This is a genomic window from Occallatibacter sp., assembly GCF_035317045.1.
In the GTDB taxonomy this organism is placed as follows: Bacteria; Acidobacteriota; Terriglobia; order Terriglobales; family Acidobacteriaceae; genus Telmatobacter.
This window is the reverse complement of record NZ_DATHHT010000029.1, coordinates 1-199,333: the sequence shown is the minus strand read 5'-3', so window position 1 is coordinate 199,333 and position 199,333 is coordinate 1. Positions and strand designations below refer to the sequence as shown.

General features: G+C 58.7%; 150 protein-coding genes. 82 read left to right on the top strand and 68 right to left on the bottom strand.

Going from position 1 to position 199,333, the window contains the following annotated elements; translation table 11 throughout:
• A partial coding sequence (locus tag VK574_RS15080; RefSeq protein WP_472800677.1) for a hypothetical protein occupies positions 1-679 on the top strand: 679 nt, incomplete at its 5' end.
• 80 nt (positions 680-759) lie between these two features.
• Here the strand turns inward: VK574_RS15080 and fahA are convergent.
• The 5 genes from fahA to hppD are packed head-to-tail and all read right to left on the bottom strand — an operon-like array spanning position 760 to position 6,140.
• Entirely contained in the window at positions 760-2,040 is a 1,281-nt protein-coding gene (fahA, locus tag VK574_RS15075; RefSeq protein ID WP_472800676.1) for a fumarylacetoacetase, read from the bottom strand.
• Positions 2,031-2,885: a hypothetical protein gene (locus tag VK574_RS15070; protein ID WP_472800675.1), complete on the bottom strand. Its 855-nt coding sequence runs from the start codon at positions 2,883-2,885 to the stop codon at positions 2,031-2,033. The genes fahA and VK574_RS15070 overlap by 10 nt, the downstream gene beginning before the upstream one ends.
• Positions 2,882-4,201 (bottom strand): homogentisate 1,2-dioxygenase, encoded by a 1,320-nt coding sequence (gene hmgA, locus VK574_RS15065; protein WP_472800674.1) that lies wholly within the window; start codon positions 4,199-4,201, stop codon positions 2,882-2,884. The genes VK574_RS15070 and hmgA overlap by 4 nt, the downstream gene beginning before the upstream one ends.
• Positions 4,202-4,227: 26 nt before the next feature.
• A complete protein-coding gene (locus tag VK574_RS15060) occupies positions 4,228-4,980 on the bottom strand; it encodes a phenylalanine 4-monooxygenase (RefSeq protein ID WP_472800673.1) in 753 nt (250 codons plus the stop codon).
• A 14-nt stretch (positions 4,981-4,994) separates the two neighbouring features.
• A complete protein-coding gene (hppD, locus tag VK574_RS15055; RefSeq protein WP_472800672.1) occupies positions 4,995-6,140 on the bottom strand; it encodes a 4-hydroxyphenylpyruvate dioxygenase in 1,146 nt (381 codons plus the stop codon).
• A 170-nt stretch (positions 6,141-6,310) separates the two neighbouring features.
• On the opposite strand from hppD, the gene VK574_RS15050 reads away from it, so the two are divergent.
• The 7 genes from VK574_RS15050 (at position 6,311) to VK574_RS15020 (ending at position 13,750) form a co-directional block, all read left to right on the top strand.
• Complete coding sequence (locus VK574_RS15050; protein WP_472800671.1) at positions 6,311-6,811, top strand: Lrp/AsnC family transcriptional regulator; 501 nt, start codon at positions 6,311-6,313, stop codon at positions 6,809-6,811.
• 9 nt (positions 6,812-6,820) lie between these two features.
• The gene (gene thpR / locus VK574_RS15045; protein WP_472800670.1) at positions 6,821-7,372 is read left to right on the top strand and encodes an RNA 2',3'-cyclic phosphodiesterase; all 552 of its coding nucleotides are present in this window, start codon (positions 6,821-6,823) and stop codon (positions 7,370-7,372) included.
• A 96-nt stretch (positions 7,373-7,468) separates the two neighbouring features.
• A complete protein-coding gene (locus VK574_RS15040; RefSeq protein ID WP_472800669.1) occupies positions 7,469-8,899 on the top strand; it encodes an APC family permease in 1,431 nt (476 codons plus the stop codon).
• A gap of 85 nt (positions 8,900-8,984) precedes the next feature.
• Positions 8,985-10,718 carry an acyl-CoA carboxylase subunit beta gene (locus VK574_RS15035; RefSeq protein ID WP_472800668.1) on the top strand — a complete coding sequence of 578 codons (1,734 nt, stop codon included), beginning with the start codon at positions 8,985-8,987 and terminating at the stop codon, positions 10,716-10,718.
• Between the two features lie 100 nt (positions 10,719-10,818).
• Entirely contained in the window at positions 10,819-12,009 is a 1,191-nt protein-coding gene (locus VK574_RS15030) for an acyl-CoA dehydrogenase (protein ID WP_472800667.1), read from the top strand.
• Positions 12,010-12,061: 52 nt separating this feature from the next.
• On the top strand, positions 12,062-12,934 hold the full coding sequence (locus VK574_RS15025) for a beta/alpha barrel domain-containing protein (protein WP_472800666.1): 873 nt from the start codon (positions 12,062-12,064) through the stop codon (positions 12,932-12,934).
• Positions 12,935-12,964: 30 nt separating this feature from the next.
• Positions 12,965-13,750 (top strand): enoyl-CoA hydratase/isomerase family protein, encoded by a 786-nt coding sequence (locus tag VK574_RS15020; RefSeq protein ID WP_472800665.1) that lies wholly within the window; start codon positions 12,965-12,967, stop codon positions 13,748-13,750.
• A gap of 4 nt (positions 13,751-13,754) precedes the next feature.
• On the opposite strand, the gene VK574_RS15015 is transcribed toward VK574_RS15020, so the two are convergent.
• Positions 13,755-14,387: a CoA transferase subunit B gene (locus tag VK574_RS15015; protein ID WP_472800664.1), complete on the bottom strand. Its 633-nt coding sequence runs from the start codon at positions 14,385-14,387 to the stop codon at positions 13,755-13,757.
• A gap of 4 nt (positions 14,388-14,391) precedes the next feature.
• The gene (locus VK574_RS15010; protein ID WP_472800663.1) at positions 14,392-15,090 is read right to left on the bottom strand and encodes a CoA transferase subunit A; all 699 of its coding nucleotides are present in this window, start codon (positions 15,088-15,090) and stop codon (positions 14,392-14,394) included.
• A 332-nt stretch (positions 15,091-15,422) separates the two neighbouring features.
• Here VK574_RS15010 and VK574_RS15005 point away from each other — a divergent pair, with 332 nt between their 5' ends.
• Positions 15,423-16,649: a zinc dependent phospholipase C family protein gene (locus tag VK574_RS15005; protein WP_472800662.1), complete on the top strand. Its 1,227-nt coding sequence runs from the start codon at positions 15,423-15,425 to the stop codon at positions 16,647-16,649.
• Between the two features lie 27 nt (positions 16,650-16,676).
• On the top strand, positions 16,677-18,671 hold the full coding sequence (locus tag VK574_RS15000; protein ID WP_472800661.1) for an ABC-F family ATP-binding cassette domain-containing protein: 1,995 nt from the start codon (positions 16,677-16,679) through the stop codon (positions 18,669-18,671).
• A 95-nt stretch (positions 18,672-18,766) separates the two neighbouring features.
• On the opposite strand, the gene VK574_RS14995 is transcribed toward VK574_RS15000, so the two are convergent.
• On the bottom strand, positions 18,767-19,324 hold the full coding sequence (locus VK574_RS14995) for a DinB family protein (RefSeq protein ID WP_472800660.1): 558 nt from the start codon (positions 19,322-19,324) through the stop codon (positions 18,767-18,769).
• A 292-nt stretch (positions 19,325-19,616) separates the two neighbouring features.
• On the opposite strand from VK574_RS14995, the gene VK574_RS14990 reads away from it, so the two are divergent.
• The 3 genes from VK574_RS14990 to VK574_RS14980 all read left to right on the top strand — a co-directional run bounded on the left by VK574_RS14990 (position 19,617) and on the right by VK574_RS14980 (position 24,399).
• Entirely contained in the window at positions 19,617-19,994 is a 378-nt protein-coding gene (locus VK574_RS14990; protein WP_472800659.1) for a hypothetical protein, read from the top strand.
• 323 nt (positions 19,995-20,317) lie between these two features.
• Positions 20,318-21,280, top strand: coding sequence for a hypothetical protein (locus VK574_RS14985; RefSeq protein ID WP_472800658.1), 963 nt, complete (start codon positions 20,318-20,320; stop codon positions 21,278-21,280).
• A 281-nt stretch (positions 21,281-21,561) separates the two neighbouring features.
• Entirely contained in the window at positions 21,562-24,399 is a 2,838-nt protein-coding gene (locus VK574_RS14980; protein ID WP_472800657.1) for a phosphoenolpyruvate carboxylase, read from the top strand.
• Positions 24,400-24,579: 180 nt separating this feature from the next.
• Here the strand turns inward: VK574_RS14980 and VK574_RS14975 are convergent, their stop codons facing one another.
• On the bottom strand, positions 24,580-25,860 hold the full coding sequence (locus VK574_RS14975) for an SEL1-like repeat protein (protein WP_472800656.1): 1,281 nt from the start codon (positions 25,858-25,860) through the stop codon (positions 24,580-24,582).
• Positions 25,861-26,171: 311 nt separating this feature from the next.
• On the opposite strand from VK574_RS14975, the gene VK574_RS14970 reads away from it, so the two are divergent.
• Positions 26,172-26,561, top strand: coding sequence for a hypothetical protein (locus VK574_RS14970; protein WP_472800655.1), 390 nt, complete (start codon positions 26,172-26,174; stop codon positions 26,559-26,561).
• 116 nt (positions 26,562-26,677) lie between these two features.
• On the opposite strand, the gene VK574_RS14965 is transcribed toward VK574_RS14970, so the two are convergent.
• Positions 26,678-28,330: a S10 family peptidase gene (locus VK574_RS14965; RefSeq protein ID WP_472800654.1), complete on the bottom strand. Its 1,653-nt coding sequence runs from the start codon at positions 28,328-28,330 to the stop codon at positions 26,678-26,680.
• A gap of 251 nt (positions 28,331-28,581) precedes the next feature.
• Positions 28,582-28,749 (bottom strand): hypothetical protein, encoded by a 168-nt coding sequence (locus tag VK574_RS14960; RefSeq protein WP_472800653.1) that lies wholly within the window; start codon positions 28,747-28,749, stop codon positions 28,582-28,584.
• A 376-nt stretch (positions 28,750-29,125) separates the two neighbouring features.
• Between VK574_RS14960 and VK574_RS14955 the strand changes: the two genes are divergently transcribed.
• Positions 29,126-29,647, top strand: a complete 522-nt coding sequence (locus VK574_RS14955) for a GNAT family N-acetyltransferase (RefSeq protein ID WP_472800652.1) — start codon at positions 29,126-29,128, stop codon at positions 29,645-29,647.
• A 92-nt stretch (positions 29,648-29,739) separates the two neighbouring features.
• On the opposite strand, the gene VK574_RS14950 is transcribed toward VK574_RS14955, so the two are convergent.
• Positions 29,740-29,940, bottom strand: coding sequence for a cold-shock protein (locus VK574_RS14950; RefSeq protein WP_026444771.1), 201 nt, complete (start codon positions 29,938-29,940; stop codon positions 29,740-29,742).
• 255 nt (positions 29,941-30,195) lie between these two features.
• Here VK574_RS14950 and VK574_RS14945 point away from each other — a divergent pair, with 255 nt between their 5' ends.
• From VK574_RS14945 to glgP (VK574_RS14930), 4 genes are all read left to right on the top strand, one after another.
• Complete coding sequence (locus tag VK574_RS14945; RefSeq protein ID WP_472800651.1) at positions 30,196-31,566, top strand: pyridoxal phosphate-dependent decarboxylase family protein; 1,371 nt, start codon at positions 30,196-30,198, stop codon at positions 31,564-31,566.
• Between the two features lie 2 nt (positions 31,567-31,568).
• Positions 31,569-32,534 (top strand): aldose epimerase, encoded by a 966-nt coding sequence (locus VK574_RS14940; RefSeq protein ID WP_472800650.1) that lies wholly within the window; start codon positions 31,569-31,571, stop codon positions 32,532-32,534.
• Positions 32,535-32,540: 6 nt separating this feature from the next.
• Complete coding sequence (gene galK, locus VK574_RS14935; protein ID WP_472800649.1) at positions 32,541-33,710, top strand: galactokinase; 1,170 nt, start codon at positions 32,541-32,543, stop codon at positions 33,708-33,710.
• 255 nt (positions 33,711-33,965) lie between these two features.
• Complete coding sequence (gene glgP / locus VK574_RS14930; protein ID WP_472800648.1) at positions 33,966-35,741, top strand: alpha-glucan family phosphorylase; 1,776 nt, start codon at positions 33,966-33,968, stop codon at positions 35,739-35,741.
• A 100-nt stretch (positions 35,742-35,841) separates the two neighbouring features.
• On the opposite strand, the gene VK574_RS14925 is transcribed toward glgP (VK574_RS14930), so the two are convergent.
• The 5 genes from VK574_RS14925 to VK574_RS14905 all read right to left on the bottom strand — a co-directional run bounded on the left by VK574_RS14925 (position 35,842) and on the right by VK574_RS14905 (position 47,550).
• Complete coding sequence (locus VK574_RS14925) at positions 35,842-36,243, bottom strand: hypothetical protein (RefSeq protein WP_472800647.1); 402 nt, start codon at positions 36,241-36,243, stop codon at positions 35,842-35,844.
• 306 nt (positions 36,244-36,549) lie between these two features.
• A complete protein-coding gene (gene glgP / locus VK574_RS14920; RefSeq protein ID WP_472800646.1) occupies positions 36,550-39,210 on the bottom strand; it encodes an alpha-glucan family phosphorylase in 2,661 nt (886 codons plus the stop codon).
• Between the two features lie 383 nt (positions 39,211-39,593).
• Positions 39,594-43,106 carry an efflux RND transporter permease subunit gene (locus tag VK574_RS14915; RefSeq protein WP_472800645.1) on the bottom strand — a complete coding sequence of 1,171 codons (3,513 nt, stop codon included), beginning with the start codon at positions 43,104-43,106 and terminating at the stop codon, positions 39,594-39,596.
• A gap of 11 nt (positions 43,107-43,117) precedes the next feature.
• Positions 43,118-46,237, bottom strand: a complete 3,120-nt coding sequence (locus VK574_RS14910; protein ID WP_472800644.1) for a multidrug efflux RND transporter permease subunit — start codon at positions 46,235-46,237, stop codon at positions 43,118-43,120.
• On the bottom strand, positions 46,234-47,550 hold the full coding sequence (locus VK574_RS14905; protein ID WP_472800643.1) for an efflux RND transporter periplasmic adaptor subunit: 1,317 nt from the start codon (positions 47,548-47,550) through the stop codon (positions 46,234-46,236). Before VK574_RS14905 ends, VK574_RS14910 begins: the two co-directional genes overlap by 4 nt.
• 669 nt (positions 47,551-48,219) lie before the next feature.
• Here VK574_RS14905 and VK574_RS14900 point away from each other — a divergent pair.
• Genes VK574_RS14900 through VK574_RS14890 form a run of 3 tightly spaced genes read left to right on the top strand, consistent with a single transcriptional unit; the run spans position 48,220 to position 54,323 of the window.
• Positions 48,220-51,513, top strand: coding sequence for an efflux RND transporter permease subunit (locus tag VK574_RS14900; RefSeq protein WP_472800681.1), 3,294 nt, complete (start codon positions 48,220-48,222; stop codon positions 51,511-51,513).
• Between the two features lie 36 nt (positions 51,514-51,549).
• The gene (locus VK574_RS14895; protein WP_472800642.1) at positions 51,550-52,788 is read left to right on the top strand and encodes an efflux RND transporter periplasmic adaptor subunit; all 1,239 of its coding nucleotides are present in this window, start codon (positions 51,550-51,552) and stop codon (positions 52,786-52,788) included.
• A gap of 29 nt (positions 52,789-52,817) precedes the next feature.
• Positions 52,818-54,323, top strand: coding sequence for an efflux transporter outer membrane subunit (locus tag VK574_RS14890; RefSeq protein WP_472800641.1), 1,506 nt, complete (start codon positions 52,818-52,820; stop codon positions 54,321-54,323).
• A 21-nt stretch (positions 54,324-54,344) separates the two neighbouring features.
• On the opposite strand, the gene VK574_RS14885 is transcribed toward VK574_RS14890, so the two are convergent.
• Together VK574_RS14885 and VK574_RS14880 are read right to left on the bottom strand one after the other, a co-directional pair.
• Positions 54,345-55,724 (bottom strand): site-2 protease family protein, encoded by a 1,380-nt coding sequence (locus VK574_RS14885; protein WP_472800640.1) that lies wholly within the window; start codon positions 55,722-55,724, stop codon positions 54,345-54,347.
• 343 nt (positions 55,725-56,067) lie between these two features.
• A complete protein-coding gene (locus VK574_RS14880) occupies positions 56,068-58,242 on the bottom strand; it encodes a PKD domain-containing protein (protein ID WP_472800639.1) in 2,175 nt (724 codons plus the stop codon).
• A 225-nt stretch (positions 58,243-58,467) separates the two neighbouring features.
• On the opposite strand from VK574_RS14880, the gene VK574_RS14875 reads away from it, so the two are divergent.
• Positions 58,468-60,717, top strand: a complete 2,250-nt coding sequence (locus tag VK574_RS14875; protein ID WP_472800638.1) for a glycosyl hydrolase 115 family protein — start codon at positions 58,468-58,470, stop codon at positions 60,715-60,717.
• 830 nt (positions 60,718-61,547) lie between these two features.
• On the opposite strand, the gene VK574_RS14870 is transcribed toward VK574_RS14875, so the two are convergent.
• From VK574_RS14870 to VK574_RS14845, 6 genes are all read right to left on the bottom strand, one after another.
• Entirely contained in the window at positions 61,548-62,153 is a 606-nt protein-coding gene (locus tag VK574_RS14870; RefSeq protein ID WP_472800637.1) for a DUF1700 domain-containing protein, read from the bottom strand.
• Complete coding sequence (locus tag VK574_RS14865; protein WP_472800636.1) at positions 62,150-62,578, bottom strand: PadR family transcriptional regulator; 429 nt, start codon at positions 62,576-62,578, stop codon at positions 62,150-62,152. Before VK574_RS14865 ends, VK574_RS14870 begins: the two co-directional genes overlap by 4 nt.
• 588 nt (positions 62,579-63,166) lie before the next feature.
• Positions 63,167-63,739 carry a hypothetical protein gene (locus VK574_RS14860; protein ID WP_472800635.1) on the bottom strand — a complete coding sequence of 191 codons (573 nt, stop codon included), beginning with the start codon at positions 63,737-63,739 and terminating at the stop codon, positions 63,167-63,169.
• A 263-nt stretch (positions 63,740-64,002) separates the two neighbouring features.
• Entirely contained in the window at positions 64,003-64,731 is a 729-nt protein-coding gene (gene cysE / locus VK574_RS14855; RefSeq protein WP_472800634.1) for a serine O-acetyltransferase, read from the bottom strand.
• 24 nt (positions 64,732-64,755) lie between these two features.
• Positions 64,756-65,730 (bottom strand): cysteine synthase A, encoded by a 975-nt coding sequence (gene cysK / locus VK574_RS14850; RefSeq protein ID WP_472800633.1) that lies wholly within the window; start codon positions 65,728-65,730, stop codon positions 64,756-64,758.
• A gap of 207 nt (positions 65,731-65,937) precedes the next feature.
• The gene (locus VK574_RS14845) at positions 65,938-67,272 is read right to left on the bottom strand and encodes a M48 family metallopeptidase (RefSeq protein ID WP_472800632.1); all 1,335 of its coding nucleotides are present in this window, start codon (positions 67,270-67,272) and stop codon (positions 65,938-65,940) included.
• Between the two features lie 298 nt (positions 67,273-67,570).
• Between VK574_RS14845 and thrS the strand changes: the two genes are divergently transcribed.
• On the top strand, positions 67,571-69,604 hold the full coding sequence (gene thrS / locus VK574_RS14840; protein WP_472800631.1) for a threonine--tRNA ligase: 2,034 nt from the start codon (positions 67,571-67,573) through the stop codon (positions 69,602-69,604).
• A 164-nt stretch (positions 69,605-69,768) separates the two neighbouring features.
• On the opposite strand, the gene VK574_RS14835 is transcribed toward thrS, so the two are convergent.
• From VK574_RS14835 to VK574_RS14810, 6 genes are all read right to left on the bottom strand, one after another.
• Positions 69,769-71,328 (bottom strand): amidase, encoded by a 1,560-nt coding sequence (locus VK574_RS14835; RefSeq protein ID WP_472800630.1) that lies wholly within the window; start codon positions 71,326-71,328, stop codon positions 69,769-69,771.
• A gap of 114 nt (positions 71,329-71,442) precedes the next feature.
• The gene (gene tdh, locus VK574_RS14830) at positions 71,443-72,477 is read right to left on the bottom strand and encodes an L-threonine 3-dehydrogenase (protein ID WP_472800629.1); all 1,035 of its coding nucleotides are present in this window, start codon (positions 72,475-72,477) and stop codon (positions 71,443-71,445) included.
• A 115-nt stretch (positions 72,478-72,592) separates the two neighbouring features.
• Entirely contained in the window at positions 72,593-73,582 is a 990-nt protein-coding gene (locus VK574_RS14825; RefSeq protein WP_472800628.1) for a tetratricopeptide repeat protein, read from the bottom strand.
• A 136-nt stretch (positions 73,583-73,718) separates the two neighbouring features.
• Positions 73,719-75,140 carry a dihydrolipoyl dehydrogenase gene (gene lpdA / locus VK574_RS14820; RefSeq protein ID WP_472800680.1) on the bottom strand — a complete coding sequence of 474 codons (1,422 nt, stop codon included), beginning with the start codon at positions 75,138-75,140 and terminating at the stop codon, positions 73,719-73,721.
• A 96-nt stretch (positions 75,141-75,236) separates the two neighbouring features.
• Positions 75,237-76,163 carry a tRNA (adenosine(37)-N6)-dimethylallyltransferase MiaA gene (gene miaA, locus VK574_RS14815; RefSeq protein ID WP_472800627.1) on the bottom strand — a complete coding sequence of 309 codons (927 nt, stop codon included), beginning with the start codon at positions 76,161-76,163 and terminating at the stop codon, positions 75,237-75,239.
• A 117-nt stretch (positions 76,164-76,280) separates the two neighbouring features.
• Positions 76,281-76,502 carry a hypothetical protein gene (locus VK574_RS14810; protein WP_472800626.1) on the bottom strand — a complete coding sequence of 74 codons (222 nt, stop codon included), beginning with the start codon at positions 76,500-76,502 and terminating at the stop codon, positions 76,281-76,283.
• A 193-nt stretch (positions 76,503-76,695) separates the two neighbouring features.
• Here VK574_RS14810 and purD point away from each other — a divergent pair, with 193 nt between their 5' ends.
• Complete coding sequence (gene purD / locus VK574_RS14805; protein WP_472800625.1) at positions 76,696-77,976, top strand: phosphoribosylamine--glycine ligase; 1,281 nt, start codon at positions 76,696-76,698, stop codon at positions 77,974-77,976.
• A gap of 51 nt (positions 77,977-78,027) precedes the next feature.
• Here purD and VK574_RS14800 read toward each other — a convergent pair whose 3' ends face one another.
• The gene (locus tag VK574_RS14800) at positions 78,028-78,339 is read right to left on the bottom strand and encodes a zinc-ribbon domain containing protein (RefSeq protein ID WP_472800624.1); all 312 of its coding nucleotides are present in this window, start codon (positions 78,337-78,339) and stop codon (positions 78,028-78,030) included.
• A 313-nt stretch (positions 78,340-78,652) separates the two neighbouring features.
• Positions 78,653-78,850 carry a 30S ribosomal protein S21 gene (gene rpsU / locus VK574_RS14795; protein ID WP_109489384.1) on the bottom strand — a complete coding sequence of 66 codons (198 nt, stop codon included), beginning with the start codon at positions 78,848-78,850 and terminating at the stop codon, positions 78,653-78,655.
• Positions 78,851-79,076: 226 nt separating this feature from the next.
• On the opposite strand from rpsU, the gene VK574_RS14790 reads away from it, so the two are divergent.
• From VK574_RS14790 to VK574_RS14770, 5 genes are all read left to right on the top strand, one after another.
• On the top strand, positions 79,077-79,595 hold the full coding sequence (locus VK574_RS14790; RefSeq protein ID WP_472800623.1) for a gamma carbonic anhydrase family protein: 519 nt from the start codon (positions 79,077-79,079) through the stop codon (positions 79,593-79,595).
• 63 nt (positions 79,596-79,658) lie between these two features.
• Positions 79,659-80,471 (top strand): phosphatase PAP2 family protein, encoded by an 813-nt coding sequence (locus VK574_RS14785; RefSeq protein WP_472800622.1) that lies wholly within the window; start codon positions 79,659-79,661, stop codon positions 80,469-80,471.
• Between the two features lie 93 nt (positions 80,472-80,564).
• Positions 80,565-81,323 carry a carboxypeptidase-like regulatory domain-containing protein gene (locus VK574_RS14780; protein ID WP_472800621.1) on the top strand — a complete coding sequence of 253 codons (759 nt, stop codon included), beginning with the start codon at positions 80,565-80,567 and terminating at the stop codon, positions 81,321-81,323.
• Between the two features lie 118 nt (positions 81,324-81,441).
• Positions 81,442-81,780, top strand: a complete 339-nt coding sequence (locus VK574_RS14775; protein ID WP_472800620.1) for a PadR family transcriptional regulator — start codon at positions 81,442-81,444, stop codon at positions 81,778-81,780.
• Positions 81,781-81,789: 9 nt separating this feature from the next.
• Positions 81,790-84,384 (top strand): ADOP family duplicated permease, encoded by a 2,595-nt coding sequence (locus tag VK574_RS14770; protein WP_472800619.1) that lies wholly within the window; start codon positions 81,790-81,792, stop codon positions 84,382-84,384.
• Positions 84,385-84,474: 90 nt separating this feature from the next.
• Here the strand turns inward: VK574_RS14770 and VK574_RS14765 are convergent, their stop codons facing one another.
• Entirely contained in the window at positions 84,475-85,500 is a 1,026-nt protein-coding gene (locus VK574_RS14765; RefSeq protein ID WP_472800618.1) for an aldo/keto reductase, read from the bottom strand.
• Positions 85,501-85,724: 224 nt separating this feature from the next.
• On the opposite strand from VK574_RS14765, the gene VK574_RS14760 reads away from it, so the two are divergent.
• The 4 genes from VK574_RS14760 to VK574_RS14745 all read left to right on the top strand — a co-directional run bounded on the left by VK574_RS14760 (position 85,725) and on the right by VK574_RS14745 (position 90,612).
• Positions 85,725-86,471 (top strand): hypothetical protein, encoded by a 747-nt coding sequence (locus VK574_RS14760; protein ID WP_472800617.1) that lies wholly within the window; start codon positions 85,725-85,727, stop codon positions 86,469-86,471.
• A 68-nt stretch (positions 86,472-86,539) separates the two neighbouring features.
• Entirely contained in the window at positions 86,540-87,832 is a 1,293-nt protein-coding gene (hisS, locus tag VK574_RS14755; RefSeq protein WP_472800616.1) for a histidine--tRNA ligase, read from the top strand.
• A gap of 187 nt (positions 87,833-88,019) precedes the next feature.
• Complete coding sequence (gene aspS, locus VK574_RS14750) at positions 88,020-89,858, top strand: aspartate--tRNA ligase (RefSeq protein WP_472800679.1); 1,839 nt, start codon at positions 88,020-88,022, stop codon at positions 89,856-89,858.
• A 118-nt stretch (positions 89,859-89,976) separates the two neighbouring features.
• Positions 89,977-90,612 (top strand): class I SAM-dependent methyltransferase, encoded by a 636-nt coding sequence (locus VK574_RS14745; protein ID WP_472800615.1) that lies wholly within the window; start codon positions 89,977-89,979, stop codon positions 90,610-90,612.
• Positions 90,613-90,624: 12 nt separating this feature from the next.
• Here VK574_RS14745 and VK574_RS14740 read toward each other — a convergent pair whose 3' ends face one another.
• Positions 90,625-93,120 carry a DUF3536 domain-containing protein gene (locus VK574_RS14740; RefSeq protein ID WP_472800614.1) on the bottom strand — a complete coding sequence of 832 codons (2,496 nt, stop codon included), beginning with the start codon at positions 93,118-93,120 and terminating at the stop codon, positions 90,625-90,627.
• A 111-nt stretch (positions 93,121-93,231) separates the two neighbouring features.
• Positions 93,232-93,942 carry a DNA-3-methyladenine glycosylase family protein gene (locus VK574_RS14735; RefSeq protein ID WP_472800613.1) on the bottom strand — a complete coding sequence of 237 codons (711 nt, stop codon included), beginning with the start codon at positions 93,940-93,942 and terminating at the stop codon, positions 93,232-93,234.
• A gap of 126 nt (positions 93,943-94,068) precedes the next feature.
• Here VK574_RS14735 and VK574_RS14730 point away from each other — a divergent pair, with 126 nt between their 5' ends.
• The 9 genes from VK574_RS14730 (at position 94,069) to VK574_RS14690 (ending at position 104,239) form a co-directional block, all read left to right on the top strand.
• Entirely contained in the window at positions 94,069-95,514 is a 1,446-nt protein-coding gene (locus tag VK574_RS14730) for an aldehyde dehydrogenase family protein (RefSeq protein ID WP_472800612.1), read from the top strand.
• 85 nt (positions 95,515-95,599) lie between these two features.
• Entirely contained in the window at positions 95,600-96,169 is a 570-nt protein-coding gene (locus VK574_RS14725) for a methyltransferase family protein (protein ID WP_472800611.1), read from the top strand.
• Between the two features lie 741 nt (positions 96,170-96,910).
• Positions 96,911-97,642, top strand: coding sequence for a hypothetical protein (locus tag VK574_RS14720; RefSeq protein WP_472800610.1), 732 nt, complete (start codon positions 96,911-96,913; stop codon positions 97,640-97,642).
• On the top strand, positions 97,639-98,490 hold the full coding sequence (locus tag VK574_RS14715; protein WP_472800609.1) for an MlaE family ABC transporter permease: 852 nt from the start codon (positions 97,639-97,641) through the stop codon (positions 98,488-98,490). The genes VK574_RS14720 and VK574_RS14715 overlap by 4 nt, the downstream gene beginning before the upstream one ends.
• 27 nt (positions 98,491-98,517) lie before the next feature.
• Positions 98,518-99,306 (top strand): ABC transporter ATP-binding protein, encoded by a 789-nt coding sequence (locus tag VK574_RS14710; protein ID WP_472800608.1) that lies wholly within the window; start codon positions 98,518-98,520, stop codon positions 99,304-99,306.
• 8 nt (positions 99,307-99,314) lie between these two features.
• On the top strand, positions 99,315-100,505 hold the full coding sequence (locus VK574_RS14705) for an MlaD family protein (protein WP_472800607.1): 1,191 nt from the start codon (positions 99,315-99,317) through the stop codon (positions 100,503-100,505).
• Between the two features lie 65 nt (positions 100,506-100,570).
• Positions 100,571-100,759: a hypothetical protein gene (locus VK574_RS14700; RefSeq protein ID WP_472800606.1), complete on the top strand. Its 189-nt coding sequence runs from the start codon at positions 100,571-100,573 to the stop codon at positions 100,757-100,759.
• Positions 100,760-101,065: 306 nt separating this feature from the next.
• Entirely contained in the window at positions 101,066-103,243 is a 2,178-nt protein-coding gene (locus VK574_RS14695) for an Abi-alpha family protein (protein ID WP_472800605.1), read from the top strand.
• 210 nt (positions 103,244-103,453) lie between these two features.
• Positions 103,454-104,239 (top strand): L-fucose dehydrogenase, encoded by a 786-nt coding sequence (locus VK574_RS14690; protein ID WP_472800604.1) that lies wholly within the window; start codon positions 103,454-103,456, stop codon positions 104,237-104,239.
• Positions 104,240-104,298: 59 nt separating this feature from the next.
• On the opposite strand, the gene VK574_RS14685 is transcribed toward VK574_RS14690, so the two are convergent.
• Complete coding sequence (locus tag VK574_RS14685; RefSeq protein WP_472800603.1) at positions 104,299-104,613, bottom strand: hypothetical protein; 315 nt, start codon at positions 104,611-104,613, stop codon at positions 104,299-104,301.
• Between the two features lie 280 nt (positions 104,614-104,893).
• On the opposite strand from VK574_RS14685, the gene VK574_RS14680 reads away from it, so the two are divergent.
• From VK574_RS14680 to VK574_RS14655, 6 genes are all read left to right on the top strand, one after another.
• Positions 104,894-105,256 carry a PadR family transcriptional regulator gene (locus VK574_RS14680; protein ID WP_472800602.1) on the top strand — a complete coding sequence of 121 codons (363 nt, stop codon included), beginning with the start codon at positions 104,894-104,896 and terminating at the stop codon, positions 105,254-105,256.
• Entirely contained in the window at positions 105,253-107,940 is a 2,688-nt protein-coding gene (locus tag VK574_RS14675; RefSeq protein ID WP_472800601.1) for an ADOP family duplicated permease, read from the top strand. Before VK574_RS14680 ends, VK574_RS14675 begins: the two co-directional genes overlap by 4 nt.
• A gap of 154 nt (positions 107,941-108,094) precedes the next feature.
• Complete coding sequence (locus VK574_RS14670) at positions 108,095-108,331, top strand: hypothetical protein (protein WP_472800600.1); 237 nt, start codon at positions 108,095-108,097, stop codon at positions 108,329-108,331.
• Between the two features lie 158 nt (positions 108,332-108,489).
• Positions 108,490-110,418, top strand: a complete 1,929-nt coding sequence (gene asnB / locus VK574_RS14665) for an asparagine synthase (glutamine-hydrolyzing) (RefSeq protein WP_472800599.1) — start codon at positions 108,490-108,492, stop codon at positions 110,416-110,418.
• 39 nt (positions 110,419-110,457) lie between these two features.
• Positions 110,458-111,264 carry a 3-keto-disaccharide hydrolase gene (locus VK574_RS14660; RefSeq protein WP_472800598.1) on the top strand — a complete coding sequence of 269 codons (807 nt, stop codon included), beginning with the start codon at positions 110,458-110,460 and terminating at the stop codon, positions 111,262-111,264.
• A 335-nt stretch (positions 111,265-111,599) separates the two neighbouring features.
• Positions 111,600-111,773 (top strand): hypothetical protein, encoded by a 174-nt coding sequence (locus VK574_RS14655; RefSeq protein WP_472800597.1) that lies wholly within the window; start codon positions 111,600-111,602, stop codon positions 111,771-111,773.
• 48 nt (positions 111,774-111,821) lie between these two features.
• Here VK574_RS14655 and VK574_RS14650 read toward each other — a convergent pair whose 3' ends face one another.
• On the bottom strand, positions 111,822-112,406 hold the full coding sequence (locus VK574_RS14650; RefSeq protein WP_472800596.1) for a hypothetical protein: 585 nt from the start codon (positions 112,404-112,406) through the stop codon (positions 111,822-111,824).
• Between the two features lie 194 nt (positions 112,407-112,600).
• Between VK574_RS14650 and VK574_RS14645 the strand changes: the two genes are divergently transcribed.
• A complete protein-coding gene (locus tag VK574_RS14645; protein ID WP_472800595.1) occupies positions 112,601-113,518 on the top strand; it encodes an alpha/beta fold hydrolase in 918 nt (305 codons plus the stop codon).
• A gap of 208 nt (positions 113,519-113,726) precedes the next feature.
• Positions 113,727-114,179: a hypothetical protein gene (locus tag VK574_RS14640; protein ID WP_472800594.1), complete on the top strand. Its 453-nt coding sequence runs from the start codon at positions 113,727-113,729 to the stop codon at positions 114,177-114,179.
• Positions 114,180-114,370: 191 nt separating this feature from the next.
• On the opposite strand, the gene bglX is transcribed toward VK574_RS14640, so the two are convergent.
• Positions 114,371-116,683 carry a beta-glucosidase BglX gene (gene bglX, locus VK574_RS14635; protein ID WP_472800593.1) on the bottom strand — a complete coding sequence of 771 codons (2,313 nt, stop codon included), beginning with the start codon at positions 116,681-116,683 and terminating at the stop codon, positions 114,371-114,373.
• Between the two features lie 643 nt (positions 116,684-117,326).
• Between bglX and VK574_RS14630 the strand changes: the two genes are divergently transcribed.
• Entirely contained in the window at positions 117,327-118,631 is a 1,305-nt protein-coding gene (locus VK574_RS14630; protein WP_472800592.1) for a hypothetical protein, read from the top strand.
• A 51-nt stretch (positions 118,632-118,682) separates the two neighbouring features.
• Here VK574_RS14630 and VK574_RS14625 read toward each other — a convergent pair whose 3' ends face one another.
• The 5 genes from VK574_RS14625 to VK574_RS14605 form a co-directional block, all read right to left on the bottom strand.
• Positions 118,683-118,913 carry a hypothetical protein gene (locus VK574_RS14625; RefSeq protein WP_472800591.1) on the bottom strand — a complete coding sequence of 77 codons (231 nt, stop codon included), beginning with the start codon at positions 118,911-118,913 and terminating at the stop codon, positions 118,683-118,685.
• 78 nt (positions 118,914-118,991) lie between these two features.
• Complete coding sequence (locus VK574_RS14620) at positions 118,992-120,854, bottom strand: glycoside hydrolase family 2 protein (RefSeq protein WP_472800590.1); 1,863 nt, start codon at positions 120,852-120,854, stop codon at positions 118,992-118,994.
• Positions 120,855-121,055: 201 nt separating this feature from the next.
• Complete coding sequence (locus tag VK574_RS14615) at positions 121,056-121,634, bottom strand: hypothetical protein (protein ID WP_472800589.1); 579 nt, start codon at positions 121,632-121,634, stop codon at positions 121,056-121,058.
• Between the two features lie 141 nt (positions 121,635-121,775).
• The gene (gene glyA / locus VK574_RS14610) at positions 121,776-123,086 is read right to left on the bottom strand and encodes a serine hydroxymethyltransferase (RefSeq protein ID WP_472800588.1); all 1,311 of its coding nucleotides are present in this window, start codon (positions 123,084-123,086) and stop codon (positions 121,776-121,778) included.
• 66 nt (positions 123,087-123,152) lie between these two features.
• Positions 123,153-123,365, bottom strand: a complete 213-nt coding sequence (locus VK574_RS14605) for a hypothetical protein (RefSeq protein WP_472800587.1) — start codon at positions 123,363-123,365, stop codon at positions 123,153-123,155.
• 167 nt (positions 123,366-123,532) lie between these two features.
• On the opposite strand from VK574_RS14605, the gene VK574_RS14600 reads away from it, so the two are divergent.
• From VK574_RS14600 to VK574_RS14590, 3 genes are read left to right on the top strand one after another with little or no spacing between them, the layout of a single operon-like run.
• Positions 123,533-123,871 carry a PadR family transcriptional regulator gene (locus VK574_RS14600; RefSeq protein WP_472800586.1) on the top strand — a complete coding sequence of 113 codons (339 nt, stop codon included), beginning with the start codon at positions 123,533-123,535 and terminating at the stop codon, positions 123,869-123,871.
• A gap of 9 nt (positions 123,872-123,880) precedes the next feature.
• The gene (locus VK574_RS14595; RefSeq protein WP_472800585.1) at positions 123,881-126,526 is read left to right on the top strand and encodes an ADOP family duplicated permease; all 2,646 of its coding nucleotides are present in this window, start codon (positions 123,881-123,883) and stop codon (positions 126,524-126,526) included.
• A 9-nt stretch (positions 126,527-126,535) separates the two neighbouring features.
• On the top strand, positions 126,536-129,238 hold the full coding sequence (locus tag VK574_RS14590; RefSeq protein WP_472800584.1) for an ADOP family duplicated permease: 2,703 nt from the start codon (positions 126,536-126,538) through the stop codon (positions 129,236-129,238).
• A gap of 36 nt (positions 129,239-129,274) precedes the next feature.
• Here the strand turns inward: VK574_RS14590 and VK574_RS14585 are convergent, their stop codons facing one another.
• Complete coding sequence (locus VK574_RS14585) at positions 129,275-130,078, bottom strand: DUF1223 domain-containing protein (RefSeq protein WP_472800583.1); 804 nt, start codon at positions 130,076-130,078, stop codon at positions 129,275-129,277.
• Between the two features lie 147 nt (positions 130,079-130,225).
• On the opposite strand from VK574_RS14585, the gene VK574_RS14580 reads away from it, so the two are divergent.
• Positions 130,226-131,110, top strand: coding sequence for a M23 family metallopeptidase (locus VK574_RS14580; RefSeq protein ID WP_472800582.1), 885 nt, complete (start codon positions 130,226-130,228; stop codon positions 131,108-131,110).
• A 138-nt stretch (positions 131,111-131,248) separates the two neighbouring features.
• On the opposite strand, the gene VK574_RS14575 is transcribed toward VK574_RS14580, so the two are convergent.
• Both VK574_RS14575 and VK574_RS14570 read right to left on the bottom strand, forming a co-directional pair.
• Entirely contained in the window at positions 131,249-132,532 is a 1,284-nt protein-coding gene (locus VK574_RS14575; RefSeq protein WP_472800581.1) for an alpha/beta hydrolase family protein, read from the bottom strand.
• 15 nt (positions 132,533-132,547) lie between these two features.
• Entirely contained in the window at positions 132,548-132,961 is a 414-nt protein-coding gene (locus tag VK574_RS14570) for a vitamin K epoxide reductase family protein (protein ID WP_472800580.1), read from the bottom strand.
• 135 nt (positions 132,962-133,096) lie between these two features.
• Between VK574_RS14570 and nadD the strand changes: the two genes are divergently transcribed.
• Entirely contained in the window at positions 133,097-133,831 is a 735-nt protein-coding gene (gene nadD / locus VK574_RS14565; RefSeq protein ID WP_472800579.1) for a nicotinate (nicotinamide) nucleotide adenylyltransferase, read from the top strand.
• A 79-nt stretch (positions 133,832-133,910) separates the two neighbouring features.
• On the top strand, positions 133,911-134,477 hold the full coding sequence (rsfS, locus tag VK574_RS14560; protein ID WP_472800578.1) for a ribosome silencing factor: 567 nt from the start codon (positions 133,911-133,913) through the stop codon (positions 134,475-134,477).
• A 103-nt stretch (positions 134,478-134,580) separates the two neighbouring features.
• Here the strand turns inward: rsfS and VK574_RS14555 are convergent, their stop codons facing one another.
• Both VK574_RS14555 and VK574_RS14550 read right to left on the bottom strand, forming a co-directional pair.
• Positions 134,581-137,913, bottom strand: coding sequence for an outer membrane beta-barrel protein (locus VK574_RS14555; RefSeq protein ID WP_472800577.1), 3,333 nt, complete (start codon positions 137,911-137,913; stop codon positions 134,581-134,583).
• A 657-nt stretch (positions 137,914-138,570) separates the two neighbouring features.
• Entirely contained in the window at positions 138,571-142,134 is a 3,564-nt protein-coding gene (locus tag VK574_RS14550; RefSeq protein WP_472800576.1) for a carboxypeptidase-like regulatory domain-containing protein, read from the bottom strand.
• Between the two features lie 418 nt (positions 142,135-142,552).
• Here VK574_RS14550 and VK574_RS14545 point away from each other — a divergent pair, with 418 nt between their 5' ends.
• The 3 genes from VK574_RS14545 to VK574_RS14535 all read left to right on the top strand — a co-directional run bounded on the left by VK574_RS14545 (position 142,553) and on the right by VK574_RS14535 (position 145,230).
• On the top strand, positions 142,553-143,002 hold the full coding sequence (locus tag VK574_RS14545; protein ID WP_472800575.1) for a 23S rRNA (pseudouridine(1915)-N(3))-methyltransferase RlmH: 450 nt from the start codon (positions 142,553-142,555) through the stop codon (positions 143,000-143,002).
• A gap of 96 nt (positions 143,003-143,098) precedes the next feature.
• The gene (cobO, locus tag VK574_RS14540; RefSeq protein ID WP_472800574.1) at positions 143,099-143,635 is read left to right on the top strand and encodes a cob(I)yrinic acid a,c-diamide adenosyltransferase; all 537 of its coding nucleotides are present in this window, start codon (positions 143,099-143,101) and stop codon (positions 143,633-143,635) included.
• A 92-nt stretch (positions 143,636-143,727) separates the two neighbouring features.
• Positions 143,728-145,230 carry a DUF4139 domain-containing protein gene (locus tag VK574_RS14535; RefSeq protein ID WP_472800573.1) on the top strand — a complete coding sequence of 501 codons (1,503 nt, stop codon included), beginning with the start codon at positions 143,728-143,730 and terminating at the stop codon, positions 145,228-145,230.
• 76 nt (positions 145,231-145,306) lie between these two features.
• On the opposite strand, the gene VK574_RS14530 is transcribed toward VK574_RS14535, so the two are convergent.
• Positions 145,307-146,089, bottom strand: coding sequence for a hypothetical protein (locus VK574_RS14530; protein WP_472800572.1), 783 nt, complete (start codon positions 146,087-146,089; stop codon positions 145,307-145,309).
• Between the two features lie 172 nt (positions 146,090-146,261).
• Here VK574_RS14530 and accD point away from each other — a divergent pair, with 172 nt between their 5' ends.
• Entirely contained in the window at positions 146,262-147,143 is an 882-nt protein-coding gene (accD, locus tag VK574_RS14525; RefSeq protein ID WP_472800571.1) for an acetyl-CoA carboxylase, carboxyltransferase subunit beta, read from the top strand.
• 100 nt (positions 147,144-147,243) lie between these two features.
• Here the strand turns inward: accD and VK574_RS14520 are convergent, their stop codons facing one another.
• Positions 147,244-150,804: a TonB-dependent receptor gene (locus VK574_RS14520; RefSeq protein WP_472800570.1), complete on the bottom strand. Its 3,561-nt coding sequence runs from the start codon at positions 150,802-150,804 to the stop codon at positions 147,244-147,246.
• A 602-nt stretch (positions 150,805-151,406) separates the two neighbouring features.
• Here VK574_RS14520 and VK574_RS14515 point away from each other — a divergent pair.
• From VK574_RS14515 to VK574_RS14505, 3 genes are all read left to right on the top strand, one after another.
• On the top strand, positions 151,407-153,989 hold the full coding sequence (locus tag VK574_RS14515) for an amylo-alpha-1,6-glucosidase (RefSeq protein ID WP_472800569.1): 2,583 nt from the start codon (positions 151,407-151,409) through the stop codon (positions 153,987-153,989).
• Positions 153,990-154,234: 245 nt separating this feature from the next.
• Positions 154,235-155,461 carry a hypothetical protein gene (locus VK574_RS14510; protein ID WP_472800568.1) on the top strand — a complete coding sequence of 409 codons (1,227 nt, stop codon included), beginning with the start codon at positions 154,235-154,237 and terminating at the stop codon, positions 155,459-155,461.
• 104 nt (positions 155,462-155,565) lie between these two features.
• Positions 155,566-155,844, top strand: coding sequence for a hypothetical protein (locus VK574_RS14505; RefSeq protein ID WP_472800567.1), 279 nt, complete (start codon positions 155,566-155,568; stop codon positions 155,842-155,844).
• Between the two features lie 33 nt (positions 155,845-155,877).
• Here VK574_RS14505 and pgi read toward each other — a convergent pair whose 3' ends face one another.
• Entirely contained in the window at positions 155,878-157,542 is a 1,665-nt protein-coding gene (pgi, locus tag VK574_RS14500; protein WP_472800566.1) for a glucose-6-phosphate isomerase, read from the bottom strand.
• Between the two features lie 308 nt (positions 157,543-157,850).
• Here pgi and VK574_RS14495 point away from each other — a divergent pair, with 308 nt between their 5' ends.
• Entirely contained in the window at positions 157,851-158,708 is an 858-nt protein-coding gene (locus VK574_RS14495; protein WP_472800565.1) for a sugar phosphate isomerase/epimerase family protein, read from the top strand.
• A 165-nt stretch (positions 158,709-158,873) separates the two neighbouring features.
• On the opposite strand, the gene VK574_RS14490 is transcribed toward VK574_RS14495, so the two are convergent.
• Positions 158,874-159,380: a choice-of-anchor D domain-containing protein gene (locus VK574_RS14490; RefSeq protein WP_472800564.1), complete on the bottom strand. Its 507-nt coding sequence runs from the start codon at positions 159,378-159,380 to the stop codon at positions 158,874-158,876.
• Between VK574_RS14490 and VK574_RS14485 the strand changes: the two genes are divergently transcribed.
• On the top strand, positions 159,295-159,690 hold the full coding sequence (locus VK574_RS14485) for a hypothetical protein (RefSeq protein ID WP_472800682.1): 396 nt from the start codon (positions 159,295-159,297) through the stop codon (positions 159,688-159,690). The genes VK574_RS14490 and VK574_RS14485 overlap by 86 nt on opposite strands.
• Before the next feature lie 575 nt (positions 159,691-160,265).
• Here VK574_RS14485 and dnaN read toward each other — a convergent pair.
• Both dnaN and VK574_RS14475 read right to left on the bottom strand, forming a co-directional pair.
• A complete protein-coding gene (gene dnaN, locus VK574_RS14480; protein ID WP_472800563.1) occupies positions 160,266-161,438 on the bottom strand; it encodes a DNA polymerase III subunit beta in 1,173 nt (390 codons plus the stop codon).
• 275 nt (positions 161,439-161,713) lie between these two features.
• The gene (locus VK574_RS14475; protein ID WP_472800678.1) at positions 161,714-163,684 is read right to left on the bottom strand and encodes a PP2C family protein-serine/threonine phosphatase; all 1,971 of its coding nucleotides are present in this window, start codon (positions 163,682-163,684) and stop codon (positions 161,714-161,716) included.
• A 592-nt stretch (positions 163,685-164,276) separates the two neighbouring features.
• Here VK574_RS14475 and VK574_RS14470 point away from each other — a divergent pair.
• From VK574_RS14470 to VK574_RS14450, 5 genes are all read left to right on the top strand, one after another.
• Positions 164,277-165,062: an alpha/beta fold hydrolase gene (locus VK574_RS14470; RefSeq protein WP_472800562.1), complete on the top strand. Its 786-nt coding sequence runs from the start codon at positions 164,277-164,279 to the stop codon at positions 165,060-165,062.
• Positions 165,063-165,158: 96 nt separating this feature from the next.
• The gene (locus tag VK574_RS14465) at positions 165,159-166,616 is read left to right on the top strand and encodes a bifunctional folylpolyglutamate synthase/dihydrofolate synthase (protein ID WP_472800561.1); all 1,458 of its coding nucleotides are present in this window, start codon (positions 165,159-165,161) and stop codon (positions 166,614-166,616) included.
• Positions 166,613-167,413, top strand: coding sequence for a lysophospholipid acyltransferase family protein (locus tag VK574_RS14460; protein ID WP_472800560.1), 801 nt, complete (start codon positions 166,613-166,615; stop codon positions 167,411-167,413). Before VK574_RS14465 ends, VK574_RS14460 begins: the two co-directional genes overlap by 4 nt.
• A gap of 78 nt (positions 167,414-167,491) precedes the next feature.
• Positions 167,492-169,819, top strand: coding sequence for a S41 family peptidase (locus VK574_RS14455; RefSeq protein WP_472800559.1), 2,328 nt, complete (start codon positions 167,492-167,494; stop codon positions 169,817-169,819).
• Positions 169,820-169,938: 119 nt separating this feature from the next.
• Positions 169,939-170,832 carry an SMP-30/gluconolactonase/LRE family protein gene (locus VK574_RS14450; protein WP_472800558.1) on the top strand — a complete coding sequence of 298 codons (894 nt, stop codon included), beginning with the start codon at positions 169,939-169,941 and terminating at the stop codon, positions 170,830-170,832.
• A gap of 65 nt (positions 170,833-170,897) precedes the next feature.
• Here VK574_RS14450 and VK574_RS14445 read toward each other — a convergent pair whose 3' ends face one another.
• Positions 170,898-172,016: an SGNH/GDSL hydrolase family protein gene (locus tag VK574_RS14445; protein WP_472800557.1), complete on the bottom strand. Its 1,119-nt coding sequence runs from the start codon at positions 172,014-172,016 to the stop codon at positions 170,898-170,900.
• A gap of 284 nt (positions 172,017-172,300) precedes the next feature.
• Between VK574_RS14445 and VK574_RS14440 the strand changes: the two genes are divergently transcribed.
• Positions 172,301-172,828, top strand: a complete 528-nt coding sequence (locus VK574_RS14440) for a hypothetical protein (protein ID WP_472800556.1) — start codon at positions 172,301-172,303, stop codon at positions 172,826-172,828.
• 45 nt (positions 172,829-172,873) lie between these two features.
• Here VK574_RS14440 and VK574_RS14435 read toward each other — a convergent pair whose 3' ends face one another.
• Entirely contained in the window at positions 172,874-174,073 is a 1,200-nt protein-coding gene (locus VK574_RS14435) for a hypothetical protein (protein WP_472800555.1), read from the bottom strand.
• A 190-nt stretch (positions 174,074-174,263) separates the two neighbouring features.
• Here VK574_RS14435 and VK574_RS14430 point away from each other — a divergent pair, with 190 nt between their 5' ends.
• Positions 174,264-174,614, top strand: a complete 351-nt coding sequence (locus VK574_RS14430) for a ComEA family DNA-binding protein (protein WP_472800554.1) — start codon at positions 174,264-174,266, stop codon at positions 174,612-174,614.
• 96 nt (positions 174,615-174,710) lie between these two features.
• Positions 174,711-176,585, top strand: coding sequence for a glycoside hydrolase family 35 protein (locus VK574_RS14425; RefSeq protein WP_472800553.1), 1,875 nt, complete (start codon positions 174,711-174,713; stop codon positions 176,583-176,585).
• Between the two features lie 14 nt (positions 176,586-176,599).
• Here VK574_RS14425 and VK574_RS14420 read toward each other — a convergent pair whose 3' ends face one another.
• From VK574_RS14420 to VK574_RS14410, 3 genes are all read right to left on the bottom strand, one after another.
• A complete protein-coding gene (locus VK574_RS14420; protein WP_472800552.1) occupies positions 176,600-177,094 on the bottom strand; it encodes a DUF4126 family protein in 495 nt (164 codons plus the stop codon).
• Positions 177,095-177,189: 95 nt separating this feature from the next.
• On the bottom strand, positions 177,190-178,965 hold the full coding sequence (locus VK574_RS14415) for a VWA domain-containing protein (RefSeq protein WP_472800551.1): 1,776 nt from the start codon (positions 178,963-178,965) through the stop codon (positions 177,190-177,192).
• A gap of 282 nt (positions 178,966-179,247) precedes the next feature.
• Entirely contained in the window at positions 179,248-181,155 is a 1,908-nt protein-coding gene (locus VK574_RS14410) for a VWA domain-containing protein (RefSeq protein ID WP_472800550.1), read from the bottom strand.
• A 280-nt stretch (positions 181,156-181,435) separates the two neighbouring features.
• Between VK574_RS14410 and VK574_RS14405 the strand changes: the two genes are divergently transcribed.
• From VK574_RS14405 to VK574_RS14390, 4 genes are all read left to right on the top strand, one after another.
• Complete coding sequence (locus tag VK574_RS14405; protein ID WP_472800549.1) at positions 181,436-182,191, top strand: gamma-glutamyl-gamma-aminobutyrate hydrolase family protein; 756 nt, start codon at positions 181,436-181,438, stop codon at positions 182,189-182,191.
• Positions 182,188-182,835: a 16S rRNA (guanine(527)-N(7))-methyltransferase RsmG gene (gene rsmG, locus VK574_RS14400; RefSeq protein WP_472800548.1), complete on the top strand. Its 648-nt coding sequence runs from the start codon at positions 182,188-182,190 to the stop codon at positions 182,833-182,835. The genes VK574_RS14405 and rsmG overlap by 4 nt, the downstream gene beginning before the upstream one ends.
• Positions 182,836-183,157: 322 nt before the next feature.
• Positions 183,158-184,003 carry a ParA family protein gene (locus VK574_RS14395; protein WP_472800547.1) on the top strand — a complete coding sequence of 282 codons (846 nt, stop codon included), beginning with the start codon at positions 183,158-183,160 and terminating at the stop codon, positions 184,001-184,003.
• 82 nt (positions 184,004-184,085) lie between these two features.
• Positions 184,086-185,009 (top strand): ParB/RepB/Spo0J family partition protein, encoded by a 924-nt coding sequence (locus tag VK574_RS14390; RefSeq protein WP_472800546.1) that lies wholly within the window; start codon positions 184,086-184,088, stop codon positions 185,007-185,009.
• 95 nt (positions 185,010-185,104) lie between these two features.
• On the opposite strand, the gene VK574_RS14385 is transcribed toward VK574_RS14390, so the two are convergent.
• The 4 genes from VK574_RS14385 to VK574_RS14370 form a co-directional block, all read right to left on the bottom strand.
• Entirely contained in the window at positions 185,105-186,442 is a 1,338-nt protein-coding gene (locus VK574_RS14385; RefSeq protein ID WP_472800545.1) for a serine/threonine protein kinase, read from the bottom strand.
• Between the two features lie 132 nt (positions 186,443-186,574).
• Positions 186,575-188,692 carry an EAL domain-containing protein gene (locus VK574_RS14380; protein ID WP_472800544.1) on the bottom strand — a complete coding sequence of 706 codons (2,118 nt, stop codon included), beginning with the start codon at positions 188,690-188,692 and terminating at the stop codon, positions 186,575-186,577.
• A 236-nt stretch (positions 188,693-188,928) separates the two neighbouring features.
• On the bottom strand, positions 188,929-189,798 hold the full coding sequence (locus tag VK574_RS14375; protein WP_472800543.1) for a sugar phosphate isomerase/epimerase family protein: 870 nt from the start codon (positions 189,796-189,798) through the stop codon (positions 188,929-188,931).
• Positions 189,795-191,114, bottom strand: a complete 1,320-nt coding sequence (locus VK574_RS14370; protein WP_472800542.1) for a Gfo/Idh/MocA family protein — start codon at positions 191,112-191,114, stop codon at positions 189,795-189,797. Before VK574_RS14370 ends, VK574_RS14375 begins: the two co-directional genes overlap by 4 nt.
• A 189-nt stretch (positions 191,115-191,303) precedes the next feature.
• Between VK574_RS14370 and VK574_RS14365 the strand changes: the two genes are divergently transcribed.
• Positions 191,304-192,017 carry an aspartate/glutamate racemase family protein gene (locus VK574_RS14365; RefSeq protein WP_472800541.1) on the top strand — a complete coding sequence of 238 codons (714 nt, stop codon included), beginning with the start codon at positions 191,304-191,306 and terminating at the stop codon, positions 192,015-192,017.
• A 78-nt stretch (positions 192,018-192,095) separates the two neighbouring features.
• Here the strand turns inward: VK574_RS14365 and VK574_RS14360 are convergent, their stop codons facing one another.
• Both VK574_RS14360 and VK574_RS14355 read right to left on the bottom strand, forming a co-directional pair.
• Positions 192,096-192,446, bottom strand: a complete 351-nt coding sequence (locus VK574_RS14360) for a ComEA family DNA-binding protein (protein WP_472800540.1) — start codon at positions 192,444-192,446, stop codon at positions 192,096-192,098.
• Between the two features lie 200 nt (positions 192,447-192,646).
• A complete protein-coding gene (locus tag VK574_RS14355; RefSeq protein ID WP_472800539.1) occupies positions 192,647-193,390 on the bottom strand; it encodes a DnaJ domain-containing protein in 744 nt (247 codons plus the stop codon).
• A 389-nt stretch (positions 193,391-193,779) separates the two neighbouring features.
• Here VK574_RS14355 and VK574_RS14350 point away from each other — a divergent pair, with 389 nt between their 5' ends.
• Positions 193,780-195,714 carry a CRTAC1 family protein gene (locus tag VK574_RS14350; RefSeq protein ID WP_472800538.1) on the top strand — a complete coding sequence of 645 codons (1,935 nt, stop codon included), beginning with the start codon at positions 193,780-193,782 and terminating at the stop codon, positions 195,712-195,714.
• A 178-nt stretch (positions 195,715-195,892) separates the two neighbouring features.
• Here the strand turns inward: VK574_RS14350 and VK574_RS14345 are convergent, their stop codons facing one another.
• Positions 195,893-198,052: a VWA domain-containing protein gene (locus tag VK574_RS14345; RefSeq protein WP_472800537.1), complete on the bottom strand. Its 2,160-nt coding sequence runs from the start codon at positions 198,050-198,052 to the stop codon at positions 195,893-195,895.
• 228 nt (positions 198,053-198,280) lie between these two features.
• On the bottom strand, positions 198,281-198,568 hold the full coding sequence (locus VK574_RS14340) for a hypothetical protein (RefSeq protein ID WP_472800536.1): 288 nt from the start codon (positions 198,566-198,568) through the stop codon (positions 198,281-198,283).
• Positions 198,569-198,986: 418 nt separating this feature from the next.
• Between VK574_RS14340 and VK574_RS14335 the strand changes: the two genes are divergently transcribed.
• Positions 198,987-199,268: a hypothetical protein gene (locus VK574_RS14335; protein WP_472800535.1), complete on the top strand. Its 282-nt coding sequence runs from the start codon at positions 198,987-198,989 to the stop codon at positions 199,266-199,268.
• Positions 199,269-199,333: the final 65 nt, after the last annotated feature.

Here is a 199,333-nt window from a genome sequence, read left to right as displayed (position 1 = left end):
ATTCGGCGCTACACAAAGCAGCAACGCGGTGATCGTTGAGGTGAAGCCGTACAGTTGGAACACTACCTCCACTTCCTACTCCCTCAGCGTCAATGGGCTGACATTCGGGTCTGGCAATGTCCTGCCTGGCGGGCTGCAAAGCAGAGCCGCTCCGGTAGCTCAACAGGGAACATCGAGCTCTTCAGTGCCGCCAAGCTGCGTCGGCGCCAGCATGGCTCAAGGCATCGGCAATGCGACCATCATCGGCACGATGTCGGCAGGTCAATCGATTGTGGATCCGGGGAATCTGACCTCGGCTACCGATCGGCATTTCTACCAGATCACGTTGAGTGCCGGAACGGACGCAAACATTTCCCTGGGTGGCATGCAGGCCGGGTCGGATTTCGATTTATATGTTTATCGTTCCGATCTCACACCGATTGGCTGCTCGCTGACTCGCGGAACAAGTTCGGAGAATATCAAGACCACCTTCGGAGCGTCACAGAGTAGCAACACCGTCATCGTTGAAGTACGTTCTTACGCTTGGAGTACAGCCTCCCCTTCCTACTCCCTCAGCGTCAATGGGTCGGCGGCCGATGCTGGCGCAGCCCAATCAGGTGCTTCTAGCAAGGTGATCTTCCAGCCTCTGACCCCGCTGCAGGTCTCCAAAACGTCGGGTTCGGACGCCGGTGAGTCCTAAGCGGAGTGCTTCCTCGATGAGGCCAACCCCGGTGCGGTTAGAACCCTTGTGCTAAACGGATTTCCATTTGAACGGGTACGTTAGCCGGATGGAACGATTGTGCCGATACACGGGCCGAAGCCGATGCGGGGCAGGCCGGGGGCTTGGCAATAACCGCGAAAGATTACTTGATCGCCGTCTTCGAGAAATGTGCGGGTTTCGCCGGTAGGCAGTTTAATAGGTTCGGCGCGGTGTTTCATTTCGAGGAGACAGCCTTCGGAGCCCTCTTCGGCGCCGGAGATGGTGCCGGTGGCGAGCAGGTCGCCGGGGCGGAGGTTGCAGCCGCTGCTCGCGTGATGGGTGAGCAACTGGGCTAGGGTCCAATAAAGATCGCGTAGATTTCCCTGGCTGATCTGGATCGGTTTCGTATTCGCCTGACGCATCTTCTCCGATTGCAGGAAGACTTCGAGTGTTACGTCGAAACCCGCGTGGGTGGAATCGTTGGAGGTAAGGTACGCGAGGGGGGCGGGGTCGCCTTCGGGGTGCGTTTCGGCCGGCACGCGGTAGGGTGCGAGCGCCTCCATCGAAATGACCCATGGCGAGATCGAGGTTGCGAAGTTTTTGGCGAGGAACGGGCCGAGCGGTTGGTACTCCCACGACTGGATGTCGCGTGCGGACCAGTCGTTGACGAGGCACAGGCCGAAGATGTGCTGCTCTGCCTGATCTATCGGAATGGACTTACCGAGGGGATTGCCGGGACCGACGAAGATACCGACTTCGAGTTCGTAGTCGAGAGAGCGGGACGGACCGAAGGTTGGCTCGGTGGCGGTCGCTGATTTTGTCTGGCCGCAGGGCCGGCGAACGTCGGTGCCGCTGACGACAATCGACGAGGCGCGGCCATGGTAGCCGATGGGGACATATTTGTAGTTGGGCAGCAGCGGACTGTCGGGGCGGAAGAGCTTGCCGACGCGCGTGGCGTGATGGATGGAGGCGTAGAAGTCAGTGTAATCGCCGATCTGTGCGGGCAATTGCATCTGCACGTCACGGATAGGAATGAGGAGAGGCTGCAGGCGCGCTTTCGTAGCTGAGTCCGCGCTCGCGGCGAGCAGGGCCGTCAGTTGGCTGCGGAGAGCGGACCAAGTTTCGGAGCCCAGGGCCATCAGATCGTTCAGGGAATTCTGCGCGCACGCTTCGACGGCATCGGGACGGAGTTCGTGGAGAAAGCCCTGCGTAGCGCAGCCGCGCAGGTCGAGCACCTGGTCGCCGATGGCAACGCCGATCCGTGTTTCCCCGTTATGAAAGAAGACGCCGTAGGGCAGATTCTGCAATGGGAAATCGGTGCTCGACTCGTTCGCGCTTTCGACCCAGCTCTTTACAGCCATCCGAGGGACTCCAAGTCGTGAATTGGTTCTTCGAAGGAGCAGCTTCCAATGCCCATGAAAAAGTCGCGGCGAAGGGTTGCGAGTTGGTCGGCGGTCCAGAATTGATCGCGCCAGCGAAGCGAATCCGCGCTAACTTTCCATGCGGCGGGATCCTCTTCGGCGAGCAGGCACGTGGCCTCCTCGACATCGCCACCGAAGAAGACGACTGCGGCGGAGGCGGACAGATTCATGAAGCCGTGCATCACGCCGGTCGGGCTCTGCGGATGGTAGGTCAAGGCTTGCTTTGAGCGCAGAGGATGATGCAACCCGGCGGTTGCCTTAAACGGAAGACGAAGATCGGCGAGGGTCTTGAGCATCTGCGCGACGTTGGGGACGGAGGGGATTGCCTCGGGAACAACGCCGCCCATTCTGATTTTTGCTCGTGCGCCGGCAGCGCGAATCGACTCAAGAGCGGGCAGGCTATCCGCATGGATCGGTACTTCAAAGTATGCCATTACGTTCTGCGGAAGGTGTCGAGCGATGCGCTCAATTGCGGATGGCTCGCTGCATTTGATCTCAAGGCTTTCGATGCGCAGACCGGAACCGATGTATTGGGCCAGGACGGCGCAATCGGTATTTTCCGCGGCGATTATGCTCAAGGAAAGGTCGGCATCAGAATCGCCGACGATTGAGCGAAACTCGTCGGCGCGGTCGAGACTCAGGATGAGGCGGCCAAGGGCCGCGGAATGTTTGCTGCGTCGATATTGGAGATAGTTGTTCGCGGCCGAGCGCAGATCCAGACTCGCAGGCGGATAGAGGCCTGCATAGTCAAAGAGGCCCGCGAGCAAGGTTTCGATGGCGGTCATTTTTTCTTTGGCTTTGCCTTCGAGCCCTGCTTGAAGTGCTTTTTGAGCCCCTGCCAGCACTCGAAGTATTCGTGCTGCAGGATGCGGGTATTCATGGCGAACTCGGTGGGGCGGACGACGAGCTGAGTCTCGAACATGAAGGCCAGGGTGTTGGCCAGGTAGTGCGGCTTGAGTTCCGCCGCGGTTGCGCGTTCGAAGGTCTCGGCATCCGGTCCGTGGCCCGCCATGCAGTTATGCAGGCTGGCCCCGCCGGGGACGAAGCCCTCGGCCTTGGCGTCATAGGCGCCGAAGACCAGGCCCATGAATTCGTTCATCAGGTTGCGATGGAACCAGGGTGGGCGGAAGGTGTGCTCGGCGACCATCCAGCGCGGAGGGAAGATGGCGAAGTCGCAGTTGGCGGTACCGGGAACATGGGACGGCGCGCTCAGCACGGTGTAGATCGATGGGTCGGGGTGGTCGAAGGAGACTGTGTTGATGCAGTTGAAGAGGGCAAGGTCGTATTTGTATGGCGCGTAGTTGCCATGCCAGGCCACGACGTCGAGTGGAGAGTGATCGATGACTGCGGACCAGAGGCGGCCGAGGAATTTCGACGTGATGCGGAAATCGCCGTCGCGATCTTCGAAGGCTGCGACGGGCGCTTTGAAATCGCGGGGATTGGCGAGGCCGTTGGCGCCGATGGCACCAAGTTCGGGCAGGCGGAAGGGCAGGCCGTAGTTTTCGCAAATGTAGCCGCGTGCCTGCTTCTCGGCGAGGACTACGCGGAATTTGATGCCGCGGGGAATGACGCAAATTTCGCCGGGAGTGACGTCGAGAATGCCGAGTTCCGTGTGAAAGCGAAGAGCGCCGAGCTGGGGAACGATCAGCAGCTCGCCGTCGGCAGTGTAGAAGAAACGGTCCTGCATGGAGGTGTTGGCCGCGTAGAGGTGGATGGCGACGCCCTGCTGCATGGCGGGATCGCCGTTGCCGCCAAGGGTTACGATGCCATCGACGAAGTCTGTCTTTTCCCTGGGGACGGGCAGTGGGTCCCAGCGCAGTTGATTGGGCGAAGTGGGGACCTCAAGAAACGGGCCGCTGCGAATGAGTCTGGCGGGGATCTCTTCGTAGGGGCGATGGGTGACGGAGGGACGGATGCGATAGGTCCAGGAGCGGCGATTGGCGGCGCGCGGTGCGGTAAACGGCGATCCGCTGAGCTGTTCGGTGTAGAGACCGAGAGGATGCTTTTGCGGTGCGTTCTGGCCTTGCGGCAAACCTCCTTCGACGGCTTCGGTGGCAAATTCATTTCCAAAGCCGGTCTGGTACCGGGATCCATCAGCCATGCTTTTCACCTTTCACAAGCGGTTCTTCACAAGCGGTTCTGGCGGGCACGATTTTCGGCCTCGTGCATTGCTTCGTAAATCTGGTCAAAACTGGAGACTGCAAACAGGAGCTTGTGCAGCTCATCCACCTTTACCGGAGTCGCGAGCACCTCGTCCAATGAAAAGTCATGGATGGCGCAATGTCCCTCAATGACGTTCATGCACTCGCCGTGGGAACTGATCAGCCCGCTGCCGTAGACCTTGATTTCGTTGTTCTCGCGGATCAATCCGAACTCCACGGTATACCAGAAGAGGCGGCCGAGCTTCTCCAATACTGCATCATCTTCGATGGATGCACAGACGCGGCCGTAGCGCTGAAGAAAATCGGCGAAGATTTTATGCGCGTGCATCGGAACGTGGCCGAAGACGTCGTGGAAGATATCGGGCTCCGGCGTGTATTCAAGCGACTCACGGCTTCGCAGCCACGTTGTAGTGGGAAAGCGGCGGGCTGCGAGCATCTCAAAGAAGGCCGGCGCAGGCAGGAAGCCGCTGACCGGCGTGGAATTCCAGCCGGTGCGCGGCTCCAGCCGTGCGCTGATCGCAGAAAGCCGGGGAAGGCAGTTGCGTTGAAGGCCAATGATCGTGAAACCGTCAAGGTAAGCGCGCGAAGCATGCTTCTCAAGCTCGGGAAGCACACGGCCAACGAGCTCGGCCCAAACGGAGTGCTGCTCGTCGGTGTAGGCGGAGTAGTCCTGCTCGATCAGGTAGGGAGCGGCTACTGTCAACGTTTCGGTTTTCATCAGATGCCTCGGCGCTACAGGTTTCCGCGTGCCTGCTGCTCACGCTCGATGGCTTCGAACAGCGCTTTGAAGTTGCCTTTGCCGAAACTGCGGCTGCCCTTGCGCTGGATGATCTCGAAGAACAGGGTGGGGCGATCTTCTACCGGCCGCGTGAAGATCTGCAGCATGTAGCCTTCGGGATCGCGGTCGACGAGGATTCCAAGTTTCTCTAATTCGTCAATCGGCTCGTCGATTTTGCCGACACGGCTTTGCAACTCGGTGTAGTACGAATGCGGGACCTGCAGGAACTCGATGCCCTGCTCGCTGAGCTTGCTGACCGTATGGAGGATGTCGTCGGTGGCGAGCGCGATGTGCTGCACGCCAGGACCACCGTAGAACTCGAGATACTCTTCGATCTGCGACTTCCTTTTGCCTTCGGCGGGCTCATTAATGGGGAACTTGACGTAGCCGTTTCCGTTGGCCATCACCTTGGACATGAGCGCCGAATATTCGGTGGAGATGTCCTTGTCGTCGAAGTGCTGATAGAGCGAGAAGCCCATGACATTGGCGTAAAACTTCACCCACTCGTCCATCTCGTGCCAGCCCACGTTGCCGACCATGTGGTCGATGTGGAGCAAGCCGGTGGGACGGGCGATGGGATCGCGCTCGACGGCGCGGTAGCCGGGGAGGAACGCACCGGAGTAGTCCTTACGCTCGACGAATGTGTGGATCGTGTCGCCGTAGGTGCGGATGCTGGATAGGACAACCTGTCCGCGTTCATCGGCGAGAACGTAAGGCTGGGCAACGCTCACGGCGCCGCGACTCGTGGTTTCGCTCCAGGCAGCACGAGCGTCGTCGACCCACAGCGCGATAACTTTGACCCCATCGCCGTGGCGTCCGACGTGCTCGGCAATCGCGTTGCCGCCGCGTAGAGGCGTGGTGAGCACGAAGCGGACTTTACCCTGCTGCAGAACGTAGGAGGAGCGGTCGCGCTGGCCAGTTTCCGGTCCTGCGTAGGCGACGAGGGACATGCCGAAGGCGGCGCGATAGAAGTACGCGGACTGGCGTGCGTTACCGACGTAAAACTCGACGTAGTCTGTGCCTTTGAGGGGCAGAAAATCCTGACCGGGAGCGACGGTTTGGGAAAGCTGAGCTGGGGCAGAGTGCACGGTTGCGCTCATGCGGTACCTCCTGTGCCGGGACGAAAGGGGGATGAAAGGGGACGTATTCCCGGCTGACCCATACTGTAGGACGCGGCGAAGGCACTGAAAATGGGTATCGCGTAAAAAACAGGGTCCAAAACCTAACAGCATTAAGCATAATGGGGATGCAGCTTAAGGATTTCTGGCATATGAGTCACAAGACAAGACCCAACAAGATCGACCTGGATGCGATCGCGTGGAAGATCCTGGAGGCCCTGCAACAGAATGCGCGGGTGTCGTTCGCGGAACTGGGGCGGAAGATCGGGCTTTCAACGCCGGCAGTAGCGGAACGCGTTCATCGCCTGGAAGAGGCCGGTGTAATTACCGGCTATCATGCATCGCTCAACACCACGAAGGTTGGCGTGCCGATACGCGTCATGGTGCGGCTCACAATACCAGGGGGCGAGTTGCAGATAAGCCGCACGGTGACTGCGCTGAAGGAATTGAGCGAGATCAGCCGCTGTCACCGGATTACGGGCGCCGAGTCGTTCGTGATTGAAGCCGATGTAGTTTCGATCCGGCACCTGGAGGCGCTGATCGACAGGTTGTCGGCGCTGGGCGCGACTTCGACGTCGACGGTTCTGTCGTCGCCGGTGGAGCGGCGGGACCACCAGGCGAAGCAGATCGAGTCGTTTGCGAAATTCATTTGACGAAGGCCGATGATGCGTTTGTTTATCGGGATTCCATTGGCCGCTGAAGTCAAAGATGGGCTGGAGAAGCTTGTCCGCAAGCTGCAATCGGATGGGGATGGTCTGCGCTGGGGTTCGCCGGAGTCGTGGCACATCACGCTGCAGTTTCTTGGGGAGACTTCAGAGGCGACTTACGGGTGCGTTGTGGACCGGCTGAGGGATGTAACGTCGCCAGCAGTGCCGGTTCGGCTGGATGGGACCGGGTTCTTCGAGCGGGCCGGAGTGTTTTTCGCGGGTGTAAATGTTTCGGCGGAGATGCGGGAGTTGGAGAAACGTGTGATAGCGGCGACGATGGAATGCGGATTTGTCGCTGAGGATCGGCCGTTTCATCCGCATGTAACCCTGGCGCGAGCGAAGGGCGAGAATCGCCTGAAGGCGCTTCGGCGGCTGAAGGAGCGTCTCAATGAAGACGCAAAGTTTCCAGCGTTTACCGCGACGGAGTTCGTCCTCTATCAGGTATTTCTTGGCGCAGGAGGATCGCAGTACGAAGTCCGGGAGCGCTTTCGGCTGGGAAATGACTGATGCGGCGGATTAGGCCATTTGTGTGGTTGATGGCGCGCCACTATGATGTTCGCTAATGCAAACAGGCCATGACCGCGCGAACGTCCGGGAGGCGCTATGACGATCTCTGCGCCGCCGTCGCACAACCCCAAAGCACAGCTGCGCAAAACCATGGGCTTCTGGGATGTGCTGCTGTTCAACATCGCCACGGTGCTGGGACCGCGTTGGATTGCAGCTGCAGGGCACAATGGGACATCGTCGATCAGCTTGTGGGTTATCGCGGCTGTGTTCTTCTTTGTGCCAGGCGCGCTCGTCATCAATGAGCTTTCGTCGCGCTTTCCTGAGGAGGGCGGCCTGTATGCCTGGTCAAAGGAGGCGTTCGGAGACTTTCACGGGTTTGTCGCCGGATGGACTTACTGGATTTACACGGTCTTTTATTTTCCCGGGCTATTGCTGGCCAGTGCTTCGATGGCCGCATACATCATTGGAGGGCGCGGAGCACAGTTGGCGCAGGATCGGACATTTCTGCTCAGTGTCTCGCTAGGGCTGCTGCTTGTTGCCGTGGTGCTGAATATCATCGGGCTGAATATCGGTAAATGGCTGCAAAATGCTGGAGGCGTCGGCACGTATCTGCCGCTTGTGATCCTTGGCCTTGTAGCGGTGGTCGTCGTCTTCAAGCACGGGTCTGCAACGCACTTTACGGCGCAGAACATGATGCCGGCGTGGAACTGGGACACGGTGAATTTCTGGTCGCAGATTGCGTTTGCGTTCACGGGGCTTGAGTTGGTTTCAGCGATGAGCGAAGAGGTGCGCGATCCTCGGCGGACGCTGCCGCGCGCGGTTTTCGGAGCGGGAGCGCTGATTGCGCTGATGTATATCGGCGGAACGTTCGCGATTCTCGCGCTATTGCCCGCAGCAAGCATTGACCCGCAGAGCGGGGTGTTTAGTGCGATCACTGTCGGATCTGTGGCCTTAAAGATCGGGTTGCTCGGGGTACTGGCGGCAATGCTGGTAACGGTAGGCAATGCGGGGGGCGTGGGCAGTACGGTTGCGGGGATTGCGCGTGTGCCTTTTGTGGTGGGGATCGATCGGTACCTACCGGCGGCGTTCGGCAAGATTCATCCGAAGTGGAAGACGCCCTATATTTCGATTTTGGTGCAGGCGGTCCTGTCGGGAACGATCCTTGTTCTAAGTCAGATTCAGCAAAAGAGCATTCTGGTCGGATATCAACTTGTTGTCAGTGCAGCGATCATTCTCTATTTCATTCCTTTCCTCTACATGTTTGCTGCTGTGATCCGGCTTGCGACTCGAAAGGATCGCAAAGAGAATGCTCATGCCGTGCTGGTGCCAGGTGGCATCGCAGGCGTGTGGATTTGCGGCAGCCTTGGATTTCTTGTGGTCCTGATCGGAATCATCTTGTCCTTCTTCCCGCCGGGAGGAACGAGCGTGATCAGCTTCGAGTTCCAGCTTGTTGGTGGAACTGCCGCATCCATCCTGATTGGGTTGTTTCTGTACTGGCGCGGTGCGCGTTCAAAACGGGCGGTCTGATTGGTGAAGTTCGGCTCGCCGCGTGACATTGTGGACGCCGGTACCATCGAAGATGGTATAGTCTGCAAGTTTGTGTGAGTCGAGAATGCCCGATAGCTTGAAGCTTCAGAATGTGATCGATTCCGGCTTTGATTTGCAATCGCCACGCGCGAAGGCGAACCGGACTGCGCTGCTCGAAGTGCTTGCAACCATTCGATCGCAGGAAGAGACCATACGGCTTGGCGGCGGCGCGAAGGCGGCAGCCGCCCAGCATGCAAAGAAGCGCCTGACCGTGCGGGAACGTCTGAAACTGCTGCTGGATGAAGGCAGCGAATTCCTCGAACTGGGGCTGTGGGCGGCGTACGAGATGTATACGGAGTATGGCGGCGCGCCGGGGGCGGGCGTTGTGACGGGACTGGGCCGCGTAAGCGGACGCCTCTGCATGATCATCGCGAACGATGCGACCGTGAAAGCCGGCGCCTTTTTTCCCATGACAGCAAAGAAGGTGTTGCGCGCCCAGACCATTGCGCTCGAAAACCGCATTCCAACGCTTTATCTGGTGGATTCGGCCGGAGTGTTTCTGCCCTTGCAGGAGGATGTCTTTCCGGATACGGACGACTTTGGACGGGTTTTTCGCAACAACGCGGTGATGAGTTCGCTGGGCATTCCGCAGATTACGGCGATCATGGGCATGTGCGTTGCCGGAGGCGCTTATCTGCCGGTGATGACCGATACGGTGCTGATGACGGAGGGTTCGGGACTGTTTCTCGCGGGACCGTCGCTGGTGCAGGCGGCGATCGGCCAGAAGACCGACCCTGAAGATCTTGGCGGCGCCGCGATGCATGCCGAGATTTCTGGCACGGTTGATTTCAAGGAGCCAGACGATCATCACTGTATCGCTCGAATGCGTTCGCTGGTTGACAGGTTTGGCTCCCGGAAACCGATATCTACTTCAGAGGGGCGATTTAGCAGTACCGCCTGCGATACGAAGCGCGATGCGCCGAAGTACCCGATCGAAGATGTTTACGCGTTTCTGAACCCCACTCCCGGCGCAAGCAATATCTATGACATGCACGAGGTAATTGCGCGCATTGTCGACCGCAGCGAGTTTGATGAGTACAAGGCGGAGTTCGGCCGTACGGTTCTGTGCGGCTATGCGCGGATTGGTGGTTACGCAGCAGGCATCGTGGCGAACCAGAAGACCAACCAGAACCAGATCGTCGCGATGGGACCGCAGGCAGGTGCAAAGCGGATTGAAGTGGGCGGCGTCATATACACGGAGGGAGCGCAGAAGGCTGCGCGCTTCATCATGGATTGCAATCAGAACCTGATACCGCTGGTCTTCCTGCATGACGTGAATGGATTCATGGTGGGTAAAGACGCAGAGTGGTCGGGCATCATTCGTGCAGGCGCGAAGATGGTTTCGGCGGTCAGCACCAGCGTGGTTCCAAAGATTACGGTGATTATTGGCGGCAGCTTTGGCGCGGGGCATTACGCGATGTGCGGAAAGGCTTACGATCCACGGTTTTTGTTTGCGTGGCCGACGGCGCGGTATGCGGTGATGAGCGGCGCTTCAGCGGCAGGGACGCTGGCCGAAGTTCGCGCCAAGCAGGTGGAGCGCGGCGGCAAGGTGTTGTCGGAAGCAGAGAGAGCGGCGTTGTACGAAGAGATCAAGTCGACCTACGATGCGCAAGCTGATCCGCGCTACGGGGCGGCACGGCTCTGGATCGACGCGATTATCGATCCCGCAAAGACACGAGACGTGCTGATCACCGCGCTTGGTGCGTGCGCGCTGAATCCTGACATACCGAAGTTCAACCCGGGAGTGCTGCAGACTTGAGGAGCAACACGAGCCATGTTCCGCACTTATAAACCGGCATCTTAACCAGTCAGCAGCGTAGGCTGGCGTCAACCCCCCGGACGTAAAGGAGCCAAACAGCATGAGCGTCGCGCTCGAAACAAATGAAAACCTGTATCCCTTCGTATTGACCGAGGAGCAGGAGGCACTTCGCCGCGAGATCCGTGAATTCGCAGCGCGCGAGATCGCACCCAATGTGATGAAGTGGGACGAGGTCAGCGAATTCCCGCTCGACGTGGTGAAGAAGCTCGGCCGGATGGGACTGCTGGGAATTATTTTCCCGCCGGAATATGGAGGCGCGGGGCTGGGCTATGTCGATTATGTTCTTGCGATCGAGGAACTGGCGTCGGTGGATGGGTCGGTTGGGATTATCGTTGCCGCGCATAATTCACTGGGAACGAACCATATTTTCCTCGCGGGAAATGAAATACAGAAGAAGAAATATGTCTCGAAACTGGCGAGCGGCGAGTGGCTGGCTGCGTGGGGATTGACCGAGCCTGGTGCGGGATCGGATGCCAGCAATTCGCGCACGACGGCTGTAAAGAAGGGCGATCGCTACATCCTGAACGGAAACAAGACGTTCATCACCAACGGCCACTATGCCGATGTGGCGGTGGTGATCGCCTCGACCGACAAGAGCAAGGGCACGCATGGTCTGTCGGCGTTTGTTGTGGAGAAGGGGACGAAGGGTTTTCGTCCAGGCAAGAAGGAGAACAAGCTCGGCCTGCGCGCCAGCGATACGAGTGAGCTGATTTTCGAAGACTGCGAGATTCCAGAGGAGAATTTGCTAGGCGCGGAAGGCGAGGGCTTCATTGACGCCATGCGCGTACTCGATGGAGGCCGCATTTCGATCGCGGCGCTGGCGCTCGGGATTGGGCGCGGTGCGTTGGATGCCGCTCTGAAATATGTAAAGGAGCGCAAGCAGTTCGGGAAAGCGATTGCGGAGTTCCAGGGAATCCAGTGGAAGCTGGCTGATATGGCGACGGAACTCGATGCTGCGCGGCTGCTGACGCAGAGGGCTGCGGTGCTGAAAGACGCCGGGCGCAAGGTGACGCGTGAATCATCGATGGCCAAGCTGTTTTCGAGCGAAGTAGCAGTGCGCATCTGCGACGATGCCGTGCAATTATTTGGCGGATACGGTTTCATCAAGGATTATCCTGCGGAGAAGTATTATCGAGACGTGAAGCTGTGCACCATTGGCGAAGGCACGAGCGAGATTCAACGCATGGTAATTGCGAGAGAGATTCTCAAGGTTTATCCCTCGCGCGGTTAGCTCATTGGGCGGCCACGAAAGGCATCCCTCTCGGCGCCTGCAGGTGATTCGAATGGCTAAAACCGTCAAGATCGTGGAGTGCCCTCGAGATGCGTGGCAGGGTCTCCCGGGGAATATCGCGCCCGAAGTAAAGGCCAGCTATCTTCGCAAGCTCATCGATGCGGGATTCAGGCACATTGATGCGGTGAGCTTTGTCTCGCCGGCTGCAATTCCGCAGATGGCGGACTCGGAGCAAGTTCTTGCCGAGGTGGCACCTCCCGCCAACGTTGAGATCATTGGCATTGTTGTCAATGAAAAGGGCGCACAGCGCGCTCTGCGAACCAACGCGGTAAGGACACTCGGCTTCCCTTACTCCATCTCCCCGGAGTTCCTGCGCCGAAACCAGCATCAGACGCTTGACCAATCCCTCGAAATTCTGCAGGATATCCGGAGCCTCGCGGCCGATGCAGACAGGAATGTAGTCGCGTACATCTCGATGGCCTTTGGCAACCCATACGGAGACGTGTGGAGTCTTGATGAAGTCCTGCAGGCATGCGACTTGATTGCCGAATGCCAGATAACCGAAATTTCACTTGCCGACACCGTCGGCGTCGCCACGCCCGATCAGATTGCCGATGTTCTCTCTGCGGTGATCGGACAGTACGACGGCCTGGAGATCGGCGTACATTTGCATGCGCGACCCGCAGAAGCCGCTGAGCGCATTCGAGCCGCATTCCAAGCGGGGTGCAGAAGATTCGATGCCGCGATTGGCGGACTGGGCGGTTGTCCGTTCGCGCAGGATGTTCTGGTCGGCAACATTCCCACCGAGATTCTTATAGCCGAATTGCTGAGAAACGGAGCAACTTTGCCCGCTTTCAAATCTATGGACACCCTGATCGAGGCGAGCAATGATATTGCGAGCCGCTTTGGTTCCGCTGTCCAGTAAGCGATGCGCCGTTTCTGAAAGGAGCGGGATTTGAACCATAAGACGATTCTCGTCACGGACGACCTGCCCATTCGCACCATCACACTCAATCGGCCCGAACGTCGAAACGCAATGACGCGGGAGATGCAGACGGAGCTGATCGGTGTGTTCGAGGAGACGGCTGCGACTCCATGCGGTGCCGTGATTTTGACGGGCGTCGGCGATGCGTTCTGTTCCGGGCTGGATCTTTCGGAATTGCAAACCATGCGTGACAGGACTCCGGCAGAACATCGCGCCGACGCGGAGCGGGTTGCGCGGCTGCTTGTGTCGCTTTATGAGCTGCCGGTTCCAACGATTGCGGCGGTGAACGGACCCGCCATCGCCGGAGGAACCGGGCTGGCGACGGTTTGCGATTTCACACTGGCAACGCCGACTGCAAAATTCGGATTTACGGAAGTTCGCATCGGCTTTGTTCCGGCTCTGGTTTCTGCATTCCTCTCATTGCAAGTCGGGGACAAGCGCTGCCGAGATCTTCTGTTGACCGGCCGGCTTTTTGGAGCGACGGAGGCGCAGCAATTGGGCCTGGTGAACGAGATTGTGGACCGTGAAGAGTTGGCACCCCGCGCAGAAGCAATGGCGAGATCTCTCCTCGCCAACAGCCCGCAATCGATGAGCGCAACCAAACGGTTGCTGGCCACGCAAAATCGGGCGTGGCTGGATGCTGCCATCGTTGCGGCCTTAGAAGCCAACGCGGATTCTCGCGAATCAAGCGATTTCCGCGAGGGCATAGCTGCTTTTCTGGAGAAGCGAAAGCCCATCTGGAAGAGCAGGTGTTGACAAACTAGCGGAAACGCAATGGCGCTCCGCTGCGCTGTTCAACCAGCTCTCGGGTTACGCCATCGGCGAGTTCAAATGCCTCGAACCCCGACTCCGTCACATCGAGAACGCAGAGGTCGGTGATGACGCGATGCACGACGGCGCTTCCGGTGAGAGGCAACGTGCATTCGCGTAGAAGCTTGTGGCCGCCGTCGGGAGTGGTGTGCTCCATGAGGACGATGACGCGGCGGACGCCGGAGACCAGGTCCATCGCACCACCCATGCCTTTGACGCGTTTGCCGGGAATCATCCAGTTGGCTAGATCGCCACGCTCGGAAACCTGCATCGCTCCGAGAATCGCAAGATCGATGTGACCGCCGCGAATCATGGCGAAGGAATCGGCGCTGGAAAATGTTGCTGCTCCCGGAACAAACGTCACCGTCTCCTTCCCGGCGTTGATCAAATCAGCATCGATCTCGGATTCGCGCGGATACGGGCCCATGCCAAGCAGGCCGTTTTCAGACTGCAGCGTGACGGTAACACCGTGGGGAATGAAGTTCGATACCAGCGTAGGGATGCCAATGCCAAGGTTGACATAGTAGCCATCCTGCAGCTCTTTCGCCGCTCGTGCAGCCATCTGGTTGCGTGTCCATGGCATTGGCTCAGCCCTCTCTCGTGGTCTTCTTCTCGATCCGTTTGATCGGATGAGGGATGTGGACGAGGCGATGAACGAAGATTCCTGGCGTATGAATCTCGTCGGGATCGAGTTCGCCGGGCTGGACGATTTCTTCCACTTCGGCAACGGTGATTTTGCCGCACGTTGCCGCATTGGGATTGAAGTTGCGTGCGGTGCGGCGATAGATGAGGTTGCCGTGCAGATCGGCCTTCCAGGCCTTCACGAGGGACAAGTCGGCAACGAAGCCACGCTCGAGGATGTAGGTTTTGCCGTCGAAGTCCTTGTGCTCCTTGCCCTCGGCAATGATGGTGCCGATGCCGGTGCGGGTGTAGAAGCCTGGAATGCCTGCGCCGCCGGCGCGCATGCGCTCGGCGAGGGTTCCCTGCGGGCAGAACTCGACTTCGATTTCGCCGGATAGAAACTGGCGCTCGAATTCGGCATTTTCGCCCACGTAGCTTGAAAGCATCTTCTTGATCTGACGCGTGGCGAGAAGAAGGCCGAGTCCGGCGCCATCGACGCCGGCGTTGTTACTGGCGATGGTGAGATTGCGGACGCCGGTGTCGCGCAGGGCAAGGATGAGTTCTTCGGGGATGCCGCAAAGGCCGAATCCGCCGATGGCCATGAGCATGCCGTCGTGCACGATGCCTTTGAGCGCGGCTTTCGGGTTGGGGAAGAGCTTATTCACGGAGTCTTGTTGATCGGAGGGGCGTTTTAAGGTTTTGGCTCCCGTCGCTTGTTTTACATGAATGGCCTCATTTCCGCCAAGCGACTAAACATTAACGCCCGAGATCGATGCATTGGGAGGACAACGCCGATCTCGCGGCGGGCATCCAATTGAAAAGACTATCGCTTAGAATCAGCGCACGAAGTCTCGGCTATAGAAAGAAAGTCTGATCGATGCTTGAACTATTCAATTCTCGCGCACTCTTCGGAAGAAGCAAGTTTCGTTCGACAATTGGCGGTATTGCAATCGTGTTTCTGCTGCTGAGCGGAGGCAGACCTTCACGAGCATATTCAGTGCTCACGCATGAACAGATTATAGATCTGCTGTGGAACGATCAGCTCCGACCGATGATCCTGGCGCGGTATCCCGGACTGACGGACGATCAGATGCGGCAGGCGCACGCGTATGCGTACGGCGGCGCGGTGATCCAGGACATGGGCTACTATCCGTTCGGCAACCAGGAGTTCAGCGACCTGGTGCACTACGTGCGCAGCGGCGATTTTGTCATGGAACTCATCAAGGAGAGTCAGAACGCCAACGAGTATGCCTTTGCGCTGGGAGCGCTTTCACATTACGCATCGGACATTACGGGGCATCCCGCGGTGAATCAGGCGGTCTCCCTTACTTATCCCAAACTTCGCGCCAAATTCGGGCCCATTGTTCTCTATGCGCAGGACAAGACGGCGCACATTCGCACGGAATTCGGATTCGATATGGCGCAGGTCGCAAAGCAGCGCTACGCGCCACAGCAGTACCACGATTTCATCGGATTCGAAGTTTCCAAGGATCTGCTCGAGCGAGTCTTTCCCGTGGTATATGGAGTGCAGTTGAAAGATGTGCTGCCGCATGAAGACCTGGCGATTGGCTCGTTTCGCTATTCCGTGAGTTCGCTGATTCCGCACATGACGCAGGTGGCATTGCGAACGCACAAAAAAGAAATTGCGCACGAAGTTCCGAACTTTCAGAAGCAGAAGTTTCTCTTTCGCCTTTCGCGGGCGGACTACGAAAAGCAGTGGGGCAGAAACTACAAGCGCGCCGGATTTGGCGAGCGCTTGCTGGCAGTCCTGTTGAAGGTTCTTCCAAAGATCGGCCCGCTGAAGGCGCTGGACTTCAACATCCCGACAGCCAAGACGGAAGACCTGTACTTCACAAGCATCAATGCAACGGTGGACCAGTACGGCTCGCTGCTGAAAGAGGTTCGGGCGGTGACGATCAGTCTTCCCGATGACGATCTCGATAGCGGCAAGGCGACGGCTGCCGGGGAGTACACGCTCGCTGACGACACCTATGCGAAACTGCTTTCGAAGCTGGCGGAGAAGAAGTTCGATGCGACGACGGTCCCGTTGCAGAAGAACATTCTCGGATTCTATGTAAACGCGTCGGCGCCGAACGATACGAAGAAAGATCCGGGGAAATGGCAGAAAGTGCAGACAAATCTTGACGCGCTGAAGACCTTCACCCCGGGTCCCGCACAGCCCGCCGCGCCGGCGGCGCAGGCACCGACGGGCAACCAGCAATAGCGATCCTTCTGCGAGAATGAGAGAGGAATGCTCTCTCTTCAAAATGCCGGCAAGCGGTTTGGCCCGCGCACGCTGTTCCTTGAGGCCAACTGGCTGATCCGCAGCAAGGAAAAGACTGCGCTGGTAGGCGCCAACGGCACCGGCAAATCCACGCTGATGAAGGTACTGGCCGGCCTGGAGTCGCTGGACTACGGGACGATGCAGCTGACGCGGGGCATGAGCATCGGATACCTGCCGCAGGAGGGACTCACGCTCAGCGGGCGCACGGTGTTTGACGAGTGCCTGAGCGTGTTTGATGAGCTGCGTGCGATGGAAGGCGAGATCGAGCGGACGGCGGCGCAGCTTTCCGAACTTGATCATGCGAGCCCTGAGTATGAAGCGGCAGCAGAGCGCTACTCGATGGTGCAGGAGCGGTTTCATGCGCTCGATGGCTATGCGCTCGATGCGCAGGTGGGCACTGTTCTGACCGGGCTGGGATTTGGCAAGGAGGACTGGTCGCGGCAGGTGGACGAGTTCTCCGGTGGATGGCAGATGCGCATTGCACTGGCCAAGCTGCTGCTGGCCAAGCCAAACCTGCTGCTGCTGGATGAGCCGACGAATCATCTCGATCTTGAAACGCGCAACTGGCTCGAGGACTATCTGCATAACTATCCTTTCGGGTACATCCTGATCTCGCACGATCGGTATTTTCTGGACGTAACGATCGATCGCACGGTCGAGATCTGGAACAAGCGGCTAACGATCTTTCAGGGCAATTACACGAAGTACCTTTCGCAGAAGGATGAGCGACGCGCGCAGCTGCAGGCTTCGTACAAGAATCAGCGCGACCAGATCGAGCATCTTGAGGCGTTCATCAACCGGTTCCGCGCACAGGCCACCAAGGCCAAGCAGGTGCAGTCGCGGATCAAGGAATTGGAGAAGATCGAGCGGATCGAGATTCCGGAAGAAGAGCCGGTGATTCACTTCAGGTTTCCGCAGCCTCCGCCGTCGGGGCGCACGGTGGTGGAGGCTGAGGGTCTCGGAAAGAGCTACGTCGCGAAGCATGTGTTCAGCAATGCACGGTTTACCATCGAGCGCGGTGATCGCGTGGCGCTGGTGGGTGTAAATGGTGCGGGGAAGTCGACGCTGATCAAGTTGCTGACGGGCGCCGAAGATCCGACGAGCGGCGTGGTGAAGCTGGGACACAACGTGGTGAGCGAGTACTTTGCGCAGGATCAGTACAAGGTGCTCGATCCCGAGGCGCGGATGCTCGACGACATCAGCCGCGCAGCGCTGAAGGTGCCGGAGAGCCAGTTGCGGTCGCTGCTGGGGTGTTTCCTCTTTTCCGGCGATGATGTATTCAAGCCGTTAGGCGTACTTTCGGGTGGAGAGCGGAACCGGTTTGCGCTGGCGCGAATCCTGGTGTCGCCTTCGAATTTTCTTCTGCTGGACGAGCCAACGAATCACCTGGATATGCGGGCTAAGGATGTGCTGCTGGAGGCAATTGCCGCGTTTTCAGGCACGGTGGTCTTTGTTTCGCACGACCGGTACTTCATCGATCGGCTGGCGACGCGGGTGATCGAGGTGGAGAACGGGGTGATCACGAGCTATCCCGGGAACTACGAGGACTACCTACGGAAGAAGGAGGATCTCGCCGCAGCTTCGGCATTCGACGAGTCAATCTCGACGAGGGGTGTTCCCACCCAGGTCTCAAATGCGAGACCCGGGGCACCCAACGCCATGGTGCACGAAGGTGTAGCACCAATTGGCACGACGATTGTGATTGAGGGTGGGCCCGAGAACGGGCGGTCGCGGCGGCTGAATCCGATCAAGCAGAAGCAGATGGAGGAGCGGTGCGGGTTTCTCGAGGAGGAGATTCCGCGGGTTGAGGCTGCGATTACGCATACAGAGGAGCAACTGGGCGTATATGTGTCGGCTGGAGAGACGCAGCGGCTGACGGAGCTGGCGTCTGCATTGCGTTCGGAGCTGGGCGCGTTGACGGCCGAGTGGGAAGAGTTGATGGTGCAGTTAGAAGGGGCTTAGCCTTCGCCGCGGTGATCAGCAAGGACCAGTGATGCAACCGTCATCGGGATGGGAATTCTGGATAGGGCAGCGTTAATCCATGATCGCGTAGGCGGTTATTTTTTCGGGCGCGACTCCGGCGGCACCATCCCGGCCACGCGGTAATAGACCACAAGCTGTCCGTAGTGCTCGCCGGAATGCTCGATAAAGCCCCAGGCGAGGTCGGAAAATCGGACCTGCTGGTTGGTGAACGGATCGATGCATAGGTCGCTCATCCCGCGATCTCCTTTGCTCTTGATCATCGTCGCGCCTTCGGCAAAGGATTTCTTGAGGTATTCGACCACCGCCGCTTTGGTCGCGTAGTCAGCACGCTTTACGTCGCCGGTTGACGGCTTCGTCCCTTTGGCCAAGTTATTGACGAAGTAGTTCACATTCACGGCCGCGTGCAAAAGCTGTTCGGCAAAAGACCGCTGGGCGGGATTCGGCTTGAAGTCGTATTTGTCCTCGGGAAAGTCTTCAGCCATCGCAATCAGTTTTCGGCCAACGTCGTTCCAGCTTTGGAGCAACACTTTGGATGGGCTGTCAGCGGGTTTCGGCGCCGCCTGGGCGTGAGCAATCTGGGCAAAAAGCGCAGCCGCCAGGACCAGAGGAAGACTCTTGGCAATCGTTCTCATGCGACACTCTCCTTTGCATTCCATCGTAAATTTTGAAGAAAGCTGTTCTCATGGACGAGGAGCCAGCGAATTCGTCTGACGCGAATGCCTGATTTGCTCCCGGGGGCCATCGGAAATGATCGCTGGGATAAATCCAGGCAGATTCCGCCAGGCTACTCAGCACCCGCGCACTACGTTCCTCGTCACCGGTTCATCCTCCGGCGTTTCGCTGGGCTTGGAACGATCTTATAATTGGGCCGATCATTCGAGGCTAGATACCAAGGTTCGACTCTTCTGTGAGGAGGGCTCGGAAATGCTCGGCTGGCACATTAGTGTTTACAAGCAGAAAGACGGCGGTGAATCGCCAGCGGCGTTCGCGACGCCAGAGGGTACACGCCTTGCTGTTTGGCAAACAGGAATTGGCGGGCTCGATTGGCTCAACGAGCTCGTAAAGGCAGGCAAAGCAGTTGATCTCGGTGGCAATGGTTACCCATGTAAATACACCGCCCCCGCTCAACACCTGATGTCGGAGATTGCCGACTCGCCACCCATGGCACGCGACAACTGGCTTTCCGGCGCGGGCGACCTGATCACAAACAAATGGGAAGGAAAGACCGTGGTCGATGGCGACGCTGTCACGCTCTGTCGCCCCGATGAGTGGCTCCTCGTAGTGGCCTGGGATGAAAGCTAGGCGGTGTAACGAATCTTCGCCCAGGAACGACTCGGACTCCCCAAGACTGGACTACTTCCGGTCGGCGGTAGAGCAGGAACTCGATTTCAAGCGGGTTCTGGCTCTTCCCTACCCGAGAGCAACCAAGCAGATGGAGAGGCTCAACTCGACCGGAAATCCTTCGGCGATGGCCTATGCACTCGCAGGAATGCGGAAGCTGGGATAGGAAGCGATACGGGGAGTGGTGGGCAACCCGGCAATTGCCTTTTCGTCTACATTCTTCGGGGCCTGGATCTAAGGTCGCGGCTGAGAAGCTGGCTGCTGCAAGGGAGTAGGATGAGCGAATGCGGTTTCTGATTTTCGCTGGCTTACTGGCGGCGTGTGTGGGTGTAGCGGGGCAGGAGCCGGCGAACAGCTCAGCGCCCGACAGCGATCACGATGGGCTTTCGGACGTACAGGAGCAGGCGTTGCTCGAGCAGTTTGCGCCACGATTCATGATCAGCCGCGATGATTGTTCAACGCAGCCGGCGGAGTTTGAACCGTCAGTTTTGAAGCCGGTGGTGGCTGCGGAGAACAGCACGATTTATGGGCAGGCCTTTCCGCGCGCGGGACATGCGGAGCAGATTGAGCTGCACTACTACGATCTGTGGCGGAAGGATTGCGGGCAGAGAGGGCACAATCTCGACGCGGAACATGTGTCTGCTCTTTTGGAACGCGACAACGCCGGGACCTGGATGGCGCGGTACTGGTATGCAGCGGCGCATGAGGACACGTTGTGCGATGCAAGCCAGATTACGCGCGCGAAGACACTGAAGGCCGAGTCGCATGGGCCGGAACTTTGGATCTCGAGCGGAAAGCACGCGGCTTTTCTAAGTCAGACGATTTGTTCGAGAGGCTGCGGCGCCGACCGGTGCGGCAATGAAGAACGGCTGTCGATCAGCAACCTGATCAATGTCGGTGAGCCGTCCGCGCCGATGAACGGCTCGACGTGGACGGGATCGCCGGAGTGGCCGCTGGCTGACAAATTGGGACGAAGCGATTTTGGAGATGCGCGGATTGCGCGTCTGGACCGGATGGGGCCTGAAGATATTGCGTGGGCGAGCCCGAAGAAACGGCCTGCGCAGGCGGCGATTCTTGGGGGCGACGATGCGATTGCGGGCGTTGGGATGGCTTTGACGACGGCCGACTCGAGTACAAGCGGTGCTTTGAATACTGCTTCCGGCAAGACTGGAAGTGCATTGGGCAGGGCGTATCGCGGGGTGAAAAGGGCGCTGCGAGGATCAGTGCGGGCGGTTGAGGGCAAGTGAGGGTCGGAAAGAATTGCAGGTCCTTCGCGATGCTAACCGAATGACCTTGTCCGCGGGCCCCAAGCGTGGGTCGCTCAGGATGACACCGCTAAAAATACGGGAGTATGGTTTTCGGGGAAGTCTCAAGGATGGGCACCCGGCACCGTTCTAGACCGCCATCTTCTTAAAAGTACAACTGCAGGTCTTTCGACTCCGCTGCGCTCCTCTCAAGATGACAAACCATTCTTGTACTCGATCTCCTGAGACGGCCGTTACTTGCGGTCGTGCATAATCAAGAGACGATGGGGCTTTTGTGGAATCCGGAGAACTGGTCGCAACGGCTGGCTGAGCTTGAGGCGCGCTCGGGCGAGTTGAAAGAGGCTCCGCTGCGGCGCGATGTGCGGTCGCTGGGGACGCTGCTGGGGGAGGTTCTGCGCGAGCAGGCGGGCGAGGATCTTTTTGCGCACGTGGAAGCGCTGCGGCAGGGGACGATCCGGCGGCGGGATGCGGAGGCGCGGGGCGACGCGAAAGAGGCGGAGCGGCAGGAGGCGAAAGCGCTGGAACTAGTGCACTCGCTGCCGGCGGAGCGGGCGATTCTGCTGACGCGTGCGTTCGCGTTTTATTTTGAGCTGATCAATTTGGCGGAAACGAATCATCGCAAGCGGCGGAGGATTGCTCTGCAACTGAGCGGGGAGACGGGGCGGCAACGGGGATCGCTGGCAGGCACGCTGTGCGAGATGCGGCGGGTGGGAATCAGTGCGGACGAGGCGATGGACTGGCTGCGGCGGATCCTGATTGTGCCGGTATTTACGGCGCATCCGACAGAGGTCGCGCGGCGATCGGTGATGTTCAAGCGCCGGCGGATCGGGGAATTTCTGGCGACGCTCGATCGCATTCCGGTGCCGGAGCAGGATTTGGCGCGGCTCGAAGAAGCGATTCGCGCGGAGATTACGAGCCTTTGGCAGACAGATGAAGTGCGATCGCGACGACCGACGGTGTACGACGAAGTGAAGATGGGACTCGATTACTACGATGTCTCGATCTTTGCGACGCTGTGGGGGCTGTACCAGGAGATTTCCGAAGCGTTGCGCGCGTCATACGGTCTGGAAATTGAAGTGCACGCGTTGCCGCAGGTGCTGCAATTCGGCTCGTGGATTGGCGGCGATCGCGATGGCAATCCATTTGTGACGCCGGATGTGACCCGCGACGCGATTCAACTGGCGCGGGGACATCTGCTGCTCTACTACCAGGCGCGGCTGGACGACATTATCGATCTGCTGACGACGAGCGCGCAGCAACGGCCGGTCAGCGATGAACTGCGTATTCGGCTGGATGCGTATGTGGAACTGGTGCACACGCCGGAGGCTCAGGTGTTTGGCGCGCAGTACGAATTTGAGTATTATCGGCGATTCATTATCTGCGTGAAGGCGCGCATCCAGCGGACGCTGGAGCAGGCGGGAAGGCATGGCGCCACGATGCCGGTGATGCCGTATACGCTGGCACAGGGGCAGGCAAAGCTTGCGCAGGTGTTGCCGGAGTACTGCTCGGTTGAGGAATTTCTGGATGATCTGGAGACGCTTCGGAGTTCGCTGGCGGGGAACGCGGGGCTGCGCATTGCGCGCACGCTGATTGATCCACTGATTTTGCAGGTGCGGACATTCGGGCTTCATCTGCACACACTCGACATACGGCAGCATGCACGGGTACACGCGGCGGCGCTGCAGGAGGCGATCAGCGACACGATTGCTCCGCAGTTGCCGGCGGGGATGTCAGCCGAGACGACGTCGGTGCTGGAGACGTTTCGCGTGGTGGCGGAGATGAAGCAGGGCTGCTCGCCGGAGGGGATTCGGCACTACGTGATCAGCGGCGCATCGAGCGTGGAGGATGTGCTGGCGGTGGTGAGGCTGGCGCGGCTGGCCGGCGTTACGGTAGAGGGATCAGGACGTGATCCTGGGCTGATGCCGGTGCCATTGTTTGAGTCGATTGAGGATCTGCGGCGGGCTCCGGCGATTTGCCGCGAGTTGTGGGGCCGTGCGGATTATCGCAAACTGCTGGCTTCGTGGGATAACTGGCAGGAGGTGATGCTGGGGTATTCCGATTCAAATAAAGACGGCGGAATGCTGACCAGCACGTGGGAGATTTTCCGCGCGCATCGCGACCTGCACGTGGTGGCGCACGAGTGCGGCGTGAAACTGCGGCTGTTTCATGGGCGCGGGGGAACGGTGGGACGCGGCGGCGGACCGACGCATCGTGCGATTTTTGCGCAGCCGATGGATGCGTTCGAGGGACAGCTTCGCATCACGGAACAGGGCGAGGTGCTGAACTTCAAGTATGCGGACGAAGTGCTGGCGGAGCGAAACCTGGAGCTGATGATTGCGGCTTCGCTGGATGCTCTGGCGCGGCCGAACGCGCGCGATCCGGAGGGGCATTTTACGGGAGTGCTGAAGCCGGAGTGGGAAGCGGCGCTCGATGAGCTGTCGGAGATTTCGTTCGGGTTCTATCGGAAGCACATTCTGGATGATGCGGATGTGGTGGCGTACTTTGAGCAATCAACGCCAGTGGGCGAGTTGGAGCACGCGAAGATCGGCTCGCGGCCGGCGCGCAGGAACAAGAGTCCGAAGCTTTCAGATTTGCGTGCGATTCCGTGGGTGTTTGGGTGGACGCAGTCGCGTCTGCTGGTGCCGGCGTGGTTTGGCGTGGGGTTTGCCATCGAGGAGTTCACGAAGCAGCCAGGATCACTTGATCTGCTGCAGGAGATGGCGCGGGAGTTTCCGCTGTTTATCGATCTGCTGCGCAACGTGGAGATGGCGCTGGGCAAGGTGGATCTGGCCACGGCGCGGGTGTATGCGGAACTGGTGACGGATGCGAAACTGCGCGAGCGGATTTTCGACATGCTCGAGGGTGAGTTCCATCGCACGGTGCGGGCGGTGTTGGCGATTACACAGCAGAAGGAATTGCTGGAGACGAATCGCGTGCTGGCGCACTCGATCCGGCTGCGGAATCCTTATGTCGATCCGATGCATTTGATCCAGGTGGATATGCTGCGGCGGAAGCGGGCGGGGGAGGATACGCCGGAAGTGAATCGGGCGATTGCGGCGACGATCAGCGGGATTTCGGCGGGGCTGCGGAACACCGGGTGAGTTCACGGTTCAGAATTCGCAGTTTACAGTTGAAGCTCAATCCTGGTTTCAGTACTGAAATCTAAAGCGAAAAAAGCAGGCTATTCGCGCCGCTGACCCCAGCGACGAAGACTTGTTGCCGGGGGCCCCGCCATGCGTGCGGCGCTCAGAATGACACCTCTTCAATGAATCAGGAGAATCCTAGGGAGCGGGAATAGCGGCCGATTGGTTTTGGCTTTCGATCTGTGCCAACTGATCATGGAGGCGCACAGCTTCGGCGTGTGACTGTGCGGCTTCGGTTTGGTGCTGGACGGCGGCAACGCTTCCGATCGTGTTGAAGACCTTGATCATGGCGTCGCTTTTGCCGTGGCCGATGTGTTGGAGTTGGCCGGCGTAATCGTCCTGATAGAGGGCATGGGCCTCAGCCTGGTCAATGCGGCGCTGAAGATCCCGGATATCAGCCCAGCGTTGAGCCTGCGCGATGGCAGCATCGCTGACGTGGAGGGTGGCGTTCTGCCAATCGCCGTCGTCCTCGAGATCGTCGGTGAAACTCTGGAGATTGTTTTGCCCTTTCCCATTTCCGAGGTGCGCAGCCAGGCCATACCACGTCAAAGCCCTGGCATTGTCAACCTGAACGCCTTCTCCGAATTGATACATCCAGCCGAGCTGGTTATCGGCATCGCTGTTGCCTTGCGCAGCAGCTTGTGCAAACCACGACATCGCCTGCGCGTAGTCGGTTTTGACGCCTGTGCCATGCTGAAAGATGTAGCCGATGTTTTCTGCAGCCTGGTTACTGCCGTGTGCCGCTGCTTTGTAAAACCAGGAAAGAGCCACGGTGTAATCCTGCGGCTGGCCCCATCCTTCTTCGGCCATATAGCCCAGCTGGTTTTCCGCATCCGCGTTGCCATGGTCGGCGGAGCGGCGATACCAGGTCATCGCCTGGGCAAAATCGCGCTTGACGCCAAATCCGCACTGGTAGAAGTAGCCTATTTGCTTTTCGGCGGCGGGAAAATTCTGATCTGCTGATTTGCGGTACCAGGTGAGGGCTTGCTTATAGTCGCGTTTGACGCCGTGGCCATCTTCGTACATAGCCGCCAGATTAAACTGCGCGGGCCCATAGCCTTGATTCGCGGCCAATCGGTAGTAGTTTACGGCGCTCTTGTCGCTCTGTGGCAAGCCGGTGTTGTATTGATACATGCTGCCGAGCTGATTCTGCGCGGGTGCATAGCGCTGGGCGGCAGCTTTCCGGTACCAGATCAGTGCGTCCGCGTAGTCGAGAGTCTGGAAGCGGACGCCGTAGTAGTAATCGCCGAGGGCGAATTGCGCCTTGGCGTCTCCTGCTGTGGCGGCAGCGAGAGTATCAGGGGCGGGCTCTTGCGCACACAGCAAGGTGGGCACAAGGCAGAGGAATAGCAGCGCTAGCGCGGGAAACCGCACTTGGCCGGGTCCCGGGTTTTCGAAACAAATTCTGATGGCCGCCACCACTTCATTTTGCTATTGAGAGTAATTCTGGACCGGTGAGGGTGCGCCGGAAAGGTCACGGAAGTTTGCGGCATTGCTTTGCAGGTTGATTGGCTTCAGCGGAAGCCTGACGGCCTGGCGATGCCTGAGTTGAACCGGGCGATTGCAGCGACCGACCTTTGAGGGGCCGCAGAACACCGGCGAGTTCTACTCAAAGCCAACGAATATCTCGACCTTCGCTTGACAAGCAGGGTTCATTGGATCAACGATTAGCAAATTCTTCCCACCCCCGAAAATCTGGCGGCGTTTGACGAAGCTGCAAGGAGAGATCAATGAAGGCTGTCGCAGTGGCACTTCTCGTTTCAGGGCTGTTGTGTAATTCCATGCTGGCCATGGCGGAGGACCCTGTCCCGTTCCGCACGTTGATGGTAACCGCAGGCGCACCGCTCAACGTTTCCGCGCTTAACGCTGGCCAGGACAACTCGGCGGCTCAACCAACCAAACCGGCTCACGCGACCCACATGACAGGCGGGGGAAAGACCATGGCCGGCGTCGGCGTTGGCCTGCTGGCATGCGGTGGATTTGTCATCGTTGGGACTGCCGTATTCAATAGCTGGGAAAACTCATCCCGAAAAGCCGCACTCTATGGCGGCGGGATTGGGCTTGCTGCAACTGGAACCGTCTTGGTTGTCCTTGGAAGTCACCGGCGTTCGGCCAAGTAAACCGTCGATCACGAGGCGCCTAAGAACGCTTGTCTCATGCCGCATCCCACGGCAAGTTCTCCGAGAGATATACGCAAACCAGCCCTCCGTGATGGAGGGCTGGTTTGCGTTGAGGGCTACTTGGTGCCGTCTTCGGTTTTCTTGATGAAGTCGGCGGTGGCGTCGTGGAGTTCTTTCAGCGCGGGCGTGGTGATGTAGACCATGTGGCCGGTCTGGAAGAATTTGTAGTCGATGTTGCTCTGCAGAGAATGCGGAATCTGCAGGTGCTTGTCCTCATAGGTCGCGCCGAAGTAGGTACAGCCGAGATCGTAGTAACCGCCCATGAGCAGGACTTTGAGTTTGGGATTGCGCTTCATGGCCATGGCGAGGTCGGGCATGACGTTGACACTGGAATCGTCCCAGCCCTGGCCACCCGGTGGCTGGTGGTGCAGGTCCCAGTTGAAGCCGTTGGCTTCGCGCGCGGAGGGTTTGTAGGTCATGTTCTCGCCGTATTTCAGGACGTCGCGGGCGTACTGGTTGATGGCGGTGTTGTAGGCGGAGGATGTGGCGGAACCGAAAGGATCGTATTCTGCTTCTTCACTGAGAGGGTCGATATCCGGCCCCTCGTAGCGAGTGTCGAGGCGGCCGGTGGTGATGCCCAATTCTGATTGCAGCTCTTTGGAAAATTCGCCGCCGCTGACACGGAGGTCTGCCTTGATCCAATAAGCTGCGGGGACGCCGGTGTAGCTTTCGAGCTTGGCGGCGACTTCCTTTTTCTGGGCTTCAGGAAGGTCGGCACCTTGAAGAAGAGCAGTGGCATAGGCACCGAGGGAGAACTGCTCGACCTCTTTCAGAAACGGTTCAAGATCGGCTGGCTTGCTGGGAACGCGGTGGTGATACCAGGCGGTTGCGGCCATCGAAGGCAGCGCGGTGAAGTATCCATTGTCCGTTCCGGGATTGCCTTGCGGGCCGTCGGCGCTCGAGTCGAAGCTGAGGATCTGCGAAAGGAAGATGGATCCGTTGAGATCGAGATGGCGCTGCAGCAGGTTGGTGAGCACCGCGGTGCGTGTAGTGCCATAGCTTTCACCGAAGAGATACTTGGGTGAATTCCAGCGATCGTATTTCGACAGGAAACGGCGAATGAAGCGATCGAAGGCGTGTGCGTCGGGATCGGTGCCGTAAAACGCCTTGCCGGCGTCTTTCCCGTAGATGCGGCTGAAGCCGGTGCCGGGCGCATCGATGAAGACAAGGTCGCTGGCATCGAGAAGGCTGTATTCGTTGGAGACGATCTGGTAGGGCGCACCTTCCTGGTGCGCGGAATCCTGCGGAAGCACCAGGCGCTCGGGGCCGAAGGCTCCCATGTGGAGATACATCGTTGCGCTGCCGGGACCACCGTTGTAGAGGAAGGTGATGGGGCGATTCTTCGCGGGATTCTTCTGGAAGTAGGCGGTGTAGAAGATGCGCGCGGTGGCGGGACGATCTTCCGGCTTAGTGGTCATGTCGATCGAGGCATCGGCCAGGTACTTGCCGTCGAAGCCGATCATGGCGTCCTGCGGATCCGTAGAGCCGACGGTGAGAGATCCGGCAACGGCGCGATAGTCGATGTTCTGGCTGCCCACCTTTAGAGAACCTTCGGTAGTGGAGTCGGCGGGTACATCAGGGGTGGGAATGATTTTGGAATCGGGTTTTGCGCCTGATGGCGCGGCGTTGTTCTGCGCGAATGCGAGAGATGCGGCAACAAGGCCAAGCGAGAGCGTGGCGAGCCAGCGAGTGCGAGCGCGATGCGGCATAGTGGGGAACGACCTCCTGGGATTATTCTTCGGTTCCCGGAGTATACCCTCTGAGGGCCGGCATCAAGCAGCAATGGTGATGAGCAACGCGAAGTGAAGGGCACGCGCAAGGGTCGCGCGCGGAGACAAGTATCTCAGCTACGCAAGTAGCCTTGCGCATCGAAGGAATGCAAATTGCGGGGTGGATTAGCGCGAAGCAGACTGAGATGCCGGCTTGCGCCGGCATACGTTTGCGACAACCACGGCCCGGATTAGCCGGCGATGGCGTTGGCGGTTTGGTCGTTGCTCTCAATCAGCGGGCGGAACGCGTTGATGAGGTTTTCGACCTGAGCTTTTTGCATGCGGAGGAGATCGAACTTCCTCGTGATCTCGTTCAGTTCCGTCATGGCTTGTTCATAGGCTACGCGATAGGGATCCATGTTTATCTCTCCACTTGGCGAAGTGTAGCACTGGAAAACTGCAGAAAATCAAAGGTACGGCGGGGTCAACCATCCTAAAGTAATGGGTGGTATTTTCAGAGCTCGCAGCGCAAACGGGAATGCTGGAAGTTGAAGTCAAAGCAGGGTATGGATCACGGGCTGGGTGGAATCGGCGCACCACAGCCCGTGACGCTAGCCACCCCCCTTTGAGCTTTCCGGGTCGTGCGGGCTAGACACCTGAGCAACTTTACCGCTGTGTTCCTTGGCGGGTTTGATTCATACTACCCGGAGTTCCAGGTGAAAAAGCGGAGTCTTTGCACTGCCAGGCGTGACGGAAGTTTGCAGGAACGATTCGCAGCGGAACGAAGGTGCGTGGATGACGATCGCGATTCGGGCGGCGGGGATCGACGATGCGGGTGCGATCGCGCACGTACACGTAGAGAGTTGGCGGACGACATACACGGGAATCGTGCCGGATGCATACCTGGCTGGCCTGGATGAGACTTTACGTACGCAATTGTGGCGCGAGTGGCTGAGCGGCGAGACGCTGGTGTTTGTGGCCGAGTGGAACGGACGCGTCGTGGGGTTTGCGAATGGCGGAAAGAACCGGGAACCGGTAGAGGCATGCGATGCGGAACTCTATGCGATCTATCTGCTGAGGGACGCACAAAAGCGAGGGATAGGCGCGGGGCTTTTGCGGGCGATGGCCCACGCGCTGCTGGAGCGCAATTTCAAGAGCATGGCGGTGTGGGTTCTGGAGCAGAATCGTTCGCGCAGCTTCTACGAGAAGACGGGAGCGCACATGGCGATGTCGAAGGTGATTGAGATCGGAGGCGCGAAGTTGATGGAGGTTGCTTACGCGTGGGCGGATCTGAAGGCACTGACGAAACTGGAATAGTGCGCGAAGCTCGAGTAGATCTGAAAAGCCAAGGGCCGGGATTGCTCCCAGCCCTTGCTTCTGTCTGCTAGATTCTGCCGGAATCCGGTGGATTACAGCGGTTGAACGTCTGCGGCCTGCCAGCCCTTGGGTCCCTTTACCACGTTGAACTGGACGGCTTGGCCTTCCTGCAGGCTCTTGAAACCACTCGAGTTGATTGCAGAATAGTGCACGAAGACGTCCTCGCCGTTCTGGCGCGAGATGAAGCCGAAGCCTTTCGCGTCATTGAACCACTTCACAGTACCTTGTTCCATTGTGTTCGTATTTCCTGGATTTGAATTGCGCTGGATGAATCGGAGCGACCACTGGCAGAATCTTGCTTGTTTGGGCGAGCTACTGCACACGCCCGGTTCGACTCTAACGCTATCCAAAGTGTAACATTTTCTTCCAAATTCCCAGGCCTTTTTTGCGGACACGAAAGTTCAGCAGCAGATTTAAGCTGGCGCGATGCCACTGAAACTGAGCGGTTTACGGTGCAGGGCAAGGCTGTGATAGGGTGGAGGGTCGCGATGCCCAAAGATCTTGTCCCCGAGCTCATGGCCCGCGCCGCGGAAGAGCTGGAGCGGGAATTTGGCCTGCTGCCGGACTTTGAACCCGCGCGGGCGAGTGATACTGCCGGCGATGTCATGGGCGCGGTGCTGCAGGAGACGGCACAGCGGCTGGGCGACAACTATCCCTACTTTCATCCTATGTATGCCGGGCAGATGCTGAAGCCGCCGCACCCGGTGGCGCGGGCTGCGTATGCGCTGGCGATGTCGATCAATCCGAACAATCACGCGCGCGATGGGGGACGGGCAAGCTCCGCGATGGAGATCGAAGCAGTGGCGGAGATCGCGGGAATGTTCGGATGGAGCGAGTACCTGGGACATCTGACCTCGGGTGGGACGATGGCCAACCTGGAGGCGCTGTGGGTGGCGGGGCAGGTGGCGGCGGACAAGCGAGTTGTGGGGTCGGAGCAGGCGCACTATACGCACCACAGAATTTCGGGAGTGTTGAAGCTGGAGTATGGATCAGTTGCTGCAGATGCAAGAGGCAGGATGCGGCTGGATGCGCTGGAAGATGAACTGCGCAAGGGCGACGTGGGTACGGTGGTGGTGACACTGGGATCGACAGCGATCGGTGCGGTGGATCCGTTGCCGGAGATCCTGGTGCTGCGGGATCGGCATGGGTTCAGGGTGCATGTGGACGCGGCGTATGGCGGGTATTTCAAGCTGATTGAGGATGCGCTGGATGAGCCTGCGGGGCGAGCGTTCGCGGCGATCGGGCAGGCGGACTCGATCGTGATCGATCCACACAAGCATGGACTGCAGCCCTATGGATGCGGGTGTGTGCTGTTTCGAGATCCGGGGGTGGGACGGTTCTACAAGCACGATTCGCCGTATACGTACTTCACTTCGAAGGAATTGCACCTTGGGGAGATCAGCCTGGAGTGCTCGCGCGCCGGGGCAGCAGCGGTAGCTTTGTGGACGACACAGAGGCTATTGCCGCTGAAGCCGGGTGGTGAGTTTGCACGGGGACTAGCAGCCGGGAGGAGGGCGGCGGTTGAGCTGGATCGGCGGTTGCGGAGCGATGGCCGGATTGAAGCGCTGACGGCAGGTGGGCCCGAGTTGGACATCGTGGTCTGGAAGATGAAGGCGGCAACGGCAGAGCTGGCGACGGCCCTGGGGCAATCGATTTTTTCAGCATGTGCGGAGCGCAACCTGCATTTGGCGCTAGTACAATTGCCGCAATTCTGGTTTGGACCAGAGCATCCTTCGAGCGCGCTTGAAGGGTATGTAACCTGTCTGCGATCGGTACTGATGAAGCCGGAACACGAGGCATGGCTACACCGCATCTGGACTGAGTTGAGCGCCGTTTGTACTGAAGTGGAGAATGGGTGAAGATGGCGGAGTCCGTTACATCTATCGCCGGGATTGAAAACGTTCTCATTCGGGCCGGGGAGTGTGCGGTGACCGTGCTTCCCCAGTTTGGCGGGAAGATTGCCTCGATCCGAATTGGAGAGCGCGAGCTGCTGCAGATGCCGCTGGCGCCGATTGCGCCTCGCACGCGGACGATGGCGTTTGATGCGGGCGATGCGAGCGGATGGGATGAGTGTTTGCCGTCGGTGGGGGCTTGCACGGTTAAGACAGAAGCGGGCGTCGCTGCGATTCCGGATCATGGCGATTTGTGGCGCGTTGAATGGCAGCCAATGGCCAGGGAAGCCCATTCAGTGACATACCGAGGGGAGTGCTTTTCGCTGCCGCTCCGGCTGGAACGCACGGTGACTCTGACGGAAGGGGCCACAGGTTGGACCTTGAGTCTCGATTATTCAGTTGCAAACCTGAGTTCGGAGCGAGTGCCCTGGTCCTGGGCAGCACATCCTTTGTTTGCGGTGGAAGAGGGTGACCGGATTGTTTTGCCAGAGTCGATCACGTCGTTGCGGCTCGAGGGATCGGGCGGAGGAAGGCTGGGCAAGGGCGGCGATTCGGTTGCGTGGCCCATTGCGCAGCTGGTGAACGGCCACAGGACAAATCTGAGTGTTGCCGATGCGCCAGACTCGGGCATTGGCGACAAGCTGTTTGCGGGCCCCTTGCGTGGATCGGAAGAATGGTGCGCTCTTGAGCGGCCTTCAGTTGGAGTGCGCATTCGCGTGACGTTTGATGCTGAGGCGACGCCCTATTTAGGTTTGTGGATCTGTTATGGCGGATGGCCGGAGAAGCCGGGACCGAAGCAAGTGTGCGTGGCAATGGAGCCGGCGACGGCGCCTGTGGACTCGCTAGCGACAACTGGCCCGTGGTCGCGCGTGCTGGAGCCGGGAGATTGTTTCAGTTGGCCGATGGAAGTTGAGATTCAACGAATCGAGAGATGAACAGCGATGTATGACCCTGAAGTTTTGCGTTCTTTGCACGTGAGCCGCTACAAGAGTGAACCGGAGATTTTTGCTGCTCCGGGGCGTGTGAACCTGATCGGCGAACACACGGATTATGCCGAAGGGTTCGTGATGCCGGCTGCAATTGATTTCGCGACGCTGGCTGGGATTTCACCGCGGGATGACGGGAAGATTGTCATCTACTCGGAGAACTTCAAAGAAGAACGCGTGTTCGATGCAAGGTCTCTGCCAAAGAGCGGGAGCAAGGACTGGAGCGATTATCCGCTGGGCGCGATGGTGATGCTGGCCGGCGAGGGACATCGGATTCCGGGTTTGAGTTTGAGCCTGCTTGGCGATGTGCCGCTGGGATCGGGGCTGTCGAGTTCGGCGGCGGTGGAAGTGGCGACGGCGCTGGCGGTGACATCACTGGTGGGCGTCGACTACGCGCGGCCAAAGTTGGCGCGCTTGTGCCAAAGGGCTGAGAACGAATTTGTGGGCGCGAATTGCGGCATCATGGACCAGTTCATTTCCGCAAATGGCGCGGAGGATCATGCGCTGCTGCTGGATTGCCGCGATTTGAGTTTCAGGCTGGCGCCGATTCCGGCGAATGTTGCCCTGGTAATTGCGAACACGATGGTGAAGCATTCGGTGGCGGGCGGTGAATACACAACGCGGCGCGCGGAAGTGGAAGAAGCGGCGGCAGTGATTGCGCGACACAGGCCGGAAGTGCGGTTTCTGCGCGATGCAACGGTAGAGGATTTGCACAAGTGGGGCGCGGAGATGAGCCCGAACGCACTGAAGCGCGCGCGTCACGTGATAACGGAAAACACGCGCACGGTGGCCGCGGCAGATGCCTTGATCGATCATGACTTGAAAGAGCTGGGGAGATTGATGGCCGAGGCGCATGTGAGCTATAGCCAGGATTTCGAGGCGAGCTGCGTTGAGGCGGACACGATGGTAATGCTGGCGCATAGTCAGCCGGGGTTGATTGGCGCGCGGCTGACGGGTGGCGGATTTGGCGGATGCACCATCAACCTTGTAGAGCAGGGAAAGGCCAACGAGTTCCGGGATGGACTGGCTGCAAGTTACGCCAGTGAAACGGGAATCGTTCCACAGATTCACGTTTGCCATGCGTCAAGCGGAGCGCACAGAGTGATTGCGAGTCTCTCGCATTGAAGGACATCAGGTTTTTCCCGATTAGGGTCAACTGCATCTTATTACCGTGAGGTGGAAAACAGGCTATCTGAAGTTACCCCCTTTCCCACTCCACCTCTATAACCAAATCGCTTTTCCTTGCTAGAATCTTTCACAGGATTTCAAACGTTGCCGATTACATGACCGCGAGGGGAATTTTCTGGCCCATCCGGTGTTTCGGATATTGGATTTCAAATTGTTGGCATTTAGAGCGAGCGCCGCAGAGAGATGTAGAGGATGCAACTGAATTCAACTAAACCCTTCTCCTACGAAACAACCCCAACGAGCGGACTGGTCGCGTACTTCTCCATGGAGATCGCGATCGACCGCGCAATGCCCACGTACTCTGGCGGCCTGGGAATGCTGGCCGGGGACACACTGCGTTCGGCCGCGGACCTTGGCGTTCCGCTGGTGGCATTCTCACTGGCGCACCGCAAGGGATATTTTCAGCAGCACCTGAGCCCGGCGGGCGACCAGACGGAAGAAGTGCAGCCGTGGAATCCTTCGGACTTCTGCACGGAAGAAGCGGCGCGCATTCGAGTCTCAGTCGAAGGCCGCGATGTGATGGTGCGGGCGTGGCGCTACGACCTGCGGGGACGTTACGGGCACGTGGTTCCGATTTATCTTCTCGACACGGATCTCGATGGGAATTCGGGCTGGGATCGCGGGTTGACCGATCACTTGTATGGCGGCGACACGAACTACCGTTTGCAGCAGGAGATTGTGCTGGGGCTGGGCGGCGCGCGCATGGCGAATGCACTGGGCCTGAAGGTGAACGTGTATCACATGAATGAAGGCCATGCGGCACTGCTGACGCTGGCGCTGCTGGAGAGCGAGATGGGCGGCGGTCCCTTGAACTCGCCGACCGATGCCGACATTCTGCAAGTGCGCAACAAGTGCGTGTTCACTACGCATACGCCGGTACCGGCGGGTCACGATCGTTTCTCGACAGAGCAGTCGATCAGAATTCTCGGTGGCGACCGGACGGCGCGGCTGGAAAAGCTGGGCGTGTTCGAGGGCGGATTGCTGAACATGACGATGCTGGCGCTGCGTTTTTCGCGCTATGCGAACGGCGTGGCGATGCAGCACGGCAAGGTATCGCGCGCGATGTTTCCGCAGTACCAGATCGATTCGATTACGAATGGCGTGCATGCTCCGACGTGGATTTCAGAGCCGGTGCAGCAGATGCTGGATGTGCAGATTCCATCGTGGCGCCGCGATAATCTGACGCTGCGCAATGCGATCGATCTACCGGAACAAGAGCTAAGAGATGCGCATCACCGGGCGAAAGAAGCATTGCTGACGGAAGTGGCGACGCGGACGGGCCTGGTGTTGAATCCGCGCGTGCTAACGCTGGGATTTGCGCGACGCGCCGCAACATACAAGCGCGCTAACCTGTTGTTCGCGGATCCAGAGCGCCTGCTGAAGATTGCGACGCAGGCGGGTGGGCTGCAGATTCTGTATGCGGGCAAGGCGCATCCGGCAGACGATCCGGGGAAGGCGTTGATTCACAGCGTGATTGAAACGGCGAGCAAGTTGTCCAATGACATGCTGCGCGTCGTGTATCTCGAAAACTATGCGTGGGACCTCGGGGCGCTGCTGACGGCGGGCGTGGATGTGTGGGTGAACACGCCACGGCGTCCGTATGAGGCATCCGGCACCAGCGGCATGAAGGCTGCCTTGAACGGCGTGCCGAGCCTGTCGATTCTAGATGGCTGGTGGATCGAGGGTTGCATCGAAGGCGTGACCGGATGGGCTATTGAAGACGGCGCCAACGATGCCGAGGAAGCCGAGAACCTCTACAGGAAGCTCGAGAACGCGGTTGTGCCGCTGTATTGCGGCGAGCCGCAGCATTGGGCGCGGATGATGCGGACGACCCTGGCTTTCAACGGGTCGTTCTTCAACACCAATCGCATGGTGAAGCAGTACACGCGGAACTCGTATTATCCGGTGAAGCTGATTGAGACCGTTACCAAGGCAGAGGAAACGGCGCCGTCATACGCGATGAAGTAGGCAGAAGGATCTGAGTTTCTGTTTCGATAGGATGAAAATGAAAAGCCCCATGCTTGAGCAGAGCATGGGGCTTTCGACTGCTGGAGGTAAGGAGCAGTGCTTACGCGACGGCGAGGCCAAGAGCGCGATTGATGCGGTTCTGGATTGGATCCAATTTCGACTCGGACACGGGTGAGAACGCTGCGGGTGCGACCGGTTCGGGAGCGGGCACTGGCGCGACACGGAGGACCTGCTTAACGATCTCGGGTTCCGGTGCTACTCGAACGGGTTCGGCCTGAATCGGCTCGGGCTGATGGAATTCGTGATGGACAGGATCCGGTTGACGGACTTCGTAACTGGCTTGTGGAGCGGTACGAAGGAAGGGTTGCAGCGCTCCCACCACGCCCTCGATCTGCTCCTTTCGAAGCTGAAGACTATCAAACTCCCGGATGATCTCGTCGAGTTGGGAGTGCGCGCCTTCAACGGCTGCCAAGTAATTTTCGCGATAGACCTGTGAGCCCATTGGGATTCTCCTCCAGCAGCTTTCGAGGAAGCCAACCGCTCGGCAGGGACCGTGGTATTGAATTGATGCCGGTCTGGGAACGCGGGTGGAGAAACCGTCTCGAAAAATGCTATGGACGGAAGTTTAGACTCAGGTCACCACTCGATACATTACCCGAAGTGTGTAGGTCTGGATACTTTCGTGATAAGGGAGCTCTTGTAAGTGACTGAAATTAAATGATCTCAACTCAGAGCTCGGTAACCATCCGGCGACTGAGGCCAATAGGAGGTTGTGCGGGGCTGCAAAGGGCTCATATTGCGGGCGATATCACGAGAGAGGCCGGATGTCGCTGGAGGTGCCCCCGGCAGCGGGTACGTAGCATTTCTGGGTGTAATCCATCACCATGCGGTCTGCGTTGAAGCGCCAGCCCAGGGTACGAATGGTACGTTTCATACGCTTGATCCAGCCGCGCGGGAGGCCATCGGGGTCGCGATCGTAGAAGAGCGGGATGAGTTCGCCGGAGAGGACACGGTAGAGGTCTTCGCCGTCGCGGGTGTCGTGGACGTCCATGTTGGAGTGGGTCCGGCCTTTGCCGATAGCGAAGCCGTTGAGGCCGTCGTAGGCCTCGGCCCACCAGCCGTCGAGAACGGATAGGTTGAGGCCGCCATTGAGGACGACTTTCTGACCGCTGGTGCCGGAGGCTTCGAGGGGGCGGCGCGGGTTGTTGAGCCACACGTCGACTCCCTGGACGAGGTGGCGGCCGACGTTGATGTCGTAGTCCTCGATGAAGAGGAATTTTTCAGCGAAGTGGGAATCGCGCATCATCTGGGCAATCTGCTGGAGGACGCGCTTGCCGGGCTCGTCGTGCGGATGGGCTTTTCCGGAGAAGAGGAACTGCACGGGGCGCTTGGGGTCGTTGACCATGGTGGCCAGGCGCTCGATGTCTTTGAGGAGAAGGTTGGCGCGCTTGTACGTAGCGAACCGACGGGCAAAGCCGATGGTGAGGGCATCTGGCGAGAAGACTTTGGCAAAGCGATGCAACGATGAGGAGGATTCGCTGCGGCGCTCAGCTTGTTCGACGGCGCGGCGTCGAGCGAAGTCGAGCAAGCGGGCTTTGAGGCTGAGATGGGTCTCCCAGAGTTCGCCGTCGTCGACGTTTTCGATGGCTTCCCAGGTGCTCTTGGAGCCGCTGCGCTTCTGCCAATCCACGCCGAGGTGGCGATCGTAGAGGCGAAACATCTGCGGAGCTAACCATGACGGCACATGGACGCCGTTGGTGATGTGGCCGATGGGGACCGCGTCTTCAGAGCGACCGGGATAAAGGCCCTTCCACATCGCGCGCGAAACTTCGCCGTGGAGCGAGGAAACGGCGTTGACACGGCGCGCAAGTTTGAGACCGAGGACGGTCATGCAGAACGTCTCGCCGTGGTCGGTTGGGTGTTCGCGGCCGAATCCCATGAGATTTTCCTGGGAGATACCGAGTTGGTCGCGGAGGGGGCCGAGGTGTTCTTCGATGAGTTCGGGACTGAACCGGTCGTGGCCCGCGGGGACGGGGGTATGCGTGGTGAATATGACTTCGCGCGGAATGTGGCTGGCGGCGCCATAGAAGTCGACGCCTTCTTCTTCCATGCGGGAGCGGATGGCTTCAAAGACGGCGAAACCGCTGTGACCTTCGTTGAGGTGAAGGACGCCGGGGGAGATCCCCATGGCCTTGAGGGCGCGGAATCCGCCGACGCCGAGGAGAAGCTCCTGGCGGATGCGCGTGCGGGAATCTCCGCCGTAGAGGCGCGAAGTGGTTTCGAGATCCTCTGGAGCATTGCCGGGAACGTTGGAGTCGAGGAGAAACAGATCGCAACGGCCGACTTTGACTTGCCAGACTTTGGCGCGAATGGCGGCGCCGCGAGTGGCGATTTCGACGATGACAGGTTGGCCATCGAGGCCGATGGCGGGCTGCATGGGGAGCTGTTTGATGTCGGTCTGGAGATACTCTTCGCGCTGCCAGCCTTTTTCATCGAGGCGCTGAAGGAAGTAACCCTGGCCGTAGAAGAGGCCTACACCGACTAGGGGGATGTCGAGATCGGAGGCGCTCTTGATGTGATCGCCGGAGAGTACGCCGAGGCCGCCTGAATAGATGGGGAGCGACTCGTGGAGGCCGAATTCCGCGGAGAAGTAGGCAACAGGGCGAGGGCGGAGAATGCCGGCGTTGGCCGCGCCCCAGGTGCGGTCTCCCTGCAGGTACTCCTGGCGGCGGCGATAGACGTAGTTGATGCGGCTATGGAGGACCAATTCGGTGGCGCGGCGCTCGATCTCGCTGAGCGGCATTTCGTTGAGCAGGGCAATGGGATTCTGGTTGAGCTCGCGCCAGCGGACGGGATTCAGGTCGCGGAAGAGATTGATGCAGTCGTGATCCCAGCTCCACCAGACATTGCGGGCAAGGGCCCAGAGGCGCTCCTGTGCCGGGGCGACAAAGCGGTCGAGGGTGCGGGCTTCGCTGACGACGGGTGCGACCTGCTCGGCGGCTTCCGCAAGCATGCGGATTTCGTTATCGCGGAAGACGCGGGGCTCCTTGGTCTGGACAACCAGGACGCCCTGGAGGATGCCGCGATCAATGAGAGGGACGCCGAGGAAAGAGTGGTACTCCTCTTCGCCGGATTCCTTGAAGTACTTGTAGCGAGGGTGACGGCTGGCGTCGTCGATGGCAACGGGGCGCACCTGCTCAGCAACGAGGCCGGCAAGGCCTTCATGAAGCGGCATGCGTAGTGCGCCGATGGAGCGGGAATGGAGGCCCAGCGATGCGGCGAGGACAAGGTTCGAGCGGTCCGGTTCAAGCAGATAGGCGGAGCAGACGTCGGTGTGGAAACGGGAGGCGATGAGAGCGACGACGTTCATCAGCGTATCGGAGGGCTTACCTCCGTCCTGCGTGAGGCTGGTGATTTCATCGAGGGTCAACACGAGGTTTTCGTCCATCGCTTCAGGAGAAATGCTCATCGAAATACCTCCGCACCCTTGTTGAATTGCAGACGGGAAACGCGGATGTGCAGTGAAGACGGCGTTAGCGCGTAAGGCCGGAGGGCGAAATGTCGTTCAGAAAAAAGTGCAAGAGCCTCGGGGAAAATGGCTGGAAAAAAAGGTCGCGCGTGAATCTGAATTGATTTGACGATACCACTTGTGCGAGCTGGATTGCCAATGGAGGAGGAGGCTTGGATGAGATCGGCCTCGTTCTGCACTGGTTACGGTGCAGCTTTTCCAATAACGCAATTGGTGTCGAGGAATGGTTGAAATCGAATCGGAGTGGACAGCAAGTTGACAAGACACACTCATCGCGATAAGGCCGCGATGAATGGGGCGCGGCTACCATCCTTCGGAAGAGCTCAGTCGCCGGGGGACTCTTCCAGTTCGGAACCGATGCGGTGGAGTTTCATGACACGCCACTGGAACTTGTCGAAGAAGAGATAGACAACGGGAGTGGTGAAGAGGGTGAGCAACTGCGAGACGAGAAGGCCGCCGACGATCGTAATGCCCAGAGGCTTGCGGAGTTCGGATCCGACGCCCATGCCGATGGCGAGCGGGAGTCCGCCAAACATTGCGGCCAGGGTGGTCATCATAATGGGGCGGAAGCGCAGCAGGCATGCCTGATAGATGGCCTCGACAGGGGGAAGGCCCTGTTCGCGTTCGGCCTGCAGGGCGAAGTCGATCATCATGATGGCGTTCTTCTTAACAATGCCAATGAGCAGGAGGATGCCGATCAGCGCCATGATGCTGAGATCGGTGCCTGTAACGAGCAGGGCTAGAATGGCGCCGACTCCGGCGGGAGGCAGAGTGGAGAGGATGGTAAGAGGGTGGATCAGGCTCTCGTAGAGAATGCCAAGGACGATGTAGACAGCGACAAGCGCGGCGAGAATGAGGTATGGCTCGTTCTTGAGGGAGTCCTGGAAGGCCTGCGCGGTGCCCTGGAAGGTAGCGTGAATCGCGCCCGGCATCCCCATGTCGCTCTCAGCCTTTTCGAGCGCGGTAACAGCATCGCCCAAGGCAACATTGGGTGCGAGATTAAACGTGAGCGTCACCGCGGGATATTGTCCCTGATGGTTCACGGTGAGGGAGGTGCGCTTCTCCTCCCAGTGGGCGATGGTAGAAAGCGGCACCATGGCACCGATGGTTGCGGCCGCGGGAGTGCTGCCGGCGGCAGGGGCGGCAGCGCCGAAGCCGGAGTTCGCGGTAGAAGCAGAAGCGCTGGTGCCAGAGAGAGTGCCCGATTGAATCGCCGCTGCGGTTGTCGATTCATCGTTGGAGGCGGCGATGGCAGCGATATTCGTCGCCACGGAGCTGGTGCCGGAGGAAGCCTGCGTCGAACCTGCACTGGACGCTGTGCTGGTGGTAACGAGTTGGCCGCCGGATGTGACGAATGCTGCCGGTGCTGCGGAGGCAGCGCTTCTCGCGACCGCTGGCGGCGCGGCCGCGGCGGTAGTCGTGGCCGGTGCGGTCGTCGAGCCGAGGTTGGGCACGGATGCGGGTGCACCGGACGAACTTGTCTTGATGTAGATGTTGTTAAGGGAATCGGGGCTTAGCTGGTACTGGGGATCGACCTCCATGACCACGAAGTACTGATTCAGGCCGGTATACATGGTGGAGACCTCGCGCTGGCCGAAGGCATCGTAGAGGACCTGATCGATGGCGGAGGCGGTGATGCCGAGGCGCGATGCGGTATCACGATTGATGACAAGGGTTTCTGACAGTCCCTGATCCTGTTGATCGGTTGAGACGTCGCGGAGTTCCGGCATGGCGCGCGCTCGGGCCTCGAGGCGGGGCGCCCAGGTATTCAGCTCGTCGACATCGGGATCAGAGAGCGTGTACTGATACTGAGCGGCACTGCCGCGGCCGCCGACCTGGATATCCTGTTGGGCCTGGAGAAAGAGACGGGCGCCGGGAACGCCGGAGAGTTTGCCGCGGAGACGGTTCACGACCTGATCCGCAGTCACGTGTCCGGGGCGCTGGTTGACGGGCTTGAGGGCGATGAACATGAAGCCGGTATTGTTGCTTCCGCGGCCACCGCCCGCAAAGGCGGTAACGGTGTCAATCGCCGGATCGTTGAGGGTTATTTGCGCAAGCTCCTGCTGCTTATCCTTCATGGCAGGGAAGCTGATGTCTTGTGAGGCTATGGTCTGTCCGCCCAACCTGCCGGTATCCTGCTGCGGGAAAAACCCCTTGGGAACAATTTTGAAGAGGTAGATATTGAGGAAGGCGCAGCCGACCGCGACGCCGAGCGTTAGCCACTGATGGCGCAGCACCCAGCGCAAAGCGGAGTTGTACTCATGGTGAACCCAATCAAACGCGTTCTCAAAGATGCGGTAAAGACGGCCATGACTGCTCTCGTCGCGTGCTTTGAGGAATCTGGCGCAAAGCATGGGTGTAGTGGTTAAGGAAACAAGCAGGGAGACAGCAATGGCAACGCTGAGAGTGACGGCGAATTCGCGGAAGAGCTTGCCGATAATGCCGCCCATGAGCAGGATGGGAAGGAAGACCGCGATGAGCGAAGTGCTCATGGAAAGGACCGTGAAGCCGATCTCTTTCGATCCTTTCATGGCCGCTTCGTAGGGTTTCATGCCCTCTTCGAGATAGCGCGTGATGTTCTCAATGACCACTATGGCGTCGTCGACAACGAAGCCGGTGGAGATGGTGAGCGCCATCAGGGAGAGATTGTCGATCGTGTAGCCGAGCAGGTACATCACGCCGAAAGTACCAACGAGCGAAAGCGGCACGGCAACGGAGGGAATGATGGTGGCCCAGATTTCGCGCAGGAAGAGGAAGACCACAAGCACCACCAGAAGGACGCTGATGATGAGCGTGATTTCAACGTCGCGCACACTCGAGCGAATGGTAGTGGTGCGGTCGACAGCCACGCTCATCTGGATCGTGGGTGGAATCTCGGCCTGCAGGCGGGGCATTTCGTTGAGGACAGCGTCGACGGTGTCGATGACATTGGCGCCGGGAATTTTGAAGATGATAATCAGAATCGCATCTTTGAGTTTTCCGCTGTGGCCGGGGGAGTTGTTGCCGGCGAAACCAGCGGTGTGGATGTCGGAGACGGAGTCCACCACAGTGCCAAGGTCAGTGACGCGGACGGCGGCTCCGGTCTGCTTGTTGTAGCCGACGATGATCGGAGCGAAGTCGGCGGCCTTGAAGATCTGATCGTTGTCGTCAACCTGCCAGCGATGCTGACCGTCACTGAAGCCGCCCTTGGGGCGGTTGGCGTTTGCGTTCGACAGGGCGGTGCGAACAGCCTCGAGTCCCACACCGTTGTTAGCGAGTTGCATGGGATTGAGCTCCACGCGGACCGCGGGCTGCGCGCTGCCGCCGACGAAGACCTGGCCTACACCCTGGATCTGCGCGATCTTCTGGGCGAGGATGGAGTCGGCCATGTCGTAGACCTGCGGCTTAGGAATGACGTCGGACGTCAGGGTGAGGATGAGGATGGGCGCATCGGCCGGATTGGCTTTGCGATAGCTCGGGTTTTGCGGCAGATACGACGGCAACTGGCTCCGCGCGGCGTTGATGGCTGCCTGGACATCGCGGGACGCGGCGTCGATGTCGCGGTTGAGATCGAACTGAAGGGTGACGCTGGCAGAACCAAGCGAACTGCTCGAGGTCATCTGGTTGACGCCGGCGATGCGGCCGAATTGGCGTTCCAGGGGTGTAGCGACGGCAGAGGCCATTGTTTCGGGGCTGGCGCCGGGAAGTCCCGCACCGACACCGATCACCGGAAAGTCCACGTCTGGCAGCGATGCAACGGGAAGGAGCGAATAGGCAACGGAACCGGCGAGCAAAAGGGCGACGCTCAACAGTGAGGTGGCAACGGGCCGCTTGATGAAGGGTGCGGAGATGTGCATGGTCGCCTGCCTCAGTCCGCCGAAGCCATGTGATGTTCAGGGCTAGTCTCAAGGTCGCGCGGCTTCAGACGCTGCGCCAGCCGGTCGAAGTAGAGATAAACCACGGGAGTGGTAAAGAGGGTAAGCACCTGCGAGAAGATAAGTCCGCCGACGATGCTGACACCGAGGGGCATGCGCAATTCGGCGCCTACGCCGCCACCGAGTGCGAGCGGTAGTCCGCCGAGAAGCGCCGCCAGGGTGGTCATGAGGATGGGCCTGAAACGCAGAAGACATGCCTGGAAGATGGCTTCTTCTGCCGATTTCCCCTCATCGCGTTCGGCCTGGAGCGCGAAGTCGATCATCATGATGGCGTTCTTCTGCACGATACCGATGAGCAGGATGATGCCAATCAGCGCAATGACGCTGAATTCCATCTGCGTAATCATGAGCGCGAGGAGCGCGCCGACGCCGGCCGAAGGCAAGGTGGAGATGATGGTGATGGGATGGATGTAGCTCTCGTAGAGCACGCCGAGCACGATGTAGACAGTGACCAGCGCCGCCAGGATAAGCAGCGGCTCGTTGGCCAGCGAGGTCTGAAAAGCCGCAGCCGTTCCCTGGAAGCTGGCATTGATGCTTGCGGGCATGCCGATCCGCTGCTCCACCGCATTGACCGCTTTAACGGCATCACCCAGTGCTTTGCCTGGAGCGAGATTGAAGCTGATGATCGTCGAGGGGAACTGGCCTTCGTGGCCGATGGCGAGTTGCGCTTTTGACTGCTCCCAGTGGGCAAGAGTGCTGAGGGGCACCTGGGTGCCATTGCTTGACTTCACGTAGAGATTGTTCAGGACAGTGGGATTGGCCTGGAAGTTCTGACCCACTTCCATCACCACGTGGTACTGGTTGAGCTGGGTGAAGATGGTGGAGATCTGGCGCTGGCCGAAGGCGTCGTAAAGCGTGTTGTCGACGTCGGCCATGGCGATGCCAAGGCGAGCCGCCGTATCGCGATCAACGACCAGCATTGCACCCAGGCCTTGATCCTGGAGGTCGCTCGCAACGTCGGTGACGGCTGATTCCTTGCTCAACTCCTGCACCATCTGGCGGGTTTTGGTGGCGAGCTCGACTGAGTTCGGATCTTCGAGGGAGTACTGAAACTCCGTCCGGCTGACGCGGTCTTCTACGCTCAGGTCCTGCAGCGGCTGCAGGAATAGCTGGATACCATTCACGTCGGCGACCTTGGGTTGGAGGCGGCGAATGACATCAGTGGCGGAAATCTTGCGCTGATCGAGCGGCTTGAGAGTGATCTGGATGCGGCCGGAGTTGAGCGTGGTGTTGGTGCCGTCGACTCCGATGAAGGACGAGACATTGTCGACGGCGGGGTCTTGCAGAACGATGTCGACGAGTTGTTGCTGCCGGAGCGCCATATTGGCGAAGCTGACGGATTCGGGTGCTTCGCTGATGCCGAGAATTACGCCGGTATCCTGCACAGGGAAGAAGCCCTTGGGGATCACGATGAACAGCAGAACGGTGGCGACAAAGGTGGAGATCGTGACCAGGAGGGTGATGAAGCGGTGCGCAAGCACCTTCTTCAATCCGCGACCATAGGACGCGATGATCGAATTGAAGACTTTCTCTGACCAGTAGTAAAAGCGAGTCTGTTTGGCGTGGGCCTTGTCCCGGAGGATCCGCGAACACATCATGGGCGTCAGGGTGAGAGAAACCACCGCAGAGACAAGGATGGTAGCCGCGAGGGTAATGGCGAACTCGCGAAAGAGGCGACCCACGACGTCGCTCATGAACAGGAGGGGGATGAGCACCGCGATCAGCGAGACGGTGAGCGACATGATGGTGAAGCCGATTTGCTCGCTGCCCTTGAGAGCGGCGCGCATCGGCGACTCGCCTTCTTCAATGAAGCGCGAGATATTCTCGATCATCACGATGGCGTCGTCGACTACGAAGCCGGTGGAAATGGTGAGCGCCATCAGGGTGAGATTGTTAAGACTGTAGCCCAGCAGGTACATCACGCCGAAGGTGCCGACAATGGAGAGCGGCACCGCGACCGATGGAATGATGGTGGCGGCCAGGTTGCGCAGGAAGAGAAAGATGACCAGGACGACCAGGGCCACGGTGAGCATCAGCTCGAATTCGACGTCTTTCACGGAGGCGCGGATGGTGGTGGTGCGGTCAGTGAGGACGTGAACCTGGACGTTGGCCGGTAGACTGGTCTGCAACTGCGGCAGAAGCTTGTTGATGCGATCGACGACGGCAATGATGTTCGCGCCGGGCTGGCGCTGCACATTGACGATGACGGCTGGCTGGCGATTCATCCAGGCAGCTTCCTGCGAGTTCTCTGCCGCGTCGATGACGGAAGCTACGTCGGAGGTGCGAACGGGAGCGCCGTTGCGGTAGGCAACGATGACGGGCAGGTAGTCGGCGCTGGAGATAAGCTGGTCGTTGTCGTTGATCGTGTAGGAGAGCCGCGATCCGTTCAGCGTGCCCTTTGCCTGGTCGACGTTGGCGGCGGCGAGGGCGGTGCGCAGATCTTCGAGGCTGAGATTGTAGGCAGCGAGCTGCGCAGGGTTAGCCTGCACACGGACTGAAGGCTTTTGTCCGCCAGCGATGGAGACAAGACCGACGCCGGTGACCTGGGAGATCTTCTGCGCGAGGTTGGTATCGGCGGCGTCTTCGATCTTGTCAAGAGGCAACGTCTCGGAGGTGAGCGCCAGCGTCATGATGGGCGCGTCGGCGGGGTTGACCTTGCTGTAGACGGGCGGGTTGGGCAGGTCAGCGGGAAGGAAGCTGTTGGCGGCATTGATGGCGGCCTGAACTTCCTGCTCGGCCACATCAATGTCTTCGTCGAGGTTGAATTCGAGGGTGATGACGGAGCCGCCACCAGAGCTGACCGAGGTCATCTGCTTGAGGCCGGGCATCTGACCGAACTGACGTTCGAGGGGCGCGGTGACAGACGAGGACATGACGTCAGGTCCAGCGCCCGGGTAAAAAGTGAGCACCTGAATGATGGGGTAGTCCACTTCAGGCAGCGCAGAAACAGGCAATTGCAGGTAAGCTACGCCTCCAGCGAGCATGATGGCCGCCATCAGCAGCGAGGTTGCGATGGGGCGCAGAATGAACGGCCGGGAGGGACTGAGACTCACTGCTGCCTCGGAGTGGAACCTGAATTCTGCTTATGCTGGCCGGTGAGGGATCCGGGCTGTTTGCCGGAAGCCGGCGCAGGCTGCCCCTGATGGGTGCCAGCAACGCTCACGGGCTGGCCCGGACGCAAGCGGTCGGCCCCGTCGATAACGATTTTTGTGCCGGGCTGGGGACCGTTGTCGAGGATGGTGTTCTGGCCTTCAGCGAGCGCCACCTTGACGGTCTGCATCTGCGCGACCTGACCGCCTTTGCCATCGTCGTTGACGACCCAGACAAAGAGCGAGCCGTTCAGGCCGGTCTGGATGGCGGCCGAAGGGACTACGAGGGCTTTGGGCCGATTTTCCAGGATCAGGTGGATGTTGACGAACTGGTTAGGAAAGAGGATGGAGTCCTTGTTATCAAAGACGGCTTTGAGTTTGTCGGTTCCGGTGGTGGTATCGATCTGGTTGTCGGCCGTGAGGAGATTGCCGGCGGTGAGCTGTTGCGTGTCGCTGCGATCATAGGCGTCGACGGGGATGCGCTTGTCTGTTTCGAGCCGCTTGAGCACCTGCGGCAACTGGTTCTCAGGCAGCGTGAAGTAGACGGCTATGGGCTTGAGCTGGTTGATAACCACGAGATTGGTTGAATTGGCGGAGATGATATTGCCGGGGTCGACGAGGCGCAGGCCAATTTTGCCATTGATGGGCGACTGGATATAGCACCAATTCAACTGCAACTGGGCGGTTTCGATGGCGGCATTGTCGGACTGGATGGCGCCCTCGTACTGGCCCTGCTGGGCCTGGTCGGCGTCAAGGGTTTCTTTGGAAACGACGCCGGCTGCGTAGAGGGCCTTGTAGCGGTTGAACTCGGCCTGGGCGTTCTTGAGGAGCGCCTGGTCATGGGCCAACGTGCCTTTGGCCTGGTCGAGGGCGGCCTGATACGGCTTGGGGTCGATCACCATGATGGTCTCGCCCTGTTTCACTTCCTGGCCTTCAGTGAACTTGACGGGGAGTAATTCGCCGCTGACACGTGCTTTGACCGTGACACTGAAATACGGGGTGACGGTACCGAGGCCGGTAAGGTAAATGGGCATTGGCTTCTGTTCGGCGGGAACGACCTGTACCGGCGCGGGACGCGAAAGCAGAGCGGCAGCCTGGTTGGCGGTATTGGCTGCGGTCTTTTGCTTGTTCTGATAGACGCGCCAAACGATAACACCTACAGCTGTGGCCAGAACCAGGTAGACGACAACCCGCACCCAGGTGTTTTTCTTCTCCGGCGGGGGTTGCGACTCGCTGGTTTTAGGCGAATAAGGCTCAGTGGCGTTTTGAATCGGCATGTGGTGGCTTCCCGTCAATCATGTGTAATTCGAGATAAAATCCCGTCGGCTTCTGCTCTTCGAACAGGCATGGTCGCGCAGTGTTTTTGCCGCGGCAACACTCCTCTTAGGGACGGTATTGGATTCTGAAAGGTTTCCTGCGGTCCGGTGTTTCCCGGCGTAAAAGACTCGTTTGCAGACGGCCAGCAGAGCAAGCAGACATTGTAGCGAACCGAAGGCAGGAATCGGCGATTAAGCGGGGCGAGAAGAACGGTTTGTCGGCGACAGGACCGCGCGGGCAAGACACCGCGGGCATGGCGAACACGATGCAGGCGTGCGGCGACAGCTTCAGGGACTCGAGACAAGGGGCATTAGAGCAACTCAAAAGAACTCGCATATTGAGATTCAGGCACGGGATAAATGAAGCCTGGGGGGGCCTAAGCCCGTCCTATGAAGTGTGCAGAAGAAAGCCCAGGCACGAGGCATGCTGCGCGTGACCGCGTGCCATCGTCTAACATTGACTTTTTGATTCATACCAGGGGAACGAGCGGCTGAACCCCGCTCAGACCCGGATTCCATTGAGCCGCTGTTTGCCTTGACCGGTTTGCCTGCGATGCCGCCGGCGACCTATCTCTCAATCGTCACGATGTTGACGGGCAAATCGCCTCAGGAGCGAGTACCAGCCCTATGATGTGGATTGTTCGGCTAGCGCTTAGGCGGCCGTACACGTTTGCTGTCTTTGCGCTCTTGATTTTGATTTTGGGCGCGTACAGCATTACGTCGATGCCCACGGATATTTTTCCGAATATCGACATTCCTGTTGTGACCGTGGTGTGGAGCTACACCGGGCTTTCAGCGCAGGAGATGTCGACGCGCATCATCTTCAACAGCGAGCGCGGCGTGACCACGACGGTCAGCGATGTCGAGCATATCGAGTCGCAGTCGCTGAATGGCATCGGCATCATCAAGATCTTCTTTCAGCCAAATGTGAATATAGGCAACGCAGTCGCAGAAGTGACTGCCATCAGCCAGGTGCAGCTGCGATCTCTTCCGCCGGGGACTACGCCGCCGTTCATCATTCAGTACAACGCGTCGAGCGTGCCGGTGCTGATGCTGGGACTCTCAGGAGAGGGTCTGAACGAGCAGCAGCTCTTCGACCTTGGGACGAACACGATTCGGACGCAGCTAGCGACGGTTGAAGGAGCGCAGACGCCCTTTCCCTATGGCGGAAAGCAGCGCCAGATCCAGGTGGATATCGATCCGCAGGCACTGCAGGCCAAGGGATTGTCGCCGGCCGATGTGGTGAACGCGGTCTCGGCGCAGAACCTGATTGTTCCCTCCGGCACGATGAAGATGGACCGGTTCGAGTATGCGATTGAGACGAACTCGGCGCCGTCGATCGTGGATCAGTTGAACGATCTCCCGATCAAGAATGCGAATGGCGCAATCATCTATGTGCGCGACGTGGCGCACGTGCGGGATGGCAGCCCACCGCAGACCAACGTCGTGCGCGTGGATGGCAAGCGGGCCATCATGATGAGCATCATGAAGACCGGGTCGGCCTCGACGCTGCAGATCATCAAGGATGTGCGCGGCATTGTGGATAGTCCCAGCGTGCGGGGTCAGTTGCCGCCGCAGATCCAGATCAATGCCCTTTCCGACCAGGGCATTTTTGTGCGCGGGGCCATCAGCGGGGTGGTGCGCGAGGCGATGATCGCGGCCTGCCTGACGGCTGTGATGATCCTGGTGTTTCTGGGAAGCTGGCGGTCGACGCTGATTATCGCGGTGTCGATTCCACTATCGATTTTGTGTTCGATCACCATGCTGGCGCTGCTGCACGAGACGATCAACATCATGACGCTGGGTGGGCTGGCACTGGCGGTCGGCATCCTGGTGGATGATGCGACCGTCGAGATCGAGAACATCAACCGCAACCTCGAACAGGGCAAGGAAATCGAGCAGGCGATTCTGGATGGCGCAGCGCAGATCGCCACGCCTGCCCTGGTTTCGACCTTGGCCATCTGTATCGTGTTTGTTCCGATGTTCCTGCTGAGCGGGGTGGCGCGCTACCTGTTTGTCCCGCTGGCAGAGGCTGTGGTGTTTGCCATGCTTGCCAGCTACCTGCTTTCGCGAACCGTTGTGCCGACGATGGCAAAGTACCTGTTGCATGAGCACGATGATGCACAGGCGGCGAGGAAGACGCACAGTCGCAATCCGTTTGTTCGCTTCCAGAGCGGATTTGAGGCCGGTTTCACGCGGTTCCGCAACGGATATGTGCGGCTGCTGACGCTGTGCGTTGATTTCGCCGGTGTGTTCCTGATCATCTTCGTGGTTTTCGCACTCGGCTCAGTGGCCCTGCTGGTGCCCTGGCTGGGGCAAGACTTCTTTCCCGCGGTCGATGCAGGGCAGTTCAAGATTCACGTGCGCGCCCGCACCGGTACCCGTATCGAAGAGACCACTGCATTGTGCGATCACATCGACGCCACGATTCGCCAGCATATCCCCGCGAACGAAATGGTAACGATTGTCGACAACATCGGTTTGCCTTACTCCGGGTTGAACCTTTCCTACTCGACCTCAGCGCCGATCGGGCCGGAGGATGCGGACATCCAGGTTCAGCTGACGCCTAAGCACCACCCGACGGACGAATATGTGCAGGATCTCCGCGGCGCGCTGGCGAGGGAATACCCGGGGGTGACGTTTTACGTGCTGCCCGTGGACATCGTGACCCAGATTCTGAATTTTGGACTTTCCGCGCCGATTGACATTCAAGTCGTAGGCCCGAATTTGTATGGCAACCGCGTGGTTGCGGAAAAGATGCTGAACGAGGTTCGATATGTGCCCGGAGCGACGGATGCGCGCATTCAGCAGCCCTTCGACTATCCGAACTTCACAGTAAATGTGGACCGGACGCGTGCGCAGGCCATCGGCTTTACGCAGCGAGATGTGGCGCAGAGCCTGCTTGTGGCAATGAGCGGCAGCTTCCAGACGACGCCGAGTTTCTATCTCGATCCGAAGAACGGCGTGAGTTATAACGTTGCGGTGCAGACGCCGCAATACAAGTTGGATTCGATGTCGGCGCTGGAGAGTCTGCCGGTGACACGTTCAGCAAGCGCAAGTAGTACAAGCGGAACAACGCCGGCCAATACGGGGTTGAGTTCCGCTCCGATGGAGACAAACGCGCCCGGCGCCTCGCAGCAGCCGGTGCAGGTGCTGGGTAATCTGGCGCAGTTCCAACCGGGTGCGGAACTCGGTACGGTAAGCCACTACGACGTGCAGCCGGTGCTCGACATTTACGCCAACGTCGAAGGGACCGACCTGGGAACCGTGACGCGGGAGATGGAGCGGATCAAGGCTAAGTACGAGAAACAGCTGCCGCGCGGGTCCCACATGATTCTTCGCGGACAAAGCGAGACGATGCAGGCGTCGTACATCGGCCTGCTGAGCGGCCTGGCATTCTCGATCCTGCTGGTGTACCTGCTGATCGTGGTGAACTTCCAGTCATGGCTCGATCCGTTTCTGATCATTTCGGCACTGCCCGCGGCGCTGGCCGGGATTGCGTGGTTCCTTTTCATGACGGGAACGCGGCTTAGTGTGCCGGCGCTAACAGGCGCGATCATGTGCATGGGCGTGGCGACTTCGAATTCGATCCTTATCGTGAGCTTTGCCCGCGAACAACTGGAAGAATTGGTGGGCGATGCGCGGCAGGCAGCGCTGAATGCGGGGTTTGTCAGATTGCGTCCGGTGCTGATGACGGCGCTGGCAATGATCCTGGGCATGATGCCGATGGCGCTGGGCCTGGGCGAAGGTGGAGAACAGAATGCGCCGCTGGGCCGGGCCGTGATCGGCGGACTATTGCTGGCGACGGTGGCCACCCTGTTCTTTGTGCCGGCATTTTTCTCGGTCGTGCATGGCTGGATCGAGAAGCGCAGCAGGTCAAAGCGGCACGAGACGCAGGCTGCAACTTTCGATGAGTTTGACTAGATAAACGGGTTTCCCGCGAGATTTCGGAGTAGCCATATGAGCGATACATCCAACCCGAGCCAGAAGCCGGTTCCTCACGAGGGACACGATACGCAGCATGCTCCGGTGCAGAAACCGATTGCGCCGGGATATGCCGTTACCGGACTGGTAATTGTGCTGCTGGTGTTTGCGGCGCTGGCGACGTTCGGAATTCTGAGCCGCATCCACCACAGCAGCGTGCTGGCAAAGGCGACCCAGGAAGCAGCCGCTCCCAGGGTGATTGCGCTGCCGCCTAAACAGGGATCCCCTGTCGACATGTTCATGCTGCCGGGCAATGTAACTGCCTATACCGATTCGCCGATTTACGCGCGCACGTCAGGTTACCTGACGAAGTGGTATTACGACATCGGCTCTCACGTAAAGAAGGGTGCGCTGCTGGCGGAAATTGCGACGCCGGAACTGGATCAGCAGCTGACGCAAGCAGAGGCCGACTTCGGAACAGCCGAAGCGAATGCAAAAAATGCGCATTCGCAGGCGCAACGCTACCAGGGACTGGTGGATTCGAATGCGGTTTCGCAACAGGACACGGAGACCTTCACGAACCAGGCTTCGGCAACGGCGTCGGCGGTGAAATCGGCGCAGGCCAACGTGGATCGGTTGAAGGAGCTGCAATCGTTCGAAAAGATCTATGCGCCGTTTGACGGGGTTATTACGGCGCGCTCGATCGATACCGGGCAGCTGATTGATACGGGAGCTGCGAAAGAGCTGTTTCACATGCAGGCGCTGAATACCCTGCGCATCTACACCAACGTTCCGCAGCTCTATACGACAAACATGAAGCGTGGTTCGAAGATCGATATTACGTTTCCTGAGTATCCGGGAAAAACTTTTCAGGGAACGCTGGTGCGGACTGCGGACGCGATCGACCCGACAAGTCGGACATTGCTGGTGGAAGTTGACGTGGACAATCGCAAGGAAGCGCTGCTGCCCGGGTCGCTGGCGCAGGTGCACTTCAAGGCGTCGTCTGTGCAGACGTTCATCATTCCGGTCTCGGCGATCATTTTTCGGCGCGAGGGAACGCAGGTGGGCACGGTAGGCAGCGACAATATTGCACACCTTGTTCCTGTGACGATCGGGCAGGATGATGGAGCAACCGTACAGATTGTGACTGGGCTGAAGGATGGGGACCGCGTGATCCAGGATCCACCGGACTCGCTGATAGAGGGAGAAAAGGTGAGCCCGGAGAATCCAGGCAACCAGGAAAAAGGCGGGCAGCCGGGACCAGGGGGCAAATAGCGATGGGTTCGGTTGCATTTCGAGGGGTTGTGGCTCCATCCAGGTACAGGAGGCGCGAGAGGCAGGCGCTGAACGAACGCTTGCTGGTCGGATGCCTGCTGGGACTGGTGGCTTTGCTGGCGGGGTGCAAGGTCGGGCCCAACTATCAACGCCCTGACACGCTGGCACCTCCGGATTACAAGGAGGGCGGATCGGCGGGTGCGGTTGTGCCACCAACGAATCCTGCCGGAGGTACATGGAAGCCAGCATCGCCTTCGGACGGCATGCTGCGCGGCAAGTGGTGGGAGGCTTACCAGGATCCGCAATTGAATGCGCTGGAAGAACAGATTGCTCCGCAGAACCAGAACCTGCGGGCAGCGTCGGAAGCGTATCTCTCAGCACGCGACCAGGTGCGGGTGGCGCGGGCAGATTTCTACCCGACGCTGTCGGTTACGCCGGCGGCGAGCCGCGACCAGGTATCGTCGCATCGGCCGCTGATCGTGAACAGCACGCAGACCGCTTACAGCGATTTTCAACTCGAAGGACAGGCGAGCTGGGAGCCGGATTTGTGGGGTCGAGTACGGCGGAACGTGGAAGCTGCGCACGAGAATGCCCAGGCCAGCGCAGCGGATTTGGCGAATGTGGACCTGAGCCTGCATGCGGAGCTGGCTCTGGACTACTTCGAATTGCGCGGGCTGGATTCGGACGCACGGCTGCTGACAAAGGCAGTGAGCGATTTTCAGAACCAGCTCGATCTGAATCAGAAGCTGGTAAAGGGTGGGTTGGCGACGGAGGTCGTGGTAGCGCAGGCCCTGACCCAGCTGGAAACTACGCGCGCGCAACTTGTGGATGTGAACGAGGCGCGGAATGAATTCGAACATGCGATCGCTACGCTGATCAACAAGGAGGCGCGCGATGTGTCGCTGGCCCCGACGCCGCTGGACCTTGCGCTGCCGAAGATTCCGGTGGGTGTCCCGTCGCAACTGATCGAGCGGCGGCCCGATATTGCAGCGGTTGAACGGCGCACGGCCGCAGCCAATGCGCAGATCGGGATCGCGATCAGTGCGTTCTATCCCAACGTGGTTCTCGGAGGCGGTGGAGGATTTGAGAGCACGAATGTCGGGACGTTGATCCAGGGGCCAAGCGCCTTATGGAGCCTGGGCGCCCAGGCAACCGAGTTGCTGTTCGATGCGGGTAAGCGGCACGCAATTACCGATCAGGCGAGGCACAACTACGAGGCGGAAGCATCGACGTATCGCGCCACCGTGCTGGGGGCATTCAACGAGGTCGAAGATCGGATGTCGGACCTGCGCGTGCTGGAAGAGGAATCTGTCACGGAACAGCGCGCCGTTGCAGCGGCGCAGCACTCACTGGACCTGTCGAACCAGCGTTACAAAGGGGGAGCGACGAGCTACCTGGAAGTACTGATCGCAGATAACACGCTGCTGACAAACCAGCGCACATCCACCGACCTGGTCACGCGCCAGTTTGCAGCGAGCGTGGGCCTTGTGCGAGCGCTCGGGGGCGGATGGGATGTGACACAGCTGCCTCATTAGCGCCTGCCGCACCGGCATGCTCTAGGCGGCGGCTGCCTCTTCGAGTTCGCGTTCGAGAAGCGAACAGCAATACCGGCTGAAATCGTAGGCTCCTGCCTGTGGCAGTTGTTGCGCGAGCTGGTGGCTTTTCTCCCAGGCAATTCGGGCTTGTTCCAAGTTGCCTTCGATCCAATGGAGGGCGCACTGGGCTCTCCAGTAATCCGCATTGAATCGTGTTGGCTTCTTCGCCTGCATGCGGTCCCACCAGAAGCGAGTCGCCTTGGGATCTCGGCGGATGAGGGCATTTCCAAACACAAATGCGGTGTGAAATTCGGCCGGGATGTTTGAAGCTGACTCGAGGCAGACCAGTTCCGCATGTGCGAGAACCTCGTCTGCTTCCTGATTGTTGCCGGCATCAATCGAATGGCTGAAGGCATAGAGCCACATCAGGAGAGCCTGCCGACCGTGGGCAATGCCGTTGGCTGCACTGCGGATAGATCCAATGTCGAAGTCCCGAGGCCGGAGCGATGAAACCAGGCTCGAGCCAATGTGCGCAATGGATAAATGGAATTCGGCAAACGCTCCTCCCGAGAGCAGTTGCAGAACGATAGCGCCGTCGGAGTAGCCTTGCGGAGTCCGGAAGGGGAGCAGGTTTGCGGCAGCCAGGCCAAGGCTCCAGGCGCCGAACAGGGCCATGAAGCCGGTGATCTGCGGCGGCAGCGCAACGCCTAAACCGACAACCAGGATCAGAGCCAGGGTTCCGGTAAAGATGTTGGCGAGCGCACCGGCAGACATCATGGTGAGAAATTGCCGCGGAAGCAGTTTTCCATCGCCGGGAATGAGGGCGGTTTCGCCATCGGCGAGGATCAGGCCTTTGGGTTTAAATTCAAACTCCCACTTTGCATCGCGAATGCGCCACTGGAACGGTCCAACAAAGAAGGCGCGCAGTTTCATGCCGCAGAACGAGCCGACGACCGCATGACCCATCTCGTGGATAGAGGTAATGGAGAGGAGAGCGACCAAGGTGAGAGCGAGGCGAGCCCAAGCGCTGTTAAGCGCTGTGATGTGGTGCGCGGTGAGCCATCCTTGCCACCAGAGGTAGGCGCCCATACTGAGGCCGAACGTCACGGCTTGCGCGATGCGGTTGACATGGCGGCTGGTGAAGTCGCCGGAGATCGCCGTTACTTCTTCAGTTTTCGCGGCACGATTAATCTTCAGGCGCTTGCTGAACGCTACGAAGCCCAGAACGCTCATGGCAACGAGGATTGTATTTGCTGCAACGAAGCGGTGCGCAAAGAAGCTGGGGATCAATGCCACGAAAAGATAGATGCCACTGGACGCAAGTCCGAGGGCGCGCGCCGAGCGCCGGGCCTTTATGCAGGTCCACCAGGACGAGCCAAAGACAGCGGCAGAAATAAGCATCAAGGCTGCCCAGGGGGCGAGGCGCAAGGACGAATGCGGGTGCTGCGGGGACGCGATCGCCGCGAGGGTCACAACAGCCAACCGAATGCATATGAGAGCAGTGAAGGCGTGAATCCACGAGAGATATTTTCTAAAACCGAGCACCTGAGGCTCTCTTTCCGGGGAAGTTTCAGACTACCGAGAGTCGAGAACGGAAAGAATGGCTCTTTCGGTAGGATCAGTAACGCTTTCGCACCGTTACGAAAGAGGGAACACCAATGTACCCGCATGCGTTGTGAGCGAGATCGAACGAGCGAGGGTGCCGGCTTGGTATATGGCTGCTTTTCGATTGTCGTGTGTTGCGCTATTCCATTCCACTCACGGTATCAATGCGCAGATGGGTGTAGGCGGCGGGTGGGATGTCGGTGAGGGGGAGCGACGGACCTTCCCAGAGGACGCGGGGCGAGCCCTGGCTGACGGAGTGAAGACCTTCGATGTGCAGCGCGTGCGGGCCGGCGCGCAGGCCGATGGAGCCGTGGTCGTAGCGCAAGGCATTGCCGGGTGATCCGCAGACCTGGGCGAAGGGCGGTCCGGTTTTTGCGATCTGAAGGCCATCGATGACGAGACGCGCGCCATCTCTCGCCATGAGGTGGAAGGTGTAACCACCGTCGGCGGGAATGTCAATGAAGCCGTCCCACGCATCTGCGTAGCGGGTGAAGCCCTGGGGATCGGCGTAGAGGCTGGTTGAGTCGCCTTTGAAGACCGGTGTCTGGGCGGAGAGATCGGGCAACTCAGTCCAGGTGCCGGCATAGATTTGCCAACGGAGGCCGGGAACGGTCGGTCCGGCGATGGGAAAGGGGTCATGCCACTTGGAGACGGCAACAACTCCCTGCGCAGACCAGTCCTGTTGATCGTGATCGTCCTCAGCCTTGAGCAAAACGCGGAAGCGGCCTGCGCCGTAGAAGCCGTCGAGCGCTGTGCCGAGGGCGTCGGGGAATTTGTGCTTTACGCGGCGGCCGCGCGCAGTGGTGCCGTCGCCGAAAAGCCAGGTGAAGGTTGCATGGGACGAAGGGTCCGCGGTGAAGGTGACGGACTCGCCGGGACCGAATACGGGAGGAATCACGGTAAAGTGCGCAACCGGACCGGAGGGCGAGGGGAATTTCGGCTGCGCGGCGCCGCCGGAGGTGACGAGTTGGAGTTCGGCGTCATTGGTGGCACGGTTCTGGTCGTACTTCACGTTGTCGAAGGTGACGCCTGAGACGTTGCCGGTGATCGTGGAGATGGCGAGCGGCGGCTGATCGAGGGCCCAGATGTTTTTGAAGAGAACGCCGTGCACAGAGGGCTCTTCGTGCTCGATCTGCACCAGCGAATACCAGTTGTCGAGCCAGAGATTTTCAAACGTGTAGCCAGAGTGGTCGCCCCTGGCGCCGTTGGCGCCCCAGAGTCCGAGAATGCCGAAGGTCTGGCCGCAGGCGCCGATGCCTCCGTGGAGAATGTCGGAGTCGCGGAGGGTGAAGTTGCGCGAGTTGAAGATCTTGCGCGGCCACGCGGCGCGTACGATGTTGGAGATGCTGGTGGAGAGCTCACTGTTTTCGACGGTGATGTTCTGGACGTCGCGGCCGGGACGCAGCATGTCGGCATCGGTGTAGCCGTCCCAGTTGCCTTGGAGGGCGAGGTCGTCATCCGATGCGCGGAGGAAGGAGTCGCGGACGAGAGCATCGCCGCCACCGAGCCAGTCCATGCCATCCTGGTTGGCGTTGCCGGGGTTGCCGCCGATAACGCGGAGGTCGTTGTAGACGAAGCCGCTAGTGTCTTTCATCTGGATCGACCAGGTGCGGGCGCGAACGACGCATGTGACGCCGTCGATTTCGACATTGTGGGCCTCGAGTGCCCCGATGCAATGCCAGTCGGGTTTCTGCATCCAGCCCTGGTCGGAGTTTGGATCCTGGGTGCCTTCGTAGATGATGGTGCCTCGCCCAAGCACCTTGACGCCGGTGACTTTCCAGAGATTGAGGCTGCCGTAGAAGTAAGAGCCCGGAGCGAGGTAGTAGGTCTCGCCGCTTTGGGGATTCAGGCTCTGGTGATATACGCCGGGCGCGAGAACGTGAACCGAGGGGCTGGCAGTCGGTGGCGGTGCAGGAGGTTCACCCGCAAAGACGAACAGCATGGTTGCGTGATTCAGAAAGTCGCCGGGTCGGGAGATGGAGAGCTTCTGCGGGCCGGCGATCTTGAAGCGAATGGTCTGGCCGTCGCGCACGGGGCGGATGCCGAGCCGCCACGGCTCGATGTCCACACCTTTATCCCAAAAACCGGGTTCATTGGCGGTGATGGCAATGGTGACGGGGCCGGTTACGTCGAAATTGACGAAGTCATAGCTGGCGGCGGCGTGGGCAACATCGACAGGCTGGTTGTTGACCGTAACGGTGAAGGCGGTGGAGCGCAGTTCCGGCGGAACGGGGACAGGCTGAACGCGCGGAGCGGCGAAGACTACGCCTGGGAGCGTGAGCACAGTCGCCAGGAGCACACCAAGAGCACGCAAGAAGCAAGAACCTGAAGAGAAGTGAAGTCCAGTCCACTGTAGCACTGCGGCTGCTGATGCCGGAGTAACGACAGTCACGGGATCAATTCATTTGATGGGTCGGGTATAATTCGGGTCGCAAACAAAAAGTCCTCTGCGTTTGCGTTCGATTGCACTTCAGACTCTCGCGATTTCCTCTCCAACGCGTTCGATTGCAAGCAAGACTCTCTTCCCAAAGGAGAAGTCATGTTCCAGCGTGCAGTACTTCGAGACAGGCAACATTCAATTTTGTTCGTTCTGGTTTGGGGATTGATCCCTGCGGTTGCGATTTCAGCACCGGCCGCAAGCCGTTCGAATGTGACGATCGATCGTTCGGTCACGATTGTGGAGAGCGCGGAAGAACCGGGGCCGGTGCGTCGCGCCACGGATGACCTCTTGCGCGATTTCGGCAAGGTGCTTGGGGAGACACCGAGCCTTGCAAATCACATGGAGGGGTCGGGACAAGTGGCAATCCTGATCTCGGGACCACAGCGGCCGTATGCGGGGATCAAATGCGTGGAGCCGACGGGTGGAGCAGAGTCGTTTGCTTTTTCGATCGTGCACCTCGCGGGGCGGGGACAGGTGCGGGATGTGATCTGCCTGGCGGGCGCGGATATGCGTGGGACAATCTACGCGATCTACCAGTTCTCGCAGAAGGTGCTGGGCGTCGACCCGATGTATCTGTGGACGGACAAGGAGCCGGAGAAGCACAGCTCGATTACGCTGCAGGCGGATTTCGCAAAGACTTATCCGAAGCCGGTGTTCCGGTATCGCGGGTTCTTTCCCAATGATGAAGACCTGCTGACGGGATGGATTCCGGCGGCGAAGGGTGAACACACCGGCATCTCGCTGAAGGTGTGGGACAACATCTTCGAGACGACGCTGCGGCTGAAGGGAAACATGATTGTGCCGGGAACATGGATCTTTCCGGATGATGCGCAGGTGGAAGCGGCGGCGAAGCGTGGCCTGATCGTGAATCAGCATCATGCGATCCCGCTGGGCGTGAATGTGGCGCGATGGCCGAAGGACGTGCCGTACAACTTCTCGACGCATCCGGAGATTCTGGAGCGGGCGTGGACCAACGCGGTCGCAACGTACAAGCCGGATGAGGAGATTCTTTGGAGCGTGGGGCTGCGCGGATTGTCGGACTCGAGCTATGCATCGCTTGATCCGAGCGTGCGCGACAACGATCCTCTGCTGGGCAAGCGCATCAGCGACGCCATTGCGGAGCAGATGAAGATTGTGCGCGCGAAATATCCAAAGGCGGAGTTTGTTACAGATTTGTGGCAAGAGGGCGCGCGGCTCATGCAGAAGGGCCTTATTCAGATTCCGCCCGAGGTCACGCTGGTTTGGGCCGATACCGGCTACGGCGACATGCAGGATGGCGGAAAGGTGGCACTGGGACAAGGCGCTTATTTTCACGTGGCGATGATGAACGGAAATGCTAACCAGCTTTCGGAGATGGTGCCGGTGGCGGTAATCCAGGAGGAGATGGGGCGGTACATCAAGGCCGGCGCGACATCGTACATCCTTGTGAACACGAGCGACATTCGGCCCGTCGCAATGACGACGCGGGCGCTGATGGATGTGGCGTGGGGAGGGGTGCCGGCGCAGGGCGCGGATGCAAAAGGTTCGGATGCGGATGGGGCGTTCTATCGCAGTTGGGCTGCGGAAGAGTTTGGTGCAAAGTCGGCGGATGCGGTGGCCGGTGTGTATAAGGAGTACTTTGCGGCGCCTTCGTTGCGGAGTTCGTTCCCTTCACCGGGGCTGACGTCGGCGGGGAATGCGCCGCCCGCGCCGCCTCGGTTGAGCAACGTTCCGCGGGAGGAGGGCGACCAGCATTACCACTCGGAGATGCGGCTGCTGCTGCTGGATCGGCTGAGCGAACACCAGGTGGCGGTGGTACCGAGCCAGTCGCCGAAGTGGACGGCACCGCGGTTGATGCCGGAAATGAGCGCGGAACAGCGGGCCGCGCTGCTGGAGCGGGACATTCGCGAGTGCGAAGAGGCGCAGCCGCGATGGGATGCAGTCTGGCAGCATGCGGTGGCGGCGAAGGAACTCGTGGATCCGGATCGGCGCGATTATTACCTGGCGGCGGTGCTGACCATGATCGCGATCAACCGCGAGAGCAATCGGGCATTGCTGCTGGTGGCGCAGGCTTTGCAGGATGATGCTGCGGGCGACGCGGAGAAAGCGCGGAACGAGGTCGGTGAGGCGCTGCAGGCGCTCGATGCTATGCAGGCTTCGATGGCTGCGGCGGAATACGGCAAATGGAAAAACTGGTATCGCGGCGACTGGCTGACGGGCGTGTATCGGACGCGCGAGCTTGTGCAGGCGTACGCCGATCACTTGAAGGATCCGATGGCGAAACTGCCGGCGCCAGTGTCGTGGAGCGGATGGGAGGCCTACTTCCACATCATGGAGTATGAGGGCGACCGATCGGTGGATGTGCATTGAAGAACAGCAGTCTTCAGTGGTCAGTGGTCAGTGGTCAGTGGACAGTGGACAGGGGACAGGGGACAGTGAATCGGGACCAAGAGAACAGGGGAGCGGTGGTCTTTATTCGGGCATCGTGCACTGATCGGAACGCTCTTCACAGGCACCCCTATTATCCGGCCTCTTTGGGTAAGTTCCATTTTTTCATAAGATTACCGAGAGGGGTAGCGCTGAGGATCTGTGTCGATTTGGGTTAGCTGTAGAGGTTTCTGCGGATTGGAGTTAGCCGCCAACCGGCGGCCAGTTCTCAGAGATTGGGGCCCAAGGAACGACTTGAAGCTGCACGGATGCAGCCCTTCTCTGGAGAGATCTCGATTCAAGTTCATTGTGCGCCAAAGCCTCGAAATTACCTGCAAAACGTGGGGAAGTTTTTGGCCATTTTAATCAAGGGGTTAGCGGGAATTTTCGCGGGGTGGGGTTGACATCAAAACATGGAGGATCCTGCGAAGGGTCAGTAAAAGCCGCGACGAATGGGACGCAGCGTCCCATCTTTTCGAAAGGCTGAAGAGCGCAGAGGCGGTGAGGCATGACCGACGGCAACAAAAAAGCTCACCTCGCGGCGAGCTCTCTTGCCTGCTTAAACTTTCCAACACTTACACAACACATGCACTGAAATCACTCTAGAACAGGGGCCCAAAGGGGTGATGGATTTTTCGGAGATTTGAGCGGGGAGACCGGTTACGAAAGGAATGAGATCGCCGGCGATGTGCGGCTTTGCGGCCGGACTGGAAACCCACTCGCGGTGAAGCGCGATGAATGGGGCACAGACTCCCCACGCGTCCCGATGGCGGCTATGCGCCGGGGGACAGCTTCGCCTGCCAGCGTTGCGAGACGCGCAGGGACGTGCGGATCACGAACGTGGTCGCCAGCAACGTAAGGCTGCCCGCTGTAAGCATCAGTGGGATATACCACATGCCCAGAACTTCATGGGCGGGCGGCTCTGGAATATAGAACTGTGTCCCACTCGCGATCATGCGACCACCCTGAAACCACATGCCGGTGTGGGCGGGAAAAATCGGCTTGATCATCCCGGAGAGCACCATGCCGCTACCCATGACGTAGCCGAACAGCCCGACAAGAAAGACAACCACACCGAAAACGCCTTTGGTCGCTAGCCTGAGAGACCCGCGCATGAGTTTGAGAGGCGAGATGCTGCGACTGGCCTGGCGAATGAGCAGGCCATCGCGGTATTGGGCGGCCAGATCCTCAGCGGAGCCGAGCCTCGCGAGAATGGTCTGCACACTGACTCCGCCTTCTTCAGCCGAGTCCCGAATGTGCGCGCTGATTTCCCGGACGATTTCGTCGCGCTCGCTCAGCGTCATAGGTCCGAGATCGGTGCGGAGAGAGGCCAGATAGGTGTCGATCTGCACGGTGTCACCATGCATGGTGTCGATCATCGCGATAACTCCATCGTTTCCGCGGCGCGGATGTTTGATTGATCTTTGGCCTGGTGGTTAAGGACGGGCTCCAGAAGCTGGCTGAGCCCTCCCGCAAAATTAGCCCATGCTTCGGCCATTTGCCGGAGGCGGGTTCGGCCGGGTTCTGTCAGGGCGTAGTACTTGCGGGGGTGGCCAGCCTCCGCCTCGACCCAATCGGAAGTGAGCATGCCCTCGGCTTTGAGCCTGTTGAGGATGGGGTAGATGGTCCCCTCGGCCAAAACGAGCCGCGAGTGGCTCTCAAGAAAGCGAATGATTTCAAGGCCATACAGGCGCCCGTTCCAAAGGCTGGCGAGTGCGGCCATCTCCAGGGCCCCTTTGCGGAGCTGCGCCTCCCAGCGGTCGGGCGACTCTCCTTCGACGGGCTGCGCTCTTAGCTTCATCATTGCCACATACCTTGTATAGCAAGGTATCGTGCTATAGCTTAATTGTCAAGCGAAAATGTAATTGGCTCGGGGCGGCTGTCAAAAGACTCATTCAATGGCCGAACGGCCATTCAATAGGGCAGTTCCAAAAATCGTGGGGGGGGGGAGCAGGCTTGGCAGAATCGCTAACCAGAGCGTCGAGCTGTTTACTGGTTCGTAATTGACGAGTCGGCGGTCATTCGCCCGCTGGCCCTTGAGAGCGTAGCCGAACGTCAGGCCGCTTCAGAATTGTTCTGCTGGCGATTCGGCGGAAGTTCTAGGTTGGAGCCTGCGCTTCCTGAGGTACGGGAGGCTGAAGAGGAGGATACCAAGAATTCCGAATGGCATGTAAGGAAATGGCTCGTCACCCTTGAACCACCAGACGGCGCGCCAATACCCGAAAGGGAGAAACACAAGATGCGGCACGACCACAAGACAGTTGGCTGCGATTGCCCATTTGTGACGCCGACTTTCCGCGGAAAAACATCCACCATGCTATGCCGAAGACAGCTGCGTACGGTGCGCCAAACGCAAAGTCGGACGGGATTCCAGAATGCTTTACGATAGCTCTCAATCCTTCAATGCCGAGCCAATAGACCGAAAAGCAGGCATTAGCAAAGAATGCCCAACCGTAAATACTTCTTCCGATATCGAGCGCCAAGTGTGCGACTGACCGGAGGTGGGTTCTCCATCAATCAGCATTTCATCTTTCTGTGGAGTGAGCTTCTCCCGGTGATGCGGGACGCTGAAGGCGACGATGCCAAGCATTCCAAAAGGCATGAAGGGAAGCCAACCCTTTTGATTATCCCAAAAAACCTGCCATGCGCCAATTGCGAGGAAAGGGAGAAATGGAGCGGCCATCAAGCAGCTTGCGGCAATCCCCCACACCTTCGATGAGCGTTTGTGTCGAAAGATAGTCCACCATGCAATGACGAAGATGACCGTGTAGAAAGAAAGTGCTGCAACTGCGGCGATATTTCCTTTCTCAATCGAGTGCTTTTGCATCAATTCGCGAATCGTTGAAGCAAGCGCGCTGATGGAAGCAAAAGCCAGGAAAGCAAAGAACCAGCAGTACACGGCCCGGCACAGTCGTAGGAACTGGCTCAAGGAGAAAAGGATGAACCTTTGGATCCCAGTCACCATACATTCCCTCCTCGCTCATCGATGAGCTGGCTGTCAGACGATGGGCGGCACTACTCTTCGGCAACGGTGTGATTCTCGATAGTCTATCGCTTCAGGAGTTTATTTAACAGGTTGTTCGTCGTTATGGCCGGACACTGGAGTTTGGGTCCAATTCTCGCATGGCCTGGTTCTGTCATTTTGTTCCGAGCGAGTGGTGGGCTACTCGTCAGTAACAAACTAATCAACAGAGAACCTATTCTATCCATAATTTCGATCCGGCTTGATCAGATGCCTTCGCCCATGGAGACGTATTCGGCGAGCTGGTTGAGTTCCTGGCGGTAGGCGGTGCGCTCGGCTTCTTCGGTGGCGAAGGGTTCGACGCGGCGGACGTGGGCGCCGAGTTTGTCTTCGAGCTCTTCAACGCGGGCGGAGAGGGCGATGAGGGCGTCGGAGAGCGGATCTTTGACGTCATGGGGATCGGTGATGAGGACGCGCTGTCCGTTGCGATAGACGATGTGGGCGGGCACGCCGACGACGGTGGAGTTGGGCGGGACATCGGAGAGAACGACGGAGCCGGCGCCGACGCGGGAGTTCTGGCCGATGGTGATGTTGCCAAGGACATTGGAGTTGTTGCCGACGAAGACGCCATCGCAAAGAGTGGGGTGGCGCTTGCCGTGTCCCTTACCGGTGCCGCCGAGGGTGACGCCCTGGTAGAGGGTGACATCACTTCCGACAATCGCTGTTTCGCCAATGACGACGCCGGTGGCGTGGTCGATGAAGAGGCGACGCCCGAGCAGCGCGCCTGGATGGATGTCGACTCCGGTGAAGAAGCGGGCGAACTGCGAAAGAACACGTGCGGGTAGACGGAGCTTCATCCGCCAGAGCCGGTGCGAAACGCGGTGATACCAGACGGCCCACAAACCCGGATAGCAAAGCATGACCTCAAGCCAGGAGCGCGCAGCGGGGTCGCGTTCGAGGACTGATCGAACATCTTCGCGCATGCGGGCAAACATGGACAGGGGCCTTTCGCTATTTCGTTATAGCGTAACTGTCTGTGTGGGCAATGCCAGCACTTCCTGCCGGAGCGAATCAAACAGGACGCTGGAAAGATAACGCTCGCCGAAGCTGGGCAGAATGACCACGATGAGTTTGCCCGCGTTCTCAGGGCGCGCGGCCACCTTGAGCGCGGCGACAACGGCGGCGCCGGAACTGATGCCGACGAAGAGGCCTTCTTCGAGCGGGAGGCGGCGGGCCATGGCGATGGACTCGTCGTTGGTGACCTGGATGACTTCGTCGATGAGCCTGGTGTCGAGGATGCTAGGGATGAATCCGGCGCCGATGCCCTGGATTTTGTGCGGGCCGGGCTTGCCGCCGGAAAGGACCGGACTGTCGGTGGGCTCGACCGCGATGGCTTTAAATTCGGGTTTGCGCTCCTTGATGTAGGTAGCCACGCCGGTAAGGGTGCCGCCCGTGCCTACGCCGGAGATGAGGAAGTCGACTTTGCCGTCGGTGTCTTCCCAGATCTCAGGGCCGGTGGTCCAGACATGAATCGCGGGGTTGGCGGGATTGTCGAATTGCTGGAGGATGTAGCCATTGGGGGTATTGGCGAGGATCTCGTTGGCTTTGGCGATGGCGCCTTTCATTCCATTGGGGCCGGGAGTGAGCACGATTTCCGCTCCGAAGGCGCGAAGGAGAACGCGGCGCTCGGTGCTCATGGTCTCGGGCATGGTGAGAATGAGCTTGTAGCCTTTGACGGCAGCGACGAATGCGAGGGCGATGCCGGTGTTGCCGCTGGTTGGTTCGATGAGAATGGTTTTGCCGGGGGTGATTTTGCCCCTTCTCTCGGCGTCTTCGATCATGGCGTTGCCGATGCGGTCTTTCACGCTGGAGAGCGGGTTCTGGCTTTCGAGCTTGGCCACGACGGTGGCGGGGAGTCCCGCGGATACGCGGTTGAGCCGCACAAGGGGAGTCTTTCCAATCAATTCAGTCACGTTTGCAGCAATTCGCGCCATGCAAAATCTCCTTCGACGGGGTACACATACACAGTCGGGCATTGATCGAGGTGAGTGTAATGGTGTTGCGCCGCAGCGGGATCAGGCGAGGAGAGTTGTGCGCAAGCGGAGCGAGCGAATGCATCGCAGCAGACACCAAATGGGCGTTAGCGACATCGACGCATGAAGATAGCGTAGACCTGCGGGCTGAAGTATGGCAAGCCAGCTCTACTGGCTGGCTTGCTTTGGTTGTTGTGGAAACAGCTCGAGGTTCTGGCTCTTCCAGACCATGGCGGAATGAATGCGGTTGTAGCCGCTGGGGTGATCGTAGAAAAGAAATTCCTCGATGGGGCCGGGGCGCATTTTGCGGTATTCGCCAAGGTGAATGGCGGCCTGGGCAAAGCCGTCGGGCTGGCGGGAGGCGTTGAGACCGAACATGTCGGCTTCCTTCTCCTGCACGCGCGTGAACGTGTTGTTGATGGGGGTCGACACGAAGGACAGGATGGAAACCAGGAGGAGGACAAGCGGAACGACTGCCGGATCGCTGATGGAATGGATCTGCCAGCGCTCGCCCCAGCGGCTGAGGGCCCACTTGATGCCCCAGAAGAAATAGGCGAACGAGAGAACAATCACGATCAGGAAGAACATCAGGGACTTGGGGATGTGATTCATTACGTAATGGCCCATCTCGTGACCCATGACAGCCTGAATTTCTTCCGGAGAGCCGCGCCGAATCAGGTTGTCGTTGAGGGTGATGCGCATGGTGTTGCCGAATCCGCTGACGTTGGCGCTCATGCGGGTGGTCTGGCGGCTGGCGTCGATTTGCCAGACATCGTTGGTGGGGATTCCGTTGGCGTGGGCCATGCGCAGAATGGGCGTCGTGATCTTCGGATCGGCGAGTTTCTTGGGCGTGTTGAAGATGGGCTGAAGAAAGACCGGGCCGATGGCGATGAGGATCGTCATCAAGCCCATCGATGCGGCGGCGCCCCATATCCACCAGGTATTCGGGAATTTTCGGACAATGGCGAAGAGAAGCACCATCGCGATTGAACTGATGACTAATGACACGAGGAGAGACTTAAACTCGTCGCCCATCCACGGGCCGAAGGTCTGCGTCGCCATGCCGTACTTATGCTCGCGCACGTAATTCTCGTAGTACTCGAGGGGAAAGCCGAGAACGGCGGCGGCAAGGGTGTAGAGGACCGCATACGGAATCGGCTGCAGCCAGCGGAAGCGGGTGACGCGCACGGCTGCATCGCGCATGCGGGCCGACCAGCGGAGATTGAGCAACAGCAAACAAATTACGGCGCCATAGAGGAAATCCCAGAGGATGAGCCAGTAACCGCCCTCAAAATAGGCGTTGGAGCGGGCGACGGCTGCGGGCGGCATCAGGGACATATAGGCTTCGGTGGCTGCGCCAACGTCGAATTGCTGTGAGGGCTGAGCGGCGGCGGGGACCTTGGTGATGTCGACGGTGGGCTGAACGGCGGGCTGGGCCGATGCGGATAGGGCGGCGACGGCGAACAGCGCCGAGACGAAAAACTTGAAGAAGAACCTGGACATGCGAGACCTTTCTTGCGGCTGCGGGCGCGTGCGGGGCACTGCGCGATTGAGTTTTACCCTGGGTACCTGGTCGTTTACGCGGTCGGTTCGGCAATGGTTCCACTTTCGAGCAGTTTCGGAATACTCGTAGACCTTTAAGAGCGGCGAAGGTGGCTTTTCCCTTTGCGAGAAAGCCATTTTGCTTCGTGGCTTCGGAAAGACCAGTTCCGAAAGTGCTGTAGCGCCGTTATATCCTTAACGAAGAACACAGGTTCGCGGTTAACGCGCCGGCGAAACAGTCAGGACCCTGAAAATCATCATGAGCACGCACAATATTGCCGTACATCTACCCGACGGAAGCATACGCGAAGTTCCAGCGGGCACAACGCCTCTCGACATTGCCAATTCGATTTCGCCGCGGCTGGCAGCGGCCTCGGTTGTTGCACGGCTGAGCCCGGTGACTACGGAGACGAACGCAAAGGCGGCCGCAGAGGGCGAGTCGGAGGCTGCGATGTATGCAGCGGAGGATGCGTCGGCAACGCGACTGGTGGACCTTGCGACTCCATTGAACGCGGATACGAAGCTCGAGCTGGTGAAGGAGAACGATCCTGACGCACTGAAGGTGGTGAGGCACTCGGCGGCGCACGTGCTGGCGACGGCGGTGCTGGAGCTGTTTCCGGAGACGAAGCTGGGACATGGGCCGGCGACAGATGCGGGATTCTTCTACGACTTTTACCGGGATAAGCCGTTTACGCCAGAGGACCTGGCGGCAATCGAAAAGAAGATGGCTGAAGTGGTCGCGCGCGACGAGAAGTTTGTGCGTGAGTATGAACCGCGAGAGCAGGCGCTGGCGGAGTTTGAAAAAGACGGCGACTTCATGAAGACGCACTTCGTCACGAAATTCACTGAGCCGGGATCGCAAGTAAGTTTTTATCGCAACGGTACGTTTGTGGACTTCTGCCGCGGGCCGCATGTGCCTTCGACAGGGCGCGTGAAGGCGGTGAAGGTAACGACGTTGGCGGGCGCGTACTGGCTGGGCGACGAGAAGAATCCTCAGCTCCAGCGCGTGTATGGCACGGCGTTTTTCTCGCAGAAGGATATGGATGCACACTTCGCGCGGCTGGAAGAGGCGGCGAAGCGCGACCATCGCGTGCTGGGCAAGCAGCTTGATCTGTTCAGTATTCAGGAGCTGGCGGGGCCCGGTCTCGTCTTCTGGCATCCCAAGGGCGGCATCGTTCGCAAGGTGATGGAAGACTGGATGCGCGAGGAGTGCCTGCGCCGCGGCTATCTTTTGGTTTTCACACCGCACGTGATGCGCCGGGAGCTGTGGAAAGTCAGCGGGCACGAGGGCTACTACTCCGGGAACATGTACACGCCGATGGAATTGGATGATGCCGAATACAGGCTGAAGCCGATGAACTGCCCGGGGCACATTCTGATCTACAAAAATTCGCCGAAGAGTTATCGCGACCTGCCGCAGCGCTATGCGGAATTGGGGAACGTGTATCGCTACGAGCGCTCAGGCACGATGCACGGCCTCTTGCGCGTGCGCGGCTTTACGCAGGACGATGCGCACATCTTCTGCATGCCGAGCCAGATTGAGAGCGAGGTCGAGGCGTGTATCGACTTCGCCGAGACAGTTCTGAAGACGTTTGGATTTAACGAATTCAAAGTTGAGCTTTCGACGTGGGATCCGAAGGACCGCGCGAACTACACGGGCTCGGATGAGAACTGGAATCTTGCCATCGGCTCGCTTGATCGGGTGCTGAAGGCGAAGGGCATTCCGTACAAGACCATTCCCGGTGAGGCCGCGTTTTACGGGCCAAAGATCGATATCAAGCTCGTGGATGTGTTGGGGCGGTTGTGGCAGTTGTCGACGGTGCAATTCGATTTCACTCTTCCGGCGCGGTTCGGGCTGGAGTATGTAGGTGAAGACGGTGAACGCCATCAGCCGGTGATGGTGCACCGCGCGCTGTTCGGGTCGGTGGAGCGATTTTTTGGCGTGCTGATCGAGCACTATGCGGGAGCGTTCCCGTTCTGGCTGGCACCCGTGCAGATCGGGCTCGTGCCGATCAGCGAGCGGCATGTAGCGTATGCGGAGAAGGTGGAAACGGAGTTGAAGGCCGCGGGCTTCCGGGTGGAGACGGATGCCCGCAACGAGAAGATGAATGCGAAGATTCGCGACTTGGCCAACCTGAAGATTCCGTACATTCTTGTCTTCGGCGACAAGGAAGAGGGCGCGGGTGCGGTGAGCGTTAGAACGCGCGGCAAGGGCGACCAGGGATCGATGCCGCTGAGCGAGTTTATCGCAAAGGCGAGGGGACTCGCGGAGAGCAAGTCGACGGAGCTGTAAAGTGGTACGTTCCGCATGACGGTCGGATCATGCTGATGGCGAGAGAGAACTGCAACTGCAGGTTCCTCCGCTCCCTGCGGTCGGTCGGAATGACACAGTGGTGCATGAGTGGCCGCCGTCTCAAGATCTCGGCACTGAAGCTCCCGATCTGGTCCGGCGAGCCTTCAAGGCTTCAATGGCTCGAGAAGCGGTGCGATGGGTTCTGCGCCTTCAAGCGATGGCAGAAAGTGCGGCGTGATCTTGACCTTGGCCGCCTGTTCGTACGCAAATCCGTAGCCGAGCAATCGTGCTTCGCTCCATGCTGACCCGATGATTGAAAGGCCGACCGGCAGGCCCATTACGGTTCCCATGGGTACGGTTAGGTGCGGATAGCCAGCAACCGCTGCAAGCCCACCCGCTCCGCCACCAGCAATCTGATCGCCGTTTGCCACATCGATTTTCCATGCCGGAGCTACCGTCGGGCACACCAGTGCATCGAGTTCATCCTTGAAGAGCATCGCGTCGATCCCGTCGCGGCCTGCGATTCGTAATGACGTTCCGCGCGCAGTTTTATACGCTGCATCGTCCAGTCCTTTTGTCGCTTCGGCCTTGACGAAAGTGTCCTGTCCGAACAGGGCGAGTTCGCGATCAGCGTGGGCACTATCGAAGACAATGACATCCGCGAGAGTACGAGACTTGACGGCCGAGGGTGTTGAAGCAAGGTAGGCGTTCAAATCTGTTTTCAATTCGGTGTTGAGTACCAGCGCTTCTGCCTCCCCGATCTTGTCGCGGTCCTTCAAATCCGTAATGTCAACAAGGATTGCGCCCTGCGCCCTTAGCACCGCCAGCGCTCGCTCGAATACCTTATCTGTCTCTGCCGACCAGCCAGTGGCAAAACGCAGCACGCCAATGCGCGCGCCCTTCAGCGCATCCGGCCTCAATGCGACTGAATAATCCGATACGTGTGCATCCGCATTCCTGGTGGCCGGATCATCTGGATCCGAGCCTGCAATCGCACCCAGCACGCGAGCGGCGGTCGTCACATCTACCGCAATAGGCCCAGCGGTGTCCTGGCTATGGCTGATAGGAACGATTCGCGTGCGACTGACAAGTCCCACTGTGGGCTTTAGACCGACAACCCCGTTCACCGCTGCTGGACAGGTAATGGACCCGTCTGTTTCTGTGCCGATTGCGGCCTTCACTTCGCCGGCTGCCACCGCGGCGGCACTGCCTGACGAAGAGCCACATGGATCGCGATCGAGCGCGTAGGGATTGCGCGTCTGGCCGCCCACCGCGCTCCATCCTGAGATCGAGGAACTCGATCGAATGTTTGCCCATTCCGAAAGATTCGTCTTGCCGAGAATTACCGCGTCTGCTGCACGCAGCCGCTTTACCAGCGGTGCGTCTCGATGGGTGATATTTTCAAGCAGCGCCATACTCCCTGCAGTCGTTGGAAGGGGGCCATCAGCCTCGATATTGTCCTTGAGCAGGACGGCGTAGCCGTAGAGCGGTCCGTGCGACCCGAGGCGCTGGTCGATTGCCCGGGCCTGATCCAGGGCAGTGGGATCGAGAGCTATGACAGCGTGGATCTGCGGATCGATCGCCTTGATCTTTGCAATCGCCTTGGTCGTCGCTGATTCTGCTGTTTGAGCCGCACTCTGACCGGCAGCAAAAGCTACTGCCATCAGCGAAGCGGCCACACACCAGCCGATGGCTCCTCGAATTCCATTCTTTGTTTTTCGCATAATGCCTGCAAGAATACGCAGTCCCTGCATCCGACAGCAAGAGTCGTCCCCAACGTTTTTTCTGCGCAGGTGACACTGAGCGCAATTGTTCGCAACAACATGGCCCTGAACCAATCAGCCCAGGCTGGTCCAGTCGAGGACGACTTTGCCGGTGTCGCCAGAGATCATGGCGGCGAAGCCTTTTTCGAAGTCGCTGTACGCGTAGCGATGGGTGATGACGGGGGCGATGTCGAGGCCTGAGTCGAGCATTACCGACATCTTGTACCAGGTCTCGTACATTTCGCGGCCATAGATTCCCTTAATCGTGATCATGTTGAAAATCACGGGACGCCAGTCCATGGGAATGCTCTTGGAGGGGATGCCGAGTGCGGCGATTTTGCCGCCGTGACTCATGTTGGCGATCATGTCGCTCAGAGCCTGCGGGTTGCCGGACATCTCAAGGCCCACGTCGAATCCTTCCGTCATCTTGAGCTGTTTTTGCACTTCGCTGAGCGGAGTTTCGGTGGGGTTGACGGCGAGGGTGGCTCCCATCTTGCGTGCGAGATCGAGACGGAAGGGATTGAGATCGGTGATGACAACGTGGCGCGCCCCGGCGTGTCGCACAACAGGAATGGCCATGATGCCGATGGGGCCGGCACCGGTGATGAGCACGTCTTCGCCGAGCACGGGGAATGACAGGGCAGTGTGAACGGCGTTGCCGAAGGGGTCGAAGATGGCGGCGACTTCAAGATTGACGCCCTGATGATGGCGCCAGATGTTGGTCATGGGCAGCGAGATGAACTCGGCATAGGCGCCGGGACGATTGACGCCAACGCCCTGCGTGGACACGCAAAGGTGGCGGCGGCCGGCAAGACAGTTGCGGCAGCGCCCGCAGACGACGTGTCCTTCGCCGCTGACGATGTCACCAGCGAAGAAGTCGTTGACGTTGGAGCCGACGGCGACGATTTTGCCGACAAACTCATGGCCGATGGCCATAGGAACGGGGATGGTTTTCTGCGCCCAATCGTCCCAGTTGTAGATGTGGACGTCGGTTCCGCAGATGCCGGTGTAGAGGACACGGATGAGGACATCGTTAATGCCCATCGTGGGTTCGGGGATGTCTTCCAACCACAGGCCGCGTTCGGACCGCGACTTGACCAACGCTTTCATTGAGGATCTCCCGTAATAACCAGTCCGATGAAAGTGTAAAGGTTTTGGGCGGGATGGGATTCACCTTGCGGCACGGCGGGAGATGCCAGGAGATGGAAGGGGATTTGTTGCGCGGCTATTTTGGATTCGTTCTTGCAGGATCGAAGGGGGAATGGGCCGGATCTTCTGAAAGGCTGGCGGCTTGTGCTTCGGCGAGGCGGACCTGCGCGAGTTCTTTCTGGCGCGGCGTCATGACACCGGACAACTGCTTGAGGACCCGCGCTGCGGTTGCATCCCCTGCAGCGGCGGCGCGGCTATACCACAGGTATGCAGTTACATAGTCGAGCGGCACGCCACGGCCGGAGTAGTAGAGAGTGGCAAGGTTGTACTGACCCCGGATTACGCCCTGATTCGCGGCCTCAGTGTAAAAGGTCGCGGCCTGACGATAATCCTTTTCGACGCCGAGGCCGTCTTCGTACATCACGCCGAGGTTGTTGTCGGCTTCCGCAAGGCCCTGGGCGGCAGCGTTGCGATACCAGAAGAGCGCTTGTTCGTAGTCACGCGTGAGACTGACGCCGTGATGGTAGAAGGAACCGAGGTTGTTCTGGGCGATCGCGTTACCGTGTTCCGCAGCCTTGCGGTACCACGTTGCAGCTTCAGCATCGTCGCGTGGAACGGTGCGGCCGGCATGATAGATGTTGCCGAGTTTGCATTCGGCGGTGGAATCACCCTGATCGGCTGCCGCGCGATACCAGTGGATGGCCATGGTCATATCGTGCGACTCTGCCCAGCCTTTCTCGTAGAGAGCACCGAGATTGACTTGAGCCGGAGCGAAGCCCGCATTTGCGGCGAGTGTGAACCAGTGTGCGGCTTGCTGGTAGTTCTGCTCGATGCCTCGGCCGAAAGCGTAGGCAAATCCCAGATTGTTTTCGGCGAGAACGTCTCCGGCTTCGGCCTTCTGTTGGAGGTCTTCGATGTTCTGGATGGCTGATTCTTGGGAATCGTAGCCAGTGACGGAGGCTGCTGGGGGAGCGGAAGGGATCGCGTTTGCCTGGCCAAATAGCGGATGCGTGGGTAGAGAGAGGATTGCGATTGCAAATAATGGAGATAGAAATCTGGCCTTCATGGTTCTCCCCTTCCGTAATCACGCGGAATGGAGAATCCTAGTCCTATTCATCAACTTTTCTCAAGGAATTAATGATCCTTTAATGACTATGGTTGCCTCCATTTGAAATAGAATCTGCCTTTCTCTGTGGAAATCGCTACGCGTTGATGGCCATGCCTTCGACAGCGGCGTAGGCATCGAGCATGGCTTCGCTGATGGTGGGGTGGGCGTGGATGGTGAACATCAACTCGTCGATGGTGCCTTCAAGTTCCATGACGGCTACGGCTTCCGCGATGAGTTCGGTGGCCTGGGGGCCGATGATGTGCACGCCGAGGATTTCGCCGTACTTGGCGTCGGCGACGATTTTGACGAAGCCGTCGTGGCTGCCGACGATGGTGGCCTTGGAATTTCCAGCAAACGGAAACTTGCCGACCTTGATCTCGATGCCCTTCTCTTTGGCCTGAGCTTCTGTCAGGCCAACTGAGCCGATCTGGGGATCGGAGTAGGTGCAGGCGGGCACGCGATCGCGGCGAACGGAGCGATATTTACGGCCGGCGATTTTGGTGACGGCGACGATGCCGCTCATGGAGCCGGAGTGGGCAAGCTGCGGCAGGCCCGCAACGATGTCGCCGATGGCGTAGATGCCGGGCTCGGAGGTTTCCTGGGCTTCGCCGACTTTGACGAATCCGCGGTCGAGCTCGATTTTTGTTTTGTCGATGCCAACGTCGGAGATGCGCGGTGCACGTCCCACGGCGACGAGAACCTTCTCTGCTTCCCTCTCGACGGGCTTGCCGTTTGAGGCGGTCCAGGTGACTTTGACGCCGGCATCGGTCTTCTCGATTTTTTCGACCTTGGCGCCGGTGTTCAGATCGATGCCGCGCTTTTTGAAGACACGGGTAAGCTCCTTGGAAATTTCTTCGTCTTCCGGCGGCATGAGGCGCGGAAGGAACTCGACAAGCGTGACCTCAGTGCCGAAGCTGCGGAAGATGGAGCTGAACTCGACGCCGACCGCGCCGGCGCCGATGACGATGAGGGATTTCGGAACCTGGGGAACTGCGAGCATTTCAATGTTGGTGAGGATGCGGTCGTCGGGCTTGAGGCCGAAGATCATTTTGGCGTCGGAGCCAGTGGCGAGGATGATGTTTTTGGTTTTGACTTCGCTCTTGGAGCCGGCTGCAGCCGTGAGATCGATCGTGTGAATTCCTTGTTTTGCGCCGCCGGTGAGGCGGCCGTAGCCGGAGATCACGGTGACCTTATTCTTCTTCATCAGGAAGCCGAGTCCCTTGGTGTGCTTGTCCACGATGGAGGTTTTGCGCGTCTGGACGGCATCCCAGTTGAGGGTGCGGCCGTCAACGTTGTCGATGCCGTATTCTGCGGCGTGCTTGAGGTGATCCCAGAGCTCGGCGTTGAAGAGGAGAGCCTTGGTGGGGATGCAGCCGACGTGGAGGCAGGTGCCGCCCAGAACATCGGCGGATTCGATGATCGCGACCTTGAGGCCGAGTTGTCCTGCTCGAATAGCGGCGGTATAGCCTGCCGGTCCGCTGCCAATGATGGCTACGTCATAGATGGTGTCTGCCAAAGGAACTCCGTTCTCGCGTGCGCTCATGATGCCCTTCGAGCGCCACTTTTCACTGTTCAGTTTAATGCCTGCAGTTGATTGGATGTTGCACGTCGCTTATTGATGCGCTTGCAACAGATCGGTGGCAATGCGCTGCGTTTCGGGGTCATTGCCGAAGGCTTCGATCCAGTGGACATCGGGCTCGCGGCGAAACCAGGTGAGCTGGCGCTTGGCGTAGTTGCGATGGCCCTGCTGGGCTTCGGCGATGGCCGCTTTATCACTGACGCCCTTGAGGAGAACCGACTGCGCCTGACGGTAGCCGAGGGAATCGAGGGCTTGGACCGGACCGTAGCAGGCTAGGAGTGCGCGGGTCTCTGCGACGAGACCGGCGACGAACATCTGGGCGCAGCGTTGATTGATGCGATCGTACAGCGCGGCGCGGGGCGGGTTGAGGCCGATGCGGAGGAGGCGGAAGCCGGTGAGCGGGTCGCGTGTGAGCACCTGCGACATGGGTTGGTGCGCGGCGAGGCAGACTTCGATGGCGCGGATGAGCTTGGGTGTGTCGTTGGCGTGTATGCGATCCGCAGACGGCGGATCGAGCCGCAGGAGCAACCGGTGCAACCACACTTCTCCGTGCTGATCAGCGCTTCGGCGCAGTCTCTTGCGCAGATCCTCCTGCCGCGAAGGGCCAGTGAAGAGGCCTTCAGTAAGGGCGCGGAGATAGAGGCCGGTGCCGCCGGTGACGATGGGGAGTTTGCCGCGGTTGGCGATTTCGCGCAGGGCGGCGCGGGCCTGACGGCTGTACTCGCCGGCGGTGAAGGGCTGCTCGGGGTCGGCGACGTCGATGAGGTGATGCGGGATGCGGGAGCGTTCTGCGGGCGTGGGCTTGGCGGTACCGAGGTCCATCCCGCGATAGACAGAGACGGAGTCGCAGCTAATGATTTCGCCGTGAAAGCGTTCGGCCAATGAAAGCGAGAGCGCGGTTTTGCCGCTGCCCGTCGGGCCGAGGAGGAGAACGGCGAGAGGGTTGCGTTCGTCAACCATTCCGCCCCTCAGGTGGCATGGCTTCAAGTGAAGTTGATGCCTTGTCGCTATCCCACCCAAACCGCAAGAGCGCGGCTTGGATGGGGCACCCACCGCGGTGCTCCGTCCGCGAAGGACTCATGGGCGCCACCAGCCGGGAGGGAATATCCATCGGGGATTGGTGTGGAAGAGCCACCAGGCGACAATCGCGGCGGCAATGATGAGCAGGCCGAACGTCTGATTGCGGCGAAAGAGGCGGCGTTGTTCGATGCGACGCTCGTCTTCGGCCAACTGCTCCTGGTAAGGCTTGATGCGGCGTTCGACCATGCGTGTGCTCTCTTCGGCGGATGCGATGCGCACGCCGGTTCACCACGCACCAGTATAGGGGCTGCTGCGGTACGAATTTTACGAGGATGCGGAGTGGGATTTTCAGCAACGTGCGGTGCCCGCATGCGTTTTAAGCCGCATGGGCGTTCGTTTGACTTACACCGGCTCAATTGCAGACCATAGCTTTTCGAGCTTCGGCGGAACCGAAGCCGCATGAGGCACGAAGATGAAGGTTTTGATCCTTGGTTCGGGTGGACGCGAGCATGCGCTGGCTTGGGCGGTGAAGCGCAGCCAACGTGTGACGGAGGTGGTGTGCGCGCCGGGCAACGGCGGCATTGCGCAAGTGGCCCGCTGCGTTTCCGTCGACATCAAGGACGTGGGCGCGATGGTGCGGTTGGCGGAGGTGGAGCAGCCGAGCCTGACGATTGTGGGGCCGGAAATGCCGCTGTCGCTGGGCGTGGTGGATGCGTTTCGCGAGCGCGGCTATCGCGTCTTTGGACCGACGCGCGATGCGGCGCGGCTGGAGTCAAGCAAGGCTTTTGCCAAGCAATTCATGAAGCGTCACCAGATACCCACGGCCAACTACGCGGTTTGCTCCGACACGGCAGAAGTGGACGAGGCGATCAAGCACTTCCACCCGCCGGTAGTGGTGAAGGCGGACGGACTGGCTGCGGGCAAGGGCGTGATTATTTGCCCGACGCGCCAATTTGCGATCGATGCGGCGCATGGAATTTTCAGTGGCGAACTGCTGGGGGTGGCCGAGAAACAGGTAGTGATTGAGGAGTTCCTTGAAGGCGAGGAAATAAGCTTTCTGTGCCTGAGCGATGGCGAGCACGTGATACCGCTGGTTCCGGCGCAGGATCACAAGCGGATTGGCGAAGGCGACACAGGACCGAATACAGGCGGCATGGGCGTCTACTCGACCAGCGAGATGCTGGAACCAAAGATGACGGAATGGATTCTGCACCACATCGCCGAGCCCACCGTGCGGGGAATGGCGGAGGAGGGAACGCCGTTTGCGGGCGTGCTCTACTGCGGGCTGATGATGACGGCACGCGGGCCGCAGGTGCTGGAATACAACGCACGTTTCGGCGATCCGGAGACGCAGGCGATCCTGATGCGCCTCGAGTCGGACGTGGTGGATGCGCTGGAGGCTTGCATCGATGGCCGAATTGCGGAAACAGAGATGCGCTGGAGCCATGGCGCATCGGCCTGCGTGGTTGCGAGTTCTTCAGGGTACCCGGGGAGCTACAAGACCGGATTGCCGATCAGCGGGCTGAGCCTTGCGGCGCAGACGCCGTGCGTGGAGGTCTTCCACTCAGGCACGTCGCGGCTCGGCAACCAGATTGTGACCAGCGGTGGGCGAGTGCTGGGAGTTACGGCAAGCGGCGACACGCTGAAAGAGGCGCTGGCGCGCGCATATGAAGCGCTGACGCAGATTCATTTTGAAGGGATGTATTATCGGCACGACATCGGCCACAAGGCTCTGAAACAGCAGGGTCCGTAGCAATGCGATTGCGCAGCGGAAAGCCAGAGGATTCGGCGGAAGAAAGTCCGGTCAGCTAGCCACGGGGGGCGCGGTCGGCGCGGCGGGAACGACCTTCGGCTGCTTTTGGAAACAGGCCCGGCAGAGAACGGGCCTGCCCTGCGTGGGCTTGAAGGGGACTGTGGTTTCAGTGCCGCATTCCGAGCAAGTGGTTCGCGTTTCAGAACGGACCCGGCTGCCGCTTGCGCGCTTTGCCTTGCATTGCTTGCAGTGCTTGGGGTCGTTCTTGAATTGTTTGTCGTGGAAAAACAGTTGTTCGCCGGCGGTGAATACGAACTCCACTCCGCAGTCGTTACACTTCAAAACTCTGTCGACAAATTCCATGGCCGGCCTCCCCAAAGCAGGGAGGACGTTCGAAATCGGCCATGACCTTGAGAGCTTGCCGGTCCCGTTTCCCTGTCTTTGAACGTCCTTGAACAACAAGGGCCCGGGCCGCAGCAAATGGAGCGGCTACAATTCAGCGTCTCCGGAATACGCGAGACCTAAGTATTTCGCGCTGATTGAAGCTCAACGTTCAGCGTAATGTGAAAAGTACAGTCACGACATGCCGCCCGATGGTCTTGCTATATGGCTATTCTCGCCGGGGGGACAGTAAGTATAGCCCGGACGGCATATGTCGCAATGTGTTTTTACTGACTTAATCTTGCTCTTTACGAGCCTTTTTGCGATTCCGCTTGCGTGCCAGTGCTGCTTTCACGCGGCGCTTTTCACCGGGTTTCAGGTAGTAGGAATGACGCTTCACTTCCTTGATAATGTCTTCCTGCTGTACTTTTCGCTTAAACCGGCGCAGCGCGTTCTCAAGCGGTTCGCCTTCCTGCAAACGAACCTCTGCCAAAGGGTGCCACCTCCAAACCTGCCAAAGGGCCACATTCATGATACCGGAAGTGGCTGTGGTCAGCCAACTTATGTAAAACCTTTGGATTTGACTTCCGTGCTTTTCGGAAGGCAATCCAACCGCTTCCCGGCTTTTTCCTGACGGGTACACTAATGGCCCGTAACTTGATTGAATCCGGCGACCTGCCGGCTCGCTTACACTGGATTTCTGAGGTTCTGCAATCGCAATGATCCGACGCTACCAGGGGCATTCTCCGGTTATTCCCGCAAGCTGCTATGTCGATCTTTCCGCGCAAGTGATTGGTGACGTCGAACTTGGGGAGAATTCGTCCGTCTGGATGAACGCCGTACTCCGGGGTGACGTGAATTCGATTCGAGTGGGCTCGAATTCGAATGTGCAGGACTGCGCGGTGTTGCATGGGCAGCGGCATTTGTATTCGGTGTCGGTGGGCGACTGGGTGACGATCGGCCACAACGCCACGGTGCACGGCTGCGTGGTGGAGGATGCGGTGCTAATTGGAATGGGTGTGACAATTCTGAACGACTGCCGGATCGGCGAGGGATCGATTATTGCGGCGGGCGCGGTTCTGCCGGAGCACACAGTGGTTTCGCCCCGGACGTTGTGGGCGGGTGTACCGGGCAAACTGCGGAGGGAACTTGGCGATCAGGATCGAAAACTGATTCTTGAGTACGCGCAGAATTATCTCGACTACACAAAGATTTATCTCGCCGAGGCTGATAAGTAACGCGAGAATGACGATTCGTTCATCTGAATTGAAGATGAAGATCGTTTAGCATCAAAGAAACCCGTGAATAACTCTGGCAAGATTATTCAACATTTCTCCCGGCATGTCGGTTTTGTCTTTCTGCTTGCTACCTGCTTATGCGTGAGTGTTGAAGCGCAGACATGGCCGCCCGCTACTTCGGTGCCGAATGCGCCGGAGCCGCAGGAACCGGTGACGCTGCGGGCGATGCCGCTGAACCTTTTGAAGGATCAGGGAATGATCTGGTCGAGTCCGGCGCGGATCCGTGGCGAAGACTTCGGCTACCTGATTCCGCTGGGGCTTGCGGTAACAGGCGCGATCACCACCGATCACCAGGCGATGAGCGAAGTGGTTTCGCGCAATGCCAGCTTCAACAACGCCAATACCAATGCCTCGAACGTGCTGCTGGGCCCGTTTATCGCCGCGCCGGCCGCGATGTTTGCCGTGGGACACTTGGCGGGAAACGATCATGCGCGCGAGACCGGGATTCTGGGCGGCGAAGCGATTTTGAATGGCCTGGTTGTGGAGCAGGGGATGAAGCTCATGTTCTTGCGCGAACGACCCACTGTGGACAACGCGAAGGGCAAGTTCTTTCAAACGAGCGTGGGATGGGATTCATCGTTACCCTCGTCTCACAGCGTGATCGCGTGGTCGAGCGCGGCGGTGCTGGCAGAGGAATATCCGGGCCGGCTGAATCAGATCGGCTTCTACGGTTTGGCCACCGGAGTGAGCCTGACGCGCGTGCTGGGCCAGCAGCATTTCCCTTCCGATGTGCTGGTGGGAAGCGCCTTCGGATGGATGATTGGGCATTACGTTTACAAGAAGCATCACCGCTGGCACGCGTCCGACTTGCCGTAGGCGCCAGACGATTTCTTCGCGTTTCAATTCACCCTGCGCTACACTTGCGGCGTGTTCCTTCGCAGGCAAGATCGCACTCTGCTGTGTTGCTGCGTGCTGGCCGCTTTCGGTCCATTGGTGTTTGCGCAGGGACCGGCAACCGATCAGGTCACCATCAAGGTCACGGACCAGACTAGTGCGCCGATCCCTAACGCACGCATTCGCGTGGTTCCAGGTCCGGACCACCCGCCGGCACCGATGGAGACGGGAGCGACGGGCGAGTTGGCACTGCAATTGAAACCGGGCGGCTACGCGCTCTTCACGTCTGCCCAGGGCTTTAAATCCGATATTCGGCACATTGAAATCCGAACTTCCCCGGCTGGTACGGTCGTTCCCCTTGTATTGAAGGTAATGAGCGGCGGTGGTCCGGTTGTTGTCGTTTCTGAGGAGGAGGCAAGGAAGCAGGCTCAGAGCCTGTTTCTTTATGCGATGCCGTATCGCGGAGATTGGCAGATCACGCAGAAAGAATTCGCAGCTATGCCGCAAACCAGGGTTGAGATTCGCAATCTCGAAACAGGTGCAACGGAGAGATACGGCGGTGTTCGAATCTCGGATTTGCTGACCCTCGCGGGTGCGCCGATGGATGACGCCTCGATCGACATTGCAACGAGATCGTACCTGAAGGCGAACGAAGCGGTATTTTCGCTTGCAGAGCTTGCGCCGGGGCTTCACGAAGGCGAGATTCTTGTCGCCGACTCGCTGAATGGCCTGCCGCTGGATTCTGCGCACGGTCCGTTTATGCTGGTTGTTTCCGCAGACAGACGGCGGATCCGGTGGGTCAGGAATTTGCGGAGGATCGTGCTGTACCCGTAGGACCTGGCTCTCCATCCAAAGACCAGAGTTTTCTGCTCCTTCAGGTCCTCACACGGTTTCTTCTCCTTGACAATCTACACATCGCGTTTTATAGGTAGATTGTCTAGGAGACGCTGAAATGGCACCACTCGAAAAGGCAGACCTGCTGCAGGGAACGCTTGACCTGCTGATTCTGAAAGTCGTGGCTCTTGGCCCGGTGCATGGCTATGGAATCTCGCAGCGCATTCGCCAGATCTCGTCCGACGTGCTGCAGGTGCAGCAGGGTTCGCTGTATCCGGCGCTGCACCGGCTGGAGGAGCGCGGATGGCTGGAGGCGGACTGGGGCGAGTCAGACAAGGGCAGGCAGGCGAAGTTCTACAAGCTTTCGGCGAAGGGGCGCAAACAGCTGGCTGCGGAAGAAGACACGTGGAACCGGCTTTCGCGGGCCGTGGCCCTGATTCTGGAAACGGCGCGGTAGGAGATGGAGATGAACTGGAAACGCTCCCCTCGTAAACCGGCTCGCGAAGATGCAGTCAATGAGGAAATCGGCTTTCACATCGCTGAATTGACCGAGGATTACATCGCGCGAGGCATGTCGCCCGAGGAAGCACGTCGTCGCGCGTTGCTCGAATTCGGGGGGCGGGAACAGGTGAAGCAACAGCTGCGGGAGGTGCACATCTCGCCGGTGTTCGAGGGCTTTGCGTTCAACCTGAAGGCAGCGATGCGTTTTCTGCGCAAGTCGCCGTCTTTTTCGATCGTCGTGATTCTCACGTTGGCGCTTGGGATCGGTGCCAACAGCGCGGTGTTTTCTGCGATCGACGCGATCATCCTGAGACCCTTGCCATTTCCGCACAGCAACCAATTGGTTGCGCTTTATCAGCATGACTACAAGGGGCGAGACGCTAACGTTTCTGTTGCCCCGGTGCGCCTGGAGGACTGGAACCGGCTGAACTCGACATTTCTGGCAATCAGCGGGTACTACTTCGACGATCTTTCTGAGACGTCCGGGTCGCTGCCGGAGAAGGTAACCGAGTGTCTTGTCGCGCCACGTTTTCTGGAGGTCATGGGAGTTTCGCCCATGCTGGGTCGCGAATTCACAGCGCAAGAGGAGCACTGGGGAGGCTCAAATTCCGCACTCATCAGCTATACGTACTGGCAGCGGCATTTTCACGGTGACCCGGGCGCAGTCGGACAAAAGCTGCACATCGGCGATTACTCCTACGCGATTGTCGGAGTGATGCCCTCGTCGTTTCAGTTTCCGAAAAATGAAGTGGATGTATGGACTCCGAGCGCGCCGGATGCGCCGTTTGCGCAGCGGCGCGATGAAACGTGGTTTACCGTGATTGGGCGAATGAAGCCGGGCGTAGCGCTTGAGAAGGCGACGGCCGATCTGGCTACTGTGCAGAGCCGGCTGGGCAAACAATTTCCCAAGCCGGATGCGGAGCTGACGGTCCAAATCGCTGCGCTGAAAGACGTGATCATCGGAGAGTCGCGCAGTTCGCTTTGGCTGCTTTACGGATCGGTTTCGCTACTGTTGCTGATCGCCTGCTCGAATATTGCGGCGCTGCTGCTGGCGCGGACGACGGAGCGCGAACACGAGGTATCGATTCGGTTTTCTCTGGGTGCATCGCGGTCGGCAATCGTGGGACAGCTTTTGACGGAGGTTTTCGGTCTCGCGCTGCTGGGTTCGCTGGCAGGGCTGCTGGTTGCGGCCGCCTCGGCGCGGGGCTTCCACCTGCTGTCAAAAACACTGCCGCGCGCCGATGAGATCGGGCTGAATTGGCAGATCGTGGGATATACGCTGGTCGCCGCGGTGCTGACCACTTTGCTGTGCGGGCTGTTCCCTGCACTGCGCGGGACGCGACGTACGCTGGCGCGCTCACTCGCCGCTGGAGGGCGTACTCAGGTCTCGACGCGAGGCACGCTTCAATGGATGCTGGTGGGCATGCAGATAATGCTGGCGGTCACGCTGCTGATCGGCGCGGGGCTGTTGTTGCGCAGTTTTCAGCAACTCGCACGCGTGCATCCCGGTTTTGAACCCAGCCACGTGTTGACATTTCAAGTCAGCGGATCGTGGGGCGAAACCAGCGAGATGAAGAATGTGATCCAGCGCATCGATCGCACCCTGGAGAGCCTGCGTGCGTTGCCCGGCGTGGAGGCTGCATCGACGGCGGCGATGCTTCCCGGCGTTCCGTCGCAGTATCAGATTGAATTCAAGATCGACGGCAAGCTGGAACCGGGTCATCCGATTCTCGCGGACAGCCGGTATGTCTCGGCCGGCTACTTCGAGACGATGCGGATCCCGCTGCTTATGGGCGAGAGTTGCAGACAGGCCTCGAAAACCAGCGACATCCTGGTGAATCGCGCATTCGCTGACAGATACATGGGGAACACCCTGGCGGTCGGCCATCAGCTTTCGGGTGCGATCTACAACGATTTTCTTCCGCAAGGGACGATTCGCGGGGTCGTGGGTGATGCCCGCGAGGAAGGCATGAGCACGCAGGCAGCGCCCACGGTGTATTCATGTTTCAGCGCGCCGGATCCATTTCCCAATTACCTGGTGCGCACGCATGGCGATCCGATGGCGATGGCGGAGACGATTCGCCGGAGGATTCATGAGATTGAGCCAGCCCGGTCTGTCTACGCATTTGCTCCGCTGCAGGAGCACCTGGATGAGGCTTCGCAGGAGAATCGACTGCGTACCATGCTGCTGACGGTCTTTGCTGCGACCGCAATTCTGCTGGCCTGCATCGGACTGTACGGCACGTTGAGTTATCTGGGCCGGCTTCGCCAGCGGGAAGTTGGGGTTCGACTGGCGCTGGGAGCGATGCGCAGCCAAATTGTTGCACGATTTCTTTTGCAGGGTTTACGAGTTGCCGTGATTGGGTGCGCGGCAGGGCTAGTGCTTGGCCTGGGACTGTCGCACTTCATCGGTTCGATGCTGTACGGAGTGTCCAGTGTTGATCCGGCGACGTATGGAGGAGTGGTTTGCCTTATCCTCGTGGTCGCTGCCTGCGCGTCGCTGGTGCCTGCGCTTCGAGCGGCTCGAGTGGAACCGGTGCAGGTGTTGCGGGAAGAGTGAATGCCAGTTCAGAGTTCGTAGTTCTGAGTTAGAAGACGGCTGAGACACTTTATCGACTTCGAACTTTGGACTACGAGCTTTGAACTGTTCTTAGACCGGCAGCGGGTTTCGCTCGGGGAAGTTGCGCTGGTGCCAGTAGGGGTAGACCGGTGTGACCGCACTGGCTTTGTCGAGTTTGGCAACCTGATCCGCGGTAAGGTTCCAACCCACGGCGTCGAGATTCTGCCGGAGCTGCTCTTCGTTGCGCGCGCCCAGGATTATCGACGACACGGTGGGACGCTGCAGAACCCAGTTCAACGCGACCTGTGGAATGCTCTTGCCTGTTTCGGCAGCAACGGACTCCAACGCATCGACGACCGTGTACAGAAATTCGTCCGCAACCGGAGGGCCTGCGTCTGCTGTCTTGTGGAGTCGGCTTACCTCGGGCAGCGGCTTGCCGCGGCGGATCTTGCCCGTGAGACGGCCCCAGCCGAGAGGACTCCAAACCAGCGCGCCTACTTTCTGATCGAGACCGAGCGGCATCAGTTCCCACTCGTATTCGCGGCCCAAGAGCGAGTAGTAGACCTGGTGGGCCACGAAGCGCGTCCAGCCGTAGCGATCGGCAACGGCGAGCGACTTCATCAAGTGCCAGCCGGAGAAGTTCGAGGCGGCGATGTAGCGCACCTTGCCTTCGCGGACGAAGGTATTGAGGGTGTCTTGTACTTCATCGACGGGGGTGAGCGCGTCGAATCCGTGCAGGTGGTAGATGTCGACGTAGTCAGTACCAAGGCGGCGCAGGCTGCCGTCAAGGGCCTGGCGCAGGTGATAGCGAGATGTGCCGCGATCGTTTGGCCCATCGCCCATAGGGAAATAAGCCTTGGTGGAAATGAGCGCACGCTCGCGCTTGCCTGCCAAGGCCTTGCCCAGAATCTCTTCAGAACGGCCGTTCGAGTAGCCGTCGGCGGTATCGAAGAGATTGACGCCGGCTTCGAGGCAGATGTCGATGAGACGGGTGGCTTCAGCGACGTCAGTGTCGCCCCATGCTTTGAAGAATTCGTTACCGCCGCCGAACGTGGCAGCGCCAAAACTCAGTGCAGAAACTTTGAGGCCGGAGCCTCCGAGAAGTCTGTATTCCATGTCGTTTGGATTACCGCACCCCGATGGAAGATGCACCGGTTTCGTGGTTCCGCGTGAGGCGCCGCATTCGAGTGAGGTCGAAACAGGGTCACGACTTTGATTGGCTCGCATTCCCAGATTGTCATTGAGCCGCGAATTTCGAGCATGCTAAACTCAATCCACTTTCCACGTTGAGCAGAGATTCTTTCGCTCCTTCCCCAAGCGGCGAGGCTGAGGTTCGATCTATGGCTTCGATTTCCCAGGACACGATGGTGCGTTCGATCAACCCCGTCACAGGGCGCAACGGGTTGGTGGACCGGTACTTCTATTTTGCGATGTCACTGCTGCTGGCCGCGATAGTGGTGTTGGGCTTCAGCCGCACCGTTGACCAGCACCTTCTCCATGCCGCTCCACCGCGCCCCATGTTGCTCTGGATACATGGCGCGGCCTTCTCCGCCTGGGTGGCCTTCTACATCTTTCAATCCGCGCTGGTCCGCACGCGCAACGTCAAGTGGCATCGCTTCTTCGGCTGGTTCGGAACGGGGCTGGCCGCGTTCATGGTACCGCTGGGCTTCACCGTTGCCATCATCATGACCCGCTTTGACATGCACGTTTTGAAGCAGACCGGCATCGAGACGTTTCTTGCCATTCCCTTCTTTGACATGCTGGCCTTCAGCCTCTTTGTCGGGCTCGCCATATATTGGCGCAAGCAGCCGGAACTACATCGCCGCCTGCTCTTCATCGCCACTTGCGGGCTGATGGACGCCGCCTTTGGGCGCTTCGACACCATCTTCAACCACAACCTCTACTTCCTCTGCCTTGATGGCGTCATGCTGCTCGGAGTGGCGCGCGATCTTCTTGTCAATCGCAGCGTTCATAAGCTCTATCGGGTCGTGCTTCCGCCGCTCTGGGTCGCCCAGGCCCTCACGGTCTACCTCTATGCGGGCAGCCCCGCCTGGTGGCTGAGGCTTACGCGATCGATCGTGGGATAGGCGGGGTCCGCGAGAGGCCGACCGCGCCGCTTCGGTGGCGCGATGTGCCCATTTAAACTGGATGGGATATGGCCACGTTGAAAGCTGTGCGCGGTACGCGTGATTTGTTGCCGCCGGAAACCGCGCTATGGAATCGGATTGAGGCGACCGCGCGCTCCGTCTTTGCTCGCTACAACTTCGGCGAGATCCGGACGCCGGTTTTCGAGGATACGTCTCTGTTTGCGCGCGGGGTTGGCGAGGAAACGGACATTGTTTCGAAAGAGATGTACACGTGGGAAGATCGGGCGCGGGCGCAGTCGGAGAAACCGCAGTCGCTAACCTTGCGGCCGGAGAACACGGCTGGCGTGGTGCGCGCGTATATCGAACACAAGCTGGGCGATACGGGACAGTTGCAGAAGCTGTATTACATTGGGCCGCAGTTCAGGCGGGAGCGTCCGCAGAAGGGGCGGTACCGGCAGTTTTCGCAGATCGGGGCGGAGGTGATCGGGCCGCCGACGGCGGGCAGCGAATCGCCGCTGCGAGACGCGGAAGTGCTGGAGATGCTGGCCACGCTGCTGGATGAGATGGGGATCACGGGGTGGTCGCTCGAGATCAATTCGGTGGGGTCGGCGGCGGATCGCGCGCGGTATAACGAGACGTTGCGCGAAGCACTCATCCCGCTGGCGCCGAAGATGTGCGTGGATTGCCAGCGGCGGGCGGTGACGAATCCGCTGCGGGTGCTGGACTGCAAGGTGCCGGAGGATCAGCCGATCATTGAGACTCTGCCGAAGATTGTGGATTCGCTGGATGAGGCGTCGAAGACGCATTTCGCAGCCGTGACGGCGGCGCTGGATGCTGCGGGAGTGCCGTACACGCGGAATCACCGGCTGGTGCGGGGTCTGGACTACTACACGCGGACGACATTTGAGTTCACGCATGGTGGGCTGGGAGCGCAAAATGCGCTGCTGGGCGGCGGTCGTTATGACGGGCTGAGCGAGGCAATCGGTGGGCCGAAGGCTCCCGGCATCGGCTTCGCCATGGGTGAGGACCGGCTGGTGCTGACGCTGCAGGCGCTGGAGGCGGCCAAGTCGGAAAAGAGCGATGCGTATATCGCGCCGCTAGGCGAGGGTTTGAATCCTGCCGCGCTGGCGCTGGCGCGGGAACTGCGTCGGGGGGGCCTCAGCGTGGAGTTGGGAGACGGAGCATTTCGCTTGAAAAAGTCGTTTGAGGCGGCCGAGCGCACGGCGCGGCGGATCGTGATCCTGGGCGAGGACGAGCTTCAATCCGGTATCCTGACGGTGAAGGACTTCTCAACCGGTATACAGACAAGGGTTCCGCGCGCGGAGTTGGCTCGGGCGCTTTCAGCGCCTAGTGGACAGTGAACAGTGGTCAATGTTCAGTCTGGATCATTGCTTCCACCCAGACTGACAGGCTTTGCGCTGATTCCCTCCGGGGCTAAATGCCCCACTCACTTTAATCGTCTTGCGGCACGACGAAAGCCGTGTCCTTGCAAGAGAGCGAAGGAATGATTTTGTGCTCGACTTTTTAGGCAGTCTTGAACGGACGCAGATGTGCGGCGAATTGCGCGCCGCCAACGCAGGCGAACACGTGGTCGTGATGGGCTGGGTGAACCGGCGCCGCGACCACGGCAACCTGATCTTTCTGGATGTGCGCGATCGCACGGGCATTGCGCAGGTGGTGCTGGACAAAGAGCTGACGCCGGAAGGGCATTTGAAGGGCGAGCAGGTACGGCCGGAGTACGTTGTGGCCGCGGTGGGCAAGGTTCGTCTGCGCGGGAAAGATGCGATCAATCCCAAGATGCCGACGGGCGAGGTGGAGATTGAGGCGACGGAGTTGCGAATCCTCAATGACGCGCGTCTGGCGCCGTTTTCGCCCTCGGAAGAGGCAATCCAGAACGAAGAGACCCGGCTCAAATATCGCTACATCGATCTGCGCCGAGTGGAGATGCAGCGCAACTTCTGGCTGCGACACGCGATTACGCGGGCGATTCGGGAGAGCTTGAGCGAGCAGGGGTTTCTGGAGATTGAGACGCCGATTCTGACCAAGAGCACGCCGGAGGGCGCGCGTGATTTTCTGGTACCGAGCCGTGTGCATGCAGGCGAGTTTTACGCACTGCCACAATCGCCGCAGATTTTCAAACAGATCCTGATGATCTCGGGGTTTGATCGCTATTTCCAGATTGCGCGGTGCTTCCGCGACGAGGACCAGCGCGCGGATCGCCAACTGGAGTTCACGCAGGTCGACCTGGAGATGAGTTTTCCGCGGCGCGAGAGTGTGTTTGCGGTGGTGGAGGAGTTTTGCGCGGCGGCATGGGGCGCGGCGGGTATGACGCTGCCAACGCCGTTTCCGCGGATCACGTATGACGACTCGATCCGACAGTATGGGTCGGACAAGCCGGATCTGCGGCTGCCGGGATTGACGGATGTGCGGCCGGCGTTTCCTGAGGAGGCGCTGGCGACATTGCAGATCGATCCGGCGCTGCCGATTGTGGCCCTGCGCATTCCGAGCGTGGGTGAGCTGAGCCGCAAAGAGCGCGAGGACAACCATCCCATGTTCGACAAGAACAAGGGTGCGAAGTTCATCGATGACTTCAAGCGGCTGGCCAAGAGCCTGCCGGACACGGTTGCGAAAATTCACGAGTTGACGGGAGCGGCAGAGGGCGATTTTGTGATCGTGGTGGCGGGCGATCCCGCACACCATATCAAGGCGAGCGACACGAAGTTTGAAGGGCGGCTGAGCGAACGCGAGATTAACGTCTATTCGGCCGCTGGAAACTTCCGCAGCGAGTTGGCGAAGAAGTACGCCGACCGGCACAAGGCTTTTCACATCACCGACGAGGCAGTCCAAAACGCGGAACCACGAACTGGCAAGATGCTGGATGCTTCGGCCGCGTTCCATCCGATCTGGATTGTCGACTTTCCAATGTTTGAGTACGACCTGGCGAGCGGCAAGTGGGTTCCGGCGCATCATCCCTTCACCGCGCCGTATGAGGCGGACATGGCCAACCTGACGAGCGATCCGGCGTCGGTGCGTGCGGATTGCTACGACCTGGCGATGAACGGACTGGAGCTCGGGTCGGGATCGATCCGTATTCATCGCAAGGATGTGCAGCAGCAGATCTTTGCCTCGCTGGGAATTTCGGACGAAGAGGCTCGCAAGCGCTTTGGGTTCTTTCTGGATGCGCTGGAGTTTGGCACTCCGCCGCATGGCGGGATCGCTCTGGGACTCGACCGCATTGTGATGCTGCTGGCTGGCGCGCCGAGTTTGCGCGAGGTGATCACCTTCCCGAAAACGGCGAAGGCGATTGACCTGATGGCGGAGGCGCCGACTACGGTTCCGGAGCAGCAACTGAAGGAGTTGCACGTACGGGTGGTGCAGCGGAGCTAAGCAGGGGGCTCTTTTCGGATTGCGAAATCCGGGAGCGTAGGCACATCTTGGAATGTTGCCTGTGCTATAAGAAAAGCACGCGCTGCTCCCCAGGCACGATCAACGGCGCCTACTCCCCATGACCACTTCAAGCCAAGCTATTGTTCCAAATGAGTACGCTTCCTTATCAGGCAGCGGTTGCCACACCTATATTCTTCCAGCATTCTTTGAGCTGTTCCCCGCCTTCGGTCCAAACACGCGCGTCCTCGATGTGGGCTGCGGAAACGGAGCCGTTACCGCGCAGGTGGCACAGCGCGGCGGGAAGATCCTTGGGATCGACATGTCGGAGACGGGTATTCAGCTTGCCCGTCGAAACTGTCCGACAGCGCGCTTCGGAGTGCTTCCGGCAGATGCCAACCTCCTTCGCAATCTCGACGAAGAGCCATTTGACCTGGTTTACAGCCTGGAAGTGATCGAGCATTTGTATCAGGTGCCAAGTTTTATCGAAGGCTGTTTTGCCGCTACGCGCAGAGGGGGCACATTCATCTGCTCCACGCCCTATCATGGGTACGCAAAGAATCTGATGATTGCTCTCGCGGACGGATGGGATAAGCATCACAGTTCTGGCGTGGATGGCGAACACATTCAGTTCTTCAGCCGCAAGTCGCTATCCCGGCTTATGGAGAAGGTCGGCTTCCGCGACCTGAAGTTCCGTGGCGCCGGACGGGCACCGTACCTTTGGAAGAGCATGGTGATCTCTGGCGTGAGGCCGTAAAGTGCATCGAAGTTAATCGCCGGTCGCTTCCACGAGCTGATCGGGAGCGGTGATCGCGGTGGTTTCGATGGAGAGACACTTGCCGAGCCCGTTGAAATCCTTATCCCAGCGCGGGCGATCGTCGGCGATCTGCGAGGTGAGCGCATAGCTTGAGGTGCGCAGAATCTCGTACCAGATGTTCTGGGCCTGCCAGAGATTCAGTTCGAAGGGAAGCTCTACGAGCGTGTGCGCCAGAGTGAGCGCGCGTTCCAGCATCTCCAGCGAACCAGCGGACATCTGGAGTTCAACCATCGCCCTCTTCATGCGTTGGTCTGCGATGTAGGAAAGGGTGGTTGTATCCAGCGGCACCTTGTCCGCCCTTGCCAGTTGCAGAAATGACCGCAACAGCGCCTGGTCAATGGGATCGCCCTCTAGCGCGCGCCGCAGTCCCGCATTGATGGCAAACTCCGCTGCCAGGGTCAGCGCCGGAGGCTTGGGCAGGCCCGCCTGAGACAGGTAATGAAGCAGGCTGGCATGATCCTCGTAGATATTTGTGAGCGAACTCTCGATGTCCCATAATGTTGAGTTCAGAATGAGCTGAACGATGCGGCGCTGCTCATCGGTGAAGAGCGATGTGAGCGAATAGCCAACATGACCGTGATAGCGATCGATCAGGCGAATGACATCAGGAAAATCTGCGCGCTGCACGCATTCAGATGCTTGTGCTGAGAATTCCTCGAACTCCGCCGAATCGCTATCGCTGTAGGGCTTCACGGCAGCAGTGATGTTCTGATCGCCGAAGTGCAATACTGCGAAGCTGAATGCTTGCGCAAACTCGGTGATGCCGCTGGTGATGAGGGCGCGGCCAAGCGCGAGCCGTCCTCGGCCAGACGTCTGGACATCGTACGAGATCCGGCGAACGCGATAGCAGAACAGCTCGGTTTCTTCAGCGTAAGACGAGAACACGCTGCTGATGGCATAGTGCGCCGCTACCTGCTCGAGGCCCAGTTGCATCGGCACGATCTTGTCTTTGTAAATGCGTGCTCCATCGCCGGCCGCAGGCACATTGGACTTGGCTTGAGCCAGGCGAGCAAGAAACGCCGGTTCCAGGCCCACGGCTTGTTCGCCAAACAACTCTTTTGCCAGTTGCAACGCGCGCGCTGCATACGCAATGACCTGCACGGTCTCGATGCCCGAGACGTCGTCGAAGAACCAGCCGCAGCTTGTGTACATGAGCTGCGCGTGGCGCTGCATCTCCATTAATTGCAGGGCGCGGACGCGCTGTGCGGCGGTGAGATCGCGAGCCTGGTGATCTAAAAGAAAACGCCGCGCGGAGTCTTCGCTGCGATCGAGAATCACATCGATGTATCGATTGCGTGCGGCCCAGACGTCGCGGAAGAGCAAAGCGCCCTCCTGCTCGGTCATGGGTGCAATGGCATCGCGCAGATCGTCGAGGGCCTGGCGCAACGGGGTTCGCCACTGCTGGTTCCAACCTGGCTTGCCGCCGTTGCAACCGCAGTTTGAGCGCCAACGCTCCACGCCGTGCGCGCAGCTCCACGAGGTGTTGTCGATGACTTCGCACTCCCAATCGGGTGGAAACTGCTCCAGGAAGCTCGAGTAGTTGGTCAACTTGACGGTCTTGTCCTGTTCGAGAAGACGCACTGCATAGGCGAGAGCCATTTCACCGTGGCGATGATGATGCCCGTAGGATTCGCCGTCGGTTGCAACGCTCTCGAGTTGCGGCTGGGCGCTGTCTTTGAATCCTGCCTTGAGGCGCGCGGCGAAGTTTTCACCTGAATTCAGCAGGCCTTCAAAGGCGATAGCGCGGGACGTGGCACCATCGTAAAAGAAGATGGCAATCGACACGCCGGAGTCGAAGCGCATGAGGTAGGGGCGCGTGGTATCGACGGAATTAGCGAGCGGCGTGGTCCATGCAGACTCGGGCGCGGCCGCATCTGCGGGAAGCGGCCGAATGCGCTTGCACTGGCTGGGGGCAAGGACGGTGAATTTGATGCCGTGTTGCGCGAGCAGTTCGAGCGATCCTGTGTCAACAGCCGTCTCCGCGAGCCACATGCCTTCGGGCGCCGAGCCGTAATGGCTTTCATAGTCGGCGATTCCCCAGCGGATTTGCGTGATCTTGTCGCGCTGGCTGGCAAGGGGCATGATGACATGGTTGTAGACCTGTGCCATCGCCGAGCTATGACCGTCGAAGTGCTTTCGGCTGCGGCGCTCGCCGTCGAGAATCAAGCGATAGGTGCGTGGCGCATTCTCCTTGAGCCAACTGAGCAGCGTGGGGCCGAAGTTGAAGCTTATGCGCGAATAGTTGTTGGCGATGCGGATGATCTGATTCTTGTTGTTTACCGTGCGCGCGGCGCCGTTGGTGGCGTAGCACTCTGCGCAGACGCGTTCATTCCAATCGTGATAAGGCGCGGCCGAATCCTGCGTCTCGACGGTCTCGAGCCAGGGATTTTCGCGAGGGGGCTGGTAGAAATGCCCATGAATGCAAATGAAACGTTGGGTTGAGGCCATGCTTTCTCGATTAAGGGCCGGCAAATTGACCGTGCTTAATTATTGTAGGCTGCGCGGTCGGCATGCCGCTTCACGGTCGAGTGCCGGTGCTGATGCGATGACGCAAGATTTTTAGCATTCCTTGGACACGGAGCGTCCGGCGGGCGGTGTTTTCAGGGCAAGGTCGCAGGCGCGCCACAGGTACCAGCTGGCGACGGAGCGGAAGGGGCGCCATTTCTGTCCGCGCTTGAAGAGGACGTCGGGCTTGGGCAGATCGGAGGCTTCGATGGGGCGGCTTTTGGGAAGACGCTGGAAGGTGAGCGCGAATCCCTTGCGCACGCCATAGTCCGTTACCGGCAATACATCGGGACGGCCCAAGCGGAAGATGAGCAGCATTTCCACGGTCCATGGGCCGATACCGCGCACTTCAGTGAGCCGTTCAATGATGTCGGCGTCTGGCATCTTGAGAATAGCCTTATGTGTTGGCACGGTTCCGTCGAGTGTTTTGGCGGCAAGATCGCGCATGGCCTTGATCTTGTTGCCGGAGACGCCGGCGGCGCGCAGCGGCTGGTCGGGCGTGTCGAGAAGCTGCTGGGGAGTGGGGTCTCCATGGAAGAACTCGCGCACGCGACGATGGATGGTGGCTGCCGCCTTTCCGTGGAGTTGCTGATAGAGGATCGATTCGAGAAGTGACTCGAAGGGCGAAGGCGCAGCATCGAGGCGCAGCTTGAATTCGCCGACTTTGTCGATGAGAGCGCCCAGTTTCGGATCGGAGGCATTCAGATGTGCAATGGCTTCGGCAGGATCAAAGGGGAGTTTCCTGCGCTTTCCGTCGTGAATCATAGGCGAACAGTGTAACGCGGCGCAGTGATGGCGATTCGCGGGGAAATTGAGGTGCGGCAAGCGAGCCGACTTGACCCTCGCTATGTACCATCTATTGGTAGGGTCAACCTTGGAGCGACGAACTTTATGAAGATGCGTCCGGGAACGCAAACGGGATTTCTGCTCTGCGGCAAGGAGTGGAGCGAGGGTGAAGCGATTGAAGTACGCTCGCCGTGGGATCAGGGCCTGATCGGCAAGGTGACGCTGGCGACCCGCGCCGATGCGCGCGAGGCTGTGAACCATGCGGTGGCCAGCATGCGCCGCACCCGTGCGCTGCCGCGCTGGAAGCGACGCGAGATCCTTGAAGATATCGCTGCGGCTCTGATTGAGCAGAAGGATCGCTTTGCCAAGCTCATCGTCGCGGAAGCGGGCAAACCGATCCGGCTGGCACGCGCCGAGGTGGATCGTGCGGTGTTGACGTTCAAGACTGCGGCCGAAGAAGCGGCGCGGCTTGGAGGCGAGACTATCCCTCTCGATCTGACAGAGGGCAACGAGAATCGCTGGGGGCTGGTGCAGCGGTTTCCAGTGGGACCCGTGCTGGCGATTACGCCCTTCAACTTTCCGCTGAACCTGGTGGCGCACAAGGCGGCGCCGGCGATTGCGGCCTGCTGCCCGATCCTGATCAAGCCGTCGCCACAGACGCCGTTTACTGCGCTGGCGCTGGGTGAAGTGATTCTGAAGGCGGGCTGGCCGGAAGAGGCACTGGCCGTGTTGCCCCTGTCGAACGCCGACACAGCGTGGCTTGCGGAGAAGGAAGACCGCATCAAGCTGGTGAGCTTCACCGGTTCGGCCAAGGTGGGTTGGGAGCTAAAGGTGCACTCGGGCCGCAAGCGGGTGCTGCTGGAACTGGGCGGCAATGCGGCGTTGATTATCCACGGCGACTATCGCGATCTGGACAGCGCGGCGGAGCGCACGGCTCACGCGGCTTTTGGCTTTGCGGGACAGTCGTGCATCAGCGTGCAGCGCATTTTTGTCGACAAGTCGATCTTTCAGACATTCATCTGGAAGCTGGTGGAGATTGCAGGGAAGATGGCTTCAGGCGACCCGGCCAGTGAGGCGACGGAGGTGGGACCGATGATCAGGCCCGGCGAGGCGGAGCGGATTGAGAGCTGGATCAAGGAGGCGGTGGAGGGCGGTGCACGTCTGATTGCGGGCGGAGAACGCCAGGGCTCGATGATTGCGCCGGCGATTCTGACCGGGAGCAAGGCGGGGATGAAGATTCGCGACGAAGAGGTCTTTGGGCCAGTGGTTGTTGTGGAGCCGTATGTCGATTTTGAGCAGGCGCTTGCGGAGGTGAACCACTCGCGTTTTGGGTTGCAGGCTGGCTTGCTGACGCGCGATGCGGGGCGGATTCTGACGGCGTATCGCGAGCTGGAAGTGGGGGCGCTGATTGTGGGGGACACGCCGGCGTGGCGACTGGATCCGATGCCGTATGGCGGGGTGAAGGATTCGGGGCTGGGGCGCGAGGGGATCCGGTCGGCGATCGAAGAGATGACAGAGCCGCGCATGCTGGTGATGTCGGGCATGAGCTAGGAGCCGCAACCATAGCTCTGGAACCGGCCCTGGCGCGGGTGCGTAGTTTCATGGTGAGTCTCGGGTCTCAGGAGCGTCGTACTGTATGACTGTTTCCGGGTTGTTCACCACTCTCTACTGGACCTGGGTAGGCTCTGAAGCCCTGCTACAAATTGTCACTCCCACCAGCCGCTCAACTGGCCAGGTCAAAGACCGCGGTTCGTTGTTGGTATTGCTGGCTGTCATCTTTGGCTCCATCTGGATGGCGATGTGGTATGGTGCGACGCATCCGCACAACCTTCCAGGGAATCGCGAGGCATTGAAGGTGACTGCCCTAGGGCTGCTGATCGCCGGACTGCTGGTGCGGTGGACGGCGATTTTTACGCTGGGAGTTTCATTCAGCACAAACGTGGCGATCCATGCCAACCAGAAGCTGCGGAGAACCGGACTGTTCCGCTGGGTTCGGCATCCTTCCTACTCGGGGATGCTGCTGATCTTTGCTGGAGTCGGATTGAGCCAACGGAACTGGGTGAGCCTGGCTATCCTGCTTGTTTTTCCGACAGCGGCTCTGTTGTATCGGATTCACGTGGAGGAGCTGGCGCTGGGTGAGGCATTCGGAGACGACTATGCCCAATACCGGCAGTCGACTTTCCGGCTGATTCCCGGGATTTATTGAAGGGGGTATCCCCCCATACTCTGCAGATAAAATATCCTCTTTCAATGATTTACAGAAGACGTGGCCTGCAAGGTCTTCCTATCATTTAAGTTAGCCGGAGAGTCTTCGTGGGTAAGGACATAGAAGCTCTCGGGCTCCTTCACAGTTTCACTGTTTCGCAGTCTCAAAGGCGATTTTCGAGATCCGCGGAGTTGAAGAGAGCGAACTCACTGTGGGGATGAGGGTTAACTCATTTCCACACGTGATTTTCTGGCGCTTTTTGGCGCTTTTTGGCCAGATTTTGGCGGGTCATAACGGTGGTTAGGCGCTTCGCGATTTCAAAGCCTGCGAAACTGTGAGCGACGAATGAACAAGCAAATTGAAGTTTGCCGCATAGATTCAGCTTAGGCCAATCGGCGAAATAACCTGCAAAATGAGTGGACTTTTTTGCCTTTTGTTTTGAGTGAGTTAGGTGGGGATGATGGAACGAGAGACTTGACAGCAGATTCGCTCACAACGGAAAGCCCCTCCCCGTCCAAACGAGTGTCTGCGCCCCTCGCCTCTACACTGATGAGCGATTACTGCCTTGGCGTGTCTTTCTGCCGACGGGCAAGATCACAACCCGCAGCGCTGATCAAATTTGACCATCCTTCAGTCTGCCCTTCTGACAGGATCTACAAAGGCATAATTGTGTGCCTCCGAAGCCAGTGATCAAGCCATCCGTGCCTGCGAAGCGCGATGTCGAACAGAGGAGCGCACGTGATGTTATCCAAGGCTGTATCGAAGAGCCGCCGAGCCGCGGTTCTTTTGTTCGTCACGCTGATCCTGCTAGCACTGTCGGTCCAGGCTCGATCGCAATCCCTTTCCTCATCGACAGACCCCTCAGTGACCGCAAGAACACCGACTTCGGGGACACTTGATCTGACGTATCTTCGTCCCACCGAGGGAATAAAGGTCAGGAATTATGTTTACGAAGGGTTCGGTCCATACCCAATCGCGGGTGCAGCCTTCACGGCCGGCATCAATCAACTGACTGATTCCCCGCCCGAATGGAACCAGGGGATCAAGGGTTTCAGCAGGCGGTTTGGGTCTAACCTCGGAATCGCGATTGTTGGAACATCGACGCGATATGGTCTGGCAGAAGCCTTCAAGGAAGATACTCTGTACTACCGCTGTCAATGCAGCGGCGCATTTCCGCGACTACGCCATGCTGTGATTTCAACGGTGATAGCGCGCCGCGGCAGCGACGGCCATCGCGTTTTCTCTTTCCCTGCGCTGGTCGCACCGTATGCAGGATCGGTGGTTGCGGTTTACGGCTGGTATCCAAACCGCTTCGGCGCGAAGGATGCATTCCGAATGGGTAACTACAGTCTGCTGGCGTATATGGGCGAGAACATTTCCCTGGAGTTCTTTTACAGCGGCCCCCATTCTTTGATCGCTCGCATGCATTTGAATAATTTGCACGGTTCCACGATTAAAGGTCCGAATCAATGAGCGATCTGGGATCGACTCCGGCCGCAACCTTGAGCCGTCCCCATCCCGGGGCTCTGGTCGCGGGCGCACCTGCTGCTGCGATCCTTGGTCCAGGATTGATCACCGGATTCTTTGAATGGTTCGGCAGCCTTGGCGTCTTTTCATGGCGAGTGCTCAGGGCCGCAGTGACGCCGCCGTATGAGTGGCGCGAGCTGGTCCGCCAGCTTGACGAAGTTGGATCGAAGTCTCTGCCGCTGGTCGCATTGGCAGGCGCAGCCATCGGCGTCGTGATTTCGCTCGAAGCCCGTTACAGCCTCAGTCGATTCGGCGCTAAATCAATGTTTCCCGCCACCCTGGTCTATTCCGTGGTTCAGGTCATGGGTCCAGTAATCACCGGTCTGGTAGTGAGCGGCCGTGTTGGCGCAGGCATCGGCGCCGAGCTCGCATCCATGAAAGTGACTGAACAGATTGATGCCATTGAAGCGTCGGCGGTGAACCCTTACAGGTTGCTCGCGGCCACGCGAATCCTTGCGTGCATCCTGATGTTGCCGCTCCTCACTATTGCCGCGGACGCCTGCGGACTGATGACTGGCTGGTTGGCACAGGCCCTGGTTGAGCCACTCTCGTTTCATCAGTTCATTCAAAGCGGCTTTAGCGGAGCCACTTTTAACTCGTTCCTTCCGCCAACACTCAAGACCACTGTATATGGGCTGATCATCGGGCTCATTGCCTGCTTCCAGGGAATGCGAACCACGGGAGGCGCTGCGGGTGTTGGGCGAGCTGCCACGAACTCTGTCGTGCTGGCCTCGCTCTTCCTCATCCTCGCTGATGTTGTGCTCGTGAAATTCATTCTCGTCTTCTTTCCTTAACCGTTGATCGAATGAAATGAAAGCAAAATGTCGACAGCGTATGACATCGCGGTGAAGCAAGACAGTCACGCAGGAGATAAAGCCGCGTCGATCATCGAAGTCGAGAATCTGCATAAGGTATTCGGCCCTCAAGTCGTCCTGAATGGGATGTCCTTGCACGTGAACCGGGGAGAGACCCTGGCCGTGCTGGGACGCAGCGGAACAGGAAAGAGCGTCCTACTAAGGATCATTATCGGCCTCGAAAGGGCCGACTCCGGATCGGTTCGGATCCACGGGCAAAGCATCGCCGGACTACCCCTCGACCGGATGAGTGAAATCCGGAAGAAGATGGGTTTCCTGTTTCAGCATGCGGCCCTTTACGATTCGCTCACTGTTGCCGAGAACGTGGCGTTTCCCCTTGAGCATCATCGCCAAGACCTTTCCAAATCTGAACGGGCTGACCGAGTCACTCATTTGCTGGCTGAAGTCGGCATGGAAAACGCCGCCGGCAAGATGCCCTCGGATATCTCGGGTGGAATGCAGAAACGTGTGGGGCTGGCGCGCGCACTTGCGCTGGGGCCGGACCTTCTCCTTCTGGACGAACCGACCGCCGGTCTCGATCCCATCAGCTCTGGGGAAATCGACGACTTAATTCTCAAGCTCCAGCGGGAACACCAGATGGCTTCCATTGTGGTCACGCACGACTTGCACAGTGCACGAACGATTTCAAACCGCATCGCGCTTCTTGACCAGGGTCGCGTGGTGATCGAGGGTACATTCGATGACCTTCAACAAAGCGACATTGAATTTGTAAGGCAATTTCTAAAGGTTTCGTAGGGGGGCATATGTCGAGAGTGGCGCGTCTGGGAGCATTCATCGTTGTAACACTGGCGCTTCTCGCCACAGGCATCTTCATCATCGGGAGCAAGGAATACCTGTTTCGTTCCACCTACCAATTGAAGGCGCAATTCGACAATGTCGCGGGCCTCGCTGAGGGCGCCGATGTCCAGGTGGGGGGAGTACACAGCGGAACCGTCACCGGTATCGCGTTGCCGAGCAAACCGGGAGGCAAGGTCACAGTTGTCATGGAACTCGACCAGCCTACGCACGCAATCCTCAAGCAAGACTCTGTGGCTTCGATTCAAACGGAGGGATTGCTGGGCAATCAGTTCATGTCCATTTCTTTCGGATCTGCCGGGCAGCTCGATGTAACGAATGGGCAGACCATACGCAGTGATCCTCCTCTCGCAATGGCGGATCTACTGCAGAAGACCAGCGGCATCCTTGATGGCAGCCGGCGCGCCATCAACAATGTCACGCAGGCGACTGCACATCTGAATTCGGTGAGCGCCAAGATCGATTCGGGCCAGGGTACCGTCGGCGCGCTGGTAAACGACAAGCAACTCTACAGCCACCTTGAGCAGACTACGACCTCCTTGCAGGAAACGATGGCCCAGGCTCAAACAGGCGTGACGGACTTTCAGGAAAACATGGAAGCCCTGAAGCACAACTTCTTCCTCAGCGGTTATTTCAAGAAGCGCGGCTACGTAGACTCGGCCAGCCTGGCGGCGAATTCGATCTCAGCGCTTCCTCAGGCATCGCCGTTGAAGTCATTTACCTTTACAGCCAAACAGCTTTTCGACAGCCGCGACTCGGCGAAGCTGAAGAACCAGAAGTCTCTCAAGGACGGAGGCAACTTTCTCGCGCAGAATCAGTTCGGGTTCGCAGTCATAGTCGTCTCCAATGGCATGGAAGGCGACACCCAGAAAGACCTGGTTCTCACCGAGGCAAGGGCCATGGTGGTTCGCGAATACCTGGTTGAAAACTTCGGATTTGACGATAGCCAGCTCAAGACCTTGGGAATGGGCAAACAGGCCGGCGCGAACATCGACGCAGACTGGGGATCAATCCAGATCCTCATCTTTCCGGTAGGAACCGCGCTGCCCCCCGACAAAGCTGCGCAGACTGGATTCTCCATCCCAAACCATGCCGACCAATCGCTTCACGCGACCACTGCCGCGACCGAAAAGCCCTAGAGACAGATTTGAACAAATCGAAGCGGCAATGCGCACCTGCGAAGCTGTGTGACGATGGAGAAGAGATGACCGGCAACAAGCATAATCCCGAAGGAAACAGCAGCGACGCGGGTGAACCCAGCCCGGGCCCTTATTGGAAGCGCATGCATCAGGACTGGCGCTTCTGGGTTGGCGCGATTCTGATGGCCGGCGCACTGGCGATCTACGTTTTCAGTGGCGACCTGGCATGGGTTCTACGCAGCCATCCCCATTAGAGACCGGTAGAAGCGGCGGCGGGATCATTTCATTCATCTGCTGCCCTCCGTGAGTGGCGCATACCGCCTTAGGCCGGGTGTCGAAATTCAGTGTATTCAGCAAGATCCCCAAACATGATCGGGGGTCTGGGTACTTTGGCGCTGTAATCGTGCCTCGAGATACACGGTTCGGACCGCTATCGATGCTATGTTCAAGATTCGTGTGGAACGAGCGCTTCTTGAACTGCGTGCGTGCGACGCCGGCGCTCATGTGCGGACCAACACTAGCCTGAGCGTTTTTTGCCGGAACTCGCATTACTGGAACGTATGGAATCCAAGACTTGCTGTGCGTACAACGTGACCAGGGGTTGCAGGATCAACTCCACGGTCACGGCCGCCGACAGTGCGCGCGAGCCTCTCAAAGTTCTGAAGGTGCTGGTTGAGGGTCTTGCCCGGGATTCGAAGTCGAGCCTTTGGCTGATTCCGCTGGAGCATGCTCCGCAGCTGGCGCGGCTTTTCCCTTTCGACCTGGCCTACCTCGACAAAGATATGAAGGTGCTGGTGGCCTTGGCGTTGCGGCCCGAGGTTGCCGCTCCGCCGTTCCGTGTTGAAGTTGCGAGCGCCCTGGTTCTGCCGTTCAACAGCCTTCAATCGAGCGGGACGGTGCCTGGCGATCAGATCATTGTTTGCGCCGAGGACGAACTCGAACTCCGACTCGCGGAGGTTGCTCGTCCGGCGGTTGTCGAAGCGGTCACGCCCGTCGCGGAAGCTCCCATTGCAGCGACAAGTCTCCCCTTCACTTCGATTCCAAACCTGCCACTGCATTCGTTTCCGAGATCGCAGGTTTCGGTTCACACACTCGCTGGTTCCGTTCCGCAGGGCACAGGGTTCACGGTAGGAATGACCAGCAGCAGCTGGCAGATCTCGAACTCCACGATGGCTGCCACCGCGGTGCTCGAGCCTGTCGAGATTCGAGAAGAAGCGGTTCAAGAAGAAGCAGTGCAAGAAGAAGCGGCGGGGAGCGAGAAGATTGGTGAGATTGGCCTTGCGGACGTGGAAAGCACGGAAACGCAGGTCGCAACCACCAGTATTGCGGAGCCCGCTTCGAGCGCGGTGTCTGAGCCTGTCTCTGGTCTCGAGCCTGCTGCTGAGGTTGCGGAGAGCGCACTGAAGGAAGCGGCTGCAGCCATGGCATCGTCCGTCGCTGCGGAGTTCGAGGCAGTCGCGATCGAGCCGGAGACGGTCGCTGTTGAGGCGGAGGCGGTTGAGGAAAAGCCGGGGACCGACATTTCTCCGGTTGCTTCAGAGACTACGCAGGTCGTCGAGCAGGCAGGCGTGAAGGCGGACGCCGCTGAGACCGGAACAGATGTTCACCCAATAAAACGCAAGAAGTCCGCGGAGAATTTGCCTGCAAAAGTCTCCACTTCGACTGCTGGGGTAACAGCGAAGAAGAATGAACGGGAAGAGAAGAAGAAAGAATCGCTGGGGGTTCTGGTAAAGCGCTTCCTCAATTGCGAGGATCCGCTGCCGGAGCGGCGCTCGATCATACGGCTGTTGGTGCAGGGGCTGATTGCTTACACCGGGGACGGCGAAAAGAAAAAGCCGTACGAGGTGCGCGATGTGAGTCCGACGGGGCTGTATCTTCGCACGCAGGAACGCTGGAATCCGGGCGACGTTGTTTCGCTGGTGTTGCAACGAAAAGACTCCACCGAGGAGCAGCGTGAGAGGCACGTCACCGTGAAGCTGAAGGCGATTCGATGCGACGAGGGTGGCGTCGGCTTTTCGTGGTTGTGGCCCGATGGTGTGGAGTTTGAACCCTGGAGGCGGGTGCACACGAAGAGATCGGATGAGACGGACGCGGATTTCTTTATGAGAGAACTTCGTCTGACAAGGGCTCTTGGGTTCCTGCTAGAGGTGTGTCCCGCTGCGATGGAAGAGATGAAGCTGGGACTTCATAAGCGGCTGAGCAACAAGAGAGTGGCGGGCGCCGTGGAGATTGTGTTGAAGGCACAAGAATTGCTGGGACGGCTCGAACCTCGTGCGAAGGTGCAGGCTCATCCGGATATGGTGAGGCGCATTCTCGAAAACGGATCTTGGACGGAGGATGACTGGATTCGGCAGTGGTGGTCTGGCCTGCTGGTGAGCTCGTGCAGCGCCGATGCGCTGGACAGTTCAAATTCCGTTTTCATTGACTTGCTGGCGAAGCTGATGCCGGTTCACCTGCGCGTTCTGGCGTTCGTCTGCCCCAAGGCGACAGAACGGATCGCGGCAGGTGAGTCTGCGGCCAAGCTGGACCTGTATTGCACGGCAGAGGAATTGATCGAAGCGGTAGGATCGCAAAGTATTGCCCGGATCCACCAGACAATGGGACAACTGTCGTCGCTCGGATTGCTCGCCGAGATCAACAAGCCCTCGTATGTTTCGGTGACGGACAAGGTAAAGACCAGAGCCACGCCTACGGCGCTGGGCCTGAAGATGCATGCGCGCTGCCATGGGCATCGATAAAGGCTGGCGTTCCCAATGCCGGCCGTATTTTGTCGCTGGGTCCACGTTGAGCCCGCTCCATTGAAAAAGAAATCTTAGGAATTGGCCGTCGCGTCGATTGCATTGCGCGTGTGGTGTCATGTGCGTGGCCGGTGCGATGATCTGAAAGAGCAGCTATAGTGGTTTGGCTGCAGCGGATATACGCGCCGGGCTGTGGGAGAACAGAGGGTTATGGACCTTGGACTGAAGGACAAGCTAATTGTCGTGACGGGCGGCGGAGCGGGCATTGGGGCGGGTATTTCACGCGCGTGCCTGGCAGAGGGAGCGCGTGTAGTGGTGCTGGGGCGGCGCTCGGATAATGTTCAGGCGTTCATCGCGGAGATGGAGAAAGCGCACGCCCAATGCAACCTGGTGGAGGCGCATCTCGAAGACCTGGATCGCTGCGCGTCGGCGATCGCGGAGATTGAAGACCGGTACGGCGACATCTATGGGCTGGTGAACAACGCAGGTGTGAATGACGGCGCGGGGCTGGAAAAGGGGAGAGTGGCGCGCTTTGTTGAAAGCCTGCAGAAGAACCTGATCCACTATTACGCGCTGGCCCACTATGCGCTGCCTTCGCTGAAGCGGACGCAGGGAGCGATTGTGAATATCAGCTCGAAGGTGGCGCTTACCGGTCAGGGAAACACATCGGGCTATGCGGCGAGCAAAGGAGCCCAGCTTGCACTGACGCGGGAATGGGCTGCTGAGCTGTTGCCGCACAACATTCGCGTGAATGCGGTTTTGCCGGCTGAGGTGATGACTCCGTTGTATCGGCGCTGGCTGGATACGCTGGGCGATCCCGAGGCGGAGCTGAAGCGCATTACGGACAAGATCCCGCTGGGGCACCGGATGACACTGTCGGCGGAGATTGCGGCGGTAACGGCGTTTCTGCTTTCGCCGACGCAATCGGCGCACACGACGGGGCAACACATCATTGTGGATGGTGGGTATGTCCACCTGGATCGAGCGCTGACGTAGAGCGTAGAGGCAGGGCGTGGCCGGGTTGACTGTGTTCTGGTGCGCCAGGCGTTGTGGGCCTACAGAAGGCGCGGGCGCCGGACGAAGGATTGCAGGACCGCGAAGCGCATGCGGATTGCGTCGGCGCGCAGAGACGCAAGCACAGATGGATCGACGGCAACGCCATTTCGGTCGGCATAATCCGCCATTTGCATCAGGACGCCAGCGTCTCGAAACGCAGACCAGCGAGCGGACCGGTCAGAGGCGAGGACGGCGACACGGGCTGAACTGCTGACTGACCATGCCGGTTGGAGTCGGCTCGACAGCGATTCCCAGGAGAGCTGATTGCGGCGATGCAGTGTCGCCGCCGAGAAGGTCAGGTAGGCGGCGGTCATGGTGAACAGGGCGAATTGGATTGCAATCAGAGTGATTGTGATTTCCTGGTCCGACAGTTGCTTCGGACGATAGGCGGAGAATATCCGCCCTTCCGCAGGTTAGAGCGGGGATCGGGAGTGGGGCAATGCCACTTCCGCGTCAATGAGATGCGTGATTTTGGAACAGATTTCTTGCAGCGCGAGCGAAAGAGATTTCGCTTCCGGATGGGTTCGTCACTCTCCTGTGGCATCTCCACAGGTCGTTATGGCATACTTCTGTGGTCGTACCACAGGTACTGAAATGTCTCCTGAAAAACTTGACCTTCTGCAAGGAACGCTCGACTTGATGGTGTTGCAGACACTGACGGTGATGGGTTCGCTGCACGGCTACGGGATCGCGCGCCGCATTGAGCAGGTGAGTGGCAATGCCTTGCTGCTGAACCAGGGAACCATTTATGCATCGCTGGTGCGGCTGGAGCAGCGCGGATGGATCGGTTCGCGCTGGGGCACGTCAGACAACAAGCGCAAGGCGAAGTTCTATTCGATCACGGCTGCTGGAAAACGACAGCTGACGGCCGATGCCCACTACTGGGAGCGGCTGAAGGAAGTGATGGAGCGCGTGATGACTATGGATGACTCAGCCAAAGGCGGAGCGGACGCATGAGTGGGTTGTGGCGGCTGCTGGGCAGAATGTGGGCGTTTGTGCGCAGAAGGCCGCTGGATGCGGAACTCGACGCAGAGCTTGCAGCTCACCTGGAGATGGCGATTGAAGACAACATGGCTCACGGACTGCCGGCTGCGGAAGCGCGACGGCTGGCGCTGGTGAACCTGGGTGGCGTGGAACAGGCGCGGTACAGACACAGAGAAGCGCGAGGTCTTATGAACATCGATATCCTGATGCAGGATCTGAAGTACACGGTGCGCACGCTGTGGCGCGATCCGAGCTTTACGGTGGTTGCGGTGCTGATTCTGGCGCTGGCGATCGGGGCGAATATCGCGGTGTTCAGCGTGGTAAATACGCTGCTGCTGCGCCCATTGCCGTTTCAGAGCGCGCAGCAACTGGTGTGGATTGCGCCGCCGCCGACCAAGTGCGGACTGAGTTGCGCGACGTATTCGACGGATGCGTACGATGAATTCCGGACGATGAGCCGCTCGTACCAGGATGTTACGGGGTATTTTGCGTTTTCAAGCGCGGACAATCTGAGCCTGAATCTTGGCGGCGCGCCGGTGACGGCAACCAGTATCGACGTGATTCAGAATTTTTTCCCATTACTGGGCGTGCAGGCGCAGATGGGGCGGGTGTTTACGCCGGAAGATGCGCGGAATGGCGCGGCGCCGGTGGTGCTGCTGACGAACGCGTGGTGGAAGCGGCAGTTCAACGGCGACAAGAATATTGTTGGCAAGGCGTTCGACATGAACGGCAAGCAGACGACAGTGATCGGGGTGCTGCCGGCGAGCTTTGATTTTGGTGCAGTGTTTGCGCCGGGGACGAAGGTCGATGCGATTACGCCGCTGAATTTGTACGGGCCTCCGCGTGACTGGGGCAACATCATTACGCTGATCGGGCGACTGAAACCGGGTGTGACGCTGGCGCAGGCCCGGAATGAGGCGGCGAGCGTAGCTCCGCATATGTGCTGGAACAACAAGCAACCGAATAGCTGCGGCCAATACAAGGATGCTGTCGTGCCGGTACCCCTGAAGGAATATGTGAGTGGGAAACTGCAGCGGTCACTAGTGGTGCTGTGGGCGGCGGTGGGGGCAATTCTGCTGATTGCGTGCGTGAACCTCTCGAACCTGCTGCTGGCGCGTGCGGCTGCGCGGTCGAAGGAGTTTGCGATGCGGGGCGCGCTGGGAGCCAGCCGAGGACGCATCGTAAGGCAGCTGTTGACGGAGAGCCTTGTGCTGTCAGGCGCGGGTGCGGTTGTGGGATTTTTGATGGCCGCGGCCCTTGTTTCATGGCTGGCACACCAGGGCGCGATTGCATTGCCGCTGCTGAGCACGCTGCACATGGATCTGGCTGCGCTGGGATGGACGGTGCTGATTGCGGTGTTTGCGGCAGCGGTGTTCGGGCTGGTGCCGGGATTGCGAATTGCAGGCGGCAATCTGCAGGAATCGTTGAAGGATGCGGGGCCCGGCGCGAGCGCGAGCCGGAAGCATGAGCGGATTCGAGCCATCCTCGTGGTGTCGGAAGTCGCACTGGCGTGCATGCTCCTCGTGGGAGCGGGCTTGCTGCTGCGGAGTTTCATGCGAGTGCTCGACGTCGATCTTGGCTTTCAGCCGGACCGAGCCGCAGCGATCAAGGTCACCTACGACGACAGCGTGCCCGGAGACAAGACGGGCGATTTGAGCGCGGCGAAACGCGGAGTGATCTTCCAGCAGATTCTAGCTCGCGTTAGCGCGCTGCCAGGGGTGGAGGCCGCGGGGATGGTGGACTATCTGCCGCTGGGGCAGAACCGCGCATGGGGAACCCCGATTCCCAAGGGTAGAAATCCAAATGAATTCAAAGATGTGGCGGGGCCCCTGGTTTACGTGATTTCGCCCGGTTACATGCGGGCGATGGGTACGAGTCTGCGAGGACGCGACGTTACCTGGGACGACGGACCCAAGAAGGAACAGGTCGTATTGATCAACGAAGCGATGGCCGGGTTCTTCTGGCCAAATCAGGATGCAGTCGGCAAGATTCTGGGAAACGGCGTAGATGACAAGAACGACCTTCGCGTCGTTGGGGTTGTGGCGGACGTGCATGAAGAAAACGTGGATGGGGAGGCCGGGTGGCAAATTTACTATCCGACGACACAGGCGTCTCCCAATGATGCGGAGCTCGTGATTCGCACCCGCCTGCAGCCTGCATCGCTGGCGACGAGCGTGCTGACGACGCTGCGCGAGATGAATCCACAACAGCCCATGGCGGAATTCAAGCCAATTCGCCTGCTGGTGAATCACGCCGTTTCGGGACGGCAATTCTTCATGCTGCTGGTGGTTTCATTCGCAACCCTGGGGTTGCTTTTGGCGTCGCTGGGGATTTATGGAGTGATTTCGTATTCGGTGACGCGGCAGACGCAGGAGATCGGGATTCGCATGGCACTTGGAGCGAGCGCGGGAATCGTGCAGCGGCAAGTGCTGGCGGGTACCTTGCGGCTCGCGTTGATCGGCGTGGTGCTGGGTGCGGCTATATCGATCGCGGGCGCGCGAATGATTGCCTCACTGCTGTTTGCTACCTCTCCGTGGGATGCCATGACCTATATGAGCATGGCGGTTGGACTGCTTGGGGTGGCGGGGGTCAGCGGGTACATTCCGGCGTTCCGGGCATCGCGGATCAATCCGACGGGAGCTCTGCGCGCCAACTGAAGCGGGTCCGGGAGGCGTTGTTGCTGCGTTTGGTGGGCCGTGGGGATGTTGACATGGCGACCGGCGCCGCGTGCACCACGCTCATCAATGCTTCTCTGCCATTTTCTTCTGGTGTGACAGAGAAATCCGGTACAGAATGTGGGCAGGAGCAATCATGTCCCCGATCCGAATCACCCGGGAGGTCCACCAGGGTTGGTTGAGCGGTAATGGGATTGCGTGCAAGTGCAGGGTTGAACTTGCGACGAAGATCTCGCCTGGTTTCCCCACCGTAAGAACGCTGGACATCTGGATGCCCGAGAAGCCGCCGGAAGGCAGCTACAAGGTGCAGATCGACAGCACGACGCTGGACGTGCAATTCAAGCGCGGTGCGTGGCTTGAAGCTGTAGCCTGACGATCGCGCAGCATCAGTGAGTTCCCCGATCCACGTCGGGAGAATGCGGAATTCGATTGCTTCTCCATCTCCGGCATCGCTATGATGCTCGCGCTACCCGCTTCTCAGCTGAGCGTCTACAGACGATCTGAATCACCTTAAAGAAGGAGCACGCAAGAATGTGCGGAATTGTGGCCGTCTACGCGCGTCGCGAGCCTGTCTCGCCGGCGAAACTGGAACGCGCAACGAAATCTCTATACCACCGAGGCCCTGACGGACAACGCCAATGGATCAGCCGCGACAACCGCGTCGGGCTGGGGCATGCACGGCTAAGCATTATCGATCTGTCGACGGGCGACCAGCCGATTTCGAGCGAGGATAGTCGCACGCATATTGTCGTGAACGGCGAGTTCTATGAATACGAGGCGATCCAGAAGGAGCTCGAAGCGCGCGGGCATCGGCTGCGCACGCGATCGGATAGCGAGATCGCTCTGCACCTTTATGAAGAGGTTGGGCCGCAGTGCCTGCATCGGTTACGCGGCGAGTTTGCATTTGTGATCTGGGACGAGAAGCAGCAATCGCTGTTTGCGGCGCGGGACCGGTTCGGTATCAAGCCGCTCTTTTATGCGTGGCACAACAACACGCTTTACATCGCTTCGGAGGTGAAGGCGCTTTTTGCGGCTGGGGTTCCGGCGCGGTGGGATGAGGAGAGTGTCTACCAGTCGTTCACGTTTGGCGGCCATCAGATGCGGACGCTTTACGATGGCGTGCATCTTGTTCCACCGGGACATTATCTGATTGCCACCGAGAAGCATTTTCAGATCACGCGATATTGGGATTTCAACTACCCGCAGGCAGACGACGCTGCGCTGAGGCGAAGCGATGCCGACTATGCGGCGGAGTTTCGTCACGAGCTGGAGGAAGCGGTGCGGATACGGCTGCGCGCGGATGTGCCGGTGGGCGTTTATCTGAGCGGCGGACTCGACTCGTGTGCCGTGCTCGGACTTGCCGCGCGCCATCATCCTGATCCGATTCGCGCATTCACGCTGACGTTTGACGATGTCGCGTACGATGAAGGTTCGATCGCGCGGGAGATGGCTGCGCTGGCGGGGGGCGAGTTCAATCCCATTCCGATCAACCAGCAACATCTGGCTGAGAATTTTGGGGATGCGATTCTGCAGTCGGAAACGTTCTGCGTGAATGCGCATGGCGTGGCGAAGTTTCTGCTGAGCAAAGCGGTGCGCGATGCCGGCTACAAGGTTGTAATCACCGGCGAGGGGTCGGACGAGATCCTGGGGGGCTATGCGCACTTCAGGCGCGACATGCTGCTCTACAACCGAGAGGGACAGGACGAGAAGGAGATTGAGCAACTGCTGGCGTGGCTCAACGAGAACAATACGGTTTCGCGGGGGCTGCTGCTGCCGGATGGCGACACCGGCAATCTCGAGGGAGTTCGGCGGATTCTCGGGTATGTGCCGTCGTGGTGCGAAACATTCTCGTCGCGCGCGGTGAAAGCACAGCCGCTGCTGGCTGACGATTTCGGTTGCCGGTTCAAGGACCGCGAGAGCTATCTGCAGCTGCTCTCGGATATCGACGTGCCCGGACAGTTGAAAGGGCGCGATGCTCTGAACCAGTCGCTGTATCTGTGGGGCAAGTCAGTGCTGGCGAACTACATTTTGACGATGCTGGGCGACCGCATGGAGATGGCGCACTCCATCGAGGGACGCGTGCCGTTTCTCGATCATCACGTGGTGGAGTGCATCTGCCGGCAGCCGGTGAACCAGAAGATTCGCGGGATGACGGAAAAATTCGTGCTGCGCGAGGCAGTGCGGGACGTGATCACCGACACGGTGTATCGGCGACAGAAGCATCCGTTTCTGAGTCCGCCGGCAACGCTCAATCCTGAGCAGACGTTCAACACTTATGTGCAGGACATGCTGCGCGGTTCCGTGATGGCTTCGATTCCGTACTTCGACCAGAAGAGGATTGTTGCCATGCTGGATCGGTTGGGCGGGATGGATGCAGGGGCCCGCACGGCATACGACCAGATCCTGATGCCGCTGGTGAGCATGTGCGTAATTCACCAGGGATTTGGAATGGCGTGTTGATGGCTGGAGAAGAATGTGGGGTGTATACTCGGCGACGTTATGCTTACTCACATTTCCAGGCTCATCTTTTTTGCATCTCTTGTTGCGATTGCGATTCCAACGAATGCTCAGCAGACGGCTTCAACGCAAGACGCGCAGGCTAAACCCAAGCCGGAAGATACGGAGATATGGCAGCCGGTGCCGGCAGTGGTGACGCCGGCCGCCGAATGCAATGCTCCGCCTTCGGACGCGATCGTACTCTTCAACGGGAAGAACGTGGATGATTGGGTCAACGTGAAGGACAAGCAGCCTGCGCTTTGGGATGTTCACGATGGCGTGATGACGGTGAATAAGACCGGCGGCAGCATCGAGACCAAGCGGAGCTTCAAGAATTATCAACTTCACGTGGAGTACAAGATTCCGGCAAGCATTACTGGGACCGGGCAGGGGCGCGGCAACAGCGGTGTGTTCCTCGCATCAACGGGTCTGGGCGACGATGGCTACGAATTGCAGGTCCTGGACGGGTACAACAATCCAACCTATGTGAACGGGATGGTGGGAAGCATTTACAAGCAGAGCATTCCGCTTGCGAATGCAAGCCGCAAGCCGGGTGAGTGGCAGACGTATGACGTGGCGTGGACTGCGCCGACGTTTAGTGATGATGGATCGGTGAAAACGCCGGCATATGTCACGGTGTTTCTCAACGGCGTCCTGGTGCAGAACCACTTTGAGCTGAAGGGGCAGACGTTGTATATCGGGAAGCCGTTCTACAAGAAATACGACACGGCGCCGATCAAGCTGCAGGCGCACGGGGACAAGAGCGAGCCAATGAGCTTCAGGAATATCTGGGTGCGGCAGCTACCGTAGCAAGAGATGAGCTTGCGTCACCTCGGTGATGTTCAATTCCCATGCATCCGGGCCACCCGCCGGTAACGCGGAGAAAGGGCAACTGCAGGTTCCTAGACTCCCTGCGGTGCTCGGAATGACAGTGGCGATTGGGGAGTTTAGCTTTCCCACCCAAGCAAAGCTTGGATGGGGCACCCGGTCCGGAGAGGTACACGCACTGAGTGCCCTCACTCATCATTTGGATTCGTTGTCACCCCCGGTCCCCGAAAGCGAGGGACCGGGGGCACCCGGCTTCTGTGAGATCGCGCACTGTCGAAATTCTTCGCGCCCTATAGTTTCATCGTAGGGAGAGAACGATGATTCAAGTCACAATATATAAGTCGGACGGAAACAAGACCTTTCAGAACATCACGAGCGTAAGCGTCGAGAATGGCATTCTGAAATTTGACTGGCATCCCGATCCGAAATCAAGGGGATTCATGCAAATAACGACTACATGTCCCTATTATCTTGAGGAGTTGTTTGGTTAAGGTTTTCTCGGCCGTCTCATTTGAATTGGATTGCGGTGCAGTGAGAGATCAGTGGACCATGGCCTGGGCCTTCGCCATCATGACGGCATTCCGGAGGGCCGTTACGAATTCGTGGGCCGCCGCGGTGTCGTTGAAGGTGAGGCCGAAGGCTTCGACCTTGTCCTGCACCTGTCCGTAGTCGGAGCTGCGATGCGGGCCGGGGCCGAGGTGTTCGAGCTTGTCGCGGTCGTAGACGAGGGCGGGGAATTTCTTGCCGGGCATGCCGACCACGACGACCATGACGGCGTCGCCTTTGTCTCCGGGCTTGTAGGCACTGGGAGCTTCGGGGTTCGTGAAGACGCGATCTTCGCTGACCAGGGAAGCATCGACGTCAGAGAGCGGAACGGTGATGGAGGCAAGCGGAAACGCGTAGCGATACCACGCGATCTTTCCGTCCTCTTCGCGGGGCATCGCGCAAACCGGGGCGGGCATGTTGGGTTCGATGACGAGAGTTTGGCCGTCGAGAGCAACGATGCTGCCGGAGGCGGTGTAGGCGGTCTTCATCTGATCCACGCGCGAGCGGATGTCTTGCGCGCTGGAGGTGAAGGAGCCAAGGACGAGGCAACCAAGCAACAAGCGAAACAAGGTTTTCATGGATGTACCTTTGGTGTGCATTCATGGTGGGACAGATTTTAGAAATTTAGTGTGATTTATCGCACCTACGGCGTTACGAAGGACACGGGCCGAAAGTCGGTGCCTCAGGTTCCTCTTCGAGTGCACAACAAAAGCGAAATCTGAATTGTGTATAAAGTGCTACGATTCAGGCAATTTCCAGCGAGGTTCAAGACATGGCGAAACGAGCCGCTCTCGCAACTTTGGCTTGTACAACTTTGGTGGGAGTTGTTGCGGCGCAGGCACCCGCACCCCTGCTCACTCCGGCGTCGAAGCTCCCGGCGCGGCACAATGTCGCTGTCTTCGGGCAGAAGATTGTTTATTACGACGTAGGGGCGGGACCGGCGATCGTGCTGGTGCACGGGTTTGGCAGCGAGGCGCGGTTCGACTGGGGCAATGTGCTGATTCCGCTGTCGCAGCATCATCGCGTGATAGCGATGGACCAGATCGGCTTTGGAGCTTCAGATAAGCCGTTTATCGATTACTCGATCCAGACGTACGTCGATTTTCTCGGCGAGTTTTTGAGGACGTTGCACGTGCAGGAATTCACGCTGGCGGGAGAATCGCTGGGGGGATGGATTTCGGCACTCTACACGATCGAAGCGCTGGCACCTGCGAATACGGGACTTGAGGCGTTGCCGAAACCGTCGCGGCTGGTGCTTTCTGACGCCGCGGGATTCTCGACGGAGCATATTGGGGGGCGGGCAATGCCCATTCCGATCGCGGGTACGCTTGCAGATGCGCAAGGGGTCGCCATCGTCTTCCACGACAAGTCGCGGGTTACGGATGCATTCGTGCGGGAAGCCTGGGCCATGAAGATGAAGGCCAACGACGGATTCACGGAGCGCTCGATCTGGGGCAATCCAAAAGTTGCGACCGAAGGCGTAAAAGATCGCATCGGTGCGATCTCAATCCCGACGCTGGTGGTGTGGGGTGGTGCCGATGAACTGGTGCCGCTGGAACAGGGACGCGCGTACGCTGCTGGAATCCCGGGCGCGAAGCTTGTTGTTGTGCCGGAGTGCGGGCATGGGCCTGCGATCGAGAAGCCGAAGGAATTTCTCGACGCGGTGATTCCGTTTATCGACGCGCGTTAACGGTTGTTTCCTGAAGAGAATCCAGCTCTAAGAAAATCTGCACAGGGTCTGGCGGGGCAACCTTTGCGTTGCGTCCTCATCTCAACTTGCTGACAAGGATTCTTGCGTGATTGCCCGCATCATCGCGGTGGCATGGACTGCGCAGGAGAAATCAATCGGCACGTTTAAATCACCGCACACAGGAGCTGCATACAGCAGGAGAAGACTTATGGCAGAGATCAGACGAGATGAAACGATCGAGGACACGGGACTTTCGACGGCGGCGCTGGCGCATGCCGACGAGCCGATTGAACAGAAACTGGTGGAGAACCGCAATGACGGCCGCGATATGAGTGATTCTGTCGGCAACCGGATGCGTGCGGAAGCTGAGCAACCGTCAGAGACGGATGCGCAAGAGGCTCTGTTCTCCCAGGATGAGTCGAAGGCGTTGTACGCCAAGTGGGATGCGGTCCAGGTGGGCTTTGTGGATGAGCCGCGGCAGGCAGTGGAGCGAGCCGACTCGCTGGTCGCCGGAGCGATGAAGCGGCTGGCGGAGATTTTCGCGGAGGAGCGGGCACGGCTGGAAGGGCAGTGGGACCGCGGCGACAGCGTTTCAACGGAAGAGCTGCGCCTGGCACTGCGCCGTTATCGCGCGTTCTTCGGGCGGCTGCTTTCGGTTTGATTTAGAGCAGTTTCGGAATGCGCGTAGACCGTTCAAGCGCGACGAAGGTGGCTTTTCTTGGCAAAGAGTCCACCCAGTATGCAGCTTCGGACTACACCAGTTCCGAATCTTCGATAGCCGAGAGCAAATGAGGCCGGAATGTTCCCCCACCCCAGGGATCATTCCGGCCTTTCCGTTTTTTGGAGCGTTTTCTATTCCGTGACGGTGAGTTCGGTGTGCAGGGTGGCGGTGGAATCCTCGCCAGCCCAGACATCGAAGGTGCTTGGCTCTACAGCCCACACCTTGGTTTGAGGGCTCCAGAATTCGAGTTCATCTTTGCCAAGCGGGAACCTGAGCGTCTGCGTCACGCCGGGCTGGATCGAGACGCGCTTGAATCCCTTGAGCTGGCGAACCGGACGCGACGCCGAACCCCAGCGCTGGTGAATGTAGATTTGCGCCACGGCATCGCCTGGGACGCTGCCGGTATTGGTGACGTCGACCTGAACCTCGGTGCTGTCGCCCGCCTTGATGCTGGTCTTGCTCAGGTGCAGATTATCGAATTTGAAGGTTGTGTAGCTGAGACCATAGCCGAAGGGATAGAGCGGCTTGCTCTGCACATCCCAGTAGCGCGAGGTAAACTTCGGGCGGTCATCCGGTTCGTGCGTCAGGTTGTGGTTGTAGTAGAGCGGCTCTTCGCCGGCGGCGTGCGCCCAACTGATGGGAAGTTTTCCGCCGGGATTGACGTCGCCAAAAAGGATATCGGCCACGGCGTTGCCGCCTTCGGTGCCGGGGTACCACGCTTCAAGAATGGCCCCGACATGCTTCGAGGCCCAGCGAAGATCGAGCGGACGGCCGTTCTCCAAAACGAGCACGACCGGTTTGCCCGACGATGCTACTGCCTCCAGCATTCGCTGCTGAATGCCGGGCAATTCCATAGAAGCGCGGGAGGCGGATTCGCTGCTCATTGCAGAGGTTTCGCCCATGACGGCGATCACGAGGTCAGCGCCGGCAGAGGCGGCTTTGGCTTTGGCGACGGCCTCGGCCGTTTCAGCTTCGGTGGGTGGAGGGGGCAGTTTTTTCCCCGAGATGGTTTCAAACAGACCAGGGAAGATGCGCGTGGGGTTGGGGCCGGAGAAGTAGTTGATTTCAACTCCCGGGCCGAGCTTGCTTTTGAGGCCTGCGAGAATCGTCACGGCGTGGCTCTTGGACGGGCCGCCGAAGAGGCCCTCTACCGTCCAGCCGCCTTCGATGTCCTGCACGGAGTCGGCGAGCGGTCCGATGACGGCGATCTTTTTGATGGACTTGTTGAGCGGCAGCGTGTGGTTGTCGTTTTTGAGCAACACCATGGAGCGGGCGGCTACTTTGCGTTCGAGTTCTCTGCCCTCGGGCCGGTTCAGCGTCGAATCAACTTGTGATTCATCGACGTAGGGGTGGTCGAAGAGGCCGAGCTGGTACTTGATCTGAAGGATGGGCAGAACGGCGGTGTCCAGCTTGGCTTCCGGCACTTTGCCGGAGTGCACGAGGCCTGCGAGATATTTGGGATAGGTGAGGCTGGCCATATCCATGTCGAGACCGGCGGTAACGGCCTTGTAGGCAGCGTCTTCGGGATCCTTGGCATAGCCATGGGTTTGCAAGTTTCCGACCGCAAAGGCGTCGGAGACTACGAAGCCCTGGAAGTCCCATTCCTCGCGTAGAACATCAGTGAGAAGCCAATGGTTTCCGGTGGCAGGGACATCGTTCAGGTCCATATAGGCGCTCATGAAGCTGCCGGCACCTGCCTGTTCGGCGGCATGAAACGGGACGAGGTAGAGGTTGCGCATGAGTTCTTCAGGGACATACGAGGAGTCATAATCGCGGCCGCCCTCTGCAGCGCCATAGCCGGCAAAGTGCTTGACGCAGGCTACGACGCTGTCAGGACCAAGCGTCTCACCCTGGAATCCAATGACCTGCGCGCGGGCCATGGCGGCGCCAAGGTAGGGGTCTTCGCCGGCGCCTTCGACGATGCGGCCCCAGCGCGAGTCGCGGGCGATGTCGACCATTGGCGTGAAGGTCCAGCGGATGCCGGCGGCGTGCGCGTCCTGTCCCGCGAGGCGCTGTGCGGCTTCTTCCACTCCCGGATCCCACGAGGCGGCCATGGCCAGCGGGATGGGGAAGACGGTGCGGTAGCCGTGGATGACATCAAAGGCGAAGAGAATGGGGATGTGGAGGCGGGACTTCTCGACGGCGAGGTGCTGGAGGCGATTAATCTCCTTGACGTCGATGAGCCAGAGGATCGAACCGACTTTGCCCTCGATGATGAGGTTGTCGGGTTTTTCGGTGGCAAGAAGGGGCAGGACGACGCCGGACGATTGGTTCATCTGGCCAACTTTTTCTTCGATGGTCATCTGCTTGAGCAGTTCTTCGGCCCGGCGGTGCGCCTCGGCCGCAGTGACGGGCGGCGTTTGCGCGGGAAGGATTGCCGAAAGTGAGATTAGGAGAAAGGCGAAGAGAACGATGGCTTTTGTGGACGGCTTGCTTTGGATCACTGAGCAGGTCCCTCCGAGGGACCGATAAGCATAAAGCACGAGGACAGGGTTTTGCAGAGGGGCTGGTGGATGGAAGCTGCGGCTGGGTTTGGCGGACTTGAAATCCCGGTTCGCGGGCTGCATGACATCTCACAGGGAGTTGTGCGCAACATGAATGGGTTCTCTCAAAAAAGCGCCCCCCGATTAGTCCCGCCTGGATGCTTCCAGGTCTGGTAACCGGAGGGGCGAGGAGCCGCAATCACAAGAAAACGCGCCCGAGCATGACACACGTCGGGCACATCTCCTGGACCGACCTCCAATGTATGCAGAATTGAAGATCTCCGAAACGTTCCATCGGGTAGCACTGGAGTCCGCCAGCACGTAAGCTTTTGCAGCAAATGCTTTTAAAGAGATATGGACATCCCCGGAAACGGGACGTATTATACGCAGTGCGGGCTATCCAGAAATTAATACGACCTTCTTTTCCACTGGGTGGCACGGTGCCCCCGATGGCGCAGAGGATGAATCTGGACCTGTCTAGATCAATTTTTGGACTCGTGGACCGATGACGTCTGCCGCATCCGGAATCTGTCACTTCTGATGCGCAACTTGGATTCACGAGCCGTTGCCCTCATCGGGCTGAGAGCCGTTAAAGGAGTTCCGGATGCCGCTGGCGCCCAAATCCATGCAGGACGTGGAAGAGCCGGGGACCGTCTCTGAACCTGCAGCGATTCGTGAACAACTGCAACGGCTTCTGGCCCACCCTTTGTTTGCGAACAGCAAGCGTTATCCTGCGCTGCTGGCATATACGGTGGAAGAGACGCTCAAGGGAAATGCGGCTGAACTGAAAGAGCGCAGCATCGGCATCGAGGTTTTTGGCCGTGCGCCGACCTACGATGCGAATGCAGATCCGGTGGTTCGGATCACCGCCGGAGAAGTGCGGAAAAGGCTAAGCCTCTACTACTACGATTCGTCGCACACGGGCGAACTGGTGATCGAGCTCCCTCTGGGCTCCTATGTGCCTGTGTTTCGACAGCCAGAGCCGATTGTGGAACCCGTTGCGGATGCGGTCGAAGCTGCTGCAGTCGCCTTTGAGCCGCCCGCCACAGCACTGATTCCGCCCCCACCGACTGCGGCTGCTCCGGCCAAACCTTCGCGGTTCCGCTGGATTGTTGTTGCTGGGATGCTGACCATCGCCGGTAGCGCCGCGGGAGTATATGTGGGGATGAATATTCACCAGGCGCCCCCACCTGACCCGCCAACGAATATCGAACGCTTCTGGGAGCCATATACATCGAGTTTGAATCCGACAACATTCTGCCTGGGAGAACCGGCCAAGAACATCGACTTGGACTCGATCAATTCCTTCGAAGCGCCGGTGACCTCTCCCGGCGAACCGCAGAAGCTGTACGTGCGGCTGCATCTCTCGGGAAACCTGGCGCTGGCCGACGTGATTACGCTGACGCGAACCGCTGCGGCGCTTGAGGCGCGACACAAGGCTTTCCGCGTGGTGCCGGCGTCAGAGGCGAGCTTTGCCCAACTGCGCGAAGGTCCGATTGTGTTGATTGGGGCGTTTGACAATATCTGGACGTTACGCGTGACGCAGAAACTGCGCTTTGGCTTCGAGTCAAAGGACGGCGTGGCGTTGATTGTCGATCGCAAGAGCCAGACGAAAACGACGTGGGCGACCGCATGGGATCTTCCGTACCAGAAGCTTTCGCGTGACTATGCGATTGTGGCGCGCATTCACGACAGCACGACCGGACAGCCGGTGATCATCGCGGCCGGCATTTCGGAAGAGGGGACAGAGGCGGCTGGAGAGATCCTGTACAACCCCGTATATCTCAATTCGCTGATTGCCAAGGCCCCCGCCGATTGGGAAAAAAAGAATATGGAAGCCGTGATTGAGACACAGGTGATTGAGGGCCACTCTGGGCCGCCTAACATCCTGGCAGTTGATACCTGGTAACCCCGGTTTGCTGAAAGCGGACTCGAATGCCGCGACAGCAGTGACCAACACTTACTTCGATCTGGCCTTCTGTGCGGCCCAACGCTTACGCTGCGCATCGGCAATCCGCTTGCGGGCATCGGCACTGAGTACGCGCTTCTTCTTTGGCTTGCCTGGCCCTTTGCTGGTCTTACTACGGACTCCCGGCGAGCTGGTGGCGCGGGAGCCTGCAAGCAGAGAACGGACCTGTTTTAGTCTTTCAATCTCCGCATCTATTTCGGCAAGGATCGTTTCTATCGACATAGATAGAGGATATAACACCGGCGCGAAAAATACGCGTCAACCAACTTAGAACTTACAGGCACGCAACATCAGTTTGACTTAATCGGCTTTGCCGATTGTCTTGTCCTTGTATGCTTTTTCGAGCACAGAGAAAGCCTGCTTCTTCTGGCCCTGGTCGGAGATCAATCCTTTGCGATTGAACTCGTCCTGGATGCCGACGAGGGGACGATTCGGCGAACGGAAATCCATCAATATCCACGGGCTCATGCCTCGAAGCTGCGGAATCTTGTTGAGCATTGGCAGTTGATGGCGATAGACGTTGGCCTGATACTCCTCAGTCCATCGTTCGTTCTCGCCGCCGTGCAGGCCGGCCTTGGCATCGGCGCCGAATTCGCTGACGATGAGCGGCTTCTGGTAAGCGATCTGCCATTCGGTACTATCCGCGGTTTCAGGATGTGCTTCATACCAGCCGATGTACTCGTTGACGCCGATGACGTCGAGCGCCTGGCCCAACGGATCGTCGACAATTTTGGTGTTGCCCTTGGCACGGACAAGTAACGCAGCGGTGATCAGCCGCGTGGGATCGAGACCGCGAGCGCGGGTTGCCAGCGTCTCAATGAACTGCGTGCGCGCCGGGGTATTGGGGGTTTCATTGGCCATGGACCAGAGGATGATGGCGGCATGATTGCGCGAGGTATTGATTTCTTCGTCGAGTTGCTGCTCGGCCTTGGCGAGAACCTTTGGGTTGTCGAACTGGAGCGCCCAGTAAACGGGATTCTCGGACCATACGAGCAGCCCCATGCGATCGGCGGCGCGCAGCATGGTTTCGTCGTGTGGATAGTGAGCGAGACGGACGTAGTTGCAACCGAGCTCTTTGGCCCAGCCGAGAAGCGTTTCCGCATCCTTGTCAGAATATGCGCGACCGGTGCGATAAGGCGCTTCGGCGTGGATGGAAATGCCGCGCAGAAAGATCGGCTTGCCGTTGAGCAGGATTTCGGTACCACGCGTTTCGATGGTGCGGAAGCCCATTAGCTCGTCGATGGAGTCGCTGCCCGCGCGAATCGCGACCTTATAGAGCTTCGGCGATTCGGGAGTCCATCGCTCGAGGCCTTGCACATTGAAGTGAAGAGCGGCGCGGCCATCTGCGCCGATATCCACCGTTGTTTTCGCATGCAAGTCGGGGATCTCGACTTCCGCTTTGTCGCCGGGCTCAGCACCTGCAACATGCACCCAACCTTCGATCACGCCGCCTTCACTGCGGCTCAGGTGCAGGTCGTACTGATCGATGAAAGACTCTGGGACTTCGATCAGCGACACTTCGCGGGTGAGGCCGCCGTAGTTCCACCAGTCTGTCTCCAAGGTGGGTACGTTGTCCTCGTGGCGAGTATTGTCTACTGCGGCTACAACGAAGTTGTTACCGCCGTGAACTTCCTCGGTAACTTCGCAGTTGAAGGCGGTAAATCCACCCTCGTGCTCGCAGACTTTATGTCCATTGACCCAGAACCATGAATGATAGTTAGCTGCGCCGACGTGAAGAAACACATGCGTATGGGGTTTGGGTTCGTAGGTGAAGTCTTTCTCGTACCAGATCGGACCTTCGTAATACATCAGGGAAGGGCTTTGGGTATTCCAGTCGCCGGGGACTTTGAGCTTCGGCGCCTTCGAAAAGTCATACTCGGTGGGGAACGGATCGCCGGGCTTCGCCTTGTAATTCATGAAGTAGCCGTTCTTCTTCTCTTCGTGATGAAAGCTGAACAAGCCGGAGAAATAGGGATCGACGATGGTAGCCCACTCTCCATTGAGCGAGGTCGAGGGCCGGCGATCGGCGCCAGTGAGCACGATCGGGGCTGGCGCTGCGAAGGCAGTCTGACCCAGCAGGCAGATCGCAAGAGTGGATGGCAAGGCGAAACTGAAGGCAGAAAGAGCGCGGCGCACAAACGGGCGGACGGTGAAGGCAATCATGCCGATCCTCTTGAGAACGCAATGGATTTTGAGAGCAGGAACGTCGTTCATGAAGTGTGTGTCGCGGCTCTCGGCGGACTGACCATCTTATCGCTTTGTGTTGCGCCCTGTACATGCGCGATCCGTGCGCGCTCAAAGCATGCAAGAAAAGAGGGCAGATCGATTGACCTGCCCTCTTGAGTTTCGACTTATACAAACTTTCTATTGAGGTCCGAGATACATGACGTGCACATAGGTTCCGAGGCGTGCGTTGTACGCGAGGTACCAGCCGTCGTGATCGGGATCTTCGTAGATGATGATATCGTCGCCGTCCCAGTCCCATCCGTCGCAGAAACCAAAATCGGCGGGCGCTACACTCCAGTACCATCCGTTGAACGAGAAGCGATTGGGGCCTCCGCCGCCGAGGTGCCATCTGTGCGTCGGTCCGAATCCGCCCGTGAAACGGCCATGTTCAAAGGGGCGATCGACATGATAGTTGGCGTCGCTGCGACCGGTGTCGTGGCCGACCCAGCGGTTGCCCGGATCAACGTGCGGCGCATTGGGATGGCCGGCCTTGTCGCTGAAGTTGCGCTGCTGCTGGGCAGGCTGAGCAGGCTGTGCAGGCAGCTGCCTGGCATCGTTGGTCTTGTGCGTCGGGGCGGCCTTAGGCGCTTTATAGGGCGCGGGGCCACGCGTTGGCGGCGGCGGCATTGGCCGGCCGTGTGGCTCCGGTTTCTGTTGAGCAATTGCCGGCAACGACATGGCCAGCAACGCGGTCAAAACGAGATTTGCTGCACGCATGATGTTCCTCCACATTGCTATCGGGAGAGCAGACTCGATGCATTTGGGGAATCCCGATACGCTAATCCAAACACACTACATGAAACCCTGCACTGGTTGGCAAGTTGCAAATGAGCTGGTTACACGAGCGATTTGAGTAGATTACGCGCCGACCGTTACGCCCTGACGCCGCCATGCGTAGAGCGGGAAGCGGTTGGCGAGTTCCGCGACTTCTCTGCGTATGCGCTCGAGCGCGGCATCGTCATTGCGCTTCTCGAGGGCCTTTCCAATCCACGCCCCGATGATCCGCATCTCCGGCTCTTTCATGCCGCGCGTTGTGAGGGCGGGCGTGCCGATGCGAATGCCGGAAGGCTTGAGCGGTGGATTGACATCGTAGGGAATCGCGTTCTTGTTGACGGTGATGCCGGCCTTGCCCAGAGCGAGTTCGGCTTCCGATCCGAGAATTCCCTTTTGGAAGACATCGACGAGGATCAGGTGATTGTCTGTTCCGCCGGAGACGAGGCGATAGCCTGCCTCCTGCATGGCGGATGCGAGCGCCTTGGCGTTGGCGACAATCTGCGTGGCGTAGCCTCTGAACTCCGGACGCAGCACTTCGCCGAATGCAACGGCCTTGGCTGCGATGATGTGCACCAGCGGGCCGCCCTGCTGGCCGGGAAATACAGCCATGTCGATGGCCTTGCCGAGGGTCTGCTCGGGCTTCTGGCCTACTTGAAAATCCTTGCCGCAGAGAATGAGACCGGCGCGCGGACCGCGCAGAGTCTTGTGCGTGGTGGTGGTGGTGATATGCGCATGGGGCACCGGCGAGGGGTGCGATCCGCCGGCGACGAGGCCGGCGATGTGCGCCATATCGAAGATGTATTTAGCGCCAACTTTGTCAGCGATCTCGCGCATGCGCGCGAAATCCCACAGCCGCGGATACGCGCTTGCGCCTCCAATAATGACCTTCGGCTTTTCGCGCTCGGCGATGGACTCGAGTTCGTCGTAGTCGATGACCTCAGTATCGCGGCGCACGGTATAAAACGTCGTGTGATAGAGCTTGCCGCTGAAGCTCAGCTTGTGGCCATGTGTGAGATGACCGCCGTGTGCGAGGTCGAGGCCGAGAATGGTGTCACCGGTTTGCAGGACCGCCATGTAGGCGGAGGCATTTGCCTGCGAGCCCGAGTGGGGCTGCACGTTGGCGAACTCCGCGTCGAAGATTTGCTTGGCGCGATCGCGAGCGAGATTTTCCACCACGTCGGCGTATTCGCAGCCGCCATAGTAACGGCGGCCCGGATAGCCCTCGGCATATTTATTGGTGAAGACGGAGCCGGCTGCCTCGAGCACCGCTTCAGAGACGAAGTTTTCGCTGGCGATCATTTCCAGGCCTTCGTGCTGGCGGAAGGTTTCGTTGTCAATGGCGGCGGCCACGGCAGGGTCGGCCTGGGCCAGGGAAAGGGCCATGCGATCAGTCATACGGCAATTTTACGGCAAGATGCGGCGGCCGCTTGTGCAAACCCGCGCGGGCTGCAGGGGAAGGATTCAGCTTTTACGCGGCTTCGCAAAACCCCACAGGATCAATACCAAACCAACGGCCGCAAGGATCGCACCATACGCCGCCCAGTGGCGGTCATTCTGCATGAAGCTGCGGGCCAGCACGCCCCAGGCGAGATTCAAGCCCTGGAGAATCCAGATGCCGCCCATGATCACCAGAAGTGCGCCAATGAGCCCGCTGATCGTCTTCGCGATGCGCACGATTGTTCTTCTCCATCCGACCGGTGGTCGAGAGACACTCTACTTCCTTCATCCTACGCGTGGAACCGGGGCTACGTGGGGCAGACAATGTACCTTTCGCTACCCTTTCTCCTGTTGACATTCTGACTATCCGGGGCGTATATGTTGAATCTCAACAGGAGTTGCGCATGGGAGAGAACAAGTCGGATGTGCTGCAGGGCACCCTGGACCTGATGGTTCTGAAGACTCTGGAAGCGATGGGGCCGCTGCATGGGTACGGCATCGCGCGGCGTATCGAGCAGGTGAGCGGGGACGAACTGAGCCTGAACCAGGGCACGATCTATCCGGCGCTGCTGCGGCTGGAACAACGGGGTTGGATCAAGTCGGAGTGGGGGACGTCGGAGACAAATCGCCGCGCCAAGTTCTATTCTCTGAGCCGCATCGGACGCAAGAAGATTGAAGAGGAAACAGAAAACTGGGAGCGCATGGCCGCGACCATGGCGCGCTTTCTTGCTCCGTCGAATTAGGAGAGGCTAATGGACTTGCTTCGCATGCTCTTCACTCGCTGTGCGGCGCTCTTTCGGCGCGGCAAGCTCGATGCGGATCTCGACGAAGAGTTGCGCGCTCACATCGATTTGGCCATTCACGAGAACCTGCTACATGGCATGTTGCCCAAGGAAGCACGCACCGCGGCCCTGCGTGCTTTTGGCGGCGTCACGCAGACCAGAGAGAGTTACCGCGAACAGCGCAGCTTTCCTCTGCTGCAGCAACTTGGCCGCGATCTTCGCTTTGCACTTCGCCAACTTCGCAAGTCGCCGGGGTATTCAATCGTGGTCATCGTTACGCTGGCGCTTGGAGTTGGTGCGAACACCACGGTTTTCAGCGTCGTGGATGCGGTGATGCTGCGGCCCCTTCCCTATGCCCAGCCGCAGCAGTTGGTTGAAGTCAACTCTGCCGATGCCAACAGTCCGGTCGCCCGCAACGTCTCCTATCCAGATTTCTTCGATTGGAGGGAACAGAATCACAGTTTCGAACACCTGGTTTCTTACAATGACAACTCCTATACGCTCACGGGAACAACACGAGCCGTACACCTGGACGCAGAGATCGTTTCCTGGGATCTGTTGCCGATGCTTGGCATCCAGCCGGAATTAGGGCGCGGATTTGTCGCGGGCGAGGAAAAGGATGGGTCGAAGGTCGTTCTAATCAGCCATTCCCTCTGGATGTCGCAGTTCGGCAGCGATAGCACAATTGTCGGCCGGGCGATCCATTTAAGTGGAGATACTTTCACCGTCGTCGGTGTAATGCCGCCGTCGTTCCGCTTCCCGGTCGACAAGCCTCAGAACTCGCTTTGGACCACCCTTGCCGTGGACGGCGAAGCCTTGAAGAATCGCGGCGGGCATTCCCTGGCTGTGATGGGCCGGTTGCGGCGGGGTGTGACAACGGCGCAGGGCGATCAGGAGATGAAAGCGATTGCCAGTCGGCTGGCCAAGCAGTATCCGGACACAAATACGCACAACAATTCCGCGAAAGTGCAACTCGAGTTGCAAGCCATGCTGGGTGAGACCCGCACTCTCTTGCTGGTGGTACTAGGAGCGGTAGCATTCGTATTGCTTATCGCTTGCGGCAACATCGCCAATCTGCAACTGACACGGGTTCGAGACCGGCAGCGGGAAATTGCGGTGAGGTGCGCCCTGGGCGCGGGCCGTGGAAGCGTTATTCGCCAGCTGATGACGGAGAGCCTTGTGCTGAGCATCGCGGGCGGCCTCGCGGGAAGCGCAGTCGCCTTTGTTTCCGTTCCCGGCGTGCTTGCCCTGATCGGCACGAGCGTTCCTCGCGCGGCAAATGCCGGCGTCGATCTGACGGTGCTTGCATTTGCGCTGGCTGCTTCACTTCTCTCGGGTTTGATCTTTGGCGTTGTCCCTGCAACTGCCGCCTCCAGAACCGACCTGGTCAAAACACTGCAGCAGGGCGGACAGGCGCGCCTCTACGGGCACGACCGGCTTCGTATGGCAGTGATTGTGGGGCAGGTGGCACTGGGAGTCGTGCTCACAGCCGGGGCCGGGCTGCTGACTACGAGCTTTGTGAAGCTGATTCACACCGATGAGGGCTTCAACCCCGCCCATGTTCTCACCTTCAGTTTCGATACGCCCGATTCCGCCTACAAAGACAGACGCCCGCAATTCTACCGGCAGTATTTCGATCAGTTGCGTGCGCTGCCTGGCGTGGAGTCGGCGGCAGGTTCCATGATCTTGCCGATGGCAGACGATGACGCTCACATCAGCTTCGAGAACCCGGAGAGGCCTGTCGCCAAGGGGCTTCGGCCGGGTGCCGAGTTGGCGCCGGTTACGCCGGGCTTCTTCCAAACGATGCAGATTCCTCTGATCACAGGCCGCGACTTCACAGAAGCGGACAACATGCAGTCTCCGCAGGTCATGATCGTGAACCAGGCATTTGCAAATACGTACTTTCCCGGCGAGGATCCGCTGGGGAAGAAGTTGAAGCCGGGCGCGGGAAACGGATCGAAGGACGGACCGCCATGGCGACAGATCGTGGGCGTGGTGGGGAACGTACGCCACTCCGCCACGCAGCGGGAGATGCAACCTGCGATGTATTTGCCGTCGAGCCAGCTTCCCACGTGGTGCTGCTTAAGTTCGGTGCTCAGAACGTCGGTTGACCCGATGAGTCTGGAGCCTGCGGTACGCAAGCTCGTGGCTTCGATGGATGCCGACATCCCGGTCACGGATGTGCGCACCATGCCGGATCTGATCTCACTGCGGCTAGCCGAGCCGCGATTTGCCACGGTGCTTTTTGGGTCATTCGCAATTCTCTCGCTGGTTCTCACGGTGGTTGGTTTGTACGGCGTGATGGCCTATTCGGTCTCACAACGTACGCGGGAGATTGGCCTTCGTTTTGCCCTTGGCGCGGAGCGTGGCGCGGTTCTCGGAATGATCCTGCGGGCCGCTGCAGGGTTGCTTGGGACAGGCATCGCGATCGGCATCGCGGCAGCGCTTGCTTTCGGCCCGATTCTCTCGAAGATGCTCTATGGCACGGGGCCGCGCAATCCTGCCGTGCTTCTGGTGGTCTGCGGCGTAATGGCTCTGGCAGGACTGCTGGCGGCATATATTCCCGCCGCGCGCGCAGCATCTGTCGATCCGATGCGCGCGCTCAGAACGGAGTAGGAGGTCTGGATGGATTGGATACGGATTCTGATGAGCCGATGGGCGGCGCTATTTGGCAAACAGAGATTGGATAGAGACCTCGACGAGGAGTTGCGCGCGCACATCGATCTTGCGGTCCAGGAGAATCTGCACCGTGGCATGTCACCGGAAGACGCCCGGACCGCGGCTCTGCGCGCCTTTGGCGGTGTGTCCCAGGCACGCGAGGTCTACCGTGAACAGCGCGGTTTTCCTCGCCTGATGCAGGCGGGCCGTGATTTGCGCTTTGCATTTCGTCAGCTCCGGAGGTCGCCGGGATTTGCGCTGACCGCGATTCTTACCTTTGCGCTGGGCATCGGCGCGGTCACTTCGGTGTTCAGCGTGGTCGACGCAGTCTTGCTGAAGCCGTTTGCCTTTCGCGACCCTGACCGGCTCGTCGTGATGCGCGAGGTGGAAGACGAATCGCGCGGCGAGCTGTCTGCCATTCCCGACAATTATCGCCATTTCCTGCGTCTGAAGAAGGAAGCAAAAAGCCTGGAGGATGCGGCCATTTTCGGTCAGTTTGGAGTTAGCGTCTCTCCCACGGGCGATCATCCTCGCATCGTGGGGGCTGTCGCTTCGTCCCCGAATTTGTTACGCGTGCTTGGGGTTCAACCCTTGTTGGGAAGGGACCTGGTGGACGCGGACTCCCAGAAGGGCGCGGCCCATGTTGCTCTCTTGAGCTATGCAGGATGGCAGACATTCTTTGGCGGCGACCCAAAAGTTGTCGGGCAGACATTGCGCCTGGGCGGCGATCCAACGACGGTTATCGGCGTCTTGCCGCCGGGAGTGCGCCTTCCTCAATTCTCGCTGGCGCCAACCATCGCCTTCCAGGACCGCGCAGCAGATCAGGAGATCCTGATCTTTGAACCCCTGGTGCCCTCCGACCGCGATTTGACGAACGACCTGGGCAACTTCAATTACAAGTCGATCGCGCGGCTCAGACAAGGGATTACGGTGGCGCAGGCCAAGGCAGAGTTGGATGCCCTGCAGCATTCCTATTCACTCACTGCGCATCTGCCGATTCATTTCGGTATCTCGCTCACGCCTTTGGCAACGGATGTGACGTCGAAGATCAGTGGAGCTCTCTGGCTGATGTTTGCCGCGGTCGGCGGAGTATTGCTGATTGCCTGCGTCAACCTCGCCAATCTGCAACTGGCACGCGCGGTCTCGGGTGAGCGCGAAGCGGCTGTGCGAGCCGCACTAGGAGCCAGCAAGGCGCAACTGATGATGGCCCCACTCGCCGAAACCGTGTTGCTCGCGTTCGCGGGCGGCCTGGCTGGAGTGGCCGTAGCCTATGGCGGTGTGCGTGTTCTCGTCGCTCTCGTGCCGGATAGCGTGCCGCGGCTCAACGAAGTACACGTGAACGTTCCGGTACTCCTGTTTGCCGTTGGACTTTCGGTGCTCGCAGCGATTTCATTCGGAATTCTGCCGGCAATCCGCTCGCTCCGGATTCATCCTCATACAGCACTGCAGGCGAATTCGACGCGCACCGTCAACTCCCAGGAAGGCCGCCAGACACGCAATCTTCTGGTTGCGGGACAGGTCGCGTGCACAATCATCCTCCTGATTGTGACCTCGCTGATGTTGCGCAGTTTCTCACATTTATTGCGGCAGGATCGCGGCTTTGACTCGGGTCACGTCACGCTTGCGCAGGTTGATCTGTTCGCTCCGCAGTATGGCGACTCGCAGCCGAACATCAAGACGGTTAAGCTGGCCTTCGCCGATCGGGTTCTCGCCGGGCTACAACAACTGCCCGGCGTGCAATCGGCGACCATTACCAGCGCCGCGCCGCTCACCGGCGAGACCTGGGTGGACGACCTGACGCGCCCCGATCATCCTCTTCCGCCGGCACAGATGCTGCCGATCAATGTCCGGTGGATCGACCACAACTACCTCGGCACGATGCAGATTCCCCTGGTTGCCGGCCGCAATTTCACGGCCACAGACCGTAACAACCCATACGTTGCGCTGATCTCTGAACGCACGGCGCGCGAAGGATTTCCCGGAGAGAATCCCGTTGGGCGTCAGATTTCCGACATTGTCCCCGACGACAAACACAACGTGACCGTGATTGGCGTGGTAGCCGACACACGCATCAACGGCCTGAAGGATCGGGCGGCCATGGTCTACATGCCCTACTGGGCCTACACACCCTGGACGCTCACATTCCTTGTGCGGAGTTCTCAGCCCAGCGATGCGCTGATTCCCGAAATGCGGCAGACCATCTGGAAGATCGATCCGCAGGTGGCCATTCCTACCCTCAAATCCATGGATGACCTGGTGAGCGATTCCGTGGCTACCGAACGTTTCCAGGCGTTGGTCCTGACGAGCTTTGGAGCGGCGGCTTTGCTGCTCGCGCTGCTGGGTGTGTACGGTGTGTTGGCGTATTCAGTCTCGCTGCGGCAGCAGGAATTCGGAATACGCATCGCTCTGGGGTCGGGAAAAGCGAATCTCATCAACCTGGTGCTACGGCAGGCCGCGTACCCCGTTGTTCTCGGCGCGGGCGCGGGGCTTGGGTTGTCTATCATTGCGCTGCGAATGGTTCGGAGCCTCCTGTATCAGACCTCGGTGATGGATCCGTTGTCGATTGGGGGCAGCGTACTGCTACTGCTGGCCGCGGCGGCTTTGGCGGCTTTTGTGCCCGCTCGCCATGCAGCATCGGTCGATCCGATGCAAGCGCTGCGAACCGAGTAGATATCGCTGCGAGCGCAATGAGGTTTGGTCCAGCGCTTATCGCTGCAACGTCTGCTGTGCCGCGCCCAGCACGTGGCCGGTTTTGCGATCGACGAGGAAGACGACGAGACGCACGGGGCCGGAGGCTTCGGTCTTTTGTGTCAAGGGTCCACCCGGCAGTTTAAGTTGGCGACCATCCGCGGAGTCGGCGCCAAACTGCTTCATGACGCGCACCACGGCGGTGTGGTGGAGTGTGCGGCCTGCGTTTTCTCCGCGCGCAACTTCAGCGTGCGTGGCATCAGCCGCAAGCACTGCGATAAGTTTCGTCCCGGCAGATGCGCTGGCATGCACTGAAAACTGCGCGACGCCATGATCCCACGCTGCACCTTCGATCGCGATGGCTTGCTTCGGTGCGTTTGCTTCTTTTGTTATTGCCGCAAGGAGCGCCCGTCCATCGCTGCCTACGAACTGGTCGGTTCCGTCGACAACCATCTGGGGCGTGTAACTGGAATCGAGGCCGAAGCGGCGAACATAATCTTCCTGTCGCTCCGTCATGGCATCGAGCGAGAAGGGGTCGGTCCAGCCTTGGCGATTCCAATAAGTGACATGTTCGCTGAGCACGACGGCCTGCGCGCCGGAGACGGGCTGCGCGGCATCAAGCTTCGCCAGCAGCGCATCGGCAGCAGGGCAGTCTGAACAACCTTCTGACGTGAATAGCTCCACGAGAACGGGAACGCGTTGCGGAGGTGCGGAGGGCGATGCTGCCTGTCCCGAGAGAGGCAGGATGAGCGAATTCAAGGCCGCTGCGAGGAGCACCGTGGTACACATGCGGCCGACGGGATGGGCGATTGCGGAAGGCATACAACCCTTTGATTGAACATTGTTTCCCCGAGTTACACAACTTTCCAGGGATCTGGTGCGAGCCGGATTGCCGCGTTGTTCATCCGGTGCTGTTGAATAAGATCACGTCGCTCCCCAGGGAACAACGGAGCCAAGTATGCTGGACGCATGACCGGCTGTCGTTTTTTCGGGCTTGCGTGTTTGGTTTATCTTGCCGCAACGAGCTCATTCGCACAGCAACATTCCAAGGCAAAATCTGTCGTTTCGCTTACACCGGCGATTGTCGAGGCTGGCTCGCCGGAATTGATTGTGGTGGCTGAGCCTCATGCGAAAAGCCTAAGTGGCGAATGGCTGGGACACAAAATTGAGTTTTTTCAGCGTGGGGAGAAGTGGGTTGCTCTTGCCGGCGCGGATGTGGAGGCGGCCGTGGGCCCGTCGACTCTGCGGATCACCGCGGAACTCGACGGCGGGATCCAGCTCGATCTCAGCCAGCCAATCGAGATTCATCCGGCGCACTATCGCACGGGAAAGCTAACGGTCTCGCCGAAATTTGTGGAGCCGGGACCGGACGAGTTGAAGGTGATTGCCGCGGATGCTGATATCAAGGCGAAGGTGTTTGGCGCGAGTGCGGCGGAGCCGTTGTGGCTTGGGGATTTTCGTGCGCCGGTTCGCGCCGCGCCGACAGACAGTTTTGGCACGCGGCGCATGTTCAACGGCAAGCTGGCGAGCATTCACAAAGGCATGGATTTTCGTGCGCCGATGGGAACAGTGGTTCGCGCGGCCAACAGCGGCGTTGTGGTACTGGCGCGACCGCTTTACTACGAGGGCAATTGCGTAATCATCGATCACGGGCTGGGGCTGTACACCCTGTCGATGCACTTCAGCCGCATCGATGTGCATGAGGGACAGCGCGTTGTTGCGGGCGACAGGCTGGGGCTAAGCGGAGCGACGGGGCGCGTGACGGGACCGCATCTGCACTGGGCGGTTCGGTGGGAAGGCGCTTATCTAGATCCGGGCAAGCTGCTGCGGCTGAATCTGAATGCGATACGGTGATCAGATTTTAAGAGCAGGTGTCTGAGGAATAGCGACGCTTCGTTGGCAATCCGAAGAAGAAGCAACTGCAGGTCCCTCGACTTCGCTCGGGATGACAAACCTCTTATATAAGATGACAGACTCCCTATACGATTTGGCTTACCGCGAGACCAGGTCTTCTTCGGCTTCCTGTACAGGCTCGGAAGTAGTGCCGACGCGCGTTGCTTTCTCTTTCCGCAACTCTTTGAACGCGCGATAGACGAAGGAACCCATGAACCAGCCATCCATGTACTGGAAGGGTGTTTCGCCGGTGGTGTAGTGGCCGCAGGGAAGCACACGTTTCTCGTAGTTGAGGCCGATACGCGTGAAGGCTTCCACGACCTTGAGTGAGTACTCCTTAGGGAAAGTCAGATCGTAATCTGCATACACGAGCAGGACTTTCTTGTCGGGCCCGCCGACTTCAGGGCGCATGATCTTGTCGTAATAGCTGATGGGGCTGATGGCCGACCACAATTCCCGTACGCGATCCTGCGACATGCCCGCATCGTCGAGCGCCTGCTTTACGTGGCGCGTGCTTTGACCGGCCCACACCACGTCGCCGAAGGCCGTCGAAGCATGGTTGAACGCATTGATGCGGATGCGCTTGTCGTGGGCGCTGGCGAGGAACGCGTAACACGATCCGAGGCTTGTGCCGAGGACGCCGAAGTGTTCGTAGCCCTGATCCTCGAGCCAGTCGATGCAGCAACGAATGTCGACAACGGCCTGGCGGCAAGCGGAAAGCGTGCGACCGATGTTGGCGCTGACAGCGAAGTCGGAGCGCTCCAGCTCAGCGGGTCGGCGAATGTCGTGGTAGGGCTTGGACAGACGCAGGGCCGAGATTCCCATGCGATTGAAGATTGAGCACAGGGAATTGTGGCTGAAGGCATCGGCGTTCCACTGCGGCATGACGACGATGGCCTGCTTGGGCCGGCTGGGATCTTTGTGTGTGGGCGCAGGATACCAACGGGCATTGACCTGATCGTTCTCAGGATAGGGAGTGCGCTCGGGCGAAGTGAAGCGCAGAAACTGCGCCTTCGAGGTCTTGCCCTCGGCAGCGAGGCGCTTGATCTCGGCGTCTTTGGCAAGCGTCTCAGGCCTTACGTTGGTCGGGAACAGCTCGGGGTGGCGATCCTCAAGGCGGAAGTCAGTGGGCTTTTCGTAACCGAAGAAGACGTCGCTGTGGCGAATGAGAAGCTGGTTGATACGCGCCATTGCGGATTCGGCTGCGGCATCGTCACGAAGACTTTCCGGGCCGGGAATGGCTGCACCAAAGCCGTGCGCTTCGAGGAAAGGCTCAATGAACTCGAAGCCCCATTCGAGCGGGCGTACTATGCGGTTTTCATCGCGCGTGGTGAGCCGGGTTTCCCAGTCGTACATCCAGCGCGCGTATTTTTCCTTGAACATGTCGTCTGTTCAAGTTTACCAGCGCCTGCGCTGCCTTTGGACTGCGTCGGCGATAAGCCAGATGAAGCCCATCAGTGTAATCAAGGCAATGTCGGCGAGGGAGATGACGCAGTAGAGGCACCAGACGCCGAGGATGTCTCGCTCGACGTGGGCCAGGTAGAGAGCGAAGACGAGGCCGCCAATGGCGGCAAGGGTGAAAACCGCGCGTTGGCGCGCCAAGCCGAGCCACACCAGCCCGAGATAACCCGCGATCCCAATGAGGGCAACAGGGATACCTGATATGAGGGAGTAGGAGCTGTGGTTCACAACCCCGCAATCCCATTTCTCGTTGATCGAACACGGGGTGGTGCCAATGGTGTAGTGCACCTCAAGTGCAAGGCCCGAGACCACGGCCCCGACGAGGGCAAGAACCGCAACCACATATCGCATCGTGAAGATGATGCTAGCAGACAATCATGCGATTGGGGTTCGAGAGTGTGGTTGCACCGAAACCAATGGACTTAGTTAGATACGACCTTCGGGATGACCAACTTCAATCAACTGAAGTTCGGCGCGGAACGGCGGATGCCTTACCATGAACCCATGCCTGATCGAGCGGAGAGGAGACAGCGGATTGCCTTCTTTGGAGGCAGTTTCGACCCTCCCCATCTGGGGCATATCGGAATAGCACGCGCCGCCCAGACCGCGCTCGATCTCGATACGGTTTTGTTTGCCCCGGTGGGAATTCAGCCGCTGAAGCCACACGGCTCAACCGCCAGCTATGAAGATCGCGTGGCGATGACGGAGCTGGCCATCAAGGGAGTGCCGGAATTCGCCATCTGCCTTGTGGACGCGCCGAACCAGAACGGTGTTCCCAACTACACGATCGACACCCTACTGCGGCTGCGAAAGCAGTTTCCGTCAGCGGCTCTCTTCACACTGATGGGTGCCGATTCGCTTCTGAACCTGCCGCACTGGCACCGAGGAGCAGATGTTCCTTTCCTGGCCCCGTTGATTGTCGCTTCGCGGCCGGGGGAGCATCTGGCGGATCTGGCAACAATTTGGCCGGCTGGCTTGTCGATCCACGAGGACACTAAGGCGGCTCAAGGGGTGGCGGAGGGCTCTTTGCGCACCTTTACACTTCGCAACGCGGCGGGCGCTTCGACCGAGTTTTACCTGCTGCCCGGAATTGAAATCGAAATCAGTGCTACCGAGGTCCGGCAGCAGGTGAGCGCCGCACTCGATCGTCTCTGCGCGGGACACGAGTTGCTGCCCGACGCGGTTTGCCATTACATCGCAGCGCATGGACTGTACCGCTGAGCACTGGACGGGTGGAATTTCGCGGCTTGCCGCTATGGAAGCCAGAGACTACGATGAGCGAGGAGAGAAATTCTGCTGAATGAGCACAACTGAAACGCGCGAACAGACCCGTATTCTCGTTCAAGCCGCAGCCGCGGCCTGTGAAGACAAAAAAGGCGAAGATACCCGCATTCTCGAACTCGATCCGATCGATTCCGGACTGTCCGATTTTTTCCTGATTACCTCGGCCACCAACGACCGCCAGGCCGTCGCCATTGCCGACGAAATCGAGCACCGACTGAAGAAGGAGTTCGGCGCCATGCCGCACTCCGTCGAGGGGCGAAAGCGGGGCGACTGGATTCTGCTGGATTACGTTGATTTTGTCGCGCATGTCTTTCTGACCGAGCGCCGCGCCTTCTACGATATCGAACGGCTGCGCAAATCGGCGCGACCGCTGACGCCGACCGAGTTCGATGCGGAACTGAAAGTAGCGCTGGCCGCCAAAACACGCGCAGCGCGTGGCAAGGCGTCAAAGGATTCCGAGGCGAAGAAGAGTCCCCGGAAGTCTGCACCCAAGAAGGCGACAGCAAAGCCAGCCGCGAAGAAAGCGGCAGGCGTGAAATCTACTGCGAAGAAGGCCGCCAAGAAATCCGCTTCTCGGGGCTAGAGTTCGCTGCGCGGTTGAGTTACGTGTCTGGCGCGACAATTCAATACAAAAAAGACCGGGAACCGTCTTGAGGCGGCTCCCGGTGATTTGTTTCAACCCTGCCCTAGAACTCGAACTTGCCGGTCAACTGGATCAGGCGCGGTGAAGCATCGCCGCCCAGGAATGATCCGACGATCGACGTGGGAGGGTTCACGGTCGAGACGATCTGTCCGAATGACGACGACGAGATGTCATTAATCGGCTGACCAAAGTTGGGGTGATTGAACAGGTTGAAGAACTGCGCACCGACGCGCAGTTTGCCGGATTCAAGTCCCGGGATAGCGAAGCCTTTCGTTACAGCAAAGTCAGTGTCGGTGTAGTTGGGCCCGAACATCTGGTTTCGGCCGGATTGGCCGAAGTCAGTTGGCGAAGCGTAATCGCTCGCGAACGCACAGGCGATTCCGTTTCCAGTTGTGGCCGTTGCGCTCTCGCCGCCGCAATGATTGTGCCCGCTCAACGGCGCAGTCTGCATTGCGAACAACGCTCCGCCATAGTTGCTCAGGTTGGTCGCGGTCGAATTGTCGACTACCGAGAATGGCAATCCGGTGCTGTGGAAGACCGTCCCGGAGAAACTCCATTGATCGACCAGTGCCTTGGGGCCTCTCCAGTGAGGAATGGTGTATACGAAGTTCCCGCTGATGTAGTGCCGGACATCGTAATCGGCATTGCCATAGTTCTGTCTGAGGTTGAAGGGATTATCGGGGAAAACGCTGTTGCCGGAGAAGCCATCGAACCCGCCGTTGGAGATTTCATCGAGCGCGTGGCTGTACTGGTAGTTGAAGTTGGTTGTAAGAGCGCGACCGCGGTGTACCCATGAAACGATTCCGCCGTTGAAGTTGGACACCGCTCCGCTCGATACTTCGGTTACTGAGGCGAAGTTGGGATTGGGCGGACCACTGGTCGATAGAGATCCGAATCCTGCCGCGCCACCGCTGTTCCACGCGTTCACGCCGTTATTTTGTACCGGCTGATGATAGCTGCGGTTGCCCACATACTGAATCGAGAAGCTATCGCTCTTTGAAACCTGCTGCTCGATGCTGAGGCTCCACTCCTCATAGGTGGGGTACTTGATGGTACGGGCGGTGCTGATGTTTGGCGCCGAGAAGCCAGGAACGGAAGACAGGGAATCCAGACTCGCTCCGTTGGCAAAGCCGGATTGAAAGGCTGCCGCGGAAGCTGCTGCCGAAGCCTGAGCGCTGCCTGGCGCGCCGGGTACAAGGGCGAGATTCGATCCGCCGAACGCAGGCCCAAAGAGCGTAAACGGCACGTTGGTGGGCGCATTGTTGAGGAAACTATCTGCGATCTGACCGGGAAAGGCGTCAGCAAACATTCCGAATCCGCCACGCAGCGTTGTTCTGCCCGTAGATCCGAAGGGCAGATACGAGAAGCCAAAGCGGGGCTCCCATCCGATGGACTGCATTTGCGCCAGCGCGGTCTCGTGGCCCGATGTGATCAACATGTTGTACGGCGTAGACGTGCTGGTGTTTGCTGCGCTGAAATCTGTGCCGAGACGAGCAAAGCAATCGGTGCGGCAAATCGGATCGGAGTTATGTTCCATGCGCAGACCATAGGTGAGGGTCAGGTTGGGCATCACCTTCCACTGATCCTGCACATACCATCCCATGTTGTAGAGGGCAACAGGCTGCGTCAAGCGCGTGGGGAACTGTTCGACCCACTCGTCGACATATCCCTGCTGGAAACTGGCGTTGGTTGCCAGGGCTTCCGGCGAACCGGTGAATTCCGATGGGCTGAAGTCGGTGAGATCATCGCGCCGCATCGTCCATCCGAAGCTCATCGTGTGCTTGCCCTTGGTCCAGCTAAGGTCGTCCTGGAACTGATAGCCGGTCACGTTGCGCCCCTGCGGCCAGATGAGATTTTCGCCACCCGGATATGCGGAAGCCAGATTCGATCCGAGGTCACCGTCCGCAAAGATCAGGCTGAAGGGAGTGATCTGCTCCGATGCGGCCTCATTGGTGTTGGTGAACACGGCGCGGTAATAGATCGTCGAGAAGAGGAGCGAGTTGGACACGTTCGGCGAAAAGATGTGCTGCTCGCCGAGCTGGCCCTCATACGCGGGCTGCGGGCTGAGCGCGTTGAAGATCGGATTCAGCACATTGGTATAGGTTGCCTGCACTCCCTTGTCTACCGTGACATGACCGAACAAATGGTCCTTGTCGCCGATGCTCTGATCGATGCGGCCATTGAACAGATACTCATGGGTGAAGTTTCCAGATGTGGCGTTGAATTGAACGGTGCCGTACCCGCCGGCATCAGCGTCGGACGTGGACTGAAGCGCGTTCTTGAAGCCCGGCGCATTGTTATAGAGATTGAAGATGTTCTGGTAGATCGGAATCTCAGAGGCGAGACCATTGTTCACGAGATTCTGCAGCGTCAGGGCTTGATAACTTGCGTCGGGAGCCCAGACGGTAGCGCGCGCAGGCAAGACTACCCTCAACCCTTCGTAGTTCGCGAAAAAGAACGTCTTGTCGTGCTTGATGGGTCCGCCAACTGCGGCTGCCCACTGGTTGGCATTATCGAAGGGGCGTGGCGTGCCGGAGTTGTTGTTGAAGAAGTCGTTGGCGTTCATGATGCGGCCGTTCCACCAATAGTCGGCATTGCCATGGAACTTGTTGCCGCCGGAACGTGAAACCTGGGAAACCTGTGCGCCGCCCAATCCTCCGAATGAAGCGTTGTACGCATTGGACGTAACGGTGACAGTCGATATATCGTTCGCGCCAAGTGTCAGGTTCGCGGCTCCCGAGTTGTTCACGTTGAGGAAGGGATCGTTGTAGTAGCCCCCGTTGACTGTGAAGGTATTAGAGGTGCCAGGCAATCCGAAGGACGAGAAGTTGCCATATCCGCTTTGCGTGTTCATGACGCTGCCGGGAGCCGTCTGCGCCACAAACGTCAGATCGTTGCCGGGGTTGGGAAGATTCTGCACCTGCTCCATGGTGAACGTCGTCGATATCTGGGCATCGTCAGTGTGCAGCAACGGCACTTCGCTTCCCGTCACTTCGACCGTGGAATTGGCCTCGCCAACGCTGAGCGCTACGTTGCCTGAGGCCACTTGGCCCGTACTCACCTGGATGGTCTGCCTCGATGTCCGGAATCCCTTAGCCGTCGCGGACACGGAGTAGGTGCCGGGGGGCAGCTGCGATACGCGATATTCTCCGTTCGCGCCGGAAGTCACTTTGAAGACGGCGCCAGTTGCTGCATTGGTGACGGAAACAGTCGCAGTGGGAACGATTGCCCCGGAAGGATCGGAAACAACGCCGTCGATGGCGCCGGTTGTGTTGGTTTGGGCATTGAGTGGATGTGGCATCGTTATGAATGCCAGAGCCACAGGCATCATGAGCGATAGTGCCAGCATCACTTTGGTTGACCGCATAAAACGCATTCTGCTCCTCCAGGTTTCATTGCAAACCGAATAGCCCCGCACGCGTGGGGTCTACCGATTCGCGAACTGTTTCGATTTGCGTCCTCGCTGGTGTTTTTAGGGCACGAGGGCGCAGCCTTGCTGGCGCAGTCTAGTTCGACCACGCTCGAGCTCTTTGAATTTATTTCTTGCTCTGTCCCAGGGCGAGCGGGGGAAGTGCAGGGACAGACGTGCTTTAGAACTTGTTGCACGATCGGTGCCATTTGTTCTTGTTCAGAGCCGCGCTTCAATAACGAACTGAAGAAGAAAGGATTAACGGCGGATGACAAAATCGCATCACGCAATTCGTTCTACAAATAAATGGAGATTGGTGGCCGTATATTCAGAATTTCAGATGTCGCAAGAGCGGACATATAGAGAAATCCAGTCATGAGACGGCTTGGACCGGGAGATAAACCCTCGCTTTATCTTGAAGTTAGAGCTGAGTTGCAGGAATCCCCCGGCACTTCAAGTGCGCCTTAAATCTATGCGCCAGCGCCGACTGTTTACTGGAAATGAGAGGCCTTCGCAGAGATCAAGAAAGTCTCGGGCCGCGGTTTGGAAGAAGAACCAGAGCTGAAAAACTGGCCGCGGCTTCGAGGGCTGCGGCCAGCATTTTCGTTCGTCTTCTGAAAGAACCTAGAAGGCGATGTGCAGGGAGAGTTCGGTGTTGCGATTGCCGGACTTGTAGGCTAGAACGTCGGTGAAGCTGGAGACGTCGTTCGTGCCACCGAGGTTCAGGTAAGTGTTGGCGTGGTTGAAGAGGTTGATGAATTCGCCCTTCAGTTGAATGTCATAACGTTCCCGAACTTTGAAGTCCTTCACGATACCGAAGTTCTGATCCCAGGAGCCGGGTCCCCGGAAAGCGTTGCGTCCCGTCATGCCGGAAACGAAACGGCATCCGATATTGTGAAGTCCGCCGCAGATCGGCACGTCGCTACCGGCCGCATAGTCGGCTGCCGATAGTGTGTCGCCACCAAAATACGCGTTGACGTTGGGATTTACCTGTTCGTTGTACCTGGCAAGGTTGACATAGAAAGCATCCTGGCTGAGGCCGGCTGGGTCGTAATAGTCAGGAAGCGACATGTAGGAATACGTGTTCGGCCCATACGAACCACTGATGTCGTTCATGGAGCGAGTGCTGTGCTTAACCTGTGGGGCCGTAAAACTGGCTCGTGGGCATACAGAAATTGCGTACAAGCAATCGAAGATGCTGAACGGCGTTCCTGTCTGGGCGTTGAAGGTGCTCGAAATCGTCCAGTTGTCACCGAGCGATTTTGCCAGGCCGGTGAGAGACTTGCCGAAAGGTACATTCCAAACGATCGCAGCGGCCACGCGGTGCCTCTGATCGAAGTCCGATGAACCGCGGTCCAGTGCCTTATTGAATGGATCGAGGTAGCCGAGGTTGTCGTTATTGGATCCGCCATCGGTGAACGTCGAACTGGTGTTATCGATTGAGTGCGAGTAAGTGTAATCGCCGCGCACGTTCAGGCCGGTTCGCATGAGATTGGAGCTGCGGAGTTCTGCCGTGAGGCCGTGATAGTAGCTGTCGCCATCGGCACCGCGGAAGTTGATATTCGAGTACTGCATGTTGAGCCGGTTGGGTAGATCTGCGGAATCGCCAAGATAATCAGCCCCGTAGAACGACCGATTGAGGTTGGCGATGGAGTAGTTGTGGATGCCACGCGTTCCGACGTAGGAGAGGCTCCCGGTGGTATCTCCAAACTGGTGCTCCAGGGACAAGCTGTAGTTGGAAGCATAGGCCGGCTTGATTTTGGTATCAACGGCACGAAGGGTCACGTTTGGCAGGCGCTTGGTTCCGGATCCAGTGCCGAACTGAGCAAAATTGTTGTTGCTGATCGGAATGTTCTGCTTGTTGTTGTCGCTCGGCGTAAAGGAGAGTACGGCATAGTTGGGCGGATTCTGGATGACGTTGAATGTGACGTTATTGAAATTCCGCTCGTAGCTGATGCCATAGCCGCCGCGAATACTGGTCTTGCCATTGCCAATGGGATCGAATGCAAAGCCGATCTTCGGAGCGAATTGGGTTTTGTTCAGATTCCAAAGACGGCCATCCGGAGAGGTTTCGCGAGTCATCAGCTTTCCGGTTCTGATCTGATCCATGTATGAGTTGCCGGCGCCCAGGAAGAAGTTTGAATCATAGATCGGCTTCTGTGAGTGCTGCGGCCCATAGATCTCCCAGCGAAGACCGAGGTTCACCATGAGTTTCTGCGATACCTTGAATGCATCAGATGCATATGCGGCGCCGTCCTGGTAGCGGTTGGACCGCGAGAAGTTCGGCGAATTCACGGGCATGTTGATGAAGCAAGAAGAGGTATCCAGATAGTTTCCGGTGGCTGGATCGATAGAGCACGGGAACTTGCCTTGTGGGTCGACGGCAACCTGCATGAAGCCGAGACCGCCACTCACAAAGTTGACAAGAGCGTTGCTGTGTCCACTCTGAACAAGGGCGTCGACTGCTTCTTCATAGGCGCCAAACATACGGTTGTCTTTGATGAAGAGGAAGTTTCCGCCGAAAGATATTTGATGCTTGCCCTTGGCCCAGGCAAGGTCTTCGCCCACCTGAATGAAGTTCTGAGGTCCACCGAAAGGAATTGCATTGCCCGGCGAAAGCTGTGAATAGCCGGGGAAGTTGATATAGCCCCCGCCCAGAGCTTGTGCCGTCGTGCTGTTTACATAGAGCGTGGGGCTGACAGGTTTGGCACCCAGAGGCTGACCATTGTTGAAACGTGTCGCAAGGACTTTCGTGGCCGAGGCAAGCGTATTGGAGAATGCCTTGGTGAGTGAGAATTCAAGATTGTGGTTGGACTGGGTTTGATCAGTGTTGTAACCCGCGTAGGGGCTGTAGTTGATGTAGCCAGGAGGATTGATGGCGCTCTCCTGGATGTAGCGCACAAACATATTCGTGGTCGCGTTGATGTTCCAGTCAGCGCGGTTGAAGCTGATCCACTGATTGACTGGCGCGCCGCCGCCGGAATCCTGGGGCGCCTGGTAGATCACTTCGCCGAAGAGCGGCGTTGTGCCGATGTTGGGAAACTGCGGCGTAAGCTTTGAAATGTCGCTGCCGAAAACCGCCTTGAGCGCCGGGGAACTGCCCGTATAAGTGGTGCCATTGATAGGGTGTGCAAGCGTTCCGTAGGTAGTGAAGAAGCTCTGCATATTGGGGGCAGACATCGCCAGCAGGTCCGGTGTCGGAACCACCGCGATTTCATTTTGGTTGCTGCGAATGCGCGTCCATTCTGTTGAGGAGAAGAAGAACATCTTGTCCTTCTTGATCGGTCCACCAACCGAATATCCAAACTGGTTGTGCGTGTAGCGCGGTTTGGCAGCGACATCGGGATTCAACGCATGGATATAGTTATTGTTGTATCCGGCCGATGCAAGCGTAGAGATGCGGTTGAAGTCATAGACTGACCCGTGCAAGCCATTGGTTCCGGACTTGGTAGAGACATTCACAGCTCCTGATCCGCGGCCATACTCTGCACCGGAGTTCGAGGTGACGATGCGGATCTCAGAGGTGGCATCCATCGGAACTGTCTGGGCAACGCCGACAGCATAAAGGTCTGTGTTCTCGGCGCCATCCAGCAGGATGTCAACCGAGGTCGAGCGTGATCCTGAAATGTTGAATCCTACACCGCGCGCTGAAGCTGTGGGATCGGCGGAGAGATTTCCGGAGAAGGCGACAAGGTTGTACGGATTGCGATCGAGGGTAGGCAAGGAGAGGATCTGGTCAGTCTCGATGACCGCGGCAACCTCGGGCTTTTCAAGGTGCACGCCGGCAAAATCGTCGGCTGCGACAGTAATCTGGGTGCTTCCTCCAGCGACTGCCAGCTTGACGTTGATCGTATTTGAAGAACCGACTGTGACCTGTACGTTCTCTGACGCCGCGTTGAATCCTGGCGCGCTGAAGTTCACCGAATACCCGGCCGGCAAAAGCTGGGAGATCGCGTATTCGCCTTTCGAGTTGGTGACCGAAACTCTTTCCGCACCGGTGGCCACGTTGGTCAGTTTGACATCGGCATTGGGAATGACCGCGCCGGTCACGTCTGTCACGACGCCGGTGATGGCGCCAAGATCAGCTTGAGCCTGGGCCATCGGCGTTCCGATGAAGGCGACGTAGGCAGAAAGGCCCAGCAGACTCACCGACAAAGAAGCAACTTGCAGCAATCGCGAAAATCGCATTGAAAATCCTCCGGATCGACGATGGATCGGAGAACCTCATGGGGGGACGAGTTCCGATCCGCTATCGCGCTCGGCGTCTCGGGTCTAGCTGGGGAGGGATAGGTCCGTTCCGCGATTAACAGTCAAAAAAAAGGCCAAAAACAGCAAAGAATAAAGGTTCGGTTTCGTCAACCTGAAAGCAGGTGACGAAAACCATTCCAAGATAAACAGGGTCTATAACGGCTATTTAGTGCATGCGAGATGCCAAACGGAGAACTCCGTCTCATTTTGCAATCTAAAGGCTTAATCCATTCAAATGAGTGATATAGATCACACGCAAATATGGGAAGTTGTAGAGAGACTCCCGCAAAATCACAAACCATCCTCTTTCGGATAGGCAGGCGGCCGGTTCTCGCTAGCGATCGTGTATCTTCGCAGCATGCAGATCGTACTGGCGCACATTGGACCGCGTCCATCGTCCAAGGATCCGCTGGAAGGGCTGACCGCAATGTATCTTGAGCGGTGCGCAGCCCACGCCCGCTGCCAGTCTGAATCGTTCCGCAGCGAGGAAGCGCTCTTTGAGTGGATGGACCGGCAACAGCGCCGCGCGCCTGCCGTGGGTGTCCTGCTGGATAGCCGTGGAAAGCAAATGACCTCGGAGGATTTCGCCGACTGGCTGGGAAAGCGGCGCGACAATGGCGCCCAGCAGATTGTCTTCGCGATCGGGCCGGCGGATGGCTGGTCGGAGTCGGCGCGAAAACGGGCGACGCTTTTGCTTTCGCTTGGACCTCTCACGCTGGCCCATGCGCTGGCGCGGGTGGTGCTGGCCGAGCAGCTCTATCGCGCATTTACAATCCTGACAGGCCACCCCTACCACTCCGGCCACTGAAAGCAAGTGAACAGTGGACAGAGACTTCAAAGTGCCGTTCACCCTGAGACATGAAGGACCCTTGTCCCCTGCACACTGTTCACTGTTCACTAAATCATGACTGAATCAAGACGCGGACTGATCCTGATCAACACCGGCCCGGGCAAAGGCAAGACCACGGCCGCCATGGGTACGGCCCTGCGGGCCGTTGGCAACGGCATGCGGGTGCTGATGCTGCAATTTCTCAAGGGCTCCTGGCATTATGGCGAGCTGGATTCCACGCAGGCGTTCGGACAAAACTTTGTCCTCAAACAGATGGGCCGCGGATTCGTGAAGGTGGGCGGGGCGGAGACCGATCCTGAAGATATTCGAATGGTGCAGGAGGCATGGAAAGAGGCGCGCGAGGCGATCGAGTCCGGCGAGTGGGACATGGTGGTGCTCGACGAGATCAACTACGCGATCGGCTATGGCATGCTCGACCCAGCCGAAGTCGCCGAGACTCTGCGCAATCGCCCGGAGATGGTTCACGTGATCCTGACAGGGCGGAACGCACATCCCACGCTCGTGGAAATCGCCGACACCGTCACGGAGATGCGCGAAGTGAAGCATGCCTATCAAAAAGGGATTCTGGCGCAGCGGGGCATCGAATACTGACCGAAAGAGTCGCCTTTCGATTCCTTTCTTGAGCTTTTGAATGCAAGTTCTTCCTTTCTGGGCGTTCCAAGACCAGTTTCAGGAGGAAGATTGTGCGGATCTATTCCCTTGTTGTTGCGATTCTCATTCTTGCTTTGAGTGCCTCTGCGCAGCAGCCGCAACCGGTTGCGCTCACCATCTACAACCAGAACTTCGCGGTTGCCCGCACCTTTCTGGATCTCGATCTGCATGCCGGCATCAACGAGATCACGACCGACAGCGTCACCAGCCGCCTTGAACCCGACTCCGTGGTTCTGCGGGATCCCTCAGGCAAGCGCGTAGTGCACGTGGTGGAGCAGAACTACGACTCGGCCATCGTGAGCCAGGAGTGGCTGCTGCAGAAGTATGAGGGCAAGACCATCGACTTTCAGATATTTGGTCCTGCGGGGCCAAGGATTGTGCAGGGCAAGATCATTCGCGCCGGCTACAATCGCCCGCCGGAGTACACCTTTGACGGACAACAGCTTGGCGGCCAGAACGCCCAGCCCCTGGTTGAAGTGGACGGCAAGATGCAATTTCAACTGCCCGGAACGCCGCTCTTTCCGGCGACAACGGATGGGATGCTGCTGAAGCCCACGCTGCGCTGGCAGATCAATTCCGGGTCCTCGGATCACTTCAATGCGGAGCTGGCTTATATTACCGGCGGGCTGAGCTGGGAGTCGACTTACAACGTCGTCGCTCCTGACAACACCGACGTTACCGCTGACGAAAAGGCGGATGTGCTCGGATGGGTGACGATACACAACCAATCGGGTACTGACTTCCCTGAAGCGCGCATCAAGCTGATGGCCGGCGACGTCGCGAAGATTCAGGGACAGCAGGGGGGATACAACGGTGCCCGAATGATGCAGATGGAAGCCAAGGCGATGGATATGGCGCAGCCCGGGGTCACGCAGAAGGCCTTCGACGATTTCCACCTCTACGACCTCAACCGCACGGTTGCTTTGCACGATGGCGAGACCAAGCAGGTGCAGTTTATCGAAGCGGCAAACGTGAGCATGCGGCGCAGCTATCTCTATGACGGCCTCGCAGAACAGATGCAGCCAATCTATGCCGGCAATGTGAATCAGAACCAGGGGTACGGCCTGGGCGGCGAGAACACCAAGGTGCTGATCGTTGAAGAGATCAAGAACAGCGAAGCGAATCACCTTGGCATGCCGCTTCCGGCCGGCCGTGTGCGTTTGTATCGCCGCGACCTAGACGGCCAGATGGAGTTTGTGGGAGAGAGCCTCATCAACCACACACCCGCCGAGGATACGGTGAAGATTCCGACCGGCTCGGCTTTTGACGTGAAAGGCTCACGGCGCCAGACGGACTTCCACGTGGACTACAACAAGCACATGCTCGATGAGACCTTCGAGATCAAGCTGACTAACCAGAAGCAGCAGACAGTAAATGTCGCGGTGATCGAGCACATGTATCGAGGCGAGAACTGGGAACTCACGGATAAGTCGTCAAACTTCAAAAAGCTCGACAGCCACACGCTGAAGTTTCCGATCACCGTGGCGGCGAAGGGCGAGGCTACGCTCACGTACACCGTCCACTACACCTGGTAGCGCCATAACACAGCCCTGGGTGGCTCGACCGCGAGCGGCATTTTGCACGCCGCTCGCGGCTTTGTAGAAAACGGAACTACTTGTAGGTTCCTTCCCCTCTCAACAGTTCATCGCGGTGGGCGCTTGAAACTGTCATGGCACCAAAAGCCGGACCGGCAAACGGGTGGTCTTTCAAGGAATCCGTAATCGCCGCGCTGACCTTATCCAGACCCTCAGGGCTGGACGCAACATAAACAATCCAGAAATTGTCAGGTGCGCCGGTATGAATTGCCTCGGTATCAACCTCGTATTCGCGAATAGAGCCGTCGGCAAGCATCTTCTCCAGCATCGGAACGACCAGGTGCTTGCTGATCATCTCGATCGCATCGTTGGGCGCGTCCGCCTTCAGTTTGTAAGACGAAACGTGAACGTAGCCGTTCTTCCACGGACCAGGCTTCCAGTTGTAATACTTGCTCATGAAGATGAGATCCCAGTGCTTTGTGGCACTGTTGAGAGCGGGGGAAGACGTACCGCCCGATGCGTAAAACTGATCCAGCACCTTGATTAACCCGGCCATTGACATTGACGCCCACCAGTTGTCATGGGTTTCGCCGTCGGCCTCGTGGACAAGGTTCTCATCGTTGCCATACCCCACAAGGGTTCCATCAGCCATGGCCTTGTCCAGGATTGGCTTGTTCGACTCATTGTCTTTTTCCATCGCGGCCCATTGGGCGCGAGGAATCTGCCAATTGGCGACGTAGGAATACATTGCCGGTTTCTCTTTGACCTCTGACATCTGTGCAGCTGATGGAATAGCACTCAGGGATAACATCAAAAGCCCGCAGATCCCCACAAAGACGCTCCACAATCTCTTGTTCATTCACTTTCTCCGGTTGTGATATTTAGCCAGCGGTGCTCTGGGGAGTATCTGACCGAGTGAAGTGTACAGGACCCTGTTAGCGCAGGGAACCAGAGAGTTGCAGTCTGCACAGCGCAGTCCTGAAGGGCAAACCCCTTTCTCGTCCCCGCCCATTTACAATGACTGAGGCCTTATGTCCTGGTTTAAACGCGAGAACGGCGAGTTCGATGGTCCCGGCGGCAACGGCGACGAAGAGAAGAGCGTCCGCACTGAGGGACTTTGGGTAAAGTGTCCTGGCTGCCGGCAAACCATCTGGAAAGCCGACCTTGAGGCCAACATGAACGTGTGCCCGAAGTGCCAGTACCACTTCAGGATTGGCGCGCGGCAGCGTTTAGATCTTTTACTCGAGCCGGGCTACCAGCTTGTGGACGGTGGCCTTCGCTCGACGGACCCGCTCAACTTCAGCGACGTGAAGCCCTACAAGCAGCGCCTGCGCAAGGCACAGCAGGACACCGGGCTGGACGACGCCATCCTGAACGCCCTTGGACAGATGGGCCCGCACGCGGTCGTGGTCAGCGCCATGGAATATGGGTTCATTGGCGGTTCAATGGGCGCAGTGGTCGGCGAAACGATCGCGCGCGCCGTGGATCGCGCGCGCAACGAGAAGAAGCCGCTGATTGTGGTTGCCGCTTCGGGCGGCGCACGCATGATGGAAGGCGTCGTGAGCCTGATGCAGATGGCGAAGATCTCAACGGCGCTGGCGCAGCTCGACGATGCGCACGTGCCGTATGTCTGCGTTTTGACCGATCCCACAACCGGCGGTGTGACGGCGAGCTTTGCCATGCTGGGCGATCTCAACATCGCCGAGCCGGGAGCCCTGATCGGTTTCGCAGGGCCGCGCGTGATCGAGCAGACCATCCGGCAGAAGCTTCCCGAAGGTTTTCAGCGCTCCGAGTTCCTTCTTGAGAAGGGATTCCTCGACGCTGTCGTGCATCGTCACGGCTTGAAGAGTTATTTGATCCGCGCGCTTGAATTCATGAAGACGCCGGAGCAGACGAAGGCTGCCGCGCAGTAGTTACCTTCCGCATCCCTAAAGCATCGTTACGCAACCATTATGTTGCACAAAAGCAAGAGGCGCCCGAAGGCGCCTCTTGTAGTTCTGGTTGCAGCGTGGCTTAGAAGTAGAACTTCGCTGCCAACTGGGTGAGTCGAGCTGACGCCGTACTGCTGATGTAACCAAACGAGGTGTTCGGGTTGGTCAGCACGGTGTCGTTCCAGGTCGTGGCCGGATTCACGAACTGCGTGTGGTTGAAGACGTTGTCGCTCTCCATACGCAGCTGGACATATCTCTGTTTGTCCGACGAGAAGTAGATGTTCTTCGCCACGACCATGTTGGTGTTGTTGATACCAGGGCCGTGTGCGATGTCGCGGCGGGAGGTGCCGAAGGTTCCCAGTGGCTCGTTGACCCAGCTTCCCTTGTTGACGTATGCACCGCTCTGGGTATGCAAGTTGAGTTGGCGGATGCGGGGATTTCCAGACTTCGCCACTGCAGCAACCTGGTTCGGAGCATCCGGGCAAGCATAGAAGTTGGTGAAGTCCGGGCAGTATTCCGAGTTTGCGCTTGCGCCGGCGTACGAGACGTCGAACGGGAAGCCGGTTGCAAGGGTTACGATGCCGCTCACTTCCCAGCCGGAAAGTGCCAGGTTGAGCGGGTTGTACCATTCCGCCGAGCGGCGGAGGGACGGGGTGACGTAAATCGGCGAGAAGACGAGGCGATGGCGAACGTCAAAATTCGAATCGCCATAGTTCAGCTGAGGTGCGAACTGGTTGTAGCCGCGTGTGCTGGCAGAACCAAAGCCGGAGTTCTCGAAGCTGGAAGCATTGTCGAGTGCGTGTGCATAGGTATAGCTGAGCTGGAAGTACAGGTTATGCGTGGTCGCCTTTTCGATGTTTGCTTGCAGCGAGTGGTAGTTCGAGTTGCCTCCCGAACCGACGAGACCGATGTCAAGGATGTCTCCACCGGCGTTGAGCAGTGTGTTCTGCGGGAAGAAGAAGCTCTCTTCTTCACGATAGATGGCCTGCGTCGGATTGTTGCAGAAGGTCGTATCCGCAACGCACGCTGCGTGACCGGCAGGGGTGACCGGGTTAGCATCAGTGACCGTTTGGTTATGCCGCGCCAGCGATCCCACGTAGCTCAAGCGAGCCACAGTGCGCGCCGGGAACTCGCGCTCGACGCTGAGTTGGATGTTCTCAGCATAGGGTGCGCGGAAATCGTTACCGTACGTGCTGATGTTGAAGATCGGAAGCAGCGGATTGAAGTCGACGTTGTCGCCCTTTTTGGGGAAGGTGTACGGGAACGGGTTGGCAACAGAACCGCCGCCGTTGAGGTCGACGAAGGGATTGGCGAATGATGCCGCGGTGATGAAGCCAGCGCCGCTCGTCGTGGTACCGAAGGGAGGCGTCTCGAGGGTCTGCAGGGAGGTTTCTTCTTCGGTGCGGTCATAATAGATACCGAATCCGCCGCGAATGGAGAACTTGCCGGGGCCGCCGGAGATCGCTCCCCAGTCGGGCGCGTATATGAAGCCTATGCGCGGCCCGAACTCAGAGTACTTTGTCTTGGCCAAACCGGAGTTTGTGCAGCCCTTGTCGCCGCCGTACACGAGACTCTTGGGTGCATTGGCGAAGACCGTAGACTGCTGGCCGGGGACGACGCACGCGATGCCCGAACCGCCGTACTGGAGGTCGTGCAGCGGAGTGTCAATCGAGTAACCCAGACCGTAGCTGAAGGTGAGCTTGTCGGTCAGCTTCCAGGTGTCCTGCGCGAATACATAGTTCAGGAACGCTTCGGCGATGATGGATGCGCCGCTGCCCTGAGCATATGTGGTGGGGATACCGAGGAGGTAGTCCACCGCGCCATCACCGGTTGAATACGTGCCGGTGTTGCCGAAGCTGAAGCTGCCACTGTTATTGGCAAAGAATGGGTTGTGAACGTTGAAGCGGCGACCGTCATATCCGAACTTGAAGGTATGCCGTCCGACCACCTTCGACAGGTTGTCGTCGAGCTGCGCGACCTGGTCGATGCGGGGCTGAGGACCGTTGGTGCTGAAGCCGAGCGTGAAGCTCACATTGGTGCCACCGACGGAGATGGTGGGAACGCTGGCTGCTGCCGCATCCTCTGGATTGATGTTGAAGCCCAGGCTGGCCGGAGAAACCTTGTTCTGCGGCTCGACCGCGTCGAAGTTGAAGCGGGTATAGTGGCCGGCAAAGTCGTTCACCGTGGTTGAGTTGAACTGGTGAACATAGTCACCCGTGTATTGCTGAATCAGGGTCGTGTTTTGGTCGCCAAATCCCGGCAGAGTCGCGCCCGTAAACGGAAGCGTGTCGGTCGTCGGGGTCTTGCTGTAGATGCCGAGCGCCGTGATCTGATTCGAGGTGTTGATCGAGTAGTCGATGCGGCCGATGTACTGGTTGGCCGTTGTCACCGTCACGGGGTTGAACTTGAAGCCGTAGGTGCCATTGTTTGGAGCGGGAATATACTTCGAAGCGAGGTTGGTTGCCACGGTGCTGAAGGCTGACGTCGGAATCTTGCCGCCGAGGTCAAATGCGCACTGTGCCCAGGTTTCGCCTGCCGTAGCGCAGCCTTGAACCGTGACGCTGGATGGAATGGCATTGGCCGACCATTGTCCCCAGGTGGCCGTGGCGCCTGGACGGGTGCCGGCTGCTGACGGATTGTCATCCGCAGAGAAGTCGCCGCCGAGGTTAGCGGAGTTAAACACTGTGACAGCGCCGCCCGTCTGAGGAGTACGCTGACGGATGCCCTGGTAAGCGCCAAAGAAGAAGAGCTTGTCATGCAGAATCGGACCGCCTACGGTGCCGCCAAAGATGTGCTGGTGGTAAGGCGAAACGATACCGGAGAATTGTCCGGTGGAGGCGTTGAAAGTCTTCTGATAGTAGCTCAGGGTGTTGAGGAACGTGTCGCGATAGAACTCGAAAGCGTCGCCGTGGAAGTGATTGGAACCTTCCTTAATGGTGGCGCTGACGATGCCGCCCGAGTTGCGGTCATATTCCGCGTTCAGCGGACCGTCGATCAGGTTGAACTGGTCGATGGCATCGAGGTTCGGGCTGAAAGCCACGGTGTTCAGTGCGATGTCGTTGGTGTCTGCGCCGTTGACGAGGAATTCCGACTGCTGTGTCTGTCCGCCACTGACTGAGAAGCTGCCGAAACGGTCGCTGGAAGCCTGCACGCCGGGAAGGATCAGTTCCAATCCGGTGAATCCGCGGCCGATGAGGGGAAGCTCGGTCATTTCGGTCGAGTCCACAACGTTGCTCAGCTGAATATCGCTGGTGTCAACCTGGACCGGCGAGGCGGCGACCTCAACGACTTCTGCCGCAGAGCCTACGCTCAACTTCGCGTTCTCGGTGTACTCCTGGTCAACATTGAGGACGATGCCCTTCGCGGTGAAACCCTTGAAGCCTGTGGCTGTAACGTTGATCGTGTACGTACCGACCGGCAGCTGCGGGAAGAGAAACCCGCCATCTGCGCCCGAAAGGGCGTCAAACTTCACGCCGGTTGCTTCATTGGTTGCTGTCACCTTCACACCGGCCAGCACGGCTCCCTGCGGGTCGGTCACTGTGCCCTTGATGCGCGCCTTAACGTCGATCGCGTGGGCGATGCCCAATGCGCCGATCAGGACGATGCAGAGCGCCAATACTTTCAGCTTTGGCAGATTTCTCATACCCATTGTTCCTCGAAGTTGGATTTTGTGACTTACGGGGCCGGCGCCAGGGGTCTCATGCTGGCTTGCCTATTTCCCGCACCTGGGGGCCATTTGAGCCGGCTCTGTTGTGTCCACGTTCAGACCGCGTTTGGATTGAAACTTGTCTTATCTCTGGACCGGGTCAGGGAAATGCACCCGCCAGGGAAGAGGGAAGTTGGCCAGAGTGCTACTCATGGTTGGCCCAAAAAGCAAGAAGGACAGAAAAATGGGGAAGCAAATGATAAGTCTGGGATAGTGGAGTGCAATTGGCGTGCCAAAGTATCGCTGTAACGTTATGCTTCTTATGTTATTTATTTACAATAAGTTAACTGGATATGCCCCCGCAGAAGACGGCTCCGCACGTGCCCTGAATCCGCTTTTCAGCAAATCTCTACGGAAAACGGTATAAGCATATCCTTTTCTTCAATATCAGGAATATGGTCATCTTTTCGGCTCGCAATTCCGATCAGTTTTCCTCATCCCTGAACGATCGAAGACTGCAATTGAAAACCGGCTTTGCAGCGATTCGCGGCAACGACGTAGACTGATTCCTCTTAAAAGCTTCCAGAGGATCAAGACCGATGCTGCTTCGCGTACTTAGCCGGACTGCCTTCTTATTGCTTGCAACGACAACACTGGCGCAGACACCTTTTCTCAACTCCGTACCCGCAATCCCCTTTGACAGCGCTGGCCCGGTGATCCGCGCACACGCCGAAACCGAGAAGCCATTCACCGTTGCGGGTGAGCGAGGGGTGGTGCTTGGCCAACAGAACGGTGTTTTCGAAGCCTGGGTTCTTCCGGTAAAGCTGCTCTCGCACCTCACTATTGAAGCCGAAATCGATGGCTACACCGTTCCCATCGATGTGAACCAGCAGGCAGCCGCGATTGAAGTGCGTCCGGATCGCACGAGCATCACCTATAGCCACATCGGCTTCACGGTCCGGCAGATCATGTTTTCGCCAGATAGCGCGCAGGCCGGCACCGGGCCGGTAGTGCTCTACGAATTCGATTGCCTGCACCCGACAGAATTCATTTTTCGCTTCACGCCGGAACTGCGCTGGATGTGGCCGGAGCGCAATGAAGGCGTCCCGGGGGTGGAGTGGGTTGCACCGAATCCTCAAGCGCCATCGAGCCCCGGGGGCTTTTACGTTCTTCACGCCGACTACCCGGACCTCGCCGGCGCCGTGGCAATCCCTGGCGCACAGCCGGGAATACTGGCCCCCTATCAGGAACGTCCACAGGTTCATCCAGTGGAGTTTCATCTGCACATCGACCCGGCGCGCGATCGCGGCCGGCTGTTTCCGCTGCTGATGGCAGCAGGCATGAATAAGGATGCGGCCACCAATGCGACGCTCGCCGCGACGCTGGCCAAGCTGAATGCAGGAATTCCGGACCTTTATAAGGAGCATGCCGACGCCTACAAGAAATTGCTGGCGAGTTCCACGTCGATCGAGACGCCGGACAAAGATCTCAATGAGGCGTTCCAGTGGGCTGTGGTTTCAATTGAGCAGCTGAAGGCTCATCCCGTCGACGCACATTCCATTCCCACCGACGAGACGGCTTTGGTGGCCGGCTATTATGCGTCGGGGGATTCTGCCCGGCCGGGATTCGGCTGGTTCTTCGGACGCGACTCGCTCTACACGTTGTACGCCATCAATGGCTACGGCGACTTTGGGCTGGCCAAGTCGGAACTCGAGTTCCTGATCAGGCGTCAGCGCGAAGACGGCAAAATCATGCACGAGTATTCGCAGACCGCAGCAGCGATCGACTGGCGCGCGTTTCCGTATATGTATGCGGCAGCCGATTCTACGCCGCTGTTCCTGCTGGCGGTGGCCGACTATGTTCGGTCGAGTGGGGATGTTGCGTTTCTGACGGCGCATCGCGATGCAATCGAGAAGGCTTGGGCATTCGAGACAGATCCGGCGCATGATACCGACCACGACGGCATCTACGACAATTCGCAGGGTACGGGATGGGTGGAAAGCTGGCCGGGAGGCATGCCGCACCAGGAAATTTATCTTGCGCTGCTGGATCAGCAGGCGTCGTCCGCGATGGGGTATATCGAGTCGATGTTGAAGGACACTTCAAAGGAAGAGGCGGCGAAGAGGCGCGCGGACAAACTGGCGAAAACGATCAATGACGAGTACTGGGACGCGCAGAAGAACTGCTATGCCTTCAGCCGCAACGCAGATGGCTCGCTGGACAGGACCAGCACGGTGTATCCAGCGCTGGCCTGGTGGGACCCAGCCGGTGGGAAGTCGGTGCTTGCGCAACCAGACGGTTGCCTTTCGCAGATTGCCGCCTCTGCACTGAATACGGACTGGGGCCTCCGCGATGTCGCCAATACCGAGCCGATTTACGACGGCACGAGCTACCACCAGGGGTCGGTGTGGCCGCTCTTTACGGGCTGGGCGGCGCTGGCGGAGTATCGCGGCGGGCAGCCACTGGCTGGCTACCAATTGCTGATGGAGAACGCGAACCTGACCAAGGCGCAGGATCTAGGTGCCGCAACGGAATTATTGTCGGGAGATTTTTATGTTCCGTTTGGGCGAAGCACGAGCCACCAGCTGTGGTCGAGCGCAATGGTGATTACGCCGATTCTGCGCGGAATGTTTGGAATCAGCATCGATGCGCAGACGAAGACGATCACGGTAAATCCGCATTTGCCGGCGGGGTGGGATCACGCCGAGATTAAAAACTTGCACGTCGGCGATGAAACTGTCGATTTGAAAATCTCTTTGACCAACAAAGCAGTCTTGATCTGGCAGCGAGGATCGTCCAAATCGGGAATACATCTCCGAAGTGTCGGGCCGCAAGCCGCCGCCCTTGCAGACGGAGGAATCAGCCTTGTGCGGCACCCCGTTGAGGTGAGCTTGCCTTCCCAGATGCCCAGTTCCGGTGACCGCACCAAGTTTTGTCACATGCTGAGCGAGCAGTATTCAGATCAAACACTCACGCTTACGATCGAGGGTCCCGCTGGAACCCAAGTCGAATTGACGATCCTTAGTCGGTTGCAAAAGGGGTCGATCCATGCGAAGGGAGCCGATCTAATTGAATCCGCAACGGGTAGTGGAAGTGAATCTATTCCGCGAATCCAGCTTGCGACGATCAACTTCCCGCCAGGCGAGGGCTGGAAGACCATCACCGTCACCCTTACCTGGTGAGGCGTGGCTTTGTCCGGAACTGTGCCTCTGTAACCCGCGAGGAGCGTATGGTTCAAGCATCTGCCGAAGGGTGGACGACGAGCACCCGCTCCTTGACACACTTTTCATGGAGTTCTCGCGTACAGATTAGAGCGGCAATTGATTAGTTCAGACGTGATCCATCAACCCAGGCTCTCCCCCGGATTGCGAATGCGCAAGAAATTGCCAGCTCACTTTTTATCAGGTTCGCAGGACGGAGGCCACTTTTGAAACACGGGCTCGCAACAGAAGCGGTAACGATGGGCATGATGCTGATGGGCATCATGGGATGTCAGGGACAGGCCGGGGTCGAGAGGACGACGTCAGCGCAATCTAGAAGCAATAATTCCGCGCATGCGGTTTCCGCTTCCTGGTCGAAGACAAGAACCGTGGAAATCAAGGACCCCGCATTGAACGCGACGGCATTCACACTGGACGTGCCGGTCGGCTGGAAGTTCATCGGTACAATCCTGCGTCCGCGCGGCTGCCACGCACCCGAGACTCCGGCGGATGGGCTGACGGCGACTGCGCTTTCTCCGGACGGGGTTTCGGGATATGGCCAGTTGCCCGGCGTCTCGTGGAGTTGGGCCAGCGACGGGAGCAGCCCGCTGGGGCCAAAGTGCAATACCGTCAACATCAACACCGCTGCGGGATTTCTGCTGAACATTGCGGTGCCGATGATCGAGCCCAACGCAAAAATCATCGGCATTGTGCCGCTGACTGACAAGATGAAGCAGGGGCTGGCGGCTCAAAACCAGCAAATGGCCGGAAGATACGGTGCGAATGAGCGCACGTATATGGACACCGCGCGCATTCGGATTGAATTTGATTTGAACGGTCGTCCCATGGAAGAACAGCTTGGTGTAGTGCTGACCTGCCGGGAAAGCAGTTCGCCAGCCTACCCGCAGATGCATCGTGCCGCGCGCACGACACGCTCGTGCGGCACGGCCGGTACGTACTTCAAGCATGCGCCAAAGGGACATCTGGACGAACTGATCGCGAGCAATCCCACTGGCGCCCGGATCGACCCGGGCTGGGATCAGGAAATCTCGCAGCGCATGCGAGAAAACTTTGCCAGGTACCAGCAGGCAAGCGACCAGCAATTCAAAGCGATTCAACAGCACTTCACCGATCAGACAAATCAAATGATGCAGCACGGGCGCGATGTGCAGGCTCAACTGAAAGAAAGCACCGAACATGCGATGGCGGCCGACAGCCAAAGGCAAGGTGCGATCGACCATGCTGCACATCTGCAGGTGCTGGATTCGCTTAACCGCCAGGATTTTATCGATCCGACCACCGGCCGCAAGATCGAAACCTCAAATCAATTCACGCACAACTGGATTTCGTCGGACAAAAACAGCGTGGTCTTGAATGACGATCCAACATTCGACCCGAACGGCGTGGTCGATCCCGGTCGCGAAAGCTGGATCGAGTTGATCCCGGCGAATTGAACAGAAGTTGCGAAGGCCAGATCTGCCGCGTGAGGATCTGATCTTCGCAACCATCACGCAACCATCAATAGAAAAGCGGGTTCCCTGCCTGAATGGAGGTCGACGTGTTTGAGCTGTTCAAGCTTATCTGGGACTTCATCGTGTTGCGGGATGCCGCGCGCAGAGGACAGCTGAAGTTACGCGTCTGGGTGCTAGCCGGCGCGTTTCTCGTCATCGTCTACGGCGTTGCGCTGCCCATCGGCCTGTTTTACATCAACCATCCAAACTATCTACCGCTTCTGATCGCGGCAATTGTGCTGGTGGCGGTCAGCTTCATCGTGATGGCATGGCTGGGATTTTCGTGGTGGCGCGAGGGATTGCAGGCTCCGTCGAAGAGCGAATAGGGCCTGCAGTGTCCCCCTTTAATCCCTCGGGATTCACTTCTTGTGCTTGCGATATCCGTTGATCAGGTGATTGGTTGAGCTGTCATGGGCGAGCTGCGGCTCTGCGGGGCTTTCAAGCTCAGGAATGATCCGTTGCGCCAGCGCCTTGCCGAGCTCGACTCCCCATTGATCGAATGAATTGACCTGCCAGATCACTCCCTGCGTGAATACGCAATGTTCGTAGAGGGCAACCAGTTTGCCGAGGACTGCGGGCGTCAGTTCGTCCGCAAGAATTGTGTTGGACGGGCGATTGCCTTCGAAGACGCGATGCGGCACGAGCCAATCCGGCGTTCCTTCCGCCTTCACCTGCTCAGCCGTTTTGCCGAAGGCCAGCGCCTCAGTCTGCGCGAACACATTGGCAATCAGAATGTCGTGATGGCGCCCCAGGGGATTGAGCGTCTTGTAGAACGCGATGAAGTCGCATGGAATGAGCCGCGTTCCCTGGTGAATCAATTGATAGAACGAGTGCTGGCCGTTGGTCCCCGGCTCGCCCCAATAGACCGGGCCTGTGTTGTAGCGAATCTCTCTGCCCTTCAGCGTCACATGCTTGCCATTGCTTTCCATGGTGAGCTGCTGCAGATAGGCCGGGAAGCGCTTGAGGTACTGCTCGTAGGGCAGGACGGCGATGGTCTGCGCATCAAAGAAGTCGGTGTACCAGACCGAAAGCAGAGCCAGCAGCACGGGCAAATTCTTCGCGTAGGGCGCGGTGCGGAAGTGCTCATCCATCTGGTGGAATCCGTCGAGCATGGCGCGGAAGTTCTCGGGGCCAATCGCCAGCATCGTTGACAGCCCGATGGCCGAGTCCATGGAGTAGCGGCCACCGACCCAGTCCCAGAAGCCAAACATGTTGGCGGTATCAATGCCGAACTTCGTCACTTCGCCGGCATTCGTCGACACAGCGACGAAGTGCCTGGCAACTGCGGACTCATCGCCGCCGAGTTTTTCTAGTAGCCACGCACGCGCAGTTTGGGCATTGGTCATGGTCTCGAGAGTGGTGAAAGTTTTGGAGGAGACGATGAAGAGCGTTTCTTCAGCATCGAGGCCCTGCACGGCTTCGGCGAAGTCGGTGCTGTCGACATTCGAAACAAAGCGGAAGGTCATGGCACGATCGCTATAGTGCTTGAGCGCTTCGTAGGCCATCACCGGACCGAGGTCGGAGCCGCCGATACCAATATTGATCACGTTCGTGATGCGCTTGCCGGTGTGGCCTTTCCATTCGCCGCTGCGCACCCGGTTGGAGAAGGCCGACATCCGGTCGAGCACTTCATGCACCTTGGGAACGACGTCTTCGCCGTCGACCATGATGGTTTGGCCCTTGGGCGCGCGCAACGCGACGTGCAGCACGGCACGCTTTTCAGTGATGTTAATCTTCTGGCCGCTGAACATGGCTTCGGTATGCTCAACCAGTTTTGATTCTTCCGCCAGCGCGAGAAGGATTCTGATGGTCTCGTCGGTGACGCGGTTCTTGGAGTAATCGAGAAACAGGCCGACACCTTCCGCTGTCAGCTTCTCGCCGCGCTTTGGATCGTCGGCAAAGAGGGTGCGCAGGTGCACCTTGGCAACTTCACGCGCGTGAGTCTTCAAGTCTTTCCATGCCTTCAGACTCGTCAGTGGCTTTATCTTGATATTGAATTTCGGGCTCTTCACAGCCTTTGCCATCTTCATCCTCCAATTTGTGGCTTCACGAATAAGCGTCCGTCACAGGTCGGCCAAGTGGCATGGCTCCGCACAACGGATTCTCTACTTCGGATGCCTGATTTTCGGTGCCGTTTCAAAATTCATTCCGCACGACCCATTATCGTCGCTGCGAGCGAAAGAGCTCTGTGGACAGAATCGAATCCGATGTCTCGCTGATTCTTGTGGAAGTCGCGCCCGTCTCCGTATCATTCGGAAGTGGTTCGACGGGGAGGCAACAGGTGATCTCGCGACGCGATTTCGTGGCAACAGGCGCAATGGGAGCACTCGCAATGGCATCCTCTCGATTTGCAAAGGCCTCTGACTATAGTCCGAATCAATTTGGCGTTCAGCTTTATGTTCTTCGCTCGCTGCTGGCCAAGGAATTCGACGGCACGCTCGCAAAGGTCGCGGCAATCGGCATCAAGAACGTTGAATTCGCAGGATTCTATGGGCGTGCGGCGAAAGAAGTTCGCGCCAGCCTGGCGAATGCAGGACTCACCGCAAGCGGTGCGCATTGCCTGTTGGCCAGCATGTCTGACGACGAAGTCGGCCGCATGATCGATTTCTGCCACGAGGTTGCCATGCCGTACATGATTGCTGCCGTGCCGTCGATCAAACCCGGCAGTTTGTCGGCCTCGGGCAAGCCCAAATCAGGGAATCCGTTCGAACACATCGAGCTTGAAGATTTTCGATGGAGCGCGGAACGATTCAATGTGATCGGAGCCAGAGTGCGCGATGCGGGCATGCGGTTTGCGTATCACAACCACAACATTGAAGCGCAGAAGTACGGCGAGATCGTAGCGCTCGATGAAATGCTGCGCCTCACCGATCCCGCGGTAGTGGGCATGGAATTTGATACCGGAAATTTCATCGCCGGCGGCGGCGATCCCTATCCTTATCTTGAGAAGTATTCACATCGATTTGAACTTGCCCACGTGAAGGAATGGGCAAGTCCGTTCACGCCAACGGTCACGATCAACTGGCCGAAGTACGCACCCCTCGGACGGGGAACAACGAACTGGAAAAAGATGCTGGATGCACTAAACAGGGCAGGAGTAAAGCAAATCTTCATAGAGCAGGATGGGACGGCGAGCGGCGACGAAGTGGGAGCCGTCCGGCAGGCTTATCAGTTTCTGATCAAGGTTTGAGCTTTCCGAGTTTCTGCCCACCACTCAACGCCATCGTAGCGATGGATAGTCATGCTCGCTTCCTTTCAGTCAGACGAAACAGGGTAACCAGTGGCCTACCCTGATGTGGCCGATTGGACGAAATGAGGTCCGGCAGGCTCGGATTCGAATCTGCCGCGCTCGAATCTATGGAACGGTCACAGTTGTCGTGTTAGATGGGTCGCTCTCGACGCCCGAAGAGTCCAAGGTTGTCACGTAATAGCTATAGCTCTGTCCGCTCTGGACGCCCGAATCCGTATAGGCCGTTTGCGTATCCGTCGAGTCCACCACAGCGAACGAACTTGTGCCACCCGACGCGCGATACACCTTGTAGCCCGTGATTGAATCGCTCGAATCACTCGGTGCGCTCCAGGTCAGATTCACCTCGTGCGCGTCTCCCGCACCACTCAGGGACACCGTCAGGGTTGAATCTGTCGGCGAATTGCTACCGAGGGTCAACTGGCCGGTATACGATCCGGTTGCTGCCGGATCGAACTGTACATTCAGCGTCAGTGACTGCCCCGGATTCAAAGAGGCAGGCAGTTTTGCCCCTGAGACCGAAAAACCGATGCCGCTCACACTCGTGGAGTTCACTGTTACCGGTGTTGTTCCCGTCGATCTCAATATCACCGGCTGCGATACAGCTGTATTCACGAGCACACTCCCAAATCCGAGTGACGTTCCATTCACACTCAGAGCCGCTGTGCCCGTGGAAGTGGAAGGCGAAACGGTGATGTTGAATGCCGTTGATGCTCCGTGCACCACTGCGGTAATTGTCGCCACTTGCTTTGCTGTGACGCTGGCCACGGTTGCGTTGAATCCGGCGGTCGTTGCCCCTGATCTCACGACCACGCTACTGGGAACCGTCACCGCCGGATTATTGCTTGTCAGAGTCACATGGAGCCACCTGCTACTCGTCGACGTCAGAGATATCGAGCATGCGTCTGTCGATGCTCCGCTATAGGCGTTTGAGGCGCACAAAATGCGGTTCAGTGCAGGCGCCGCTGAAGCTCCTGCTGCAGCTGCCAACAGGATGAGGATTGTCAGGTTTTTTCTGAAGTTGTTGATAGAGAAGGTGGAGAAGCTACGGATCCCCAAAAAAGCTTTAACGATACACATCGACAAAAATTCCCTTCATTGCACGCGCGGGTGCGCGCGCGCCGAGCGTGGCTCGGGCAGGCACGAGTTAAATTGGCAAACGGGTTTTGCGTCGTTTTGTGTCTGACGAGCGGTCGCTTGACGCGATCTAAAAAGGGTCTAACTAAAGTAGAAACATTAGTACATTAGATATTACTCTAGTGTCACTAGTCGCAAAAGGCAAATCATCCATTGTATATATTTGAAACTAAATAACATAACTCCTTTAAGTGGGTGATTTTTTACCTCGTTGACTCAGGTTCGCACCTGGCATCCGGCATCCGAAAGAACCCCCAAAAATGTGATGAACTTCACACCAAAACAAAACGGCCTGTGACATCGCTGCCATGGCCGTCGTCGTTCTTCTTGCTGCAGCACTTCTTTTTTCTGAGATTCAGTGCCTCAGATCCGCATCGGCATCAGCACATACCGCGACCGATACTCGGCGTCGGGATCTTCGGGGCGCATCTGGCCGGCGCTTTGCGAGTCCTTGAACTCGAGCCGCACTTCGCCCTCGTTCCCCAGGGCTTTCAGGAAATCGATGATGTAGGTCGAGTTGAAGCCGACCACGATCGGATCACCTGAATAGGGCGTATCGATGGTGTCTTCGCTTTCTCCGCTTTCGGTGGACTGTGAACTGATCTTCAGTTCGTTGCCCTCGAGCCGCAGCCGGACTGCACCGGAACGCTCATCTGCAAATTGCGCCACGCGCTGGATGGCGCTGGACAACTCGCTCGATCGCACCACCGCGAACTTCGTGTTGTCGCGCGGCATCACTGCTTCGTAGTTGGGGAACTGGCCTGAGAGCCGCCGCGTACTCAGAGTGCGATGGCCAACCTTGAAGAAGAGGGTGTGTTCGTCGTCGGCGAACTCCACTTTCTCGACGTCGGTATTCGACAACAAACCCTGCAACTCCTGCAGCGCCTTGCGCGGAATGAGCACGCGCTTTTCGCCGCTGATGCCTTCCATGGCTTCGCCGGGTTTTTCAACGAACGAAAGCCGGTGGCCATCGGTCGCCACCATGGCAATCGATTCAGCCTTCAGCACCAGGAGGGCTCCGTTCAATGTGTAGCGCGACTCTTCGTTTGAAATCGCGAAGATGGTCCGAGCGATCAACGTCTTCAATGCCACGGCTGGAATGCTCGTCACCGAGACGGCGGGGAACTCGGGAACCTGCGGATAGTTGGCGCGCGCCATGCCGACCATCTTGGTGTTGGAGCGGCCGGAGCGAATCTGGACCCAATGATTCTCAAGCAGCTTGATGGAGATATCGCCATCGGGTAGCAGCTTGATGTAGTCGTAAAGCTTGCGCGCGGGAATGGTGCACGATCCCGGCTTTTTCACCTTCACAGCGGCGCTGGTCCTTATCGCCTGGTCAAGGTCAGTCGCCGTAATGTTCAGCCGGTCGCCCTCGGCCTCGATCAGGAAGTTGGACAGGATGGGAATCGTTGTTTTGCGCTCGACCACGCTTTGCGTCGCGGTGAGTTCCTTCACCAGTTCCTGGCGGCTTACGGTAATCTCCATCGCTGCCCCCTGTGTTGCCGGCTTTTCAACTTCAGTTTCTACAATCGGCATAGTCCCCACTCCATCCTGGTCTCCATCGCTCCCGCGACCGGCAAACCAGACCCCCAATTTGCTTCCAACCGTCGCGATCTACGCCGTAAGCCCGCTTGGCCCAAGCCTACACTACACCTGCGACGGCGTGAAACCGCTGCTGTTTCTTGCCTTTGATTGTATGCATCTTCACAAAAACAGGTGCGTGGAAAACCAGTGCACTTCTCTGGATTCCGGAGTCGAAATAGGGGATTGCGCCAATTTGGGCACACGGCTCTCGATTCCCGGACTGGGTCTTAGCTGGTTGCCAGCGCATTTTCGTCGGACGCGACCGCTACGACCGCCTCCACCCGCGACAGAATCAACACCGTGATGTCGTCTTCCTGCCCAAACTTCAGTGCAGCGGCGGCAATTGACTCCGCAGACTGCGCGCTGATCGCCCTGGTTCGCTCGAAGCCGAACAACACGCCGTGGGCATCGCGCGCCTCGAGTACACCGTCGGATAGTAAAGTCAGCCGGTCGCCTGGATCCAACTGGAACGTGCGTTCCTCGTAGATCTCTTCCGGCGAAATTCCCAGGGGCAGATCCGCGCTCACCAGGAGCTCAACGCCGTTTCGATACGGCGCCAGGTGCCCGGCATTGGCAACGGTCACCTCTCCACACTCGGCCACACGCACGCATGCACACGTGATGAATCCACCATCGGCCGTCTGCACCATCTGGCGATTCAGGCGCGCCAGGACCTCGCCCGGCCGCAGGCCTTCATTTGCCAGTGTGCGCAAAGCACCCAATGCCAAAGTACTGGTCATAGCTGCCTTCAGGCCCTTGCCGCTCACATCTCCGACTACCACCAGTTGCGCTCCGTCGCGCTCTTCGAAGACCTGGTAGAAATCCCCGCCAACTTCCTGTGCCGGGAAGTACGCAGCTTCGATTGTGTACCCCTTCACCTGCGGCAGCTTTGCCGGCACCAGGCGCTGTTGAATCTCGCGCGCAGCATCCAGTTCCGCTGCGCCGCGTGCCTGTTCCCGACTCACCTTTGTGAAGCGGAAGAACATGACCACGGCGATCGCCAGGAGGAAGAGGAAATCGCCTATGTCTGAAACTTGGAAATACACCACTCCCACGGGAACAGGATTGGCCAGGAAATCCAGCTTGCCCCAACCGGAAAAGATGGACATGTTGCCGAGGTCGCCCATCGCTGCTGTGGCACCTGGCAGAAGGCTTGGTGCAATCAACCAGCCCGCCTCGCGGTTGCCCTTGCGATACCACAGCAGCAGCATGATCGGCAGCAGAAGGGCAGCGGGCAGAATGATGAGCGCCTCAAATGTTACATAGATTTCGGTTCGCAATGAGCCAAGAGTGTTGAAAATGTTGATGAAGATCGATAACCCCAGAAGCGCCTCGTAGACGCGCCAGGTTTGGCTCACTTTGCGACCGATAAAACAGAACGTGAACTCGATCTGCATGATCGTGTACATGTAGATCAACGGATCGCCGAGTTGGTTGTTCCACGCAAGAGGCACCAATCCCGTGGTTGCGCTATACAGCAGCCCATTTGAAAGTCCCAGCAAAAACAGATAGTGCCCAAGCCAGAGATATTCTCTGCTCTTGTTTTGGCTCACATACAGCGCAAACGCTCCCAGGCCTGCCAAAAGCAGCAACCCATTGATGGCAAGTGAGGGAAGGGCCGCGTACATGCGCTGGCTTTCAAACGAGACGCGCTCATCATCGATTGCAATCACGGAACCGACGTTTGCGGTTAGAAACAACGGCAGGTGCCAAATGCTGTACGAAGCGCGGGCATGTGTACGCAGCGCCAAGGTAAAGTCTTCCACGTCGTCCGGGAGAATGATTGTTTGTTCCGTCGGCCGCTTTACATGGAACATCGAACGCAAACGAGTTTCCGGAACGCGGCTCCCATTCAGATAGAGCTCATAGACTCCGTAGCCTCCGACCATCAGCAGGTGCTCGTGCGGACGCTCCTTTGCCAGCTTTAAATGAAGGCGATACCACCGATATCCCGGTTGCGTGGCGCCCAGGTTGTCCAAATCGACCACCTGCCATCCACTGTCGTCGAATCCCGGCTGGGCCCATGCAAAACTATCGCCATCATGCTCGCGCCAGCCATCATTCAACGCCTTCATGCCGGAGTGCCACTGCGCGTCAACGGCCTGGCCCATCGCGGCGGTCGCAACCAGGCATAGCCATGCGCAGACCCATCCGATGCGCCGTTTATTGGAACGTCTGTTGCACCGTCGCGCAATCATCAGCACTGTCGGCCAAGCCTCCGGTTCCCGCGCGATGTTAGAACTCGATTCGAATGGGGAGCCTCAGTCTATCGGACGGTTCGTGCAGGCAGCAATACGCCATTGCCGCCTGCGAGATCGATCTACGGCTGGCGTGGTGCGACGGTTATAGGGTTTTTCGTGAGTGTAGTAATCAAATATCCCGTAGTAACCGTCGTTGTCGCTGGAAAAGTGGAAAGCAGGCTTATCTTGTTTCCCAACACCCGCTTTACCTCGGTGCCGGATTTCTAAATCGCGCCTGTGCATCTCCGGATATTTGGAAATCTGGCCGGCTTCCCTTCACCAGCGTCCCTGATTTCCCACCACTCCCACAGCCCGCGAAAAACCTGCTGTGAATCCTTTGTCCCTTATGTGTAATGCGCGTTCCCGACCGCGTCAATCCAGTGCTTTCAGGCACCCCGCCGTCCACACCGGACGTGTCTTCCACACTCTGCACACGTCTCAAAATCTACGAGGAAAACAGCGCACAAAAGTTCCTTGCAAACCCTCGAGATTCGACCACATATCATTTCGCCCATGTAGCATCAATTCGAGATGTAATGGTCGAGGTGTAATGGATTTTCAACGGCATACTTTCCATCATGATGGCCTGACGCTTTCGTACCTCGACACCGGCTCTTCGCCGTCATCCGGTACGCGACCTCCCCTGCTCGCTCTTCATGCGCACCTGATGCAGGGATCTACCTATGCAGCGCTTGCCGCCATCCTCGCGCCCGACTATCGCGTCATCGCTCCCGATCAACGCGGCCACGGCGACTCCAGCCATGCCGCGACCTACACGCGCGAGGACTACCTTGGCGATATTGAAGCCCTGCTTACGCTTCTGGATTTGCCCCAGGCCGTGCTCCTTGGCAACTCGCTCGGCGGCGTTAATGCCTACCAGTTCGCCGCCCGTCATCCCGAACGCGTCAAGGCACTCATTATTGAAGACATCGGCGCGGTGGTCACCGACGACATCGGCTTCGTCCTTCCCTGGCGCGGCGTCTTCTCCACGCGCGAACAACTCGAGGTGAGGGTCGGTGCCCGTTTTGTTCCCTATTTGAGCGACTCATTCCGCCGTTCCGATCATGGTTGGCACCTTGCCTTCGATCCGCAAGATATGGTCCGCTCACAGCAGAACACGGTCGGCGACCACTGGGCTGACTGGCTCGCTTCTGACTGCCCCACTCTCATCCTTCGCGGCTGCGAAAGCCACGTCACGTCGCAGGAGCACATGGAGCAGATGGCAGAGCGCCGTCCCGATACACATCTCCTCATCCTCGATGGCGGTCACGCCCTGCATACCGACAACCCAGGCGCCTTCAACTCCGTAGTCCGCAGCTTCCTCGACAGCCTCTGATTCCTCAGCCTGCGGTGTCTTGCTGTGTCCGCCGTTGATTCCTCACCGATTACAGGTGACTTCACCTGACCGCTGCTCTTCTATACTGAAGTTTCCATGTCTTACCAGTCCGCCATCGACCATTTAGCCGCCATGGCGCCTGAACTCGCCACGCAGACCGGCCAGACTCGCCGCAAATTCTCTCTCGGCGAGATTGCCGTCCTTCTCACCGCACTTGGTAATCCCCATCGGACGTTTCCGTCAGTTTTGATTGCTGGAACCAACGGAAAAGGCTCCACGGCTGCCACGCTGGCCTCCATTCTTTCGGCCTCCGGGCTGCGTACAGGCCTCTATACGTCGCCGCACCTGGCGCGGCCGAATGAGCGCATCCGCATCGACGGGACAGAAATCTCCGATGCCGACTTTGCTGAGAACTTCTTCCGCGTTCGTGCCGCCGGGCAAAAACTGGTGGAAGAAAAGAAGCTGGCGCAGGCGCCGAGTTTTTTCGAAATGCTCACCGCGATGGCATTTCTGCACTTTGCCGAACCGGCGATTGAGATTGCCGTTCTCGAAGTGGGCCTCGGTGGACGCCTCGACGCTACCAATATTGTCGATCCACTGCTCTCCATCGTCACCGACATCTCGCTTGACCACATGGAGTGGCTCGGCTCGACGATCAGCGAAATTGCGCGCGAGAAGGCCGGCATTCTCCGGCCCGGCGGCACGCTCGTTACTCTTCCGCAACATCCTGAGGCTAACCAGGTCCTTGGCGAAGTCGCCACATCTCTCTCAGTCCTTGGCGTAAGCGCCGTGCCTTTTATGCCGGCAACAGACATTCACCTTGCGGCTGATTCGTTTGCCGATCCGGCACAAACCGCGATGCGGTCCGCGGGCGACTCCGACCTGCAACATATCTATAAGGTTGAGGTCCTTGGCCAGGTCATTGAGGTTGATTCGCCTCTGCGCGGAGCACATCAGCATCGCAACGTCGCTCTCGCCATTGCAGCTGCAGTGGAACTCGCCATCAGCCACGGTTTCTGCGTTACTCCCAAGTCGGTCGCCGAGGGAATTCACAGCACCCGCTGGCCCGCTCGCCTCGAACGCATCCGGGTCGAGAACCCCCAGAATCACATCACGACCGAGTTCATCCTCGACGTGGCGCACAACCCGGCCGGCGCATGGGCTTTGCGCGCCGGGCTCCGCGATCTGCTGCCCAGACAGTCTCTCGGTACACTTGTTTTCAGCTGCCTCCGCGACAAGCCGGTTGTGGAGATGGCCCACATCCTTTTTCCCATCTTTGAAAAGGTAGTCTTTGCTCCGATCCACAGCACGCGCGCCACACCGGTAAAGGATTTGCTTGCCGCTGCCGCTTCTACCGGTACGCCGGCTTTCGCCGCATCGTCGGTGAGCCAGGCCATCGAGCTGGCTCTCGAGAGCGCCAGGACGAACCCTTCCGGCCCCATCGTCGTCTCAGGCTCGGTTTACCTTGTTGGCGACGTCCGCACTCGCCTCCTCGCCCAAGCACCAGCCTCAAGCGCCAGCGAGACGATTGAACGCGTAGGCCAGCTTCCGTGACCCGTCGTCGTCCCCCCGATCCGCTGCCCCGTCTCTACCGCTGGCGCACCAATATTCTTCAAGCCCCGCTCTTCTTCTGCTACACGGCAATCTGTGGATGCATCTCACTCCTCGCTTCCCTTTGGGATAAGAGTGGGCGCATCCAGCACCGCATCGCCCGGATCTGGGCCCGCGGCTGCGTGAAGATCTCCGGCGCGCGACTCACCGTGCGAGGCGCGGAGAATCTTCGCAAACACGCTGTCGCCGTATACGCCGCCAACCATACGTCGTATATGGATACGCCTGTCATTTTCTCCACGCTTCCCTTCCAGTTCCGCATCCTTGCCAAAAAAGAACTGTGGACCATGCCCTTTATCGGCTGGCATCTCAACCGCTCCGGCCAGATCCCGGTGGACAGCGTCAGCTCCGGCTCCACCGTCTCCAGCCTTGGAACTGCCGTCCGCGCACTACGTGCCGGTATGCCGTTGTTTGTATTTCCCGAGGGAGCCCGCACACCCGACGGCACCATGCAGCCCTTTCTCGCCGGAGCGGCGTTCCTTGCAATCCGCGCCCAAGTCCCGCTGGTCCCGATTGCGCTAAGCGGTGTCTACGACCTGCTGCCCATGCACACCCGCCACTTTTATCCAGGAGAAATCACGCTGACGGTCGGCGAACCGATCTCGACAGCGGGCATGACGCTGCGCCGGGTGGAAGAGCTGAACGCGCAATTGCGCGATGCGATCGAGAGAATGAGAGCGGAGGTGCCTCTCGACCGGCCTCGCGAGGTTGACCGCCCAGGGAGTGGCGTCGCGAACTGAGTAAGGCAATCGTTTCTTTGCCTCCCGCTGAACCAATACCCCGGTTGCTCACAGTTACTTGGTTCTTCAAGGAGTACGATGCTCGCCATGAAGCGCTGCGCGTTGTTTGCCCTTGTTGTCTTCAGCCTCTCTCTCGCCGGCCAAACCAATTCCGGCCAGCAGTCGCCCTCGGCACGGCTCACGATCCAGGAGTCGCTTGCATTCGCACCGACAGCCAAGGGAACGACGCCCAACGGGTGGTACGCCAATCCCCCATCCATGGTCAATGTCGACAACCAGGTTGTACATTCCGGCCGCTGGTCGGTTCGCTTCGATTGCAATACCGCCAGCGAAGGCGGCTTCTCTGTCATTACCAGGAGCATACCGGTGGATTTCGCAGGCGGCGAAATTGAGTTGCACGGTTATCTCCGCACCAAGGACGTGGCTGGATATGCCGGCCTCTGGATGCGTGAAGACGGCGAGGGCCAAATGCTAAAGCTCGAAAACATGGCCACGCAGCATGTTGATGGTACCCGTGAGTGGACCGAGTACACGATCAAACTCCCCATCGATGCCGATGCGCGCCAGCTCGTCTTTGGAGTTCTTCTCTCCGGCACCGGAACCCTGTGGGCAGACGATCTTCGCCTCCTGGTCGACGGAAAACCCATCGCGGAAGCAAAGCCGATGAACCGGCCCCTCACCGTGCTCGATACCGATCACCAATTCGACAAGGGATCACAGATTGCTCTTTCTTCCCTAACGGCAAACCAGATTGACAACCTCTTCACCCTCGGCCGCGTTTGGGGATTCCTGAAGTATCACGACCCCGCCGTCGCCGCCGGCAAGCGCCACTGGGACTACGACCTTCTGCGCATCCTTCCGAGCATCCTCGCCGCGTCCGATCGGAGTCACGCGAATGAAGCAATCGTCCAATGGATCGACAGCCTCGGCGAGATTCCCGCATGCAATGCAACTCAGTGTCGAACGGAGCCCGCCAACGATCTGCCCCTGAAGCCGGACCTCGCGTGGATCCACGACACTACAACGCTCGGTTCGGCGCTGAGCATGCGACTGCAGCGCATCTATCAAAATCGTCCAGGCGGCGATCAGTTCTATGTCGGCCTGGCTCCCGGCGTCGGGAACCCAAATTTTCAGCATGAACTTTCCTATGCGGGCGTCGCCTTCCCCGATCCCGGCTTTCAGCTTCTCGCGCTGTTCCGGTGGTGGAACATCATGCAGTACTGGTCGCCCTACCGAAACGATGCCGGCCAGAATTGGCCCGCCGTGCTCACCGAATTCATCCCCAAGCTCGCTCTTGCAAAAGATCGCACCGCCTATCAGCTTGGAATGCTGGAGCTTGTCGCCAAGGCCAATGACACCCACGCCAATTTGTGGAGTTCGCTCGATGTAAGGCCGCCGGTTGGCAAATGTGCCTTGCCCATCGAAGTCCGCTTTGTCGAAGGTCAGGCCGCGATTTCCGGATTCGCCACGAAGGACCCCGCTTCGACTTCTGCGTTCCGCATTGGCGACATCATCGAGTCGTTGGACGGCACTCCGCTGTCGAAGCTCGTCGAGGAGTGGACACCGTTCTACGCTGATTCAAACGCTGCGGCCCGGCGGCGCGACATAGCCCATAGCCTCACGAACGGAGAGTGCAAATCAGTCACAGTCGGAGTACACCGCGACGGCAAGGACATCGAACTCCATGCCGACCGCCAGCCCGTGCAAGGCGACTCGTCTCCTAAATGGAATGATCTGCCCGGCGATACATTCCGCTTGCTCTCACATGATGTCGCTTATCTCAAACTTTCCACTATCAAAGCCGCCGATGCGCTGAAAGACATCCAGCGCGCTGCCAACACAAAAGGCCTCATCATCGACATCCGCAACTATCCCTCGGAGTTTGTGCCATTCGCGCTTGGTTCTCATCTGGTGAAAAACTCCACGCCCTTTGCCATCTTCACTATGCCCGATCTCGCTAATCCTGGTGCGTTCCATTTCGGAAACACCGCGATCATCGATCCGGCTTCGGACCACTACAACGGCAAGATCCTGATCCTTGTTGATGAGACTTCGGTAAGCCAGGCGGAATACACAGCGATGGCACTGCGTTCCGCCCCGGGCGCCATCATCGTTGGCAGTACTACTGCCGGCGCGGATGGCAACGTCTCCCAGATTCCCCTGCCCGGTGGCTTGAGCACCATGATCAGCGGGATTGGCGTCTTCTACGCCGACCGCCGTCCTACCCAGCGCATTGGCATTGTTCCAGACGTTGAAGCGAAGCCAACTCTCTCAGGGATCAAGGCCGGCCGCGATGAAGTGCTAGAGACCGCGATCCGCCAGATCCTCGGTCCCGGGGTTCCAGAGGCGACCGTTGAAAAGCTCGCAAAGCCTGACATCGCACTTCAACCCACGCCGACCATGTAGGCCTTCGCAATATCTCGCCTGGCTCGCGACGAATTCTATTAGCCTCATGCTGTGGAAAGACCGGTGAGCCACATCCTCGCGTGCTAATCTCCCCGCTATACGTTGAGCTGGAGAATCTGTTGCCGGAATTTACGACCCTGATCGGCGGCCTGTCGTTTACCGAGTGCCCAAGATGGCGCGACGGACGCCTCTATGTCTCCGACCGCTACACCTATCGCGTTCTCGCCGTGGCCATGGATGGAACCGCGGAAATCTACGTGCACACTCCTGGACAACTCCCCTGCGGCCTCGGGTTCCTTCCCGACGGCCGCTTGCTGATCACGTCGATGCTCGATCGCAAAATCCTGCGACGCGAGCACGACGGTTCTCTGGTCGAGCATGCCGACCTGTCCGCCCTGGCCCCCTGGCAGGTGAACGACATGCTCGTGGACCACGAGGGTCGTGCCTGGGTCGGCAACTTTGGTTTCGATCTGATGCGCGGCGCGCAGGCCCGTCCCACCGCGATCATCTGTGTTGATCCCAACGGCACCGCCAAGTTCGCGGCCGACGGACTCAACTTCCCAAACGGCACCGTTCTTACTGCTGACCGCCGTACGCTCATTGTTGCCGAAACCATGGCAAACAGGCTGAGCGCGTTCACCGTCTCGGGCAATATATTAAGCGAACGCAGAATCTGGGCCGAGTTTGGCGATCCTCCCACTACCAACGACGTGGCCGAGATCCTTGCACGCGCAGAGGTGGTGCCCGATGGAATCTGTCTCGACGCCGAAGGCGCGATCTGGGTGGCCGACGTCCTCAACAACCGTCTGCTCCGTGTCGCCGAAGGCGGCAACATTCTTGAAGAACGCAAGACGGGCGACGACAATGCTTTCGCCTGCATGCTGGGTGGTGAAGACGGCTGTACGCTCTTTGCCTGCGTCGCACCCACCTTCCGCGAACCAGAAGTCGCGGACAACCATCGCGCCTCGATCCTGATGACAAGAGTCAACGTGCCCCACGCAGGACTGCCATAAACAAAGAGCACGGCTCGCGCGACGTTCCAGTCGAGATCGTTTGTCCGATTTCCGCTGTTTCTGGATCAAGGTACAGCACTTCTGCAAACTTCTGCGCCGGCATTGGCTGCCTTATCCTTGCAATTGCTGCGCGCCAGAATGCTGGCTGCGGTAACCGCGAGAATATGGTGTCCGTGCGTGGTGGGGTGCAGATCGTCCCAGAAGAGATAGGTGTCCGGGTCGACCGCCATACCCTGTGAACTCGCTGTGACGTTCACAAATGAGTAGGTTGCCGGCGCGGAGACGATGTGGTTGAACAGAGAGAAGACATCGAACTGCGCGATCTGCAGGTGTTTGGTGGAATTGAACTCGAAAAGCAATGAGATCCCGGCGCTGAGAACGGAGTTATAGAGAGCGCTGGCTTCGGTTGCCGGAACCGAGGTCAAGGGAGAGCTATTGAGCCGCGGAACCAGTCCCAGCGGCGGCAGGTTCGGCACGATGAGTCGCGTGGCTCCGGCATCGATAAGCCGCTGGATGTTGAGCGTCTGATTGATACCGGCATCGATTATGTCGTTCTCTGAGGTAGCGTTGATCAGGTCGTTGGCGCCTCCCCACACCACGAAAAGTGTCTTCGGAGTGATTTTCGGATGGGTTGCGAGATAGTCGGTAATTTGCTGGCCGATATTCTCTACGTTGACTGAAAGTGCATTCCCCGGCCCGAAGGTGAATACGCTGGTGCCGGAACCCGTGGTGGCGAATCCATATGCGTAGTCGGTTCCCCCGTCGAGCGAGTTCTTCACTTCCGGCTTTGACGGCACCGAGTCAGCCAGTTGCTCGATCCACACTCCGGAATAGAGCTGCGCAGGTGGCACTGTGTCGAAGCCATCCGTGAATCGCCCGTCGGTGTAGTCGGCAATCGGCCCCGGCACGCGGAATCCGTACTTGTCCCAGGTCAGGTGTGCAACATTTCCCGTGTCGGAGAGCGAGTCGCCGAAAACGATAATCGAGGTAAATTCGGGAGCTTTCGCTGCGGCCTTGGCATATGCACCGAAAGGGCTGAAGGTCAGCAGCAGAGCCGACAGGAAGCAAATGCCGACGCGCATGCCAAGAGAGAAAGATGCGGTGCACGTTGTGGATTGCCGGAGTGTGGTCACTTGTTTTGCGACAAAAACATCAGGTTTCGCGGTGAAGGTGTCGATTCGCATCGAAAGTCCTTTCCAACAAGAGAATTTGGCAACCTGGCAGATTCTGGCCGCGCAAAAGGTAGACATCCACTATTTCAATTCCCGGGCGAATTGATCGGAGTGATCGCACCATCGGGCGGGGAAGCCGGAGAAGCCGAAGTGTACTCCGCAAACAGCAGCGCGTCCACTTCAACGAGATCCCCTCACGATTGCGCTAGACTGCCAACACCGGTCGCCCAGGATTCTCACGCGTTCATTCCTTGAGGGCGCTCGCCATGAAGACGTGTCTAGACAGAAAGGAAGCTATGAAATTTCTGGTGTGGGTTTCCGCGCTGATGCTTGCGATGCCCGCGGTGGCACAGGATACACCTCGGCAGGAGACCGATCCCTTCCAGCCGATTTCGTTTCTGGTCGGCACTTGGGAAGCCGGGGCGATCAATAATCCCTCGGTGACAGCGGTCGGCGCATACACTTTTCAGACTGAACTGAATGGACACGTCATCGCTCGCCACAGCATCAGCGACACGGCCAGGTGCAAGGGCCCGGCCGACTTCAACTGCGAACACAGCGACATGCTCTATATCTATGCGGACGCGCCCGGCCAACCGCTGCGCGCGATCTATTTCGACAACGAGGGGCACGTCATCCACTACGCGGTCACCGCGCCCACGCCGACCTCGGCCGAATTTCTCTCGGACCCGCACCAGCCAGGCCCGCAGTTCCGGCTTCTTTACGAACTTAAGGGAACGGTCATGTCCGGCAAGTTTCAAATGCGCATGACCGGCCAGCCGGACTGGAAGTCCTATCTTGAATGGACCGGTTCGAGGAAATAGGGAATCAGACGCTCAATTTGAAGCGACGACCTTCCGAAATTGAGCTCACTTTCCTTTCATTCTCACGCGTACAAACACCTGAACAGCTATCGGATCTGTCCCATAAATTGGTTGCAGTGGACGCCCGACTCCATAGGTCGTAACCTGCGCGCCGATCGCGGTCGATACATTGGGTATGGCATTCACATCGCGGTCGTAGCCAAACGTGTATGCCTGCACATGCGTCAGCGGTTCTTCTCGGAACGCGGGCGGCAATGCATGTTCACCCAGCAGCAGCTCATTGCTTCTTCCTGCATTCTCCAGCCGGATCCATGCGTAATTCCGCTCCTTGAATTGCAAAGTCGATTCCAGCAGATAACTGTTTTCCTTTGCGGAATCCTGAATGGATCGCGTTCTGCCCCAAACCGCCGAACTCGCCCAATTTCCATGCGCAACGTTTCGGTTGCACATCAGCGAGGCCGTCATTCTCTCCTGATCTTCACCGGGAAAGAGGGCCTCCGGGCTGGTAATGCGCGCGTACGAAAACTGTCCGCTCCAGTTCTGCCCCGGCTGAACAGTCAGCCGGGTGGCCCATGAATCCACCTTGCCTTGTTCAAAGTTCCACCGATGCTCATCCGGTTCGCGTCCATGAAAGCCGCTCGCCTCAACGCGCGCGATTCCGTACGTCGCTCCCAGCGTCACCACGTCGTTGGCAATATGCGTGGAGTCCTCCTGGTGATGTCCGAGCGTGCCGACTGGATTTTCGAGCGCCGAAGCCCTGTGCGGGTAAGCGGTTGGTCCAATCGCTGGATCTCCCTCCGGCGCCACGTATAAGCTAACCAGCCCCTTGTCGCCCACGTGCAAGTCGTAGAGCGCCGCAACCTCCATGAAGAAGTTATGGGGATGCTGCCCGTCTGCGATCGGCACCCCGTAAGCCGTCTCGCCCTGCTGAAAAAGCAGCGGGTACCGCTCGCCTGTTACGGTCGCCGGCTCCAGGCTGAACATCGCGCGCAGCGTCAATTGTCCCGGCCCCCACTCGCGCTCCGCCATCGGCATAAACCAGTTTGTGGAAAAGAGCTTGTCGCCGCCGCGCGGGCTGGTTTGCTGCGTATCTGCGACAAACGCGTTTGCGTGGAACATCAGCATCCACACGCTCTTCATTGTCATGAGCATCGGCGCCGGCGTTGAGGCTGGCTCTGCGCTTGTTCCCGACGCAGCGTGATGCTCGATTTCCTGGATAAAGTCTTTCGGATGCATCTGATTCATCAGGCGCATCATCCCGCCATCGGGCTTACCCCTATCTGCGGACGATGTGGGATCCTGAGCAGATGGACCTTGCGCGTATAGCGGCAGTCCAAATCCCATCGATATGAACAGGGCATACGCCAGCGCCCGACGGCACCTCAGATTAAATCCACCAACCACCCTCGAGCTGCGCAAAAGCATCAAAACCAGTATGAGGCTTTTTGTCCTGGTTCCGCTGGCGCTCATCGCACTCACTGGCTGTACTCCTCACGATCGCAGCCCCGACGAAATTCGCGAGCAGACAGCCCGCGCCACATCGACCGCTGCACGCGACGCCAAGGCTGCGGCCCAGGGAGTGGTGCAAGGCCTGAAGGAGCAGCGGACCATCAACATCAACCGTGCTTCGGCCGACGATCTGAAGAGGCTCCCGGGCATTGATGAGGATTCTGCTCAGCGCATTATCGAGGGGCGCCCTTACAGCGATTCTGAAGATCTAGCGAAGAGGCATATCGTGTCGCGAGCTGAATACAACCGCATCGCCGGCAAGATCGAAGCGCGCTAAACCCCAACCGATCCGGTGTCTCTGTGAGCGACCAACGGAAGAATCCGTGGTTGCATTTCGGGGCTCTAAACTCGCCGCGCTAAACTCGTTCGTGGAATGAACCGAAGACTTTTTGCGATTACTCTGATTCTCGCGGCGTTTCTCGTCTCTGCTCAAAACTCGGCAGCGCAGCCAGCCGGATCCGCCACACACACCTTTGCTATCGCGAATGGTCAGTTTCAATTTGACGGCCACCCCTACCAGATCCTCTCCGGCGAGATGCATTACCCGCGTGTGCCGCGTGCCTACTGGCGCGACCGTTTCCGCAAAGCGCGCGCCATGGGCCTGAACACCATCACCACGTACGTCTTCTGGAATCTTCACGAACCGCGCCCCGGGGTCTACGACTTCTCCGGCCAGAACGATGTGGCGGAATACATCCGGGAGGCGCAGCAGGAGGGCCTGAACGTCATCCTCCGACCCGGCCCTTACGTTTGCGCGGAATGGGACCTCGGGGGCTATCCCTCGTGGCTTCTGAAAGACCGCAATCTCACACTCCGTTCGACGGACCCAAAATATATAGCCGCTATGAACAGTTGGTTTGCGCGACTGGCGAAAGAAGTTGCGCCGCTGCTGATGAAGAACGGCGGCCCCATCATTGCCATCCAGGTCGAAAACGAATACGGCTCCTTCGGCAACGACCATGCGTATATGCAAGCCGTGAAGTCGGCGCTCCTCGCATCAGGGCTCGCCGCGCCCGACACGCTGCTCTACACCGCCGACGGCGCCGAGCAGGTTCCCAACGGTTCGCTTCCTGAATTGCCTGTTGTCATCAATTTCGGCACGGGCGATGCGCGAAGCAGCTTCGCCACTCTCAAGAAGCTGCGTCCCGACGGCCCCTTCATGTCCGGCGAATACTGGGCCGGGTGGTTCGATCACTGGGGCGAGCATCACCATACGACCGACGCTGCTTCGAACGCGGCGGAATATGAATGGATGCTGCGCCAGGGCTACTCCGTCAGCATGTACATGTTTCACGGTGGCACCAGCTTCGGTTGGATGAATGGTGCCAACAGCAACGGCAGCAACTACGAGCCGGACACCACCAGCTACGACTACGACGCGCCGCTAAACGAAGGCGGCCAGCCCACGGCCAAATTCACCGCGTTCCGTGAAGCTATTGCCCGCGTTACCGGAAAGACTCCGCCTGATCTTCGGCCATCCGCGCCAGCCAGCACCTACCCTGTCGATCCGCATCCGCAGTCTACCTCTCTCTGGCAGAATCTGCCCAAGCCCGTCGAGTCAGACAAGCTTCTCACCATGGAAGATCTCGATCAGTCGTACGGCTATATCCTCTACCGGACTCAATTGAAGGCAGTCAACGGGGGCGATCTCGTGATTGATGGACTGCACGACTATGCGCAGATCTACATCGATCAAAAGCTGTTTGGCACGCTCGATCGTCGCCTCGGCCAGTCGCATCTGGCGCTTCCATGGCAGTCAGTTCTTCGCCCAGCTACCCTCGACATTCTTGTGGAAAACACGGGTCGTGTGAATTTCACCAAGGTGATCCTCACCGAGCGCAAGGGCATTACCGGCTCGGTGACAATCGCAGGCAGCCAGCCACAGCACTGGCAAATCTATTCGCTGCCTTTGAAGGACATTGCCGATATGAAATTTGGCTCAGATTCCTGTCAGGGACCGTGCTTCTACCGCTTCACAATGAACGTGCCCGGGACCGGGAGCCCCGCCGACCCAAAAGTGGAAGACACCTTCCTGAATACACACGGTCTTTCAAAAGGAATGGCCTTTCTCGAGACGCGTCCCCTGGGACGTTTCTGGGATGTCGGCCCTGAGTTCTCGCTGTACACGCCGGGACCCTGGCTCCATCGCGGCGGCAACGCCATTATCGTCTTCGACCTCAACGGCACCGCCGCCGAATCCCTCACCACCGCCGACCACGCGGACTACGGCCCGTCGTCATCTCACTAGGCTGGGTTTCTAAATCAAGCTGCCTCGGTCGGCAACGCGCAGTCTTTGAGTTTGCTGGTCACATACCCGATCAACGCCAGGGCCACAAGATCTTCGATCACCGCTGCCGGAAGGTCTCGATCGAACAGAGACGCCAACCAGGATCGGAATGCCGCGCCGCCCTCCGTGCCGACGATCGCGCCAGCCATTCCCAGCAGCATCCCCAACGCCGCCCGTCGCGAAGCCGCACCCACAGCGGCTCCAGCAAGAGCTCCGCTGATCACGCGCGCAGTAAACGCCGCGGACTGTTTGCGGCTCGGCGTCATCGGCAGCTTGTCAGCGACAATCTCGACCAGCGCCAGGCCTACAAGGAGGCGATTCAGGTTTCGGCCTTCCAGAAAAGCCCAAGGAGTGCCTTCCGTGTGCACCGATCCCGCGCGGACCGCCCGGCTCACCGCAGCCGCCGGCAGCATGGTTCGCGCACCGCCCGCCACGCCTAACAAGAACGCACACGTCAACGGCACTCGCATTCAAACCCTCCGCTCGTACGATGACGCTGGCACGCGGTCTGTTGCAGCATTCCATCGGAAATATCGATCATCTCCGATGAAGAGAATCGGCGCAGTTAATTGCGCTCACTCTTCTTTTCGGGATTCACGGCGGCCGTTTGCGTTTCCTGTTTCAGAGGCAGTGTGACTTCGAGGGCGCCGGTGCGATCGTCCTGAGGGTTGCGCACAACCACACGAATATACGCAGCGCCAGGAGGCACCTCCAGTTGCTGCACCGCGTGGAACTTGTTGTCGACCTTGCCGTCGGAATGCCGCTCGCTGGCAATCGCGCCCTTGTTCAGAATGCTGTTCAGCAAAACCCCATCGTTGGTGTAAGCGGCAGCAGCAAACTCCAGTTCCTGCGATTTCTGTTTCGCCGCAAGCGCTCTCAGCGGCGGATCGATTACGTCGTAGTCGATCACGTATTGCTGCAGATTGACGGGCGTTAGCGGCTTCACTACCTGGCTTTTCTTGCGGGTGCGAAAATAGGCCGGCGAATCTTCCAGCAACTTCATCTGTTCGGCGCTTGCCATGCGCGGCTTGCCTGCCGCAGCCATGTGCGCGACAAACAAGAGATCGTGGACCATAGGCGCTCCATGCTCCACCGTGGCATACAACGTGTCGGCCTGCTTTGCCGCCAGGAACTTCTGCTGCGTCACTTGCTTGGTGTGCGATTCCTGGGCCTCATCGTCCGACAGGCCGTAGTAGAGGGTCCGATAGGTCAGCACATCATTCTTGTTCTTGTCGGCCAATGTCACGCGGATATGCCGCTCCGAGCCATCGTATTTCGTATTCGTCGACGAATAGATCAGCGAGTAGTAGCTCTCACCGTTGTCCACGGCTTTGTCGAGGAGTTCGGCAACCTTGTTGCTCGCGTAGTAGGCATGACCGCCGGTGGCCTCGGCTATAGCGTCTTCGTGACTGGACTCAGCGACCGAGTCGCCGCCACCCGCCACCCCATTCAGGTTCACGGGATAGAGGGCTACCTGGCTGCTTGCAAGGGCCGCATACGTTTCCTTGATCAACTGGCTTTCCAGGTAAGTCAGGTCGTTGATCTGTATGGTTGAGCTGGAAAAGCCGCCACTCACACCCGTATCCGAGTTGTGGCCCGACATTGTGGAGCCCACAGGAATCGGAAATTCGCCCGAAAGCCAGAACAGATTCTTTCTGCCAGGAATCCCGTTCAGGTACTGGGCTATGAACTTCAGGCTGGATAGCACTGCGCCGGCGTCTTCATATCCATAGGTGTTTCCATAGAGGAAGACTTTCGGCAGGTGCGGCCCGGGCCCTTTCGACAGAATCGCGGCGCGCAGCAACTCATGGTCGGTTGTGAATCCCTGCAGCAGGTGCAGTCCCGCCATGTTCGCAAACAGGGCAATGCGCGTTCCCGGCTGGGCGTGGTCCACAAAATCCAGCAGCTGCTTGTAGGCTTCCATCTGCTGGGCTATCGGAGTGTTCACCATGTCGTAGTACAGAACGTAGAGCGGTCCGCGCTCCGACACAGTCGGCAAGTCGACAAACGTGTTCGAAGGCAGCGCCGGAACTTTGGGCGGCACAAAGGCGGGGGTGGTTCCGTCGAAAAACTCAAACGACAGTACGCTCTGCGGATTTCGATCTTCCTCCACCACAAAGTCATCCTTCGTTAATCCGCGTACCGGGTTGCCGCTCTTGTCGAGCACAACCACGTCCAGTGGGACACGCCGCACATTCGATCGAAACACGTACCCGCCCGGTGCCTGATCAGTGGATGTGGGCCTGGAAGATGTTTTCTGCGCTCCACTCTGAACCGGCGCAGAAAACACAGCAACTACGCTCACTGCCGTGGTTATCAGAAGCATTGGAAAACGGCCCATGACCCTACCTCGAGCATCCGCTCATTGCATCGACAGCCTGCGGATCCTGCTCTGCATTCTCGTGGAATCAACAATGCATTCTACTCCGGGTCCGCTTCCGCGGCGCAAAGCCGGAAGGGTTCCACTCATCTGACGTAATCTTCAAGCGTCAGGGCGGCAAGAACTTTCCCTGGGCGGCGATGCCGGGGCCGTTTTATGCTGGAGAGTTTTCGGGTGATGGCGATCACGGGGTGAGAATCCGCCCATGGCTGGCGCACTCAACGAACGCTCGCTCGCTTCCGCTTAGTTTCCGCCCTGCGCGACAACGGGTTTCACTGCGGCAAGCGGGATCTCCACCGTGCCGACTTTTGCGCCCCCCTCGTCATAGACACCGGTGCGTAGCCAGTACTGTCCCGCTGGGGCCTCGAATTTTGCCGACATCCCCAACCCTGCCGTCTTCACCGCCGCGTAAACCTCCGGCTTCAGCGTCACCGCTGCACGCCGCGCCTGCTGGTTCACGACTTGTCCGTAGCGGTCATACACTGTCAAGCCGACAATGAGCGCTCCAGTGCGTATACCGTCGCCATCCACTTTCAGGCTTAGATCGTCCACCGTCACCGTGAACACTGCATCGTAGCTAACGGTCTTTGCGTCCGCGGCGGCATCCACCGAAGGCTTTATAGCAACCCGGTACCCGATCTGCTCGCTCTCGGGCATGCCCAGAGCCATAAATGGCGCCAGGGGATTCGCCTGCTTCCCTCCCTGGGATGCGGTAGCCGTCGCCTCTGCTGCTCCGGGACGATCCGCATCGGCCGCATAATACCCGCGCCGATAACTCAGGTTGTATTTCTGGCCTTCGATTTCGACAGAGACGTTGCGGAATCCGCCATCCATCTTCGCCTTCTCCGGGACGTACGAGAGCGTATAGAAATCCGCGCCCGCCTTCCCAATCTCAGAAATCACATTTGCCAGCCCGTTGGTGTTGTAGAACGCACGCCCACCGGAGTCATGCGCCAGGATGTCCATCGTGGAGTGCTTGCTGTTCGTCTGCTCATTCTCAACTGCGAGGGGATGTTCATTTTTAGTGTTCCCGGTATCCGGTCCTCCCAGAGCACTGGCGGTCAGCGGGTTGCCTCCAGCCCCAGGGCTATTCGGGCTCAAATTGCCTGGCCCCGCCCCGAGGTCGCTTGCGCCGCTCATCTCTCTTGGTAAATTGGCACCCACTGCTTGTCGATCCCCTGCCGTATAGAAGGAGTGCTCGCCAACCCCGCGCGCATCTACCGGATAAAGCGCTACCCGGGCCGCAGTCAGCAGGTTCACCGTCTTCTTTACATCGCCCTCAAAACGCGGCTCCGTCTTCGCGAATACCTCAGCGGGAAACGATGTTGAAAACCAGATGAGGTTCTTGCGGCCGGGAAATGCTCCGAGAAACGTTGCCAGTTGTTGCAGATTTGTCAGCGTCCGATACTCGCGATCGCTCTCTTCAGAGGCTGCCGTTTCGTGCAGAAAACTCTCCAGCCCCGCAATCATGGACGGCGACGCTGCCGTCGTTGGAGGGGACGATCCGCCGGGAGTCGGCGACGTTGGTGTCGACTGCGACATCATGTTCACTGCACCCTGCTCCGCATTCGATATACTCCCCGACGTCAACAGTGACGACTGCTCCACGCCGTTGCCCTTCTTCGCGTTTAGCGCGGCCACCAGGAGCGCTGGGTCATCCGTGAATCCCTGTACATAATGGAGGCCCGATGACATCGTAAAGATCGCCATACGCGATCCCGGCTTTGCAGTCCTCAAGAATCGAAGAGCCTGCTGATGCACAAACGCCTGATCCTCAACCGATGCATTCAGCGCATCGAGAAGCAGCACCGTGACCGCCGCGGGCTGCGGTTCTCCGGGATGATTGCTGAATACATTCGGTGGGAGTGTCAGACTCTCAATGCCCGTCGATTCCGCGCTCTGGTGCTCTTCAAAAAATGTGACAGTCTGCGGCTTTCCCTGTTCTTTCACCGTGAATGCGTTCTGTGCCAGGCCGCGCACCGGCGCGCCCTTCTTGTCGGTCACCAGGACGTCCACCAGCACGGCGCGACTGTTTACGCGCAGTGTCGTTTCCTGATTTCCGTTGGTCGTGCTTCCTTCTGACTGACCCATCAAACCGATGGTCCTGCCGATCAGGATCAACGCGATCGGAATGCAGATAGTCCGCTTCATCCCCAGCCTTCTCCCTGAAAACCGCAAGGATACTCTAGTCCTGCGTCGGCAGTTGTCAGCGATCCGTGAGCTCGAATCGGTCCGCTGTTTCGCAGATTACGTCAATCTGCTTCGCGCAGCGAGCTTGCGGAACTGAATGAAACGGCGATCAAATAGAATCACATTACATAAGTAAATTATTTAATATCAACCAGTTACAAGATTTATAAGCATACATTTCGGGCCTTGTTTACAGACAATATGCTTAAGCGAGAAATCTCGCATACACTGGAAAACGTCTATGTCAATCCGTATTGCGATTCCTGAGCCAACTTCGAATGACGCCGCTTACAACGCGCGTTCCCTTCCGCCGTATCTCGCCGCCCTCCAATCGGTTGGTGCACTCCCGGTCGTGGTTCCACTGCACGAGCGCCAGGACCGCGTCGCCCGCTTGCTGGCCAGTACCCAGGGTGTCTTGCTTCCGGGAAGCGGCTTTGACGTCGATCCGGAACGCTATGGCGAAGGACGCATCGCCGCATGTGGGCCAGCCGATGCAGGACGCACTGCGGTTGACGAACTTCTGCTGCAGGATGCATTCAACCTCCACAAGCCGATATTTGCGATCTGCCATGGTGTACAGACTCTGAATGTCTGGCGGAATGGCTCGCTGATCCAGGACCTCGAAACGGTTCTCGCAACGAAGGTCAACCATAGCCCGGGCCGAGATGTGATCAACGCCCATCCGCTTCACATTGTTGCTGGATCGCGGCTGGCGGCGGCTGCCAGACATGTTCTGGATGAGGAATGCAATTCCAGCCATCACCAGGCCGTGGGCCGCGTCGGAGACAATCTGCGCGTGACCGCCGTGAGCCCGGCGGATGGGGTGATTGAAGCGGTTGAACTGGACTCATCCGATCATTTTGTGGTGGGAGTCCAATGGCATCCCGAACGCACCTATACTGTCAGCGCGCTATCCCGCGCCCTCTTTTCGACATTCGTGGTTGCAGCCGAAGCCTGGCGGTTGCGCCCGGCGGAAGCCTCGGTCGCAACGGCATGACTCCGGCCGACGATGCCGAGTCGATTGCCAACCGCCTGAACGAACAGCTGCTGGCAGCCGGTCTCAAGCCCATCAACGAGGAAACGACAGCGAAGTTTGCGGAGTACCTCGCACTTCTCCTCCGCTGGAATGCGCGCATGAATCTGACCGCAATCCGGAATCCTCAGGGAATTCTCAGCCGCCATTTTGTGGAATCAATCGCCTGCGCCCAGGCCTTGCCGACCGGGATCGTGACGCTTTTAGACTTTGGCAGCGGAGCAGGCTTCCCGGGAATTCCCATCGCACTTTGCCGTCCTGAGATCAATGTCACCCTCGCAGAATCGCAAAGCAAGAAGGCGGCATTCCTTCGGGAAGTTCTGCGCAGCTTGAAGCTGGGCTCAAGAGTATTTGGCGGACGCGGAGAAACGATCGAAGAGCGGTTCGACTGCGTGACGCTGCGCGCGGTGGATCGGATGGAGCAGGCAGTCGCCGCAGCGTCGAAACTGATCCGGGTCGGCGGGTGGCTGGCTGTATTCACGACCCAAGCCAACTTGGCGGTGCTGGAAGCTACTGGTGGCGCCTTGCAATGTGGGACACTCATCCCAATGCCAGGATCAGAGCGACGAGTGTTGATTCTGGCGTCGAAAATCGAACTAACGGCCTGATCTTAAGAAGCAGAGGGACGTGTTCCACGTGGAACATTGGCTATGCTTTCCGATCTGGGGTCGGCGTCAATGTTCCACGTGGAACATGCTCCCCCAACGTCTGATTGTGAATCTCCCGCAAGCACGGGGCCAGAGTTTTCCACTGGGTTGCCTCACTGGGCACTCAAATTCCGACCAAGGACCCTCTCTTCGGAACCGATTGAGATAAAAGACTTTGTGGAGCAATTCCATTACAGGCTTCCGACGCTTTCCACAACATGTACAGGTTCTCCACAGATTCAATTCCGCACGACGCTGCCCGCTTCCTTTAACCTGAGACGCTATGGGAAAGATTCTCGGCGTTGTCAATCAAAAGGGTGGTGTGGGCAAAACCACCACCGCCATCAATCTTTCCGCTTGCCTCGCGCTGGAGGGCCTCAAAATCCTTCTGGTCGACTGCGATCCGCAGGCAAATGCCTCCTCCGGCCTCGGTGTCGCCCGCGATGACAATCGCCACTCTATCTACGACGTCCTCGTCGGAGATTCGGAGGCAGAACAGGTCATCCTCCCCAGTGGGGTCGAAAATCTCTGGATACTTCCAGGCTCGAAGAACCTTACCGGCGCAAATATCGAGCTGACGAACGTAGAAGATCGTGCGGTTCGCCTTCGCCAGGCTCTTGCTCCAGTCAAAGACAAGTACGACGTCGTTATTCTCGACTGCCCCCCGGCACTCGATCTGCTGACCGTCAATGTCCTGGTTGCGGCCGATTCGCTCATCGTGCCCATGCAGGCGGAGTACTTTGCCCTGGAAGGCATTACCGAGCTGATGTCGACTCTGGAACGCGTTCGCTCGGCCTTCAACCACAACGTTGAGATCGAAGGCGTGCTGCTGACCATGTACGACGATCGCACCAATCTAGCGCAGCAGGTGCGCGACACGCTCCGCGAACACTTCCGCGATCGGCTTTTCATTACCGTAATTCCGCGCAATATCCGCCTCGCTGAAGCTCCCAGTCACGGCAAGCCCGTGGCGATTTACGATTCGCGTTCGCGCGGCACCGAGGCTTACTTTGAGCTCGCAGGCGAGTATCTGGCCAGGAATCGCATCGAGAGTCCCAAAAGCATCGAGCGGAAGGTGGCCACAAATTCAAAACCAAAGGCTGAAGTCCGCTTCTGGCCATATTCCTGAGCGCGGCCTCTACAGGGCATCGCCAATTTGCAGATTGATCGAAGAATCCCCGGCTTTGCCTCTGGGGTAAAGGAATTGAAGGATGAGCATCGCAACCACCGACACCAAACGCCGCGCCCTCGGTAAGGGCCTTGATTCCTTACTCCCCCGCAGCCAGGGAAATGCCACTCCAGCTCCCGTCAACGTGTCCAAACCGGTTGAGACTGAAGGGGGAAAGCCGCGCGAGATTGCGATCGAAGAGATCGATCGAAATCCGTTCCAGACGCGCACCCATATGGACGAAGGCGAACTGGCGGAGTTGGCCGCGTCGATTACCGCGAATGGAGTTGTGCAGCCGGTTTTGGTTCGGCCCCTGGCAAGCGGCCGCTTCCAGCTGATCGCCGGCGAGAGGCGCTGGCGGGCATCGCAGCTTGCAGGCAAGAAAACCATTCCCGCGATTCTGCGCCAGGTTTCGGACGAACAGGCTCTCGAAATCACCATCGTCGAGAATCTGCAACGCGCCGACCTCAACCCGATGGAGCAGGCAAGAGCCTTCGAGAGACTCTCCCGCGAGTTCCACATGACGCAGGAGCAGATCGCGACGCGCACCGGCAAGGATCGCGTCTCGGTCACGAATTACATGCGCTTGCTGAGTATGCCGGAAACGGTTCAGAAGCTCGTTGGATCTGGAGTGTTGAGCTTTGGACATGCTAAAGTGTTGTTAGGATTGAAGTTGCATCTGGATTTCGAGAAGACAGCACAGCGAGTCTCGAATCTTTCGCTTTCTGTTCGCCAGACGGAGACCCTGGTTCAGGCCATCCTCTTTCCCGAGAAAGCAAAGAAAGAACCGAAGCCCGAGATTCCCGCCGATCCCAATGTGAAGGAAGTGGAAGAGCAGCTTCAGCGTGCACTCGGCCTGAAGGTCCATATCGAAGACAAGCACGGCCGCGGCCGCGTGATCATCGAGTATGCCGACCTGGCCGACTTCGACGGATTGCTGGAACAGCTCGCCGGCGAACAGGCCTAAGTTCGAGAGGCTCCGTCCCTGTTCGCGGAAATTCTACCGAATCTAGTTTAAGAAATACGCAACTATTTGATTGCATATCAGGAGCATCGCTTCGCTTAGGGACTTGTTTCAACGGGCGTGACGTCGGTGCCGCTCCGCTTGAACTCGTAATGGAGCAGCCATGAGCTGGCGACTGCGTGGCCGTTTTGCTGTGGCGCTTTGAATTTCCAGTCGTGGGCCGATTCCATCGCGAGGCGCGCGAAGTAGGCGCTGGAGCCGTGCACTACGAACTCCGCATTGGTGACCGCACCGGTGGGATCGACGGAGACGCGGACGGCAACCGCTATTTTGCCGTGAATCGTGTTGCTCGCGGTTTGTGGAACATCGGGAACAACGCGATGCAGGACTTCGCCTTTTTGAGGTCCGGCCGTCGCGGTCGTTGGCGCAGGTGGCTGTGGATCGGGCTTGGCCGGCGGCGCTTGCCGTGTCGTTTCCGTCTCGAGCGGATCGGTGTTGGTTTTGTGGCTGCGAAGCAGGAGCCCGACGATGATGGCCACCAGCAGAAGCAAGCCTACGATCAGCGGAATCATGGGAATGCGCGCCGAAGATGATTTCGCTGCGCTCTGGGTAGGAGTGTTCCTTTTCGGCAGTTCCTGCGGCGGCGGCAGCGGCGAAACCGGGTCGCTCTTGCCCGCGAGCATGACGCGGATCTCTCTCAGCGTGCACCGCCGCTCAGGATCAATGCGCAGGCACTGGTGCACGATCGCGGCAAAAGGCTTCGGTAGAGATGCGGGCAACACTGGATCGCCGTCACCGGCGGAGTCCCACACGGGCAACTGCTGTGTGAGAGCTTCGACGAGGGTCACGCCCAGCGACCAGATGTCGGCCGACGGCGCAATGGGATTTGTCGCCGTCTCGGGTGCGTTATGGAGGTCGCCGCTCTCGAGTTCCAGTGCCAGCCTGTCTTCCGCAAGAATGCTGTCCGCGGACAGCTTCACTTCGTTTTCGACAACCAGGATGTTCGAAGGCCTGAGGTGAGCGTGGGCATAGTTTTTCGCGTGCAGATAAGAGAGTGCGTCGAGGACCGGCACGATCATCTCGCGCGCTTCATCCGCCGCAAGTGGACGCTCAGGGATAATCTGCGAAAGCACCTCTTCCGCGAACTCGGTGACCACGTAGACCACGGGCGCACCATCGATTTCAGCGCGGCCAAAGTGCAGGATGCGCACGAGGTGCACGTGCGAAAACGAGGTCGTTTCTGTCCAGGTGGAGAGACGGTCCTCGGCCTGGGCCGGCGTGGAGAAGAGCTTGATGGCTGCCTTCTGAGAACCGGGGCCGGAAAGTTCGGTAAGGAAGGTACCGCTGGTGCCTGATCCACCCAGCCATTCGAGGAGCGAGAATCTCCCGTCGATGACCTGGCCAACCAGGCTGCCGCGAATCAGCACTGCAGTCATGGCGTAATCAGTGTAGTCGAGGTTGTGTTCATTCTCGCGATCAACGATTGAACAGGTCTCAAGTTAGGGAATGCAGGGGGAATCAGGAAAGTTGCTTGGCGAGGCGGGAGCGCAAGGAAATGTCGATCGCGATCACTGTCTCTCCTGCAGCCAGTTTTCGCCGAGGCGTTCAATAAGTTCCTTGCGCATCTTCGCGTACTTGGGGCTTCGTTTGCCGTGCAGAGCGAGGATCTGGGTGCGTTCCAGCATGGAGGGCAGTTCCGGATCAGCGTTCACGCCGCGATCAAGATAGCGGTGGACGAGCCACGGTTCCTTGATGAAATTGGCAGCGAGTTCCGGCCAGTCCGACAGCATTCCCAGCTTGTGGTCCCACAGCAGATAACCCGCCAAAGCGCCGAGAGCCGTGCGGGGATGCTCGGCGTCGATGGGGAAAACCCATGCCGCGCTCCACGTCATCACGTCCTGCGTCCGCATGGGCTTTGAGATTCCGTAACCCTGGCCGTAGTCCGCGCCGAGAATGGCGGCCGCTTCGATGAGGCCAATGTCTTCGAGGCCCTCCACAGTAACGGGCGCGCCAAAGCCCTGCGCCAGCAGGGTCAGGTGATAGATGAATTCGAGGGCCCGCACGGGTCGCTTCAACGTGCCGCGTACCAGTCCCTGGTCGATTTTCACGCGATCGCAGGCCACGCGGTCCATGCGCAGAAGCGAGCTGTGACCGGAGCCCAGATCGTCCTGCGCGATGCGGATGCCTGCCTTCTGGAATTCCTCGATGCGCGCATCGCGCCTGGCGACATCGTGCGACTCCTTGCTCTCCAGCATCTCCAGGGTCAGTACGGTGGCCGGCAATTCGCAGCGCGCAAGCGTTTCGAAGACGCAATCCCGATAGGCATCCTGTGTAAGCCCATCAGGGGGAAGATTGAGACCGACCGACAGACCCAGTTCGGGGTCTTTATCCCGCCATGAGCGCAGGTCGCGGCAAAGCTGGTCGAGGCCAAGTTGGAAGAGGCGCAACAAGCCGGCATTGCCGAATGCCGGCAGAAATGCCGCCGGCGAAATCAGCATTCCATCCGCGCCGCGCAGCCGCGCCAGGGCCTCGAGGCTATCGAGCTTTCCGGTGCGCAGGTCGATGATGGGCTGGTAAAGCATCTCCACCGCGCCGTCGTCGAGATAGTGCCGATAGTCCCTGCTCAAATCGGCGGAAAGCACCGAAGTCTGCTCGCAACGGAGGATGGCCTGGCTCAAGGATTGCTGGATGTGGCGCAACATGGCTTCCCGCGTAACAGCGCTGAAAAACCCGGGCCAGTTGCTATAGAGGCTCAGGACTGCGAACGACTGACCGGACTCGTCGAGGAGGGGAACCGCTGCGGAGGAACGAAATCCCCGCTGCAAAGCCTCATCCCGCCAGGCGTGCATCGAGGGATTCTCCTGAAACGAGCTATTGATCTGGATCTGCCCGGAACGCCAGGCGCGCCCGGCAGGGCCGTTTCCGGCTTGATTTGAAACCTGCGTTTCGAACAATGGAATGCGCCGCGTTCGCATAGCCTCGGCATAAGCCGGGCCCTCCTCCCCGCCTTCAGCCTCGATTTGCATGACACCGTGGGCGTCGGGCCGGGAAAAAAGGCATGCCGTGATGCCTTCGAATTCTCCGAGAGCCTGGAAGGTATACCGGAGAGTGTCGGCAAGATTTCGAGCTTTCTGAATCGCCACATCCAGCGTGGCGAGAAGGGATGCGATCTCGCCATCGAAGCGCGCATGGCTGGCGATCTGCGCTTCCACATCGAGCTGTACCCGCTGATGCATTGCTGCCCTGAGCCGGTCGCGTTGAAGGGGGGCCAGATCAGCTGCGAGCAGGATCGCATTAATCTGGGCGTGGTAGAGATGATAGGTCTCCATCAACATTGGAAGGCTTACGCCGACCATTTCGTGGATCCAGCCGACAAGGAGCGCTCTCTTGTATTGATCCTGCGGGGTCATTCCCGGGGAAATGATCTGCGTAAGATGCTGCATTTGCTTCAACTTGAGACGTTCCAACTCTTCCGGGCTCAATCGGGCCAGGATTGCCGAGCCCTGGGCCTGGTTGCTCAAATGGTCATAGAAGGAGTCGGCAAACGCGCGAATATCGTCGTTGACGCGCGGATGAAGGCGCAGGAGGTGCCCGAGAAGTTGATCGATCTCCTCGCCGTAAGAGGAAGCAAAATCAGCGAAATACGAGGCAGGGGGCGTCAGGTGAGTTCCGGAGCGCTCCTTCATCGTAATTCTCCCAATCTGCACCCTGGGTGCGCGCCTCAGGACGGAGTATCAATCTTTCGCATAGGGATTTCCCTGATGCGCGGCAGGTCACAAATATATCCGGTATCGCAAACGCGCGCGACCATTTCCCGTTCGGCCTGGATTGAGCCGGCCCGAGGCTCGATTTGAATGGGCCGGCGCTTCCCCTGGCGCTACCCGGCTTGACGACCGTCGGATCAACGGATGAGTTTCTGGCGCTAGGTGCGCGGGTTGTAGCCCATTCCGTTGAGCACTCCGCGCATGTAGGCGAAGCTTTCGGTCACGCCGGGCATTGGGTCGTCGCCATGCACCTCATATTCCAGATCGACCCAGCCGGGGTAGTTGATCTCCGTCAGGGCCTCGAAAATCTGGCGAATGGGCATCTTGCCTTCACCGACTGCCACCTGGCTTTCTTTCGCCGTGAAGCTGGTCAGGTCTTTCATGTGCATGTTGAAGAGGCGCGGACCGGCGGCCTTGATCGCTTCAATGACATCGGTGCCCGCGCGGACGCAGTGGCCCACGTCGATGCAGCAGCCCATCCGTGGGTCCATGTTCTTCACGAATTTCAGCACGTCATGCGGTGACGGGAAGATCTTGTCTTCTGGTCCATGGTTGTGGATGGCGATCTTGATGTCGTACTCCTTCACGAACTTCTCCACGCGCGGCAACGTGGCGGGCGCGGGATCACCGGCGACGATGACCTTCACTCCCGCGCGTTTGCAGTACTCGAACTTCGCCCGGATGTCATCGTCATCGTCTTTCTGGAAGTAGATGGCGCCGGCAGCGTGGAGATGGATGCCATTGGCCTCATAGTCAGACAGAGCCTGGGCTTCGGCCGTCGGATCCATCGGCAAATGGTCCTTCGCATCCTTGGGATTGAGGCTGGTGATGTTGAGCTGCTTCATCCAGGTGATCATCTGGGCGCGCGGGAAATTCCGGAACGTGTAGCTGGCAAGGCCCAGCTTGATGGGCGAGGGCTTACCGCTGGCTTCGGTGAGTTGGCCGAACGCGTTGCGCGCAACCGGCAGTGTTGAGGCGGCAGCAAGCAGAGCTGAAGAGCGGACAAAATTACGGCGTGAGAGATTCATATGCGCGGCTCCCATCCTTTCTCGTATTCGCGGTTCCAGTACTTCATGGCTTCGGGATCGTTCTTGATTTTTCCGTCAGCCGGGTCGAGGTCGAGTTCGCGGTTCACGAACCACGCGATGTTTGAAAGCTGCAGCATCGTCACGGCAACATTCCCTACCGAGACCGGCGCGTTCAGCTTTTCGCCCTTGCGTATGCCGGCGATGAAGTTGGCGAAGTGCGCGTCAGTCATGGAGTCGGCGCCGATAAGGTCCGCGGTCGATGTCTGTTTGCCAACCTTGAACTCGTCCGTCTTCTTGCCCTTCAGATCGTAAACTTCGTAGCCGTCGCGGTCGACGAGCACGCTGCCTTCGGTTCCTTCAATTACGGATCCACGGCCGCGATTGTACGTGTGCATGCCGTTGGAACTCGCGCTCGTCCACGAGATCGCTTTGTCGTCGTATTCGTAACTCGTCACCAGCGTGTCGTAGAACTGCCAATCGTCCTTGAAAGCGTAGCGGCCTCCGGAGGCGGTGACGCGGGTCGGATAATCGACGCCAAGCGCCCAGCGGCAGACATCCACTTCATGCGTGCCGTTGTTCAGTGTTTCGCCTGTGCCCCAGATGCGGAACCAGTGCCAGTTGTAGGGCTGCACGTTGTCTTTGTAGGTTTGGCGCGGCGCGGGGCCCTGCCAGAGATCCCAATCGAGCGTGGCCGGTACCGGAACAACCTTGCCGACGCCGATGGATTTGCGCGTGTTGTCGTACCAGCACTTTGCGAAGTAAGCCCGCCCAATCAACCCGTTGTGAACCTTGTTGACGATCTCGATGGTGTGCGGCGACGAACGCTGCTGCGTTCCCATCTGCACCAGCTTGCCGTACTTTTTCTGCGCCTCAACCAGAAGCGCACCCTCGCCGGGATTGTGGCTGCAGGGTTTTTCAACATAGACGTGCTTGCCGGCCTGGAGTCCAATGATCGCCATCGGCGCATGCCAGTGATCGGGCGTGGCTATGGTGATCGCGTCAATATCCTTGCGCTCCAGAATCTTGCGAAAGTCTTTTTCAGTCGCGGCATCGTAGCCCATCATTTTCCTGGTCTCTGCCGCAAACTTAGCCAGGATGTTGCTCTCGACATCGCAGACATGCGAGATGTGGGCTGCATCCTGATTGGCCTTCAGCGAAGAAAGGTGCGCGTAGGCGCGACCGTTCAGTCCGATGACGGCGAAGTTGAGCCGTTCGTTGGAGCCGAGGATCTGGCCGTAGCTTTTCGCGGTTGAGCCGATCGCAAGCCCGGCCGCTCCCACGGCAAGTGTGTCAAGGAATTCACGTCTGGTGACCATGCAGTCTCCTCCGGGGCACAACCTTCAAGGTTCTTCGTTCGCGCTCGAAGCTCGCCGGAGCTGTGCCGTTCGCGCATGGACATGCTATATCGTGCGGTTCAGGCGGCGAGTTGATATGTCCCGCCTGCGGGCACAGACGGTTCGGACCGCGGCAGGATTTGGGTTCTTTCAGATGCGTAGAATCGTGGAATGCGTACGCCGCAACATATAGGGATCGTGGGCTGTTCCGCCGAAGGCGCGGCGCTCTGCTATCGCACCATCTGCGCAAAGGGCGCGCAGCTGCTGGGTCCGCACGCGCATCCTGAGGTTACGATGCACACCCACTCACTCGCGGCCTATGTGGAGTGCATCGAGCGGAACGACTGGGAAGGCGTGGCCGATCTCATGCTCGACTCGGCCGGTAAGTTGAAAAGCGCCGGCGCGGACTTCGTCATCTGTCCCGACAACACCATCCACCAGGCCATGCACCTGGTCGAGCCCCGATCGCCGCTTCAATGGATGCACATTGCGGAGGTGGTTGCGGATGAGGCCGTGGCGCGCGCCTATCAGCGACTTGGACTGCTGGGTACGCGCTCGCTGGTGGAGAGCGAGGTCTATCCGCTGAAGCTGGCAGTGCGTGGCATTGACCACCTGCGCCCGACGGAAGAAGAGCGAAAGGAGATCGACCGCATCATCATGGACGAGCTGGTGTACGGCGTCTTTCGGCCGCAATCGGTGACGTATCTTCAGCTTGTGATTCGTCGCATGAAAGACGAAAGCTGCGATGCTGTCGTGCTGGGCTGCACTGAGATTCCGCTCATCCTCGGCAACAAGAACTCGCCGCTGCCGGCGCTGGACTCAACGCGGCTGCTGGCGTGGGCAGCACTCAAGCGCTCTGTGGCAGATCCCGTCAACGCTGTCTGACTTCGATTGGCTCGGTCGCAAATGCAGAAAGGGACGCATGTGCGTCCCTTTCTGTCGTATTGCAAGAATTAAAAGAGGCTACTTCTTCTTTGCTGGCTGCTTGGCAATCACCAGGCTGGAGATCTTGTCATAGGTTGCCGCCGGAACAATCCCCTTGCTTTTCAATTGGGTCTTGTTGGCGTAGGGCCGACCGGCGATGATCTTCGCCGAATACGCATCACCGACGCCGGGAAGCGCCTTGAGCTGATCGGCTGTCGCCGAGTTGATGTCGACCAGGTCGCCGGCCGGCGCTGCCTTTGCGGGTTTGCTGGCGGCGGCGGTTGCGGGTTTGGCTTTGCTCGGGGTCTGGGCAAAGGTTGTGGCCGGCAGGCAGAGCAGCGAGCAAAGGGCCAATCCGAGAATTGTGGAGCTGAAGCGACGGAATCGCATGGAATTCTCCTTGAGTGCGTTTTTTTTGAAGCGGCAAGACCGGCGACGAGTTTTTGGAGACGAACTTAACCGCGCACTCATGCTAGCCGCTGCAGCCGGTGGTCTGGAAGGACAAAGAGGCAGAAGACACAACTAAAAAGAAAGAGCGACACGAGGCTGATTCGCCGTGTCGCTCTTGAGAGTGGTGGTTGTTGGAGAAGTTACTCGGCTGAACGGCGAGGACCCTTGCGGCGATCCACCTTTTCCGCGCGCCAGTCTGGGGCGCCGGTGCGGCGTTCGCGGGCGTTCGCGCGGCGTTCGGGAATCTTGGTCATATCGGGCAAAACCACCATGGGCAGGTTTGCGGACTCAAGGGTGAGGATGTCTTCGTCCAGATCGACGTTGCAGGCCATGTTGCCATTGGTCAGCAACTTATTGAGAACAGGAATCTTCACCCGCTGGGTTTCGATGAAATCCACGCCTTCGGCGGTCAGAGAGAAATCGGAGTTGTCCGCCCGGGTGATGTAGCCCTTCTTGCTGAGATACCACGTGGTGAAGTCGAGGTAATCGCGCGGGAAGCCCATGCGCTTTTCAATTTCGGCAAGGCTCACCTTGGGTTCAAACGGATTGCTGCGACGCCGGTAGTAGAGCACAGCCAGCACCGCGAGACGGCGATTCAACTCACCCTGCACCTGGTCCATGAAGTCGACGGACTCAGACAGCGGAGTGCGGTCCGACCCATCCTCGTCATATTCACGGTCATAATCTGAACGGCGCTCGTGGTCAGAGAGGACGTCGTAGGCCGACTTCAACAGAAAGAACTTCTCCGGATCACCGGTTTCCGGATTATCCGGATGAAAGCGAGCAGCCAGGTAGCGGTAAACACGGTGGATCGTTTCCGTGTCCGCATGGGGACTGATTTGGAGAAACTCGTAGTAGTCCAGCGTCTTGGTCGCGTCAATCATGGGGGGAAACCTCTCCTGTCGTTCGTGATTGGAGGCTTGTTATAGGCGAAGCGTAGCACTGGTGTTCGGGGGTGCAGCAATCACCCGATTTGGGGAGCCGCCGACGAATGTAACTACACTCGATGTGACGAACGGGTCATGGGCAGCTGATTTTCACCACATGCAAATGCAAGACAGTTATTCGCTTAGAGAATGGAATCCTGCGGTTCCCGAAGCTGGCAAGCGTGCAGTCTGCGTCGCGGTTACGTGCGTACCGCTTCATATCGCGATCCTCACCAGGTCACCTCTGGCGGAATGCAGATGCGACCTTTTTGGGCGCGGTCGATATACTCACCAGTTAAGGCGCAAATGCCCGATCGGAGCCTGTGCGCTCAACGGAGAACGCCGTTTTGTCCTTTACCCGCCGCGGATTTTTGAAGTCGCTCTCCAGAACCGCGCTGGTCTTATCCCTGGAAGACGTTTTGAGGCTGGCTCGACCCGCCTTCGGTCAGCAGTCGCCTCAAGCGCCCAAAGCGGCCGGCAACGCACGCCAATCGTATGAAGCCGCTCCTCGGCCGGCGCCCAAGGGTGCGCCGTCACCAGTTACGGGAACTCCGCTCGGTGTGCAGTTCGTCGATGTGGCGAAAGAAGCGGGCCTGGATGTCGAGATGATCTACGGCGGCGAGCACCGCAACAAATATCTGCTCGAAACCACGGGCTGTGGCGCCGCGTTCTTTGACTACGACCAGGACGATTGGGTCGATATTTTTCTTGTGAACGGCTGGCGCCTCGAAGGATTCCCCAAAGGCCACGAGCCCGTCTGCCGTCTCTTCAAGAACAATCGCGACGGGACATTTACCGATGTGACGATCAAGTCCGGACTGGCGCGCTCCGGCTGGGGACAGGCATGCTGTGTGGGCGACTACAACAACGATGGCTGGAACGACCTGTTCGTCAGCTACTACGGCCAGAACGCGCTGTTCCGCAACAATGGCAACGGCACGTTTACCGAAGTGACCAAAGAGGCCGGCCTGCTGCAGGATCGCCTGCGCTGGAACTCCGGCTGCTCATTCCTTGACTACGACAAGGACGGCCACCTCGATCTATTCGTTGGCAACTACATCGACCTGGATCTGAAGACCACGCCACTGCCCGAAGACGCGAACTGCACCTATAAGGGCATTGTGGTGGCTTGCGGGCCGCCGGGACTCGAAGGCGGCAAGAACATCCTTTATCACAACAAGGGCGACGGCACCTTTGAAGACGTAAGCGAGCGAGCCGGCATGTGGGGCACGCTTGGGACCTATGCACTGAGTTGCGGTGTAGCGGATCTGGACAACACGGGCTGGCCCAATATCTACGTCGCCAATGATTCGACCTCGGCCACCTACTACGTGAATCAGAAAGACGGCACATTCAAAGACGCGGCGATTGAGGCGGGTGTCGCGTATTCGCCAGATGGCAAGCCGCAGGCCGGCATGGGCGTTTCGATCGGCGATTACAACCGCGACGGCATGCTCGACATCGTGAAAACCAATTTCGCGGGCGACACAGACTCGCTCTACATGAATCTCGGCGATGGCTCGTTTGATGATCGTACCTACCAGGCAGGCCTCGGCATCAACACGCGGTTGCTGGGCTGGGGCGTCAGCTTCATTGACATCGACAACGACGGCTGGCTCGACATTCTCGTCGCCAATGGACACGTGTACCCTGAGGTCGATGGCACTCAGGTGGATGCATCCTACGCGGAGCGGAAATATCTCTATCGCAATTTGCGCAATGGCCAGTTCGAGGACGTGAGCCTGGCCGGTGGCAGCGGCATCACTGTCGATGCGAAGGCGCGGGGTTTTGCCGTGGGCGACTATGACAACGACGGCGATCTCGATGCGGTGGTGAATTGCGTGAATGCGATTCCGCAACTGCTGCGTTGCGATTCGACGCTGAATCGAAGCTGGGTAAAGATTCGCCTGGTCGGAACAAAGTCGAACAAGACCGGCATCGGCGCGCGCATCAAAGTTGTGGCGCAGACCGGATCACCTGTGCTCACAGCCAAGCCATCCTCACCGCTCAACCACCCCACGGACAAAGACCCGTCCGCGGGGGCCCCGCCTCTCCTTCAAATTGAGGACGTGAAATCGTGCAACGGATACTACTCAGCCAGCGATCTGCGCATTCACTTCGGATTGAATGAAGCGAAGAAAGTGGACCTATTGGAGATTCGCTGGCCTTCCGGCGCCGTCGACACACTCAAAGACCTCGATGTGAATCGGCTATACGTGATCGAAGAGGGCGGCAAGCTCCTGAAGAACGAAGCGCTCACTCCCGCAAAGAGAAAAGCGTGAGTCAAAACTGACGCTCGCGATTTTTCGTCCACCGTCCACGCAGTTTGTGCCAAGCGTCTGAAGCCTGGCGGGTGGCATTCCCCAGCTGTTTACTATTGCGTTATTGACGAGTGGGCGGTGATACTCCCGGATGCCTGAAGATCAGGCCCTGGTCGGGATTGGGAATCCGATTCGATCGCTACCTTTCAACTGGAATGAAGTCGGGGAGCATATGAGACTCGGATCGAAAGATATGGTAGCCATCGAATCTGATGTCATTCACCATCGTTGCGTACGGCCCGTAAGCCATGAATGCTTCATCCCAGTCCGTAAGAATCCGCACAGTCCGCCCCCGTACGATCGTGACGCTTCTCAGCGGGCACACATAGGTTTTTCCACCGATATCGACCGGACCGTATTCGATCATGATGTCTTCCCTAGCCAGCGGAGTTGTGGATTTCAGGTCGGCTTGGAACTCAAGGCGAAGGATGGCGCCGCTTCCGGGATCGATGGCAATCTCTTCGTGATATCCCGCATAGCGCTGAAAGGCTTCCGTGCCGTCCCCGTCGGGAAGGCAGCAGAGCCATACTGGGCGAAGCGACGTTTCCGGCGGAATGGTGTAACGGAACACGGCAAGCGGGCCGCGAGCACCTTGCTCCCAGCGGCTCCAGGTCAACCCGCCATTCCCATTGATTGTATCGAGCACTCCTTCGAGAGCCGGACCGAAGATGCCATAGGTGATCAATTCAGGATCATGTGGCTTTCGCTTGGGAGGCTTTGTCTCAGGGATTTCATGGCCATTACGGTAAAGCACGATGGCAGTCGAACTGTCGGTGACGTGAAGCGGCTGATAGTCGACGCTGCTTCCGGCTGCCGAATAGACCGGTGTCTCCTGGTAGCGCACTGTTGTTCGCCTTGCGAAAAGATCCGGCAGCTTGTGAATCGTCGTCCTCAGGTACGCGGACGTGAGAGAGAGTATGTGCTGCTGCGTGTTTAGATCAGGTGGCGCACCGATGGGAGTCTCTTTGGCCGGAGCGTCCAGAAAAGTCGCTGAATCCGCGAGAATGCGGAGTTCCTGCCGGACGCGCTTGCCGGACGCGGCAGCGTTTAGTAATAACAGCTTGTCTTCGCTTAGCCGCTCCGTGAGCGCAAGTTCTGAAAGTTCCTTCGCCAGGTCTGCGTCTGACTTTCCACCCGACGCAGCCAACAACGGTTCGAGTTGTGCGAGCGACACGCGTCTGGGCTGAGGGATCGGATCAATCGAGTAATACTGCTGATCGTAGTAGCCGGTATTGGTGCGCCCAATCAGCCCCGGTCGGTTAACCACGATCTTCAGATCGTGATACTCGTTCGGATGGCCTGCGGGAAATGGGTCAAAGGAAATCCTGTAATAGGGGCCGGCGTCCTGAACGCAGCTTTCGATTTGCTTTACCACATCCAGGCCTTCTTCCATCACGCGGCCGCCACTCTGGACCGCCAGCACCTTTCTATAAAGGTTCATGAAGCTGGCTTTCTCCGGTGATGTCACTCCGGCCAAGTGGTCTCTGTAGAGCAGGGTGTGCGGATCGGTTTCTCCCACCGTAAAGCTATAGAGAACGACGTGCGCTTCCCGCAGCAGCGCGGAAAACCACCAGACAGAGTCGAAGGGCGGAGGCGATCCCGCTGCTGCATTTACGTATGCGCCGCTCCCTAATCCCCAGCCGGGGCCGACCCACAGCAGGAGCTTTTTGCCCGGCCTCTTTCGTTCCTCGGTGGCAATCTGGCCCAGCGCCTTCAAAGCAACCTTTGAAGGAGGTTCCTTCGAACCCACAATTGCCGATGATTTCTGCCAGCCCACATTGGGGCGAACCAACGTGAAGGTATTACTCTCGATCTCGCGTGCCAGCACGTTTCCGTCGCTGGAAGGGGCAAAAGTCCACAGGCCACTATCGGCCAGCAGGAATACGGACGCAGGGCGCTCCAGTCGTCCGCCGCCTCGGCGCAGAGATGTCATAACTGCAAGGCGTTCCTCGCGTGCGAGAATCTCCGGCATTTCCATGGTGTCGATCAGCAGAATGACTTTTACGGGGGGCTCGGACGATGTACCCCGGCCATCGAAGGCCTGAAATGAAAGGATGTTTTGCCTGCGGCCGTTCTCGAGCAGACTGAAATCAGCCTCGCCGAGGCCGGGTACTGGATTTCCAGTCTCGTCCGATACCACGACATCGAGCTTGATCAGTCCTTCCCCCCGGTCCCTTGAAGCCGAAGGGGTCGCCGCAGTGTGGACGTTCGGCAGCGCGTGCTGCGTGTCAGACTGGGCACATCCCAGGCTCGAAGCCCAAATAAGAAGAGCAACGCAGGTGCAAAGATGATTGTTCATTCGAAACGGCTCGGATCGCGCCAACTTTCGTGAGGGGATTATAAGCTGTGGGTTCGCTCCGATGACGCATCCACGCGTTGCGCTTGAGGCCCGGCGTCCTTGGCTCAACTAGCGAAGCGGATCAACTCTTCACTTACGGGCGTTTCGAGTGGATTGTGGTCCAACCGGACGTTACCAAAAATGGGGCAATTCCTCAATTGGCGGTGAGACACAATCAGAACTCGTTATTTATTGGAAGAACCCCAGCGCCCACACACCGCCAAGCAAGCAAACAAATGCGACCACTATTGCAAACCGGACCTTCATGAGAAGAGTTCCGGTCGGGAAATGCCGTTTGTACTCGCGGTGCAGAAGCAGTGTCTTTGATAGATACCAGCCCATTGGTGAGAACTGCGCGTCTTTTGGCAAGCGTGAATTCACCTCTTCTACCATCTCGATGTTGGCGATCGCGCCGAACAAGCCGCAAGCAGCCGTTCCCACGACTGCGGCGATCCCTAGGATCACGCGAAGATTCATGGTGGAGATTGTAACGGGCCACAGCGGTCAAGGCTGTCAAGACTGTCGGTTCGCGATAGCGGTCGCGACATTCCGGTTGTCTCGTGGGCCACACGAAAATTACTCTTCTGATAACAGTTTCGCTTCTTGTTGCTCAAGTAGTAATTTCCGGATCGGCGGTAACACGCCCTGAACCGGATGCTTTGCATGCCGGATTACAATCTGGACTGGGCTGTCTAGGTTTCCACGGCAAGGAGTTCGTCTTGGAATGAAACGAAGATGGACGCTCGGAATCGGATTACCGGTGGCATTAATCGCTACTGGCGCAGTCTGCTGGTTCACAAGCAGCTATTGCCGGTTTTGGATGTGGGAAGCCTATCAATCTGTTCGCCCGATTCCATCGCGATGCAAGCAGAGAGCCGTCGACTTCCAGGCGAGAGTGAAGCGAATCGAAGCGAACGCCAAAAAGTCGCTCAAACCGGGAACCAAAAAGGCCGATGTGACGGCCTTCTTTGCATCCGAGAGAATCCCGATGGGGTTCTATAAGATGGCTGGACAAAACGAGGCCAGTGGTCAGGTTTTCGTGACAGGCCTAACCGAATGTGCAAGCGTCGCGTGCGGCGACGATTCAGCATTGATTGGCGATCGGGTGGATGTTGATGAGAACGGGACCGTCGTATCCGATCCAGTGGTCGTAGGTATGTATACGGATTGCTTGTGAACTCGATTAATGCTCAGCGTAAACAACATGAACGCCAGCGTGTCTGAGCGCGAATCCTGAGTCAG

Coding starts and splice junctions, on each gene's coding strand:
- VK574_RS14650 (WP_472800596.1), bottom strand. CDS start 112,406: ATGAAAACCTTGTTTCGCTTGTTGCTTGGTTGCCTCGTCCTTGGCTCC.
- hppD (WP_472800672.1), bottom strand. CDS start 6,140: ATGAGCGCAACCGTGCACTCTGCCCCAGCTCAGCTTTCCCAAACCGTC.
- VK574_RS14615 (WP_472800589.1), bottom strand. CDS start 121,634: ATGCGTGCAGCAAATCTCGTTTTGACCGCGTTGCTGGCCATGTCGTTG.
- asnB (WP_472800599.1), top strand. CDS start 108,490: ATGTGCGGAATTGTGGCCGTCTACGCGCGTCGCGAGCCTGTCTCGCCG.
- VK574_RS14925 (WP_472800647.1), bottom strand. CDS start 36,243: ATGGGCTCACAGGTCTATCGCGAAAATTACTTGGCAGCCGTTGAAGGC.
- VK574_RS15000 (WP_472800661.1), top strand. CDS start 16,677: ATGCTCTCTCTTCAAAATGCCGGCAAGCGGTTTGGCCCGCGCACGCTG.
- VK574_RS14700 (WP_472800606.1), top strand. CDS start 100,571: ATGACCGGCAACAAGCATAATCCCGAAGGAAACAGCAGCGACGCGGGT.
- VK574_RS15015 (WP_472800664.1), bottom strand. CDS start 14,387: ATGCCATGGACACGCAACCAGATGGCTGCACGAGCGGCGAAAGAGCTG.
- galK (WP_472800649.1), top strand. CDS start 32,541: ATGTATGACCCTGAAGTTTTGCGTTCTTTGCACGTGAGCCGCTACAAG.
- VK574_RS14455 (WP_472800559.1), top strand. CDS start 167,492: ATGCTCGCCATGAAGCGCTGCGCGTTGTTTGCCCTTGTTGTCTTCAGC.
- VK574_RS14585 (WP_472800583.1), bottom strand. CDS start 130,078: ATGCCTTCCGCAATCGCCCATCCCGTCGGCCGCATGTGTACCACGGTG.
- VK574_RS14950 (WP_026444771.1), bottom strand. CDS start 29,940: ATGGAACAAGGTACTGTGAAGTGGTTCAATGACGCGAAAGGCTTCGGC.
- VK574_RS14390 (WP_472800546.1), top strand. CDS start 184,086: ATGAGCATCGCAACCACCGACACCAAACGCCGCGCCCTCGGTAAGGGC.
- VK574_RS14410 (WP_472800550.1), bottom strand. CDS start 181,155: ATGAAGCGGACTATCTGCATTCCGATCGCGTTGATCCTGATCGGCAGG.
- VK574_RS14685 (WP_472800603.1), bottom strand. CDS start 104,613: ATGACCGCCGCCTACCTGACCTTCTCGGCGGCGACACTGCATCGCCGC.
- VK574_RS14710 (WP_472800608.1), top strand. CDS start 98,518: ATGTCGACAGCGTATGACATCGCGGTGAAGCAAGACAGTCACGCAGGA.
- VK574_RS14425 (WP_472800553.1), top strand. CDS start 174,711: ATGAACCGAAGACTTTTTGCGATTACTCTGATTCTCGCGGCGTTTCTC.
- VK574_RS14625 (WP_472800591.1), bottom strand. CDS start 118,913: ATGTCGATAGAAACGATCCTTGCCGAAATAGATGCGGAGATTGAAAGA.
- VK574_RS14895 (WP_472800642.1), top strand. CDS start 51,550: ATGAGCGATACATCCAACCCGAGCCAGAAGCCGGTTCCTCACGAGGGA.
- VK574_RS14995 (WP_472800660.1), bottom strand. CDS start 19,324: ATGAGAACGATTGCCAAGAGTCTTCCTCTGGTCCTGGCGGCTGCGCTT.
- VK574_RS14515 (WP_472800569.1), top strand. CDS start 151,407: ATGCTGCTTCGCGTACTTAGCCGGACTGCCTTCTTATTGCTTGCAACG.
- accD (WP_472800571.1), top strand. CDS start 146,262: ATGTCCTGGTTTAAACGCGAGAACGGCGAGTTCGATGGTCCCGGCGGC.
- VK574_RS14550 (WP_472800576.1), bottom strand. CDS start 142,134: ATGCGATTTTCGCGATTGCTGCAAGTTGCTTCTTTGTCGGTGAGTCTG.
- VK574_RS14475 (WP_472800678.1), bottom strand. CDS start 163,684: ATGATTGCGCGACGGTGCAACAGACGTTCCAATAAACGGCGCATCGGA.
- VK574_RS14675 (WP_472800601.1), top strand. CDS start 105,253: ATGAGTGGGTTGTGGCGGCTGCTGGGCAGAATGTGGGCGTTTGTGCGC.
- VK574_RS14695 (WP_472800605.1), top strand. CDS start 101,066: ATGGAATCCAAGACTTGCTGTGCGTACAACGTGACCAGGGGTTGCAGG.
- VK574_RS14705 (WP_472800607.1), top strand. CDS start 99,315: ATGTCGAGAGTGGCGCGTCTGGGAGCATTCATCGTTGTAACACTGGCG.
- VK574_RS14845 (WP_472800632.1), bottom strand. CDS start 67,272: ATGTCCAGGTTCTTCTTCAAGTTTTTCGTCTCGGCGCTGTTCGCCGTC.
- VK574_RS15030 (WP_472800667.1), top strand. CDS start 10,819: ATGAGCGTCGCGCTCGAAACAAATGAAAACCTGTATCCCTTCGTATTG.
- VK574_RS14380 (WP_472800544.1), bottom strand. CDS start 188,692: ATGAAGGAGCGCTCCGGAACTCACCTGACGCCCCCTGCCTCGTATTTC.
- VK574_RS15050 (WP_472800671.1), top strand. CDS start 6,311: ATGAGTCACAAGACAAGACCCAACAAGATCGACCTGGATGCGATCGCG.
- VK574_RS14835 (WP_472800630.1), bottom strand. CDS start 71,328: ATGCGAAAAACAAAGAATGGAATTCGAGGAGCCATCGGCTGGTGTGTG.
- cobO (WP_472800574.1), top strand. CDS start 143,099: ATGACTGAATCAAGACGCGGACTGATCCTGATCAACACCGGCCCGGGC.
- miaA (WP_472800627.1), bottom strand. CDS start 76,163: ATGGTTGACGAACGCAACCCTCTCGCCGTTCTCCTCCTCGGCCCGACG.
- VK574_RS14660 (WP_472800598.1), top strand. CDS start 110,458: ATGCTTACTCACATTTCCAGGCTCATCTTTTTTGCATCTCTTGTTGCG.
- VK574_RS14495 (WP_472800565.1), top strand. CDS start 157,851: ATGGCATCCTCTCGATTTGCAAAGGCCTCTGACTATAGTCCGAATCAA.
- glyA (WP_472800588.1), bottom strand. CDS start 123,086: ATGACTGATCGCATGGCCCTTTCCCTGGCCCAGGCCGACCCTGCCGTG.
- VK574_RS14940 (WP_472800650.1), top strand. CDS start 31,569: ATGGCGGAGTCCGTTACATCTATCGCCGGGATTGAAAACGTTCTCATT.
- VK574_RS14745 (WP_472800615.1), top strand. CDS start 89,977: ATGACCACTTCAAGCCAAGCTATTGTTCCAAATGAGTACGCTTCCTTA.
- VK574_RS14645 (WP_472800595.1), top strand. CDS start 112,601: ATGGCGAAACGAGCCGCTCTCGCAACTTTGGCTTGTACAACTTTGGTG.
- dnaN (WP_472800563.1), bottom strand. CDS start 161,438: ATGCCGATTGTAGAAACTGAAGTTGAAAAGCCGGCAACACAGGGGGCA.
- VK574_RS14865 (WP_472800636.1), bottom strand. CDS start 62,578: ATGATGAAGCTAAGAGCGCAGCCCGTCGAAGGAGAGTCGCCCGACCGC.
- cysK (WP_472800633.1), bottom strand. CDS start 65,730: ATGGCGCGAATTGCTGCAAACGTGACTGAATTGATTGGAAAGACTCCC.
- VK574_RS14955 (WP_472800652.1), top strand. CDS start 29,126: ATGACGATCGCGATTCGGGCGGCGGGGATCGACGATGCGGGTGCGATC.
- cysE (WP_472800634.1), bottom strand. CDS start 64,731: ATGTTTGCCCGCATGCGCGAAGATGTTCGATCAGTCCTCGAACGCGAC.
- VK574_RS14365 (WP_472800541.1), top strand. CDS start 191,304: ATGCGTACGCCGCAACATATAGGGATCGTGGGCTGTTCCGCCGAAGGC.
- VK574_RS14875 (WP_472800638.1), top strand. CDS start 58,468: ATGTTCCAGCGTGCAGTACTTCGAGACAGGCAACATTCAATTTTGTTC.
- aspS (WP_472800679.1), top strand. CDS start 88,020: ATGTGCGGCGAATTGCGCGCCGCCAACGCAGGCGAACACGTGGTCGTG.
- VK574_RS14445 (WP_472800557.1), bottom strand. CDS start 172,016: ATGCGAATCGACACCTTCACCGCGAAACCTGATGTTTTTGTCGCAAAA.
- VK574_RS14595 (WP_472800585.1), top strand. CDS start 123,881: ATGGACTTGCTTCGCATGCTCTTCACTCGCTGTGCGGCGCTCTTTCGG.
- VK574_RS14720 (WP_472800610.1), top strand. CDS start 96,911: ATGTTATCCAAGGCTGTATCGAAGAGCCGCCGAGCCGCGGTTCTTTTG.
- VK574_RS14825 (WP_472800628.1), bottom strand. CDS start 73,582: ATGAAGGCCAGATTTCTATCTCCATTATTTGCAATCGCAATCCTCTCT.
- VK574_RS14405 (WP_472800549.1), top strand. CDS start 181,436: ATGTCAATCCGTATTGCGATTCCTGAGCCAACTTCGAATGACGCCGCT.
- fahA (WP_472800676.1), bottom strand. CDS start 2,040: ATGGCTGTAAAGAGCTGGGTCGAAAGCGCGAACGAGTCGAGCACCGAT.
- VK574_RS14630 (WP_472800592.1), top strand. CDS start 117,327: ATGCCGCTGGCGCCCAAATCCATGCAGGACGTGGAAGAGCCGGGGACC.
- VK574_RS15025 (WP_472800666.1), top strand. CDS start 12,062: ATGGCTAAAACCGTCAAGATCGTGGAGTGCCCTCGAGATGCGTGGCAG.
- VK574_RS14545 (WP_472800575.1), top strand. CDS start 142,553: ATGCAGATCGTACTGGCGCACATTGGACCGCGTCCATCGTCCAAGGAT.
- VK574_RS14985 (WP_472800658.1), top strand. CDS start 20,318: ATGCGGTTTCTGATTTTCGCTGGCTTACTGGCGGCGTGTGTGGGTGTA.
- VK574_RS14570 (WP_472800580.1), bottom strand. CDS start 132,961: ATGCGATATGTGGTTGCGGTTCTTGCCCTCGTCGGGGCCGTGGTCTCG.
- VK574_RS14395 (WP_472800547.1), top strand. CDS start 183,158: ATGGGAAAGATTCTCGGCGTTGTCAATCAAAAGGGTGGTGTGGGCAAA.
- nadD (WP_472800579.1), top strand. CDS start 133,097: ATGCCTTACCATGAACCCATGCCTGATCGAGCGGAGAGGAGACAGCGG.
- VK574_RS14965 (WP_472800654.1), bottom strand. CDS start 28,330: ATGCCGCATCGCGCTCGCACTCGCTGGCTCGCCACGCTCTCGCTTGGC.
- pgi (WP_472800566.1), bottom strand. CDS start 157,542: ATGGCAAAGGCTGTGAAGAGCCCGAAATTCAATATCAAGATAAAGCCA.
- VK574_RS14485 (WP_472800682.1), top strand. CDS start 159,295: ATGCCGCTCACACTCGTGGAGTTCACTGTTACCGGTGTTGTTCCCGTC.
- VK574_RS14520 (WP_472800570.1), bottom strand. CDS start 150,804: ATGAGAAATCTGCCAAAGCTGAAAGTATTGGCGCTCTGCATCGTCCTG.
- VK574_RS14900 (WP_472800681.1), top strand. CDS start 48,220: ATGTGGATTGTTCGGCTAGCGCTTAGGCGGCCGTACACGTTTGCTGTC.
- VK574_RS14340 (WP_472800536.1), bottom strand. CDS start 198,568: ATGAATCTTCGCGTGATCCTAGGGATCGCCGCAGTCGTGGGAACGGCT.
- VK574_RS14870 (WP_472800637.1), bottom strand. CDS start 62,153: ATGATCGACACCATGCATGGTGACACCGTGCAGATCGACACCTATCTG.
- tdh (WP_472800629.1), bottom strand. CDS start 72,477: ATGAAAGCGTTGGTCAAGTCGCGGTCCGAACGCGGCCTGTGGTTGGAA.
- VK574_RS14715 (WP_472800609.1), top strand. CDS start 97,639: ATGAGCGATCTGGGATCGACTCCGGCCGCAACCTTGAGCCGTCCCCAT.
- glgP (WP_472800648.1), top strand. CDS start 33,966: ATGCAACTGAATTCAACTAAACCCTTCTCCTACGAAACAACCCCAACG.
- VK574_RS14765 (WP_472800618.1), bottom strand. CDS start 85,500: ATGGAATACAGACTTCTCGGAGGCTCCGGCCTCAAAGTTTCTGCACTG.
- VK574_RS14690 (WP_472800604.1), top strand. CDS start 103,454: ATGGACCTTGGACTGAAGGACAAGCTAATTGTCGTGACGGGCGGCGGA.
- VK574_RS14960 (WP_472800653.1), bottom strand. CDS start 28,749: ATGGATCCCTATCGCGTAGCCTATGAACAAGCCATGACGGAACTGAAC.
- rsfS (WP_472800578.1), top strand. CDS start 133,911: ATGAGCACAACTGAAACGCGCGAACAGACCCGTATTCTCGTTCAAGCC.
- VK574_RS14740 (WP_472800614.1), bottom strand. CDS start 93,120: ATGGCCTCAACCCAACGTTTCATTTGCATTCATGGGCATTTCTACCAG.
- VK574_RS14945 (WP_472800651.1), top strand. CDS start 30,196: ATGCCCAAAGATCTTGTCCCCGAGCTCATGGCCCGCGCCGCGGAAGAG.
- VK574_RS14355 (WP_472800539.1), bottom strand. CDS start 193,390: ATGATTGACGCGACCAAGACGCTGGACTACTACGAGTTTCTCCAAATC.
- VK574_RS14905 (WP_472800643.1), bottom strand. CDS start 47,550: ATGCCGATTCAAAACGCCACTGAGCCTTATTCGCCTAAAACCAGCGAG.
- VK574_RS14735 (WP_472800613.1), bottom strand. CDS start 93,942: ATGATTCACGACGGAAAGCGCAGGAAACTCCCCTTTGATCCTGCCGAA.
- VK574_RS14555 (WP_472800577.1), bottom strand. CDS start 137,913: ATGCGTTTTATGCGGTCAACCAAAGTGATGCTGGCACTATCGCTCATG.
- VK574_RS14370 (WP_472800542.1), bottom strand. CDS start 191,114: ATGGTCACCAGACGTGAATTCCTTGACACACTTGCCGTGGGAGCGGCC.
- thpR (WP_472800670.1), top strand. CDS start 6,821: ATGATGCGTTTGTTTATCGGGATTCCATTGGCCGCTGAAGTCAAAGAT.
- VK574_RS14990 (WP_472800659.1), top strand. CDS start 19,617: ATGCTCGGCTGGCACATTAGTGTTTACAAGCAGAAAGACGGCGGTGAA.
- VK574_RS14440 (WP_472800556.1), top strand. CDS start 172,301: ATGAAATTTCTGGTGTGGGTTTCCGCGCTGATGCTTGCGATGCCCGCG.
- VK574_RS14725 (WP_472800611.1), top strand. CDS start 95,600: ATGACTGTTTCCGGGTTGTTCACCACTCTCTACTGGACCTGGGTAGGC.
- hisS (WP_472800616.1), top strand. CDS start 86,540: ATGGCCACGTTGAAAGCTGTGCGCGGTACGCGTGATTTGTTGCCGCCG.
- VK574_RS15070 (WP_472800675.1), bottom strand. CDS start 2,885: ATGACCGCCATCGAAACCTTGCTCGCGGGCCTCTTTGACTATGCAGGC.
- VK574_RS15040 (WP_472800669.1), top strand. CDS start 7,469: ATGACGATCTCTGCGCCGCCGTCGCACAACCCCAAAGCACAGCTGCGC.
- VK574_RS14680 (WP_472800602.1), top strand. CDS start 104,894: ATGTCTCCTGAAAAACTTGACCTTCTGCAAGGAACGCTCGACTTGATG.
- VK574_RS14915 (WP_472800645.1), bottom strand. CDS start 43,106: ATGCACATCTCCGCACCCTTCATCAAGCGGCCCGTTGCCACCTCACTG.
- VK574_RS14530 (WP_472800572.1), bottom strand. CDS start 146,089: ATGAACAAGAGATTGTGGAGCGTCTTTGTGGGGATCTGCGGGCTTTTG.
- VK574_RS14620 (WP_472800590.1), bottom strand. CDS start 120,854: ATGATTGCCTTCACCGTCCGCCCGTTTGTGCGCCGCGCTCTTTCTGCC.
- rsmG (WP_472800548.1), top strand. CDS start 182,188: ATGACTCCGGCCGACGATGCCGAGTCGATTGCCAACCGCCTGAACGAA.
- VK574_RS15060 (WP_472800673.1), bottom strand. CDS start 4,980: ATGAAAACCGAAACGTTGACAGTAGCCGCTCCCTACCTGATCGAGCAG.
- VK574_RS14775 (WP_472800620.1), top strand. CDS start 81,442: ATGGCACCACTCGAAAAGGCAGACCTGCTGCAGGGAACGCTTGACCTG.
- VK574_RS14770 (WP_472800619.1), top strand. CDS start 81,790: ATGAACTGGAAACGCTCCCCTCGTAAACCGGCTCGCGAAGATGCAGTC.
- thrS (WP_472800631.1), top strand. CDS start 67,571: ATGAGCACGCACAATATTGCCGTACATCTACCCGACGGAAGCATACGC.
- VK574_RS14970 (WP_472800655.1), top strand. CDS start 26,172: ATGAAGGCTGTCGCAGTGGCACTTCTCGTTTCAGGGCTGTTGTGTAAT.
- VK574_RS14980 (WP_472800657.1), top strand. CDS start 21,562: ATGGGGCTTTTGTGGAATCCGGAGAACTGGTCGCAACGGCTGGCTGAG.
- VK574_RS14760 (WP_472800617.1), top strand. CDS start 85,725: ATGGCTTCGATTTCCCAGGACACGATGGTGCGTTCGATCAACCCCGTC.
- VK574_RS14435 (WP_472800555.1), bottom strand. CDS start 174,073: ATGAATCAGATGCATCCGAAAGACTTTATCCAGGAAATCGAGCATCAC.
- VK574_RS15035 (WP_472800668.1), top strand. CDS start 8,985: ATGCCCGATAGCTTGAAGCTTCAGAATGTGATCGATTCCGGCTTTGAT.
- VK574_RS14600 (WP_472800586.1), top strand. CDS start 123,533: ATGGGAGAGAACAAGTCGGATGTGCTGCAGGGCACCCTGGACCTGATG.
- VK574_RS14885 (WP_472800640.1), bottom strand. CDS start 55,724: ATGCTTATTTCTGCCGCTGTCTTTGGCTCGTCCTGGTGGACCTGCATA.
- VK574_RS14655 (WP_472800597.1), top strand. CDS start 111,600: ATGATTCAAGTCACAATATATAAGTCGGACGGAAACAAGACCTTTCAG.
- VK574_RS14360 (WP_472800540.1), bottom strand. CDS start 192,446: ATGCGATTCCGTCGCTTCAGCTCCACAATTCTCGGATTGGCCCTTTGC.
- VK574_RS14860 (WP_472800635.1), bottom strand. CDS start 63,739: ATGGTGACTGGGATCCAAAGGTTCATCCTTTTCTCCTTGAGCCAGTTC.
- VK574_RS14575 (WP_472800581.1), bottom strand. CDS start 132,532: ATGTTCAAGGAAAAATACGCGCGCTGGATGTACGACTGGGAAACCCGG.
- VK574_RS14430 (WP_472800554.1), top strand. CDS start 174,264: ATGAGGCTTTTTGTCCTGGTTCCGCTGGCGCTCATCGCACTCACTGGC.
- VK574_RS14800 (WP_472800624.1), bottom strand. CDS start 78,339: ATGGAATTTGTCGACAGAGTTTTGAAGTGTAACGACTGCGGAGTGGAG.
- VK574_RS14730 (WP_472800612.1), top strand. CDS start 94,069: ATGAAGATGCGTCCGGGAACGCAAACGGGATTTCTGCTCTGCGGCAAG.
- VK574_RS14670 (WP_472800600.1), top strand. CDS start 108,095: ATGTCCCCGATCCGAATCACCCGGGAGGTCCACCAGGGTTGGTTGAGC.
- VK574_RS14385 (WP_472800545.1), bottom strand. CDS start 186,442: ATGACTGCAGTGCTGATTCGCGGCAGCCTGGTTGGCCAGGTCATCGAC.
- hmgA (WP_472800674.1), bottom strand. CDS start 4,201: ATGGCTGATGGATCCCGGTACCAGACCGGCTTTGGAAATGAATTTGCC.
- VK574_RS14345 (WP_472800537.1), bottom strand. CDS start 198,052: ATGAACAATCATCTTTGCACCTGCGTTGCTCTTCTTATTTGGGCTTCG.
- VK574_RS14580 (WP_472800582.1), top strand. CDS start 130,226: ATGACCGGCTGTCGTTTTTTCGGGCTTGCGTGTTTGGTTTATCTTGCC.
- VK574_RS14590 (WP_472800584.1), top strand. CDS start 126,536: ATGGATTGGATACGGATTCTGATGAGCCGATGGGCGGCGCTATTTGGC.
- VK574_RS14640 (WP_472800594.1), top strand. CDS start 113,727: ATGGCAGAGATCAGACGAGATGAAACGATCGAGGACACGGGACTTTCG.
- VK574_RS14790 (WP_472800623.1), top strand. CDS start 79,077: ATGATCCGACGCTACCAGGGGCATTCTCCGGTTATTCCCGCAAGCTGC.
- glgP (WP_472800646.1), bottom strand. CDS start 39,210: ATGAGCATTTCTCCTGAAGCGATGGACGAAAACCTCGTGTTGACCCTC.
- VK574_RS14375 (WP_472800543.1), bottom strand. CDS start 189,798: ATGAATCTCTCACGCCGTAATTTTGTCCGCTCTTCAGCTCTGCTTGCT.
- VK574_RS14415 (WP_472800551.1), bottom strand. CDS start 178,965: ATGGGCCGTTTTCCAATGCTTCTGATAACCACGGCAGTGAGCGTAGTT.
- VK574_RS14470 (WP_472800562.1), top strand. CDS start 164,277: ATGGATTTTCAACGGCATACTTTCCATCATGATGGCCTGACGCTTTCG.
- purD (WP_472800625.1), top strand. CDS start 76,696: ATGAAGGTTTTGATCCTTGGTTCGGGTGGACGCGAGCATGCGCTGGCT.
- VK574_RS14420 (WP_472800552.1), bottom strand. CDS start 177,094: ATGCGAGTGCCGTTGACGTGTGCGTTCTTGTTAGGCGTGGCGGGCGGT.
- VK574_RS14465 (WP_472800561.1), top strand. CDS start 165,159: ATGTCTTACCAGTCCGCCATCGACCATTTAGCCGCCATGGCGCCTGAA.